The sequence below is a fragment of the Paenibacillus sp. GYB004 genome (assembly GCF_036577605.1).
In the GTDB taxonomy this organism is placed as follows: Bacteria; Bacillota; Bacilli; order Paenibacillales; family NBRC-103111; genus Paenibacillus_AB; species Paenibacillus_AB oceani.
Genome location: NZ_JARBDB010000060.1, coordinates 1 through 224,057, shown reverse-complemented (window position 1 = coordinate 224,057; position 224,057 = coordinate 1). Strand labels below are relative to the sequence as shown.

The 224,057-nt window shown below is 55.8% G+C and carries 191 protein-coding genes, 1 pseudogene and 1 riboswitch; of the genes and pseudogenes, 165 read left to right on the top strand and 27 right to left on the bottom strand.

What is annotated here, in order from left to right:
• Nucleotides 1-1,070: 1,070 nt before the first annotated feature.
• The 17 genes from PV433_RS26845 to PV433_RS26765 all read left to right on the top strand — a co-directional run bounded on the left by PV433_RS26845 (nucleotide 1,071) and on the right by PV433_RS26765 (nucleotide 16,779).
• Nucleotides 1,071-1,838: an MgtC/SapB family protein gene (locus PV433_RS26845; protein ID WP_332075096.1), complete on the top strand. Its 768-nt coding sequence runs from the start codon at nucleotides 1,071-1,073 to the stop codon at nucleotides 1,836-1,838.
• Between the two features lie 396 nt (nucleotides 1,839-2,234).
• The gene (gene radC, locus PV433_RS26840) at nucleotides 2,235-2,924 is read left to right on the top strand and encodes a RadC family protein (protein ID WP_379206532.1); all 690 of its coding nucleotides are present in this window, start codon (nucleotides 2,235-2,237) and stop codon (nucleotides 2,922-2,924) included.
• A gap of 57 nt (nucleotides 2,925-2,981) precedes the next feature.
• Complete coding sequence (locus PV433_RS26835; RefSeq protein ID WP_190924594.1) at nucleotides 2,982-4,016, top strand: rod shape-determining protein; 1,035 nt, start codon at nucleotides 2,982-2,984, stop codon at nucleotides 4,014-4,016.
• Nucleotides 4,017-4,054: 38 nt separating this feature from the next.
• Entirely contained in the window at nucleotides 4,055-4,969 is a 915-nt protein-coding gene (mreC, locus tag PV433_RS26830) for a rod shape-determining protein MreC (RefSeq protein WP_332075095.1), read from the top strand.
• Between the two features lie 5 nt (nucleotides 4,970-4,974).
• On the top strand, nucleotides 4,975-5,511 hold the full coding sequence (gene mreD, locus PV433_RS26825; RefSeq protein WP_223836328.1) for a rod shape-determining protein MreD: 537 nt from the start codon (nucleotides 4,975-4,977) through the stop codon (nucleotides 5,509-5,511).
• Between the two features lie 71 nt (nucleotides 5,512-5,582).
• Entirely contained in the window at nucleotides 5,583-6,248 is a 666-nt protein-coding gene (locus PV433_RS26820) for a septum site-determining protein MinC (protein WP_332075094.1), read from the top strand.
• A gap of 16 nt (nucleotides 6,249-6,264) precedes the next feature.
• Complete coding sequence (gene minD / locus PV433_RS26815) at nucleotides 6,265-7,059, top strand: septum site-determining protein MinD (protein ID WP_332075093.1); 795 nt, start codon at nucleotides 6,265-6,267, stop codon at nucleotides 7,057-7,059.
• A gap of 7 nt (nucleotides 7,060-7,066) precedes the next feature.
• Nucleotides 7,067-8,224 (top strand): FtsW/RodA/SpoVE family cell cycle protein, encoded by a 1,158-nt coding sequence (locus tag PV433_RS26810; protein WP_190924602.1) that lies wholly within the window; start codon nucleotides 7,067-7,069, stop codon nucleotides 8,222-8,224.
• 202 nt (nucleotides 8,225-8,426) lie between these two features.
• Nucleotides 8,427-9,374, top strand: coding sequence for a peptidoglycan DD-metalloendopeptidase family protein (locus PV433_RS26805; RefSeq protein ID WP_332075092.1), 948 nt, complete (start codon nucleotides 8,427-8,429; stop codon nucleotides 9,372-9,374).
• Complete coding sequence (locus PV433_RS26800) at nucleotides 9,367-10,248, top strand: M50 family metallopeptidase (RefSeq protein ID WP_332075091.1); 882 nt, start codon at nucleotides 9,367-9,369, stop codon at nucleotides 10,246-10,248. The genes PV433_RS26805 and PV433_RS26800 overlap by 8 nt, the downstream gene beginning before the upstream one ends.
• 217 nt (nucleotides 10,249-10,465) lie before the next feature.
• Complete coding sequence (locus PV433_RS26795; protein WP_190924607.1) at nucleotides 10,466-11,725, top strand: Rne/Rng family ribonuclease; 1,260 nt, start codon at nucleotides 10,466-10,468, stop codon at nucleotides 11,723-11,725.
• A 228-nt stretch (nucleotides 11,726-11,953) separates the two neighbouring features.
• Entirely contained in the window at nucleotides 11,954-12,265 is a 312-nt protein-coding gene (rplU, locus tag PV433_RS26790; RefSeq protein ID WP_332075090.1) for a 50S ribosomal protein L21, read from the top strand.
• 11 nt (nucleotides 12,266-12,276) lie between these two features.
• Entirely contained in the window at nucleotides 12,277-12,606 is a 330-nt protein-coding gene (locus PV433_RS26785; RefSeq protein WP_332075089.1) for a ribosomal-processing cysteine protease Prp, read from the top strand.
• Nucleotides 12,607-12,632: 26 nt separating this feature from the next.
• Complete coding sequence (gene rpmA / locus PV433_RS26780; protein WP_190924613.1) at nucleotides 12,633-12,944, top strand: 50S ribosomal protein L27; 312 nt, start codon at nucleotides 12,633-12,635, stop codon at nucleotides 12,942-12,944.
• Nucleotides 12,945-13,057: 113 nt separating this feature from the next.
• Nucleotides 13,058-13,678, top strand: a complete 621-nt coding sequence (locus PV433_RS26775; protein ID WP_332075088.1) for a Spo0B domain-containing protein — start codon at nucleotides 13,058-13,060, stop codon at nucleotides 13,676-13,678.
• A gap of 60 nt (nucleotides 13,679-13,738) precedes the next feature.
• Nucleotides 13,739-15,046: a GTPase ObgE gene (gene obgE / locus PV433_RS26770; protein WP_332075087.1), complete on the top strand. Its 1,308-nt coding sequence runs from the start codon at nucleotides 13,739-13,741 to the stop codon at nucleotides 15,044-15,046.
• A gap of 224 nt (nucleotides 15,047-15,270) precedes the next feature.
• Nucleotides 15,271-16,779 carry a UDP-N-acetylmuramoyl-L-alanyl-D-glutamate--2,6-diaminopimelate ligase gene (locus PV433_RS26765; RefSeq protein ID WP_332075086.1) on the top strand — a complete coding sequence of 503 codons (1,509 nt, stop codon included), beginning with the start codon at nucleotides 15,271-15,273 and terminating at the stop codon, nucleotides 16,777-16,779.
• A 165-nt stretch (nucleotides 16,780-16,944) separates the two neighbouring features.
• Here PV433_RS26765 and PV433_RS26760 read toward each other — a convergent pair whose 3' ends face one another.
• Entirely contained in the window at nucleotides 16,945-17,445 is a 501-nt protein-coding gene (locus PV433_RS26760) for an NUDIX hydrolase (protein ID WP_332075085.1), read from the bottom strand.
• A 238-nt stretch (nucleotides 17,446-17,683) separates the two neighbouring features.
• Here PV433_RS26760 and PV433_RS26755 point away from each other — a divergent pair, with 238 nt between their 5' ends.
• The 19 genes from PV433_RS26755 to PV433_RS26665 all read left to right on the top strand — a co-directional run bounded on the left by PV433_RS26755 (nucleotide 17,684) and on the right by PV433_RS26665 (nucleotide 39,118).
• Nucleotides 17,684-18,166 carry an ACT domain-containing protein gene (locus PV433_RS26755; protein WP_190924623.1) on the top strand — a complete coding sequence of 161 codons (483 nt, stop codon included), beginning with the start codon at nucleotides 17,684-17,686 and terminating at the stop codon, nucleotides 18,164-18,166.
• A 33-nt stretch (nucleotides 18,167-18,199) separates the two neighbouring features.
• Nucleotides 18,200-19,486 carry a homoserine dehydrogenase gene (locus PV433_RS26750; protein ID WP_332075084.1) on the top strand — a complete coding sequence of 429 codons (1,287 nt, stop codon included), beginning with the start codon at nucleotides 18,200-18,202 and terminating at the stop codon, nucleotides 19,484-19,486.
• Nucleotides 19,487-19,546: 60 nt separating this feature from the next.
• On the top strand, nucleotides 19,547-20,617 hold the full coding sequence (gene thrC / locus PV433_RS26745; protein ID WP_332075083.1) for a threonine synthase: 1,071 nt from the start codon (nucleotides 19,547-19,549) through the stop codon (nucleotides 20,615-20,617).
• The gene (gene thrB, locus PV433_RS26740) at nucleotides 20,614-21,621 is read left to right on the top strand and encodes a homoserine kinase (RefSeq protein WP_332075082.1); all 1,008 of its coding nucleotides are present in this window, start codon (nucleotides 20,614-20,616) and stop codon (nucleotides 21,619-21,621) included. Before thrC ends, thrB begins: the two co-directional genes overlap by 4 nt.
• Nucleotides 21,622-21,783: 162 nt before the next feature.
• Nucleotides 21,784-22,653 carry a prephenate dehydratase gene (gene pheA / locus PV433_RS26735; RefSeq protein WP_190924631.1) on the top strand — a complete coding sequence of 290 codons (870 nt, stop codon included), beginning with the start codon at nucleotides 21,784-21,786 and terminating at the stop codon, nucleotides 22,651-22,653.
• Nucleotides 22,654-22,942: 289 nt separating this feature from the next.
• The gene (locus PV433_RS26730) at nucleotides 22,943-24,205 is read left to right on the top strand and encodes a LysM peptidoglycan-binding domain-containing protein (protein ID WP_332075081.1); all 1,263 of its coding nucleotides are present in this window, start codon (nucleotides 22,943-22,945) and stop codon (nucleotides 24,203-24,205) included.
• An 84-nt stretch (nucleotides 24,206-24,289) separates the two neighbouring features.
• Complete coding sequence (locus PV433_RS26725) at nucleotides 24,290-24,982, top strand: BofC C-terminal domain-containing protein (protein WP_332075080.1); 693 nt, start codon at nucleotides 24,290-24,292, stop codon at nucleotides 24,980-24,982.
• A gap of 646 nt (nucleotides 24,983-25,628) precedes the next feature.
• The gene (ruvC, locus tag PV433_RS26720) at nucleotides 25,629-26,132 is read left to right on the top strand and encodes a crossover junction endodeoxyribonuclease RuvC (protein ID WP_190924637.1); all 504 of its coding nucleotides are present in this window, start codon (nucleotides 25,629-25,631) and stop codon (nucleotides 26,130-26,132) included.
• Nucleotides 26,129-26,752 carry a Holliday junction branch migration protein RuvA gene (ruvA, locus tag PV433_RS26715; RefSeq protein WP_332075079.1) on the top strand — a complete coding sequence of 208 codons (624 nt, stop codon included), beginning with the start codon at nucleotides 26,129-26,131 and terminating at the stop codon, nucleotides 26,750-26,752. Before ruvC ends, ruvA begins: the two co-directional genes overlap by 4 nt.
• Nucleotides 26,753-26,797: 45 nt before the next feature.
• Nucleotides 26,798-27,811 (top strand): Holliday junction branch migration DNA helicase RuvB, encoded by a 1,014-nt coding sequence (gene ruvB, locus PV433_RS26710; protein ID WP_190924641.1) that lies wholly within the window; start codon nucleotides 26,798-26,800, stop codon nucleotides 27,809-27,811.
• 29 nt (nucleotides 27,812-27,840) lie between these two features.
• Complete coding sequence (locus tag PV433_RS26705; protein WP_332075078.1) at nucleotides 27,841-29,946, top strand: SpoIID/LytB domain-containing protein; 2,106 nt, start codon at nucleotides 27,841-27,843, stop codon at nucleotides 29,944-29,946.
• Between the two features lie 5 nt (nucleotides 29,947-29,951).
• Nucleotides 29,952-31,025, top strand: coding sequence for a tRNA preQ1(34) S-adenosylmethionine ribosyltransferase-isomerase QueA (gene queA, locus PV433_RS26700; protein WP_332075077.1), 1,074 nt, complete (start codon nucleotides 29,952-29,954; stop codon nucleotides 31,023-31,025).
• Nucleotides 31,026-31,074: 49 nt separating this feature from the next.
• Nucleotides 31,075-32,211 (top strand): tRNA guanosine(34) transglycosylase Tgt, encoded by a 1,137-nt coding sequence (gene tgt / locus PV433_RS26695; protein ID WP_190924647.1) that lies wholly within the window; start codon nucleotides 31,075-31,077, stop codon nucleotides 32,209-32,211.
• A gap of 18 nt (nucleotides 32,212-32,229) precedes the next feature.
• Entirely contained in the window at nucleotides 32,230-32,577 is a 348-nt protein-coding gene (yajC, locus tag PV433_RS26690) for a preprotein translocase subunit YajC (protein ID WP_332075076.1), read from the top strand.
• 298 nt (nucleotides 32,578-32,875) lie between these two features.
• Nucleotides 32,876-35,791: a family 78 glycoside hydrolase catalytic domain gene (locus tag PV433_RS26685; RefSeq protein WP_332075075.1), complete on the top strand. Its 2,916-nt coding sequence runs from the start codon at nucleotides 32,876-32,878 to the stop codon at nucleotides 35,789-35,791.
• Entirely contained in the window at nucleotides 35,784-36,950 is a 1,167-nt protein-coding gene (locus PV433_RS26680) for a trans-sulfuration enzyme family protein (RefSeq protein ID WP_332075074.1), read from the top strand. The genes PV433_RS26685 and PV433_RS26680 overlap by 8 nt, the downstream gene beginning before the upstream one ends.
• 2 nt (nucleotides 36,951-36,952) lie before the next feature.
• Nucleotides 36,953-37,759: a sugar phosphate isomerase/epimerase family protein gene (locus tag PV433_RS26675; protein WP_332075073.1), complete on the top strand. Its 807-nt coding sequence runs from the start codon at nucleotides 36,953-36,955 to the stop codon at nucleotides 37,757-37,759.
• Between the two features lie 66 nt (nucleotides 37,760-37,825).
• Nucleotides 37,826-38,722: an AraC family transcriptional regulator gene (locus PV433_RS26670; RefSeq protein WP_332075072.1), complete on the top strand. Its 897-nt coding sequence runs from the start codon at nucleotides 37,826-37,828 to the stop codon at nucleotides 38,720-38,722.
• A 147-nt stretch (nucleotides 38,723-38,869) separates the two neighbouring features.
• Entirely contained in the window at nucleotides 38,870-39,118 is a 249-nt protein-coding gene (locus PV433_RS26665) for a hypothetical protein (protein ID WP_332075071.1), read from the top strand.
• 87 nt (nucleotides 39,119-39,205) lie between these two features.
• On the opposite strand, the gene PV433_RS26660 is transcribed toward PV433_RS26665, so the two are convergent.
• Both PV433_RS26660 and PV433_RS26655 read right to left on the bottom strand, forming a co-directional pair.
• Entirely contained in the window at nucleotides 39,206-40,030 is an 825-nt protein-coding gene (locus PV433_RS26660) for a phosphatase PAP2 family protein (RefSeq protein WP_332075070.1), read from the bottom strand.
• A 115-nt stretch (nucleotides 40,031-40,145) separates the two neighbouring features.
• The gene (locus PV433_RS26655; RefSeq protein ID WP_332075069.1) at nucleotides 40,146-40,535 is read right to left on the bottom strand and encodes a TIGR04086 family membrane protein; all 390 of its coding nucleotides are present in this window, start codon (nucleotides 40,533-40,535) and stop codon (nucleotides 40,146-40,148) included.
• Between the two features lie 162 nt (nucleotides 40,536-40,697).
• Between PV433_RS26655 and PV433_RS26650 the strand changes: the two genes are divergently transcribed.
• Nucleotides 40,698-41,414 carry a DUF421 domain-containing protein gene (locus PV433_RS26650; RefSeq protein WP_332075068.1) on the top strand — a complete coding sequence of 239 codons (717 nt, stop codon included), beginning with the start codon at nucleotides 40,698-40,700 and terminating at the stop codon, nucleotides 41,412-41,414.
• Between the two features lie 35 nt (nucleotides 41,415-41,449).
• Here PV433_RS26650 and spoVB read toward each other — a convergent pair whose 3' ends face one another.
• Nucleotides 41,450-43,006, bottom strand: a complete 1,557-nt coding sequence (spoVB, locus tag PV433_RS26645) for a stage V sporulation protein B (RefSeq protein WP_332075067.1) — start codon at nucleotides 43,004-43,006, stop codon at nucleotides 41,450-41,452.
• 193 nt (nucleotides 43,007-43,199) lie between these two features.
• On the opposite strand from spoVB, the gene PV433_RS26640 reads away from it, so the two are divergent.
• From PV433_RS26640 to PV433_RS26610, 7 genes are all read left to right on the top strand, one after another.
• On the top strand, nucleotides 43,200-43,493 hold the full coding sequence (locus tag PV433_RS26640; RefSeq protein WP_332075066.1) for a post-transcriptional regulator: 294 nt from the start codon (nucleotides 43,200-43,202) through the stop codon (nucleotides 43,491-43,493).
• Nucleotides 43,494-43,715: 222 nt separating this feature from the next.
• Complete coding sequence (gene secD, locus PV433_RS26635) at nucleotides 43,716-44,948, top strand: protein translocase subunit SecD (protein WP_332075065.1); 1,233 nt, start codon at nucleotides 43,716-43,718, stop codon at nucleotides 44,946-44,948.
• The gene (gene secF / locus PV433_RS26630; protein WP_332075064.1) at nucleotides 44,938-45,852 is read left to right on the top strand and encodes a protein translocase subunit SecF; all 915 of its coding nucleotides are present in this window, start codon (nucleotides 44,938-44,940) and stop codon (nucleotides 45,850-45,852) included. Before secD ends, secF begins: the two co-directional genes overlap by 11 nt.
• 42 nt (nucleotides 45,853-45,894) lie before the next feature.
• Complete coding sequence (locus tag PV433_RS26625; protein WP_332075063.1) at nucleotides 45,895-46,845, top strand: cation diffusion facilitator family transporter; 951 nt, start codon at nucleotides 45,895-45,897, stop codon at nucleotides 46,843-46,845.
• Nucleotides 46,846-46,878: 33 nt separating this feature from the next.
• Nucleotides 46,879-49,308: a single-stranded-DNA-specific exonuclease RecJ gene (recJ, locus tag PV433_RS26620; protein ID WP_332075062.1), complete on the top strand. Its 2,430-nt coding sequence runs from the start codon at nucleotides 46,879-46,881 to the stop codon at nucleotides 49,306-49,308.
• Nucleotides 49,305-49,817 (top strand): adenine phosphoribosyltransferase, encoded by a 513-nt coding sequence (locus PV433_RS26615; RefSeq protein WP_332075061.1) that lies wholly within the window; start codon nucleotides 49,305-49,307, stop codon nucleotides 49,815-49,817. Before recJ ends, PV433_RS26615 begins: the two co-directional genes overlap by 4 nt.
• A gap of 654 nt (nucleotides 49,818-50,471) precedes the next feature.
• A complete protein-coding gene (locus PV433_RS26610) occupies nucleotides 50,472-52,106 on the top strand; it encodes a S8 family serine peptidase (protein ID WP_332075060.1) in 1,635 nt (544 codons plus the stop codon).
• A 306-nt stretch (nucleotides 52,107-52,412) separates the two neighbouring features.
• Here PV433_RS26610 and uraA read toward each other — a convergent pair whose 3' ends face one another.
• The gene (uraA, locus tag PV433_RS26605) at nucleotides 52,413-53,684 is read right to left on the bottom strand and encodes a uracil permease (protein ID WP_190924674.1); all 1,272 of its coding nucleotides are present in this window, start codon (nucleotides 53,682-53,684) and stop codon (nucleotides 52,413-52,415) included.
• Between the two features lie 218 nt (nucleotides 53,685-53,902).
• Between uraA and PV433_RS26600 the strand changes: the two genes are divergently transcribed.
• The 9 genes from PV433_RS26600 (at nucleotide 53,903) to PV433_RS26560 (ending at nucleotide 65,437) form a co-directional block, all read left to right on the top strand.
• Complete coding sequence (locus PV433_RS26600; RefSeq protein WP_332075059.1) at nucleotides 53,903-56,089, top strand: RelA/SpoT family protein; 2,187 nt, start codon at nucleotides 53,903-53,905, stop codon at nucleotides 56,087-56,089.
• A 40-nt stretch (nucleotides 56,090-56,129) separates the two neighbouring features.
• The gene (gene dtd / locus PV433_RS26595) at nucleotides 56,130-56,570 is read left to right on the top strand and encodes a D-aminoacyl-tRNA deacylase (protein WP_190924678.1); all 441 of its coding nucleotides are present in this window, start codon (nucleotides 56,130-56,132) and stop codon (nucleotides 56,568-56,570) included.
• A gap of 99 nt (nucleotides 56,571-56,669) precedes the next feature.
• Nucleotides 56,670-57,482, top strand: coding sequence for a (2Fe-2S)-binding protein (locus PV433_RS26590; protein ID WP_332075058.1), 813 nt, complete (start codon nucleotides 56,670-56,672; stop codon nucleotides 57,480-57,482).
• A 126-nt stretch (nucleotides 57,483-57,608) separates the two neighbouring features.
• On the top strand, nucleotides 57,609-57,785 hold the full coding sequence (locus tag PV433_RS26585; RefSeq protein WP_332075057.1) for a hypothetical protein: 177 nt from the start codon (nucleotides 57,609-57,611) through the stop codon (nucleotides 57,783-57,785).
• Between the two features lie 205 nt (nucleotides 57,786-57,990).
• Complete coding sequence (locus PV433_RS26580) at nucleotides 57,991-59,535, top strand: coproporphyrinogen III oxidase (protein ID WP_332075056.1); 1,545 nt, start codon at nucleotides 57,991-57,993, stop codon at nucleotides 59,533-59,535.
• A gap of 18 nt (nucleotides 59,536-59,553) precedes the next feature.
• The gene (locus tag PV433_RS26575; RefSeq protein WP_332075055.1) at nucleotides 59,554-60,411 is read left to right on the top strand and encodes an AraC family transcriptional regulator; all 858 of its coding nucleotides are present in this window, start codon (nucleotides 59,554-59,556) and stop codon (nucleotides 60,409-60,411) included.
• Nucleotides 60,412-60,526: 115 nt separating this feature from the next.
• On the top strand, nucleotides 60,527-62,068 hold the full coding sequence (locus PV433_RS26570; protein ID WP_332075054.1) for a HEAT repeat domain-containing protein: 1,542 nt from the start codon (nucleotides 60,527-60,529) through the stop codon (nucleotides 62,066-62,068).
• Nucleotides 62,069-62,538: 470 nt separating this feature from the next.
• Entirely contained in the window at nucleotides 62,539-64,488 is a 1,950-nt protein-coding gene (locus PV433_RS26565; protein ID WP_332075053.1) for an FAD-dependent oxidoreductase, read from the top strand.
• Between the two features lie 349 nt (nucleotides 64,489-64,837).
• Nucleotides 64,838-65,437, top strand: a complete 600-nt coding sequence (locus tag PV433_RS26560; protein ID WP_332075052.1) for a hypothetical protein — start codon at nucleotides 64,838-64,840, stop codon at nucleotides 65,435-65,437.
• Nucleotides 65,438-65,882: 445 nt separating this feature from the next.
• Here the strand turns inward: PV433_RS26560 and PV433_RS26555 are convergent, their stop codons facing one another.
• A complete protein-coding gene (locus tag PV433_RS26555) occupies nucleotides 65,883-66,038 on the bottom strand; it encodes a hypothetical protein (RefSeq protein ID WP_332075051.1) in 156 nt (51 codons plus the stop codon).
• A gap of 756 nt (nucleotides 66,039-66,794) precedes the next feature.
• Between PV433_RS26555 and hisS the strand changes: the two genes are divergently transcribed.
• The 6 genes and pseudogenes from hisS to PV433_RS26525 form a co-directional block, all read left to right on the top strand.
• The gene (gene hisS, locus PV433_RS26550) at nucleotides 66,795-68,057 is read left to right on the top strand and encodes a histidine--tRNA ligase (protein WP_332075050.1); all 1,263 of its coding nucleotides are present in this window, start codon (nucleotides 66,795-66,797) and stop codon (nucleotides 68,055-68,057) included.
• 30 nt (nucleotides 68,058-68,087) lie between these two features.
• Entirely contained in the window at nucleotides 68,088-69,869 is a 1,782-nt protein-coding gene (gene aspS / locus PV433_RS26545) for an aspartate--tRNA ligase (RefSeq protein ID WP_332075049.1), read from the top strand.
• A 178-nt stretch (nucleotides 69,870-70,047) separates the two neighbouring features.
• Nucleotides 70,048-70,800, top strand: coding sequence for a tRNA threonylcarbamoyladenosine dehydratase (locus tag PV433_RS26540; RefSeq protein WP_332075048.1), 753 nt, complete (start codon nucleotides 70,048-70,050; stop codon nucleotides 70,798-70,800).
• A gap of 439 nt (nucleotides 70,801-71,239) precedes the next feature.
• Nucleotides 71,240-71,382, top strand: a riboswitch (cyclic di-GMP riboswitch).
• A 108-nt stretch (nucleotides 71,383-71,490) separates the two neighbouring features.
• Nucleotides 71,491-72,132 (top strand): HD-GYP domain-containing protein, encoded by a 642-nt coding sequence (locus PV433_RS26535; protein ID WP_332075047.1) that lies wholly within the window; start codon nucleotides 71,491-71,493, stop codon nucleotides 72,130-72,132.
• A gap of 338 nt (nucleotides 72,133-72,470) precedes the next feature.
• On the top strand, nucleotides 72,471-72,716 hold the full coding sequence (locus PV433_RS26530) for a hypothetical protein (protein WP_332075046.1): 246 nt from the start codon (nucleotides 72,471-72,473) through the stop codon (nucleotides 72,714-72,716).
• A 10-nt stretch (nucleotides 72,717-72,726) separates the two neighbouring features.
• Nucleotides 72,727-72,933: pseudogene (locus PV433_RS26525) on the top strand (ATP-binding protein); the annotation flags it as partial.
• 160 nt (nucleotides 72,934-73,093) lie between these two features.
• Here the strand turns inward: PV433_RS26525 and PV433_RS26520 are convergent.
• Nucleotides 73,094-73,408 carry a hypothetical protein gene (locus PV433_RS26520; protein WP_332075045.1) on the bottom strand — a complete coding sequence of 105 codons (315 nt, stop codon included), beginning with the start codon at nucleotides 73,406-73,408 and terminating at the stop codon, nucleotides 73,094-73,096.
• Nucleotides 73,409-73,471: 63 nt separating this feature from the next.
• Here PV433_RS26520 and infC point away from each other — a divergent pair, with 63 nt between their 5' ends.
• From infC to PV433_RS26410, 22 genes are all read left to right on the top strand, one after another.
• The gene (gene infC / locus PV433_RS26515) at nucleotides 73,472-73,945 is read left to right on the top strand and encodes a translation initiation factor IF-3 (RefSeq protein WP_332075044.1); all 474 of its coding nucleotides are present in this window, start codon (nucleotides 73,472-73,474) and stop codon (nucleotides 73,943-73,945) included.
• Between the two features lie 192 nt (nucleotides 73,946-74,137).
• The gene (locus tag PV433_RS26510; RefSeq protein WP_332075043.1) at nucleotides 74,138-74,578 is read left to right on the top strand and encodes a MarR family winged helix-turn-helix transcriptional regulator; all 441 of its coding nucleotides are present in this window, start codon (nucleotides 74,138-74,140) and stop codon (nucleotides 74,576-74,578) included.
• A gap of 200 nt (nucleotides 74,579-74,778) precedes the next feature.
• Complete coding sequence (locus PV433_RS26505) at nucleotides 74,779-77,991, top strand: MMPL family transporter (RefSeq protein WP_332075042.1); 3,213 nt, start codon at nucleotides 74,779-74,781, stop codon at nucleotides 77,989-77,991.
• A gap of 213 nt (nucleotides 77,992-78,204) precedes the next feature.
• A complete protein-coding gene (locus tag PV433_RS26500) occupies nucleotides 78,205-79,527 on the top strand; it encodes a replication-associated recombination protein A (RefSeq protein ID WP_332075041.1) in 1,323 nt (440 codons plus the stop codon).
• Between the two features lie 755 nt (nucleotides 79,528-80,282).
• Complete coding sequence (locus tag PV433_RS26495) at nucleotides 80,283-82,019, top strand: glycosyl hydrolase family 28-related protein (protein WP_332075040.1); 1,737 nt, start codon at nucleotides 80,283-80,285, stop codon at nucleotides 82,017-82,019.
• A gap of 422 nt (nucleotides 82,020-82,441) precedes the next feature.
• A complete protein-coding gene (locus PV433_RS26490) occupies nucleotides 82,442-86,455 on the top strand; it encodes an immunoglobulin-like domain-containing protein (RefSeq protein WP_332075039.1) in 4,014 nt (1,337 codons plus the stop codon).
• 74 nt (nucleotides 86,456-86,529) lie between these two features.
• Nucleotides 86,530-88,164 carry an extracellular solute-binding protein gene (locus PV433_RS26485; protein WP_332075038.1) on the top strand — a complete coding sequence of 545 codons (1,635 nt, stop codon included), beginning with the start codon at nucleotides 86,530-86,532 and terminating at the stop codon, nucleotides 88,162-88,164.
• A gap of 62 nt (nucleotides 88,165-88,226) precedes the next feature.
• Nucleotides 88,227-90,068, top strand: coding sequence for a sensor histidine kinase (locus PV433_RS26480; RefSeq protein ID WP_332075037.1), 1,842 nt, complete (start codon nucleotides 88,227-88,229; stop codon nucleotides 90,066-90,068).
• An 81-nt stretch (nucleotides 90,069-90,149) separates the two neighbouring features.
• Nucleotides 90,150-91,769 carry a response regulator gene (locus PV433_RS26475; protein ID WP_332075036.1) on the top strand — a complete coding sequence of 540 codons (1,620 nt, stop codon included), beginning with the start codon at nucleotides 90,150-90,152 and terminating at the stop codon, nucleotides 91,767-91,769.
• Nucleotides 91,770-91,782: 13 nt separating this feature from the next.
• On the top strand, nucleotides 91,783-93,072 hold the full coding sequence (locus tag PV433_RS26470) for an ABC transporter substrate-binding protein (RefSeq protein WP_332075035.1): 1,290 nt from the start codon (nucleotides 91,783-91,785) through the stop codon (nucleotides 93,070-93,072).
• Nucleotides 93,073-93,229: 157 nt separating this feature from the next.
• On the top strand, nucleotides 93,230-99,100 hold the full coding sequence (locus PV433_RS26465; protein ID WP_332075034.1) for an OmpL47-type beta-barrel domain-containing protein: 5,871 nt from the start codon (nucleotides 93,230-93,232) through the stop codon (nucleotides 99,098-99,100).
• Nucleotides 99,101-99,355: 255 nt separating this feature from the next.
• The gene (locus PV433_RS26460; protein WP_332075033.1) at nucleotides 99,356-100,387 is read left to right on the top strand and encodes an SGNH/GDSL hydrolase family protein; all 1,032 of its coding nucleotides are present in this window, start codon (nucleotides 99,356-99,358) and stop codon (nucleotides 100,385-100,387) included.
• Nucleotides 100,388-100,445: 58 nt separating this feature from the next.
• Entirely contained in the window at nucleotides 100,446-101,627 is a 1,182-nt protein-coding gene (locus PV433_RS26455) for a M20 metallopeptidase family protein (RefSeq protein WP_332075032.1), read from the top strand.
• 240 nt (nucleotides 101,628-101,867) lie between these two features.
• The gene (locus PV433_RS26450; RefSeq protein ID WP_332075031.1) at nucleotides 101,868-102,644 is read left to right on the top strand and encodes a DeoR/GlpR family DNA-binding transcription regulator; all 777 of its coding nucleotides are present in this window, start codon (nucleotides 101,868-101,870) and stop codon (nucleotides 102,642-102,644) included.
• Nucleotides 102,645-102,799: 155 nt separating this feature from the next.
• On the top strand, nucleotides 102,800-103,609 hold the full coding sequence (gene phnX, locus PV433_RS26445; protein WP_332075030.1) for a phosphonoacetaldehyde hydrolase: 810 nt from the start codon (nucleotides 102,800-102,802) through the stop codon (nucleotides 103,607-103,609).
• Nucleotides 103,606-104,748, top strand: a complete 1,143-nt coding sequence (locus PV433_RS26440) for a phosphonoacetaldehyde reductase (RefSeq protein WP_332075029.1) — start codon at nucleotides 103,606-103,608, stop codon at nucleotides 104,746-104,748. Before phnX ends, PV433_RS26440 begins: the two co-directional genes overlap by 4 nt.
• Before the next feature lie 42 nt (nucleotides 104,749-104,790).
• Nucleotides 104,791-106,446, top strand: a complete 1,656-nt coding sequence (locus PV433_RS26435) for an extracellular solute-binding protein (RefSeq protein WP_332075028.1) — start codon at nucleotides 104,791-104,793, stop codon at nucleotides 106,444-106,446.
• A gap of 19 nt (nucleotides 106,447-106,465) precedes the next feature.
• Nucleotides 106,466-107,356: an ABC transporter permease gene (locus tag PV433_RS26430; protein WP_332075027.1), complete on the top strand. Its 891-nt coding sequence runs from the start codon at nucleotides 106,466-106,468 to the stop codon at nucleotides 107,354-107,356.
• Between the two features lie 16 nt (nucleotides 107,357-107,372).
• Entirely contained in the window at nucleotides 107,373-108,263 is an 891-nt protein-coding gene (locus PV433_RS26425; RefSeq protein ID WP_332075026.1) for a carbohydrate ABC transporter permease, read from the top strand.
• A 45-nt stretch (nucleotides 108,264-108,308) separates the two neighbouring features.
• Nucleotides 108,309-109,226 carry a metallophosphoesterase family protein gene (locus tag PV433_RS26420; protein WP_332075025.1) on the top strand — a complete coding sequence of 306 codons (918 nt, stop codon included), beginning with the start codon at nucleotides 108,309-108,311 and terminating at the stop codon, nucleotides 109,224-109,226.
• A gap of 515 nt (nucleotides 109,227-109,741) precedes the next feature.
• On the top strand, nucleotides 109,742-111,499 hold the full coding sequence (locus PV433_RS26415; protein WP_332075024.1) for an ABC transporter ATP-binding protein: 1,758 nt from the start codon (nucleotides 109,742-109,744) through the stop codon (nucleotides 111,497-111,499).
• 17 nt (nucleotides 111,500-111,516) lie between these two features.
• Complete coding sequence (locus PV433_RS26410; protein ID WP_332075100.1) at nucleotides 111,517-113,592, top strand: ABC transporter ATP-binding protein; 2,076 nt, start codon at nucleotides 111,517-111,519, stop codon at nucleotides 113,590-113,592.
• A gap of 61 nt (nucleotides 113,593-113,653) precedes the next feature.
• Here PV433_RS26410 and PV433_RS26405 read toward each other — a convergent pair whose 3' ends face one another.
• Genes PV433_RS26405 through PV433_RS26390 form a run of 4 tightly spaced genes read right to left on the bottom strand, consistent with a single transcriptional unit; the run spans nucleotide 113,654 to nucleotide 117,783 of the window.
• On the bottom strand, nucleotides 113,654-114,802 hold the full coding sequence (locus PV433_RS26405) for a GerAB/ArcD/ProY family transporter (protein ID WP_332075023.1): 1,149 nt from the start codon (nucleotides 114,800-114,802) through the stop codon (nucleotides 113,654-113,656).
• 18 nt (nucleotides 114,803-114,820) lie between these two features.
• On the bottom strand, nucleotides 114,821-115,051 hold the full coding sequence (locus tag PV433_RS26400; protein WP_332075022.1) for a hypothetical protein: 231 nt from the start codon (nucleotides 115,049-115,051) through the stop codon (nucleotides 114,821-114,823).
• Between the two features lie 5 nt (nucleotides 115,052-115,056).
• On the bottom strand, nucleotides 115,057-116,256 hold the full coding sequence (locus PV433_RS26395) for a Ger(x)C family spore germination protein (protein ID WP_332075021.1): 1,200 nt from the start codon (nucleotides 116,254-116,256) through the stop codon (nucleotides 115,057-115,059).
• A gap of 18 nt (nucleotides 116,257-116,274) precedes the next feature.
• Complete coding sequence (locus PV433_RS26390; RefSeq protein WP_332075020.1) at nucleotides 116,275-117,783, bottom strand: spore germination protein; 1,509 nt, start codon at nucleotides 117,781-117,783, stop codon at nucleotides 116,275-116,277.
• 156 nt (nucleotides 117,784-117,939) lie between these two features.
• On the opposite strand from PV433_RS26390, the gene PV433_RS26385 reads away from it, so the two are divergent.
• The 3 genes from PV433_RS26385 to PV433_RS26375 all read left to right on the top strand — a co-directional run bounded on the left by PV433_RS26385 (nucleotide 117,940) and on the right by PV433_RS26375 (nucleotide 122,381).
• Complete coding sequence (locus PV433_RS26385; protein WP_332075019.1) at nucleotides 117,940-119,034, top strand: GerAB/ArcD/ProY family transporter; 1,095 nt, start codon at nucleotides 117,940-117,942, stop codon at nucleotides 119,032-119,034.
• 91 nt (nucleotides 119,035-119,125) lie between these two features.
• A complete protein-coding gene (locus PV433_RS26380; RefSeq protein WP_332075018.1) occupies nucleotides 119,126-119,563 on the top strand; it encodes an Hsp20/alpha crystallin family protein in 438 nt (145 codons plus the stop codon).
• 1,126 nt (nucleotides 119,564-120,689) lie between these two features.
• Nucleotides 120,690-122,381 carry a MutS-related protein gene (locus PV433_RS26375; RefSeq protein ID WP_332075017.1) on the top strand — a complete coding sequence of 564 codons (1,692 nt, stop codon included), beginning with the start codon at nucleotides 120,690-120,692 and terminating at the stop codon, nucleotides 122,379-122,381.
• A gap of 141 nt (nucleotides 122,382-122,522) precedes the next feature.
• On the opposite strand, the gene PV433_RS26370 is transcribed toward PV433_RS26375, so the two are convergent.
• Complete coding sequence (locus tag PV433_RS26370; protein ID WP_442951577.1) at nucleotides 122,523-124,067, bottom strand: catalase; 1,545 nt, start codon at nucleotides 124,065-124,067, stop codon at nucleotides 122,523-122,525.
• Between the two features lie 1,289 nt (nucleotides 124,068-125,356).
• Nucleotides 125,357-126,241, bottom strand: coding sequence for a LysR family transcriptional regulator (locus tag PV433_RS26365; protein WP_190930935.1), 885 nt, complete (start codon nucleotides 126,239-126,241; stop codon nucleotides 125,357-125,359).
• A gap of 113 nt (nucleotides 126,242-126,354) precedes the next feature.
• Here PV433_RS26365 and PV433_RS26360 point away from each other — a divergent pair, with 113 nt between their 5' ends.
• From PV433_RS26360 to PV433_RS26285, 16 genes are all read left to right on the top strand, one after another.
• On the top strand, nucleotides 126,355-127,632 hold the full coding sequence (locus PV433_RS26360; protein WP_332075015.1) for an adenylosuccinate synthase: 1,278 nt from the start codon (nucleotides 126,355-126,357) through the stop codon (nucleotides 127,630-127,632).
• 200 nt (nucleotides 127,633-127,832) lie between these two features.
• Entirely contained in the window at nucleotides 127,833-128,678 is an 846-nt protein-coding gene (locus tag PV433_RS26355; RefSeq protein ID WP_332075014.1) for an AraC family transcriptional regulator, read from the top strand.
• Nucleotides 128,679-128,952: 274 nt separating this feature from the next.
• Complete coding sequence (locus PV433_RS26350; protein WP_332075013.1) at nucleotides 128,953-130,233, top strand: extracellular solute-binding protein; 1,281 nt, start codon at nucleotides 128,953-128,955, stop codon at nucleotides 130,231-130,233.
• A 246-nt stretch (nucleotides 130,234-130,479) separates the two neighbouring features.
• Complete coding sequence (locus PV433_RS26345) at nucleotides 130,480-131,196, top strand: FadR/GntR family transcriptional regulator (protein WP_332075012.1); 717 nt, start codon at nucleotides 130,480-130,482, stop codon at nucleotides 131,194-131,196.
• Between the two features lie 29 nt (nucleotides 131,197-131,225).
• Nucleotides 131,226-131,993, top strand: a complete 768-nt coding sequence (locus PV433_RS26340) for a gamma-glutamyl-gamma-aminobutyrate hydrolase family protein (protein ID WP_332075011.1) — start codon at nucleotides 131,226-131,228, stop codon at nucleotides 131,991-131,993.
• 102 nt (nucleotides 131,994-132,095) lie between these two features.
• Nucleotides 132,096-133,190, top strand: a complete 1,095-nt coding sequence (locus PV433_RS26335) for an ABC transporter substrate-binding protein (RefSeq protein WP_332075010.1) — start codon at nucleotides 132,096-132,098, stop codon at nucleotides 133,188-133,190.
• A gap of 87 nt (nucleotides 133,191-133,277) precedes the next feature.
• Entirely contained in the window at nucleotides 133,278-134,141 is an 864-nt protein-coding gene (locus tag PV433_RS26330; RefSeq protein ID WP_332075009.1) for an ABC transporter permease, read from the top strand.
• Nucleotides 134,138-134,920 carry an ABC transporter permease gene (locus PV433_RS26325; protein ID WP_190930927.1) on the top strand — a complete coding sequence of 261 codons (783 nt, stop codon included), beginning with the start codon at nucleotides 134,138-134,140 and terminating at the stop codon, nucleotides 134,918-134,920. Before PV433_RS26330 ends, PV433_RS26325 begins: the two co-directional genes overlap by 4 nt.
• Before the next feature lie 15 nt (nucleotides 134,921-134,935).
• Nucleotides 134,936-136,030 carry an ABC transporter ATP-binding protein gene (locus PV433_RS26320; RefSeq protein WP_332075008.1) on the top strand — a complete coding sequence of 365 codons (1,095 nt, stop codon included), beginning with the start codon at nucleotides 134,936-134,938 and terminating at the stop codon, nucleotides 136,028-136,030.
• Nucleotides 136,031-136,089: 59 nt separating this feature from the next.
• Nucleotides 136,090-137,547, top strand: coding sequence for an ABC transporter substrate-binding protein (locus tag PV433_RS26315; protein WP_332075007.1), 1,458 nt, complete (start codon nucleotides 136,090-136,092; stop codon nucleotides 137,545-137,547).
• Between the two features lie 105 nt (nucleotides 137,548-137,652).
• A complete protein-coding gene (locus PV433_RS26310) occupies nucleotides 137,653-139,146 on the top strand; it encodes an aldehyde dehydrogenase family protein (RefSeq protein WP_332075005.1) in 1,494 nt (497 codons plus the stop codon).
• 5 nt (nucleotides 139,147-139,151) lie between these two features.
• Nucleotides 139,152-140,504, top strand: a complete 1,353-nt coding sequence (gabT, locus tag PV433_RS26305; RefSeq protein ID WP_332075003.1) for a 4-aminobutyrate--2-oxoglutarate transaminase — start codon at nucleotides 139,152-139,154, stop codon at nucleotides 140,502-140,504.
• A gap of 33 nt (nucleotides 140,505-140,537) precedes the next feature.
• Nucleotides 140,538-141,944 (top strand): aldehyde dehydrogenase family protein, encoded by a 1,407-nt coding sequence (locus PV433_RS26300; RefSeq protein ID WP_332075099.1) that lies wholly within the window; start codon nucleotides 140,538-140,540, stop codon nucleotides 141,942-141,944.
• Between the two features lie 33 nt (nucleotides 141,945-141,977).
• Entirely contained in the window at nucleotides 141,978-143,393 is a 1,416-nt protein-coding gene (locus PV433_RS26295) for an NAD-dependent malic enzyme (protein WP_332075002.1), read from the top strand.
• 838 nt (nucleotides 143,394-144,231) lie between these two features.
• Nucleotides 144,232-145,086, top strand: a complete 855-nt coding sequence (locus PV433_RS26290) for a hypothetical protein (protein ID WP_332075001.1) — start codon at nucleotides 144,232-144,234, stop codon at nucleotides 145,084-145,086.
• Between the two features lie 877 nt (nucleotides 145,087-145,963).
• Nucleotides 145,964-147,301, top strand: coding sequence for an ABC transporter substrate-binding protein (locus PV433_RS26285; protein WP_332075000.1), 1,338 nt, complete (start codon nucleotides 145,964-145,966; stop codon nucleotides 147,299-147,301).
• A 207-nt stretch (nucleotides 147,302-147,508) separates the two neighbouring features.
• Here PV433_RS26285 and PV433_RS26280 read toward each other — a convergent pair whose 3' ends face one another.
• A complete protein-coding gene (locus PV433_RS26280) occupies nucleotides 147,509-148,414 on the bottom strand; it encodes an AraC family transcriptional regulator (protein WP_332074999.1) in 906 nt (301 codons plus the stop codon).
• Between the two features lie 127 nt (nucleotides 148,415-148,541).
• On the opposite strand from PV433_RS26280, the gene PV433_RS26275 reads away from it, so the two are divergent.
• The 4 genes from PV433_RS26275 to PV433_RS26260 all read left to right on the top strand — a co-directional run bounded on the left by PV433_RS26275 (nucleotide 148,542) and on the right by PV433_RS26260 (nucleotide 156,581).
• Complete coding sequence (locus PV433_RS26275) at nucleotides 148,542-149,840, top strand: alpha-glucosidase/alpha-galactosidase (protein ID WP_332074998.1); 1,299 nt, start codon at nucleotides 148,542-148,544, stop codon at nucleotides 149,838-149,840.
• A gap of 234 nt (nucleotides 149,841-150,074) precedes the next feature.
• The gene (locus PV433_RS26270) at nucleotides 150,075-151,157 is read left to right on the top strand and encodes a sialidase family protein (RefSeq protein ID WP_332074997.1); all 1,083 of its coding nucleotides are present in this window, start codon (nucleotides 150,075-150,077) and stop codon (nucleotides 151,155-151,157) included.
• Between the two features lie 151 nt (nucleotides 151,158-151,308).
• Nucleotides 151,309-153,390: a glycosyl hydrolase family 28-related protein gene (locus PV433_RS26265; RefSeq protein WP_332074996.1), complete on the top strand. Its 2,082-nt coding sequence runs from the start codon at nucleotides 151,309-151,311 to the stop codon at nucleotides 153,388-153,390.
• Between the two features lie 809 nt (nucleotides 153,391-154,199).
• Nucleotides 154,200-156,581, top strand: coding sequence for a Sip1-related alpha-galactosidase (locus tag PV433_RS26260; protein ID WP_332074995.1), 2,382 nt, complete (start codon nucleotides 154,200-154,202; stop codon nucleotides 156,579-156,581).
• A 7-nt stretch (nucleotides 156,582-156,588) separates the two neighbouring features.
• Here the strand turns inward: PV433_RS26260 and PV433_RS26255 are convergent, their stop codons facing one another.
• Complete coding sequence (locus PV433_RS26255) at nucleotides 156,589-157,488, bottom strand: AraC family transcriptional regulator (protein ID WP_332074993.1); 900 nt, start codon at nucleotides 157,486-157,488, stop codon at nucleotides 156,589-156,591.
• A 191-nt stretch (nucleotides 157,489-157,679) separates the two neighbouring features.
• Between PV433_RS26255 and PV433_RS26250 the strand changes: the two genes are divergently transcribed.
• From PV433_RS26250 to nagA, 7 genes are all read left to right on the top strand, one after another.
• A complete protein-coding gene (locus tag PV433_RS26250; protein ID WP_332074992.1) occupies nucleotides 157,680-159,014 on the top strand; it encodes an ABC transporter substrate-binding protein in 1,335 nt (444 codons plus the stop codon).
• 155 nt (nucleotides 159,015-159,169) lie between these two features.
• On the top strand, nucleotides 159,170-160,246 hold the full coding sequence (locus tag PV433_RS26245; RefSeq protein WP_332074991.1) for a sialidase family protein: 1,077 nt from the start codon (nucleotides 159,170-159,172) through the stop codon (nucleotides 160,244-160,246).
• Nucleotides 160,247-160,332: 86 nt separating this feature from the next.
• Nucleotides 160,333-161,871 carry a discoidin domain-containing protein gene (locus PV433_RS26240; protein WP_332074990.1) on the top strand — a complete coding sequence of 513 codons (1,539 nt, stop codon included), beginning with the start codon at nucleotides 160,333-160,335 and terminating at the stop codon, nucleotides 161,869-161,871.
• A 26-nt stretch (nucleotides 161,872-161,897) separates the two neighbouring features.
• Nucleotides 161,898-163,055, top strand: coding sequence for a glycosyltransferase WbsX family protein (locus tag PV433_RS26235; protein ID WP_332074989.1), 1,158 nt, complete (start codon nucleotides 161,898-161,900; stop codon nucleotides 163,053-163,055).
• Nucleotides 163,052-165,262 (top strand): hypothetical protein, encoded by a 2,211-nt coding sequence (locus PV433_RS26230; protein WP_332074988.1) that lies wholly within the window; start codon nucleotides 163,052-163,054, stop codon nucleotides 165,260-165,262. The genes PV433_RS26235 and PV433_RS26230 overlap by 4 nt, the downstream gene beginning before the upstream one ends.
• 285 nt (nucleotides 165,263-165,547) lie before the next feature.
• Nucleotides 165,548-166,318 (top strand): SDR family oxidoreductase, encoded by a 771-nt coding sequence (locus PV433_RS26225; RefSeq protein WP_332074987.1) that lies wholly within the window; start codon nucleotides 165,548-165,550, stop codon nucleotides 166,316-166,318.
• A gap of 118 nt (nucleotides 166,319-166,436) precedes the next feature.
• Nucleotides 166,437-167,591 (top strand): N-acetylglucosamine-6-phosphate deacetylase, encoded by a 1,155-nt coding sequence (nagA, locus tag PV433_RS26220; protein ID WP_332074986.1) that lies wholly within the window; start codon nucleotides 166,437-166,439, stop codon nucleotides 167,589-167,591.
• A gap of 183 nt (nucleotides 167,592-167,774) precedes the next feature.
• Here nagA and PV433_RS26215 read toward each other — a convergent pair whose 3' ends face one another.
• The 3 genes from PV433_RS26215 to PV433_RS26205 form a co-directional block, all read right to left on the bottom strand.
• Nucleotides 167,775-168,227, bottom strand: a complete 453-nt coding sequence (locus PV433_RS26215) for a YhcH/YjgK/YiaL family protein (protein WP_332074984.1) — start codon at nucleotides 168,225-168,227, stop codon at nucleotides 167,775-167,777.
• Between the two features lie 111 nt (nucleotides 168,228-168,338).
• On the bottom strand, nucleotides 168,339-170,012 hold the full coding sequence (locus PV433_RS26210; RefSeq protein ID WP_332074983.1) for an ABC1 kinase family protein: 1,674 nt from the start codon (nucleotides 170,010-170,012) through the stop codon (nucleotides 168,339-168,341).
• Between the two features lie 193 nt (nucleotides 170,013-170,205).
• Complete coding sequence (locus PV433_RS26205) at nucleotides 170,206-170,499, bottom strand: phasin family protein (protein ID WP_190930918.1); 294 nt, start codon at nucleotides 170,497-170,499, stop codon at nucleotides 170,206-170,208.
• A gap of 185 nt (nucleotides 170,500-170,684) precedes the next feature.
• Here PV433_RS26205 and PV433_RS26200 point away from each other — a divergent pair, with 185 nt between their 5' ends.
• Nucleotides 170,685-170,909: a hypothetical protein gene (locus tag PV433_RS26200; protein WP_190930917.1), complete on the top strand. Its 225-nt coding sequence runs from the start codon at nucleotides 170,685-170,687 to the stop codon at nucleotides 170,907-170,909.
• A 220-nt stretch (nucleotides 170,910-171,129) separates the two neighbouring features.
• On the opposite strand, the gene PV433_RS26195 is transcribed toward PV433_RS26200, so the two are convergent.
• The gene (locus tag PV433_RS26195; RefSeq protein ID WP_332074982.1) at nucleotides 171,130-171,312 is read right to left on the bottom strand and encodes a hypothetical protein; all 183 of its coding nucleotides are present in this window, start codon (nucleotides 171,310-171,312) and stop codon (nucleotides 171,130-171,132) included.
• 1,415 nt (nucleotides 171,313-172,727) lie between these two features.
• Between PV433_RS26195 and PV433_RS26190 the strand changes: the two genes are divergently transcribed.
• From PV433_RS26190 to PV433_RS26170, 5 genes are all read left to right on the top strand, one after another.
• Entirely contained in the window at nucleotides 172,728-173,810 is a 1,083-nt protein-coding gene (locus PV433_RS26190; RefSeq protein WP_332074981.1) for a Gfo/Idh/MocA family oxidoreductase, read from the top strand.
• An 11-nt stretch (nucleotides 173,811-173,821) separates the two neighbouring features.
• Entirely contained in the window at nucleotides 173,822-174,661 is an 840-nt protein-coding gene (locus PV433_RS26185) for an HpcH/HpaI aldolase family protein (RefSeq protein WP_332074980.1), read from the top strand.
• Nucleotides 174,658-175,440, top strand: a complete 783-nt coding sequence (locus PV433_RS26180) for an SDR family oxidoreductase (protein WP_332074979.1) — start codon at nucleotides 174,658-174,660, stop codon at nucleotides 175,438-175,440. Before PV433_RS26185 ends, PV433_RS26180 begins: the two co-directional genes overlap by 4 nt.
• A gap of 106 nt (nucleotides 175,441-175,546) precedes the next feature.
• A complete protein-coding gene (locus tag PV433_RS26175; protein WP_332074978.1) occupies nucleotides 175,547-176,482 on the top strand; it encodes an aldo/keto reductase in 936 nt (311 codons plus the stop codon).
• A 310-nt stretch (nucleotides 176,483-176,792) separates the two neighbouring features.
• Complete coding sequence (locus PV433_RS26170) at nucleotides 176,793-177,587, top strand: IclR family transcriptional regulator (RefSeq protein WP_332074977.1); 795 nt, start codon at nucleotides 176,793-176,795, stop codon at nucleotides 177,585-177,587.
• Between the two features lie 162 nt (nucleotides 177,588-177,749).
• Here PV433_RS26170 and mnmA read toward each other — a convergent pair whose 3' ends face one another.
• Nucleotides 177,750-178,847, bottom strand: a complete 1,098-nt coding sequence (gene mnmA / locus PV433_RS26165) for a tRNA 2-thiouridine(34) synthase MnmA (RefSeq protein ID WP_332074976.1) — start codon at nucleotides 178,845-178,847, stop codon at nucleotides 177,750-177,752.
• Nucleotides 178,848-179,407: 560 nt separating this feature from the next.
• Between mnmA and cymR the strand changes: the two genes are divergently transcribed.
• From cymR to PV433_RS26140, 5 genes are all read left to right on the top strand, one after another.
• Nucleotides 179,408-179,827 (top strand): cysteine metabolism transcriptional regulator CymR, encoded by a 420-nt coding sequence (cymR, locus tag PV433_RS26160; protein ID WP_190930911.1) that lies wholly within the window; start codon nucleotides 179,408-179,410, stop codon nucleotides 179,825-179,827.
• Between the two features lie 15 nt (nucleotides 179,828-179,842).
• Nucleotides 179,843-180,994, top strand: a complete 1,152-nt coding sequence (locus tag PV433_RS26155; protein WP_332074975.1) for a cysteine desulfurase family protein — start codon at nucleotides 179,843-179,845, stop codon at nucleotides 180,992-180,994.
• A 283-nt stretch (nucleotides 180,995-181,277) separates the two neighbouring features.
• A complete protein-coding gene (locus PV433_RS26150) occupies nucleotides 181,278-181,799 on the top strand; it encodes a PRC-barrel domain-containing protein (RefSeq protein WP_332074974.1) in 522 nt (173 codons plus the stop codon).
• A 5-nt stretch (nucleotides 181,800-181,804) separates the two neighbouring features.
• A complete protein-coding gene (locus PV433_RS26145) occupies nucleotides 181,805-182,002 on the top strand; it encodes a hypothetical protein (RefSeq protein WP_190930908.1) in 198 nt (65 codons plus the stop codon).
• Between the two features lie 153 nt (nucleotides 182,003-182,155).
• Nucleotides 182,156-183,229, top strand: coding sequence for an AI-2E family transporter (locus PV433_RS26140; RefSeq protein WP_332074973.1), 1,074 nt, complete (start codon nucleotides 182,156-182,158; stop codon nucleotides 183,227-183,229).
• A 47-nt stretch (nucleotides 183,230-183,276) separates the two neighbouring features.
• On the opposite strand, the gene PV433_RS26135 is transcribed toward PV433_RS26140, so the two are convergent.
• Genes PV433_RS26135 through PV433_RS26125 form a run of 3 tightly spaced genes read right to left on the bottom strand, consistent with a single transcriptional unit; the run spans nucleotide 183,277 to nucleotide 185,487 of the window.
• Entirely contained in the window at nucleotides 183,277-184,176 is a 900-nt protein-coding gene (locus PV433_RS26135; RefSeq protein ID WP_332074972.1) for a carbon-nitrogen hydrolase family protein, read from the bottom strand.
• Nucleotides 184,177-184,187: 11 nt separating this feature from the next.
• Nucleotides 184,188-184,811 carry a GNAT family N-acetyltransferase gene (locus PV433_RS26130; RefSeq protein ID WP_332074971.1) on the bottom strand — a complete coding sequence of 208 codons (624 nt, stop codon included), beginning with the start codon at nucleotides 184,809-184,811 and terminating at the stop codon, nucleotides 184,188-184,190.
• 49 nt (nucleotides 184,812-184,860) lie between these two features.
• Complete coding sequence (locus PV433_RS26125; protein ID WP_332074970.1) at nucleotides 184,861-185,487, bottom strand: YdcF family protein; 627 nt, start codon at nucleotides 185,485-185,487, stop codon at nucleotides 184,861-184,863.
• Nucleotides 185,488-185,743: 256 nt separating this feature from the next.
• On the opposite strand from PV433_RS26125, the gene PV433_RS26120 reads away from it, so the two are divergent.
• Both PV433_RS26120 and PV433_RS26115 read left to right on the top strand, forming a co-directional pair.
• A complete protein-coding gene (locus PV433_RS26120) occupies nucleotides 185,744-186,286 on the top strand; it encodes a protease (RefSeq protein WP_332074969.1) in 543 nt (180 codons plus the stop codon).
• Between the two features lie 25 nt (nucleotides 186,287-186,311).
• Nucleotides 186,312-186,482, top strand: a complete 171-nt coding sequence (locus PV433_RS26115) for a hypothetical protein (protein WP_332075102.1) — start codon at nucleotides 186,312-186,314, stop codon at nucleotides 186,480-186,482.
• A gap of 58 nt (nucleotides 186,483-186,540) precedes the next feature.
• Here the strand turns inward: PV433_RS26115 and PV433_RS26110 are convergent, their stop codons facing one another.
• The 3 genes from PV433_RS26110 to PV433_RS26100 all read right to left on the bottom strand — a co-directional run bounded on the left by PV433_RS26110 (nucleotide 186,541) and on the right by PV433_RS26100 (nucleotide 188,701).
• Nucleotides 186,541-187,761 (bottom strand): tyrosine-type recombinase/integrase, encoded by a 1,221-nt coding sequence (locus PV433_RS26110; RefSeq protein ID WP_332074968.1) that lies wholly within the window; start codon nucleotides 187,759-187,761, stop codon nucleotides 186,541-186,543.
• A 109-nt stretch (nucleotides 187,762-187,870) separates the two neighbouring features.
• Entirely contained in the window at nucleotides 187,871-188,293 is a 423-nt protein-coding gene (locus PV433_RS26105) for an ImmA/IrrE family metallo-endopeptidase (RefSeq protein WP_332074967.1), read from the bottom strand.
• 18 nt (nucleotides 188,294-188,311) lie between these two features.
• Nucleotides 188,312-188,701 (bottom strand): helix-turn-helix domain-containing protein, encoded by a 390-nt coding sequence (locus PV433_RS26100; RefSeq protein ID WP_332074966.1) that lies wholly within the window; start codon nucleotides 188,699-188,701, stop codon nucleotides 188,312-188,314.
• A gap of 196 nt (nucleotides 188,702-188,897) precedes the next feature.
• On the opposite strand from PV433_RS26100, the gene PV433_RS26095 reads away from it, so the two are divergent.
• The 15 genes from PV433_RS26095 (at nucleotide 188,898) to PV433_RS26030 (ending at nucleotide 196,565) form a co-directional block, all read left to right on the top strand.
• Nucleotides 188,898-189,113, top strand: coding sequence for a helix-turn-helix domain-containing protein (locus PV433_RS26095; protein ID WP_332074965.1), 216 nt, complete (start codon nucleotides 188,898-188,900; stop codon nucleotides 189,111-189,113).
• Nucleotides 189,110-189,937 (top strand): antA/AntB antirepressor family protein, encoded by an 828-nt coding sequence (locus PV433_RS26090; protein WP_332074964.1) that lies wholly within the window; start codon nucleotides 189,110-189,112, stop codon nucleotides 189,935-189,937. Before PV433_RS26095 ends, PV433_RS26090 begins: the two co-directional genes overlap by 4 nt.
• A 17-nt stretch (nucleotides 189,938-189,954) precedes the next feature.
• The gene (locus PV433_RS26085) at nucleotides 189,955-190,146 is read left to right on the top strand and encodes a helix-turn-helix domain-containing protein (RefSeq protein ID WP_332074963.1); all 192 of its coding nucleotides are present in this window, start codon (nucleotides 189,955-189,957) and stop codon (nucleotides 190,144-190,146) included.
• Nucleotides 190,143-190,289 (top strand): hypothetical protein, encoded by a 147-nt coding sequence (locus tag PV433_RS26080; RefSeq protein WP_332074962.1) that lies wholly within the window; start codon nucleotides 190,143-190,145, stop codon nucleotides 190,287-190,289. The genes PV433_RS26085 and PV433_RS26080 overlap by 4 nt, the downstream gene beginning before the upstream one ends.
• The gene (locus tag PV433_RS26075; RefSeq protein WP_332074961.1) at nucleotides 190,286-190,513 is read left to right on the top strand and encodes a DUF7667 family protein; all 228 of its coding nucleotides are present in this window, start codon (nucleotides 190,286-190,288) and stop codon (nucleotides 190,511-190,513) included. Before PV433_RS26080 ends, PV433_RS26075 begins: the two co-directional genes overlap by 4 nt.
• Before the next feature lie 19 nt (nucleotides 190,514-190,532).
• Nucleotides 190,533-190,802: a hypothetical protein gene (locus PV433_RS26070; RefSeq protein WP_332074960.1), complete on the top strand. Its 270-nt coding sequence runs from the start codon at nucleotides 190,533-190,535 to the stop codon at nucleotides 190,800-190,802.
• The gene (locus tag PV433_RS26065; protein WP_332074959.1) at nucleotides 190,799-190,999 is read left to right on the top strand and encodes a hypothetical protein; all 201 of its coding nucleotides are present in this window, start codon (nucleotides 190,799-190,801) and stop codon (nucleotides 190,997-190,999) included. The genes PV433_RS26070 and PV433_RS26065 overlap by 4 nt, the downstream gene beginning before the upstream one ends.
• A gap of 8 nt (nucleotides 191,000-191,007) precedes the next feature.
• On the top strand, nucleotides 191,008-191,196 hold the full coding sequence (locus tag PV433_RS26060; RefSeq protein ID WP_332074958.1) for a hypothetical protein: 189 nt from the start codon (nucleotides 191,008-191,010) through the stop codon (nucleotides 191,194-191,196).
• A gap of 45 nt (nucleotides 191,197-191,241) precedes the next feature.
• A complete protein-coding gene (locus PV433_RS26055; RefSeq protein WP_332074957.1) occupies nucleotides 191,242-191,406 on the top strand; it encodes a hypothetical protein in 165 nt (54 codons plus the stop codon).
• The gene (locus PV433_RS26050; RefSeq protein ID WP_332074956.1) at nucleotides 191,384-191,800 is read left to right on the top strand and encodes a hypothetical protein; all 417 of its coding nucleotides are present in this window, start codon (nucleotides 191,384-191,386) and stop codon (nucleotides 191,798-191,800) included. The genes PV433_RS26055 and PV433_RS26050 overlap by 23 nt, the downstream gene beginning before the upstream one ends.
• Complete coding sequence (locus tag PV433_RS26045) at nucleotides 191,797-193,008, top strand: DUF2800 domain-containing protein (protein ID WP_332074955.1); 1,212 nt, start codon at nucleotides 191,797-191,799, stop codon at nucleotides 193,006-193,008. Before PV433_RS26050 ends, PV433_RS26045 begins: the two co-directional genes overlap by 4 nt.
• A 6-nt stretch (nucleotides 193,009-193,014) precedes the next feature.
• Nucleotides 193,015-193,611: a DUF2815 family protein gene (locus PV433_RS26040; protein WP_332074954.1), complete on the top strand. Its 597-nt coding sequence runs from the start codon at nucleotides 193,015-193,017 to the stop codon at nucleotides 193,609-193,611.
• A 64-nt stretch (nucleotides 193,612-193,675) separates the two neighbouring features.
• Nucleotides 193,676-194,137 (top strand): hypothetical protein, encoded by a 462-nt coding sequence (locus PV433_RS26035; RefSeq protein WP_332074953.1) that lies wholly within the window; start codon nucleotides 193,676-193,678, stop codon nucleotides 194,135-194,137.
• Entirely contained in the window at nucleotides 194,134-194,607 is a 474-nt protein-coding gene (locus tag PV433_RS34225) for an endonuclease VII domain-containing protein (RefSeq protein ID WP_442951576.1), read from the top strand. The genes PV433_RS26035 and PV433_RS34225 overlap by 4 nt, the downstream gene beginning before the upstream one ends.
• Nucleotides 194,604-196,565 (top strand): DNA polymerase, encoded by a 1,962-nt coding sequence (locus tag PV433_RS26030; protein ID WP_332074952.1) that lies wholly within the window; start codon nucleotides 194,604-194,606, stop codon nucleotides 196,563-196,565. The genes PV433_RS34225 and PV433_RS26030 overlap by 4 nt, the downstream gene beginning before the upstream one ends.
• Nucleotides 196,566-196,571: 6 nt before the next feature.
• On the opposite strand, the gene PV433_RS26025 is transcribed toward PV433_RS26030, so the two are convergent.
• Nucleotides 196,572-197,120, bottom strand: coding sequence for a hypothetical protein (locus tag PV433_RS26025; protein WP_332074951.1), 549 nt, complete (start codon nucleotides 197,118-197,120; stop codon nucleotides 196,572-196,574).
• A 78-nt stretch (nucleotides 197,121-197,198) separates the two neighbouring features.
• On the opposite strand from PV433_RS26025, the gene PV433_RS26020 reads away from it, so the two are divergent.
• The 26 genes from PV433_RS26020 to PV433_RS25895 form a co-directional block, all read left to right on the top strand.
• Nucleotides 197,199-198,974, top strand: coding sequence for a DNA cytosine methyltransferase (locus PV433_RS26020; RefSeq protein WP_332074950.1), 1,776 nt, complete (start codon nucleotides 197,199-197,201; stop codon nucleotides 198,972-198,974).
• The gene (locus tag PV433_RS26015; RefSeq protein ID WP_332074949.1) at nucleotides 198,971-199,516 is read left to right on the top strand and encodes a hypothetical protein; all 546 of its coding nucleotides are present in this window, start codon (nucleotides 198,971-198,973) and stop codon (nucleotides 199,514-199,516) included. The genes PV433_RS26020 and PV433_RS26015 overlap by 4 nt, the downstream gene beginning before the upstream one ends.
• Entirely contained in the window at nucleotides 199,513-199,686 is a 174-nt protein-coding gene (locus PV433_RS26010) for a hypothetical protein (RefSeq protein ID WP_332074948.1), read from the top strand. Before PV433_RS26015 ends, PV433_RS26010 begins: the two co-directional genes overlap by 4 nt.
• A gap of 21 nt (nucleotides 199,687-199,707) precedes the next feature.
• Nucleotides 199,708-202,053: a virulence-associated E family protein gene (locus tag PV433_RS26005; protein ID WP_332074947.1), complete on the top strand. Its 2,346-nt coding sequence runs from the start codon at nucleotides 199,708-199,710 to the stop codon at nucleotides 202,051-202,053.
• A 470-nt stretch (nucleotides 202,054-202,523) separates the two neighbouring features.
• Nucleotides 202,524-202,808 carry a VRR-NUC domain-containing protein gene (locus PV433_RS26000; protein WP_332074946.1) on the top strand — a complete coding sequence of 95 codons (285 nt, stop codon included), beginning with the start codon at nucleotides 202,524-202,526 and terminating at the stop codon, nucleotides 202,806-202,808.
• Nucleotides 202,805-204,181 carry a DEAD/DEAH box helicase gene (locus PV433_RS25995; protein ID WP_332074945.1) on the top strand — a complete coding sequence of 459 codons (1,377 nt, stop codon included), beginning with the start codon at nucleotides 202,805-202,807 and terminating at the stop codon, nucleotides 204,179-204,181. Before PV433_RS26000 ends, PV433_RS25995 begins: the two co-directional genes overlap by 4 nt.
• On the top strand, nucleotides 204,178-204,468 hold the full coding sequence (locus PV433_RS25990; RefSeq protein WP_332074944.1) for a DUF3310 domain-containing protein: 291 nt from the start codon (nucleotides 204,178-204,180) through the stop codon (nucleotides 204,466-204,468). The genes PV433_RS25995 and PV433_RS25990 overlap by 4 nt, the downstream gene beginning before the upstream one ends.
• 111 nt (nucleotides 204,469-204,579) lie before the next feature.
• Nucleotides 204,580-205,116, top strand: a complete 537-nt coding sequence (locus PV433_RS25985) for an HTH domain-containing protein (RefSeq protein ID WP_332074943.1) — start codon at nucleotides 204,580-204,582, stop codon at nucleotides 205,114-205,116.
• A gap of 145 nt (nucleotides 205,117-205,261) precedes the next feature.
• The gene (locus PV433_RS25980) at nucleotides 205,262-205,423 is read left to right on the top strand and encodes a hypothetical protein (RefSeq protein WP_332074942.1); all 162 of its coding nucleotides are present in this window, start codon (nucleotides 205,262-205,264) and stop codon (nucleotides 205,421-205,423) included.
• A gap of 18 nt (nucleotides 205,424-205,441) precedes the next feature.
• Nucleotides 205,442-205,678, top strand: a complete 237-nt coding sequence (locus tag PV433_RS25975) for a hypothetical protein (protein WP_332074941.1) — start codon at nucleotides 205,442-205,444, stop codon at nucleotides 205,676-205,678.
• Between the two features lie 5 nt (nucleotides 205,679-205,683).
• Entirely contained in the window at nucleotides 205,684-206,400 is a 717-nt protein-coding gene (locus tag PV433_RS25970; RefSeq protein WP_332074940.1) for a terminase small subunit, read from the top strand.
• A 223-nt stretch (nucleotides 206,401-206,623) separates the two neighbouring features.
• Nucleotides 206,624-208,012 (top strand): terminase large subunit domain-containing protein, encoded by a 1,389-nt coding sequence (locus PV433_RS25965; protein WP_332075098.1) that lies wholly within the window; start codon nucleotides 206,624-206,626, stop codon nucleotides 208,010-208,012.
• Nucleotides 208,013-208,233: 221 nt separating this feature from the next.
• Nucleotides 208,234-209,958, top strand: coding sequence for a portal protein (locus PV433_RS25960; protein WP_332074939.1), 1,725 nt, complete (start codon nucleotides 208,234-208,236; stop codon nucleotides 209,956-209,958).
• A gap of 87 nt (nucleotides 209,959-210,045) precedes the next feature.
• Entirely contained in the window at nucleotides 210,046-210,834 is a 789-nt protein-coding gene (locus PV433_RS25955; RefSeq protein ID WP_332074938.1) for a hypothetical protein, read from the top strand.
• A gap of 19 nt (nucleotides 210,835-210,853) precedes the next feature.
• Nucleotides 210,854-211,789: a N4-gp56 family major capsid protein gene (locus PV433_RS25950; protein WP_332074937.1), complete on the top strand. Its 936-nt coding sequence runs from the start codon at nucleotides 210,854-210,856 to the stop codon at nucleotides 211,787-211,789.
• A 64-nt stretch (nucleotides 211,790-211,853) separates the two neighbouring features.
• The gene (locus PV433_RS25945) at nucleotides 211,854-212,147 is read left to right on the top strand and encodes a hypothetical protein (RefSeq protein WP_332074936.1); all 294 of its coding nucleotides are present in this window, start codon (nucleotides 211,854-211,856) and stop codon (nucleotides 212,145-212,147) included.
• A gap of 49 nt (nucleotides 212,148-212,196) precedes the next feature.
• Nucleotides 212,197-212,757 carry a phage adaptor protein gene (locus PV433_RS25940; protein ID WP_332074935.1) on the top strand — a complete coding sequence of 187 codons (561 nt, stop codon included), beginning with the start codon at nucleotides 212,197-212,199 and terminating at the stop codon, nucleotides 212,755-212,757.
• Nucleotides 212,757-214,544 carry a glycosyl hydrolase family 28-related protein gene (locus PV433_RS25935; protein ID WP_332075097.1) on the top strand — a complete coding sequence of 596 codons (1,788 nt, stop codon included), beginning with the start codon at nucleotides 212,757-212,759 and terminating at the stop codon, nucleotides 214,542-214,544. The genes PV433_RS25940 and PV433_RS25935 overlap by 1 nt, the downstream gene beginning before the upstream one ends.
• 24 nt (nucleotides 214,545-214,568) lie before the next feature.
• The gene (locus PV433_RS25930; RefSeq protein ID WP_332074934.1) at nucleotides 214,569-215,129 is read left to right on the top strand and encodes a phage adaptor protein; all 561 of its coding nucleotides are present in this window, start codon (nucleotides 214,569-214,571) and stop codon (nucleotides 215,127-215,129) included.
• Nucleotides 215,126-216,529 (top strand): hypothetical protein, encoded by a 1,404-nt coding sequence (locus tag PV433_RS25925; protein ID WP_332074933.1) that lies wholly within the window; start codon nucleotides 215,126-215,128, stop codon nucleotides 216,527-216,529. Before PV433_RS25930 ends, PV433_RS25925 begins: the two co-directional genes overlap by 4 nt.
• An 11-nt stretch (nucleotides 216,530-216,540) precedes the next feature.
• On the top strand, nucleotides 216,541-217,230 hold the full coding sequence (locus PV433_RS25920) for a hypothetical protein (RefSeq protein WP_332074932.1): 690 nt from the start codon (nucleotides 216,541-216,543) through the stop codon (nucleotides 217,228-217,230).
• Between the two features lie 44 nt (nucleotides 217,231-217,274).
• Nucleotides 217,275-217,811, top strand: a complete 537-nt coding sequence (locus tag PV433_RS25915) for a hypothetical protein (protein WP_332074931.1) — start codon at nucleotides 217,275-217,277, stop codon at nucleotides 217,809-217,811.
• A 36-nt stretch (nucleotides 217,812-217,847) separates the two neighbouring features.
• Nucleotides 217,848-218,030: a hypothetical protein gene (locus PV433_RS25910; RefSeq protein ID WP_332074930.1), complete on the top strand. Its 183-nt coding sequence runs from the start codon at nucleotides 217,848-217,850 to the stop codon at nucleotides 218,028-218,030.
• A 307-nt stretch (nucleotides 218,031-218,337) separates the two neighbouring features.
• A complete protein-coding gene (locus PV433_RS25905; protein WP_332074929.1) occupies nucleotides 218,338-219,798 on the top strand; it encodes a hypothetical protein in 1,461 nt (486 codons plus the stop codon).
• 2 nt (nucleotides 219,799-219,800) lie between these two features.
• Entirely contained in the window at nucleotides 219,801-223,805 is a 4,005-nt protein-coding gene (locus PV433_RS25900) for an LPD38 domain-containing protein (protein WP_332074928.1), read from the top strand.
• Nucleotides 223,806-223,828: 23 nt separating this feature from the next.
• Nucleotides 223,829-224,057: hypothetical protein (locus PV433_RS25895; protein WP_332074927.1), on the top strand; the 229-nt coding region annotated here is incomplete at its 3' end.

Genomic DNA, 224,057 nt, shown 5'->3' with positions numbered 1-224,057 from the left:
TAAAGTGAAGGAGAGGGGCCTTCCTTGGCGTTAAAGAACGTATACTCAGGTCCGATGGATAACGAATCGTATCGTGTTTATGGACGAAAAACGACGTTATTCCAGACGTAACGAATCTGGGGATCGTTATCGAACCCGAAAGTGGCAAAAAACGATCCGTTTCGCGGGAATAACCATACAAGAGTTCGTTACAATTTCAAGCGTCCTCATTCGGCTCTGATAACGAATGCTGGGTTCGTTAGCCACCATACCACCGCATGAAGACAAAGAAGCTAGCCAAAGTCACACACAGTGTGAATTTGGCAGAACCACGACAAAAATCACACTCGGGCCGCAATTGAAGTCATGTTGTTACCGCCAAGTCTAAACAAGACAACACGACTGAGGGCGAGCGGCTGGAGCGAAGGTACCTGTTTCCCCTTCCAACGTACAACGTATGGGTTTGCACGTCAAAGAACGCTGTCGGGCTTAACGGACGGTTTTTCTTATTGACGGGGGGGAGGCGAATGACACGTTCGGCAGGCCAACTCTGATTGCAGATGCGTCGTACCGGCCCGGCATGCGGCTTCAGGAATTCACGGAAGCACGCTGGCGAAATCCACCCCGCCGCATCCGGTTTCACCCCGGCATGATCCTGGCGCAAGCGGATCGATCCGAAAGGGGCATCGGACTCTTACTTCGTTGCAGACGCCGGGCAGCGGGTGACACACATATCAGCCGCCAATGCTGGTATTTTCGATTCATGGTACAGGCTCTATCACCGCTATGGAATATTTGTTCACATCATAGGTGAAAGCCTATTGACAAAAGTGACAATTGGAACGATAATGTTAAATAATTATTAAGTTTTTATTTGGACCGGGAACCATTTTACAATTAAATAGGATGCACGGGTGGAGACGTCGAGAAATCCCGATAGCCTATGACTTGTTTGTTTAAACATGTGCAGCGGGATGGAAGGACTTGGATCGTATCTAGTTTTCTTATTGATTAAGAAAATAAAGGACCCATTTCCCGGACCCTAAACTTGCCGCTGACGCGAAAAACGAGCGTAAGGAAGGGTGCAGAGCATGATAGACGAAAGCGTTTGGCAGATTTCACATCTTGATTTGACAATTAGGATGGTACTGGCCGCCGTTTTGGGCGGATTCATCGGCTTGGAGCGGGAATGGAGCAATCATGCTGCGGGATTCAGAACTCATATCCTTGTCTGTCTCGGTTCGGCGTCCATCATGCTGCTGTCCATCTACGGATTTTCCCAGTTCGTGGCGGAGCCTAACGTACGTACCGACCCTGCGCGGCTCGCGGCTCAAGTTATAAGCGGGATCGGTTTTCTTGGCGCAGGAGCGATCATCCGCAACGGATCGAGCATATCGGGGCTGACGACAGCTGCCTCGGTATGGGTGGTAGCCGCGATCGGCCTGTCGGTCGGCGCCGGTTTCTACTACGCGGCCGTACTTGCGACGTTTATCGTCTTGGTCAGCTTGTTTCTGTTGAATAAATGGGAGAAGCATCTTTTGCGCCACCGGCGCAATCAGGAAGTGATGATCAAAATTTTCGACCGTCCGGGCAGCCTCGGCCGAGTAGCTACGAAGTTCGGCGAGCAAGGTATCCAGATTAAAAATCTGGTCATGCAATCCACCAGTCCCGAGTCGGTCGATGCGGCCATGGACGCGACGATGGAGCTCCGGTTTAATCTGAGAACAGTCACTACCGACAAACTGCTGCGGGCGATCGACGAAATCTTGTCGCTTCCCGATGTCATCGCGCTGGAGACGAATTCGATGCCTACCGGCAAACCGACCTCGATATCCAAAGGCAAGTCGGCCTCCGGTTGAGGCGAATCGCCCGCCGGCCGTACCTTGAACCCCGCTCCCGAGCGGGGTTCAATTCGTTCCCGGCTCGCGTAACGAAACTAGAAACGGCTGATTCGGCAACCGTCGGCGAGCCTGACACAGCTGCTATTATTATTTCCGCTTCATTTTTAAGCAACGTTCCTGCTTACTCTTTACTTATGCGGGAATTTGTCGTCATTTGACCGGTTTTCAGGAAGAGCCCGGCTTTCAAACAGGAATTTGTTCGTCTCGCCCGGGCTTAAGCGACGGCAGTGCAGTTTTTTTGAGGCGGCGGACCAATCCGGCGATTTTTTTTCGAACCATTTCGTGTAAAATAGAAGAGGTGTTATAATGGATGGATATCGAATCGATCCATTTTTTGTCGAAAGAGGGGAAATGATGGAATCCTCCGCATACACGTTACGGAATGTACCCCAAGAGGAGCGGCCCAGGGAAAGAATGCTTCAAGCGGGAGCGCAGGCGCTTAGCAACGCCGAGCTGCTCGCGATTTTGCTGAGAACCGGAACGATCAACGAGTCGGCGGTTTCGCTGGCCCAGCGGCTGCTTAACGAAGCCGGCGGCCTCAGGCAGCTTGTCGAGATGAGTACGGCTCAATTGACGAAGCTGAAAGGAATCGGTTCCGCAAAGGCGCTGCAAATTCAAGCCGGTATCGAGCTCGGCAGAAGAATTGCCCGCACGGTCCAGCCCGAAACCGTGACCATCCGGTCCCCTCAGGACGTTTCCCTCCTACTGACGGAAGAACTCCGCTATTTACAAAAAGAGCATTTCGTCTGCTTGTTCTTGAATACGAAAAATCATGTGATCGGACAGGAAACGCTGTCGATCGGCAGCCTGAACGCTTCGATCGTGCACCCCCGCGAAGTATTTCTCGCTGCGATCAAACGAAGCAGCGCTTCTATCATATGCGTGCATAATCATCCGAGCGGCGATCCGACGCCGAGTCCGGAAGATATCGAGATTACGCGCAGACTGGTCGAAGCGGGCGCGGTGATCGGCATCGACGTGCTCGACCATGTAATTATCGGAGACCGCTCAAGCATTAGTTTGAAGGAACTAGGGTTGATGTAATATAATGATATGACGGGCAAGCAGTCCGTCCGTAGGATGAAAGGAGACAAGCAATTTATGTTCGGTAGCTTCACGAAAGATTTGGGCATTGATCTTGGAACAGCCAATACGCTTGTATATGTTCAAGGTAAAGGAATTGTGGTCAGAGAGCCGTCCGTGGTCGCTCTGCGTACTGATACAAAAACGATCGAAGCGGTCGGAGACGCCGCCAAAAAGATGATCGGGCGCACGCCGGGCAACATCCGCGCAGTCCGTCCGATGAAAGACGGAGTCATCGCCGATTTCGAGACGACATCGACGATGATTAATTATTTTCTGAAGCAGGCCCAGAAGCAGCGTGTGTTGTTTCCGCGCAAGCCCAACGTCATGGTGTGCGTTCCTTCCGGCATTACGGCGGTAGAGAAACGCGCGGTGGAAGATGCGACGAAGCAGGCGGGAGCCCGCGAGGCGTATACGATCGAGGAGCCCTTTGCGGCGGCGATCGGCGCGGATTTGCCGGTGTGGGAGCCGACCGGCAGCATGGTGGTCGATATCGGCGGGGGAACGACGGAGATTGCCGTCATTTCGCTCGGCGGCATCGTTACGTACAAATCGGTCCGGGTCGCCGGAGACGAGATGGATGAGGCGATCATGCAATACATCAAGAGAACGTATAACCTGATGATCGGCGAACGTACATCCGAGCAGCTCAAGATGGATATCGGCTCCGCGATGCCGATGGACAAGCCGCAGACGATCGAGATCCGCGGACGCGACCTGGTCAGCGGCTTGCCGAAGACGCTGCCGGTATCGTCGGACGAGATTACAGAGGCGCTGGCCGATACGGTCAACAACATCGTCGACGGAGTGAAAGCGACGCTGGAGAAGTGTCCGCCCGAGCTGGCTGCGGACATTATGGACCGGGGCATCGTGCTTACAGGCGGCGGCGCTCTGCTGCGCAATCTGGACAAGCTGCTCGCCAGAGAGACCGGCATGCCGGTGCTCGTGGCGGAGAATCCGCTGGATTGCGTCGCGATCGGAACCGGCCGCGCGCTCGACAACATTCATCTCTTCAAATCAAAAACAGGTACCGCTCCAAGGGGAGTTCGTTAAGCTTGCTGATATAACGCTGCAGGAGCCTAGGCGACTGCATGCGCGGCGGAGAGGAGCTCGCGGCAAGCCTGGGGACAGACCGCTGGAAGGTGTTTGCTTTGTTCAAATGGCTGGGGAATAAAAGACTTATTATTTTGATGTCGGGCGTAATCTTTTTCGTCGCCCTGATCGGATTTTCGTTCGGCGGCCGGGGGCATATGTCCTGGCCGGAAGGATTTGTGAAGGATACCGTCACTTGGGTCCAGGGATGGATCAACAAGCCTGCTCGCGCCGTAGCGGGCTTGTTTGAAGATATACGCCGGATGTCCGTGCTGTACGAGGAGAACCGTCAACTGAAGCTGACGATTACGCAGTACGCCAAGGACACGGCGCGTCTGAACGATCTGGAAGCCCAGAACAAGCGGCTGATGGACGCGCTCGGATTTACCGAACGGCAGCAGCAATCGACCCAGTACAAATACCGGATCGCCGAAGTGTTCGCTTCAAGCCCGGACCCGTTTAATAACACGATCGTCATTAATCTCGGCGAAAAGGACGGCATCAAGGCGAATATGGCGGTCATGTCCGTCGACGGTCTGATCGGCCGCGTTGTTACCGTTTCTCCGTTTTATTCCAACGTCCAGTTGCTGACCGATCTCGATACGAGCAGCTCCAAGGCGATCGCGGTAACGATCAAGGGCAAGGAAAACGAATCTTACGGCATTCTGGAAGGTTACGACCGGGAAAAAGGAATGCTTATCATGAACAAAATTCCGAAGGTAGATACACTGGAGGTGGGCGATACAGTCGTCACATCCGGAATCGGACAATTGTTCCCGAGAGGCATCCAGATCGGCGAGGTCGTCTCGCGCGACGAAGGTGAATTCGGCATCACCCATACGGCGCTTATCAAGCCGTTCACTTCGTTCAACCATCTGCGCGAAGTGTTCGTCATCGAAGTGCCGGAGCTATGAGGTGAATGATGCAGCGCTACGTAATCTCGATATTTCTGTTCGTTCTTTTCTTGCTGGAAGGCACGATTCTGGAATGGATCATTCCTCCCGTATGGCAGTCCCAAGTGCTGGTCGTTCCGCATATCGTCTTGGTCGGGGTGCTGTTCGCCGCCTTGTACAAAAACCGGTATCAGGCGCTCGCCTACGGGCTCGCTTTCGGATTTTTGCAAGATTTCATTTATTACGGTCATGCTCTGGGCGTTCATTCGTTCAGTATGGGGCTCGTCGGATACGTGGCGGGATTGACGTTCCGTCTTCCTTATCAGGGCCTCTTCACGAGTCTGATCGTCGTCTTGCTGGGTTCGTTCGCCTATGATTCGATCGTATACGGCATATACCGTTTTTTCCTGGGCGTCGTCCGGATGGACTTTCAATGGACGTTTCTGCACCAGATGCTGCCAAGCATGCTGTTTAACGCGCTGATTGCGCTGCTGCTGTACGTTCCGGTTCGCAAATGGCTGGAGAAGGCGGCCGAGAGAAAACGCGAATCGGAAGAAAAATGACGGTGCCGGACGCTGCCTGGCGCAAAGGCATTCTGTCAGACGAATGGCCGATAGGGGGTGAACGCGTGCCGATGGCGGAAACGAAACATCGCGTTACGATAAAAGGTGTCAAGGAAGGGCTTGTCTTCGTGATCGACGATTCGTGCCCGTTCGCCGAAGTGATGCAGGAACTGGAGCATAAGCTGGACAAAACGAACCGCACCGTATTAACCGGTCCGGCCGTTCAAGTGAGCGTCAAGCTGGGGAAACGCTCCGTGACTGAAGAAGAAAAAGAATCGATCAAGGATCTGCTTGTCCGCAAAGGGAACTTGCAGGTTCAGCATATGGATTCCGACCTGCCGGGGCCGGAGGAGCAGGAGCCGCCGCCGGACCGCGTTACGATTCTGAAAGGAATTATCCGTTCGGGACAAACGGTGCGCCACGAGGGCCATGTGCTGTATCTCGGCGACGTTAACCCCGGAGGCACGCTGCTGTGCACCGGAGACATCTTCGTGCTCGGGGCGCTGCGCGGCATGGCGCACGCGGGGATCGACGGGGGCGACAGAGCCGTTATTGCGGCATCCTATATGCGCCCGACGCAGCTGCGGATCGCCGACGTCATCAGCCGTCCTCCGGACGAATGGGGGTTCGACGACGCGACGATGGAGTTCGCTTTCATCCGGGACGGGAAGATGCAAATCGATAAAATAAATCAGCTTCACCGGTTACGGCCGGACCATCCGTTCGGTGGCAAGTAAAGGAGATGATTGACGCATGGGAGAGGCAATCGTCATTACTTCAGGCAAGGGTGGAGTCGGCAAGACGACGACATCGGCCAATGTAGGGACCGCTCTTGCTTTGCTGGGCAAAAAAGTATGTATGGTCGACACCGATATCGGACTGCGTAATCTCGACGTCGTAATGGGGCTGGAGAACCGGATCATTTACGATATCGTCGACGTTACGGAGGGCCGGTGCCGGCTGCCGCAAGCATTGATCAAGGATAAGCGGTTCGAGGAGCTGTATATGCTGCCGGCCGCCCAGACGAAAGACAAACACGCCGTCTCCCCGGAGGCGGTGCGCGACATCATCGTCGAGCTGAAAAAAGAGTTCGAGTTCGTCATTATTGACTGTCCTGCCGGAATCGAGCAAGGGTTCAAAAATGCCGTCGCCGGAGCGGACAAAGCGATCGTGGTGACGACGCCGGAGCTGGCGGCCGTCCGCGATGCGGACCGGATCATCGGCCTGCTCGAGCAGGAGCGGGTGCACGGGCCGAAGCTGATCATTAACCGCGTCAAGGCGAATATGATGAAAAAGGGCGAGATGCTCGATATCGACGAGATCTGCTCGGTGCTGTCGATCGACTTGCTCGGCATCGTACCCGACGATGAAGCTGTCATCAAGTCGGCAAACAGCGGCGAACCTACGGTCATGAATCCGAAGTCGCGGGCTGCTATCGCTTACCGCAACATCGCCCGGCGCATCCTGGGCGACACCGTGCCGTTAATGCCGCTCGAGGAGAAGACGGGTGTATTCGGGAAAATGAAGAAGTTTCTTGGAATGGGATGAGTAAAGCTTGCTGGACAAATTGAAGCGAACCGACTGGTCTATCGTTATATTGATGGTACTGTTCATGATCATCAGCACGCTTGTCGTTCATAGCGCCACCGCTAACGATCCGCTGTTCCAGGGGACGGACGTCAAAAATGTCATCAATTACTGCATCGGCTTCGTCGTGCTGTTTTGCGTGATGCTGTTCGACTACCGGCTGCTCGTCAAGACCGCTTGGTATACGTATGGCATCGGCGTCCTGCTGCTGGTTGCCGTTTACTTTTTCGGAGTGGAGAAAAACTCGGCCAAAAGTTGGTTTGAGCTTCCGTTCGGCGGTTTCAACTTTCAGCCGGCCGAGTTAATGAAGCTGCTTGCCATCATAGCGGTAGCGGCGTTTCTTGCCAAGCGGGATGGAGAGCCGCTGCGCTTTTGGCGGGAAATCGTTCCGATCGGACTGATCGTCATGGTACCGACGGCACTGATCGTGATACAGCCGGATCTCGGCAACGCAATTATATTCATCGTCGTCCTGATCGTCATGTACTGGATTGGTAATATCAAATATACGCATTTTCTGATCGGGGCCGGGCTCATAGCAGGCTTCATCGCGCTTTTTTTCTATTTGTTCCAGCTGTACTACGATCCGGTCGTCCAGTATCTAAAAGATAACGACATGGGGCAATGGGTTCACCGCATTAATCGGATTCACACGTTTGTCGATCCGGATTCGGCGAGCGCGGACGCCAAGTACCAGGTGCATAACTCGATGAGGGCGATCGGCTCCGGCGGTTTGACCGGTGAATCGTACTTGCAGGGGGATTCGATCCAGAAGGGCTTTATTCCGCTTCCTTATTCCGATTCGATCTTCGTCGTGATCGGGGAGGAGTTCGGCTTCGTCGGATCGTCCGTGCTGCTGCTGTTGTATTTTTTGCTGATTTACCGGATGATTTATATTTCGATCCAAAGCCAGAACCGGGCCGGTTCTTATATCATCATCGGGATCGTCTCGATGTACGTCTTCCAGGTGTTCGAAAATATCGGGATGATGATCGGAATCATGCCGCTCACGGGCATTACGCTTCCGTTTATCAGCTACGGAGGCTCTTCCATCCTGATCAACATGATGGCCGTAGGCATCGTCGTCAGCGTCCATGCGCATCCGGAGCCGAAGTCGCTTTACTGAATGAACCCGACGATGATACATTCCAACCGATCTGAATGCCGAAACGTTCCGCAGCCTGTACCGCAGCGGGACGTTTTTCGTTCAGGCGGCCTGTCCCTAGTGCGCCTTCCCTAGTCATAGCCGTTCATTCCGGCTCATAGGATGTAGGGAAGAAGCCTGTCTGCTTCCTTAAAGGGGGGCGGAGCAGCGAGGGGGAACCTCTATGGAAGTCAAGTCGAACGTCCGGCAGCGGCGAATGGACCGTATGAAGCAAATAGTCGCATCCGAGCAGGGGATGCGTTCGGGCAATGACAAAACCGCGTTTCACGGGGACGCCTATGACGGGCAAAGGGAGCGCAGCGGACACGACTCTTCGCCGTACCGGCCCGCAAACCTGAACGGCAGCGGCCGGGAGGACTTGCCTTCGGCCCGCGACGACCGGATGAACGACCCGGAGTTCGTATGGAAGCACCGCGAGCAGGAACGGTGGACGGCGATGGGGCGGGCGGAACAGCCAAGATGGACGGATACGCCGGACAACGGCGGGATGACACCGCCGAGCGTACGGCAAATTTGGGTCAAGCTCGGCCTCAGCGCCGTCGTATTCGCAGGCGTATGGGGGCTGTTCCAGCTCGACCATCCGACGGCGCAGCGGGGGCAGGCGTGGGTGCGGACCGCTCTAACCGTCGATTACGACTTTACCGCGGTGGCGGCCTGGTATGAGCGGTCGTTCGGGGGCGTGCCCGCCTGGCTCCCGGCCATCCGGGAGAAAGACGCGCCGGAAGCGCAAAAAGCGAGTACATCTTCGCTTGGACGGATCTACGTTCCGGTCACCGGCAAAATCGTCAGCCGCAGCGGCGACGGGGATCTCGGCATTACGCTGCGGACCGAACCGCTGGCGGCGGTTATGGCGATCGATACCGGCCGGGTCGTCTCCGTCAGCAGCGGGACGGACAAGGGGACGGTAGTGGTCGTTCAGCATGCGGACGGCCTGCAGTCCACGTATGCGTGGCTGCAAAGCACGACGCTGCAAAAAAACGATTGGGTGAACGGCGGAGAGACGATCGGAAGCGTAACTACAGATGCCGCTGGCGGAGCGGGCAAGCTGTACGTTGTCGTCAAAAAGGACAACCAATACGTCAATCCGACAGAAGTGATCCCTTTTGATTAAACTGCGGGGGATTACGTTCCGCCTGCATCCGCTGTTTTTGCTGTTGATGCTCGCAGCAGTCGCGACAGGCTACTTCGCGGAGCTGCTCACGCTATTTGTGATTGTGCTGATTCATGAGCTCGGTCATGTCGCTGCAGCGAGGAGCTTCGGCTGGAAAGTAATCCGCGTGCAGCTGCTGCCGTTCGGCGGCGTAGCCGAGACGGAGGACGGGGGCCGTTCCAGCGCGCTTCAGGAGACGGTCGTCGCTTTGGCCGGGCCGCTGCAGAACGGCTGGATGGCGCTGCTTGCACTCGCTATGGGAGGACTCGGATGGTGGGAAGCGGAGTGGAGCGACTATTTTCTGAAAGCGAACCTGATGATCGGCGCATTCAACCTGCTTCCCGTCCTGCCGCTCGACGGCGGCAAAGTGATGCAGGCGCTCGTCAGCCGCTGGCTGCCGTATTACCGGACGCTCGTACTGGTCAGTCTGGTCAGCCTGCTGCTCTCCCTCCTGCTGGCCGCCGCGGCATTGCTAGGGTTCCGATCGAGCGGAATCCATCTCAATCTGCTTATGATCTCGATCTTCCTTGCCTACTCCAATTGGTACGGCTACAGGAACGCTCCTTTTCAGTTTATGCGGTTTCTGATGAACCGGGAGCCGGTTACGGATCGTCTAATCGACAAGGGCACTCTTGCCCAGCCGATCGTCATCTACAGACACCGGACCGTTGCCGAGATCGTTCGTTTATTTATGCGTGACAAATATCATCTCGTCTACATTATGAGCGAGCAAGGCCGCATTCAAGCCGTCCTCCCCGAACAGAAGCTGTTGTACGTTTATTTTCAGTTAAATCGACCTGGAAGTGCCGTTAGCGACATTTTCGTGTTAGAATAGAAAGGCTATACGAGGTTGTTCAAAAAGCCCACTTTTGATCACGAAGCAGATCAGGAAGCCTGCTCCCGACATCGAATATTGAATTCAGCCGGAATTTCCGGTGCTTACGTAGCTGCCACTACGCTCCGCTCCTCATTTCCTAGCTTCATCCAATCTTCTCGGTGCTGATAACCGGACTTTTTGAACTCGCACTATAAGGTGAGGTGGTGAGGTTTCATTGAAGCAAATCATCGTGCATTGCCGTGACGGCTCGACTCAGGTCGCTCTGCTGGAAGACCGGGTGCTTACAGAGTTTTACACGGAGGGACCTGCCGAGAAACAGCTGGTAGGCAGTGTATATATGGGGAAAGTAGTCAACGTCCTGCCTGGCATGCAGGCCGCCTTTGTGGATATTGGGCTGGAGAAAAACGCTTTTTTGTACATCGATGATATTTTACCGGCCCACATGGATAAAATTCCGTCCGTCAAGCCGCCGATCTCCGATCTGATCCGGCCCGGGCAGCATATACTCGTTCAGGTGGCCAAGGAACCTCTGGGAACGAAAGGGGCGCGCATTACGACCCATTTCTCGCTTCCCGGACGGTGGATCGTGTATATGCCGGCCGCCGATTACGTGGGAGTATCCCGAAAGATCGGTTCCGAGCAGGAACGCTCGCGTCTCAAGGAAATCGCCGAACGAATGCGCCGGCCGGGGGAAGGCATCATTATCCGCACGGTTGCGGCTGACGAGACCCAGGCCGCGCTGGAGCGGGACTTGAACGTGATGCGTTCCGAATGGGAAGACATCGTCCGCCGTTCCGAAAAGTCCGCGGCTCCCGCTCTGCTGTACAAGGAGCCGGGCGTTCTTGAGCGTGTCGTGCGGGACGCCTTTACCGACCGGGTGGACGAGCTCGTAATCGACGATCCGGTGAGGGGCGAGATTCTCGTCCGCCGCGTACGCGAAATATCCGGCGAGCTGGCAAATCGGATCCGCATCTACAGAGGGCTCGAGCCTGTGCAGGTGGCGTACCGGGTTCGCGAGCAGCTCGAGCGGGCGATGAAGCGTAAAGTGTGGCTGCGCAGCGGCGGCTATCTCGTAATTGACCGGACCGAAGCGCTTACGGTGATCGATGTCAACACCGGCAAATATACCGGGACCGACGATCCGGAGGCCACCGTGTTCACGACGAATGCGGAAGCGGCGGAGGAGATCGCACGGCTGCTGAGGCTGCGCGATATCGGCGGCATCGTTCTGGTCGACTTTATAGACATGTCGTCGGACAAGCACCGGATGGATATTGCCGCGCTGCTGGAACAATCGTTTAGCCGGGATCGCACGAAGACGTTCGCCGTCGGCTGGACGAAGCTCGGGCTTATGGAAATTACGCGCAAGAAAGCAAGGGAAAGTCTCGACGATTCGATGATGACCGTATGCCATACATGCGGCGGGTCGGGCAAAGTGGCCGTGGAACGAAAAACGTATCCGCGCAAAAAATAACTTTGAATGACCAAAGCGCAAGCCTGCGATGAGGCCGTATATCCGGGAGCAGACCGCGAGAAAGCTCTTGCTTCATGAGGATTGCTGTGGTAGAATACTTAGGTATGTGCGCATGAGCACATGCTGTAACCGCTCGAGTCGGGTCATAAGCGCGACTTCGCCGGCATTGTGCCGCGGAGCCGTCACCTGGGACAAGGCGAGTCTGAGACATGAGGAGGTGCGCAAAGCATGTATGCAATTATTGAAACTGGCGGCAAGCAGTACAAAGTTCAAGCAGGCGACGCAATCTACGTAGAGAAGTTAACAGCTGACGCAGGTGATGTCGTAACGTTTGACCGCGTATTGGTTGTATCGAAAGAAGACGGTTTGGTAGCGGGCACTCCGCTCGTATCCGGAGCAACGGTTTCCGGTAAAGTGGAGAAGCACGGCAAAGGCGAGAAAATCATCGTTTTCAAATACAAAGCGAAGAAAAACTATCGCCGCAAGCAAGGTCATCGTCAGCCGTACACTAAAGTGATTATCGACAGCATCCAAGCGTAAGGTGTCTCGATATGATCCGGGTGAACATCAAGCGAGGCCGCGAGAGCGGGACGATTGAAGCTTTTACGGTATCCGGACACGCGTTTTACGGCAAGCCGGGGCACGATATCGTATGTGCCGGGGTATCTGCCGTAACGGTCGGTACGGTGAACGCCGTCGAGAAATTGACGGGAGTCGCCCTTCCGAACGACATGCGCGAAGGTTATCTGAACGTCCGTATTCCGCAAGGAACGGATGTAGAAACGACAAAGCAAATTCAGCTGCTTCTCGAATCGATGCTGGCGATGCTGGAGACGATCGAGGACGCGTACGGCAAATATATCGCTTTGCGGCAGTCTTGACTAACGAAAGAAGGAGGTAGACTACGATGTTAAAACTGAACCTGCAGTTGTTCGCATCCAAAAAAGGAGTAGGTTCCACGAAGAACGGTCGCGACAGCATTGCGAAGCGCCTTGGCGTTAAGCGTGCAGACGGCCAATCGGTGACAGCGGGAAGCATTCTCGTTCGTCAGCGCGGAACGAAAATCCATCCGGGTGAGAACGTAGGCCGCGGTACGGATGATACGCTTTTCGCGAAAGTGGAAGGCGTTGTGAAGTTCGAGCGTTTGGGCCGTGACCGCAAAAAAGTGAGCGTCTACCCGGTAGAAGCCGCTCCAGTAGCAGCCGCTTCCGAAATGTAAGTTTCTGATCGATCCGATCAGCGTTTAACCTCCGGTCTTGCAGGACCGGGGGTTTTTATTTTGAACCTGTCATGCTATACTGTGGAAGAAGTTGAAGCAAACGGGGAATCAAGATGAATTCAAATGCGCAGCGATACGAATTGGACCAGCCGGCCATCCGTTCCGGAAGTAAGGATGAGCTGTTCGCGGAGACGCTTAATCATTTCCGCCACGATTGGATGAACGACATTCAAGTGCTCTACGGCTACTTGAAGTTAAAAAAATATGATAAAATGCACGATTACATGGAAACGATAAGAGAAAAGCTAATCGGAGAAAGCTGCATCTCCAAGCTGGGAGATCCGGCTTTGGTCGTTTATTTGCAGTCTTACCGGGCACGGTGCCGGTCGATCCGGCTCGACGTGGAGCTGGGACCGGATGTGCAGCTCTCCCAGCTTTCGGTCGATTCCGGTACGGTTTCGGATGCGATTATTGCCGTGATCGAAGCATTTACGAGACAGGGCGTCGCTCCGGCGGACGGCGATGTGAACCGGCTGCGCTTAAAGCTGTCGGTTCAGTCCGACTTCCTAGTAATCGGTTTCGATTACGACGGCGGCTATCGGCGCGAAGAGCTGCTTCATGAACTGCGCGAGGCGCTCGGGGCAGGCCGATCCAAGCTTAGAATCGCTAGTGGAGCCGTGTACGACAACGAGAAGGCGGTATTTGACATTCATGTGCCACTAATTCAAATTTAGAGCTTTTCATCCCATGGATAAGCTCTAAAATTGTACTAGGCGTATAGGACGAGGTGTAGGATGTTTTTAGATAAAGCAAAAATTTTCGTAAAAGGCGGCAACGGCGGGGACGGTATCATTTCGTTCCGGAGGGAGCTGTACGTGCCGGAAGGCGGGCCGGCCGGCGGTGACGGAGGCAAAGGCGGAGACGTTGTATTTCGCGTCGACGAGGGACTGCGAACGCTGATCGATTTCCGTTATCAGAAGCATTTCAAGGCGCCGCGCGGCGAAAAAGGCAAGACGAAGGGAATGCACGGGGCGAACGCGGAAGATATGATCGTGCGGGTGCCGCCGGGCACGATTGTGATCGATGACGACACGCACGAGATTATTGCCGATTTGACCCGGCACGACCAGGAGGTCGTCGTCGGCAAGGGCGGCCGCGGCGGACGCGGCAACATGCGTTTTTCGACGCCGAGCAATCCGGCCCCTTATCTGTCCGAGAACGGCGAGGAAGGCCAGGAGCGCTGGGTCATCCTGGAGCTGAAGGTGATGGCGGACGTCGGGCTTGTCGGTTTCCCGAGCGTAGGGAAATCGACGCTGCTGTCGGTCGTATCGGCCGCTCAGCCGAAGATCGGCGCCTACCATTTCACGACGATTACGCCGAACCTTGGCGTCGTTGATGTAGGGGAAGGCCGCAGCTTCGTTATGGCGGATTTGCCGGGGCTGATCGAAGGCGCGCATCAAGGCGTAGGGCTCGGTCACGAGTTTTTGCGCCATGTGGAGCGGACGCGGCTGATCATCCATGTCCTCGACATGGCGGCTACCGAGGAACGCGATCCGTACGACGACTGGCTCAAGATTAACGAAGAGCTGCGCCTCTACAACGAGAAGCTGTCGCAGCGGGTGCAGATCATCGCGGCCAACAAGATGGATATGCCGGGGGCGGACGAGCAGTTGAAGCTGTTCCGCGAGAAGCTGGAGCGAGACGGACATGGGGAGATGGAAATTTTCCCGATCTCGGCTGTAGCCCGGCAAGGGGTCCGGGAGCTTCTGTACCGCGCGGCCGATCTGCTGGAGCAAATTCCGGAAACGCCGCTTGTCGAAGAAGTGGTGGATGTCGAGGAGCGTAAAATATACCGCTTCGAGAAGGAAGAAGACGAGAACGAGTTTACGATCCGCCGGGAAAACGATACGTTCGTTGTCGAGTGTGTCGCGGTGGAGAAGATGCTCAAGCGGATCAACATGAACTCGTATGATGCGCTTATGCGGTTTGGCGTGACGATGCGCAAGTCGGGAATTGAAGCGGCGTTGCGCAAAAAAGGAGCCCAGGACGGACATATGGTCCGGATCGGCGACTTTGAATTTGAATTTGTCGAGCAGGAATGACAATCGCAAAGTTGTACCATACACTGCCGGGGCGAAGCTTCGGCAGTTTTTTGTATTTGGAGAGAAAGCGACAGATGCCATCCAGCCTGTAGACGCTTATAATGGGAGAAGCTGGGCGAATGCAATAAACGAACTTGAAAATGAACTGACTTGAATATGCCTGTTGGTGCAGGATTGAGCAGCGGACACTTTGAAGCTGCGTGACGTAAAGGGGGTTGCTTATTATGAAGCTGAACGAAATGGCGAATCTGCTTACCATTGCCCGGACGTCCGGAAATATGGAGACGGAAATCAGCGGATTTGCGATGAACTCGAAGCAGGTTCGTCCCGGCGATTTGTTTATTTGCATTCCGGGGATACCGGGCTTGCAGGAGGACCGCCACCCGTATGCGGAAGAAGCGGTTCGTGCAGGGGCGGCCGCGCTGATCGTCGAACGCGAGGTCGGGCTGGCCGCGCCGACGATTCAGGTGCCGGACGCCCGTTATGCGATGGCTGTGATGACGGCGCATTTCTATGGATATCCAAGTTCGGAGTTGAAGGTAATCGGCGTAACCGGGACGAATGGCAAAACGACCACCAGCCATATGATCGAAGCGGTATTGGCTTATGCCGGCTATCGCACCGGATTGATGGGCAATATCGGGACGAAGATCGGAGAGGTGCAGCACGAAACGGATATTAACACCCCGGAGTCCTACAAGCTGCAAGCGAATCTGAGGAAAATGGCGGACCATCAGACCGACTATTGCGTCATGGAGGCGACTTCCCAGGGGCTCGATATGGGGCGTGCCATCGGCTGTGAGTTCAGAACGGCGGTTTTTACCAACTTGACGCTGGATCATCTAGACTATCATGGCACGATGGAACGGTACAGGGAAGCCAAGGGGCTGCTGTTCTCCAGAATGGGCAACTCCTTCTCCCCGGATCCGTCCAAGCGCAAGTATGCCGTCCTTAACATCGACGATCCGGCCTCCGATTATTTCCGAAAGCAAACGACCGCTCAGGTCGTGACATACGGGATACACGGTGAAGCCGACGTGACCGCCTCGAATGTCCGGTTAACGGCGAGGGGAACCGAGTTTGAACTGCGTTCGTACACCGGCACGATTCAGGTACAGCTCCAGATGGTCGGGAAGTTTAATGTGTACAACGCGCTTGCTACCGCCGCCAGCTGTCTCGTCGAAGGCGTCCCGCTCGAGGTGATTGGTGAAGGGCTGGCCCGAATCCAAGGCGTGGCCGGACGGATGGAGGTTGTCGACGAAGGTCAACCGTTTCTCGTGCTAGCTGATTATGCCCATACGCCAGATTCTTTAGACAACTGTTTGTCTACGGTCCGGGAGTTTGCGGAGCGGCGCGTGATCACGGTGTTCGGCTGCGGGGGAGACCGGGACCGGTCGAAACGTCCGCTGATGGGAGGGCTGGCTGCCCGCTATAGCGATTATATCATTGTGACCTCGGATAACCCGCGGAAGGAAAAGCCGTCGGCGATTATGCAGGACATCGAGCAGGGGCTGAAGGAAGCGGGGATCGAGGCCTCCCGCTACGAGCTGATCGAGGATCGGAAGCAGGCGATCGGAAGGGCGGTCGAGCTGGCGGGTGCGGGCGATATCGTACTGATAGCGGGCAAGGGCCATGAGACGTATCAAATTTTTAAGGACGGTACGGTTCATTTCGACGATCGGGAAGAAGCGAGACTGGCCATTCGCAGGAAAAAAGACGAGACTCCAAGGTGAGGCGGTGGAGAGGCGAGTTTGGCTGGCGGCTGGCTTGCTGGCGGAAATGTGCCTGAACGCGGGGCTCTTACCGTAACACCGTAACGCATGCGTTACGTAAGGCGGCGGGTCTCCTCCATACCCGCATGGCACTTCACTCTTCCGCCCCGGCCCGGACCGCTGCCGTCAATAGCGCGGGTCCGTAAGCGGCACCCAGTCGACTCGCGGATAGCCGGTTGCCGTATCCCTGTTGGCCGTGCCGACCCAGGCGTGGTCCCGGGGGCCTTCGCGGAAATAATGCTCGAGGGCGGCGCGGAAGATGTAGGGGATGTCGCGGTCCAACACTTTAGCGACCGGAATCCAGTGGAGCTCGCCCTCGTCGGTATCGACGAAGTCGGTCCGCTTCGCGATTCCGCTGTATATGAACTGCTGCCTCAGCTCCCCCTGGTTGTTGCGGAGCAATACATAACGGAGCGTTAACTGCTCGATATCGGTTTCGGCAAAGCCGGTTTCCTCGGCGATTTCGCGCAGACATGCGTCGCGCGGACGGCTGAGCTCCTCCGGCTCGAGGTGTCCGCCTACCGCGGCCCACATGCCGGGGTTCAGCGTCCGGCTCATAGAGCGTTTCATCATAAGCAGCTTGTCTTCGTGAAAAAGCATTGCTGCGGCCATCATCCGACATTTCATAAAGTATCCTCCCGTTCGTAAGCGATCACCCGCTGCAATCATGTTATCCATCTTAGCACGGCGGCCCGAAAGCGGCAACTTCGCGCCAACGCCGGGCGGAGCCGGATAAAGCGCTCTCTTCCGGATTGTTTGAAAACGGTCGTTTATATTTCATTTCACCTATTGCCGTGATCCGGCGTTTTCGGTATAATGTCCACTATATACAAACAACAGTCTTTACAGAGAGGACGAATCGCCTGTGGAACACGACACTAGCGCGAACGGCTCCAGCGAAGACGACACCGAACGTTACTATTTGGTACGGGAAGACATTTTGCCCGAAGCGGTCGTCAAAACGATCCAAGCAAAGGAACTGCTGGCCAAAGGACAAGCGAAGACGGTTCACGAAGCAGTCGAGCAGGTCGGCATCAGCCGGAGCGCCTTTTATAAGTATAAGGACGGCATTCATCCGCTGAACAAGCTGGAGAGGGAACGGCTCGTCACGCTGTCCATGGATTTGGAGCACCGGTCGGGGATCTTATCGAAGGTTCTCGCGGTTATCGCCGGTTTGGAGGGCAACGTGCTGACCATTCACCAGACGATTCCGCTGCAAGGCATGGCGAACGTGGTGCTGTCGGTCGACACATCCCAGATGGGCGGACCTAACGCCGCCCGGTTAATGGATGTGCTGCGTCACCAGGACGGTGTCCGGAAAGCGACCCTGATCGGTCAAGGCTCATAAAGATACAATGCGAACTCAGGAGGAGAGAACAGGATGGAACCAATTCAAGTAGGTCTGCTCGGGATGGGCACGGTAGGAACCGGCGTGCTGCGCATCGTCGAGGGGCATCAGGAAGATTTGCAAAAACAGGTAGGTTCGGAGATCCGCATCGCCAAAGTGCTCGTGCAGGATAAATCCAAATCTCGCCGGTATGCGCTCGAATCGGACCGCCTCACCGAAGACGCCTGGGAAATCGTAAACGATCCGTCGATTCAGATCGTCGTCGAAGTGATGGGCGGCATCGAACTGGCGAAAACCTATATACTCGCGGCGCTGGAGAAGGGGAAGCATGTCGTTACCGCGAATAAAGATTTGATGGCGCTGCACGGAGCGGAGATTCTCGCCAAGGCAGCCGAGAAAAACTGCGACGTCTTCTACGAAGCGAGCGTAGCGGGCGGCATTCCGATTATCCGGACGCTGATCGATGGCTTCTCGTCCGACCGGATTACGAAGATCATGGGGATCGTCAACGGGACGACAAACTATATTTTGACCAAAATGAGTCAGGAAGGCGCGTCCTACGAGGACGTGCTGAAGGAAGCGCAGGAGCTGGGATACGCCGAATCCGATCCGACCTCCGACGTGGAAGGATATGATGCGGCACGCAAGATGGCGATTCTCGGAACGCTCGGCTTCCATACAAGCCTCAGCTTCCCGGACGTCAGCGTCAAAGGCATCTCGCAAATTTCGAAGGAAGATATCCAATACGGCAAAAGCCTCGGCTATGAGGTCAAGCTGCTTGGCATTGCTGAGCGCCAGGACGATCTGATCAGCGTTAGCGTCCAGCCGACGATGGTGAAGAAGACGCACCCGCTTGCTGCGGTGAACGGAGTGTTCAATGCCGTGTACGTCTATGGCGAAGCAGTCGGAGAGACGATGTTTTACGGCCCTGGCGCGGGCGAGATGCCGACGGCGACTTCCGTTGTGGCCGACCTCGTCGCGGTTGTCAAAAACTTGAAGCTGGGTGTGAACGGGCGCAGAATTTTTACTCCGTATAAGGAGAAAAAGCTGAAGACGCCGGAGCAGATCGCTTCGAAATATTTCGTCAGGCTGCACGTGGACGACAAAGCCGGCGTTCTTGCCAAGATCACGCAAGTGTTCGCCAATTGCGAGGTCAGCCTTGAATCGGTCGTTCAGCAGCCGAATCATTCGATCGCCGATGCCGAGATCGTCATCGTGACGCACGACGCGTCGCTGTCCAGCATGAACCGTGTGCTTGCGGAGTTCGAATCGCTTGAAGTGATCCAGAAGATCAAAAGCGTGTACCGGGTCGAAGGATAATTTTTGGCAGAACTACTATATTAGATGCATTCATACACATACAAAGGAGCCGTTCGCAAAATGAGATACATGGGATTGCTGCAAACGTACAAAGAGTATTTGCCGGTGACGGACAACACGCCGATGCTAACGCTGCACGAAGGCAATACGCCGCTGGTACGCGCCGAGAAGCTGTCGGAGGAATTGAACCTTGACATTTACTTTAAATATGAAGGGTTGAATCCGACCGGTTCGTTCAAAGACCGCGGCATGGTGATGGCGGTAGCCAAAGCGATGGAGGAAGGCAGCCGCACGATCATGTGCGCCTCGACAGGCAATACGTCCGCGGCAGCAGCCGCTTATGCGGCACGCGGCAATCTCAATTGCATCGTGCTGATCCCGAACAACAACATTGCGCTCGGCAAGCTGGCGCAAGCGATCATCTACGGAGCGAAAGTCATCGCGATTGAAGGCAACTTCGACCGTGCGCTGGAGATTGTCCGCGAGATTACGGCCAAGCACCCGATCACTCTCGTGAACTCGGTCAACCCGTACCGCCTGGAAGGGCAGAAGACGGCGGCCTTCGAAGTATGCGACCAGCTCGGTCAGGCTCCGGACTACTTGGCGATTCCGGTCGGCAACGCAGGCAACATCTCCGCGTATTGGAAAGGCTTCAAGGAGTACAACGCCAAAGGCAAATCGTCATCGCTGCCGGTGATGATCGGCTTCGAGGCGGAAGGCGCCATGGCGATCGTGAAGGGCGAACCGATCCTGAATCCGGAGACGGTCGCTACCGCCATCCGGATCGGCAATCCGGCGAGTTGGGATCTTGCCGTGAACGCGGCCAAGGAATCCGGCGGACAGATCAACTACGTTACGGACGACGAAATCCTGCATGCGTACCGGACGATCGCGTCCAAGGAAGGTATCTTCGCGGAGCCGGCATCCGCCGCTTCGATCGCGGGTGTCATGAAGCTGCACAAGGAAGGTTACTTCAAAGGCGGCGAGAAAGTCGTCTGCGTCTTGACCGGCCACGGCCTGAAAGACCCGAATATCGCGATTAAAAGCGTGGGCGGCGATCTGCTCGTCGTTCAAGATACCGAAGAAGCGGTTATGGATGCGATCCGCAAGCTGGAGGGCGCTGGCGCATGAGTTTGCCGGGGAACGGAAACGGACCGGCCGCGGGAGACGGCCGGCCGAAGGTGTACGTGAAAGTGCCGGCGAGCACCGCCAATCTCGGACCGGGCTTCGATGCGCTCGGTATGGCGCTTAATTTGTACGCTTGGATCGAAATGGGCATAGCGGACCGGACCGAAATCCGCCTGTACGGAGATCAGATGGAAGGCGTACCGACGGATAAGTCCAATCTCGTCTACAAAGTCGCGCAGCAAGTATTCGAGAAAGCCGGAGTAAGTCATCCCGAGCTCGATATTGCGATGTATAGCGATATTCCGCTGACGCGCGGACTCGGCAGCAGCGCTTCGGCGATTGTCGGGGCGCTTGTAGCGGCCAACGCGCTGATCGGTTCCGCTCTGTCCGACTACGAGCTGTTCCAGATGGCGTCGGCACTCGAGAAACATCCGGACAATGTCGGAGCCTCGCTGTTCGGCGGCTTGACGGTGGCGTTCTGGGACGGGACGCGGGCGGAGCATATCCGCGTCGTTCCGGAGGACCGTCTGGAAGTGCTGGTGGCGATTCCCCGCTTCCAGCTGGCCACGGAGAAAGCGCGCAACGTCCTTCCGGCCGAAGTGCCGATGAAGGACGCCGTATTTAATATCGGCCACGCTTCGCTGCTGGTGGCCGCCTTTTGCACCGGTCGTTACGACCAGATCCGCCATGCGATGAAGGATGCGCTGCACCAGCCGTACCGCGCTCCGCTCGTGCCCGGTATGAGCGACATCCTGGAGCAGGCGGAGGAGCACGGAGCTCTCGGTATCGCCTTAAGCGGCGCGGGACCGACCTTGTTGGCGCTGCTCGACAGAGAGAGCGGCCGAGGGGCAGAGCTGGAGCGGTTTCTGACCGATACGCTGAAGCAGCATGGCATCGAAGCCGATACGATGCGGCTGAAGCCTTGTGCCGAAGGCGCGACGGTTCTGACCCATTTCGATCCTCATGTCACGCTGATCGACAACATCAAAGGCGAAGTTCGCGCCTAATCGAGATAGACCGAAAAGAGCAATTTATATAGATGTTGATGCGAATTCGTGTTACTGTAGTAAAGTGGCTTCTTCATCGATAGTTCGCCGTGTAGACCACGAATGAAACCATAAGACCCGGCAGCCGATAGGTTAAAAGCCGGTTAGAAGGAGATATTCCCCGTGAAACGGATCGCTTTTCTCGGGCCGGAAGGGACGGTGTCCCAAGAGTCCGCCCGATATTTTTTTGCCGAAGGGGCGCATGAGTTCGTTCCTTACGCGCTGATGTCGGACGTGTTCACGGCTACCGCCGCAGGCACGGCCGATTATGGTGTCATCCCGATCGAGAATACGATCGAAGGATCGGTTAAGCATCACATCGACCTGCTGGTCGAATCAGGCGGCAATTTGCCGATACAGGCGGAATGGATCTATCCGTCTATTCAAAATTTGATCGGCCATTTCGACCTCACCTCGGGAACCGATCCGTTTGCGAATATTCGCAAAGTCATCTCTAAGGACGTCGCGATCGCGCAGTGCCACGACTTTCTGCGCAGCCGGCTGCCTCATGCGGAATTCGAATACGTCAGCAGCACAGCCGAAGGCGTACGGATCGTCAAGGAGTCGCTGGACCCGTCCTATGCGGCGATCGGAACGAGGATGTCTGCGGAGCTGTACGGGCTCGATCTGCTGGCCGAGAACATCACCGACCATGACAACAACTACACCCGGTTCATTCTGATCGGGAAAGACAAGCCGGTACTCAAGCCTGCCGACTGCGCCAAGACGACCATCCTGGTCACTTTGCCGGAGGATTACCCGGGTGCGCTGCATCAGGTGTTGTCCGCTTTCGCATGGCGCCGGATTAACTTGTCCAAGATCGAATCGAGACCGACGAAGAAGAAGCTTGGCAACTACTATTTTTATATGGATATCGAGATGTCGCTGGATACGGTACTGCTTCCATCGGCTTTGCAGGAGATCGAGGCGATCGGCAGTCAAGTGCGGATCTTGGGTTCTTATCCAAGCTACTCATATATGGCGGGGCTGTAGACGTTTATTTGCCGTCAATGGCAGGCGCAGATTTTGCATAGGAGTGAATAGTCTGTCGGGAACGTATCCCGGCGGGCTATTTTTTTAACGATTCAATGTTTAAAGTTCGCTACAGCGCTAAAGCGAACCGAGACATTCTGAACCAAGGAAAGCTACCTCTTTACGCAGGGTCATGCATCGTGGCAAAGACTTCGTTTAGAAGCTTTTTTTATTTTCCCGGAATGATGTCAAATGCCTACCTCTTGCATAGACTGTATTGTTATTCAAGACAACGGGAGGTTTCAGTCCGGTGAAAATCCATCTGGTGAAAAAGGGAGAAACGCTCTTTAACATCGCCAAAAAGTACGGTATCGAGCTGCAAAAGCTGATTTCTTTCAACAGTCAAATTGCCGATCCCGATCAAATCGACGTAGGCATGAAAGTGAAAATTCCGTCCACTCCAGTACCGGTGCCGCCTCCGGTCGGCCATGTGCTGCACAAGCATATCGTGGTACAGGGAGACTCGTTGTGGAAACTGTCGAAGGCGTGGGACGTACCGCTGAAGGCGGTCATTGATGCAAATCCGCATTTGAAAAATCCGAATGTGCTGATGACGGGGGAAATTGTATACATCCCGAACCTGGCGACGGGAACGGCCCCCGAGCATCCGGAAGGAATGAGTAAAGCGGAATTAACCGCACCGATCGCCGCACCCGAGACGATGGAAGCGATGCCGGAGATGCCTGTGATGCCTGTGATGCCGGAGATGCCGGAGATGCCGGCTGTCGAGGAGCCGATCGAATGGCCGGGCATGGCCGACGCAACCGAAGCGGAGCCTATGCAGCAGCCGGTTTACGAAGCGCAGGAACCTGTCCAGTTCCCGTTCATGCAATATGAGATGCCGGCCACGGAAGCGATGACTCCGCAAGCTCAGCCGGCTCCCATGGCGATGCAACCTCACGTTCCTGCTCCGGTTGCGACGTGGAACTACGAAAGCTTTATGCAAGTTCATCACAAACCCCATCATCATGAGGCGGCCGTACCGTATATGCCTATGATGCCGATGGCCCCTGCGGCGCAGATGCCGGTCATGGGCACAGCCGATAAGTATCCGGGCATTCCGGATCAGGCGGCTCCTTGTCCTCCTGCTCTGGAATGGCCGGAGGCCGCCGTTCAATCGCAGCAGGCGATGCCGTTTCCTCAGATGACCGGAGGTCCTTGCGGATGCCAGGGCGGCGGCCATCATCATGCTGGGGTTCCGTACGGCATGCACTTCGGGATGCCATACGGGATGCCTTATGCAATGTCGGGCGTTATGCCGGGCATGTTCAGCCCGCAGCAAACGATGTCGCCGCACGCATCGTGGATGAAGAAGAATGACTGCGGCTGCGACGACCGGATGGGAGATATCGGCCTTGACTCGATTACCCGGGAGCAAGAGGTCCGCACGGACCAAGCGGTTTCGTCCGGCACCTTCTCCAAAGCGTCCGTCAGCACCAAAACTAGAGCTCCGAAGCGGAAAAGCCCGGCAAAACGTGAGAAAAGACAAAATCAGCCGTGGATTCGGAGATAACGGTCTGCCGGTTACCGCCTCAAGTATAACAGCAGTCCCCTTTGGGAAAACTAGAAAAAAAATCTAGTACCAGAGGGGATTGCCATGAACTTGTCAAGCTTGTACAAACAACTGAAAAAGCGTCTTCGCCAAAAAAGACGATGGTTGTCGCTTGGCTTTTTCATTGTTGCGGCAGCCGTAGGCTTGTTAACCTTATTCGGTTCCCGTTCCCCGGATATTGCGGGAGACGCCGCTTTGACGGCGGAAACGCTCGCTGCCGTTCGCGGCGGACAGGCTCCGCAGGCGTACGTGTCGGAAGAACAGCGCCAGACTTTGGAGCAAATCCGGGCCGAAGGCGGAACGAGGGACGTATTTGTGCGCAGGAGTTATGTGTGTGGAGAAGAGCACGGGTTGACCGGACGAATGAGAACCGAGGAGATTATGAGTTTCCATCAGGAGCACCCGACGTGGAAAGTCGAGCTGGACGGCAACGGAAGCGTGACATTTACGGAACAGATCGACGATTTGTCGCCGGCCTGCAAGCAGAACGCCTATTTCGGAGTGGACAAAACCGGCAACTTGTCCTTGTTCGAAGGACCGCCGGATAACGAGAAAGTGATCCGCACCTTCTTCCAGCTTAACACCGGTTACTTGGAGAGCAGTCTGCCCCACAATTCGCTGGAAGAGCTGAAGAAGGGCATTCCCGTGATCGATATGGCGGAGTATAACAGCGTACTCTCCACATTCAGCGAGTTTGCCGTCGAGGCTGCGGAAAACGTGATGATTCCGGCGCAGTAGAAGTCCGGCTAGCGCCTGAGGCGCTAGCTGGGTCTGGTCGGCTATGGCCGACAGGGCCCATGAAAGATTTTGATAGACACGCCTCTCTTTTTGCTGAACATCGCCATATTTGCTGGCGATGTTTTTTGTTGATCGATTCGGCCAATAAGTTTAAGTTCTTCGCCGTGGTCGAGTGGAAAAGAGGTGTCTCCCTTGACGAGTCAGCAAGTCGCAAGTCGTTCATCGCGGGTGGAAAGCGTTTGAATCTTCTGCCCTGCTTCAAGCGTGGAAGGGATCGACCGAGTTAAGAGCGGTTTGTACCCTCTATTTTGTGCGAACCCGCAAGGATGGAAGGCATTTCTGCGTAGTCGCAGGAAATTTAGCAAACGGACCTCATTTCGGCGCATTTCGTGAAAAGTTCCTGTGCGTATGCAGCAATCCGCTTCATCTTCCGTTGTATTCGGGGGATTGCTGCTGCTGAGCAGGAATCCGGTCCGAGAGCGGCTGACGCTCGCTCCCTCCGCTCCAAGGCAAACGCGACAAAATCCGTTTTTTGCACTTGTGCAAAAGTCGCGTCCTCAGCCGCTGTCCAACCCCGGCCCACTTTGTTATAATGGTAAATTGAATACATATGTTCGCTTATCGGCAGAGAGAGAGAGGGACTTTTGTGCGCGTATTGGGCATAGACCCGGGAATTGCGATCGTCGGCTTCGGCTTTATCGATAAGCAGGGACACAAGCTGACTCCGGTCCAGTTCGGCAGCATCCAGACGGAAGCGAATACCGATTCCGCCGTGCGGCTGCAGGAAATTTACGAAGCGACGGTCCATTTGATCGACAAATACAAGCCGGATGCGGTGGCGATCGAGAAGCTGTTCTTTAACAAAAACGTTACGACCGCCTTGACGGTCGGTCAGGCGCGGGGCGTGCTGATGCTTGCGGCTGTGCAGAAAGGAATTCCGATTGCAGAGTACACCCCGCTTCAGGTGAAGCAGGCGATCGTCGGATACGGCAAAGCGGAAAAAAAGCAGGTGCAGGAAATGGTCCGCATGTTTTTGAAGCTGGCGTCCGTACCCAAGCCGGATGACGTGGCCGACGCTTTGGCGATCGCCATCTGTCACGCGCATTCCGCCGGCCTGCAGCAAAAATTGAACGGAGTTGGGAAGTCATGATCGATTTTTTGCGCGGAAAAGTGGCGCACCGGGAAACGGATTACGTCGTGATCGACGTACAGGGGGTTGGCTACCGCGTGTTTTGTCCGAACCCGTTCGTATTTCCGGATAAACCGGAAGATGTTACGGTATTCACCCACCACCATGTGCGCGAGGATGCGATCCTGCTGTTCGGCTTCGCATCCCGGGACGAACAGTCGCTGTTCCGGCGGCTGATCGACGTCACCGGAATCGGACCGAAGGTGGCGCTCGGCATCTTGTCCGGCGGCCGTCCGGAGGCGGTCGTGGCCGCGATCCAGCAGGAGAATGTGACGTTTCTGATGAAGCTGCCGGGGATCGGCAAGAAAACGGCGCAGCGGATCATTCTGGACTTGAAGGATAAGCTCGGCGCGGTAACGTCCCGCTTCGACGGAGCGGTGCTTGCCGAGGCGCTGCAGCAGGCCGGAACGGATTCTTCCGGGGGCGGAGCCTGGGCGGAGGCGAAGGAAGCGCTGCTCGCGCTCGGATATACGGAAGCCGAAGCGGATCGCGCCTGGCAGACCGTGAAGGCAAAGGTCAAAGAGAGCGACCCGGCAGACATGCTTATTAAGCTTGCTCTTCAAGCGCTTTATGCCGGCTGATGCCGGCCGCGGGGCTACAACGAATGACAAGGAGGGCGACGGCAAATGGAGGATCGGATCATTTCGGCCCATTTGATGATGGAAGATGAGACTGTGGAGCTCAGTCTCCGTCCTCGCTATTTGGCGGAATATATCGGACAGTCGCAAGTGAAGGAAAACTTGAAAATTTACATCGAAGCGGCCAAAATGCGCAAGGAAGCGCTGGATCACGTGCTGCTGTACGGACCTCCGGGTCTCGGCAAGACGACGCTGTCGAACATAATCGCCAACGAGCTTGGCGTGAACATCCGGACGACCTCCGGTCCGGCTATCGAACGTCCGGGCGATCTCGCGGCGATCTTGACCAACCTCCAGGAAGGCGACGTCTTGTTCATCGATGAAATCCACCGGCTGCACCGCACCGTTGAAGAGGTGCTGTATCCGGCGATGGAGGACTTCGCGCTTGATATTATTATCGGCAAAGGCCCGAGCGCGCGTTCGGTCAGGCTCGATCTGCCGGCTTTCACGCTGGTCGGGGCCACGACGAGGGCGGGACTGCTGTCCGCGCCGCTTCGGGATCGGTTCGGCGTTGTCAGCCGGCTCGAATATTACACGGTGGACGAGCTTAGTTATATCGTCAGCCGGGCCGCGGACATTTTGCAGGTCAGCATCGTCGGAGAGGCGGCGGACGAGATCGGCAAACGTTCGCGAGGCACGCCGCGGATCGCCAACCGGCTGTTGAAGCGGGTGCGGGATTATGCTCAGGTGCGGGGCGACGGAATTATTACGACCGAGATCGCCCGTGCGGCGCTTAAGCTGATCCAGGTCGACGATCTGGGGCTCGACGAGATCGACCATAAGATGCTGCGTGCGATTATGACCAGCTTCCGCGGCGGGCCGGTCGGACTCGATACGATCGCCGCTACGATCGGCGAAGAGAGCCAGACGATCGAGGATGTGTACGAACCTTATTTGCTTCAAATCGGATTTTTGCAGCGCACGCCGCGGGGGAGGACGGTTACCGCCGCCGCATATCGGCATCTCGGTCTTCCGGTTCCTTCCGAAGGCGGCAGCAGCTAGATATGTTATTCAAAGGAGAGATGGAACCGATGACGAGACGAGTTCGGCCCCGGAGATGGGCGGCCGCATGGCTGGCGGCGATCGTGGCGGCTGTAATCAGCGTGCCCGCGGCCTTTACCGAAAGTTACGCCGCCGTGCCTAAGCTGGAGCAAATCCGGGTCGCATTGTTTCTGTCCAGCGGTACTACTTATAACGTTACCGTACCTGCCGTGACGCTGTCTTCCCCGAACGGGCTCGATATCGGCCGGCGAACCTCTTCCGGGTTCACGCAATGGTCGGCAGTAGCCCCTGGCGCGCAAGCCCGTTTCAGCGTGGACGGCTACCAGGTGTTCCTGCTGGAAACCGCCGATCAGGCGACCGCGAAGCTGCTTCAGCAGGCGCTCGGGGCCACCCAGGACAAACCTTACGTCTACCAATCGGTCAAGCTCGGCAAGACCGTCTATCAAGTATACGCAGGCATGTATGGCTCCAAGGAAGAAGCGAATGCGGCAAAGCAGCGGATCGCGGTTAACGCTTCTGCGGCTGCGTTGCTCAAGGGGGCGGCGACGACCGTAACCGGCCCGCTTCATTGGAATGCCGGTGATTACGCGTCGGAAGCGGAAGCGGCGGGACAAGCCACGGCACTGCGTCAGCAGGGGCTCGACGCATGGCCCGTTATATTGGAGACGGCGGGCGCTTCGTCTTACGCCGTATGGATCGGGGAAGCGGCCGATGCCGAGCATTTGAACACAGTCAAAGCGCAGGCCGCGAAAATATCGCCGAACCTCGCATTGAAGCCGGTCGATCCGACAGCTCCTTATTTGCTCAAAAGGGACGAATGGACAGGGACCGCTGCGATTCCGCATTATTCGTTTAATCCCGATGCGCATCAAGTGTGGGTGGCTCCGAAGGACGGAACTGCGGCCATCGCCGAAAAAAGCGGTCGGCAGTATCGGGGGGCTCTAGAACTGAGCCGGCATAACGGCAAGCTTGCGGTCGTGAACGAACTGCCGTTCGAGCAGTACCTCGTATCCGTCGTCGGAGGGGAGCTGGGCGAATCGTGGCCGGCCGAGGCTTTGAAGGCGCAAGCCGTCTCCGCGCGCACGTTCGCGCTGAGCCTTGGAACGAAGTATCAGATTGCGCACGTCTCCGACTCCTCCAACGATCAGGTTTATTACGGCGTACAGCAGGAAGGGCCGAACGGGACGGCTGCGGTTGCGGCGACGGCCGGAGAAGTAATCGTATTGAACGGCGAGCTGATCATGCCGTATTTCTACTCGAACGGCGGCGGATTGACCGGCGACCCGGTCGAGGTGTGGGGACAGCCGATTCCGTACATCAAGTCGGTGCAGAGCCCCGACGAGGCTGCGGAGAAAAACAAGCTGTTATGGCACCGCGTGTCGCTGCCTGACGGCAAGATTGGTTATATCCGCGAAGATCTGGTCAAGGAATCGGGGGAGCGGAACGGCGCAGGCTTGCCTGTCGTATCGGTTCAGAGTGCGGACGTAAACGTGCGTCCGGCCCCGTATGTCGACGATGTCCGAAATGGCCCGATTGCAAAGGTCTCAACAGGGGCCAAGCTCGTATCGCTTGGCAAAGCGCGGGAATCGAACGCGTACAGCTGGATTCGCGGCCCGTATACGGCCGACGAGCTGTTGAAACAGTTGAACGGGGTAATAACGAAGCCGGTCGCCGGCAAGCTGGAGACGCTCGAGGTAAGCAAGCGCGGCCCGTCGGGCCGCGTCACGGAGCTGAAGGCCAACGGCCAGCCGATTCCGGTCGCCAAACCGGATCAGTACCGGAGCGCGCTGTTCAGTGCGCCGAGCACCCGGTTTGATATTGAGGAGACGGGACGGTATACTGTATCTGGAGCCGGCGGAACGACCCGCACGGTGCAAGGATCGGCTGGAACGCTGTATGCGCTTGGCGCAAACGGAGCTTCTGCCCCGCTGACCGGACCGAACCGGATCGTGCTCGGTGCAGAAGGCAGTGTCCGCGTCGCCACGAAGGACACGATGTTCCGTCTGACCGGAACCGGTTACGGGCACGGCCTCGGCATGTCCCAATGGGGAGCTCTCTCGCTTGCGGAGAGCGGACACGATTACAAAAGCATACTCATGCACTATTACAATGGGATTACTATAACTAAGGAATGACGGATATGGATGTCAGTACGTTTGATTTTGAATTACCCGAATCTTTGATCGCCCAGACGCCGCTTTTGAACCGGACCGGGTCCCGGTTGCTTACGCTCGACAAGTCGAGCGGAGCGATCGGGCACCATGCGTTCGAACAACTGATCGACTTTCTGCAAGCCGGCGATACGCTCGTGTTGAACGATACACGGGTCATTCCTGCCCGGCTTTTTGGCGTCAAAGCCGATACGGGAGCACATGTGGAGCTGCTGCTCCTCAAGGAACTGGGCGAAGACCGGTGGGAAGCGCTTGCCCGTCCGGGCAAACGGCTGAAACGGGGAGCCGTCGTGGTGTTCGGCGAGAATGGTGAACAGGACGGGGAGAACGAAACGGCGATGACGGAGCCGCTGCTGCGCGCTGTCGTCGAGGAGGAGGGCGAGATGGGAGCCCGGATCGTCCGGTTCGAGTATAACGGGATATTCCGGGAGCTGCTGGACCGTCTCGGCTCGATGCCGCTTCCTCCTTATATTAAAGAGAAGCTGGACGACCGGGAACGGTATCAGACCGTATACGCCCGGAATCCCGGTTCGGCGGCTGCGCCGACGGCCGGACTGCATTTCACCCCCGCTTATCTGGAGGCGATCGCGAACAAAGGCGTGCGGATCGCCACGGTCACGCTTCATGTGGGTCTCGGCACGTTCCGCCCGGTCTCGGCCGATACGGTGGAAGCGCATCAGATGCATGAAGAATATTATTCGGTGTCGGCGGAGACGGCCGCGGCGCTGAACGAAGCGAAAGCGGCAGGACGCCGGATCGTGGCGGTTGGCACGACATCGGCCCGGACGCTGGAGACGGTGGCGAACCGGTTCGGCGATTCGCAGATCGAGAGCTGTGACGGCTGGTCGGGCATCTTTATTTACCCGGGCTATTCGTTTAAGCTTGTGGATGCGCTGCTGACGAACTTTCATTTGCCCAAATCGACGCTCGTCATGCTGGTCAGCGCTTTGGCGGGAACCGATCGGGTGCTGGCGGCGTATCGCGAAGCGGTCGAACGCGAATACCGGTTTTTCAGCTTCGGCGATGCGATGTTTATTTATTGAACGGCACAATGGAGCCGATAGACAAGATCAGACAAGGAAGGAACGACTTATGGCAGCAGTACGTTACGAACCTATCAAAACATGCAAACAATCCGGCGCCAGGCTTGGCCGGTTGCATACGCCCCATGGCATCATCGATACGCCGACCTTCATGCCGGTAGGCACGCAGGCAACGGTGAAGACGATGAGCCCCGAAGAATTAAAGATGATGGACGCTCATATTATATTGAGCAATACGTATCATCTGTTTCTGCGTCCCGGCCACGAGATCGTGCGCGAGGCGGGCGGGCTTCACAAGTTCATGAACTGGGACAGGCCGATCTTGACGGACAGCGGCGGCTTCCAGGTGTTCAGCTTGAGCGAGCTCCGCAAAATTACCGAAGAAGGCGTACATTTCCGCAACCATCTCAACGGAGACAAGCTGTTCATCTCCCCCGAGATCGCCATGGACATTCAAAATGCGCTTGGGCCTGATATTATGATGGCATTCGACGAGTGTCCCCCTTATCCGGCCGACTATCAGTATGTCAAATTATCGACGGAGCGGACGAGCCGGTGGGCGGAGCGCTGCCTGAAGGCGCATGCCCGTCCTCACGATCAGGCGTTGTTCGCGATCGTTCAAGGCGGCATGTTTGCCGATTTGCGCAAAGAAAGCGCGGTTCAGTTGACTTCCATGGATTTCCCGGGGTATGCTATTGGAGGACTAAGTGTCGGAGAATCCAAGGAACTGATGTACGAAATGCTGGATCACACGGTTCCGCTTCTGCCGACGCACAAACCGAGGTATTTGATGGGGGTAGGATCGCCGGACGCATTGCTGGAAGGTTCGATCCGCGGAGTGGACATGTTCGATTGCGTGCTGCCGACCCGGATTGCGCGCAACGGTACGGTTATGACGAGCGAGGGACGGCTGGTCGTCAAAGGAGCCAAGTTCGCTAGAGACTTCGGACCGCTCGATCCGAATTGCAGCTGTTACACTTGTAAGAATTACTCCCGCGCATATTTGCGCCACCTGCTAAAGGCTGACGAGACGTTTGGCATTCGGTTGACGACGTATCACAATCTGCATTTCTTGCTGGATTTGATGCGAAACGTTAGACAAGCTATCGCGGAAGACCGGCTGCTCGATTACCGGGACGAGTTTTTCGACCGGTACGGGATGAAGGAGAACTCCCGCGGATTTTAAAAAGGAGGGACTAGACTCATGTGGAATTATGCAGACGCAGCTGGGGCAGCGGCCTCACCTAACTTGCTCACGACGATTGTTCCGTTCGTACTGATGTTCGCCGTCTTGTATTTCTTGCTGATCCGCCCGCAGCAGAAGCGCCAGAAAACCCGCAACATGATGCTGAACCAGTTGAAAAAAGGGGACAAGGTTACGACGATCGGCGGCATGCACGGTACGATCATGGAGATCACGGACGATATCGTCGTCCTCCGCGTCAACGATGCGACCAAGCTGACGTTCGACCGTTCGGCGATTAACGCAGTCAGCGCATCCGCACCGGCGGCTGCTGAGAAACCGGCTGAGAAGCCTGCCGAGAAAGCTTAATATGTATCTGAATGGACAGAGGAGACCCGAGACGGTCTCTTTTTTTTGGATATTTTCTGAAATCGAGCCAGCAAGCCGTTTTTCGAGGACACTCGGCTCTCTGCCCGGCATATGGCGCACGCAATCTCCGAATTTGTGGACTGTCGGATAATTTTTTTGGATGATTTGGCTTCCGGGCCGCGGACGATCCAGTATAATCAAGATGCGGCGCCATGATGATCGGCGATATGCCGCAATACCCATTCCGACAGGGCGGGAGAGGATGTTAGGTCTGAACCGGGAGAGGAGTAAGACAAACGTGGATTGGCAAGCGGATTGGATCTGGCTGGACGAGATAGAGCGTCCTGTTAATACGCACGTATGTTTTCGCAAAACGTTCACGCTCGGCGCCGAAGCGGTCGGCAAAGCGCGGCTGCGAATAAGCGCCGATTCGTACTACCGGGTATGGATCAACGGAAAGGAAGCCGGCGAAGGACCGGTTCGTTCGACGCCCCGGCATTGGTATTACGACGATTACGATGTCAGCGGTTATGTCCGAACCGGGGATAACGTAATCGCTGTGGATGTATGGCATTACGGCCATTCGAATTATCAGTACATCGAGAATCGGGCGGGCTTGATCGCAAGACTCGATCTCGGGGAAGATTGCGAGGCCGGAAGCTTCGCCACGGATAATAACTGGAAGGCGAAGCGGCATGACGGATTCGAGAGCCATACGGTGAAACGCAATGTCAATATCGGCTGGCTGGAGCTGTTCGATGCCCGGAAGTGGAACGACGCCTGGCTGACGTCCGCTTATGACGATTCGGACTGGGGCCGTGCGGTCCGCGTGGCGGAAGGCGGCGGCGGAGTCTGGGGCGAGCTGCACACGGCTTCGATCGAGCCGATGGCCAAATCCCGCATTTATCCCAGCCAATTGACCTCCATCTCGGAAGTCCGTCCGCTGCGGCAAGTCGTATCGGTGAATATGCGCGACAACTTTTATCCCGGCAACCGGGACGCCAACGCCAAAATATTCAGCGGTTACTTGGCAACGATTCTTGAGACGGATGAACGCGTGACAGGTAAGCTCACTTTCGCGCATTCGCCGTGGAACGGAGTCCAAGGCCGATATAAAATAAACAGCCGGTGGTACAAGCAAGGGGAAGAGATCGTACTGGAGCCGGGACGGCACTTGTTTTTGCTTGAAATATGCGGCGTTCATAACGATTTGTTCTCACATATGGAATGGGACTTTCCGTCGCCGATTCGTTTCGTCTCCCCGTTTGAGCCTCAGGGCGACGAGCGAAGGGCGGAGGGCGCGGCTGAAGGAGACGGCAGCTCACCGTTCGTCACTTGGGGGCCTTTCGAGGTGATTGAGCCTGTGGCTGACGGCTACCATCCGGTCTACGGGGGCGTCGAAAAGGAGACCGGGCTGAACCGGTCTCACCCGGCGTTTGCCGCACTCGGCGAAGCGGCCGCACCGGCCGATCTGCTCGCTTACCGGTCCTCGTGCAAGGAGGTGGAGCCGTCACGGATCATCGTGAACCATATGATCTATTCCTTGATGCTTCGCAAGCAAACCGTCGCAACCCGGGCGGTTCAGCGGAAAGACGAACGGATGCTGTACGGGCATCCCCGTCCTTCCGTGCTGGCTCCTCCGGCGGACGGGGCGGACCTGGAGCTGATCGTCGACTTCGGCAAGCTGTACGTCGGGCAGATCGAGTTCGATCTGGATGCGGCGGAAGGCACCGTGATCGATATATACGGCTTTGAGACGATGGTGGACGGCAAGGTGCGGTATACGGGCGGATTGAATAACGCTTTCCGGTATACGGCAAGGGGAGGCAGGCAGTCCTATCGCAGCGTAACCCGGATGGGGTTCCGCTATTTAATCGTAGCGATTCGCGGCCAGACGGCGCCGGTTTCCTTCCACTCGATCTCCGTGCTTCAATCCGGATATCCGGTAACCGATCAGGCCGTATTCCGCTGCTCGGACCCGCTGCTGAACGACATCTGGGAAATTAGCCGGCATACGTCGGAAGTATGCACAGAGGATATGTTCGTCGACTGCCCGACGTACGAGCGGGTATTCTGGGTCGGCGACTGCCGGGTCAGCTCGCTTGTCAACTACTATTTATTCGGCTCCTACGAACTGGCGGAGCATTGCTTGACAATGGTTCCGCGCTCGCGCGAACAGAGCGGTCTGCTGCTCTCCTGCATGCCTACCGATTGGCAGTCGGTCATCCCGATGTGGACCTTCAGTTGGGTGATCGCCTGCAAGGAGTACGTCGAATACAGCGGGGATACGAAGTTTATCGGCACCATCTATCCGGACATCGCCGAGACGCTGGAGACGTACTGCACGTTTATTAATGATAAAGGCTTGTTCGATATCAGCTCGTGGAATTTGCTCGACTGGGCCGAGCTGGATATTCCGTATGTCGGTGTAGGTACGGCGCAGCATGCGGCGCTTGCGTATTGCTGCCGGATAACGGCGGATATGGCCCGGCGGCTTTCTCAACCCGAAGACGAGCGGCGGTGGAACGAGCGGAGCGAACGGCTCAAAGCGAGCATGAACGTCCATCTGTGGGACGACGGGAGAAATGCCTACATAGACGGCTGGTATCGCAGCGGCAAACGGTCCGGTACTTGCAGCGTTCAAACCCATACGCTGCTTTATTTGTTCGATATGCTGGATCATGAGCGCAAAGCCGCCGTCGAAAGCCGGCTGGTCGATCCGCCTGCCGACTGGGTGCGCATCGGCACGCCGTTCATGTCGTTTTATTTGTTCGAAGCGTGGCAGCGGATGGGCCGGCTCGATCGGATCGTATCCGCCATCCGCCAAGACTGGGGAGCGATGGTCCGCCACGGATCGACTACGTGCTGGGAGACGTTCGCCGTGTACCCGCGCAGCTTCGCCCATGCGTGGTCGGCTGCGCCCGCTTACGTGCTCGGCAAATATGGATTGGGCGTTGCGCCGGCTGCCGAGGGGTTCCGCCGCATCTCGGTATGTCCGCCAGAGCTGGACGGGCTGGAATGGGCGGAGGGGTCCGTTCCGACGCCATACGGCCGGGTAGACGTCGAATGGAGCCGCGACAATGGCTCGGCGACGCTGAGGCTGCGTGTACCGCAAGGCGTCGGGATCGATGACGCCGAAGCAAGGGAACGCGGCTGGGACATACGGATCGAACGGGTGGGAGACACCGGGGAAGGGAGTGGGGACGATGCATGACGATGACTTGAAATCGTGGAGTAAAGAAGACATATGCGCCCATCTGGGCGACGATTATGACCGCTACCTGGGGGCGATCGTGCCTCCGATCTTCCAAAATTCGCTGTTTACGAGAAAGACGAAGTCGCACGGTTACAGCTACTCCCGCGTCTCGAACCCAACGCTGGAGGTGGCCGAGCGGAAGCTGGCCGCCCTGGAGGAAGGGGAACGCGCGCTGCTGTTCTCCTCCGGCATGTCGGCGATTACGGCTGCAATTATGCAGCATGCGGTGAAAGACTGCCATGTCGTAGCCCTGAAGAGCGTGTACACGCCCGTGCGTGTATTTCTCGAAACGTATATGAACAAGTTCGGCGTAGAAACGACCTTCGTCTCCGGGGAGGAGGTCCGGCAGTTTGAAGAGGCGATCCGGCCGAATACGCGGCTTATTTATTTGGAGACGCCGCTTTCGAACGTCTTCACCCTGCAGGATCTCGCGGCGGTTGCAAAGCTTGCCAAAAGCAAAGGCATCGCTACCGTTGTGGACAATACGTGGGCGACGCCGCTGTATCAAAATCCGCTCCGGTTCGGGATCGACACCGTCGTTCACTCCGCTTCGAAATATTTGGGAGGGCACAGCGATATTATCGGCGGCGTCTTAATATCCGATGCCGCCACGGTCGAGCAGATGACGCACCGGGAACGGGGCATGTTCGGAGCGGTGATGGACCCGCATCAAGCCTGGCTGCTCACGCGGGGACTCCGGACGCTGCCGCTGCGGATGGCGAAGCATCAGGAGAACGCGAGGAAGGTCGCGGCGTTCCTCCAGGAGCATGGTGACGTGGAGCAGGTGTTTTATCCCGGGCTGCCGGACCATCCCCAGTTCAAGCTTGCACTAGAGCAGATGAGCGGCTGCAACGGGTTGATCAGCTTCGTACCGAAAGGGGACAAAGCGAACGTTGCCCGGATGAGCCGAGCGATGACCTGCTTCGAGGTCGGTCCCAGCTGGGGAGGCTTCGAAAGCTTAATGAACTTCCCCGGGGCGGGGATCGATGAGGAAACATCGGAGCGCACCGGCATTCCGCGAGGCCTTGTCCGCATCTCGGTCGGTCTGGAATCGGCGGGAACGATCATCGAAGATTTGGAGCGGGGCTTGCACGCTATTCGTCAGGAGGGATTGTAGAGATGGAATTGAAACTGTTCAAAGCATTGTGGGGCATGACCGGTTCGCTGGAAGAACAAATCGAACGGATCGCCGAAGCGGGATATGACGGAGTGGAGTGCCTCGTCCCCGACAAGGAGGACGTTCCGAGATTCCGCCGGCTGTTGGAGCGGTACGGTCTTGATTATATCGCGATGATGTATACGGACGGCGACCACGCGGCGACATTCCGCGATAGGCTGAACCGGGCTTGCGAGCTGGAGCCGCTCAAGGTCAATTCGCACAGCGCCAAAGACTGGATGCCGTTCGACGAGCAGCGGGCGTTTTTCGAGCAGGCGATGAAAGCGGAGCGGGACGTTCCGATTCCCGTCGCCCACGAGACGCACCGCAACCGCGCCACTTATTCGGCATGGAGCACGGCGGCGCTTCTGAAGGAGTTTCCGGAGATGAAGCTGACCGCCGATTTCAGTCATTGGGTCGTTGTATCGGAGACGCTCCTGGAGGATCAGCGGGCCAACGTGGAGCTGGCGATCAGCCGGACGATTCATATCCACGGCCGGGTCGGATTCCGCCACGGTCCGCAGGTTCCCGACCCGGCCGCGCCGGAATACGCGCAGGAGCGGGAAGCGCACGAAGCCTGGTGGGACGAAATTTGCCGCAGCCATTATGCCAGAGGAGAGAGGATCGTGACGTTCGATCCGGAGTTCGGACCGCCGAAATATTTGCATACGCTGCCGTACACCGGACAGCCGTTGGCCGATCTGTGGCAAGTATGCAAATGGATGGGGGACGCTTACCGCGACCGGTTCCGCCGGATTCGGTGGGAGTAACGATGCGGTTTCCCCCGCAAGGATAAGGTTAAGCAGAGTAAGGATAAAGGCGGTGCGAACCGGGGAATGAACAAGATGAATCAGCCTTCTTCCGATTTTGTGGATCACGATTTTAATGAATCGCTCGACCTGTTTCCCGTCTATTGCGAGCATAAAAGCGATACGACGCCGATGCGTGCGGCTCACGCCCACCGCGGCTTCGAGTTTCACATTACCTTCTCGAACCGGGGGATGATCCGGGTGGAGGACCGGGAATTCAGCGTTTATCCGGGCAAAGTTGTGATCATCCCGCCTCTCAAATACCATCGTTTCCATCCGGCGCAAAAATCGGTCTACAATCGTGCAATTTTGTCGATCGAGGAATCGTATTTGCAGCGGTTGATCGAAGCGGAGCCGGAGATCGCGGCCGTATACGAGTCGTGGTTTCCCGGGGACGACGTCATTACGCTGGAATTCTCGATAGCAAGCCGGGAGCTGCAGCACATCCACCATATTACGCAGCAGCTCGAATCGGAGCTGAAAGAGCGTAGGCAAGGCTTCGAGCTGTACGTGAAAACGCTGCTGCTCCAGTTAATCCTGCAACTCGCCCGGACGAAAGACTCGTGCGTCGTCAAGGAGCGGGCCGCTGCCGAGATGCTCGAGATCGCAGAGCGGATGACCGCCTATATCTCGGAGCGGTGCTGCGAGGGGGTCGACATCCCGGAGCTGACGGAGAAGTTTCACGTCTCGCGTTCTTATGTTTACAAGCTCGTCAAGCAGCTCACCGGGTACACGCCGTATCAGTACATTATTATGCACCGGATTATCCGGGCCAAGGAAATGCTGCGTTCCAGCAACGATTCGATTACGCAGATCGCCCTTCGTGCGGGATTCAACGATTCGCCGCATTTTATCCGCACCTTTAAGGAAGCGACGGGAATGACCCCCGGCGAATTTAAACATTTGCCGGACAGCTTAATATAACCGGAATAGAAGAGCAGGGAGCGGGTCGCGCAAGCGGCCCTTTTCGCCGTCTTGCGGCAGCGCGTGAACGGCACGCCCCATGTGCATTAAATACTGCCGTGCAAATCGGAAGCATCGATCGACTCGTTTTTGGAACACGGTGATCCGATGTCCTCCGTTCAGTCCGAATACGATATTGCCGACGAGCGGCTCCATGTGAATTTCGGCAAAAAGTGGGGAGCCAAAATGTACGAGCACATCGACGATCTGGTGACCGCCCAGTCGGTCGAACGGAAGGCCAAGCAGATGCATTTGCAGAAGATGGGGTACAGTGCGGAGGAAGTTAACCGGGTACTCGATCATTTTCCGGAGTTTTGCGGATTTGCGACGATGGATCTGCAATACGACAAGTATTAAACGAAAATCGCAGCCAAAAAAAGAGGGGCGTCCGATGCCAGGCGGAGCACTCCTCTTTGTGTTGGGTTGTGCCGCAGGTGTGCAGCGTTATCTCCCGATCCTGGCCCCTGCAAGCAGCGATCTGCCTTCAGCCAGACGTAGTCCGATGCGCGACGCGAGCAGCCCTAGTACCATGCCTCCGGCCATATCGGTCAGCCAGTGAATGCCCAAGTAAAAAATCGAGAAAATAATAATAGCCGCACTTGCCGGAACGAACACTTTCCAGAACTTATTCCGGGAACGGAGCGCGATTACGGCCATCGATACCGACAAGGACGTATGAAGACTCGGGAAGCAGTTGTCCAGATCTGACAGCGGCCGGTATTCCGTCTCGAATGATGGAAAGGCGTCCAGCATAAGGAAACGGACATTCGGGTTAAACGCATGCACTTCGGTAACCGGAAAAAACAAATAAAACGGAATGGCGATCATATAATTGATCATCAGCGCATAACAGACGGCGTAAAACAGCTTGTGCTCGCCCTCAAACGTATACAGAAACAGGGAAGCGACCATGATTGCCGTAAACACGACGACATAAAAAAAGCTCAGCCCTGCCGTCAAGTAACTATTCTCGAACAGCTTCTGAAACAGAGCGACAAATTCGCCTTCGAGCCTGTAGATGCTCGGAGTAAAGTCGGCATGCTGGACCATGCTGTTCTCAATCGAAATCTCGATTTTATTGAAAAATAAAATGACGGCGATGCCCAGAAAATGAAGCAAATATTTGCGCTTCGTAAACAGCTCCTGCACAAACGCTCCGGCCGCATGAAACGGGTATAACGGATGTCTCTTCAAGGAGAAAAACAATAAAACATACACGGTCAGGGCCATAAGAACGGTCACGTGAGTCATGGACTGGAACGTAAACAAAAACATATCCCCCTACATCGATGTGTGGCTGCCGCGACTTGGACCCAACCAGTATATCATATCCGGGGGTGTGCCGAAATGCTCCTACTTTTACCTGACCGTAGCCTGCTTGCGCTTACTTTTTGGCGTTAACGCCGAACATGCCTCCGACCGCACCGGCGGGGATCGCGATCAGGAGCAAAGCGGCGGTATCCTTACCAAGTCCGGCGTCGAAGCCCAAAAAACCGACAAGAACGACGATGAGCGTGTACAGCACGCCGAGAATGGCGCCATGATACCAGCCTTTGCTTTCCGAACGTTTGCCGCTGGAAAATCCTCCGAACAAGGAGGCGATTCCATGAATAAGAAAAGCGGCGGTTGTAAGCGTCTGCTCCTTCATATCGGTCATGGAGACGACCAGCGATGTGAACACCGCCCCGACGCACAGCCAGACGAAAGCATTCACGATGCCGGACAGCAGCGGCGAGGTAATGCGAATCCGAGGAACTTTCGAGATCGGGTTCATGCGGACATGCACCTCTTTATCCTAGTTTGTACCCATTGTATGGGCAACTTGACCGGATTAGTACAAGGCTTTGGCAATTATTGAGCAAGCGGGGACTGCATGAGGAGGAAGAAGGGCGGTCAGAATAGCAATGAAATCAAAACGTGCGGAGGAGTTGGTCTTGTGGAGCTTTTCACCATCTTTTGGCGCACTGTGCTGATCTACTTCGTGGTGTTTGTCATTCTGAGGCTGATGGGCAAGCGGGAGATCGGCAAGCTGTCCGTATTTGATTTGGTAATCTCCATCATGATTGCCGAAATCGCTGTTTTTATTATCGACGATCCGCAATTGCCGATCGTAAACGGTCTACTGCCGATGGTCACGCTCGTGCTGATTCAGATCGTGCTTGCTTACGTGACGCTCAAAAATCAGAAAGCGCGGGCCTGGTTCGACGGAAAACCGAGCTATCTGATCGAAAACGGCGTCCTGAATCAGGAGGAGATGCGAAGACAGCGGTATACGCTCGACGACTTACTTATGCAGCTGAGGGAACGCCAGGTGACCAATATGGCCGATGTCGAATTCGCCGTGCTGGAGACGTCGGGCAAGCTGTCCGTGATCGAGAAGCAGACGGAGCAGGATGCGGTGGAGCCGGAGAAGCAGGAACCTTCCGCACAGAAGGATGACGGGAGCGGCGAGCCGCGTTTCCGGTACGAAGGGCTGCCAATGCCGTTAATCATGGACGGCAAAGTTCAGGACGAAAATTTGATGAAAATGGGAAAGACGCGATTTTGGCTGAAAAACCAGATACAGTCTAAGGGAGTTTACGATTTCAAGGAAGTGTTCTTTTGCTCGATCGATCACCGGGGACGCATGTACCTGGACAAAAAGAGAAAATAAAAGCCGGCTTCGCCATCGGAACCGGCTTTTTTGCACTATTTTTTGCCAATCCAGGGAATTCGGGAGAAATCGCTGCGGTCAACCAGCTTCAAGGCGACGATGCTGATCAGGTAAATGACGACGCCTGCCACGCTTGCCGCGATGAACCGGACGAGGGGATCGTCGTACCACGCTTCATTCATCATAAAGTAGCAAATCGTTCCCATGACGGCGGCGGCCAGCCCGGTTTTCCAATAGTCCGCGCCTTTCATCCGGAATTTGAGCATCCGTGTTACGCTATGCCAATGAAGCAGCGTTACCAAAGCGATATTGGCGTTAATCGCTACGACCGCGCCGAGTATGCCCCATTGCGGACGCGAGGCGAGGTAACCGATCAGCACCAGCTTGACGACGGCGCCGATCAGCGTATTCATCAGGGCGCTTCCGGGCCGGTCGAGCGCCTGCAGGGTAGCCTGCAGCGGACTTTGGAAATAAAGGAACATGGCGACGGGCGCCATCATCTTCAGCATTTTACCGACCTCGGCGTTGTTATACAAATAGTAGCAGAGCGGTTCGGCCAATACATACATGAGAACGGCGAACGGGGCGCCGGTGACGAGCGCGAGCCTGAGCGACTGGTGAAGCCGCTTGTGAATCGTCTTCATATCGCCTCGGGCGGCGGCTTCCGACAGCGAAGGAATAAGGGAAACCGAAAGCGAATACGTCAGCGCGCCGGGCATAAGCAGGATCGGGATGACCATCCCTTGCAGCACCCCGTATTGAGCGGTCGCAACCGCTGTCGCCACGCCGGCGACGGCGAGACTTTGCGCGATCAGAATCGACTCCAGCAAGTAGGAGGTGGAGCCGACCAGCCTGCTGGCGGTGACAGGCACGGCGATGGAGAACAGCTTGCCCAGCCGGAACTCGCCGCTCGGGCCGCCGCCGTCAGAGACGGATTTTGGGGCGCCCGGCTGTTTGCGCGTTTTATCGCGACTGAAGCTGATCAGCAGCACCAGCATTCCGAACAGCTCGCCGATGACGACGCCGATCATCGCGCCCGCTGCCGCCCATTCGACCCCGTAAGGGAGAAACAGATAAGCGAGCGTCAGCATGGCGGCGATCCGAACGAGCGTTTCGACGACTTGGGACAAGGCGGTCGGTATCATGTTCTGGCGGCCTTGAAAATAGCCGCGGTATACGGCGGAGAGCGCCACAATCGGCAGGATCGGACACATGCTCATAAAGGTATGGTACACTCTGGGGTCGGTCAGCAGCCGCGACGTAATCCAGGGAGCCGCCCATAAGCAGAACAGCGTGAAAAATACCGCCAGACCGCAGGTGATCGCAAGCGAGACGCGCAGGATGGAGCGGATTTTCCGCTCGTTGCCTTCCGACTCGGCCTCCGCGACAAGTTTAGCTACGGCCAGGGGGACGCCGCTTGAGATGATCGTGATGATCACGATCATGAACGGATAGCCGAGCTGGTACAGCCCGACCCCTTCGGCGCCGATAATTCGCGGAAGCGTAATGCGCGGAACGAAGCCGAGTATCCGGTTTACGATGCCGGCCGCAAGCAGAATCATAGTCCCTTTGATGAACGATTGCTTCCTCAAGCGGTGCTACATCCTTCCATTGTGGGATGGACAGTCTTATCTCCATGAATATGCGGACAAGGCACAAGCTCATGCAACAAATTTAGGAAGAGAGGCGGGATCGGAAGGAATCGGGTCGGCGGCGGCGAATACTGAAAGCGTAGGACGTACATGGGCCCGGAAGCGTAGAAGCAGTCAAGGGAGGAATACGAGGATGGATGAGGACGCTTACGAACCAGCCGAGCAGATGGATGAGCCCGGATTATCCGAAGAAGAATTAAATGAAACGATCGAGCAGCTGTGCCGCAGCAAAGCGGAAGAATTCCGGATGATCGGGTACGAGCACGTGACCGGAAAAGAGATTTGGGACTGCGTAAGCGACAAATATGCCAAAATGGGAACCCCAAGAATTCACCAGATTGTTAACGACATTTTATCGCTCAAAGCGACTTCGTTTATGAACTGGATGACGATGAGCATATACCGCCAAGACGCCCGTTTCGAATAGAAGCGCGGCTTTTTTTTGTGACGGCGGGACTATGCGCCAGTCAGGTCCGCGGGTGCGGCGGCGGGGGGGCGTTATACGACGCTGGAGAGAGGTGCCCGCAGCAGGAAGGAAAGAGCGGGTTTGACGTTTTTTGGCCGGAGCGTGCATGCCCGGCTGTCAAATTGACTCGATTTTAGACGGTGGTTATAATAGGAATATTGAGTATGGAAGGGAGTCGCTCACATGAATATGAAGCGATTGGCGGCATTTTTGCTTATCGTGGTAATCACTCTAGGCGTCGTAGCATGGTCAAGCCCGGGATTGCTGTCCAAGGTGAGACTCGGATTGGATTTGAAGGGCGGCTTTGAAATTTTGTACGTAGCCGAGCCGATCGATGAAGGCAAAGCAGTAACGCGCGATTCTCTGGTCCAGACCGCACAAAGTCTCGCCAAGCGCGCAGACGCAAGCGGAGTAGCTGAGCCGGAAGTTACTACGGAAGGAACGGACCGGATTCGCGTCAAGCTGGCCGGCGTGGAGAACCAGGAGGAGGTCCGCGCGCTTCTGCGCAAACCGGCGGAGCTGACCTTCAGAGGGCCGGACGGCAAAAAAGAAATGGTAGGGAGCGATTTCGTCGAAGGCGCGGCGGAGGTCGGCTTTAATCAGACGAATCAGCCGATCATTTCCATCGAAGTGAAGGACAAAGCCAAGTTCGCCGAGATTACCCAGCGTTTGCTCGGACAACCCTTGGCGATTTATCTGGACGAAACCCAGCTGTCCGCTCCGGTCGTTCAGCAGGTTCTGACGGACGGCAAGGCGACGATTACCGGCAGCTACACGTACGAGGAAGCCAAAGAACTGAAGGATATTATTAACTTGGGCGCGCTTCCGCTGAAGCTGACGGAGAAATATACCCAGTCCGTCGGCGCTACGCTCGGACAGCAGTCGCTGGAGCAGACGATTAAGGCGGGCATTATCGGCTCGCTGCTGATCTTGCTGTTTATGGTGGTGTTCTACCGCGTGCCGGGCATCGTGGCGGCGATTACGCTGATCACGTACACCTGGCTCGTGCTGCTCGTCTTTTATTGGATGAACGCCACGCTGACGCTTCCGGGCATCGCGGCACTCATTCTCGGGATCGGGATGGCGGTCGACGCCAACATCATCAAGTTCGAACGCGTCAAGGAAGAGATCCGCAGCGGCAAAAGCCTGCTGTCGTCTCTGAAATCCGGTCACAAGCATTCGTTCCGGACAATTATGGACGCCAACATTACCAACATCATTTCCTGCGGCGTCTTGTATTATATCGGTAACGGCGCCATCCGCGGCTTCGCGCTGACGATGATCGTGAGCATTCTGATCAGCATGCTGACCAACGTATTGTTCTCGCGCTTCTTGATCACCTTGCTTGTCCGCAGCAATTTGTTCAAAAAGCCGGTTTATTTCGGAGTAAAGGAGGCGGACATCCGTGAACTATAAAAATCGGTACGACTTTGTCAAAAACCGGAACCTGTTTTTCGGCGCCTCCTTGCTCGTCACCATTATCGGGATTGTGATCCTGCTCATATCGGGACTGCACTATGGGGTGGATTTTAAGGCGGGCACGTCGCTGGACGTCGCGCTCGGCAAAACGACGGATCGAGCTCAGGTGGAGAAAGTGTTCGGAGACGCCGGGCTGAACCCGGTTATCCTGACGATGGGAGGCAACAACGACCGCTTCTCGGCCAGGTACGATGAGGTGCTGACCGAAGAGCAGGTCAAGCAAGTGATAAGCGCCTTTACGGGCACCTACGGCGATCAAGTGTCTCACGAGGTCAATACCGTTTCTCCGGATATGGCTAACGAGATGAAGAACAAAGCGATTCTTGCCGTAGCCGTCGCCAGTATTGCGGTCAGCTTGTACGTCACAATCCGCTTCGAATGGCGGTTTGCGCTGTCGGCGATCATTACGATTTTGTACGACGCGTTTTTCGTTATCGCGATCTTCTCGATCTTCCGTCTGGAGGTCGACCTTCCGTTCGTAGCCGCGGTGCTGACGACGATCGGGTATTCGATCAACGACAAGATCGTTATTTTGGACCGGATTCGCGAAAACTTGCGGTTTGCCAAGCTCAGAAGCGAAGGCGATCTGGCCGAGCTCGTTCATACGAGCATCTGGCAGACGATGAGCCGCTCGATCAATACGGTCGTCACAGTAATTATCGCAGCTGTCTGCTTGTACCTGTTCGGCAGCGAATCGATCAAGCTGTTCGCGCTGGCGAAGCTGATCGGGCTTGTAAGCGGCGTGTACTCTTCGATTTGTCTCGCTACTCCGCTGTGGTATCTGCTTAAGCGGGCTACGCTGAGATCCGGTAAAGTAGCGCCTGCCAAAGCGAATTCGTAATATCGGCTGAAGGAGCGTTTTCAACATGTAAGGGGGGGCCATATGTCGGAGCAGCGTTTCGAAAAAGCGCAATTTGCGGCTTGGCTTAGCATTATCGGAAATATCGCGCTCGCGGTCTTGAAAGGGATCTTCGGCTGGTTATCCGGCAGTAAGGCATTGCTTGCGGATGCGGCCAACTCGGCCTCGGACGTAGCGGGATCGATTGCGGTTTTGATCGGGCTGAAGGCGGCCAGACGCGCGCCCGATCGGGACCATCCGTACGGACATGGCAAGGCGGAATCGGTTTCCGCCATTATCGTATCGGTGCTGCTGCTATTGGTCGGGCTCGAGATCGGCATCAATTCCGTCAAAACGATGTACGCGGGAGTGACGCAAGCTCCCGAAGAATTCGCCCTTATCGCTATAGGCATCTCGATCGTTGCCAAAGAGTTTTTGTTCCACTATAATTTTCGTCTTGGAAAGAAGCTTTCGAGCCAAGCGCTTATCGCCAGCGCCTGGGACCACAGAACCGACGTGATGTCGTCGGTGGCCGTCCTGATCGGTGTAGGCGGAGCGGTGCTCGGAGCTTATATGAACCAGCCGCTTCTGTACTACCTGGACCCGTTGGCGGGGCTGTTCGTCGCCTTGCTCGTGCTGCGGATGGGATACAAGCTCGTGATGGAATCGGTTCACAAGACGATCGATCATGTGCTTCATAAGGAAGATACCGAAGAGCTGCTGGATACGGCTCAGCGGGTCAAAGGCGTGATTGCGGTTAATGAACTGCGCGCCCGCGAGCATGGGCATTATGTGATCGTAGACATTAAAATCAGCGTGAATCCGAGAATTACGGTCAGCGAAGGCCACGATATCGGAAAAGCGGTGAAGCACCAGCTTCTCAGCAAATTCAGTCATGTGTCGGACGTATTCATTCATGTTAATCCATACGATCCGGGATATCCGTACAAGGATGTCAGTTCGGAGCATCCCGACTTCCCGACGCTGCTGCATTGAGGAGAAGCCGGAAGTAGGGAGGGGGAGGCAACTATGCTTCAACCGAAGGCAAGGTGGAAAGTAAACGGCATCGAACGGCATGCCGCCGAGTCGCTGGCGAAGGAGCTGAAGCTTCATCCCGTCATCGCAGGTATGCTGGTTGCCCGAGGCATTACCGATATAGGAGAAGCCCAGCGGTTTCTCAAAGGGGGAAAGGATCATTTTCATGATCCTTTTCTACTGGATGGCATGGAACGGGCGGTGGAGCGGATTCGAAGCGCGCTTCAAGCCGGAGAGAAAATAAGAGTATATGGGGATTACGACGCGGACGGCGTGAGCAGCACCTCGCTTATGGTGCATTTGCTGCGCCGTCTCGGCGCGGAATTCGATACCTATATTCCGCATCGGGCTACCGAAGGGTATGGTCTGAATGTCAATGCGATCGACCTCGCGAAGCAAAGCGGCGTATCGCTTATCGTAACCGTCGACACGGGAATCAGCGCCCGCGAGCAGATAGCTTATGCGACGGAGATTGGCATCGACGTCATCGTTACAGACCATCACGAGCCGCCGGAGCTGCTGCCGGATGCCGTAGCGATTCTGAATCCGAAGAAACCCGGATGCCCGTATCCGTTTAAGTCGCTCGCGGGGGTAGGCGTCGCGTTCAAGCTTGCGCACGCGCTGCTCGAGGAGCTTCCCGAGGAGCTGCTGGAAATTGCAGCAATCGGCACAGTGGCGGATTTGATGCCGCTTGTCGGAGAGAACCGCGTGATCGTCAAGCTTGGCCTGGAGCGGATGCAGGATAGCGCTTATGCCGGCATTCAGGCATTGCTGGACGTGTCCGGAGCGGGCGATAAGGAGGTTACCTCCACGCATCTGGGCTTCTCGCTGGCGCCTCGCATTAATGCAAGCGGAAGGCTCGAGCATGCTTCGGACGCCGTACGGCTGCTGACGACTGACGATCCCGAGGAAGCGGAGCTCATAGCGACTTCGCTCGATTTGCTGAACAAGGAGCGTCAGCGGATTGTCGAAGAGATGACGAAGGAAGCGCTGGACGTCTTGACGCGCAAAGATCCCGATTTCTCCAGCCAAGTGATCGTAGTGGCGGCGGAAGGCTGGAACGTGGGTGTAATCGGAATCGTGGCGGCGAAGCTGCTGGAGCGCTTCTACCGGCCGGTAATCGTCCTTGCGATCGATCCGGCTACGGGGCTGGCCAAAGGCTCGGCGCGTTCGATTCCGGGATACGATATTTATCAGGCGTTGACCCATACTGCGGGGCTTCTCGATCATTACGGCGGACATCAGGCGGCGGCAGGGATGACGATTCATCGCGACCGTTTGGACGAATTCGCCGCAGCCTTGAACGCTCTTGCCGAACAATGGCTGACTGCCGAAGATCTCGTGCCGCTAATTCAGGCGGATGCGGACTTCACGCTTGTAGACGTGACCGTGGATATCATTCGTCAGATCGAGGCGCTTGCCCCGTTCGGAATGGGCAATCCGGCCCCCAGGTTCGTCTTGTCGGGATTAAGCGTCCAGGAGAAGCGGGCGCTCGGCAAAGACAAACAGCACTTGAAGCTGATGCTGACCGAGCCGGGAGGTTCGTCTCCAGGCACGGTAGAGGCGGTAGGCTTCGGGCGCGGAGCCATGCTGGAGCTTATCTCGCCGACGGCGAGGATCGACATCCTCGGGGAGCTCGGCATTAACGAGTGGAACGGCGTCCGCAAGCCGCAAATCGTCATTCAAGATATGCGGGTGCCACATGTGCAAGTATTCGATTGGCGCGGGGCCAAGATGACCGTCGACAAGTTTGCGGATACGTGCTCCGCGGTACGGCAGGAGCCGGGCGGGCCCGGGCGCGAGGCGATTCTCGTAGAAGCGGGTGCGCCCTCGAAGCTGCTCGATCCGGATCGGATCAGTTGCGGGTTGTGGGCGATGGACGGCAGCTTGGGTGCGATCCCGTTAAATGCGGCCGCCAAGTCGGCCAGTCTCGCGGAAGCCGACGATGTGCTGATCGTTACGCTCCCGGACCGGCTGGAACGTCTGGAGTCGGCGCTGGCAGTGTGCCGGGCGAAACGGATTTACGCCGCATTTGCCGATTGGGACCGCGATTACGCTGCACTACCGTCGAGAGACACGTTTAAGGCGCTGTACCAGGAAGCGATCCGGAAGGGCGAGTGGGATGAGCGGAACATCTCGTTTCTTGAGCCGCTTCGCCGAAAGTCCGGATTATCCGAAGGACTGATTCGGTTTATGCTCACGGTTTTTGAAGAACTGCAATTTATCGATAAGAGGGGGTCCGTCTGCAAAACGGCGGCATCGCCCAAAAAGCGGGATCTTGCCGAATCGCCCGCTTATCAAAGCCGTCAGCAGCGCGGCGAGGTGGAGCAAGTGCTCGTCTACTCGAACGCGCAGCAGCTGACGGACTGGATTACGGACCGGCTGGCCGTTCAATCGAAACGTATGATGGAGGTAACAGGATGAATCTCAAAGAGCATATTCGCGTCATTCCCGACTTTCCGCAACCGGGTATCCGCTTCAAGGACATTACGACGCTGCTGAACAACGGTCCGGTCTACAAGGAGGTTATCGATCATCTTGCGCAGCGGTACCGGGACAGCGGCATCGATCTGGTCGCAGGGCCTGAAGCGCGCGGTTTCGTCATCGGCGCTCCGCTCGCTTACGCGCTGGGCGTCGGCTTCGTGCCGATCCGCAAAAGCGGCAAACTGCCGGGCGAGACGATCGAGGTCGGCTACGATCTGGAGTACGGCAAAGATAAGCTTGCCATGCATAAAGATGCGATCCGACCGGGGCAGCGCGTATTGATCGCGGACGATTTGCTTGCAACAGGAGGTACGATCGCAAGTACGCTCCAACTGATCCGCCAGCTCGGCGGAGACGTTGTCGGCGCGACGTTTTTGATCGAGCTGTCTTATTTGAACGGTAGAGAGAAGCTGGGCGGCATCGAGATCGAATCGCTGGTCCAGTATTGATTTTACACGAGACGCCCGTGCGGCGGTCCTGAACGGCAGTAATGCCCGGGACCGAAGCACGGGCGTTTTTGTCGGCCGCTCCTGTTGCCGGTTAGGTGGAACGCTGGTTGTTGCTTTACGTTAACAAGCAGATTGATTGTGCCGAGCGGCCAGCGCCGAAGGATGATTTGTTGCTCTTGCGAGCAGCCCGGACTCCGAGTCCTTCGCAGTTTAACCAAAGGATGGGAAGCTCAGAACCGGCTATTGCGGCTGGGCTGGCCAAAACCGTTTCAGGCGGAGTCGGCTGAAGCCGGGGCCTCAAAGGAACGAACCAGGAGCAGGCCGGGTGCGGCCGTTCGTGTTCGGCTGAAGTGTTTTGAAAACTTGTAGGCTCTGTAAGTTGGACCGATATTGAAAATTAAGAGGTTCAAACCGCTCTTATCGTGCTAGACAGGGTGGTCATGCCACATCGTGCCAAGTTTTAAGCCGGCTATGGGGCGTCATGCCCTTTTTGGAGAAGAATCGCGGCTGAGGGGGACTACAAGAAACGGTTGTAAAAAGCGATAACGAGAAACAGTTACAAGAAACGGTAACTAGAAGAAGTAACTAGAAGAAGAAACAAGGAAACACCCGGTTTATTTTCCGGGAAATAAAAAACAGAGGAGGGGCACGTCTGTGATATGGCCTTCGATTCGCACTTTTCTACAAATTCCGCATCATCTCACTGGCAAAGGAGTAGGCATTGCCGTCGTAGACGGCCGGTTCCCGAATCATCCCGATATAACGGCCACTTCCCGGCGAAACACGTACCTCGTAAACACGTCCGAGCCTGATCCGGTCCCTTCATTAATGACGGCGGACGACGGTCCTTGGACCAAGGGAAGGCATGGCTTGGCTGCAGCAGCTGCGGCGGCCGGTTCGGGTCTAATCTCCCAAGGTCTGTATACCGGAGCTGCGCCGGATGCCGACCTTTACTTGCTGGAGACCGGCCGTCTGGGGACCGACCAGGATGTCGAATGCAAAATCGCGGCTGCATTAGACTGGCTTTACCTGAACTGGCGCAGGTATCGCATACGCGGAGTCGTAGTAACGATCGCGGCGACCCGGGATACGGGGCTTCTTCCCTGGCAGGCGGACCCGATTCGGATCGGGTGCGAGAAGCTGGCGGCTGACGGTCTTCTCGTTGTTGCAGCTACGGGCAATACGCAAGAGTTAACGAGCAACGGTCCGGCTTCTTCGCCATCCGTATTATCGGTCGGCGGGGTGATCGTACCGGAAGATGCCGATATTCGTTACGCGAAACCGTACTACGGGTGCAGAGGGACGACGTTCGAGGGCAAATGGGTGCCGGAAATAGTAGCGCCGGCTAAAAACATCGTGCTGCCTGCGCCATTTGTTTCGCTGGAAGAGCGTCAAAGCCACTTTACCGCTCGGTTCGACAACCTGCCGGAAGGGTACGCGAGAACAGAGGGCACTTCGTTTGCCGCGCCGATTGTTCTCGGATGTGCAGCCTGCCTATGGCAAGCGCAGCCAAGCTGGACAGCCGGACAAGTAAAATCCGCCATCGTAGAAAGTTCCGCCGTGGTAGGGCAGTGGACAGAGCTGCATGCCGGATTAGTCGATGTAAAGGCGGCTATTCATGCCGATACGTCGGTTGAGGAAAGCGATCCGCCGTACACGTTATGGTGCAGCTGGAAGCAGAAAGACAGCTTCAAGCGTTTGAAAGCAATGAAGGCTCAGGACGAGACGAGCATCGCTTCGGCTGCTCTATTGTCTTACTGCGAGGCTCCTATATCTCCTGAGACGCAGGAACAGATATTGTTCCTAACCGGCAGCAGGTCGGGCCGGGTCCGTGCCGCAGCGGTAACGGCTTTGGCGTTTTACCAGGAAGCGCTCTCCATCCAAGACTATTGCCGCATTCTCCATGATGACAGCCGATTTGCGAGAATGGCCGCCCTCTTTGCGTTAAGCCGAAGTCCGGGTCTCCATCACCATCTGAAGGATGAAGTTGCCGGGCTGTTCTCGGACAGCGACCTGGACATTCGCTATTGCGCCATTAAGCTGGCCGGTAATATCCGGGACGAAGCATTCGTTAAACCGCTGCTAAGCGGGATAGAGGACGATGCCATTCACGAACGGGTATCCATCTTCGCAGTAAGGTGCTCTGCGCTGGAAGCGATAACCGGCATTCAATTCGAGCCGGAGCCCAGGTGGCTGGAGGAGCAGGGGATTTACTCGGAGCGGAGTACGCGTGGGCGAGTTCATATCGCCCGGAAATGGGGCCAGTGGGCCAGCTTCCTCTCTCCTTAACTTGCAGTGAGCTTGAGCCACAACGAATGAATGCCCCTTGTATGCGGAAGATCAAAAAACACGATCTACGCCTGAGGCACGGATCGTGTTTCAACTTGCATACAGCGGCTGTCGATTCAATGTGTAGAAGGGATAGCAGGCCGTTCCAAGTGAAAAGTTACCTTCTTCTGCTCAAACAGGTTGTCCGGATTCCCTTGATTGAATAAGGATTGTAAGGTAGGGGATTCCAGACAATACTCGCCAGAAGGTCATCTTTTCCCTTTCCACTTGGTTGTCCATAATGAATCGACAGCTTCATACAGATCGTTATTTCTCGTTCGACAACCCTAACAGATCGCTCAGCTTAAAGAACAAACTCAGCAGAATGGCGACGACGGTTGCAAGCGCCATCCCTTTCAGTTCGAAGTCGCCCAGCGTCAGCTTGGCTCCGCTGATCCCGATCACGAGAACGATCGTCGTCAGGATGAGGTTCGAAGGCTTCGAATAATCCACCTTGCTCTCGACGAGCATCCGAATGCCGGAAGCGGCGATAACCCCGAACAAGAGCAGCGAAAGGCCGCCCATAACGGCAACCGGAATCGTGTTGATCAACGCCGCCAATTTGCCGAAAAACGACAGCACGATGGCAAATACGGCCGCAATGCCGATGACCCAGGTCGAGTACACTTTGGAGATTGCGAGGACGCCGATATTTTCGCCATAAGTCGTATTCGGAGTAGAGCCTACAAACCCGGACAGCACGGTAGATATCCCGTTGCCGAGCAGGGAGCGGTCCAGACCGGGATCTTTCGTCAAGTCTTTGCCGACGATATTGCCGGTGACGATTAGATGCCCGATATGCTCGGCGATGACGACGAGCGCGGCCGGGAGAATGATAATAATGCTGGCCCAATCCCATGTAGGTGTGTAGAATGTCGGCAAGGCGACCACATCCGCTTCCGCCACTTTGCCGAAGGAAACGAGACCCATCCAGGCGGCCAGCCCGTAACCGACGACCATGCCGATCAGGATCGGGATGATTTTAAGGAAGCCGCGGAACATCGCTTGGCCGATAATGGTGATAGCCAGTGTACACAGGGATACGGTTACGGTTTTTGGATCGAGCGCCCAGTCCGCCGGCGCGTCAGAGCCCGGAATCAGCCCGGCCATGCCGGCTGCGACCGGAACGAGCTCCAGCCCGATCACGGCTACGATGGCGCCCATCGCGGCAGGCGGGAACACGACGTCGATCCAGCGGGTGCCGACCGATTTGACGAGCAGGGCGAACAGGATGAAGACGAGACCGACTACGATAAACCCGCCCAGCGCAGCGCTGTACCCTTGCGTTCCGAGCACGACGAACACGGGCGAGATAAAAGCGAAGCTGGAGCCGAGATAAGCCGGAATTTTGCCTTTGCACAAAAACAAGTAAAGCAGCGTACCTATTCCGTTCATAAGCAGAATCGTAGCGGGATCAACCTTGAACAAAAACGGAACGAGGACGGTGGAGCCGAACATCGCGAACAGATGCTGCAGGCCGAGCGGTATGCTTTTGAGCAGCGGAGGGCGCTCGTCCACCTGAATGACGCGTTGCTGCATAGTACATCTCCCTTACACACATAGTTTTTTCGACATCTGGAATGCCATCAAATAGAATAGCAGAAATGTGTCGAAATAGCATCCGTTTTCTTGAGGGCTTGTAAACGTTTCATTCGCCCGCCCCGATCCGCTCTGCTTCCGCGTTGCAGTTGACGTCGTCCCCATTCAAAGGCATAATGTAGAGAAACGAACGTATGGCAGGAGAAGGTATATAAAAGATGGGCATTGAGCAGTTACTGGAACGCGCGGCAACCTACTTAAAACAAAGCGATCTCGTACGGATTCGGGAAGCTTACGACTTTGCCGAGCAAGCTCACCACGGACAGGTGCGAAAGTCGGGAGAACCGTATATTTTACATCCGCTGGCCGTTGCCGAAATTTTAGTGAATATGCAGATGGATGTCACTTCGGTCATCGCCGCCCTGCTGCATGACGTGGTCGAAGATACGACGGTATCGCTCCAGGCGGTGGAGAAGCATTTCGGCAAAACGTGCGCAATGCTTGTCGACGGGCTGACCAAGCTGGAGAAAATTAAATTCAAGTCCAAGGAAGAGCAGCAAAACGAAAATTACCGCAAAATGTTCGTGGCGATGGCCCAGGACATACGCGTGATTTTGATTAAGCTGGCCGACCGTCTGCACAATATGCGAACGCTGAAGTTCCAGTCGGAGGAAGCGCAGCGGCGGATCGCCGACGAGACGCTGGAGATTTTCTGTCCGATCGCTCATCGGCTCGGGATCTCGGCGATCAAGTGGGAGATGGAGGATATCGCTCTCCGTTACTTGAACCCGCAGCAATATTACCGGATCGTGAACCTGATGCAGAAAAAACGGACCGAGCGCGAGAAATATATCGAAGAGATTATCGACAATATCCGGAGCAAGCTCAGCGAGATGGGGATCGAGGGCGATATTTCCGGCCGGCCGAAACATATTTATAGCATTTACAAAAAGATGACCTCCAAAAACAAGCAGTTCAACGAAATTTACGACCTGCTCGCCATCCGTGTCATCGTAGACAATATCAAAGACTGTTATGCGACGCTCGGCATTATCCACACGTTATGGAAGCCGATGCCGGGCAGGTTTAAGGATTATATCGCAATGCCGAAGCCGAATATGTATCAGTCGCTGCATACGACGGTCGTCGGACCGAGCGGTGAGCCGCTTGAGGTGCAGATTCGCACGTGGGACATGCATAAGACGTCCGAGTTCGGGATCGCCGCCCACTGGGCGTATAAGGAAGGCTCGATGGTGCCGTCCGGCGGCTTCGGGGACAAGATGATCTTTTTTCGCGAAATTTTGGAGCTCCAGCAGGATACGCGGGATGCGGCGGAGTTTATGGAGTCGCTCAAAATGGACTTTTTCTCCGATCTCGTCTTTGTGTTCACGCCCAAAGGGGAAGTCGTCGAGCTGCCGGCAGGTTCGGTTCCGCTCGATTTCGCGTACCGGATTCATACCGAGATCGGCAACCGCACGGTCGGCGCGAAGGTGAACGGACGGATCGTACCGCTCGATTATAAGCTGAACACAGGCGATATCGTCGAGATTTTAACGTCCAAGCATTCGTACGGGCCTAGCCAGGATTGGGTGAAGATCGCCCAGTCTTCGCACGCCCGGAGCAAGATCAAGCAGTGGTTCAAGAAGGAGAGGCGGGAAGAGAACGTCCAGAAGGGCAAGGAAGGGATCGAACGCGAGCTGAAGCGGCTCGGGCTGGAGCCTCCTTCCGTGATGACCGATGACAACCTGATGGAGGTTGCCCGCAAATTCAACTTTAACGATATCGAAGATATGATGTCGGCTGTCGGTTTCGGCGGCATTACCGCCGCCCAGATCTGCACGCGGCTGACGGACAAGATTCGCCGCGAGAACGAGGAAGCCCAAGCGAACGCGCTCGAGCTGACGAGCGAAGTGAAGGAAGTCAAAGGCTCGACGGAGAAAAAGAGCCGTCCGACTCACGGTGTCCGGGTCAAGGGCGTGGACAATCTGCTCGTCCGGTTCGCACGATGCTGCAATCCGGTTCCTGGCGACGATATTATCGGATACATTACCCGCGGGCGCGGGGTGTCCGTTCACCGGACGGATTGCACGAACATTCCGACAGGCGACGAGGACGATCTGAACCGGATGATCGATGTCGAGTGGGAGACTGCGGTCGAAGCGAACTATCACGTCGAGATCGAGATTACGGGCCACTACCGTTCCGCCTTTCTGAACGAAGTGCTGCAAGCCGTATCGGAGAGCAAGACGGTTATCTCCGCCGTGTCCGGACGGTCCGACAAAAATAAGATGGCGATCGTTCATATGACGATTCTGATTAAAAATATCGATCACCTGCAGTCGGTTGTAGAAAAGATTAAGCGGGTGAAGGACGTATATTCGGTTCAGCGGATTATGCAGAGCTAGGAGCCGAAGGAATGCGGATCGGGCAAGGGAGCAAAACGTCATGAGGATAGTCGTACAGAGAAGCAAAGAAGCGCGCGTAGTCGTGAACGGAGAGACGGTCGGCCAAATCGGGCACGGGCTCGTTGTCCTGGTCGGAGTTACGCATGAGGACACCGAGCAGGACGCCCGTTATTTGGCCGAGAAGCTGGCCGGCTTGCGAATCTTCGAGGATGCGGAAGGCAAGATGAATGTATCGGTGCTCGACGTCGGCGGCGGGGTATTGTCGGTATCGCAATTTACGCTGTACGGCGACGTACGCAAAGGGAAGCGGCCGAACTTTATGGACGCCGCCCGGCCGGAGCAGGCGAAGCCGCTCTACGACAAGTTTAATGAGCTGCTCCGCAGCTACGGTCTGCAGGTGGAGACCGGTATTTTCGGAGAGATGATGGATGTGCAGTTGACGAACTCAGGACCTGTTACACTCGTAATCGAGAGCCGGTAACGGTTCTTTTTTTGTTTGCGTATTGATATTGCGCCAGTTCGCTGATAATATGATAATGATTATCAATTTCGAAATCGCGTGTATGAAGGGATTGACGTCATGATCGAATCGCTGTACAAATTCAACATCGGCATGGAAGGCACAAGGCGCGTCGTGTATTCCGTACCGTTATCCGCCTTGCCCCACGGCAGCGCGATGGAGCAATTGCTCGAAGCGTATTCGCCGCTGATGAAGGCGCTGGACCGGACGGCGGCAGCCGCTTATTTTTGCGCCCAGTTCGGGAACGTTTGTCTGGCTTTGCAGTACGCGGTATCGGTACATGACGTCGCCTTTGATGTGTCGCTAGACAATATAACGGTGCAGCTCGTGGAGATGGAGGAAGGAAGGTACGGAGTCGCCTTCCAGCTGGCGCGTTGGTCCGAGCTGCGCGCTCCCGAGGGTGGGAACGAGCGCAGGATCTGGCTCGCAGAGGTTCTCTCCGCTTTGTACAGCGGAACGGTGCGGCCTGTATATGAAGCGGCGTCCAAGGCCGCGGGTATGCCTCTGCCGCATCTGTGGGGGCTGCTGCCTACCCGGTTCAACTACAGCACGGAGCAGTGGAGGCTGGCGGAGACTAACGAAACGGTTAAAGAAACGATTGCCGCCGACTATGAGTTTCTGATCCGTCAGATCGGAGGCAGTACGTTCGGCCAGACCCGGAGTCCGTTCGACGTGAAAATTCGCTGGATCGAAGATTTGAAAGAACCGTGCAAGCAGATGAGGATGAAAAATTCATGCTGTATGTATTACCGGACGGAAGGCGGCCGTTACTGTTATTCGTGTCCCCGGATCAAGGAAAGCGAGCGGGCCGAGCGGCGTCTGGAAGCAAGGGAAAGCGAAAAGGCGGCCGTTCCGGTTGCCGCTGCGAAATAGCAGACGGTTTGTTAGCGGTAATCCGATACTTGCAGGGAAGGGCGTCAGCGTGAACGATCAGGCGTATTATGAAATATCGCACTCTTGGGGAAACTGATAGTACATTTCGCTCAAGGAGTCGATCAGATGCGCCGATCCCGCAAGGAAACCGTTATGCTGGAGCCCGGAAACCGGCTGCTGCACAACGATACTCACGAGTCGGCCGGGATGCAGCACGGTTTTTTCGCTGCGGAAGCGGCCGAAGAGTGGGCGACCGGTCACGTTCAGGGCAAGCATCCGTCGCGGAAGCCTCCGCGTGCTTAACCCGTCAAAATCGCCGCCAGCTTGCCCGCATCAGCGGAAGGGGCGGTTTTTTTGTCGTTTCCGAATATCCGGGAACCCGGTATCCGTCCGGGTTCCCGGAACGCAGCAAACATTCCTTGGCGCTTTCACTTGTGGTACACTTATCTAGTTATAACAGTTTGGCCGCTTTAGGCGGCGGTACGTCGATCGGAGGGCGATACGCGAGATGAAGGTTGAGATCAGGCAGATCGGATTTTCAGACTATCAAATGGATATTTATCATATATGGAAGCTGTTTTACGAAGAAGTGGAGCTTGTGTATGAGCCGGCGGATGACGCCGAGCTGCGGATGACGCTGGAGCTTGCCGACGCGGGCGAAGAAGCCGGGACCGAGGCCGAGGTTCGGGCTTATTTGGAGCGTCCGGAATCGGGAGCGGCCTGGTCGCACACGGAACGGAGGCTGCTGCGAAGCGGAGCTGCAGAAGCGCGCCGGAGGGAGCTGAAGCGCGTCGTCGGCTCGGCGCTGCTGCGCGTCCTCGAGGAAGCGTCCGGACTGGAGCAGCCGTGGGGCGTGCTCACCGGGGTGCGCCCGACGAAGCTGATGCACAATATGGTCCGCAAGCAGGGACGGGAGTTAAGCGTACGCCAGCTGCAGGAGGAATATTTGCTTACCGACGAGAAGGCGAAGCTGCTGGCGGACATCGTGGAGCGGCAGCTCAAGGTGATCCCCGATCTGTTCGAGCTGGACCGCGAAGTCAGCTTGTATATCGGCATTCCTTTCTGCCCGACGAAATGCGCCTACTGCACGTTTCCGGCTTACGATATCCGCGGCAACAACGGGTCCGTAGATACGTTTCTGGACGGCCTCCACTACGAGATCCGGGAGACGGGCGAATGGCTGAAGCGGACCGGACTGACCGTAACGACGATTTATTGGGGCGGGGGGACGCCGACGAGCATAACCGCCGAGCAGATCGATGCGCTTTTTGAAACGATGCATCAGTCGATTCCGGATATGGACCAAGTGCGCGAGCTGACGGTTGAAGCGGGCCGTCCCGACACGATAACGCCGGATAAGCTGAAGGTGATGAAAAAATGGAACGTCGACCGGATCAGCATCAATCCGCAAAGCTTCACCCAGCTTACGCTCGATAAAATCGGGCGCCACCATACCGTCGATGAAACGATCGAGAAGTTCATCCTGTCCCGCGAGATGGGGATGGACAATATTAATATGGACCTCATTATCGGTCTGCCGAACGAAGGGATTCCCGAATTCCAGCATACGCTGGACGAGACGGCCAAGCTGCTCCCGGAATCGTTAACCGTGCATACGCTGTCGTTCAAGCGGGCATCGCGAATGACCAAAAACCGCGATCAGTATGAAGTAGCGGAGCGGGACGAGATCGCCGATATGATGAAGATGGCGAACCGGTTTATGGCGGAGAACGGCTACCATCCGTACTACATGTACCGGCAAAAAAATATGCTGGGCAATCTCGAGAACGTCGGTTACGCGCTCGGCGACCGGGACAGTTTATACAACATCCTCATGATGGAGGAACGGCAGACGATTATCGGGCTGGGCTGCGGCGCGGTCAGCAAAGTGCTGTATCCGGCCGTATACGACGCGGAAGGCAACGAGCAGCAAAAAATCGAGCGGTTTCCGAATCCGAAGGAGCCGTCGGTGTACAATCAGGCGTACAAAGAATATTTCGATAAAAAAATGCGGCTGCTGGACGACGCTTACGGACAAACGGTAAGCGGCTGAGCGGGCGAGGAGATCCCGATGAAAACGACCAAATCGCTCTCCCGGCTTGGGAGCTTGCTGGACAATGTGCAGGTTCAGGTGTCGATCGCGGCGTATACGAAAGTAGATGCGAAGTGGCGGCAGATGAACTTCGTTCCGGAGTTCAACCGGTTTTATTATATCCGCGAAGGGGAAGGCTGCCTCGTCATCGACGGGGTGCCTCATTATCCCCGTCCCGGTCAGCTGTTCGTAATGCCTTCGGGCGTGAAGCAGTCCTATTACACGATAAATGAAAACGGTTTCGGCAAATATTGGTGCCACTTCACGGCCAAAATCGGCGATACCGACCTGTTCCGCTTGACCGGAGTGCCTTCGCACATCGATGTCACGGACCATGATCGGCTGTCGCGGTTGTTCGAACAATTGATCGAACATTACCACAGCAGGCAGTTTACCGCTGCGCTTATGCAGAAATCCGTTTTGCTGGAGATCGTCAGTCTTTATCTAGAGCGCGCGGTCGAAGGCCGGCAGATGTTCCGGGCGGATGAGGAAGATAGCGGCATCCGGAATTTGAATCTCGTATTGAAATATATCGAGAGCCATCTGCACGACAATATAACGGTTCCTCAGCTCGCGGCGCTCGTCCATTTTCACCCGAATTACTTGATCCGCTTATTCCGCGAGCTGGTCGGCACGTCGCCGATTCAGTATGTGCACAAAATGAAGATGGAGAAGGCGATGTCGCTGCTGACGGCGACCGAGGAGCCGGTATCGGAGATCGCCCGGCAGGTGGGCATGGAGCTGTACTACTTTTCCCGGGTGTTCAAGAAGCATACCGGGCTGCCGCCGTCGGATTACCGCAGATTGCTGCAGGAACGGCACGGTGCGGAGGATTAGCGGAAAACAGGTTTGTTTTGTGCAAATGGGAGTGAACTTCCTCCATTCTCTTGTTCGGCGTATTCCGTCATAGTAAAGGTGAAGAAGCCAAAACTATGAGGTGGAGGGAACTCCGATGGAGAAACCGATGCAACTGCTTAACGACGATCAGATGAGACAGTTTATTACCGAAGGGTACTTATTGCTGAAAACCGACTTCTCGCCACAGTTTCATCAGAGCCTGCTGGAGCAGCTAAGCGAAGTGTACCGTACCGAAGGCAATCCGGGCAACAACCTGCTGCCCCGGATCCGCGAGCTGCAGAAGGTATTCGAGCATCCGGTCGTTACAGGCGCTTTAACGAGCGTGCTCGGCCCGGGGTATATGATGCATTCTCACCGCCACGGGCATTACAACAACTCTCCGAAACCGGGCGGCTGGCATAAGGACAGCTACTGGGGTTACCATAAAATGCGCAATCACCGTCCGTGGTGGGCGATGATCATGTACTTTCCGCAGGATACGCCAGTGGAGCTTGGACCGACAGGGGTCATGCCGGGCACGCAAAATTACGACACCCGCACGTTCGCGGCGGACGACAGCGACGGCGAGGTAACGGCGGCCGGCCAGGCGGGAACGTTTGTCCTCATTCATTACGATATATGGCACCGGTCGACGTCCAATCTGCTCGGCAAGGAACGGTTCATGCTGAAATTCGAATTTATGCGCACGCAAGCGCCGGGCGAACCGAGCTGGGATAACCGGGAAGCGTTGTGGATAACCCCCTCTTCGTTCAGCACGCCGGTTTATCGGCACGAGGCGATGTGGAGAGACGCCTGGAACTGGCTGTCGGGCAGAAGCGACGACGGTTTGACGGCCGCAAGCGGCGGAACGGCGGAGGAAATTGCCGGCCTGCTGGAGGAGCTGCGATCGGAAGAGACGGAGCGGCGGGTGGACGCAGCTGACCGGCTGGGGATGCTGGGGGCTGCAACTGCGCCTTATGGAGCCGTCGCGGCTATGGAGCGGGCGCTGGAAGATTCGTTCGAGCCGGTCGCTCTGAATGCGGCCTATGGATTAGCCCGCATGGGAGAGGAAGGATCGGAGGCGCTGCTTCGCGCCTTGAAGCACGACAGTGTGCCGGTTTCGCGCAAAGCGGGTTACGGGCTGTCCGCGGCCGGGCATGGGGTGGTCCGGGAACTGACCGAGGCTGTAGGCAGCGAGCGCGAAGAGACAGTCGTTCATGCGGCGTTTGCCCTTGGCGAGCAGCCGTGCGCGGCTTCGTCGGCGGACGTGGTACGTGCGCTGGCCGGATTAATAAGCCATACATCCGTGAAGGTGCGTCAGGCCGCCGTCGATGCGCTCGGATCAGCCGGAGCGTATAGGTCCGGTTATGAATCCGGCAGCGAAGGTGTCGAGGCGCTTACGCGCGCCCTGCAGGACGACGACACCCAAGTCCGCTTTATGGCGGGGTTGTCGCTTGCGAAATGGGGAGAGCAGGCGGAAGATGCGGTGCCTTCGCTTGTCGAAGCATTGGACGACGACAACCGGTATGTCCGGGCTCATGCGGCCGACGCCTTGTTTTATATCGGGACGGCCAAAGCCCAGGATGCGCTGCTGCGGTTTCTGCGCGTCTCCCGCTGGTGTCCGACCACGACTCCGGCCAGTACGTTTTATCCGTAATCATAGGGCGGCGGGGGAAGCGGAGTTCGCTCTGCTTCGGAACGAATAACCGGCCTTGTGAGGCAGTCGATTCATTGTGGATAACCAAGTGGAAAGGGAAAAGATTACCTTCTGGCGAGTTTTGTCTGGAATCCCCTACCTTACACTCCTTATTCAATCAAGGGATTCCGGACAACCTGTCTGAGCAGAAGAAGGTAACTTTTCACTTGGAACGGCCTGCTATCACTTCTACACATTGAATCGACAGCCTCCTTGCATGCGTCTTGCCTGAGTAACCTGCGATACCTGCTGTTCCAACAAGTCCGGAACCCGGCCGTCCTCTTACGATGAGGAAAGCCGGGTCCCTTTTTTTGCATGCGCCGACTTGCCCAAAATGGGCTTATTTTCGTCATTTTGCCCGAATTTTGCCGGAAACCCCCGATCTGTGTTACACTTTGAATGTCATTTTACAATGGAATAGGATGGGATGCATGGCTAGACACGTGGACCGCAGGACCGCCCGCAAAAATGCAATCGTTTTTCTGCTGCTTGTCGGGGTGGCACTAGTAATCGCGGGGGTGACCGCATACAAGCTATTAGGCGGCGGCAAAACCCAGACGACCGGCAATCCGGGCGAACTCGCTGAGGTGCAATCGGTCAAGACGGTAAAAAACAGCTACGATGTAATCGTTGTAGGTACCGATCCGGAAGGGATCGTAGCCGCGGTGTCCTCCGCCCGCAACGGGCTGAAGACGCTACTGGTGGACGGCCGGGACCGGGACATTCTCGGGGGTCTGATGACGCTGGGCTGGCTGAACAGTCTCGACCATAACTACGATCGTGAGAAAACGAGCATCATTCCCGGAAAAGTGGACATTTTAAATCAAGGTTTATTTATGGAATGGTATAAACAGGTGGAAGGCGATTCGTTTGATGTTGTAACGGCGGCGAACGCGTTTCACAACATGGTAAAAAACGAGAGCAACATCGATCTGCTGCTCAAAACAAAAGCGATCGAACCGAAGCTGGAAGCCGGCGCGAACGGCAACAAAAAAATCGTCGGCGTCACGATTACCAAAGAAGACGGCTCGAAGCAGGACGTGACCGCGAAGGCGGTTATCGACGCTACCCAGGATGCGGATATCGCCGCGGCGTCGGGCGTGCCTTATACGATCGGGCGCGCGGACGTTGGAGACGAGAAGGCGAGAATGGCGGTTACCGCCGTATTCCGTCTCAAAAACGTGACCCCCGAAGTATGGAAGCAAATCCAGAAGCGGCTGAAGGATGACGGCGACCCGAACACCGACGCCAATGAGCTTAGCGCCTGGGGATTCGGCGAGATGCAGAAATACCCGCCTAACAACAAGGAACGCGTCAAAATGCGCGGCCTTAACATCGGGCGGCAAAACGACAACACGATGCTGATCAACGCGCTGCAAATTTTCGGAATCGACGGCCTCGACCCGAAATCGCGTGCGGAAGCATTTGAGATTGCCAAGGCGGAATTGCCATATGTCGTGAAGCATATGCAAGAGCTGTATCCTGAATTTGCCGGACTGGAGTGGGACGCGGTTGCGCCGGAGCTGTACATTCGCGAAACCCGGCATATGCAAGGCGAGTACCGGCTGACGATGATCGACGTGCTGGAGAACCGCGACCAGTGGGACCGGATCGCATTCGGCTCGTACCCGGTCGATATTCAGCGGATCTCGCCTACCGATAACGGAGCGGTGATGAGTCATCCGCTCAAGTATGCGATCCCGTTCCGTTCGATCGTTCCGCTGAAGGTGGACAACCTGCTCGTCGTCGGACGGTCCGGCAGCTTCGATACGCTGCCTCACGGCAGCGCCCGGGTCATTCCGGTCGGCATGGCTACCGGACAAGCGGCCGGTGCCGCCGCGAAGCTCGCGATGGACAAAAACGTGTCGTTCCGGGAGCTGTCCGCGTCGAAGGAGCATATCGCCACGCTGCAGGACATGCTTAACAAGCAAGGGATGGAGCTGAAGCCTTATCAGCCCAAGCCGGAGTTTTATATGGAGCAGAAGGCGTATGAAGGACTGAAAACGGTCGTCAGCATGGGGCTGGTCATTGGCGGCTACGACAACAAAGGCTTCGACACGACGCCGGATTCGAACCCGCAGCGGCTGCTCAACTTGATGCAGGGCGTCAAGCGCGTGCATAAGCTGACCGGCGATCCGAGCGGAGTCGTAGCGGGCATCCAGGATGCGGCGAAGCAGCCGCTCACGCTCGATCAGGCGGCTTGGACGATCGCGAAGACGGCCGGCCTCGACGTCCAGGCGGCGCAAGCGGCGAAGGAGCTGCTGGCGAAAGGGATGCTGAAGCAGGCGACGATCGACGGCATCGCCGATAAGCAGAAGCTGAACAACGGCGACACGTATATGATGATTCGCGATCTGGTCGAGTCGCTGCCGAAGAAGTGATTGTTCAGCTTTAAAATGCTGTATCCCGGCAAGGTTGCTTTCGTGTTGGCAGGACTAGCATCTACTTTATGCCGGGTCATGCCGAACGTTTTAAAGGCATATTGTTCTTGGGAGCAGCAGTTGAATGTATACAGGAAATAATTAAACCTCCAAGTCCATTTGAGATTAGTCTCCCGTGGATTGGAGGTTTTTTTATTTGGATTTGTCTTAACAACTTGATGATATCCGTGGCACAATTAATCATGATTGGACAGAGTGCTCTGCGGTACCTACAAATGATGACGAAAACGGTGTCCGTTCACTATATTAGATAAGCTATAAACAAAAAAATAAAAGGAGCGGTGGTATTGTGAAAAAAATCGGTATGACGATTAGCGTTCTTTCATTACTATTTTCTCTGCTTTTGGGCTGTGGTTCCGGTAAATCTGAATCTGCAAGTCCGAACATCATGGTGGCGACAGGAGATTTGGATGATTATTTCCACTCATTGGAGGAAATAGAATCGAAAGCTGAGACGATCGTTGAAATTAGGGTATTAGATAATCAGCAAACAATTGTTTACGGCGATATTCCATTTACAATATCAAGAGCAGTAGTACTCTCCTCTCTAGAAGGGGATATCCATGAAGGTGAAGAAATTAACATCCTTGAGACAGGAGGTATATACAAGCCAGTATCTAAGGATGGGAAGGTTTTTTTACCTGAGGTGGACTATGCATTTAATGGGATACCTGTAATGAAAAGCGGTGAGTATCTTGTTACTTTTCTATATAAGTATGAGGGACCAATTGCCAAAAATGTATTTATGCCTTTAGGTGTCTATCAGGGTAAGTTCAAGGTTCAGGACAATGGTAAGATTGAACAACAGGCTCCAAAAGAAAATAAGATTATTACAAACTTTATAGATTTAGGAGCTTTTAAGGGGAAGGTTAAAGAAATGGTAAAATAAATAACCCCCCCGTTCTCCCGCAAATGTAACACAAATGTAATCCCGATTTTATCGTGCGTTAACAAAAAGCGCCTATACTAAAAGTCGACCCCCTTTTTTCATATATAACCTTGGATAACCCGCAGCTTGCTGCGGGTTCTTTTCTTTCCGGGCGGTTAACGGATCAGCCAAGGACGCCTAAGTGAGTCGCAGTCGTCCGATTCGACCGGCTCTTGCGAACAGTCTGGCAGTAAAAGACTCAAGCCAGCCTGCCGCTCCGCTTCATCCGCTTCGTTAACCGCCCGCCGCAGCTTCCGCCATTTCGCCCGCCGTCTACCATCAACCGCCGTAGCCGTCCCCATTTGTAACACAACTGTAATCCGGATTTTATCGTGCGTTAACAAAAGGCGTCTATACTAAGAGTCGACCCCCTTTTTTCATATATATACCTTGGATAACTCGCAGCTTACTGCGGGTTCTTTTCTTTTTCAGACGTTTTCTTATTCAGCTTGTCGTAACAAGGGAAGCAAAGCAGCTTGCCTTGCTCCGCAACTCCGTCCAGGAAACCGCCCTTGCAGTAGACGGGAGTTTGGCACGATTGGCATGTACCGACCAGTTCCATGACATTCACCCCTTCATAGGGAAGTATAAAGGAACGCGCGTTCCTGGCAGAATGAAACTGCCGATTCACTTTTTGAACAACCTCTTTTATTGTACCTTACTCGCGGCAGCGGCGACATAGTCCCGTTCGAAGAAGAGAAGGTACCCATTTCCCCTCTCGCGCGCAAACGGATTGGTTTGCCTGTCAAAGGATTGTCGCGCTCATATACCTAATGGTTTTTCATCCATCATTTCCCCCTTGTCCCTTGACTTTGGACGGCCTCAAGTATACAATCAATAGGAATATTCGAGATTCGCAGATGGGACGAAGTAGTTCGAACCCAAGCCAGCAGAGAGGGGAGCCACGGCTGGAAGCTTCCCGGCAATGGACGGACGAATAACTTCCCGGAGAACGTACGGGGAACATGCGGCGGAGCACGCGATCGGAATGCCAAGTAAGCTAACAAGCAGGCGGCCAATCGACATTGCCTTCAGGCCGGTAAGTAGCCGTATCGCGTAGAGCGGGCGTTAACCGCTTTGAGTGCGCACGATCATTTGTGGTTTTGCCGTACGGTTGAAGAACCGGATCGGAATCTCCGCAACGGATCGGAGGAGATCAGCTTCTTCGTCCGATTGTGCGAATGCGGGTGGTACCGCGGGTGATTTCGGCTAACGAACGAATATCCCGTCCCTGGCAATTATGCCGGGGGCGGGTTTTTGGTTTTTTTAAGCGATTGTCTCAAAATGTGGAAATGGAAAGGAAGCCGGGAGGATCAAGATGAGCATTCAAAAGCCGAAGGGGACACAGGATCTGCTGCCGGGCGTCGTCGAGAAGTGGCAGTACATTGAGGAGAAGGCGCGCGACGTCTGCCGCCGTTTCAATTATAAGGAGATCCGCACGCCGATCTTCGAGAATACCGAGCTGTTCCAGCGCGGTGTCGGGGAGACGACCGATATCGTCGAGAAAGAAATGTACACGTTCCCGGATAAAGCGGACCGCAGCATGACGCTCCGTCCCGAAGGAACGGCAGGCGTCGTCCGGGCTTATGTAGAGAATAAGCTGTACGGCGAGCCGGACATTAACAAGCTGTATTATATCGGACCGATGTTCCGCTACGAGCAGCCGCAAGCGGGCCGGTACCGCCAGTTCCATCAGTTTGGCATCGAGGCGATCGGCTCCGCCGACCCGAGTCTGGATGCGGAAGTGATCGCGATGGGTTATTTGTTCTATAAAGAGATCGGACTGAAGGGCGTCCGGGTCGAGATCAATTCGGTCGGCAATCCGTCGTGCCGCAGCGTGTACCGCGAGGAGCTGCAGAAGTTTTTCGCGCCGGTCAAGGACAAGCTGTGCAAAGATTGCCAGTCGCGCTACGAGCGCAATCCGATGCGTATCCTCGACTGCAAGAAAGATCAGGAGTACGGAGTCGGCGCGCCGTCGATTCTAGATTTTCTCGATGAGGAATGCCAGACTCACTTCAACAAGGTACAGCGGCATTTAACCGATATGGGCATCGAGTTCGTCATCAATCCGCGGATGGTGCGGGGGCTCGACTATTACACGCATACGGCGTTTGAGTATAAAGCGGCGGGCATTGGCGCAATCGATACGATCAGCGGCGGCGGCCGGTACAACGGCCTTGTCGGTACAATCGGCGGCAGCAATATCGATCAGCCGGGGGTAGGCTTCGGACTCGGTCTCGAGCGGGTGCTGCTCGTGCTGGAAGCGCAAGGCGTCGAGGTGCCGGGCGTACGCCCGCTGGACGCTTACCTGATCGGTCTCGGCGATGCGGCCGGCGACGAGGTCGCCGAGCTGTTGTTCGAACTCCGCTCGGCGGGGCTGACGGCGGAGAAAGATTACACGAGCCGGAAGATGAAAGCGCAGATGAAGTCGGCCGACCGGTATGCGGCCCGGTTTGTCGCCATCCTCGGCGACGACGAACTGGCCAAGGGCACGATCATGCTGAAGGAGATGGCGACCGGAGAGCAAGCGGAAGTGCCGATTGCCAGCCTCGCCGATACTTTAAAACAGAAGCTTTCGTAAATTAACCGAACTATGGAGGATGAGATTCCTATGTTGTTGAAAACCCATCATTGCGGAAATCTAAGTGCAGCGAATATTGGAGATACGGTAGTGCTGAACGGCTGGGTAGCGGTCCGCCGCGACCTCGGCGGCGTATTGTTCATCGACCTGCGCGATCGCAGCGGCATCGTGCAAGTTGTGTTCAACCCGACTTTCTCGGGCGACGCCCTGGCCATCGCCGACAAAGCGCGCACCGAATATGTGTTGGCCGTAAAAGGCAAAGTCGTAAAACGCGACGAAGCGACCGTGAACCCGAACCTGGCGACAGGGGACATCGAGGTCCAGATTCATGAAATCGAGATTTTAAATGCGGCCAAAACGCCTCCGTTCTTTATCGAGGACGGCGTGGAGATCGACGAGCAGCTCCGTCTGAAATACCGTTACCTGGACCTTCGCCGTCCGGAAATGCAAAAGACGCTGATGCTGCGCTCCAAAGCGGCCAAAGTATTCCGCGACTTCCTGGACGAGAACGGCTTCCTTGAAGTAGAGACGCCGATCCTGACGAAAAGCACGCCGGAAGGCGCCCGCGACTATCTCGTGCCGAGCCGCGTTCATCCGGGCGAATTTTTCGCGCTGCCGCAATCTCCGCAAATTTATAAACAACTGCTCATGGTCAGCGGCCTCGAGCGTTATTACCAGATCGCGCGCTGCTTCCGCGACGAAGATCTTCGTGCGGACCGCCAGCCGGAGTTCACCCAGGTGGACATCGAGACTTCGTTCCTGTCCCGCGACCAGCTGCTCGACATGATGGAGGAACTGGCCGTCCGCGTATTCAAAGAAACGATCGACGTGGACATCCAGCGTCCGTTCCAGCGTCTGACCTATGCCGACGCGATGGGCAAATATGGCTCCGACAAGCCGGACCTGCGCTTCGGTCTCGAACTGGTGGACGTCTCCGATCTTGTAGCGAATTCGGGCGTACAAGTATTCGCGAACGTAACGAAAAAAGGCGGCCAGGTCAAAGCGCTGAACGCCAAAGGCTGCGGAACGTGGAGCCGGAAAGAAATCGACGACCTGCTGCCGTTTGCCGCGCGTTACGGAGCCAAGGGTCTGGCGTGGATTCAAGTGAAAGACGGCGAGTGGAAAGGGCCGATCGTCAAGTTTTTCAGCGAGGAAGAAATCGCGGCGCTTAAAGAGCGTCTGGGCGCCGAAGAAGGCGACCTGCTGCTGTTCTCGGCCGATACGAAAAAAGTCGTCGCCGACGTGCTCGGCAACCTGCGTCTGAAAATCGGCCGCGATCTCGGCCTGATTGACGACAGCGTATTTAAATTCGCGTGGGTCGTCGACTTCCCGCTGCTCGGCTACGACGAGGAAGCAAAGCGTTATGTGGCGGAGCACCATCCGTTCACACGTCCGGTGGACGAGGATCTGTCGTATTTCGATACGGATCCGGGCCAAATCCGCGCTCAAGCCTACGACCTCGTGCTGAACGGCTACGAAGTGGGCGGCGGCTCGATGCGTATTTTCAAACGCGACGTACAGGAGAAAATGTTCCAGGCGCTCGGCTTCTCCCGTGAGGAAGCTCACGAGAAATTCGGCTTCCTGCTGGACGCGTTCGAATACGGCACGCCTCCGCACGGCGGCATCGCGTTTGGCTTCGACCGTCTGATCATGCTGCTGGCGGGCCGCACGAATCTGCGCGAAACGATCGCTTTCCCGAAAACGGCGAGCGCAACCGACCTGCTGATGAACGCGCCGTCCGAAGTCGATTCGAAGCAGCTTGAAGACTTGTCGATCAAGCTCGCTGTAAAGGAAGTAGCTGCCAAAGCTTAATAACTGCTGCGATATTAGCGCTTTTCCTGGGGTGAATCGTTTTCCATAACCGGGAAGCTAACCCTGTCACATAGCAGGCTCGTTATTTCACAACAGTCGATAATAGCATACGACGGGCCCGCTTCCGGAGCATTTCCTCCGGCGGCGGAGCGCCCGGATCTAGCGAAGGGGATTGAATATGCTGCATCAATTTTCGCGGACGGAACTGGCGATCGGCCCCGAAGGACTGGAAGTATTGAAGGGCAGCACGGTTGCCGTGCTCGGCATCGGCGGAGTCGGCTCGATTGCGGCGGAAGCGCTTGTTCGTACAGGCGTCGGCCGGGTCATCATGGTGGACAAGGATGTCGTCGATATCACGAATATTAACCGGCAGATCCATGCGCTGACGACTACCGTCGGGCAACCGAAGGCCGAGCTGATGCGCGACCGGGTCAAGCTGATCAATCCGGATTGCGATGCGATCGCGCTGCGGATGTTTTACACCGAGGAGACGTACGAGAAGTTTTTCGACTATCCGCTCGACTACGTGCTGGACGCCTCCGATACGGTGACATACAAGATCCATCTCATCAAAGAATGCCTGAAACGCAAAATACCGATCATCTCCAGTATGGGGGCGGCGAACAAGATGGACCCGACGCAGTTCCGTGTGGCGGACATCTCGCAGACGTCGGTCGACCCGCTCGCCCGCGTCATCCGCCAGAAGCTGCGCAAGGATGGGATCAAAAAAGGCGTCAAGGTCGTCTTCTCGACCGAGGAGCCGATTAAGCCGCGCGGCGACGTTACGCAGCGGATCGTGCCGGACAACGCTCCGGATATCCGCAAAGCGCAGCAGCCGCCGGCCAGCAACTCGTTCGTGCCGCCTGTAGCCGGCCTGATCATGGTCAGCGTCGTCGTACGCGATCTGCTCGAGAAAGCCGGGAAAGCCTGACGCCTAACCGGACCGTATATGGGGAGGAAACGAAACGGGGCTGTCGGCACATTCACTTTTGAGAATAGTGTGCGCCGTTCGAACCGATGTGCCTCGAGATAAAGGACTTCAGCCTCCACGTGACCGTGGAAGTTGAGGTCCTTTCGTTTGAAAACGGGGACGTTTTCCTGTGATCTGTGATGCAACACTTGAAATAGCCTTGTTTGATTTGGTTGCGATTCGTTTGGATGGTGACCGTTTATTCGACAAAAGACGAGCCTGATCGCTGCGAAAAACGCACTTAATTCGTGATTATACATTACAAATCGAGAGTATGTGAGGAATATCGACATTTTTTTCGATTTTGCATGACAAAAATATACAAATCGGTTACAATCAAACTAATTGCACATATTAAATAAAAACAATAGGATGATGGAACCAAATACTTGTTCATAATCGAATCCAAAGGCACACTTATCGAAAGATAAGGCCGCAAAACCATTGGGGCTACCATGTAATTTGTCCCATATTCGCGCCGGGGACCGCCGGGTGCGAATATGGGATGCAACCGTATTACGTCATGCCAGCCAGGTCGCCGAACTATGAGACGGGACCCCTCTAACCTGAGGGTTTTTTTGTTGATCGGAACCCCGTGATTATCAGGCTGACACACGATTTTAGCTTATTGCCGATGAAGGGGGAGAAGTAATGCTGTACGCGATCAACCGTCTTTTGCAGCGATTGTCGGATAAAGACAGGGAGACGTTCGAACATGTAGGCCGGGTCGGGGCGCTCGCCCAGTGCTGGGTCACGCATTATCCGTTGGCCGGACCGGAGGACCGGCAAGTTTTTATTGTGGGATGCTGTGTGCATGATGTAGGGAAAATTAAAATCGAAACAGCCATTTTGCAAAAAACGTGCAAGCTTGACCAGGGAGAATGGGACCGGATGCGGACGCATCCCGAATCGGGCAGCGAGCTGTTGATGCAGGAAGGGATGAAAGATGCCCGGCTGCTGGATATCGTCAAGTATCATCATGAGCGGTGGGACGGGTCCGGTTATCCGACGGGGCTCGGCAGCAGCCGGATTCCCCGGTTGGCCCGCATGTGCTCGATCGTGGACGCGTTCGACGCCATGACCTCGGACAGGCCTTACAAAAAAGGAAAAACGGTCGAACAGGCCAAAGAAGAACTTCTCGAGCAAAGCGGCATCCAGTTCGATGAAGAGCTGGTACTGCAATTTCTGAGCTTGCCGGATCATCTGTTGCGCAATCCTCCGGCGGTGAGGCTGGACGAAGTGGCGGAACAGGGAGATTTGTTTTACGAGTTGATCTCGTCCCGCAAAAACTGAATACGGCAGCTACGACCCTGCGCACAATCCGAAGCCCGAACCTGCCCGCCTCCTATCCAGGGAGCGGAGCGCGTTCGGGTTTTTATGAGTAAAGCGCCATGTAAGGGTAAGTTTTCTGCGAAGCTGAACCCTTCCTGTTGGAAGAAACCGCGGCATTCAACGAATTAAGGTGCCGTTAAGGTACGGTTTGAAGTCAGGTAAGCTTCGTCCGGTACAATACGACTAGTACAAAGTCGGAGGCGCGGCTGGAGAACGGCTGGATGGCCGCCGAACCCGTTGATGGCAGACACGTAAGTTTGACTTGTATCAGGTAATCAATGACCGGGAGGAGACTTATCTTGAAACTTTGGATGTGGATCGGAATTGGCGTCGGGACGTTGCTTGCAGGTGCGGTTATTTGGATCGGGGGGACGGCGTATTGGGCGAAACAAGCGAATGCCGACTATGTATGGAAATTCGTAACGAACAATCCGGAGAAGGCGGCCATTACGCTTCGGAGCGACGATCAAACGATTGCGCAGTCGAATTCGGACCGGGTCATGCCGCTGGCGAGCGCCGTGAAAACGATGATTGCGATCGAGTAAGCTCGACCGGCTGTTCGAGCGGTATTACCGGGGGACGAATACGGAAGGGGCGGGCAACGGTACCGGGCTGGGCATGGCGATCGCCAAGCAGCTTGTGCTGGAGCACGGAGGAACGATCAGGGTAACGAGTGAAGTGGGACGGGGAACGTGGGTTATTTTGACGTTCGGGCGGCAGGGTCGCATTTCCGGGAACGGGGCCAGGGAGATTGAAGAATAGGCTGTCGGAAACGGGGGCGAGCCGGCCTGATGGCGGACCGTACCCGTACAGTCCGGGGAGGCTGCAGCAGCTTGAGGAAGCCGCTGCTCGGCGGCCGGCCGGATGCGAAGCTTGCACGTACAGGTAGAGCTGGTGTGTCCCGACGGAATGGAGTTTGCTGTCAGCTTTGCGTCTTTTTCCTGCACCGCTTGGCGATCTGTTCGGTGACGACGAAGGCGAGCTCCTCGTTGCCGAATAAGGACAAGACACCGAGCACCGTCTCGTCGGGTACTTCCCCCGCTTCGTGCTTGGATACGGTCAAGTCGACGGCTTGCTGCAGGGCGGCATTTTCGGCCTGGTCCGGATAAGCCTGCTTGTACAAAGCTAGCGGGTCGAGATCGTTATTGACGCACCACTGGGCGAAAACGAGGATCATCATCGTCTCGTCTCGCTCGTAATTGCGGATGATTTGTTCTTCCAGTTGTTTGCGGTGCATTGAAAAATCTCCCCCAAAGACGTAATATGGGTTCATTATAACGAAAGATCAGGTGCGTTCACAATGATTAAAAATGAGAAAATCAAAGCGTCCGAAGTTCATCTGACCGGTGTGGACGGGGAAAATTTGGGCGTGGTTCCGACCCCGGAGGCGCTCGCGATGGCCAAACGTCTCAAGGTGGACCTCGTATGCACGTCGCTGCTCAGCAGTCCTCCTCCCTGCCGGCTGATCCGGGCCGGAGCCGCCAAGGAAGCGGCCCAGCAGGAACGCAAGCGGGAGCGGGGGCCGAAGGTGAAGGAAATCCGGCTGACGCCGCATATCGAGGAGCACGACCTGGAGACGAAGCGGCGGCAGGCGGAGAACATTTTAAGCGCGGGAGATGCCGTTTTGTTCGTCGTCCGTATTCAAGGCAAGGAAGGTGCCGCCGCCAAGGAGCTGCTTGAGGACCTGCTTAAGCAGTTGCGCCCGGTCGGCGCCAAAAAGACGGGCATTCAGCTCAGCGGCAAGCAGGCGGCCGTTCAGATCGACCCGCTGTAAACCGACTCACGCCTTTTCATTCAGACGCTTCCAATTTCGCTTCTGCAGCGGCTTGGAGGCGTCTTTGGCTATCTGCTTATCCATGCGTTGACTATGCCCAGCCGGCTGTGATATAGTTCCCTTGTTGAATTGTTTCACTGTAAAACTATTGGACGGTCGAATTAATTAATAGACAGGAAAAGGAGGGGTTTAATGGACGGGGAACAGCTCCATCAGTTGATTCACAGGTACGAGAGTGCGACGTTTACGGTTAACCGCCGGCTAAGCGCGCTAATCCGCGAGTTGATGCCCGGGGGGCTGACTGCCGACCAGTACGGAATATTGCGTTATATCCAGGAACGGCAGCGCTGCACGTCTTCGGAACTGGCGGATATGTTTTGCGTCGGTAAAAGCTCGATTACGGCGATCATTACCCGCTTGTTCGATAAAGAGCTGATTCGGCGAATGCCGGACGAGAAAGACCGCCGGGTTATCTATTTGCAGCTTACCGAGAAAGGGGCCGGCGTCGCGACCGAGATGGAGATCAAAATCCAGCAGCTGCTGGCGAGATATATCAGTCATTTCGAGGAGCAGGAGGCCGAGACGTTTATCCGGACTTACGAGAAGCTGGCTAAGGTGCTGACCGAACACTAGAAGAGGTTGTTCAAAAAGTCCGCTTGTGATCACGAAGCAGAACAGGAAGCGTACTCGACATCGAATAATTCAGCCAGAACTTCCGGTGCTCACAAAAGCTTCCACTCCGCTCCGCTCCTCATTTCCTGGCTTCATCCCATCTTCTCGTGCTGAAAACCGGACTTTTTGAACTCGCACTAGAATGGAGGCTTGCTGGCATCATGAAAACGATTATTAAACTAAGGTGGGTTGTACTTGCGCTATGGCTGGCTGGTTCGGTCATCCTGTTCCTGACGGCGCCGGATATGGCGCAGCTGGTCCGGGACAAAGGGCAAATTACGGTGCCGGTAGGACATTCCTCGACGATCGCCGCCGATATGATGAAGAAGATGAAAGACGATTCGGCCGGCGGCCCGGCAACGGCCGAGCGTACCTCCGTGCTCGTGTTCCATAACGAGAAGGGGATCTCCTCCGCGGATATGAGCGAAATCAGGCGCGGCATCGACAACCTGAAGAGCAGCCGAGACAGCTCCGGGGTTACATCGGTCACCACTCACTTCGATATGAAGGAGCTGGAAGATCAGATGGTGGCGAAGGACGGGAAGACGGTGCTTGCGCTCGTAGCTTCTTCGTCCGAAGGCCGCACGCAGGCGGAAGCGAGAGACGCGTTGTACGCCGCCGTGGCCGACGTAAAGGTCGACCATTATTACACGGGCAGCTGGCTGATTAACGAAGACGTCGTGCAGAGCTCGCAGGAAGGATTAAAAAAGACCGAGTGGATTACGCTCGTTTTTATTATGACGATCCTGTTCGTCGTATTCCGTTCGGCGGTAGCTCCGTTTATTCCGCTGCTGTCCGTCGGGCTGACCTATCTGGTCTCCCAGTCGGTCGTCGCCTTTCTCGTCGAATATCTCGACTTCCCGCTTTCCAACTTTACACAAATTTTTCTGGTCGCGGTGTTGTTCGGGATCGGCACGGACTACTGCATCCTGCTGATCAGCCGCTTCAAGGAGGAGCTGGCTCATCGCGGAGACAAGACGGAAGCGATCATCGAGACGTACCGGACGGCGGGCAAGACAGTCCTGTTCTCGGGTCTTGCGGTGCTGGTCGGCTTCGCCTCCATCGGATTATCCACCTTCGTGCTCTACCGTTCGGCGGTAGCGGTGGCGGTTGGAGTAACCGTACTGATGGTTGCTTTGTATACGCTGGTCCCGTTTTTTATGGCTGTGCTCGGAAAAGCGATTTTCTGGCCGGCCCGGGGATCGCTTGAGCATAAGCCGAGCCGTTTGTGGGGAGCCGTCGGTTCGTTCTCGCTGAAGCGTCCGTTAGGCGCCCTGCTTATTCTTGCCGTTATTATCGTTCCTTTCCTGACGGCTTACAAAGGCTCGATCTCGTATAATTCGCTGGATGAGATCGGCGAGAAATACAATTCGGTTAAAGCGTTCCAAGTCATCTCGGACAGCTTCGGCCCCGGCGATTCGCTTCCTTCGACGATCGTGATGGAGGCGGACCAGCGGATGGATACGCCGGAGGGGTTGGCCGCGATCGAGCAAGCGACCCGGGAGCTGGCGGCAGTCGACGGTGTGAAGACGGTCCGCAGCGCTACAAGGCCGACCGGAGAGCCGATGAACGACTTCCAGGTCACCGAGCAGATCGGGATGGTGGACGACGGTCTGGGCCAGAGTACAGACGGCCTGGGGCAGATCGGCCAAGGATTGTCCGAAGCGAGCAAGGCGCTTAGCGGCAACGCTCCGAAGCTGAACGAAGCGGTGCAGGGAGCCGAGCAGCTCGTCGCGGGCACGAATGCGCTGAAGGCGGGCGTCGTCCAGCTCGGCGCAGGGCTGAAGCAGCTGGAGCAGGGCTTGCGCGAAGGATCGGTTGGCGCAGGCGAACTGCAAGCGGCACTCGAGCAGGCCAAGACGAGCGCGGAGCAGCTTGCGGCGGCGAGCCGTCAGATGCTGGCCGGCTATGGCGAGATCGGCAGCGGTCTCGAACAGCTGGCGCAAGCTTACGGCGACGTTGCCGCCGAGCAGCAGAAGCTGGCTGACGGGCTTGCCGAATTGGGAGCCGGGCTCGGCGGATTGGAGCAAGCTTATCCGCAACTGAAGGAAGATCCGAACTTTGCCCGGGCGATCGGCGCGGTGACCCAATTGCAGACGGGAGCGGCCGGAATCAGCGAAGGCTTGAAGCAGTTGAACGGGCAGCTCGCCGGACTGGATCAGGGTATCGGCCGGGCGAATGCAGGCTTCGAGCAGGCGGCAGCCGGTCAGGCCGCGCTTGGCCAAGGACTTGGCCAGCTGGCCGAAGGCATTGCGGGCCTGCAAGCCGGGATCGAGCAGGCGGCGGACGGCCAAGGCCAGATTACGGCGAAGATTCCGGATATGACGCGAGGTCTGGACCAGCTGGTAGCGGGACAAAAAGAGCTGCAGGCCGGTTTCGCCGAGCTGAACGGACAGTTGGGGCAGCTGACGAGCGGGCTCGACCAAAGCGTGAACGGTTTGTCGCAAGTATCCGGCGGTCTCCAGACGGCGCAATCGTTCCTGAGTGAGCTGTCGGGAGCGCCGTACAAGCAGATGACCGGCTGGCACATCCCGAACGAGGCACTGAGCAACGCTGATTTCCAAAAGTCGCTTGACGTCTATATGTCCGGGGACCGGAAAACGGTCAAATTCGATGTCGTATTCGCCGGCAATCCGTATGCGACGGAAACCCTGATGAAGATGGAGGAACTGAACGCCGCGATGGCGCGTGCGCTGAAGGGAACTTCGTTTGAACAGGCGGCTTACGCGATCGACGGAGTAACGAGCATGAATCACGATCTGAAGTCGATTTCCGACGCGGATTACTCCCGCACGATGATTTTGATGCTGATCGGAATATCGATTATTTTGATCGTGCTGTTCCGCTCGATTGTCATGCCGATTTATCTCGTATTGTCGCTGCTTGTCACGTTTTATACGTCGATGGCGATTACGGAAGTGTTGTTCGTTCGGATTCTCGGTTATGCGGGCATCAGCTGGGCGGTGCCGTTTTTCGGCTTCGTTATGCTGATGGCGCTTGGCATCGACTACAGCATCTTCCTGATGGACCGGTTCAAGGAGTACCGTCATCTGCCGCCGCAGGAAGCGATCCTGAAGGCGATGCGGAACATGGGGACGGTCATCATGTCGGCGGCGGTTATTCTGGGCGGAACATTTGCGGCGATGCTGCCGTCCGGCGTCATGTCGCTGCTGCAAATTGCGACGATCGTATTGTGCGGATTGTTCCTGTACGCGCTCGTCATGCTGCCGCTGTTCATTCCGGTGATGGTACGCACGTTCGGGGAAGCGAACTGGTGGCCGTTCATGGAGCGCAGCGGGCAGTCCCAGCGGCAGAGCGGCCGGGTTCCGGGCGGGCTGGCTTCGATCCATTCGCATCAGGATCATTCCGGATAAGAGCGGCAGGCCGGAAGAATGCCGGGTTTATTGCCCCGGTTCGGGTAGAAAAGCCGCAGCTGCGCTGGTATAATTAGAGAAGGACAAGGCGAAGGGCCGTCATCTCCGGGTGACGGCTTTCGTATTGGCTTGCAGGGCCGGCGGTGGGAGAGAGGCCGGAATTCGATCGCGTGCAAGATCGGCATTTATCGATAAATCAGGGTGGGGAATCAAGTGGACTTATTTACATATGACGACGCGTCGCAAAGCGCGGGAAGGCTGCTGGCCGACCGGATGCGGCCGCGGACGCTGGACGAATATCTGGGACAAGAGCATATCGTCGGACCCGGCAAGCTGCTCAGGCGGGCGATCGAAGCGGACCAGGTCACCTCGATTTTGCTGTACGGGCCGCCGGGGACGGGGAAGACGACGCTTGCGAACATTATATCGAATGCGACGAACGGGGAGTTTGTCCGGCTGAACGCTGTTGACGCTTCGGTGAAGGACGTTCGCGAGGTGATCGAGCAGGCCAAGGCGAATAAAGCGATGTACGGCAAAAAAACGATATTGTTTCTCGATGAGGTACATCGGTTCAATACATCCCGCCAGGATGCGCTGCTGCCGTCTGTCGAACAGGGGATCATTACGTTTATCGGGGCGACGACGGAAAATCCGTTTCATCATGTGAACGGAGCGTTATTGTCGCGCTCGACCTTGTTCGAGCTGAAGCATCTTACGTTCGAGCATTCGCTCGGCGCGATGAGGCGGGCGCTGGAGGACGGCGAGCGCGGACTCGGCTTTATGCAGATCGATGCCGAAGAGGAGGCGCTGCAGCATATCGCGCAGATGGCGAACGGCGATATTCGCCGGGCGTTGAATGCGCTGGAGCTGGCGGCGCTGACGACGTCGCCCGATCCGGACGGTATCGTCCGCATCACGCTGCAGGTGGCGGAGGAATCGATCCGCCGCCCGACGGTTAAGGCGGATGAGTCGACGCAGTACGACGTGTTGTCCGCCTTTCACAAAAGCGTGCGCGGATCTAGCGACGCGGCGCTGTACTGGTTTCTGTATGCGGTCGAGCAGCTCGGCATGGACCCGATGACGTTTCTGCGGCGGCTGATCGTCGCCTGCAGCGAAGATATCGGGCTGGCGAATCCGCAGGCGATGGTGCAGGCGGTGACGGCGATGGACGCCTACCATAAGATCGGCTGGCCGGAGGCCAAGTACAACATCGCGCAGGCGATCCTGTTTGCCGTCGAGAGTCCGAAATCGAACTCGATTCCGATCGCGATCGCAAGCGCGATGGCATCGTTCGAGCGGACGAAATCGGCCGAAGTGCCGCTTCACCTGCGCGATACCCACTACAAAGGGGCGGCGCAGCTCGGCCATCAAGGGTACAAATATCCGCACGATTACCCGGGGCATTACGTGGCGCAGCAATATTTGCCGAACGAGATCCGGGATGCCGTATTTTTCGACGCCTCCACCCAGGGGATGGAGGAGAAGATGAAGCAAAATCAGCAGCTGCGCAAAAGGCAGGACGGCAGAGGCCAGTGAGGCTGGGCCGGTTCAGGGGTGTTTCAACCAACGAGCGCTAGGGCGGGAGATCAATAAGAGCGGTTTGAGCCGGTTTGAGTCTCTTATTCCGTAAGAATTCAGGTCCCAAATGCAAATAAGAGCGATATGCAGCTTCTATTTTTCGTCAAATGGCGGAATTCCGGCAGATTGGCTGGAATAAGAGGTGCAAATCGCTCTTATTTTATTCCATTTCAGGAATACGCGTCCAATAAGGGGTGCAAACCGCTCTTATATGACCGACGTCAGGTCGTGAAAGGAGAGAGGCAGCTGAATCCTTCCACATCCGAAGGAGAAGTCATCATATTACCAACGGATGAAATGTTTTCGTCTATTGGTAGCGAGTCGAATGATTTTATAATAGAGAATGAAAGCGATTCCAATCATAATCGATCTGATTTCGATTCATAGCTTAGTTTAATCCACAGTCTGGCGCGATCCACGATCCGGCTCGACTTATAATCCTGATCGCCGCCGCCCCAGCAGACCGTCCAGTCAACTCCATGGAAGAGGCGCTGCCGGCCACCCGATCGTTATGTCTAAGCCGGAGCCAATCGGTATGCTCCGGGACCGTCATCTTGAAGATTGAATAGCGCCATATCAGTTGCTCCGGGATCGTTATCGTGAAGACGAGATAGCGCCTTATCGGTATGCACCGGGACAACAGCGGAAGGTGTGTCTTATCCAAGGACATCCATAGTTCAGTCATATAAACCATCCATAATGGAGGAATGAACATGTCCGATCAAAACCGCAGCGAAGAGGCAATCGGAGCCGAGCAGCAGGAAGACGGAAACAGGTTGCAGGAAAACGGAAGCAGGCCGCAGGAGCAACTGACTATGCAGCAACCGGACCGGACGGACGGTTCTGAGGAGCAAGCGGCGCCGAAAATGTCAATCAGCCGGAGGAAGCTGCTCGCGTCGGTTGGCCTTGTGAGCGCCGCGATGGCCGCAGGCACGGTAATGAGCAGAATGACGCCAGGATATGCGAGAAGCAAGGATGATGAGGTGGTGGATTCCGTGTACGGGAATACGGCCGGCAAGAAAAAAACGCAGCTGCAGCCATTGATTTCGATGACAGGGCCCATCGTGAATGTGAGGGATTTCGGCGCCGCCGGCAACGGGACGAATGATGACACCGCTGCCATCCGCAGCGCGTTAAACGCCGTTCCTGAAGGCGGTATTGTTTATTTTCCGATCGGTACTTATCTGGTGACCGGGAATTTGTCCGTGCAAACGAATTGTATCACGCTGGAGGGACAAGGCTGCCACTCGAAAATCGTATACACCTACGAGCAGACGGCGGCCGACACCGAGCAGACAGCCAGCTTGTTCACGTTCCAGGCCGGATTGACCGGCATTACGGTGAAAAGGCTCAACCTCCACTATACCGGCACTTTTTTCCCGAACGTCGGTGAAAGCTATAACGGCAAAGTAAGTGCGCTGCTCTTCAACCGGTGTGAAGATGTGCTTGTCGAGAAAGTGGATATCTCCGGGTTTAATGCTAATGCGATTTATGTGTGGGGAACGAGCTCCGCTTATGCCAAACGGTTCAAAGTGCATCAGTGTTACCTTCATCACAACCGTGTTGCAGGCGTATTGTTCGGTTATGTCGAATTTATCAGCATCGTCGATTGCGATCTGGAATACCACGGCTCTCAGCTGGATGGAGGAACCGGCTACGGCTGCGCCGGATTCTCGGGAGCGACGCCCATGCACATTCAGATTATCGGCAACCGGGCCAACTACAATTACCGTAAAGGGATCGACCTGCATGCCGGACTTAACGCTATCATCGAGGGCAATATTTGTCACGGCAACCGGCTGTACGGGATTTATGCGGTTGGGCCCCGGACGGGCAACGTGACGATTCGCGGCAATTTCATTTCCGGCATGCGCAGACAGACGATCGGAATTCCTGCTCCCTACACCTGGATTACCGGGATCAGTTTCGGTCATTATTCAACGGCTCTCACCCCTTACGAGTATGAAAATTACTTAATTGAAGGCAATCAATTGACGGATTTCGGGATGGGAGAAGGAGAGGCTTACCCGATTTACGGCTACTTCAACTTTCAAAAAGGAAACGTGCAGATCAAAAACAATGTGATCCGGGCCGGCCGCATTTCTTATTTGATCCTGTTGTCCACGGCCACTTCAGCCGGAAATCGCGATACGAAGGTTGACATTTCAGGCAACCAGGCTTTTGTCGAGGAATGCACCGAGTATACGCTTTATTTGCCGCAATGCAAGCAGTTGAACATACAGGGCAATCAACTATCGACCCATCAGACGAACCGTCACGACGGGGTGGCCGTTGTGGACAACGGGAGCTTGCAAACGTTTACCTGCATCGGCAATCATATCGAGGATCCGCTCATCGCCCAACCGTCCGCCTTAAAGGGATACAACCAGACTTGGCTGACTTCAAAAAGTTATAAAGCCGGAAACTTCCTAAACGGAACGCCGGAGTAGAGAGAGGGGGATCGCTGACGGATAAAGGGTTTGACAACCGGACGAGCCTATCAGGCCGGGCCGGGAGGAGCGTAATCGGGTAAGGCGAACGTTCCCTCTTCGGGAAACGAGGCGGCCGAGGGCATACTTTTTTTAGTTGTACGGGGAGCTCCCCCATACGATTACGATTACGATTCGTGCTCGAGAAGTCATCAAATTACCAGCGGATGAAATGTTTTCGTCTATTGGATACGATGCGAATGATTTTATAATAGAATTTGTAAGCACTTTCAAATGCAGCCTGGATTTATCAGATATCCTAACACCGCCTGGGATGCGAATAGGAGGTCATGATGGCTTTGCAAAGGATGGCATGGAAGAAGCAATCGCTTGTTCTATTGTGTATGGTGCTGGTGATTACAATGTTAGGAGAAATGCCGGGTATGCTGCAAAAACGAGCAAACGCTTACAAGGCGGAGGAACACGACTGGCATTTGTCCGGAGGGCAACTGCTGTTCAGCGGGCCGGTCAACGCACACGATGTACTCGTGACTCCTCTGCAGTGGACGAGCACACCGAATCAAATCGTCGCTGAGGCGGACATTACGCCGATGGAAAATCCGGGAAGCTCTTGGGCGCCGTCGCTTTTTTTGTACTGGAGCACGTCCAAATGGGTATCCGTCGGGATTTCCGGCAACGCGAAATACAATACGAATCCGGGCGGGTATATCGGCACCGCCCCGTTAAAGACGACGTACCGGGTCCGCATCACATGGGACAACGGTACCGTCAAGCTGTGGGGAGGCCCCGCCGGGACCGAGCCGGCCTTGCTGCGTACCGCAGCGGCGCCGGAGTCCGGACCGCCGCCGTATTTGATCGTCGGCAAAGGCTTCGGAGCAGCGGCCACCTACACGCAGCCTTTCCTGGCCAACGATTTTACGGATGTAGGAGCGGCCGGCTACGTATACATAGATAACATATCGGTGCAAGCCGATAGTCAGACTACATTAACCGAAACGTTTGAGAACGGCATCGATCCGCTGCGGTGGCAGCTGTATACGTCGCCGGCCAGTATGCCGAAGCCCCCCGTCGACCTGGAGGACCTGTTCCCGAACTGGGTGGAGCCTGCGCAGCGCGGCGATATTTCGCCTCCGAAGGCGATCTATAAGGAGAACGATTGGGTCGCGTACCGGGCGCGTTATGCGTCGGATGCATCGTTCCGGACGTTCGCGGACAGCCAGATCAACGCGCTGAAGAGCCAGACTCAGCTCGTCATGAGCTACGACCAGAACCAGATCGTAAACATGATTCCGGAAACGACGCCGCTGGTCGATCTGTTCACGCCTTGCCCGGTTCAGCCGGAATACGGATTTCCGCACGGGGTATGGACGTGGAGCCCGCTCGACCCGGATAAAGCGTATTGCGGCGGAGTTGCGTTTCCGAACGAGACCTATCCCGAAGAAGGCGTGATGACCGCTTATTGGGGCGGCTCCAGCGTTCAGACCATTACGTATTACAATCGACAGTCCTACGATTTTGCCGGGTTTAAATTGTCGCCCAGCTTCACGTCGTACATCCGGGCCAAAAAAGTCGCCTACATGTCTGATCAGGTCGGCAAAATCGCCCTGCTGTACCGGCTGACCGGCGACATCGCCTATGCGGAGCAGGCGAAGAAGATTTTGCTGCGGATGGCGGAGGTGTATCCCCGCTGGCTGCTTCACTCCGGGTACGGCGAATACGCGGATATGGACCCGAAGGACGCCGCCTTCGCGATCGGCCGGCTGCCCAGCTATGAGCTGACCGCACCGCCCAACGTGCCGAACCGGCAGCTCCATGCCGGCTACTGGATGGCCGGAAGAGGGATGGCCAACGGGATGGAGGGCTTGTTCATTCTGCCGCTCGTCACCGCTTACGACCTGATTCGCGACGCGGCTGCCGGTCCGGGCCTGCTACTATCGAATTCGGACCGGCTGACGGTCGAACGGGATCTGTTCCTCGAAGCCTCCACGTTGTTCGTGGCCGATCCGGCTTACAACAACAAGTCGATCTTTAACCGAACGGCTGCGGCCGCGATCGGCGTACTGATCGGCGAGCCGGAGCTGGTACGGTTCGGCGCCGATGCGTTCGACAAGTTTTTGACCGACTGGTATAAGCCGGACGGAACGCCTGCCGAGACGGCGGCGTACGGGCTCCAGGTGCTGCAAACGATGTGGAAGCTCGGCGAAATCTTAAACGGGTATTCCGACCCGGCCGGTTACGTGCCGCCTCCGGGACAGTCGCGGATCGACAACTACGAAGTATATAACCGTCCGGACTACCAAATGGTGTTCCGCGCGCTCGGCGATACCGTGCTGCCGTCGCTGAAATATCCTCCGATCGGCGATTCGTATACGACGAGCGCTCCATCCGGCCAGTTACTGCTGATCGGGGCGAAACGAACAGGCCTTCCGATCCTGCTCAGCATGCTGAAGAGCGGCCAGTTCCCGTACGGCGGCGTCGAGGCGCTGCTGTATTACCCGGACGGACTGGAGGAGGCCGGCCCGATCGAGCTGCCCGATCTGCTGCTGCCGGACTGGAAGCTCGCCTACTTGCGCGGGGGTGCGGACAATCTGGACAGCGTCGCGCTGCTGAACGCCAGCGACTGGTACGGACACCGCCATCTGGACAGTCTGGACCTCACGTATTGGGCGTACGGCGGAGAATCGTTATCCGATATGGGGTATTTATGGGATAATCCGCAGCAGGCGATGACCGTCCACTCGGCAGCCCACAATCTCGTTGTCGTCGACAAGAAAAATCAGCGGAGCAGCGGCAAGATGGGAAGTATCCGCTTGTATACAGGAGAAGGACCGGTCCATGCGGCGGAGGCGGAGTCAAACGCTTATGCGGAGACCGACATGTACCGCAGAACGGTCGTTCAGGTTCAAAGTCAGAATGATCCGGCGAAGCCGGAGTATGTAGTCGACTTCTTCCGCGTCCGCGGCGGCGCTTCGCACGATCTGATCGTTCACGCGCCTACGGACGGCGTCGCGACGGGCGGAATCCCGCTTCAGCCGGGCGGAGCGGGCGAGGTTAGCGCTTACGGACTGACCGGCGTGACAACCGCAGCGGCCGCTGGCGTATGGACGGCCGACTGGGCGAACAACGGGGGCGGAGCCAGGACGAAAGCATGGCAAGTTCCGTCGGCCGAAGAGGACGTTTATGCCGGGCAGGGCTGGGGACAAAGAGGGAAGGACGACGCGGGAGCGGAGCTGCCTTATCTTGTCCGCCACCGCGACCAATCGACAGAAGGCAGCACGTTCACGACTTTGTATGAATCGTACCGTACGGCGCCTAGTGTAGCGAACGTGGAGCCGCTTCTGCCGCAAGGCTGGACGGCAACCGTAGAGACGCCGGTCGGCGTAAGCGTATACGGGGCGGGCTGGCGCGACTACGTCGTCAGCGGGACCGGCAGCGTAGGCGCTCAGCCGCTGCAACTGCTCCGGAACGGAGACGCGAACCCCGTTCAGTTCGCCGGACAGCTCGGCGTGTTGTCCTTCGGAGCGGACCCATCCGCAGCCGCCTGTAACATGAATGCGGTGTATTTGGCCGGAGAAGGGCGGATCGAGTATAACGGGGCGGGACTGGCGATCGCCGGCGGGCAAGGGAAGGAAGGGCAAATCGGCGGGGCGCAGACGGACGGCTTCACGGCAACCGCTCTGGTAGCGGGAGCGGAGCAGTGGATCGGCGGTATGGTCTACGTCAAGCGCGGAACCGTATGGACGGCGTACCCGGTACTGGACGTAACGGTGCAGGACGGGAAAACGAAGTTCGTCACCTATGAAGCGCCGGACGGTTATCCGTTCCCTGGCGGAGAAGCATGGAAGCTCGTACCATACGCCTATGCCGCGAAGTCGGAAGCCGGCGCTTGGAACGTCGTCTCGGTAGGCGGCGGCGCCGAGCTGCTGCTGCCGGACTGCGATCCGCCGGCGCTGACGCTGCTCGGCGCCAACCCGCTGACGGTAACCGTCGGGGCGCCTTACGCCGAACCCGGCGTATCCGCCTGGGACGGCCGCGAAGGCGATCTGTCCTCGCAAGTGAGCGTGACCGGCTCCGTTTATACGCAGGCGGCAGGAACATACGCGTTGACGTACCGCGTGGCCGATACGTCGGGCAATGAAGCGACCGCAGTCAGGACCGTGCACGTTACGACCGGGCCGGACGTGATCGACCAGCGCATCAACGCCGGGGAGGCGGACGGCGATATCGTCCATTCGCTGGCCGTCAAGCTCCGCAACAGCTTGAAACAGGCGGTGCATCAGCTGGAGAAGGGGGACCCGGGGAAGGCGGCCAAACATCTGGACGACTTCAGAAGACATCTCGACCGGAGCAGCACCCCCGGCGATATAAGCGCCGGTATTAGAAGCTGGCTGGAGCTCCAGACGGACGCCTTGCTGCAACTTTGGGGGGGAAGCTGAAGGGAGGGCGGACCGCCTTCTTCCTTCACACAGGCTACCGGGCGTCATAAGCGAAAAAGAATGGATCTGATGAGATGAAGACGTTAAAGATCGGTCTCGCAGGCATATATACGATCGTCCTTCTGGTCAGCGGCTGCACTTCTTCCCAGCGCCCGGACAGCATACCCGGGGAGAGCGGGCTTGATGCCCAGGCGACCGGCGCGGAACTTGCGTCAGCGCAGGAGAAGCTCGTATTGAACTGGTTTGTCCACGGGGCCAACAGCGCGTCGCTGCCGTCCCGCGACAAAGACTTCGTCCGGCAGGCGATCGAACGGAAGTTTAATGTCGAATTAAACGTCGAGCATATGCAGATGAGCAACGATTATACGAACCGGCTGAATCTGCGGCTGGCCGGGAGCGGAGCGCCGGATCTGTTCATGGTCGACGGGGGCGTGTCGAACAAATATATCATGGACCGGGTCGCGATGGATTTGACGGAGCTGGTGACGCCGCAGACGATGCCGAATTACTTCAAATACTGGATCACGGAGACGGAGCTGAAACGGTATCAGGTGCAGGATATGTTCCGCCGTGCGCCGGTCCCCTATCCGAAGCGGGCTTATATATCCTATTACGTTCGCAAAGACTGGCTCGACAAGCTCGGTTTGCCGATCCCGAAGACGTACGAGGATATGATCGAGACGATGAAGGCGTTTACGTTCAAAGATCCGGACGGCAACGGCAAGCAGGACACATACGGCTTTACTACGGCGGGCGGCGGGTATACGGTTCCGATCGTGTTTCCCGAGTTTTACAAAAACGGAATATACGGCGGGCTTATGCTGGAGAACGACATGTTCGTGGACGGCACGACGGACCCCCGGATGGAGCAGGTGTTTACCGATCTGCTGGAGACGATCCGGCTTGGGGTGATCGACAAAGACTGGTTTCTGCAAAAGTCCGGCGAAGACATCAACAAAGCGGTTCAGGGAAAAGTCGGCATCGTGATCTCCGGCGGCGCCATGGCGGCGTATGACCATGCGACCTGGTCCATCCAGTACCGGACGAAGGAAGTGCTGAGGCAGGCCGGCAAACCGGAGGAAGCGGCCAAGGTCGATTGGCAGCCGTTCCATCCTTGGGCGGATACGGGGGTGGCGACGATGACGCTGCCTGGGGCCCCGTTCATGTTCAGCTCCAAAACGACGATCGAGAAAGCGAAGCGGTCGATTCAAATTCTCGATTGGCTCGCAAGCGAGGAAGGATTCATGCTGACGCGATTCGGAATCGAGGGCGTCCATTACACGAGAGACGGCAATAAAATTACAATTGATCCGGTCGCGACCAAACGGGACATTGCTGACAACGGATACTTCTTGGCCGTGTATAGCTTCTTCTCGCAGGGCGACGCGCAGACGTTAGGCCTGGAGGTCATTCAGCCGGATGAGACCGAGCGCGACCGGAAAATTTTCGAGAAAATATCGTCGTATGTATTCAAACCGTCGATCGGCACGAACGTAGCCCCGCCGACCGGGCTCGATATCAGCTCGTTCCGCAAGGAGATGTGGAGGTATCAGGCCAGGGTGCTGTTCGAGGACAAAAGTGCGGCGAACTGGCCGAAATACCGCCAGGAGCTGATGACGACGCACCGAGGCAAAGACATATTCGAAGCCTACGCCCGGCAAATGAGCGAAGCTTTTGGCCGTACGATCGGCTTCCGGGCGGAGCCGTGACGGCCGCGCCGTTACCCCGATAATCGCACATGCAGACACACCATAACGGGAGGCGGGCGCACATGAGACTGCTGTATGCAATACGCGATGCCTATCGGAAGTCGACCCAACTGAGGCTGACCTCATATTTCATGGCGATCCTGATTCCGCTGGTCGCGGTAAGTCTGTACGCCAATGTCCAGTCCCAGCGCATCCTCAACGAGCAGGTAGGCGAACGGACGCTGGCGGCGCTGCGCTCGACGATGGCCCACATCGATCTTACGCTGCAAAACGTCGAGGAGCTGTCGGTTCTGACCGCCACCGATTACAACATGAATCAGCAGCTCCGGCACCAGGACGTCGATTCGCCGGCCGAAGCGACGATCGATTTTCAGAAAGTGCTGTTCAGCCTGACCAATATGAACGCGGTGAACACGATGCTGACGCAAATCTCGATTTACCATGCGAGGTCTGGGCTCATCTTCTCGTCCCGGTACGGCGTCCGGCGTCTGGAGGAATACCGCAGTGAAGCTTGGTACACGCGGACGGTCGAGGCCGGCGGCGACAGCGTCTGGATGATTCCAGACCGCAATATGTATGTCGGAGGGGAACGGGAGGTCGACCCCATCTTCAACGAGGACAGCGTCACGCTGCTGCGCCTGATGGATCAGCTCGACAGTCCGGTCAGACAAAATATATTGATGATGACGATCGGCAAGGAAAAGTTTCTGAACGTGATCCAGAATTTGACCGCCTCGACTCCGTCCAGCCGGGTGCTGCTGCTCGACCGGTACGATAATCGGATCGTCGGCTCCGATCGGGACGAGAGTATCGCGGAGATTCGGGCCACGGAAAACCGGGAAGGCGTGATGATCCCGACCGGCGATGACGGAGACAGCTTATCGATGCGGGTGCGGTCGAAGACTTCGGGCTGGTCGCTCGTGCTCGTACAGCCGGAGAAGGCGATCTACGCGAAGTCGAACAAGGTGCGCCAGTTCACCTATCTGATCGCGATCGTGAGCGTGCTGCTGGCGCTGCTCATCTCATGGGGCGTGTATCGCGGCATCGCGGCTCCGCTGCTCAAGCTGGCTTACGGGATCAAGCAGATCCGGCTCGGCAATCTGAACGCCCGGCTGTCCGCGAGCCGTCCCGACGAATTCGGGTTTTTGAACCGTTCGTTCAACGAGATGGCCGAAGAACAGCAGCACCTGATCGAGAATATTTATAAGCAGCAGCTGTATACGGCAAAGACGGATCTGAAGTTTCTCCAATCGCAGATCAACCCGCATTTTTTGTACAACACGCTCGATTCGATCTATTGGACGGCCAAAAATTACGAAGCCGAAGAAATCAGCGAGATGGTCGTTCATCTGTCCCACTTTTTCCGGCTCAGTCTGGGTGAGGGGCGGGACATCTTTACGGTCGAGGAAACGATCGAGCATCTTCAATATTATTTGCAGGTGCAGCAGATCCGGTATACGAACCATTTCTCGGTCAAGTTCGACGTAGATCCGGAGACGCTGCAAATTCCGATCCTGAAGCTGCTGCTCCAACCGCTCGTCGAAAATGCCATCCTGCACGGCCTGGAGAAAAAACCGGAAGGGGGAGAGCTGTATGTCGGCGCCCGGATCGAAGGCGCTTACTTGAGACTGGAAGTGAAGGATGACGGCGTGGGCATCGATCCGGAACGGTTGTCGTTTATTAACGGCGAACTGAATAAGATTACATACAAAGACGTACTGCGAGTGACAAACGCCGGAAGCGAATCTGTCGACCTGTACGGATTATCCAACGTCAAAGCGAGGGTCATGCTGTTTTACGGGGAAGACGCACGAATTCGCATCGAAAGCGAGGAGACGGCCGGAACGGCGGTGACGATCTGGATACCGCTTGAGAAGATGCATGCGCTTGCAGCAGGCATGTAGCGGGCGTTCATACGTCCGCCTCCGCCGCGCCGGTCGAACCAATCCGGACGAAAGTCCGACACAACAAGGAGCGTGCCGCCGATGAACCTGATGGTCGTAGAGGACGAAGCCAAGCTGAGGGAAAATATCGTATCGGGCATCCCGTGGGAGCGGCACGGCATTGAAGTGGTAGGCGCCGCCGCAAGCGGACGCGAGGCGCTGCAGCTGTTCGACGAGACCAAGCCGGATATCGTTCTGCTCGATATCCGGATTCCCGAGCCGGACGGTCTCGTCGTCGCGGCGACGGTGAGCGAGCGGAATCCCCGGGTCAAAATCGTGCTGCTGAGCGGACACGACAACTTCCGGTATGCGCAGAAGGCGATTGACGTTAATGTGGTCAAATACTTGCTGAAGCCGGCCCGGGATACCGAGATTTTAAGCGCGGTGCTCGAAGCGAGGAAGCGGATCGAAGAAGCCCGCGAGTCGACGCATACGCTGGAGGAGCTGCGCCGGAAGTGGAACGAGCACGCTCCGCGGCTCCAGGAGCTGTTTTATCAAAATTGGGTGGCCGGCACTTATTCCGGCTGGGAGGTGGATAAACAAAGCGCTGATCTGACGATCGACCTGTCCGGAGTCACCCGGTATGCGGCCGCCGTAGTCGAGCCCGACCCGCTGCGGGAAGGAGATACCCGTTACGGCGAACGGGACGGCTCGCTGCTGCAATATTCCGTCACAGTCATCGCCAAAGATTACTTCGCCGAAAAGCCGGGACAGCTGGACTGCAAAGTGTTCCCCGACTACCGCGGCTCGACCGTTCTGCTGTTTTTGAACCGGGGTGAGCGGACGGAGGAGCAGTTTGTCGCCGAAATTCAATTGTTGACATCCAGATTGCTGACGATGATTAAGGAGTATTTAAAAACGACGGCCAGCGCCGGGATCGGTCTTGTTACCGCGGACCCGGAAGGTGTAAGCAAATCGTACCAGCAGGCGAACAGAGCGCTGCAGGAGAGGATCGTCTACGGTGACGACCTGGTCGTGCCGTACCGCGAAGGGAAGCAGTCGCATCTGTGCATCCCCGCGGCGCCGCCGCTGGAGAAGCAGCTCGAGAACGCCCTGGAGACGGGCAACCGGGAGAAGGCGCTGGAGACGGTCGACCGGCTGATCGAGGAAGGAATCGGTCAGGCTGCGACTGTCGAGGAGGTGCACGAGAACGTGCTCTATTTCAGCAGTCTGCTCGTCCGCACCGTTCATGCCCAAGGATGGCCGATGAAGGAGGTGGCAGGCGACACGTACGATACGTTTCAGGATTTGCGATCGTTGCATACGAAGGAGCAGATCCGGCAATGGCTGCACGGCACGATCCGCGCGATAACCGACTATGCCAGCAAGCGCAACAGCGTCAAGCTGCACGATATCGTCCGCTCGATGCTGGAGGCGGTCGAAAAGGACATTCATCGCGACCTGACTCTGCACGTGCTGGCGAGGAAGCTGTTTTTGACGCCGTCTTATTTGTCCCGGCTGTTCAAGCAGCATACGGGGCAGGCGTTCTCCGACTATGTGCTGGAGAGGAAGATGAAACGCGCCATGGAGCTGCTCGAAAGCGGGGCGAAAGTGCTCGAGACGTCGGCCGCGATCGGCTACCGCGACGTCAGTTATTTTACGAAAGTGTTCCGCAAGCATTGGGGCATGACGCCCGGGGAAATCAAAAAAACGAATGGTTAAGGGGGACATACCGATGTTCGCAACGGCAAGAAAAAAATATGCCTGGATGATGGTGTCCGTATCCGTCATGCTGCTCGCCGCAAGCTGTTCCGGCAAAACGAACGAACCGGCGGCAACCGAGAAAAAACCGATCGACATGCATATGTTCAGCGCCAGCGGCGGAGGAGCCGAATGGTTCGAAAATACGTACGGCAAATTTCTTCGCGAGAAGTTCCCGCATATTACGTTTAAAGTGTCTTACCCGACCGACATTTCCATCGCAGACTACGTCGCCACCTCCAAAGATCCGCTCGATATCGTATTTGGGGCTTATACGACCTTCCATACTTCGATTCTGAACATGAATCTGCAAAACGACATCTCCGATCTGATCAAACGGGACAAATACGATCTGAACAAGCTAGAGCCGACTGTAGTCGAGCTCCAGCGCCAGCTGGCAGGCGGCGGCATTTACGGGCTGCCCGCTTTCATCGGCACGTCGGGGTTGTATTACAACAAGGATCTGTTCGACAAATTCGCCGTGCCGTATCCGAAGGACGGCATGACCTGGGACGAAGTGTACGATCTGGCGGTGAAGCTGACAAGGCAGGACGGGGGGACGCAGTACTACGGATTCGCCAACGACAATTATTCCTATATACAGGTAAATCAGCTGTCTCTCGACCTCGTCGATCCGAAAACGCATAAAGCGAGCTTTAATACCGACGAGTGGAAACGGGTCGTGCAGATGATGACGAAGTTTATGAGCATTCCGGGCGTCGATATCGCTCAGGCTACCGTCGCCAATTTCAATACGAAGGGCACGGTGGCGATGGCGACCAACTACACCGGCTGCTGCGGCTTCACCCCGGGTGATGCGGTCAAAAACTGGGGCGTCGTGCGGATTCCGGATTTCCCGGATAAGCGCAATGTAGGCCCGCAGGTATTCCCGAACTACTGGTTTATGAGCTCTACGAGCAAGCAGCGCGACGCGGCGTTCGAAGTAATCAAATATGTCGCTTCCGAGGAATTCCAAATCTCGCTGAACTCGCGCGGACTGGCGACGGCGCTGAAAGATACGAAGCTGCACGAGAAGTACGGGCAGGATCTGCCGAAGTACCAAGGACGCAACATGTCGGTTCTGTTCCCGAAACCGCATGCGAAAATGTCCAACATTACCGAGTATCAAATTGTGGCGGCGCAGAAGCTGAACGCCGCGCTTACGCAAATCGTCAAAGACGGCAAAGACGTCAATACGGCGATCCGCGAGGCGGCGGAGGCGGCTGATAAAGATATTCAGGCGGCCAAGGCGAGCAAGAAATAAACAGCACCCGGATTCGTGCAAGCTTCCCGGCGCAGGTTGCGGCCGGGGAGCCTTTGCACGGGCGGGGAAGGAAACCGGAGAAGGAATGCGGAGAAGGACGGCAGCTGGAACGAAGCAGGGAAACCATCTGAATAACGAAAGGTTAGGTGGTACGGGTATGAAACGATTCATTCGCAGGTCGGTCCTGCGAACCGTCGCGCTGGTGATGGCGGCGGTCCTGGTGTCAGGCGCTGTGCCGTTCGTTCCGGGACAGACGGTTACGGCCGAGGAGATTGCGGTACTGGAACCGGAAGCGGGAATGGAGACGCAAGTTGAAGTTGGAGCTGAAGCTGAACCTCAACCTGACCCTGAAGTTGAAGCAGAAGCAGTAACGGGAATTGAAGCGGAAGTTGAAGCGATTACGATGGAGGAAGCGGGGGACATGATGAGCATACAGCAAGCGCCCGAACTCCCGAACGGCGGATTCGAGGAGATCGCGGCCGGGCGGCCCGCCGGGTGGAGCTACATAAGCGGAGGCGTCGAATCTTCCACCGCCCAGGTGCGCGGGGGAGCCTACAGCGTGAAGCTGACCGATACCAGCTCGGCCAGCTCGACCGGGCTGCGCAGCGCCAAAATGCCGGCAACGGCCGGCCAGACGTATGAAGCGAGCGTGTATTCGTATAACCTCGAAGGCGTTTCCCAGCTTTATCTGGAATATTGGGACGCAAGCAATAACTACACGCAAATTTATATCGGCAGCAATTCTTCGCTGAACGGGTGGGGCCGCATCCAAGTGTCCGGCGTCGCCCCGGCCGGGACGGTTGCCGTAAGTCTCCGGTTATATCTGCATGTGGCGAACATAGGGTCCGCCTATTTCGACGACGCCTCCTTCAGCCAGGTGCTGACCGGTCCGCAGCCGGGACTGCTGAACGGCGGACTGGAGGAAGTCGATAACGGACGCCCGAAATATTGGGAGATGGCGGCTACGGCTCAGTTGTCCACCGAGCAGAAGCGGTCCGGCACCTACAGCGTCAAAATCAACGACCCGACCAGCACGGCCGGCGTTACGGTCCGGAGCCACCGGATTGCCGTCACGGCGGGACAGCGGTACGAATCGACCGTATGGTCGTACAATCTGCAGGGCGTGTCCCAGTTGTACCTGGAGTTTTGGGATGCGAACAACAACTATACGACGATTTTGACCGGAACCAACGATACGCTCAATGCCTGGAAGCAAATTCGGGTGGAAGGGTTGGCGCCGGAAGGAACGACTCAGGCAGCCGTCCGGTTTTATTTGCACAGCGCGAATATCGGAACGGCTTACTTCGACGATGCGGCGTTCCGCGAGTCGCCTGCCGTCCCGGTGCCGCAGCTGCAGAACGGGAGCTTCGAGCAGGTGGCGCAGAATAAGCCGGTCGGCTGGAAAGGGCTGAACGGCGACGTTCAATTGTCCGGCGATCAGACGAAAGACGGCGTGAACAGCGCGAAGATCGCGTATTCCGGCAGCGGAGCCGTCCCCGGCGTACGAAGCCATCCGGTAGCCGTAACGCCCGGAGAACGGTATGACGGCACGATCCATGTCTATACGACGTCAGGCGTTCCGGCGCTTCATCTGGATTATTGGGATGCGGACGAAACGCTGCTCGCCTCGGCAGCGGCCGAAGGCACGGGCGCCGGAACGTGGGAACCGCTGACCGCGGGCGGCATCGCGCCGGCCGGGGCGAAAAGCGTGACGCTCCGTCTGACGATGAACGCCTCGCAGGCCGGAGAAGCATACTTCGACGACGCTCTGCTGCGCCGTGCGGATACGACCGTCAATGCCAAAACGCGCACGACTTATTACACGCCGGCCAAAGTGGCGGCTGCCCGGAGCAACGTGCAGCAGTACAACTGGGCGGCCATCTTGAAGGACGGGGCCGTCGCCCGGGCAGACAAATATTTAGTCAAAGGGCTCGACTTCATCTGGAATATCGTCACAGGACCTAACTTGCCTCGAAGCTACGGCGTGAACCAGACGATCGGCAGTCCGATTACCGGCAGGGAGATCGATAAATTCGGCAACTATCCATACAAGGCCGATCCGATTAACGACCCTTGGAAAATCGTCGATCCGAGCAGCGGCTACAAATTCCCGACGAACGACTTCGGCGCGTACTATGAGAGCGGACTGGACGATCACGGCGTATTCCAGCCGAATCTGGCCGACCGCAGCCTGCTGGTTAATACGCTATATCCGGAGAAAGGTCCGGATTGGGGCGTCGACGACGGCTTCGGCTGGGTCGACGAGAACGGCCACCGCTATACGTTTATCGCCTATTACAATCACTGGTTCGTCTGGTATGGGAGCGGCATGATCCAGGATGCGATGCAAGGACTCCGCGACGCTTACCTGTACACCGGAGACGCCAAATACGCGCGGGCCGGATCGGTGCTGCTCGATCGGGTTGCCGACGTCTACCCCGAGATGGATACGATGAAGCATGACAAAACCGTCTTCCTCAATTCACACGGGGGCACGGGGCTCGGATACGCCGTCGGCTCGATCTGGGAGACGGGGCTGGTGAAAGATTTCATATCGGCCTATGACGCGTTTTTCCCGGCGATGAACGACACCCAGCTGACTTCGTTTCTGGAAGGGAAGCGAAATCTGTATAAGCTGATCAACAGCAAAAGCACCGGTGCGGGCATCAAACGGAACATCGAGGACGGTATCCTCCGCGAAGTGTTCCCGGGCGTGAAGGCGGCGCGAATCCGCGGCAACGACGGCATGCACCAAAGCGCGCTGGCGATGGCCGCAGTCGTGTACGACACGCTGCCCCAGACGAAGGAATGGCTTGACTTTACGTTCCAGTCGGGCGGCAATGTGTCGAGTCCTCCGGGCGTATCGGGCGGCAACATCCTGAACTCGCTGATCAGCGTCGTCGACCGCGACGGCAACGGGAACGAAGCGTCCCCGGGCTACAACATGCTCTGGCTGTCGACCCATCAACTGACGGCGGACATTCTGGAAGGCTACGATTTGTACCCGGAAGCGGATTTGTATGAAAACGTCAAGTTCCGCAAAATGTTCTCGGCCTTTTACCCGCTCATCTTAAGCGAGAAATATACGGCGAATATCGGGGATACTGGTTCGACCGGCAATCCGAGCATCTCGGTGAAGCTGACCGACATGGTCAAGGCGTTCTACAAGTTCGGAGATCCGGTCTACGCGCAGATGGCCTACTTCCTAAACAACAACCGCGCCGACGGCATCCATCTGGACGTCTTCTCGGCCAACCCGAACGCGATTGCGGAGCAGATCCGCAGCGTGATCGCCCAGCACGGCCCGCTTAACCTGGGCAGCGACAACTTGACGGGCTACGGCTTCGCCGCGCTTCGCGATGGAGCCAATGTGTTCAACAGCTTCGGACTGTCGTACGCATTCCCTTCGATGGACATCGCATACCAGAATACCGACGTGAAGCTGTTCGAAGCTTCGGGGACGGTGCAATTGGAAGCGAACAATCCCGGCGCCGACATTACGTTTGAATTTACCGTGACGAAGGCGGACGATTACGAGATCGATCTGCTGCCGTTCAAGGCGCCGACTTACGGGATCTACCGCATCTCGCTAGACGGTCAGCCTATGATGGACATGGATTTCTACGGTTCCAACTCGAACGACTTCATCGCGCTAGGCCGGAAGCAGCTGTCCGTTGGCACGCATCAGATCCGCTTCGAGAATATCGGTAAAAACGCCGCCTCCGGCAACTACAAGATGGGCGTCCGCAACTTGAACCTGCTCGACGAAACGGCTCGCCAGCAGCGCGATCAGGCAGGGGTCCAGGCGAACACGCTGCGCGATTTCTGGATGTATTACGGACGGAACACCGGCCACGGCCACCGCGATACGCTGAACCTGGGGGTTCACGCATTCGGGCTTGATCTGTCCCCGGATCTCGGATATCCCGAATTTGCCGACAGCATCGACATGCACCGCGCACAATGGGTGGTCAATACGATCAGCCATAATACGGTCGTGGTCGACAAAAAGAAGCAGTCGCCGCAGTTCATAGCCGAACCGAAGCATTTCGACGACGGCGGCATGGTGAAGCTGATCGACGTCGAAGCGCCGAAAGTATACACGCAGACCGATCTGTATAAACGGACTACCGCGATGATCAAGATCGACGACGCCAACTCGTATGCGGTCGACTTCTTCCGGGTGAAGGGCGGCAGCGACCACTATTTCAGCTTCCACGGAGCGGAAGGAACGGCAACCGCCGAGGGGCTTCAGCTCGTCCAGCAGCCTACGGGCACCTATGCCGGTCCGAATGTCGAATACGGCCAGCGGGTGGATGACGTGGCAGGTTCCGGCTATATGGGCAGCGGATTTCATTATTTGAAAAACGTTTCGCGGGATACGAGCCCGGCGGATACGTTCAGCATCGACTGGAAAGTAGTCGACACGTGGAAGGTGCTGCCGGCCCCGGCCGATATCCATCTGCGCCTGACGATGCTCGGACAGGTGGACGATGTGGCGCTGGCGGACGGCGTTCCGCCGCAGAACAAGCCGGGCAATCCGAAGGCGCTTCGCTATATGGTCGCCCACCGGAACGGAACCAACCTCGACAGCCTCTTCACCTCGGTGATCGAGCCGTACAAGGACAGCCGCACGATCGCTTCGATCGTACCGGCTGCGGTGAAAGCGGGAGGCCAGCCGGTAAGCGGCAACGACGTCAAAGCGGTGAAAGTGACGCTGGCAAACGGCCGCGTCGATTACATCGTCAGCGCCTTAAATACGGCTGTCGAATATACAATCGACGACAAGTTGCGGTTTAAAGGGTTTATGGGCGTTTATTCCGAACAGAACGGCCAAGAAGTATACCGCTACGTGCATGACGGCTCGTATATGGCGCTGGTCGGCGAGAATGCGCCAGATGCTGCCGGAGCGCTGCAGGGCACGGTGGTTACCTTCACGAAGACGCCGTCCGTTCAAAACGAGATCATCGTCGAGATGGACTTGACGGGCGCAACTCTGGAGCAATTGACGGGCAAAACAATCTATGTAGCAAACGACGGCGTCCGCAACGCGGCTTATCGGATTCAAGGCGCAGTGTCGCTCGGCTCTGGACAATATAAGCTCGACATCGGGGATATTACGCCGATCCGCTCGTTTGCAGATGCATATGATTTCAGCAAAGGTTATATCTACGATATGGCCGAAGGCGCCGCCTTCCGGATTCCGCTGACGAGGGCGTTATATCAGGTGCAGACCGTCGCGGCCGTGACGGGAAAGCAGCAGCAGGGCTGGTATACGTCGGAAGCGACAGTATCGCTCAGCGTATACGGCATGGCCGGCAGCGTCAGCTCATCGGTGTACAGTCTCGATGGCGGGACCAGCTGGCAGACGTATCATACGCCGTTCGCCTTAAGCGATAGCGGCACTCATGTCGTTCAGTTCCGTTCGACGGACGCTGTCGGCAACGACGAACCGGTCCAATCGGTAACCGTCCCTGTAGACCGGCTGGCTCCGGTTACGCAGGCGCAGACGAGCGCGGAAGCGGGCGCGGGGGGCTGGTACGCTTCGCCGGTATCTGTGGCGCTGACGGCCTCCGATGCGCATTCCGGAATAGCAGGAACGGAATATGCGTTGTCGGTGACGGGAAGCACGTATGGGCCGCAGGGCGGCTTCCAGCCTTACACCGGACCGATAGTGCTGCAGGACGGCAGCCATGTACTCCAGTTCCGTTCCGTCGATTTGGCCGGGAACACGGAACAGCTGCAAACGGTTGAAGTGAAGGTAGTGACGCTGGAGGGAATGAGTGCGAAGGTGGATTCGTACGCCGACAGCGGACATATCCAGGCAACGTTTGCCTCCCAGCTGAGCTACAGACTGTCGGTTATTAAGCTGCTCGTCAGTCAAGGCTCCGTGCAGACGGCGATCGATTATATGAACGATTTTCTGGCTTATATACGCGATCCGTCCGTACAGCAGCAAGGCTTGCTCTCAGGTAGAGCACTAGGGGATTTGGTTAGCAGCGCCCAGCACTGGATTCATGGGAACTGAACTGAGACGGTAATGTGAAGTGAGGCGATTGACTTGGCGGACAGCCGGTCAGTCGCTTCTTTTTTTGCTATTCGGCGTCCCGGAACGCGGATAACGGTCCAGGGATGCAAATGCCTGTGCAAAGGAGCCGGCATGGGAAGACGGTGCCGGGAAGCTTGGATTGATTCCAGCAGAGGAAAATTATTGGTTGCACAGACGCCCCTCAGTCTGTACATTTAGAAGTGAGATTTGACTATGGAGAGGGGTAAGAAACGAATGCTGCGAACGATCGAACTGGAGAATGCGCTGTTTCAGGGCGCGGTATCCTTGGAGCCTGTAGAAGGCGGGATCAAGCCGTGGAGAATCCCGTACAAGGATTATGTGCTGTATCCGCCGAACGGAATTAACAAAACGTCGGAAATATCGGCGGGGGTCCGCTTGCGGTTCGCCACCGATTCGGCCGTGATCCGGATTGAGCTCGCTCCTGTGCTGGCGGCCGTCGAGCTGGACCTCGTCATTGACGGAACGATTGTGCAGACATGCAAGCTGGCACAGGGGGATTCGTTTGCTGTTTTTGAAGGACTGCCGGGGCAAGACAGCGTTGTCGAGGTGTATGTGCCACAAAAAACGGCGACGATCGTGAAAGCGGTTGCGATCGAGGAAGGAGCGGATTTCCGCATTCCCGGGGACACCCGCCCCAGATGGATCGCGTACGGCAGCTCGATTACGCAGTGCAACGGGGCGTTCAGCCCGGCGCAGACATGGCCGGCTATCGTCGCGCGCCGTTTCGGCCTGCATCTGACCAGCCTCGGCTTCTCCGGCAACTGTCACCTGGAGCCGATGGTCGCCCGCCTGATCCGGGATCTGGACGCAGACATCATCTCGTTGTGTCTCGGCATTAACGTTTATGGTGGAAGCAGCTTGAACAGCCGGACGTTCCAGGCGGCGGCGATCGGCTTCGTGCAGCTCATTCGCGAGAAGCATCCGGACAAGCCGATCGCCGTCATGTCGCCGATCTGGTCGCCGCCGAGAGAAACTGCGAAAAATACGGCCGGGTTTACGCTTTGCGAGATGCGGGAGCAGATCAAGGAGGCGGTCGGGTTTATGGCGTCGCTGGGAGACGACCGGCTGCATTATGTGGACGGGTTGACCATATTCGACGATCAATTGGCCGAGCATCTGCCCGATCAGCTTCATCCGAACGGTAAAGGTTATGCGATCATGGGAGAAAACTACGGAACGACCGTCATGGAGCCGCTGCTGGCCCGTTACGGACTGTTACGCGGCCAGGAGGCCGTAAAGCCGTAACGTTGTTGGGGCAATCAAGATCATGCCGTCCGTCAACCGGACATGGAGGGACTTACCGATGAGCACATCCGAACTTGTCATGGAGCAAGCACGGCGGATCGAGGCCGATTTGATCGCCATTAGGCGGGAGCTGCACCGGTTTCCCGAGCTGAGCTTCGAGGAATCCCGGACAGCCGCCGCGGTAGCGGCGGAGCTGACCCGGCTCGGCCTGGAGCCGAGAACCGGCGTCGGCGGTCATGGCGTCGTTGCCGACCTGAAGGGCGGACGGGAAGGGCCGCTGATCGCCTTGCGCGCGGATATGGACGCCTTGCCGGTGACGGAGGAGACCGGGCTGCCGTTCAGCTCCGAACATCCCGGCGTTATGCATGCATGCGGCCACGATGTCCATACGTCGGTTCTCATTGGAGCTGTGAGGATTTTAACGGAACACCGGGCCGAGCTGAGCGGTACGGTGCGGTTTATTTTCCAGTCCGCCGAGGAAATACTGGCCGGGGCTAAGGCTATGATCGAGCAAGGAGTCATGGATAGGGTCGATGAGATCTACGGGCTCCACAATCTGCCCTCGCTGCCTGCCGGAACCGTATCGGTTAAGCCGGGGGTGCTGATGGGCTCCATCGACCGTCTGGAGATCCGGATCGAAGGCAAGGGCGGGCACGGCGGCTACCCGCATGCCTGCATCGACCCGATCGTCGCCGCATCGGCTGTCGTGATGGCGCTGCAGACAGCGGTAAGCCGGGAGATTCCGCCTACCCGGGGGGCGGTCGTCACGATCGGTACGATCCATGCCGGTACGGCCAACAATATTATTCCGGATACGGTGGAGCTGACCGGCACGGTGCGCAACCTCGACAACGAGTGGAGAGAGAAGATGCCGGGGGTCGTCGAGCGTATTGTCGCAGATACTTGCAAAGCTTACCGGTGCGAAGCGAAAGTAACGTATATCCGGCAAGTTCCGCCGGTGATGAACGACGAGACGTGCACCCGGCATGTCGTGGAGGCCGCCGACCGGCTGATCGGCAGAGAGAATCGCTTCGAGCCGGATCCGATGACGTACGGGGAAGATTTCGCGGAATATACCGAGTTCGCCAACGGCTGCTTCTTTTGGCTGGGCTCGGGTCCCCGGTCCGGCGCGGACGAGGCGGCGGGACTCCACAGTCCGAGATTTAATCCGGATGAGAGCTGCATCGGCCTAGGTGCAGCTATGCTGGCGGAGATTACGCTGCATCGTCTGTCTACCTGATCCGCAAAATCGTCAAACAGGCATAAGCGGGAAGCCAATCCCTTCCCTGCCAACCATCTAAGAGAGCTTCCGCCAGCGGCGACGCCGGACGGGCGGAGCTCTCTTTTTATATTTCATGCCGCCAATTGTTGATTTATTGTATGATTGTCCACCGGAACGTTTACGTAAGCAGCGTTTTTTGATACGATTTAGGCGTGAAACAAGCAAAAAGCCGCAATAAACGGCAGGGAGGCTCCTTGGATGTTAGTTCAGGAAAGACATAAATTAATCATTATGGAGTTGGAGTCCAAAGGCAACGTATCGGTAACCGAATTAAAATCGCTCTTGCAGGTTTCGCTCGATACCGTCCGCAGAGACTTAGCCCAATTGGAGAGCCTCGGAAAGCTTCAAAGGGTGCACGGCGGTGCGACATCCAAAAATAATGTGGTAACCAATCAAGCGTATCTTCAAAGGAAAATCTCCCTGATCGACAGAAAACAGGAACTGGCCGGATATGCCGTTGAACGGATTAAGGAAAATCAAGCGGTCTGCCTCAATGCGGGAACGACCAATATAGAAGTGGCCAAAAAGCTGGCGGCCCGGTTCGAACGGCTGACGATCATAAGCAATTCCTTGAAAGTAGTGGAATGTCTCGCACATAAGAAGGGATTTACGGTCATCCTGCTCGGCGGAATTCTGAATCACGACGAATATTCGCTGTACGGAAGGTCGATTGAAAACGAAATTGCGGGTTTCAATATCGACGTATCGTTCATTAGCATCAATGCCATCTCGCTGGAAAAAGGGCTGACGGATTTCAGGCAAGGGGAGTCGGATGTGATCAATGCGATGATCCGCAGCTCCAGACAATCGGTCGTGGTGGCCGATTCCAGCAAGTTTGAAACGGTATCGTACCTGAATATTTGCAGCCTGAAGCAGATCGATGCCATCATTACGGACAGTCAGATGGATGATACGCTGCGCGAGCAGTATATAGAAAACGGGGTTTCGATCGTGAACGCTTATCCAAACGGATAAGCGTTTTTTTATGCTTTGTTCACTTAATAAAACAGCAAAACAAAGCAATATCATGTAAATTATTTGTAAAATAACGCAAAAGTTATTGAATCGTCAAAGAATAGAGCTTATACTCAAGCTGCAACTCACCCAAACAGACAAGAGGAGTTATTAAAATGACTAGTAAAATCCGGGCCGTAGTATTGGATTGGGCGGGAACGGTAATCGATTATGGTTGTTTTGCACCGATGGAAGCTTTTATGAACTCGTTCGAGAGTGCGGGGGTTCCCATACGGGTAGAAGAAGCGAGAGCTCCGATGGGGTTGAAGAAGCGGGATCACATTCAAGCCATATTAAGCATGGAACGGGTCAAGCAAGCATGGATTCGTCAATATGGCGGAGAAGCGACCTTGTCCGATGTAGAGCGGTTGTACGAGTCATTCGAGTCGCTGTTGATGAAATCTTTGGAGAATTATACCGACCCCATCCCCGGAGTCGTTGAAACGATCGCCAGACTTAGAAGCTCGGGCATCCAAATCGGGTCTTCCACGGGTTATACGAAGACGATGATGCAAGTGGTGGCGCCGCAAGCCAAAAGCAAAGGATACGAGCCGGACTTTCGCATCGCCTCCGATGAAGTCAAGGCGGCGAGACCGTATCCCTATATGATTTATCGAAATATGGAGGAGCTCGGCGTGATGTCGGTTCGGACCGTCGTCAAGGTTGGAGATACGGTAACGGATGTGCTGGAGGGAAAGCATGCAGGCGTTTGGACGGTTGCCGTCGTTAAAGGGAGCAGCGAGCTTGGACTCACGCAAGAGGAAGTCCGGACGATGGAGCCGTCGGAGCTGGCGATTCGGATGGAGGAAGTGCGCGGCAGATTCGAACAAACGGGTGCGGATGCCGTAATCGACTCGATCGCAGAGCTTCCGGACATCGTCGAGGAATTGAATCTAAGATTGAAGGAAGAGGGGTTGCAAGCGTGAGTACGTTTTATAACCCGGTCACGGTTTATAGCGGCAACGAGTCTGTCGCGCTGTTTCTAACGGATCTTACCAAGCGGCTTGCACCGGGGGCAGACCGGATCCTGCTGTTGACTCGAGGCGGCGGCGTCGAAGGCAGCCCCTGTCTAGCTTCTCTATACAACTGGCTGCAAGGTTACAACGTGACAAGCATAGAAATCCAGATTGCCAACCCTGACGTTAATGACATCTGGGAGTTAAAGAACCGGCTGGAGGGCGCGGATTATCAGCTCGTGATCGCCATCGGCGGCGGCAGCGTCATGGACGTGGCGAAGGTGCTTTCGGCTTTTCAAGGCATCTCGCTGGAGACGAAGGATGCGTTCAGGGAAGCTATCATCGATAAGACCTATCGAAGACAGGAACGATATGCGCCGTGGATCGGCATACCGACCACATCGGGGACGGGGTCGGAAGTAACAAGCTGGGCCACCGTCTGGGACGAAGAAAGGGGAGTGAAGTATTCCGTTGACGATCCGCGGTTATACGCCAGCGCAGCCATAATTTTGCCCGAGCTTGCCGCTTCTATGCCGCTGCAGTTAAGCGTGTCTACCGCTCTCGATGCGCTCAGTCATGCGGTGGAAGCGTACTGGTCGGTTCGCACGAACCCGATTACGAGACTTTACTCGCTGCAGGCGATCGAACGGATCATGGAGGCGCTCCCGCAGTTGAAGGAAGATCCGGCGAGCGAAAAGCTGAGGGAGCAGCTGGCGTATGCGAGCCTGTACGCCGGACTGGCATTCAGCAATACGAGAACGACGGCTTGTCACTCCATTTCTTACCCTTTGACGATGCTGTATGGGATCGAGCACGGTATAGCGACGAGTATTACGATAGGTTCCATATTATCCCTCAATAAGGAAAGACTAATAGATTCTCACAGACTGCTTAAGGCGTTTTGCGCGGATTGCGTGGAGGACGTTCAACAAATTATTTTCGATATCTATAGGCTTTATGGGATTCCAACCCGTCTTCGGGATTACGGCGTCACTGCCGACAGCACCACTGAGATTGTGAAGCGGGCGTACACAAAAGGACGAATGGACAACAATCCGATCGAAATGACCGAACAGGACGTGCATGACGTGCTTCAATCGCTGTTGTAAAACTGCTTCCAATTCACTGTGCCTATAATGGGAGGATTCGAAATGAAAACAGTCAAAAAGAGCGTTTCCCTGCTGGTGTTGTCATCTCTTGTATTCACTGCGGCTTGCAGCAGCAAGACGGGCGGTCAGGATAGCGGCAAGGATACGAAGCCGGTCAACCTGGGTAAGTATGAAGAGCCCGTAACGATGAGCATCGGCTACGTGATGAATCAGGACAGCAAATGGCCGTCAGGCTCGAACGATTCGTTTACGGACAATCGTTATACCCGCTGGTTTGAGGAGAATTTGAACATCAAGTTTAACTATGCGTTTCAAATTCCGGGCGGAGGTTACGACCAGAAAGTCAATCTGCTTATCTCGGGCAACGACATTCCCGATTTTATGCGCGTGAACGAGGCGCAGTTCAAGCTGCTTGCGGAATCGGACATGCTGGAAGATTTGACGAACGTGTACGAGAGCTATGCTTCGCCGCTTCTAAAAGAAGTGATTGGCGGATTCGGCAACCAGTTGACCAACCGGGTGACCTCTAACGGCAAGCTGCTCGGCATCCCCTCGACCATCCCGGCGCATGACAGCGACCCCGTCGTATGGATCCGCAAAGACTGGCTGGACAAAGTCGGAATCAACCTGCCGCTCGGCATCACGATCGATGACGTCGAGAAAGTTGCAAAAGCGTTTATCGAACAAGATCCGGATCAAAACGGTGTAAAAGATACGTACGGTATCATGAGTACCTCGAATTTTGTGACGAATTCTACCGGCAATAATTCGCTGGACGCCTACTTTACTTCTCTCCGGGCTTATCCGAAATTTTGGACGAAGGACAAAAACGGCGATATTGTCTACGGTTCGACGACAAGCGAGACGAAGCAGGCGCTGGGTAAAATGCGCGAATGGTATGCGGCAGGGCTGATCGACAAAGAATTCGGAACGATCAAACCCGACCAGTTTGCCAAAGGAAACAGTGCGGGCAAAGCGGGTATCTCGACAGGAGCCACCTGGTCGCCGATGAGCGCATTGGCCGACTCGGTCAAGAACGATCCGAAAGCGGAATGGAAAGCGCATATGATCTTGTCGCAGGACGGCAACTATTATCCGAGGCAGCCCGACCCGCTCGGAACGATCTATGTCGTCAAAAAAGGCGCCAAACATCCGGAAGCGCTGCTGAAAATGATCAATGTAGCCGCCGAGATCGATAACAACCGACCGAGTTCCCCGCAGCTGTATGCGGACAGTCCAGGTACGAACTGGAACGTGCGCCCGATGCAGGCGACCTACCGGCTGAAAACAACGCTTAAAGATCGTTTTCAAAGGTTTCAAGATACAGCGGCCGGAAAGCTGAAAAAAGTGGATCTCCCTCCGGCCGATGTAAGCATATTCGACAATTACAGCAAAGGCTGGGATGCTATTAAAAGCGTTCCGCAAGATTGGGCTTACACCGCTTACCAGTTCTTAGGCGGTCAAATTGTACTGGATCCGCGCAACAAGGAAGTGTACAGCCAATTTTACGGCAGCACCAAAACGATGGAACTGAAATGGGCGAATTTGTCCAAGCTGGAAAATGAAGCCTTTGTCCAGATCATTACCGGCAACAAGCCGCTTGAGTACTTCGACACCTTCGTCTCGGAATGGAACAAACAAGGCGGAGACGAGATTACGCAAGAAGTCCGGAAAGCGGCGAAAGGCTCGGGCACTTGATGCGGGGCGGTGAACGCGGATGAGAAACTGGAACGTACAATGGAATTATCATGCGATGCTGCTCCCGGGCATGGCGATACTGGCGGTATTCAGCTTTTATCCGATGTTCGGCGCGGTGATCGCGTTCAAAAAGTTTCTTCCGGCCAAGGGGATTTGGGGATCCCCTTGGGTCGGTCTAGACAATATTTTATTCATGTTCCAAATATCGGACAGCAAGATCATTTTCTTCAACACGATCTATATTGCCGTTATGAAAATCATTGCCGGTCTGATTGTGCCTATCCTGTTTGCGCTCCTATTGAATGAAATCCGGAATCGCTACTTGAAGCGCTGGGTTCAAACGATCGTCTACTTGCCGCATTTCATGTCGTGGGTGCTGCTATCCGTCATTTTGCTTAACCTGTTGTCGCTCAAGGGAATCGTCAATCAAGTGATCGCGTTTTTCGGCTTCGAGCCGATCCTGTTTTTCGGCAGCAATACGTGGTTCCCGCTCGTTCTAGTCGGCAGCGACGTATGGAAAGATTTCGGGTTTTCGGCCATCGTGTATTTAGCCGCTCTTACCGCGATTAATCCGGCGCTATATGAGGCGGCGGATATCGACGGCGCCACCCGATGGGACAAGCTGGTTCATGTGACGTTACCGTCGATTACCCCCACGATTGTTCTGCTGACCACACTGTCGTTAGGGAATGTCCTGAACGCCGGATTCGAGCAAATCCTGAACATGTACAACCCGCTCGTCTATGCTTCAGGTGATGTAATCGACACGTATGTGTACCGGGTCGGTCTGGTTCAGATGCAGTACGGAATCGCCAGCGCAGTCGGTCTGATGAAATCGCTGGTCAGCTTTGTACTCATCGTGATGTCCTATTTGTTGGCTGCTCGTTATGCAAACTACCGGATATTCTAGAGAGCGGGGAGATCCTTTGATTGTCCACGGCAATAGGCTAGGCACAAAAATCACGGATACGGCCATTATCGTTATTGTAGTTCTTATCGCGTTTCTGTCGTTATTTCCGATCTTAAATACGGTGTCGGTATCCTTTAGCGATAAGGCTGCCGTTACTTCGGGCGCAGTGACTTTATTTCCGATCGGGTTCAGCTTTTATAACTATCAAACTTTGATGCAGGATACGCAGTTTTTTCAATCGTTCATGGTTTCTCTGCAGAGAGTATTGCTGGGCGGAGCTTTGCAGTTTCTGATCACAGTACTCATGGCTTTTCCTTTATCGAGGGACAGCAGCAAGTTTAAAGGACGGAACGTGTACATGTGGGCGGTTGTGTTTGCGATGATCTTTTCCGGCGGCCTGATCCCTTGGTACTTGACGGTAAAAGCGGTCGGATTGATCGACACGATCTGGGCTCTCGTTCTGCCAGGAGCGGTTCCGGTGTTTAATGTCATTCTATTGATGAACTTTTTCCGCAGCTTGCCCAAAGAACTGGATGAAGCTTCGGCGATGGACGGTGCCGGACCGTGGTACTTGCTGCTGAACATCTACATTCCTCTCTCGCTTCCGGCACTTGCGACCGTGACTTTGTTCAGTGTAGTCGGGCATTGGAACGCTTTTTTCGACGGCCTGCTGCTGATCCATTCTCCGGAGAAAATGCCGCTGCAAACGTATATCAACTCCTTCCTGCTTCAGCCGGCTCAGTTGGAAGGACTCGATCCGGAGCAGTTGAAGATTATGATGCAAACGTCCGACCAAGGACTAAATGCCGCTAAAGTCATGGTCAGCATGATCCCGATCCTTCTCATTTATCCGTTGCTGCAGCGGTACTTTATACACGGGATCGTGCTTGGTTCGGTAAAAGAGTAACAATCTCGCGAATGAGATCATGAATCTAAGGTGGGATAATGCAGAATGTCACAGCCGGTTATCCGATTCGGCATTATGGCCGATGTTCATCAAGACCTGATGTATAACGCAGAGAAACGGTTACAGGAATTCATCCTCCGCATGAATGCGGAGAAGGTAGACTTTATTATTCAATTGGGCGATTTTTGCCATCCGATTCCGGAAAACGTACCCTTTCTGTCGATATGGAATGAGTTTAACGGACCGCGCTATCATGTGCTCGGCAATCACGATATGGATAAAAACGATAAAAAGACCGTCATGAGCTTTATCGGCATGGATCGGAGCTATTATTCCTTTGATCGGGGCCTGTATCATTTCGTCGTTCTGGACGCCAATTATATCAAGCCGGACGACGCATATGTGGACTATGAACACGGCAATTACGTCAAACATCCGAGCTGCATCGACCATATATCCGCCGAACAGCTGGAATGGCTGGGGCAAGATCTGGCTGACACGAATAAACCTACATTGATCTTCAGTCACCAGAACCTGGACGACTCGGAACTGGGCATTAAAAACGGGGCAGAGTTGCGGGCTGTTCTTCGTAAGGCCAATGAAGCCGCCGGTTTTCGCAAAGTGGTCGCCTGCCTGAACGGCCACAATCATCTGGACGGCGTCAAAGTCATCGACAATATTTATTACATTCATATCAACAGCATGTCGTACTACTACATGGGTCCTACGTTCAACGTAATTCGCTATTCCGAAGCGCTTACGAAAGAATATCCGATTCTTGCGCAGTCGGCGCCTTATGAGGAGTCGCTTTATGCGATCGTTACGCTCGAACCCGGGCTTCTGACCATCGAAGGCAAGGAAAGCGGATTTGTCGGGCCGGCTCCGATCGATTGCGGCCATGTGAATACAGCCGGCGGCCACCGGGTGACCGCGAACATATCCAGCCGCAAGTTGAAGTACTGACCGTACACCCGCATCGCGAATGATGCGGGTGTAACAATGATTATACTTATTTTTTCTCGGGGAGAACGATTGACAGACGAAATCCGGCCGTGATAACGTTACAGATAGGTTCGAATCACTTGTTTCCCGGAAAGGAGAAGCCAATATGCTCCGTATGGAATTCCGTCAACGCGCAGATCAACAACGCTTTATCCGGAATTTCAATACAGGCGGCGTGGCTTCCTTGGCAGCCGGGAGATCAGGTCGGACGCGGTAATCGCGGTCCGGTGCTCTGCCGTACTTCGAGGCGCAGGTCACGTTAGGCTCGTGGCGTACGTCTTTCGTTTCCTATAACGAAGCACATCGCTCTCGGGCGGTGTGTTTTTTTTGGTTTACCAGGGAGTGGCTCTATCGGTAAACGCCAGCGTCAAAGACGCCGGTAGGCGTTTATTCTTGGTTGATGGAGAAGGGAGGCATACACGAAGCCGGCGCTGGACCGGCTCAGGCGGGCCCTAAGGAGAGGAGCGTAGAGAGAGATGCTGTCGGTACTGCACAAGCTAGGCTGGTTTTTCAAATTGGAACGGAAGAGGTATATTTTCGCGATCGCGCTGCTGATCATAGCGGGGATTCTGGAGATCATACCGCCGATGATCGTCGGGCAATCGATCGATGCGATTCAGAGTGGCGCGCTGACCTGGGAGAAGATTACGGTCACGCTGCTGATTATGCTGGGCATTACGCTCATTGCGTACATTACGAACTATTATTGGCAATACAAACTGTTCGGCGGGGCGTTCGTGCTGGAACGGATGCAGCGTTCCTTGCTCATGAGGCACTTTTTGAAGATGACGCCTTCGTTCTACGAACGGAACCGGACCGGCGATCTGATGGCGCTGGCGACCAACGACTTGCAGGCGGTCTCGCAAACGGCGGGCTTCGGCATCCTGACCTTTCTGGATTCGACGATCTGGATGGCGACGCTGCTCGTCACGATGGTGTTTTTCGTCTCGTGGAAGCTTACGCTGGCGGCGATCCTGCCTCTGCCGATCATGGCGGTGCTGGTCAGTCTGTACGGCAAATGGATTCATAAGCGGTTCATGGACGCGCAGGACGCATTCGGCCATATGAACGACGGGGTGCTTGAGACGATATCCGGCATTCGTGTCATCCGCGCCTACGTGCAGGAGCGCGAGGCGGAGAAGCGGTTTGCCGCCGTAACCGGAGACGTGCTGGACAAAAATATCGCGGTCGTTCGCATCGACGCCTTGTTCGAGCCGACGATGAAAATATTAACCGGCGCGAGCTACCTGATCGGTCTCGGCTACGGCGCCTACCTCGTCTACAACAGCGAATTGACGATCGGCGGACTTGTTGCGTTTAACGTCTATTTGGGGATGCTGATCTGGCCGATGTTCGCGATCGGCGAGCTGATCAATATTATGCAGCGGGGCAGCGCTTCGCTGGACCGGGTTGGGGTGGCGCTGGGTTCGAAGCAGGACGTTCCGCCTCCTGCGGTTCCGGTAACGGTCGATGCACCCGAGAAAATCGAGTTCAATCATGTAACGTTCCGTTATCCGTCCTCGCCGGTCGATAATTTGCGCGACGTGACGATCACGCTGGAGCCGGGCACAACACTGGGCATCGTGGGCCGGACGGGAAGCGGCAAGACGACGCTGATCAAGCAGCTGCTGCGGGAATATCCGCCGGGAGAAGGGACGGTATCCATCTCCGGCACGCCGATCGAAGCGATCGCGCCTGAACAGTTGAAGTCGTGGTACGGCTACGTGCCGCAGGAGCACTTCCTGTTCTCCCGCACGGTACGCACGAACATCGCATTCGGCAGCCGGACCGGCGGTGCCTCGACGGAGGAACTGGAGAAGGCGATCGCCGTGTCAGCGCTGCGCAAAGATATGAGCTTCCTTCCGAAAGGGCTGGAGACGATGGTCGGGGAGAAAGGCGTATCGCTCTCCGGAGGCCAGAAGCAGCGTGCCTCGATTGCCCGGGCGCTCGTATCCGATCCGCCGATTCTGATGCTGGACGACGCGCTGTCGGCTGTCGATTCGCGCACCGAGGCGGAGATCGTGGCGAACATCCGCACGGCGAGAGCCGGCAAGACGACGCTGATCGCCACGCACCGGCTGTCCGCCATTCAGCATGCGGACTGGATCGTCGTTATGGATGGGGGACGGATCGCCGAGCAAGGAACGCACGACGATCTCATCCGGCTCGGCGGCTGGTATAAGGAGCAGTATGAGGTGCAGCAACTGGAGATGAAACGGACCGGAGGGGAGTGAAACGATAGATGAGCGATATGGAGCATTATGATTTGGATATCGACCGGTCGGCGGGCAGCAAGAAGCAGACGCTGGCGCGGCTGATCAAGTACGCGCTCGGCTTCAAGACGCAGCTGCTGCTGGCGCTGCTAATGCTGGCCGTCGCGGTGACTGCTGAATTGGCCGGTCCGTTCGTCGCGAAGCGGATGATCGACCTGCACATTTCCGGAATCGAGAAGCCCTGGTTCCGCGCGGAATCGGCCGGCGCCGCTGCCGTCACATTCGACGGGGCGGCCTACAAGCGGGAGGACCGGTTCGGGGAAGGGGAATCGAAAGGAGCGGAAGTCCGGATTGTTCAGGCGGGCACCGCCTACTACTTTATAGATGGCAGCATCGCCTTCGACGGCTCGCGCTCCGTGACGGAGCGGGGGGAGGTACGGATTCAGTCTGGTGCCGAATCCCGCACATACGAAGCGCGCCAGTTGACGGCGCAAGAAACGTTCAGCTTTTTCCGCCCGGAGATTGCCGGCATGATCCGGCTTTGCTGGTTTTACTTCGGCCTGCTGGCTGTATCCGCGCTGTTCTCCTACGGCCAGCGCTACTTCCTGCAGTCTTCGGCGAACCGGATTATCCGGGATATGCGGACAGACGTATTCGGGCAACTGAACCGGATGCCGGTCCGCTACTTCGACAATTTGCCGGCAGGCAAGGTCGTCTCCCGGGTAACGAACGATACGGAGACGATCCGCGAGCTGTACGTTACGGTGCTGGCGAACTTTTTTACTGGGGCTTTGTATATGGCCGGCATCTTTGTAGCTTTATTTATTCTCGATGTGAAGCTTGCCGCCATTTGCCTCTTCATCCTGCCTGTGCTGGCCGTCTGGATTTACGTATACGGTCGCAAGGCCAAACGCTACAACCGGACGATCCGGTCCGCCGTCGGCGAAATCAACGGCGTGATCAACGAATCGATCCAAGGAATGCCGGTCGTTCAGGCGTTCGGAGGCGAGAAACGGATCGAGGCGGAGTTCGAAGCGATTAATTCCAGACTGTTTACGTTCCGCAACAAGCTGCTGAACTTAAATTCGTTCACCGGTCACAACCTGGTCGGGGTTATCCGGAACATCGCCTTCGTCGCCGTCATCTGGTATTTCGGCGGCACCGCCTTGTCGGGACCTGGGGCGGTCGTGACGCTGGGCGTCTTGTACGCGTTCGTCGATTATTTGAACCGGCTGTTCAATCCGATCGTCAACATCGTCAATCAACTGCCGAATCTGGAGACGGCGCTCGTCTCCGCGGAGCGGGTATTCGTGCTGCTGGACGAGGAAGGCGAGGATGTGTCGGACCGGAGGATGGACCGTTTCAAGGGTGACGTCAAGTTCGACGACGTATGGTTTGCTTACAAGGAAGAGGAGTACGTGCTGAAAGGAATCGGCTTCGAGGCGAAGCAGGGGCAGACGGTGGCGCTGGTCGGGCATACGGGTTCGGGCAAAAGCTCGATCCTGAATCTGCTGTTCCGGTTTTATGACACGGAGCGGGGGACGATCTCGATCGACGGCACCGACATCCGCCAGGTGCCGAAGCAGACGCTGCGCCAGCATATGGGCATCGTGCTGCAGGACCCGTTCCTGTTCACGGGTACGATCGGCTCGAATGTGTCGCTTGATGACCCTTCGATCACACGCGAGCGTATCCTGAAGGTGCTTGCCGACGTCGGTGCGGACCGGCTGCTGGAGCATCTGCCCAAAGGCATCGACGAGCCGGTGATCGAGAAGGGGAGTACGTTGTCCGCCGGCCAGCGGCAGCTGATTTCGTTCGCCCGCGCGCTGGCGTTCGATCCGGCGATCCTGATTCTGGACGAAGCGACGTCCAATATCGACACCGAGACAGAGGCGCTGATCCAGAAAGCGCTCGAGGTCGTCAAGAAGGGGCGGACGACGTTCGTCATCGCGCACCGGCTGTCGACGATCCGCAGCGCCGACCTCATCCTGGTCCTCGACCGGGGCCGGATCGTCGAGCGCGGCAGTCACGACGAGCTGATGAAGCGGCAAGGCAAATATTATCAGATGGTCCAGATCCAGCATGGGGACTTAGCCCCGGCCGGAATCGGCTAGATCGGCCGCAAGGCGGACCATGTACGAACTAAAAACGCTCTGGCATCCGCATGATTTGCGGTCAGCCGGAGCGTTTATTCGTATTGCCGGATGGGGGGCCCGCAGGCGTAGTTCCTTGGCGGGCTCGCCGCGCGGTTCCGACGATCCACAGGAGCAGCGGCAGGAACAGGCCGAACGTTTGAATATAGGGAGGCCATATTTTGCTGTCCCACATTTTGACGTATTGGGTATTGGGATACATCGTCAGCGACATGACGACGATCAGCACGCAGAGGGGGGCGATCAGCACCGAATCGTCCTTCAGCTGGAGCAGTTCGCCGATTCCTTTTAACCCCGCGTAAAAATAAACGATCAGCTTGTAAAATAAAGAAATGATCCATAACGTCGCGACAATAACCTCGATGCGGGTCAGGAAGTTGGCGATATCGATTTTTTTCGCGAGCGCATAGCTCGGGTATACTTGCTGCAGCGTGTTTTGCAAGCCGAGCACGGACGTGCATACGACCGTGATGATCAGCAGGTAGGCGCCTCCCGCCAGGCTGCCGAGGTAAAACGCTTTGACCGCTTCCTTGCGCGTCGCGTCGACGATGCGGGGGAAAATCATCATAAAATAAACGAGCGGCATGCTCGAAAAGCTGACGTAGTCCAGCATTCCGCCTAAAATCGGCTTCATTCCGCTGACAAAAGCAGGCTGTAAATGTTCCGTCTTCATATTGGGCGCCACCAACACGATTAAGGCGGCAAACAAGAAGAAAAAAGCCGGATACATCACCTCGGAGGCGCGGGCCAGCGTACCGATGCCGCAGCGCATCCCCATCCATACGACGAGCGCGAACAAGATATGGATGACATATGCGGGAGTGTCGTCCATTGTTTGCGTAACAATAAACATGCCCAAATAGCTGATCAGCGAAGCCGCGCCGACGATGATCGCGGTCGCTGCGAATAGAACGGATACGGCCGATCCGAGCCATTTGCCGAGCCATTTGCGGTTCAGCTCCACGATTGTGGAGCCGGGCGCAAGCTTGGCGACTGCGCTGTACAGCGCGATCAATCCCAGGCTGAAAACCATGCCGAGCGCAATCGAGATCCAGGCGTCCTGCCCGGCTTGGGATGATATGCTCAGCGGGATGAACAGGATCGAGCTGCCAACCGTAAAGAGAGTGACTAGATGCTGCAACTGGCGGGCGGTTATTTTCCGTGGATTCATCGGTCTCTCCCTTCCGGATCATGTCAGCAGGCCGAATAACCAATTGCTGAACGGCTTATACACGAAGGCGATCCAGTCCAGCGGATTGGGGACAGGCAGGCGGAGGCTGTGCGCGATGCCGAGGCCGACCGAGACGGCCAGGAACGTATAAAACGACGCTTTCTCCCGCATCCCCAGCTTTCTCAGCTTCGGCAGCTCCAGCCAGACAATCGCTATTCCTGCCGTCATGATTCCGAGAACTGCCAGCATAAGGGTCACCGCTCCATCTTGTTAATGAAAGAATTGCTCTGCGTGCCGGTTCTTAGCGTGCTGACTTGAACGTTGTATCGTACGGGCACTTCCGGGAATAGGTTGTCCCAGTCGTTCTCCAGGCGTTCCCACTCCTTCGGGCTGCTGCGGCGGATCGCATCGCCGAACCCGAAAATGTCGGACTTGTACTTTTTCTGGGCGCGCTGTACGGTTTTCTCTACGATCGACTTTATCTTTTTTTCGCCCACTCGGTCCATCTTGTTCATTACGTCCGGATCGGTGATGTCGATATCGCACGCGACCTCCCCCACATTTTGGTCGATGCGGATCTCGATCGTAATCTCGGGCTGGCCGTCGGTCACTTTTCCCGACAGCTTCGTTTTGGTCCGGATGACCTCGACGTCCATCTTCCCGCCTCCCGGACACGGAAGCACCCCGACCGTGCTTTTTACCCGGTTCGAGATGTAGTTGTAGCCTTTGCTTTCCTCTTCGTTTAACCAGCCGACCAGCTTGTCTGCGCGGAATACTCCGATCGTCGAGTATTTTAGAAAGGCGCTCGTCCGGGTCGCCTTTAAATGATCGACCTTGATGCCGGCCTCCGCATCTCCGAGAACCCGGACCCCGGTTAAAGTAGCTTCCTTGCCTTTGACCATCAAGTCGGACAACAGCTCGTCTAGGAATATGCCGATCGTCGGCGCCCATACGCTTTCCGACGTTTGCAGCGTCTTGTACAGGAAGTTGGCCGGCACTTTCTCCAGCGGCTGCAAGATGCTTAGCACTTGCTTCGCCTCCGTATCCCGGGCGATGATCACGTAGAAGTCGGTGCGCATCTCGTGATCGCGGGCGAATACGTCCAGTACGTTCTGAATGCCGTCCTTGGCCACTTCTTCGCCGATAATCAGGATGCGCAGATGCGACATGTAGATTTTACGCGGAGTATGGGTCGTCATCCGCCGGAATATTTCGAACAGCGTGTCTCCCGTTTCTTCATAAATCGTCACGGGGGAGCTGTCGCTTCCTCCTTTACGGGCCGCGATCTCCTGCGGATTGACAATTTGAACCGATAACCGGTACCGTTCTCCTACCTTGTCGATGCCGATCCCCAGAGCGATGGACAGATCGTTCAGCTCCCTGCGGTTCCAGCAGCCCGTCAGCAGGGCGACCGCCAGCAGGCTGATTAGTATCGTTGCCGTTATCCGCTTCATATTGGCCCCCGATTATGCTTATTCTCGTTGATGGCCTTGTCCTCCCGAAGGAGAAGGCGAAGGCGGACTAACGCCGTTTGGCTTCATGCCGTTCTCGTCCGGGGCCGGGCCGCTTCGACGGTTCATGGACCACCAAGGGACGCGGACGATGTTATCTTTCTGCTCCTTGGCGTTAAACGGGGCGATGGGCGACATATACGGAATGCCGAACGACTGCAGGTGGCATAAATGCAGAACAAGCGCGATCATCCCGACGATAATTCCGAAGAAGCCGAACGAGGCGGCCAGCCCCATAAAGACGAACCGCAGCAGCCGGACGGAGATGCCGATCTCGAAGCTGGGAAAAATAAATCCGGTAATCGCTGTAATCGATACGATAATGACCATCGCCGGAGAGACGAGACCGGCTTCGACGGACGCTTGCCCGAGCACGAGAGCGCCTACGATCGAGATCGCCGTTCCGACGGCCCGGGGCATCCGGACGCCCGCTTCCCGCAGCAGCTCGAACGTAATCTCCATCATGAGCGCTTCGATAAAAGCGGGAAACGGGATGCCCTCCCGCTGGGCGGCCAGACTGATCAGCAGGGAAGTCGGAAGCATCTCCTGATGAAAGGTCGTGATCGCGATATACAAGGCGGGAGCCAGCAGCGAGATAAACAAGGCGAGATACCGGAGCGCGCGCAAAATTCCGAAATCGGCGCGGTGATAATAATCTTCCGGGGATTGCATAAATTGAGTGAACAGCCCGGGAACGAGCAGGACGAACGGCGTCCCGTCGACGATTACCGCCACTCTTCCTTCCAGCAGCGCCGCTGCGACGACATCCGGGCGTTCGGAATTGTTGACGGTCGGGAAAACGGTGAATGTCGAATCCTGAATAAACTCCTCGATATAATTGCTTTCCAGCACGCTGTCGATTTTGATGGCTCCGAGCCGCTCGTGCAGCTTCGCCAGCACGTCTTCCTTGACGAGCCCATTAATGTACATGACGGCCACATCGGTTTTCGTGACGCTGCCAAACTGTTTCATCTCCAGCCACAGGTTCGGGTCTTTGATCCTTCGGCGGATCAGCGAGATGTTCGTATGAATCGCTTCGGTAAACGCGTCCTGCGGTCCGCGGACGACTGTCTGCGACACCGGCTGGGATACCGGGCGCAGATCGCCCCCGCGGGTGTCCACGACGACGGCCACATCGGCCCGATCGGACCAGACGACGGTATCGCCGGACAAGATAGCCCTTTGAATCGCGTCGAAATCGGTTTTGCAGCTTACATCACCAACAGTTATGGCGAGATGGTGCATAATGCTGCCGGAATCGTCCGGGTCGATCGAGCCGCTGTGCAGCAGCATCGATTCCATCAGACGGAAAACCGCATCTTTGCTGACCAGCCCGTCCATATACGTAATCGTAAGCTTGCCTTCCCCTGTTTGATTTAACACCAGTTCCCGTACGATCAAGTCGTTGCTGTTCCCAAAGTTCGATTTCAGCTGGGCCAGATTTTGCGCAAGGGAGTGGTGAATGTTCATGACGGCTCCTCGAAGTTGTTTTATCCCCAGTATGTACCAAACGGTTTCACTTTATAATCTGGCGTATATCCGCCGGTCAATTGGAAAACATTAATCCGTATAAAAAGCGCGGGGATGGCAAAGAATGACCGGTCGCCGCCGGCAGGGAGGGGAAGCATGGAACGGGGAATTGTAACGGCTCGTCAATTCGCAATGCTTGTCGTCCTGTTCGTCATCGGAGACACGATCCTGTACTTGCCGGCCAAAATCGTGCAGGAAAGCCAGCAGAACGCCTGGCTGTCGGGCTTGCTCGGCATTGCCGCCGGTCTGGTGATCGTATCGGTATACGGCGTCCTTGCCGGACGGTATCCGCGTCAACATCTGCTAGATATGTACGGATCGGCGTTCGGCAAGCTGGCCGGACAGGCGCTCGGGTGGGCGGCGGTGTTGTTTTTCACGCTTGATTCCGGCATTGTTCTCTGGCAGGTAGGCGATTTTATGGTAACTCATATTATGCCGGAAACGCCGATTCAGTCGTTTCTCATTTTGTTTATGGCGGTTGTCGTATGGGGATACCGACTCGGGCTCGGGACAATCGTCCGTTCGGCGGAAATCTTTTTTTATCTGGTCATCTTTCTCTTTGTCGTGCTGATCGTGCTGCTTATTCCCGAGGTGGAGCCGAAACGGCTGCTGCCGGTGTTCAACAAGGGGGCGAATCCGGTGCTGAGAGGCGGCGTTTTGCTGGTCGGTTATTATTGCGAGGCATTTATTTTAATGATGCTGCTCCCTGCCGTGGGCTCCCGGCGGCCGATCGGAGGAGCTTATCGGATCGGCATGCTGACCGGCAGTTCGGTGCTCGCGGTCACCATCCTGACATGCCTTCTTGTGCTTGGAGCGCCTGTTACGGGCTTGCAGCTGTTTACCTCGTTCGTACTGGCCAAAAAAATCAGCATTGCCGATTTTCTGGAACGGATCGAAGTGTTTATGGCGTCGCTGTGGTTCCTTACATTATTTGTAAAGTTGTTTCTGTGCTTTTATGCGGCCGTCTTAGGGACGACCCGTCTGCTGAAGCTGAAGGACGACCGGGTATTGTCCTTGCCGTTTGCGTTCCTGACTGTCGTGTCCTCGTTCGTTATCGTGCCTACGAGCATTTACTTCAATCAGTTCATTCAGCACACGTGGTGGGCATTCAGCGCAACGTTCGGGTTATTGATTCCGGTTGCGATGCTGGGAAGCGCCTGGGTCCGCTCCTTGTCTCCGGTAAAAAAATAACTGCAGGGCGTCGATGACGCATATTCGGACCGGGAGGAAGGAAATCTATTCAGGAAAACGATTCTAGAAACAAGCCGGGAGGGTATAGGCAATGGCTTTGATTCCGCACGATTCGTTTCGTAATCTGGAAGGCTGGAGACGTGATCTGGACCGTCTGTTTAACGATTTTCCGGCCTTTGTAAAAGGCGATCAGCAGTTCGGCGCCCATCGGATCGACATCCACGAGACCGAGCATGAAGTGGTGGCTACCTGCGATTTGCCGGGACTGGAGAAAAAGGAAGACGTGCATATCGACATTGACGGCAATATGTTGACAATTGCCGGAACCGTCAATCGCACTCACGAGGTGAAAGACGAGCAGATGCATCGGCAGGAGCGGTTTTACGGCCGGTTTCACCGGTCGGTTACGCTGCCCGCCGCTGTGAACGAAGAGGCGATTAAAGCGAGTTACCGCAACGGCGTGCTTGAGATCCGCATGACCAAGCTGCAGCCTCCTCCGAAGAAAAAGATCGATATCGAGTTTCACTAGAAGTGCAACAAACCTCAGAAGCGCAGCACCCCCCAAACCGGCCGCTTTGGCCGTGGTTGGGGGGTGTTGTTTTTTTAAAACGTTAAAGAATGTTTAAATTCAATAAAGCGTTAAGCGGTAAATTGAAACATTCATTACGAAGAAGCCTCCGCTTACGCAGCGTCATTCATCGTGGAAGGGGGGCGTTTAGAAGCTTTTCTTAAAAGAGATCAGAATGTTTATGTTCTTCACCGTGTTAAAGCGAAGATGAGCCCGGAATGTAAGCTAAACCATACTCTAACGGACATGGTGAGACTTTCGATTCATTATGAACAACCGAGTGGAAAGTGAAGAGATTGCCTTCTGGTGAGTTTTGTCTGGAACCCCAAACCTTAAAATCCTTTAAAATCAAGGGATTCCGGACAACCTGTCTGAGCAGAAGAAGGCAACTTTTCACTTGGAACGGCCAGTTAACACTTCTACACATTTAATCGACAGTCTCATGGTGGAGGCTATTTCGCTAAAAAACAGTTTGTTAAAATGTAACGGTCACCACAGCGCTTATTTATTCCAAACCACCTCTAAAGTAACATTTCTCACCAAATAGTTGCATCCATGTCCACTAGAAACCAATTGGATCGAAATTCACCGTAATAACGACCGCTGTGTCCGTTAGAGTTCTTGTTCTCTCAGGTTCGATGACTAACTAACGAATCAGATCGTACTTATGACTGAAATACGACGTTATTCCAGACTTAACGAATCCAGGCATCGCTATCGAACCGAAAGTGGAAAAAAACGATCCGATTTGGCGGGAATAACGATACAAGAGTTCGTTACAAATTCAAACGTCCGCATTCGGCTCCGATAACGAATGCGGGGTTCGTTAGCCATACCACCGCATGAAGGCAACACGATTGAGAGCGAGCGGCTGGAGCGAAGGTATCCATTCCCTTCCACGCGCTGACGTATGGGTTTGCATGTCAAAGAGAAGGGTGTAAGCCTCGCTTTACAGTGAAATTGGGGTCCTCTAATATTCACCCCTGATTTTCGTTGACATTTTCCAGTGATTTGAAATAATGAATGGAAAGGCTTGCAAGCGAAACGACGGTATCCGCCGTCTGTTTATGTGGAGGTGCTTCAGCTCATGGCAAATGCCGAACGTGTCAGCCTGCTCTGGCTGTCGGAAGATTTAAAGGAACAGTACAGGGACGTCGTGCATATTTCCCCGTCGGCCATAACCGATCTGGGAATCGACCGGATCGTGCAGGAACTAAGCTTTCATTACAGCTATTCGGACTTTATCCGGCAGCACCTGCTGCAATTGTGCGCGGACTCAGGCACCATTTCGTACCGTCTCGATATTATGGAAGATTTCTGCTCCGTCTCCGGACTTGGCGACGACTTCGAGAAATTGCTGCCCGTTCTTCATAAGCTGGGTACTTACAATCATTCGAAATATATGAAAAATGCCGAGCCGCTGCGCAATATAGCTTGGCAGCTGGAGATATTGGGCCTATACGTCGAATGCGTTTCCGGGCTGAACCGGATCTTGACCGAATATAAGTCGGAGATTCGTTCCGAGGGGCTTCAGCGTTTGCTTCGGTTCACCGAGCAGTTGATGGAGGGAGATTCGTTTCAGGCGCTTGTTGAGGAGCTGCCCGACTTCCAGAACAAGCTGCAAAGCATGTCGAGCGTGACGATCCGGATCGACTTGGATTACGAGTTTAAGCCGGCCGACGCGGTTATTGTCGCGCTCGAATCGAAGACGGTGAAGAAGCGTCCCCTGGTGTCCCGATTGCTGGGACTGAAGTCCGGCGAGGAGTCGTACGAAGGCGTTTCCTTGCATCAGCCGGTCCGCAAGCTGAGCCACACGCCCTTGGACGCGGGGATGTCCAAAATCTTAGTGGAGCTGTTTAACGACTCGATTATCCCGATTGGGAACGCGCTGAAGAAATATATCGATCTAAATACCAGGATCGTTGCCGATCTGGAGGCGGAGCTGGGGTTTTATATCGGCGCCTCCCGGTTGACGCACAGAATGAACGCCGCAGGATTAAAGATGTGCAAGCCGGAAACGGCCGCCCCGGATGAGCGGATCTGCCGGCTCGAAGGAATGGCCGACCTGATTTTGTCGATCGGCTTGACCCGCCAATATCCCGGAATGGATCTTAGCCATTCGATCGTCGCCAACGATGTCGAGTTCGGCCCGGACGGCAGAATTTTTTTGCTGACAGGCCCCAATCAAGGCGGCAAAACGACCTATACCCGGGCGATCGGAATCGCTCAGTTGCTGTTCCAGGCCGGTATCTTCGTGCCGGGACGGAGCGGGGCGATCAGCCCGGTTGACCGGATTTTTACTCACTTCAGCGAGGAGGAGAAGCCGAATATCAACAACGGCCGATTGGGAGAAGAATCGAAGCGGATCAGCATAATTTTCGGCGAAGCAACCCGGACCAGTCTTATTTTATTAAATGAATCGCTGTCGAGTACGAGCCATGCGGACAGTATGCATCTGGCCCGGGACGTAGTCAAAGGGATGCGCGTGTTAGGGTGCCGGGCGGTGTATGCCACGCATTTGCTGGAGCTGGCCGCGGGCGTGGAGCGGATTAACGAAGAAGTGGAAGGCGACAGCAAGCTGATCAGTATGGTCGCCGGTGTCGAGCGGTTGGGATCGGGGGATGGCCGGCCTGCGGCAGCCAAAGGGAAACGGACCTACCTCGTGAATCCCGGACCTCCGAGCGAACTCAGCTTTGCGAGGGATATCGCGGAGCTGTACGGGATCAGCTTCGAGCAGATCGTAAGCTCGCTGAAGGAGCGCAAAGCGATCGACCCCTAGGACGGCGGTCTGTCGGAATGTCGGAAATAAAACGAGAGAGCTTTCGCACTAGCCGCTTTGCGGGTGTGGAAGCTCTCTTGTTGGGATTCGGTCCGGGGAGAAGCTGCGGCAGCGCTTACGGCTGCCGGATCTGGACCGCGCTTAGTACCCGTCGGTCGTGCGGCCCATTTCCTCGGCCATCTCCACGCCCTGCTGTTCAGACACAGACCCGAGGCGGCCCGGCTCGGGGGAAGCCTTTGCCAGCGAATCGGCCACTCTGCGGCCATACTCCGGGTCGGCCTGCCGGAAATGCTCGATCATCTTGTCGCGAACCGCCGGCCGGCATACGAGCAGGGCGCCCGTCAAGTTGCGGATCAGCTCGTCCCGCTCCCAATCCCCGAAGCTGCGGTACGTTTCGCCCGCTTGCTTGAAGTCGTTCGCACGTTCGATTTTGCGTCGTACGAGCTTCTCGTTGTACGCCGGCTCGTGCTCTTGGCCTGCAGGTTTCGCTTCGCGAAGCCCGCCGATCGAGGAGGGCTCGTAGTTTACGTGCGGGTCCTGATCCGGGGCCCGGTCGACGAAATACGTCATCTGCCCGTCCCGCTGGTTTGTCGCCACATGTTTTTTGGGAGCGTTGATCGGCAACTGCAAGTAGTTTGTCCCGACCCGGTGGCGCTGCGTATCCGAATACGAAAACGTCCGTCCTTGCAGCAGCTTGTCATCCGAGAAATCGAGCCCGTCCACCAGGACGCCCGTGCCGAATGCGGCTTGTTCGACTTCGGCGAAGTAGTTTTCCGGGTTTTGGTTCAGCACCATTTTGCCGACCGGGAGGAAGGGGAACTGTTCTTGGTCCCACAGCTTGGTCGGATCGAGCGGATCGAAGTCGAGCTCGGGATGCTCACCGTCGCTCATGATCTGGACGCTCAGCTCCCACTCCGGGAATTCACCGCGTTCGATCGCTTCGTACAAGTCTTGGGTGGCGTGACTGTAGTTTTTTCCTTGAATCTCGCCGGCTTCCTGCTGGGTCAGGTTGCGGATCGGCACGTTCAGCGGCTCCCAATGGTATTTGACCAGCACGCCGGTGCCTTCCGCGTTCACCCACTTGTATGTATTAACGCCGGAGCCCTGCATCTGCCGGTAATTGGCCGGAATGCCCCAGGGCGAGAAGAGGAAGGTGACCATATGGGTCGATTCGGGCGTATTGGACAGGAAGTCGAACATTCGTTCCGGATCGTTGATATTTGTAACCGGGTCGGGCCTGAACGCATGCACCATGTCCGGAAACTTCAGCGGATCACGGATAAAGAAAATTTTCAGGTTGTTGCCGACCAGGTCCCAGTTGCCGTCCTCGGTATAAAATTTGACGGCAAACCCTCGCGGGTCGCGCAGCGTCTCCGGAGAATTGCCCCCGTGAACGACAGTGGAGAAGCGGACGAATACCGGCGTACGGGTTCCCGCCTTCTGGAACAGCTTGGCCCGGGTGTACTTGGACACCGGCTCGCCGCCGGCTGTGCCATATGCTTCGAAGTAGCCGTGGGCGCCGGCGCCCCGGGCATGCACGACCCGCTCGGGGATGCGCTCCCGGTCGAAGTGGGAGATTTTCTCGAGAAAATGGTAGTTCTCCAGCGTGGAAGGTCCGCGGTCGCCAATCGTCCGGATGTTCTGGTTATCCGTAATGGGATGGCCTTGCCGGTCGGTAAGCGTCATCCCGTCTTCCTGCGGGGCGAACCGCCGGTCGGTCGGGCCTCCTGCACCGCTGATATGCGTTCCGTGTGTCGTCTGATCCGAGTTCATGCTTCAATCCTCCTGGGTAAAATCATTAATCCTACCCATTTTCTGCCTATACGCTGAGGATTATGCATGATGCGGACGGCGAACCGATGGAATAGCTAGAATCGTTGGAATCGCTGGAATCGGTGGAGCTGCTGGAACCGCTGGAATCGGTGGAGCTGCTGGAACCGCTGGAAGGGCTGGAAGAGCTGGAATAGCTGGAATAGCTGGAATAGCTGGAAGGGCTGGAAGGGCTGGAAGGGCTGAAACTGCTGAACCCCGAGCAATCCCGAGGAACCCCGAACAACCCAAAGCAACAGAGCAACCCCGAGAACCCCGAGACCCCCAAGTAACCCAAGTAACCCAAGTAACCCAAGTAACCCAAGTAACCCAAGTAACCCAAGTAACCCAAGTAACCCAAGTAACCCAAGTAACCCAAGTAACCCAAGTAACCCAAGTAACCCAAGTAACCCCAAGCAACCCAAGCAACCCGAGACTCCCAGCCCCCAGAAACTCATAACCCCCCTCGGCACAGGCAAGCAAGATAAGAATAAGAGTCTCTGGAGACCGCTATTTTCCACGATTTCCGCCGATAGGGGAGAATAGCGGACGATAGAAGCTCCTATTACCAGCCTAATCGGCTTAAAACTTAATTTATGTGAAAATAAGAGCTTCAAACATCCGCTATTCTTGTCTGGCGCCCAAGTTTGTTGAAAATAAGAGGTGTAAAAAGCTCTTAATGATGCTGTCGCCGAGATAGCAGATTGCGCGAATGGTAATATTCGTTAGACGCGGTTTGCGAACATCCCGACCCAAGCGCATTACGGAGCCGATGTCTGACAAAAGTGCGGACTAGTTTTTGAATGTAGATTGGGATATGTAATAATTGGAAGTTGGATAACCGAAGACCGGGACTCATACGAGTTTGCCGCCCAATTACACGCCGCCTAAAGTCACATATTGCCTAAAGTACCCCTAGCAATTACCCGCCAACGAAAGAAACTCCCGTGCAAAGCTGCTCCCGCCGCTGATTCACTCTCCGCGTCAAATTGCAGCTCCGTGCAAGAACCGGCTTGCCCGGATGAGCGCCGGGGAGAACGGCATGTGTCAGGGAGCCGCCTGTGAGGAAGAGGAAGCTGTCTTGGAGCGGGCGACTGTATGCTGCCGTAGACGTTCGACTGTTTACTGCCGTAGACGTTCAACTGCTTGCTGCCGCAGACGTTCCTCTAAGGCAGCATCTCCAGCAGCCGCTGGGCCGCAGCCGACAAGGGCACGTCGCGCAGCGTGACCAGCCCGACGTTGCGCGGGGGCAGCGGGTCGGCGAGCCGTACCTCGCTCAGCGTCCCGTCGGCCAGCTCGACCCCGACGAATTCGCGGATGACACAGGCGATGCCGAGCCCGATGCCGGCGAACTGGACGAGCAGCTCGATGCTGCCGAGCTCGATCTCCGGCTGCAGCCGGACGCCCTTCGATTCCGCGAACGCATCGACATAGCGGCGTATGCTGCTGCCTCTCTCCAGCATGAGCAGCGGCAGCGCCGCGAGCTCGTCCCACGATCGGGGCGACTCGGGATCGGGCCGCCCGGTCCGGCCGGCGACGAAGCAATCGTGCAGCTGCATGCTTTCCCGGATATGGAGCTGCCGGTCGTCGCTATGCATCGGCAGGTTGACGATGCCGAAGTCGATCCGCCCTTCCTTGAGCAGCGCGATCGTTTCGCGTGACGTCCGGTTCGTGACTTGAATTTTAAGCTCCGGATACTGCCTGTGGAACGAGTCCAGATGTGGCAGCAAATAGTAACGGCACAGCGTGTCCCCCGCGCCGATCTTCACTTCGCCGGCCATTAGATTGCGCATCTCGGCAATTTTTTTCTCCCCGTTCTCGAGAAAATGGTGCGCCTGGGAGACGAATTTGTACAACACCTCGCCTTCGGCCGTCAGCTTCACCCCGCGGGAAGTCCGGAAAAAAAGCGCGCCTCCGAGCCGGAACTCTAGCTGCTTGATCGAATGGCTCACAGCCGGTTGCGTAATAAACAGCCGTTCGGCCGCTTTGGAGAAACTGCCGGTTTGCGCGACCTCGTAAAACGCCCGGTACCATTCCATATTTTCAATCATTGGTATCAATCCTTTTTATATCTCAGATTATTATTATTCATTTCATTTATAGGGACATATTCATTATAATTTGTGTTGCAGGAATATGACAAGAACGGAAGGGGTAATGCGGTGTGCCAGTAACGGCGATCGTAGGAGCCAATTGGGGAGACGAAGGCAAAGGGAAAATAACGGATGCGCTCGCGGGAACGTCCAAGTACGTCGTCCGCTTTCAAGGAGGCAGCAACGCGGGGCATACGATTATAAACGAATATGGCAAAATTGCGCTGCATCTGCTGCCCTCGGGCGTCTGCCGTCCGGGTACGATTAATGTAATCGGGCCGGGCGTGGCGTTTCATGCCGGTAATTTTTTCGCGGAGCTGGACAATCTGGCAAACAAAGGAGTGCCGGAGCCGGACATCCGCCTGTCCGAACGGGCGCAGCTCGTGCTGCCGTACCATATTTTGTTCGATGAGCTGGAGGAGGAGCGGCTCGGAGCGAGGCAATTCGGCTCGACCAAAAGAGGCATTGCGCCTTTTTATGCGGATAAATATTTAAAGCTTGGCGTCCAGGTGGCCGATTTGTACGACCCGGATCGTTTGCTGGAGCGGCTGGAGACGGCGCTGGAATCGAAAAATGTGCTGCTGCCGCACTTGTACGGCAAACCGCAGCTTTCGGCCGGAGAGCTGGCGGAGCAACTGCTTCGCGACGCCGAAAAGCTGAAGCGTTACGTCTGCAATACGACGGAGCTGTTGCAGCAAGCGTGGAGGCAAGGAGAGTCGATTCTGGTCGAGGGTCAGCTCGGCGCGCTTCGCGATCCGGACCACGGCATCTACCCGTACTCGACGTCCTCCTCGACGCTGGCCGGCTTTGCGACGGTCGGCGCGGGGCTGCCTCCGTACGCGATCGACCGTGTCGTGGCCGTAACGAAAGCGTACTCCAGCTGCGTCGGCACCGGTCCGTTCGTCACCGAGCTGCACGGAGAGGAAGCGGAGGAGCTGCGCAAGCGCGGCGGGGACGCCGGCGAATACGGCGTAGTCACGAAGCGGCCGCGCCGGGTCGGGACGTTCGATGCGGTAGCGACGCGTTACGGCTGCATGGTGCAGGGGGCGACCGAGGTGGCTTTGACGAATTTGGACGTACTCGGTTATTTGGACGAGATTTCGTTTTGCACCGCTTATCGGACCGATGCGGGAGAGACGAACGTATTCCCGGTTAACGCCAAGCTCGAGAGGGCGCAGCCGGTGCTGGAGAAGATGCCCGGATGGCGGACCGATATCTCCGGCGTCCGATCGTTCGGCGAACTGCCGGCCGAAGCTCAGGCGTATGTGCTGCGGCTCGAACAACTGATCGGGGTGCCGGTGAAGCAAATATCGGTAGGCCCTCATCGGGATCAATTGTTCACACGGTAAAACGGTACGTGAACAAACCGGCCGTTTCCTTCAAGTCAGGAAGGGAGCGGCTTTTTGGTTTGTCCGGAGAAATAAAAAAGCCTCAAAAAACAGGACAAACGGCTTCACCTCCGAAAGCAGGGTTGACAGTTTCTGATTTCACCCTAAAAATGGGAGTACATAGCCGGATCGATCTATGGCTTCCAAAGGGAGGATACATCGTGCGTGTACGAACGTTCAATTCTCATACGCTTCATCCGGACGATATCGGAAACAACGGCGGCACCCATCCTCACAGTGAATTGCTGTACATTACAAGAGGACAGGCTCATCTGGAATGGATGGGGGAGACGTATATTTGTGCCGCTCCCTGCTTGTTTCTGCTCACTCCCAATACGCCGCATCGTCTTCAGTGCCATCGTACGCCGATCGACTTCTGGTTTATCGAGCTTCATGTGGAAGAGGACGACCGGTTTGCGACCGCCGAGCAGGCTATCCGATGGAATCGCCTTCAACGGGAGGCGGATTACAGCTCGCCCGGGATGACTGCGATCGCCCATACGCTAGAAGCGCTGGTCCATTCCCTGGAAGCGAAGTACGCGGGCGACGACGAATATGATGAGGAGATCGTCCTGCTCGATATTCAAAAAATCATCCGGCTCGTTCAAAACCGGCTCCGCACGAATAAACGGACCGTCTTCGACGCTCATTACAAATCGACGAGAGAACTCGCCCAGACTTTAATGCGCCATATGGAGTCCAACTATTTCGAACCGATCGATCTGGCGGCCCTGTCCTTGCAGGTGCATTTCAACCCATCCTACCTCGCACGCGTATTCAAAAGCGAGACCGGGGTGACCCCCATGCAATATTTGAGCAATCTCCGGCTGAGTGCGGCGACGAGTTTTCTGATCCATACCGAGTTGGGCATTCAGCAAATTGCCGAGGAAACGGGCTTTAACAGCATCCATTATTTCTCCCGGCTGTTCAAACGGACTTACGGAGTCAGCCCGCAGCAGTGGAGAGCGAAGCGGCGCAGCGCGGCGGAGGAGCCTGCGGATCAGTAGAACAGCGGGCAGCAGGGGGGACCGTGTGAGCTTTGGGCGAAAGAGCGTATCCGGAACGAACCGGGTCCGGGCGGACTGAATCCGGCCAATCGTGCGGAAGCTGCGGCAGCAAGTCAATATTGTGCAAATTGATTTCGCAAACGGCAGAAAGAAAGCGGTTTCCTGGTTCGCGGAAGCTGGCGATTTCGTTGGATTCATCTAAAGACCGCCCGGCGCCTTTTCCTTAAGATAAAGCTGTACGGACGGAAATTACTCCAATTATGGGGGGATGATGATGAAACGTTGTTGGCCGCTGCCGCCGGCGCTTGTCTTGCTGGCCCTGTGTGTCAGTTGCAGCCCGAGCCCGGGAGCCGCGAATCAGCCGGAAGGGAATGCCGGGAAGGGCGCTCCTCCGTCGCCGGTTACGCTGACGTTGTACATGCAATCCGCATTTCCGATTCAAAATCAGATTATGGACATCATTCACAACAAGTATCCTCATATTACGATCAAACCGCTGCTCAGGGAGAAAGGGCAGATGCCTGAAGATCTTTTGGCGGCGGGCACGTTCCCGGATATCATTTATGCGAGCACACCTTGGTATACCGATTATTTGGACTTGAAAGTGCTTCTGGACTTGAACGAGCTGGCGAAGCTGAAAGGTCTGGATGTCGGCAAGCTTGATCCGCTCGCCATCGACGCGATCAAGATGTGGGGGGAGAAGGGAGAGCTGTACGCGCTGCCGATCTACCGCAACTTTGCCGTCACCTATTACAACAAGGACTTGTTCGACAAGTTCGGCGTTCCTTACCCGAAGGACGGCATGACGTGGAAGCAGGCGATCGAGATCGCCAAGACGATGACCCGGAAAGAAGATAACGTTGAATACAAAGGACTCGACGCGAGCGAATCGTACTCCGCCGTATCGGCGTTGTCCACTCCGTTCGTGAAGCCGGACGGCAAGGCGAATTTGCTCCATGAGCGGTTCGCGCTCGCGCTCCAAAACTTGAAGGAGATTTACGGCATCCCCGGCAATCGGCCCGGCATCAACGTATCGGAGTTTTACAAGGGGACGGTGGCGATGTCCGTATTCTGGAACGTGATTGCATCGTTCGAGGAAATGAGTAAAAAAGGAACCCCGCTCAACTGGGATATGGTCACGACACCGACTTACGACGCCGCGCCGGGCAAGTCGTTTCAGGTCGATTCGCACAATTTGAGCATATCCGCGCACAGCAAACATAAAGAGGAGGCGTTCCAGGTGATCGCTTACCTGCTGTCCAAAGAAGTGCAGGCGGATATTAGCAAAAACGGCTATTTGCCGAGCCTCGCCGATCCGGATCTGGAGAAAGTGTTCGGTGCCAACCTGCAATCGTTGAAAGGGAAAAACGTCTCCGCAATCTTTAAGCAGCAATCGGCGCCGCTGTATAAGATTACCCGGTACGACTCGATCGTAATGGGCGAGTTGGGCAAAGCGATGAACGAAGTGCTGGACAATCAAAAGGATGTGAACAGCGCCTTGCGGGAGGCGAACGAAAGGGCGGACAAAGCGATAGAGCAGGTAAGAAAACCTTAGCCTGCGAAGAGGTAGAGGAACTATGGGGCGAGTAAGCCGAATCATTCGGCTGCTCGCCTTTTTGGCGATGAAAGAAAGGATACGTTTCACCATGTCTAAGACTGTCCGGGCGCTGTGCCGGCGTTTTTTTCTTACGGTTGTGTGCATTTTCCAAAAAAAACAACTTGCCAAACCGAAAAGTGACTGCTACTATTGGTTTAAGGTTCGAACTTTATACCATTAGAACGAGACGTGGAGGCAAGTCCGATGGAATCATCCTACTTTGCTCGCTTCAAGCAGGTAACACCCAAACGAGTGAGTGATTTTATTCTGGAACAGCTGGAAGAGGCGATTATCCTCAAGGAGGTACTGCCTGACGAGCAATTGCCGCCCGAGAGGGAGCTGGCGACGCTGTTCAAAGCAAGCCGACTCGCGGTACGGGAAGCGATTGCCGAGCTCGAACAAAAAGGATTGATCGAAAGGCGACTGGGGGCGAAGGGCGGAACGTTCGTACTGCCGCTTACCGCCAACACGCATGAGCGGACGATTAAGCAAATCGCCGAGAACTGGAACGAAACGAAAGAAATGCTGGAGTACCGCTCGATTATCGAGCCGGAGGCGGCGAGATTGGCTGCGGCGCGGATTACGCCGGATCATCTTGCATGGATCCGCGAATTGGTCGAGAAAAGCAGCGGGGAAGACTGCAGCCGCGAAACGTTCCGTTCGCTTGACGTCCGATTCCATCTGGAGATAGCCCGTGCATCCGGCAACTCGTATATTGAGAACGCTGTCAGGAAGGTTCGCACGAAGATTAATCCCGGTCTCGACCTGATGCCCTACAACCGGCAAATTCAGCTGGCCAGCTACGAGATGCACCGTATCCTGCTGGAAGCTCTCGAGAGGCGAGACGGCGACAGGGCCGGCAAAACGATGAGCTTGCACGTAGGCAAAACGCTGGATGCGCTCAGCCAATTCGTCGAGTAACTTACCCGCTACTGTAAGGAGGTGACAACATGAAGCATTCAGGGCAATTACCCCGGATTGGCGTAGTCGGATATTACATCTCGGAAGAGGAGGCGGTAGGGGGACATATACGAGGCATCCCCAGACAATCGTTTTCCTTATTCAGCAACGATATGATTCATGCGATCTTCCAATCGGGAGCGACCCCGATTCCGCTGCCCGTTGTGGACCGGGACAAGATCGGCCGGCAATTGGACACGATTGACGGACTTGTATTTTCAGGCGGAGAAGATGTAGACCCGAGGTTGTACGGGGAAGAACTGCAGCCGACCTCGCATCGGATCGACCCGGTTCGCGACAAGTACGAGATGGAGTTGATGGAGCTTGCGCTCGAAAGAAACATGCCGATTTTGTGCATATGCAGAGGGATGCAGCTTCTGAACGTATTTTGCGGCGGAACGCTGCACGCGGACATCGGCGAATTGGCCGATCCGACGTTGACTCACTGGGAGACGAAGGAACCTTGGCGGTCGGTTCATCCGATCGAGCTAAAACCCGATCATTTTGTAAGCGCTGTACTGGGCGGTGCCCAAATCGAAGTCAACAGCATTCATCATCAATCGGTGAAACGGCTGGGGGAAGGGCTGGAAGTTGTCGGCCAATCTTCAGACGATATTGTGGAAGCGATTGCAATGAAGGACCGTAGCAATGTTCTCGCTTTGCAATGGCATCCGGAAATGATTGCACGGAAGGACGAATCAGGCCTGCGCCCGTTTCAGTGGCTCAATCAGCAGGCAACCGCAACCAAGAGAGAGTAGAAGGAATTGACAGGAAAGTGTGGAGAGAAAGCAGCTTCTGGAGGAAGATCAACAGCTCGTATGGATACGCCCAAGCTCAACAACTCAAGGAGGGGTCTGTGCATGTTCGCTAAAAAATCCTGGATGAAATTTTCCGCTGCCGCCGTACTTTCCGGTCTGCTCGTCATTACCGGCTGCGGGGGCGCTACGGCGCCAACACCCGATGCCAAGGCCGGCGACAACAAAGCTTCCGAGCCTCCCAAAAAACTGATTGTCACTTCCTTCGGCGGGGACTATGAAACCGCTCAGAAAGAATATTTGATCAAGCCTTTCGAGAAAGAATTCAACGCGAAGGTGGAAGTCGTCACCTTGTATTCGGCCGATGCACTGGTCCGGATGCGTGCGGAGAAAAACGCTCCGACGCTCGACGTTGTCCAGTTCTCCGGCGGCCAGGAAGTGCAAGCCGCCAAGGAAGGCTTGATCCTGCCGATCGACGAGAAAGCGATGACCAATCTGAAGGATCTGTACAAAGCGGCGCTGAACCCGGGCGGCTACGGTCCGAGCATTGCGTTTGACGCTTTGGGGATCATTTATAACGAGAAAAAAATTACGAAAGCGCCGACGTCGTGGAACGACTTGTGGAATCCGGAATACAAAGGGCATGTGGGTCTGGTCGACCTGACGAATACGTTCGGCCTGCAGTTCGCCGTGATGAACGCGAAGCTGGCCGGCGGCGATGAGAACCGGATGGGACCGGGCTTTGAGAAAATCAAAACGCTTCTCCCGCATACGGCCGCCATCGTTGCTTCGACCCCGGACGTAGGCAATCTGTTCGCTCAGGAAGAAGCATGGATCGCCGCCTACGATTCCGGATACGCTTTCAATTTCCGCAAAAAAGGACAACCGATCAAGTTCGTCGTTCCGAAAGAAGGGGCAATGGCTACGTTTATCAACGCGCAGGTTGTCAAAGGGACGAAAAACGCCGAGCTCGCCCAGCAGTTCGTCAACTATATGCTGCGGCCGGAAGTTCAGCAGGCATTCGCCGAGCAGACCGGTTTCGCGCCGTCCAACAAAAACGTGAAACTGTCCGACGAACTGGCAGCCGTTATGCCGTACGGCGAAGCGGCGGTAAACTCCCTGGTGCCGCTTGACTGGGAAGTGGTCAATAGGAACCGCAACGCCTGGACGACCGAGTGGAATAAACTGATCAGCAAATAATCCGGTTGTCCGGGAGGAGGTGCGGGGACGGTTGTCCCCAATTATCCCCGCAGCTCCTCCGCGAACAACGGAAAGGACGGAAATCCTATGCTTCGACGCTTGCCTCCGCAGTGGATTTTGATGGCGCCCGGTGCGCTGATAATGCTGTTTTTCTTCATATTGCCGGTAGGACAGCTGCTGCTTTTCAGTTTTTTTCGCTCGACTCCCGATGGAATGATGGAGAAAGCTTTCGTTTTCGACCAATACATGACCTTTTTTAAAGATCCGCATTATTTGAAAATATTAGGGCGCACCCTGGTGCTCGGCATCACGATCAGCTTCATCAGCCTGATCCTCGGCTATTGCCTTGCCTACGGAGTAGCCCGCTCCAATCCGAAACGCAAATATATACTGCTGCTTCTGATCGCTTTGCCGCTATTGACGAGCGCTGTTATCCGAAATTTTGGCTGGATCGTCATTTTGGGCCGAAAAGGACTACTCAACCAACTGTTCCTGAACATTGGTTTGATCGATAAACCGCTTGATTTGCTGTACACATCTACTGGCGTAGTGATTGCGATGGTTCATGTGCTGCTGCCATTTATGGTTCTAGTCTTGTACAGCGTGCTGGAAGGGATGGACCGCAACCTGGAGTCCGCCGCGGCGAATATGGGAGCTTCCCCGGCCAAAGTATTCTGGTTCGTGACGCTGCCGCTGTCGCTGCCGGGCATTGTCGCAGGCACACTGCTCGTGTTCTCGATCTCGATCAGCTTTTATATTACGCCGGCGCTGATCGGAGGACCGAGGGTGCAGGTGATGGCCACCGAGATTTACAACCAGACGATTCACTCGATGAACTGGCCTTACGCGTCCGCGCTCGCCGTGATCCTGCTTGTCACCGTATTCGTCATTACGAACCTGTACAACCGGGCGCTTAGACGCAGTACTTCGCAGGGGGCGGGTATCTTATGAAGAAACGATTCTCCTTGTTGACGCTGGTCAACCTGCTGATTTATTTGTTTATCATCGCTCCTCTGGCCGTCGTGGTGTTTACTTCGTTCGGCGAGAGCTCGTATCTTGTCTTTCCGCCCAAAGGGTTTACGTTTCATTGGTATATCGAGGTACTGACAGGCGGCCGCTACACCAAGCCGTTCTGGAACAGCATCTGGATCGCGGCGACGACGACCTGCCTCGCGCTGCCGGTCGGCACGCTGATCGCGCTGGCGTTCAAGAAGTATCAATTCCGCTCCAAAGAAACGATGCGCTCGTTGTTTTTATCGCCGCTTATCGTACCGACGCTGCTGTTCGGGATCGGGCTGCTCATTTTTTACAGCAACCTCGGAGTAAGCGACTACTTTTTCCGTCTCGTGACGGCTCATGTCATATTAACCGTGCCGTATGTGGTCCGGACGATGAGCGCGGGTTTTGCCCGGCTGGACGCTTCGGTCGAAGAGGCGTCGCTTATTCTCGGCGCCAGCCCGTGGCAGACGTTCCGGCTTGTGACGATCCCGCTCGTGCGTCCCGCCTTGATGGCCAGCGCCTTCTTCGCCTTCATCATGTCGTTCGACGAGCTCGTGATGGCTTTGTTTCTGACCGGGCCCGGTATGGTGACGCTGCCGATGCTGATTTACTCGGATATTCAGTTTAATATGACTCCGGCGATCGCCGCCGTATCCTCCATTATTATTCTGGGCACCGTACTGATCGGATTAATCGGTATGGGGATGCTGAAACGAAACAAAATTTTGTAACGGGGAGGTCCCTATATGAGTGAACTGCGATTGCGTCAGCTTCGAAAGCAATATGGCGGCAATGTCATTGTCGATAATCTGGATCTGACTGTCGGAAGCGGCGAGATGGTGTCGCTGCTGGGCCCGAGCGGATGCGGCAAAACGACGACGCTGCGGATGATAGCGGGGCTGCTGGAGCCGACGAGCGGTTCGATCCATCTGGCGGAAAAAGAACTGACCCGGGTCGCTCCTTATAAACGTAATGTCGGCTTGGTGTTTCAAAATTATGCATTGTTCCCGCACATGACCATCTTCGACAACGTAGCGTTCGGGCTGCGTCGTCACGGGACGCCCAAGCATGAAGTGAAGGAGCGCGTGCTGCAAGCGCTGCAATCGGTTCAACTGGCCGGGATGGAGCAGCGGATTCCGGCCCAGCTGTCGGGCGGCCAGCAGCAGCGCGTCGCTCTGGCGCGTACGCTCGTGCTGCGTCCTCCGCTAGTTTTGTTCGACGAGCCGTTAAGCAACCTGGATGCGAAATTGCGCCAAATGCTGCGTATCGAAATTCGCCAGCTGCAGAAACGGATCGGATTCACCGCGATTTTCGTCACCCACGACCAGGAAGAGGCGATGGTGTTGTCCGACCGGATTGCGGTGATGAATAAAGGCCATATCGTCCAGCTGGATACGCCGGAGAATGTATACACTCGCCCGAGCGACTCCTTCGTAGCCGATTTTGTCGGCGATTCGAATCTGCTCGCGGTTCGGGAGCTAAAGACAACTAACGGTAGCCCGGAAATTACGTTAGCCGGAGGGCAGAACATCAAAGCCGCCGATTCCGGAAGCCGGCAGTCTAGCAATACAGTGATGATCCGCCCGGAAGCCGTCCGGCTGTTCGCGGCAAGCGGCGGACCTGGCGCTCAGCACGAGCCCGACAAGCATAATCAGATTGCGGGGACCGTCCTGTATGTTCACTACACGGGGACATCGTATCTGATCGGACTGCAGGTTCCGGGATTGGATAAGCCGTTTCTGGTCAAGGCGCCGATGCACGGTGCGGAAGCGTCCCCCGTCGTGCGCGAAGGCGACTCCGTCCATGCGGTATGGCCGATCGCGTCCACTCTGCTGCTGTAAACGAAGGTGCAACGATCAATCATTTCATTATAAACGGATATGAAACGGGAGGAATTACAATGAACGATCACAATACGCAAGCGCTCGTAATCGCTCAAGGGACGGACGCTTCTACGATGGACCCGTACGCCCATTCGGAGACGACGACGGCCAATATATTGCTGCAAGTATACGACGCTCTCGTCCGCCGCAACCCTTCCATGGACATTGAGCCTTGGCTGGCCGAGAGCTGGCAGGTGATCACCGATACCGTTATCGAATTCCGTCTTCGCGGCGGCGTAACGTTCCATAACGGAGAGAAGTTCGATGCGCAAACGGTGAAATTCTCGCTGGAACGGATGGTCGATCCGCAGCGCGAGCCCAAGTTCCCGCCTTACGGCCGCTTTAACTCGATCGATCATGTCGACATCGTGGACGACCGGACGGTTCGCGTCGTCACGAATCGTCCCGATCCGAACCTGCTCGCGCAGCTGACCGGACTGATGATCATTCCGCCGCAGTATATAGCCGAGCATGGCGAAGCGCATTTCAGCCGCGTTCCGAACGGAACGGGACCGTACAAGTTCGTCCGCTGGGACAAGCCGGGCGGGACGGTCGAGCTGGAAGCGAACGACGGCTACTGGCGGGGAAGCCCGTCGGTGCGCAAGCTGGTTTTCCAGGCCGTGCCGGACGGAAGCGACCGCGTGCAAGGCTTGCACGACGGCTCGATCCATCTGGCGGCCAACTTTCCGCCTCTGATGCGCAAGCAGGTGGAGGCCGATCCGGCGTTGTCGGTCGTCGGGACACCGAGCGTAGGCGTGATTTATATGGGGATCAATACGCATCACCCGATATTGAAAAATAAAAAGCTGCGGCAGGCGATGGCGCATGCGATCGACGTCCGCGAGCTGATTCAGGAAGAGCTCAGCGGCTGCGGTTCTCCGCTGGCCGGTCCGGTGTATCCGCAAGCGTTCGGCGTCGATCCGAAAATCGCCCCTATCGCTTACGATCCCGCGCTTGCCAAACAGCTGCTCGCGGAAGCGGGGTATCCGGACGGGGTCGAGGTGAAGCTGGAAGTGCCGGACGGCCGGTTTACGCAGGATAAGGAGATCGCCCAAAGGATCGGGGAGCAGCTCGCCAAGGTCGGCATTCGACTGCACGTAGATATTCAGCCGTGGCCGCAGTTTATTAGCCGGTTCCGCAATCATAAGTACGATCAGATGTATTATGTGGGCTGGGGCAATTCGACCTTTGATCCCGACGAAGTATACCGCAACGCCTATATGGCTCCCAATCCGTGGAACCCGACCGATTTCCACCATGACGACATGGCCGCGATGGTGATGGAGGCGAGCAACATTTTGGACGCGGAGCGACGGAAGGAACTGTACCGGATGGCGTGTCTCATTTTCCGCGACGAGCTGCCCTGGATTCCGCTGTTCCAGCAATACGACTTGTACGGCTTGAACAAAAAGTGGAACTGGAAGCCGCGCATGGACGAATACATCTACGTCTGCGACATTACGGCGGCCGAATAAGGCGTCCGTCCGCGGGCCCCGAAAGCGAAGGCTGTCTTTGAAGCGAATCGGACTTCCTTTCGGGGGCGCTCCCCGGGAAGAACCTATATATTGGAGGGAACAGCTATGGCAGCGATCGACGGGATCGGCAAAATGTACATCGGCGGAGAATGGGTGGAGGCGTTGTCCGGCAAAACCCGCGAGATTACGAACCCGGCTACGGGCGAATGCATCGCCGTCGTGACGGAAGGCGGGCTTGAGGACGTGCGGCGTGCGATCGAAACGGCCCGGCATACGTTTGACGAGACAGGGTGGCGGGATACTTCGTCACGGGAACGGGCGAGACTGTTATTTGCTTTGGCGGACAAAATCGAGCAGCATGTGGACGAGCTTGCACGGCTCGAGACGCTGAACAACGGGAAGCCGCTCGGGGAAGCCGAGTCCGACGTATCGAGCGCGGCCAGCTGCTTCCTCTATTACGCCGGATTGATTACGAAGCCCCACGGGCAAACATATGAGGTCCCTTATCCGATTCAAGCGATGGTCGTGCGGGAGCCGGTCGGGGTGTGCGGCCAGATCGTGCCGTGGAATTTCCCGCTGATGATGGCGGCCTGGAAGCTCGCACCGTGTCTCGGCGCCGGGAACGTAACCGTATTTAAGCCTTCGGAGCTAACGCCGCTGACGGCGATTCGGCTGTTCGAGCTGATCGAGGAAGTCGGATTTCCGTCAGGAGTCGCCAACCTCGTGCTGGGCGAAGGCCGGACGGTCGGCGCGGAGCTGGCCGCCAGCCACCTGGTGGACAAGGTCGCCTTTACCGGCGGTACGGAGACCGGACGTTCGGTCATGAGAGCGGCTGCTGGCAATATTAAGAAAGTGTCTTTGGAGCTGGGCGGCAAATCGCCCAATATCGTGTTTGCCGATGCGGACCCGTCCATCGTCGCGGAATACGTCATGTACGGCATCTATATCGGCTCCGGCCAAGTGTGCTCGGCAGGCTCCCGTCTGCTGATCCAGGACGAAATTTACGAAACGTTTATGCAAGAGCTGGTGGACCGGACGAAGCAAATTCGGGTAGGCAGCGGATTGGAGCTCGGGACGGAGATGGGCCCGCTCGTATCGCAAGCGCATATGGAGAAAGTATTGTCTTATATCGATATCGGGCGTCAGGAAGGAGCGACTGTAGCGGCAGGCGGCCGCCGGATGACGGAAGGGGAATACGCCCGGGGTTACTTCGTCGAGCCGACGATTCTGACGGACACGACGCCCGATATGCGGGTCGTGCAGGAAGAAATTTTCGGACCGGTGCTCGTCGTCCAGCGCTTTCGGGATGAGGAGGAAGCGATCCGCCTGGCGAACGGTACGGTATTCGGGCTGGCGGGAGCGGTGTTTACGAACGATGCGGCGCGCTCGATGCGGGTAGCGAGAAAGGTGCGCTCCGGCATTATGTGGGTAAATACTTATCATCCGACCTATAACGAAGCGCCGTGGGGCGGGTTCAAGCAAAGCGGCCTCGGCCGCGAGCTGGGTACGTTCGGACTGGACGAATATACGGAAGTGAAGCAAGTGAACATCAACATGGAGCTCAAACCTTTAGGATTTTACAAAGGCAAAGGGGAATAGGAGATATGGACACCAAGACGAGACGGTTTGTTTCGATGCAGGCTTCTTTTCCCGGTCACAGGACGGCGGCTTTGCTGGAGCGGAGAGCGGTTGCCGCGCCGAAAGGGGTAGGCAACAATACGCCGATTTTCGTCGACAAAGCGGAGGGAGCGCTGCTTACCGATGTGGACGGCAACGTGTATCTCGATTTCGCCGGGGCGATCGGCACGATTAATGCCGGCCATTGTCCGCCGGAAGTGGTGCAGGCGATCCAGAAGCAGGCGGAAGCGTACATCCACACCTGCTTCCATGTTGCGATGTACGAGCCTTATGTCGAGTTGGCCGAGAAATTGGCGCTGCTTACGCCGGGAGGGTTTCCGAAAAAAGCGATGTTTCTGAACAGCGGTGCGGAAGCGGTGGAAAATGCGGTCAAGATCGCCCGCAAATTTACGGGCCGCAGCGGGATCGTCTCCTTCTCCCGGGGGTTTCACGGCCGCACGCTGCTGGGCATGTCCCTGACGAGCAAGGTGAAGCCTTACAAGTTCGGGATGGGCCCGTTCGCGCCGGCTACGTACAAGGCGCAGTACCCGTATCCGCTCCATCGTCCGGAAGGAATGAGCGAAACCGACTACGCGCTTCACTGCGTACGCCAGTTCGAGGATTTTCTATATACGGAGGCGGCCCCCGAGGACATTGCGGCGGTCATCATGGAGCCTGTACAGGGCGAAGGCGGTTTTATCGTGCCGCCCGCCGCATTCGTTCAAGGGATCTATGAGTTGTGCCGCAAACACGGCATTTTGTTTATCGCCGACGAGATTCAGACCGGCTTCGGCCGGACGGGCGAAATGTTTGCTTCGACCCATTTCGGCATCGAACCGGATCTGATCACCCTGTCCAAGTCGATTGCGGCCGGCATGCCGATCAGCGCGGTCGTCGGCAGAGCGGACGTGATGGACGCCCCGAATCCCGGGGAAATCGGCGGCACGTACGGCGGCAGCCCGCTGGGCTGCGCGGCGGCGCTGGCCGTTCTCGAGCTGATGGAGCGCGACCGTCTGGTCGAACGTTCCCGCGTCATCGGCGAAACGATCCGGTCGTATTTTCTGTCGCTGCAGTCTAAAATTCCGCTGATTGCCGACGTTCGCGGGCTCGGGGCGATGTGCGCCGTGGAATTTATTCATCCGGATACGAAAGCACCGGCCAAGGAATTTGTCGCCAGGCTGACGAAAGCTTGCTGCGAAAACGGCGTCGTGCTCTTATCGGCAGGCGTCCACGGCAACGTCCTCCGCTTTCTGACCCCGCTTGTCATAACCGACGATCAACTGCAGGAAGGTCTGGATATTATCGGGTCGCTGGCCGTGTCGATGGCAACGGCCGAATAAAGAACGGGGGAGAGAGCCGTGAAGCATTTGTACATGAACGGGGTATGGAAAGAGGCGTCGTCGTACGTCGAGCTCCGCTCTCCGTATTCGGGCGAGAAGATTGCCGAGGTCGCGCAAGCGGACGATGCGGATACCGGGGAAGCGATTCGCGCCGCTTCGGAAGCGGCGGCTGTGATGGCGGCTTTGCCGGCGTTTCGGCGTTCCGCGATTTTGGAGAAAGCGGCCGTTTTGCTGGAGGAGCGCAAGGAAGAGATGGCCCGTCTGATCGCTTTGGAAGCGGCCAAGCCGATCCGCACCGCGCGGAGCGAGATCGCCCGGACGATTCAGACGTATAAATTCGCCGCCATGGAGGCATGCCGCATTCATGGCGAGACCGTTCCTGTGGACGCGGCGCCGGGCGGGGAGGGACGGATCGCCTTTACGCAGCGCAAGCCGCTCGGCGTAGTCGGGGCGATCACTCCCTTCAACTTCCCGTTTAACCTCGTAGCTCACAAAGTGGGACCGGCGATTGCGGCAGGCAACACGGTCGTGCTCAAGCCGGCGGGGCAAACGCCGCTGTCCGCACTTGCTCTTGCCGATTTGTTCGCGGAAGCGGGGCTTCCCGCCGGAGCGCTTAATATTGTTCCCGGCAAAGGCTCCGTAGTCGGCGAGAAGCTGGTTCAAGATCCGCGGGTTGCCGCGATTACGTTCACCGGCAGTCCGGAGGTGGGAATCGCGATGAAGCAAAAGGCGGGTCTCAAGCGGATCACCCTGGAGCTCGGCTCCAATTCCGGCTTGATCATCGACGGGACGGCGGACATTACCCCGGAGCTGATCGACCGGTGTATCGTCGGAGCGTTCTCGTTCAGCGGACAAGTTTGCATTTCGATCCAGCGTATATTCGTTCATGAGAGCAAATACGGCGAATTTGCCGAAAAGTTTAAGGAAGCGGCGGAGAAGCTCGTCATCGGCGATCCTCTGGACGAGGCCACCGACCTGTCCGCGATGATCAGCGTCAAGGAAGCGGAGCGCATGCAAGCTTGGGTGGACAGCGCCGTTGCTGCAGGGGCCGTCGTATTGACCGGGGGACAGATGCTCGCGCCCGGGCTGTTCCCGCCGACGATCCTGACCGGAGTGCCGGGGGATGAGCCGGTCTCCTGCCAGGAAGTGTTCGGACCGCTGGTTACGCTGACTCCCTTCCGTGAGCTGGACGAAGCGATCGAATCGATCAACGATTCCCGCTACGGCTTGCAGGCCGGCATCTACACCCGCGATATTCAAGCCGCGATGCGGGCTGCGGACCGGCTTGAGGTCGGCGGGGTGATGATTAACGATTTCCCGACGTTCCGTGTCGACAACATGCCGTACGGCGGCGTGAAGGAAAGCGGATTCGGCCGGGAAGGGGTCAAATACGCGGTCGAAGAAATGACGGAGCTGAAGCTGGTCTGCATCAAGCTGTAACAGACAGGCGGACAAGATAAAGGGGGGATCGGAGTGGCTTCCAATACAAGTATCATTATCCGGCTCGAGCTGGCCAAAACGCCGAGCTCCTTCACGGCTATCGCCGAGGTGATCGGGCAAGCGGGCGGCGATATAGTCGCCGTCGACATGATTCATGCCGGCAAGGAAACGACCACGAGGGATATTACTGTGAATCTGGTGGGCGTTCTCGCCAAGGACATTACAGACCGGCTGCGGGACGTGCCGGGCGTTTCCTTGATCAACGTATCCGACCCGACTTTTCTGGCCCATCTGGGCGGGAAAATCGAGATGATGCCGAAGATGCCGATCAAGACGCGCGAAGATTTGTCCAAAGTGTATACGCCGGGTGTGGCGAAAGTGTGCTTGGCGATTCAAGACAATCCGGCCAGTGCGTTTTCGCTGACGATCAAGCGCAACACGGTAGCGGTCGTCACCGACGGAACGGCCGTGCTCGGGCTCGGGGACATCGGTCCGGAAGCGGCGATGCCGGTCATGGAGGGCAAGGCGATGCTGTTCAAGCAGCTTGCCGGAGTCGACGCCTTCCCGATCTCACTCGCATCCAAAGACACGGAGGAGCTCATCCGCACGATCAAGCTGCTGTCTCCGGCGTTCGGCGGCATCAATCTGGAAGATATTTCATCGCCGCGCTGTTTCGAGATCGAGGAACGGTTGAAGCGGGAGCTGGATATCCCCGTCTTCCATGACGATCAGCATGGCACGGCTGTCGTCGTTCTGGCCGGGCTACTGAATGCGCTCAAAATCGTCGGCAAGCCGGTCGACGGCATCCGCGTCGTCGTGACGGGAATCGGAGCGGCTGGGGCGGCAATCCTCAAGATGCTGCTGGCGGCAGGCGTCCGGGATGTGATCGCGGTCGACCGCGATGGGGCTTTGTGCCGGGGCGAATCTTATCCGAATCCGATGTGGACCTGGGTCGCGGAGCGAACGAATCCGCAGATGAAGCGAGGCGCTCTGTCGGACGTGATCGAAGGAGCGGACGTCTTTATCGGCGTTTCCCGCAAAGGGGTGCTGAAGGTCGAGGATATCCAAAAGATGGGCCGCGACCCGATCGTCTTTACGATGGCGAACCCCGAGCCAGAGATCGAGCCGGAGCTGGCCGAACCGCATGTGCGGGTCCTCGCGACCGGTCGGAGCGATTATCCGAACCAGATCAACAACGTGCTTTGTTTTCCGGGCATGTTCCGGGGGGCGCTGGATTGCCGGGCCACGGTCATTAATGAGGAAATGAAGCTGGCCGCGGCTTGGGCGATCGCTTCCGCGGTGAGCGACAAAGAGCTGAACGACCAATACATTATTCCGAGCATCTTCAACGACAAGATCGTGCCGCTTATCCGCAAAGCGGTCATCCAGGCGGCGATCGAGACGAACGTAGCCCGTAGAATCCCTCCCGAGTTCCGCGAGGACAACTAGCGGCCGGCTGGAAGACTAGGCGTCGGGTTTGAAGGAAATGGTACAGCATGGAAAACGGCTTCCCGACGGTTAAGGTCGGGGGGCTTTTGTTTGGTTGTGTTGGGTGTGAATTGAGGCATAAGTGGGCCGAAATGACGCTAGGAGTGTGAATGAGGCATAAGTGAGCCGAAGTCACGCTAGGAGTGAGAATGAGGCATACGTCCGCCGAAGTCACGTTAGGTGCTGAATTAGGCATACAACGGCCGAAACCACACTAGGTGCTCTGACTTCCCCATCTCCCGCCGAAGTCATCGAGCTAACGAACCCCATCGCTCTTATTGCGGTAAAAACACCTCTATTCTCATCTAACGAACTCCAGCGGTTTTATGGAGTAAAAACGACGTAGAAATGTGCTCGAGAGGAGGAAATAACGTCTCTGGAGTTCATTACCTTCTCAAACTGCAGCATGTTGACGTAATAAGGGCGTCTGAGTTCGTAAGCTGGCTGCGAGTGCGAATGCAAGTGGGGTGCGAGTGCAGGTGCCAATACGAGTGCGGGTGCAAGCGCGAGTGCAAATGTGCAACTTCAATAGGTGTGGACTTCCCCATCCCCCGCCGAAGTCATCGAGCTAACGAACCCCATCGCTCTTATTGCGGTAAAAACACCACTATTCTCATCTAACGAACTCCAGCGGTCTTATGGAGTAAAAACGACGTAGAAATGTGCTCGAGAGGAGGAAATAACGTCTCTGGAGTTCATTACCTTCTCAAACTGCAGCATGTTGACGTAATAAGGGCGTCTGAGTTCTAACCGCGCCGCGCTGCACGGGCTCGTATCCGAGGACGGCCTCCGCTGGACGATGAAACAGCAGGAGCCGATCATGACGAACGGCGCCTTCGATTCGCAAAATATCGCGTTTTGGGACGCGAACCGCAGCATGTACCGATGCTACAACCGTTACTTTACGCCGGACAAGATCCAGGGCGTCCAAAGCGCTCTGTCGGCCAACTTCGTGGACTGGGAGCCGCAGCAGTTGAACCGCTATGCCGAGGGCGTGCCGTTTGAGCACTTCTACACGAATGCGACGATCTTATGTCCGCAGGCGGAGCATATGTACGTGTCATTTCCGATGAGGTTCATCGAATCGAGGAAAAAAGTGGCGGAGCATCCTTACAACGGGCTAAGCGATGCCGTATTTATGACGAGCCGGGACGGGGTGAACTGGGACCGGACGTTCCTCGAGGGCTGGATTCGGCCGGGTCTAGACCGGCGCAACTGGACGGATCGCAACATGGCGACCGCTTACGGCTGCGTGGAGAGCGATACCGAATTATCATTTTACTTGACGGAAAATTACCGCTGGCAGACGGCCCATTTACACCGGTACGCCGTCCGGAAGCATGGCTTCGCCTCCGTCCATGCCGGATATGAGGAAGGCGAATTCACGACGAGGCCGGTCCGATTTACCGGCAGCCGGTTGTTCCTCAACTACTCGACATCGGTCGCGGGCTCCATCCGGGCCGAAGTGCTGGACGAGCAGGACCGGACGATCGAGAATCTGTCCTTTGCCGATATGGAACCGCTTTACGGAGACGAGCTGCAGGGGGAGGTCACGTGGAAGTCGGGGGCCGGACTTGGTGCGCTTGAAGGAAGGTGCGTCCGCTTCCGGTTCCGTTTGAAGGATGCGGATCTGTTCGTGATGCAAGTCAAGTAACCAGCTAACTAACAAACCAACAAACCAAGAAACCAACAGACCAACAGACCAACAGACCAACAGACCAACAGACCAACAGACCAACAGACCAACAGACCAACAGACCAACAGACCAACAGACCAACTAACCAACAGACCAACAGACCAACTAACCAACAGACCAACTAACCAATTAACCAACTAACCAACTAACCAACTAACTTAACCAACTAACAAGCGATAAATATCAAGCGGTCGCCTCTCACCGGGAGAAGCGGCCGTTTTTTTATTTTGGGAGTAACGTATTAAGTTGTCTGCGAAACGGAACCCCCAGCATAGGGACGGTGGGTAGCCGAATAGAAGCGGTTTGTATCTTCGCTCGCATTCAATGCGCTGCTTCGAGCTGCCGCTACATCGAGTCGCTCCCCCAAAGGTCCGCGAGGTTCTGTACGAGGAAATGCCCGCTCTAATACATGGTCATGCACCGTGGCAGAGGCTTCGTATAAAAGCTTTTCTTCCCCTAACCAGCCAGGGCGGCGAAACGCGAGACGGAGCAATAATTTGCTATCCAATCAAAACAATCTCCTATATTTCGCAGCCGGTGCATTTCGTATAATCCTAGTAAGGAGCAAGATCTTCTCCCCATCGCTGAAGAGAACCGGGCGTGAGGTTCCCCCTCTTCAGCGGCCAGCAATTCTTTACCAAGCCGCGCAATTGTAAGCGATTTCGAAAAAGGCGGGGAAACAAACAAGCTTCCAAATCACACTAAGATATGGAAGTCGGGGGTGGTGTTCACTTTCGAAACGAACATATGTTCGCACATGGGCATTTTGAAGACAAGACTTGCCGCTGTCCGGCACGATGCAGCTCGAACACATTCCATCAGGAGGTCATGACCATGTCATTCAAAGCAATCGGGTCCGCCCTTATGCTCGGCGTAACGGTGGCGGCATTATCCGCATGCGGCGGCGAAAGCCGGCAGCCCGGCACCGCGGAACCCCAGCCCGCCGCCCCGCCCAAGGCGGAGGAAGCGAAAAAGGACCCGATCACGCTGTCCGTCTTCGGACTCGGGGTCAAGGAGGAGGAGTTTAACGACAGGTTCCGAAGCGTGTTGGAGAAAAAGTTTCCGCATATTACGCTGAACTATATCCCGCCGGATAAAGGCAATTCGTTGCCGGAGCTTGTCGCGCGGGGGGAGACGCCCGATCTGATCCGGACCGATGTGCCGAACCTGAAAAACAACTATATCGACCTGAAAATTGCGACGGATCTGAACGAATTCGTCAAATCATCCAATTACGATCTGACCCGGTTCCACGCCCCGTTCATCCAGGAGATGATCGATGCGAGCCAGACGGGCGCTTTGTACGGATTGCCGTACCCGCCCTATTTTCCGATGGTGCTCACTTACAACAAAAGCTTGTTTGATCAGTTCGGCGTTCCCTACCCGAAGGACGGTATGAATTGGGACGAAGTGTTCGAGATCGCCAAAAAAATGAGCAGAGCGGAAGGCGACAAAACGTATCGCGGCTTCAGCGCCAACATCATGTCGATGCTGCGGGATAACCCGTACGGTTATCCGATTCTCGATCCCGCTGCCGACCAGCTGTTCGATGCGGAGAAGTGGAAGCCGCTGTTCAGCAACTTTAAGCGGTTTTACGAGCTGCCGAACAACAAGATCGCGGCGACCCGCCCGGCCGAAATCAACGATGCGTTCAATAAAGGAAATGTGGCGATGCAGGTCAACCAGTACAGCCAATATGCCCCGATTCCGAAAGAAATCGAATGGGATATGGTCGCTTACCCGGTATTGCCGCAGGGCCCGAAGACGCTGACGTGGAGGGGGTCGGCCTACTGGTCCGTTTCCGCGACGAGCAAGCATAAGGAGGAGGCGTTCCAGGTCATCGCCGCCATGGTCTCGGATGAGGTCCAGCTCAGCGACGCGAAAAAAGGAATGCTGCCTACCGTTGTAAACAAATCGATCAGGGACGCATTCGGACAAGACCGGCCGGATCTGAAACCAAAAAACACGAAAGCGCTGTTCTACTACGAGCAATGGTCGCCGTATTCACCGAAACGCAAAGCCGGGTTGGCGAACGTGCCGACGGTCGTCCAGCAGGATTCGATGGCCCAGACGTTCCACGACGTAGCGTCGGAGAAGGTGGATATCAACACCGGACTTCGGCAGCTGGACGAGAAACTGAAGCAGGAGCTGGCGAAGGAGAAGAGTAAGTGACGTAAGCGGAAGCGTCATAATGCAAGCCGCGAGTTGCAGTCGTGCCGTGCGGCGGCGCGGGGAGAGCCGGGATTTGAGCTCGGAGGAAAGGAAAGGGGGCTCGCTGCAGCCGATAAGCCGCCCAATCATTCCGGCTGCTCGGGCAGGCCGGCATTCGGCAGGAGCTTTCCGGCATAAGACGCTTCCCCTCACCGGAACAGCAGCCGTTCATTTCTCGATACGGAGAGCGTGCACCGAGTCGTCGCCCAGGCTGAGGCGGTACTGATTCGGCGTCAAGCCGACGATCGATTTGAAGACGCGGATGAAATAGTTGCTGTTGTCGAACCCTGTCTCGCGTGCGATCGTCTCGATCGATTTGGTCGATTGCGCGAGCTGCGCCGACGCTTTCTCGATGCGGATTTTGCGCAAATATTGCATCGGCTGAATCCCGGTTTTGCTAAGAAATACCCGGCTGAAATGATACTTCGACAGCCCGGCGTTAGCCGCGATATCGTCCAGCGACAGCGGTGCGGCGTATTGGGACTGGATATAGCGGATCGCGATCCGGACCGGCTCGGGCGAATCTTTGAACTCTACAATATCGTAGCCTTCGGAGATGCGGTTCAGCTCCATGACGAACCGGTAGAGCTGGGATGAGACGTAATATTTGTCGAGCTCGGTATCGTTGTAGATGAGCGAGTACAGCTCGCTGATGTAGCGGATCGGCTCCAGGTGCTGCTCGAACGAGACGACCGGACCGAACCGCTCGATCAACGACAGCCAGTGGCGGATAGCGTCCTCGCCGCGTACGGCAATAAACAGAAACTCCCAATGGCCGAACGATTCGTCGAAGTAGTACAGATGATCGCTCGGCAGCGTGCAGAGGAAGCCGCAATGCTTCGGCACGGCATATTCGCGGTCGCCGTAGCGGATCGCTCCCTGACCGGACAGCGTGAACTGGAAGATAGCGCTTTCACCGTCGGGCCGCTGAATACCGTCCCAGCGATAACTCGGCGAAGTGATATATTCCCAGCCGATGCCGCCTAGGCGCATGCTTAATGTCGATGGGGTAAGGTAGCGGTACTGAAAACGCTTGCGGCTGCATGACTCATGCGGGAACAGCACTAGTTCCACCTCGCTTCCGGGAATTTGCTATTTTCATCAATATTATAGCAAATGTGACAGCGAATATAAGATTGAATTTTCATAGAAGGATAGAGTAAAAAACAACATACACATATATTTTCGGAGGGAATGGAACATGAACAAAATGACGTTTATCGGGGCGGGCAGCGTGGCGTTCGCCAAAAATGTGCTGGGCGATTGCATGCTGGTGGAATCGCTGCAGCAATTCGAGTTCGCTTTGTTCGACATCGATGCGGAAAGGCTGAAGGGCGCCGACCGGATGCTGAATCATTTGATCGTCAAGCTGGGATCCGGCTGCACCGTCAAATCGTACGGCGACCGGAAGGAAGCGCTCCGCGGGGCGAAATACGTCATCAACACGATCCAGGTCGGGGGTTACGACCCGTGCACGATCACCGATTTCGAAGTGCCGAACAAATACGGCCTGCGTCAGACGATCGCCGATACGGTCGGAATCGGCGGCATTTTCCGCAATTTGCGCACGATTCCGGTGATGCTCGGCATCGCCCGGGATATTCAGGAAGTGTGTCCGGACGCTTTGTTTTTCAACTACACGAATCCGATGGCGGTATTGACGAATGTGATGAATACGTACGGAGGGGTCAAAACCGTCGGCCTGTGCCACAGCGTTCAGGTGTGCGCGTCCCGGCTGTTGAAGCATCTGGAGATGGACGGGACCGGTGTCCAGTGGAAAATCGCCGGCATCAACCATATGGCGTGGCTGCTCGAAATTACGAGAAACGGCGAAGATTTGTACCCCGAAATTAAGCGCCGCGCCGCCTTAAAGCAGCAGGAAAAACATTTCGACAGAGTCCGGTTCGAGCTGATGCTGCGGTTCGGTTATTACGTAACCGAGTCGTCCGAACATAATGCCGAATACCACCCGTATTTTATCAAGCGGCAGTATCCCGAATTAATCGAGAAGTTCAGCATACCGCTGGACGAATATCCGCGCCGCTGCGTCTGGGCGATCGACCGGTGGAAGACGATGCGCGAGGAGCTAGTCGGCAACAAGGAGCTGACGCATACACGTTCCAACGAGTACATCTCGTACATTCTGGATGCGATCGAGACCGACGTTCCGTTCAAATTCGGGGGCAATGTGATGAATACCGGGCTGATCACGAATCTGCCCCGCGAAGCGTGCGTCGAAGTAGCCTGCATCGCCGATTCGGGCGGAGTGACGCCGACGTATGTCGGAGATTTGCCGCCGCAATGCGCCGCGCTGAACCGGACGAACATCAATACCCAGCTGCTGACGATCGAAGCGGCAATAACGCTCAAGAAGGAGCATATTTATCAGGCGGCCCTGCTGGACCCGCATACGTCCGCGGAGCTGTCGATCGACGAGATCGTGGCGATGTGCGACGAGCTGATCGAGCGGCATGGCGGTTGGCTGCCGGCCTATCATTAATCCGGGGACGGACCGGGGATACCGGCTGATCGGAACCCGCGTCAATAGGAGCCGGGTTCCTGTCTCCATTTAGAACCATGCTGCCGGCGATCCGGAGTGCGACTTTCGGGCAGCCCGGAGAATCCGCACAGCGGCACAGTGATCCAGACGCCGCCGCGTTCGGCGCCGCCGGCGCCGGTCACCAATCAAATCAATTGATTTACCAGTACGTACCGTTAGGGAGGAAACAGCAAGATGACCATGTACGAATTTCAAATGAACGATTCGTTTATCGTAGATAAGCCGGAAGGGGACCGCATGTGCGCCTTTCCCGCGGCGGCCTCGTTTCAAGTGGACAACGGAGGCCGCTCCCATACGAGGCTGTTCGTGTTTTACAGCCAGACGAAAGACGACGCCCATGTCCCCCCGTCGGTGGGGGTGCGGATCTCCGACGATTTGGGGCGGACCTGGCCGGTCTACCAGTCCCACGAGTGGTTTCCGATCTCGCTCGTGCAGCTGGCCGGCGGAGCGATCGGAGGGCCGTCGTTCGTCACCGAGATGATCGGCGGGGACATCTCGAACGAGCAGCGGGTCCGGTGGGTGCAGTCCGCCGACGGCGGGGAGACGTGGACGACGACGGCCGGGAAGCTGGTCGCCCCGGAGCCGATGAAATGTATCGTAGCCGGCTCGGGCAGGGGCGGGTTCGCTTTTACATGGGTGATGGATATGGGGAGCGGTGTGCTTGGAGCTGCGCTGTACGGTTACTTCGCCGCCGATACGAAGTACCGGACCGTATGGGCGCAGTCGACGGACGGAGGCATTCATTGGAACATCGTGTCTACGATCGCCTACGATCCGGAGGTCGGGCCCGAAGGGTACTGCGAGCCGGCTGTTGCGAGAACGTCGGACGGCTCGCTGCTGTGCGTGATGCGAATCGGCAGCAACAAGCCGCTGTACCAGTCCCGCTCGGCGGACGACGGACTGACGTGGAGCGTGCCGGAGCGGCTGCCGGGACAGGAAGAGGAGCATACGCACAGCGTACTGCCGGCGCTTCGGCTGCTCCCGGACGGGATGCTCGTGCTCAGCTATGGCAGGCCGAATACGCGGCTGCTGCTGTCGGCGGACGGGACGGGAGAGCGCTGGACCTCGTTCGCGGAGAACTTCCAGGGCACGACGACCGGTTATACCGGCATCGCCGTAACCGGTGAGCGGCAGTTTTTGCTGACAGGAGACAACGGAGCGAATTGGCACTTCGATTTCTCCAGAGGGTTTCCGAATCCGAACCCGTTCTCGATCTGGGGCAGGCTGGTCGATATTGTTGGGCATAACGGGGACTAACCGGAAGTCGAAGTCCGTACTGCAAATGCGGGGAGTGACCCGGCACGGGTCGCAAGGCTGGCCCAACACCGGGAGAGCCAGCAACGGCGACGGGGTTTTGCTACATATAATCCGGGATCGCTAAATCTTATGAAACGGGAGGCTTGCGGATATGACGGAACAACGCGAACCGATGGAAATGCCGATTGAAGAACACGGGGCTGCCGATCAGCCCAAACGGTTGTCGAGGAGAGCGATGTTGTCCTCGCTCGGGCTGGCGGGAGCGGCGCTGGCCGTAGGAGGCGTTGTGGGCGGCACAACAAGTACGGTGCTTGGAGCGGGAGCCACGGTCACGAATCAAGTCTACGGCTGCGGAGCGCAAGGCCCGAACGGACTGGACTGCTGCTTGTCCGTCACGATTGGCGAGCTGCGTTCCACGATCGTGCCGGAAGAGGGGCGCGTCTACTACGTCACCGACGACAAACGCGCCGGTCCTTTCGTCTACGTGCCGGGGGATACGGCTTCCGCCGACAACGGCGGTACGGTGCTGGTTTCGTCCGCGGGCGCCCGCTTCAAGCGATTGTTCGACGGGCCGCTGAACGTCAGATGGTTCGGGGCCAAGGGGGACGGCGTCACCGACGACGGTCCGGCGATCCAGAGCGCGATCGATGCCGGCGGAGCGAGGAGCCATATTTATTTTCCGCAGGGGTCGTACCGGATTACCGCAACGCTGAACGTGAATCATCCCGAGGTGACGCTGTTCTCCGACTTCAAGGCGGAGTACACCCCGCGTATTCTCTGCACCGTGCCGGGAATCTGGATGATCCGGGCCAAGAATTACTCGTTATGCATGAAGGGCATCCAGCTGGACGGAGACGGCGTTCCGGGGCAAAGCCCGTTCGTACCGACCGTAAACGGCGTCCTGATCGACCGTTCCGACGGCTCGGGGGCCGAGACGCTGTCCAATCTGGACGCGGACATCCAGTTTTGCGGGTTTTTCAAGCTGAACGACTGCATCCGCTGCGTCGGCCGCAACGTCTTTTTCAATTACAACATTTTCTCGAACAGCGTGAACGGCGTTATCGTCGACCCATACACGAACGCGCACTGCCGGGGATACCGGTTCGTCCAGAACCGGTTCCATTCGATGGGCGGAGGAGGATCGGCGCTTGCCCCGGGGGCGGAATCCTGGTGCATCCGGTTTACGTCGATCCGGGCGTTCGGCAACCAAGTGATCGGCAACATGTCCGATTTCGGCAAAGGTTTTTATCAGGGGCCGGTCGACAGCAGCGTAATTAACGACAATCAGATCTACGGCTGCTTCGGCGACGGCATCCGCATCGTCCATTCCGAAGGCGGCACGATCGCTTACCAGCAAAGCTACGAGATCTGCAACAACCTGATCGCGGCTTCGCAAAATTTGAATTGGAGCAAGCCGGTCAGCGACGCCACCCCCCAGATGAGTTACGGCATCGTGGCGGAAGGGGCTTTGCTGCAAAACGGCTGCATTGCCGGCAACGTCATCACCTATCCGAAAAAAGACGGCATCCGCTTCGCCAACCTGGCCCAGTCCATGGTGCAAAACAATTACATCATGTCCCCCAACAAGCGGGCAGATATCGACGGCTCCCTGTACAGCGGCATCTCGATCGGGGCCGGCGCGCAAAATCTGGTGTCCGGCAACATGATCCGCACGACCGTACCGAACGGGGCGGCGCACAAACACGGCATTTACAATGCGTCGGCGAATTCCCGGCTGATCGATAATTACGGCTTCAACCAGTCGGGCGACTTTATCGTCAACACGGCTCCGGACACGACCGACGTCATCGAGCCGGGCATACCGAAATATGCGGAAACGTACAAGCGCAATGCAGCCTCCGATACGTTCGGGATGAAGCTGTATACGCACAACGCGTCCGCCCAGAAAACGCTGTATGCCGAAATGGTGGCGATGCAGCAAAGCTCGTCGGCTGGGGCGGAGAAAGCCGATCTACTGTTCAATGCGCTGTCGAACGGGGCGATGAAACCGCTCATGCGTGCGTCCTGGCAAGGCGCTTTGTCCGTCGGGGACAGGACCGGCAAGGAGACGCTGCAGAACGGCTATGTCAACGCCAAGGCGCTGAACGGCGAATTTATTTCGTTGATCCCGAGTGCGGCGGCGGCCATTCCGAACGGGTCGATCTTTATCGACTGGGCGGATTCGAAGCTGAAATTCAAAGACGGCAGCGGCGCGATCGTTGCTTTGTCCTGAGTAAGGGGAGCGGCATTGCCGCCGGAGCGGAGCAGGCTGGGATCAGCGCAGGGACCGAGGAGACGTTATATTTGTGCGGCTTGGCGCCATAGGTTGGATAACCGTCTGGGGGCAGCGCAGGGACCGAGGAGACCTTATTTGTGCCGCTCGGTGACCGAGCTTGGACAGCCGTGTTTGATCGGTTGCCAAGCGCCAGGTGATTGAGCGCTGTACGGAAAGTAAGGCGTTTGGTCGACAGCTATGCAGCTCCTCTTTCGGATCGTCAGGTCAGCCGGACTTATGCGGCTGGCCTTTTTGCATTTGTGCATTCCCAGCTCATGGGGAGGATGGACGGATAGACTGGTAGATAGATACGAAGATAGATTGGTAGATAGAGCCGAATATGAGCAGCAGCTTGCTCACGGATTACATCGGTTACGGGAGAAGCGGTTTGCAACGCTTATTATCCGCGAAAACGAAGCTGACCTCACCAGTCGGTCGAAATAAGGGTTACAAACCGCCTTTATTCGCTCCAGATTTCCCGATAGGCCGACTATAGCGGGCGCTAAAGACTCTTATCTCATTCTAGAGTCAGCAGAGGAAGCTTAGCATTAAATTGCGCCTGACTGCCGGCCGATCTCCAGCGACGATGACCGGATCGCCGGAATGTCAGTCTCATGATGCGCAAAATAGTTCCATCCGATCAAAACATCGTGCTATTGTCGGAAGGTGCTGCAACGTCTATCGTTAAAAGTGTCGACAGGTAAGCTGCAATTGCAGAAAACACGGTTTGGTATCCAGGTGAAAAAACGAGGGAGAGTCACACATTCATGTTTTTGTTCGATCAACAAACATCGTCGCTTCAATTTGAAGGTGTGCCGGATATCGCACTGCGCGGGCTGTCCGTTCAGGCGATGGTCGCAGGGGAGCCGGCGGTTGCGCTGACGCTGACGGACGTGCAGCTGTGCCGGACGAATGAGAACGAAGACGGCGTCGAAGAAGCCCGCGTAAGCGCAGACACGGTTGGTGACGGCGACGAAGCACGTACAATTGCCGACGCAACTGGCTGCGTCGAAGAAGCCCGCGTAAGCGCAGACACGGCCGGCGACTGTGCAGAAACCCGCACAAGCGCGGACGCAACCGACCGTGGCAATGGAACTGGCGAAGGCGCCGCGCGGCCGGACTCCGGCGAATACCGGCTCACGTTCGGCAGCGTGGACGGAGCGATTGCCGCACGGCTCGTTCTGCGGCAGCGCGGGGCCTTTCTGGCGGTGCATGTGGAAGCGTCGATCCGCAATCAGACGGCCTATCACGCCCAGCGGACATTCGCCACCGAAGGGGGAATCCGCCTAACGTTCCGGGAGCTGTCCGGCCTGCAAGGGCTGCTTGCCGCCGCGAGGCACAAGGAATGGTGGACGCGTCCTCACTTCGATCCGGATCTACGGCGGCTGCCGCCCCGCATGCAATCGCTGCTGTGGAAAACCGGCGCAGGTTACGGGTATATGCTGCCGCTGTGCGACGAGCTGTACCGGACCGATCTGGCCGGCTCCGAAGGCGGGCTGACCGTGCTCGTCTCCTCCGGCGAGGCCGGGCACGAGACGATCCGTACGGCCGCTCTCGTGCTCGGAGCGGATACCGATCCGTTCCGGCTGGCCTCCGCCGCCGCGGACGAAGGGTTTGCCGCGCGCCACAAGGGGGGAAGTCCGCGAACGCGCAAAGCCTACCCGGACATCTTGGAATATGTCGGCTGGTGCAGCTGGGACGCCTTTTATGCCGATGTGGACGAAAAAGGGCTGATGGAAAAGGCGGCGGAGCTTCGCCGGCTCGGCCTGCCGGTCCGCTGGTTTATGATCGACGACGGCTGGTCGGAGGTGAAGGAGCGGAAGCTGGCCGCATTCGGGGCGGATAAACGAAAATTTCCCGGCGGTCTCGCCCGCACCGTAAGCCGGCTGAAGCGGGACCACGGCATCCGCTGGGTCGGAGCCTGGCACAATATCGCCGGTTACTGGGGCGGCATCGATCCGGAGGGCGAAGCGCACGCGGAAGCAAGACCGTATGTGCACCGGACGCGCAGCGGCCGATGGATTCCTCACCCGGATGCGGCTTTAAATTTCGGCTTTTGGAATATGTGGCACTCGAAGCTCAAGAGGCAAGGAATCGATTTCGTCAAGGTGGACAATCAAAGCTCGCTGTACGCCTACATGGGCGGCGAACGGTCGATCGCGGCCACCGCTCATGCCGTTCATACCGGACTGGAAGCGTCGGCCGCCCTTCATTTCGGAGGCTGTGTCATCAACTGCATGGGGATGGCTTCCGAGAACGTATGGCATCGTCCGTTGTCGTCCGTCTCGCGAAGCAGCAACGACTTTTTGCCGAAAATCGCCGACGGGTTCGGGGAGCACGCGCTGCAAAACGCATACAACTCGGTCTACCACGGCCCGTTTTATTGGGGCGACTGGGATATGTTCTGGACGGGGCATCACGACGCGGTTCCGCATATGACGCTGCGCGCCGTAAGCGGAGGACCGGTCTACTTCAGCGACGGCCCGGGGCAGACGGTGCCGGATATCATTCGCCCGCTTATTTACGGAGACGGCAAAATCATCCGCTGCGACCGGATCGGCCAGCCGACGGAGGAATGGCTGACTGTCGATCCGCTCATAACGCCGCAAGCTTTTAAAGTATGGAATATGGCAGGGGGAGCCGGCATCGTGGCCGCTTTTCACGTCTACAACGGCCGGTGCGCCGTCGAAGGCCGCGTCGGCCCGGGAGATATCCCGCTGCTGGAAGGATCGTCGTATATTGCGTTCGATTCGTTCCGGAAGAAGGCGTACCGCCTGCAAGCGGGCGAGTCGATTCCGGTCCGGCTGTCGCCGCTTGAGGCCGAGCTGTATGTGATCGTCCCGGTGACCGGCGAGTTCACGGCCATCGGCTTAACTGACAAGCTCGTAGCTTCCGACGCCGTGCTTAGCGCCGAATACGACGAGGAAACCGCGACCGTCCGGCTGAAGGACGGAGGGACGTTTGCGTTCGTCTCGGAGAGGAAACCGGCGGCCGCTTTCGTAAACGAAAAGCCTGCGGTGATCGAGGAGGACGAGGACATGTCCGTCCTATACACGATCGTCTGCCCGGCGGCGGACGGAGAGCCGGGACGCGAAGTGACCGTACGGATCGAGTATGGACCGGATGCCGCTGCGGCTATAGAGCGCTAGCACCCGCTCACTTCTCGATCCGCAGCGAGTGCGTCGATAAAGAGCTGCAGCTTTGGCGGTACTCGTTAGGCGTCATCCCGACCAACTGTTTGAAGATGCGGATGAAGTAATTGCTGCTCTCGAAGCCGGTTTCGCGGGCGATCGCCTCCACCGTTTTGCCGGTTTGGGTAAGCAGCGCCGAAGCTTTCTCGATGCGGATTTTGCGCAAATACACCATCGGCTGCAGCCCGGTTTTCGCATGAAACGTCCGGCTGAAATGGTATCGGGACATCCCTGCGCAAGAGGCCAGCTCATCCAGCGACAGCGGCAGGGCGTATTGGGACTGCATCAGCTGGATCGCCCGCCGGATCGGTTCAGGCGTATGCCCCGGCAGTACGATATGGCGCCCTTCGGCCATCCGCTGCATCTCCATCACGAACCGGTACAGCTCGGCGGAGATGGCGAACTTGTCGAACTGCTGGTCGTTATTGTAGACAAGGGAGTACAGTCTGCTGATGCATAGAAGCGGCTCCGGCTGGTCCTGGAACGAGATGACGGGGCCGAACCACTGAATAAGCGAATTCCAGTGCCGGAGCGCATCTCCTCCTTGTACGGCGATAAACATAAACTCCCAATCTCCGTCGTTTTCGTCGAAATAATAGATATGATCGCCCGGCACGGTACACAAAAACCCGCAATCTTTCGGCACGAAGTATTCCCGGTTCCGGTACCGGATAATTCCTTGCCCGGACAACGTAAATTGGAAGATGGCCCCGTCTTCGGCCTGCCGCTTCAAGCCGTCCCACCGGTACGAGGAGGAGTTGACGTATTCCCAGCCGATGGCGAGCAGGCGGAGGCTGTCGGACATCGGGGTCAAATAGCGGGTATAAAACGACCGTGGAGTCAGCGATTCATGAGGGAAGCGCAATATCGTTCACCTTTTCCGAAAAATTCAGAGTTCTATTATCCCTCATTGTAACGGATATCGGCAATATGGCAATATAGATTCAGTGAATTGAAAGCGGTTCCGAATGTATACGGAAATATAGGCGTAGCGACAGCAAAATAATGGAATGTACGTCGAACACCACACTCTGCACAAATGAAAGGGAGAGGTCGATGAATAAACGAAACAAGTATGTGCTGATTCCTTTGTCCGGATTGCTGCTGCTTGGGGCGGCATGCTCGGACGGAGGCAAGCAGGGCGGGCAAGCCGGAGAGGTTAAACCCGAAACGAAGCAGGAAACGGCGGTAAACAAGGAGCCGATCGAGCTCGTCTTTTACGACGGGGTATCGGATTATACTGAAGAACGGTTTATGAAGGAAATCGGCGAGCCGATCAAGAAAAAGTTTCCGCATATTACGCCGAAGTTCTCGCCGTTTACGAAGCTGACGCAAGTCCAGGATTTAATCTCGGCGGGCCAGCCGCCCGATGTCATCTTCGCTTCCAGCGGCATGTTTAACGACGTAGTCAACAAATACAGCATGCAAACCGACATTACGCCGCTGATCGAGAAATACAAATACGACCTGAAAAAGATCGATCCGGTGTCCGTAGACATGATGAAGGAAACGTCCAAAGGCGGCATGTATGCGCTTCCTACCTTGATGTCCCCGTCGCCGATATACTACAACAAAGATCTGTTCGATAAATTCGGCGTGCCGTATCCGAAGGACAACATGACATGGGACGATTTGTACGAGCTGGCGAAAAAACTGACCCGGAAGGACGGGGCGCAGCCGTATTACGGATTCATGGTCTCCTTCCAGCATCTGATGGTGCGCAACCAGTTTTCGCTCGATCTCGTCGATCCGGCGAAGGAGGAAACTTCGTTCGCGGATGAAAGATGGAACAAGATGGTGGCGAACATCTCCCGGTTTTACGAGCTGGACGGCGTAGAGCCGAACGCGCAGAAGATGGGAGCGGCTCATCAGCGCGTTTTGTTTACGAAGGAGAAGTCACTGGCCATGTGGATGCCGGTCAGTACGCTTCTGACAGGTGCCGAGCTGGAAGGGATGAATTGGGATATGGCGGCGTTCCCAGAGTTTAAGGAGCTGCCTGGCACCGGTCCGCAGCCTTATCCGATCTCCTTCTATATCACGACCACGAACAAGCATAAGGACGCCACGTTCGAGGTGATCGCTTATCTCGCCTCGGAGGAATACCAGCTGCCGATGGTGAAGCAGGGTCAATTCCCGACAGCGCTCGCAAGCGACCTGCTGCGCAATTCGTTCGGACAGGACACGGCCATGTACAAAGGGAAAAATATTAAGGCGATGCTGCCCGCGAAATATGCGAAAGCTTCGGCGTTTACGAAGTTCAACAACTTGTCCCGCAACCAGCTGCAGGCGGTACTGGAAGCCAACGTATTGCAGAAAAAAGATATCAATACCGCGCTGCGCGAGGCGGCTGAACGGACGAATGCGGCGATCAAGGCGGAGAAGGCGAAGTAAAAGTAAACCCAGTAACTCGCGATCCGGCTAGCTTACGGTTTCATGCTGCGGGATAGAGCGGATGAAACCTGGTATGAGCAAGGGCAAGAGCAAGAGAGTAGCAAGGAGCACCGCCGCCGCGGAGTTGCAGAGCAAGCACGAGAGGAGCATGTCAATTGTCGATCAAACCTGTCCGGAATATTATCGTGTACAACGACGAGCAGTACAACACGTTCCCGAGTGTCGTCCGAAACCAGAAAGGGCAATATGTCGCCGCCTTTCGGCAGGCTCCCGACCGGCTCGGCACGTACGGGCTCGAGCATATCGATCCGTCATCCAAAGCCGCAATCGTCACTTCCCGGGGCGGCATCGTCTGGGACGAGAGATCTTCCGTCCTGTACGACGATTTTTTCTGCGGGGTGCAGGACCCGTGCCTGAACGTTCTTGGCGACGGCACCGTATTCGCCACGTTATTCATGTGGAAGGTGGCGGACCGGGAAGAGGTGAAGGACCGTTCCGACTATACGCACCGGGTGTTTGACAAGTGGATGGCCAAACCGGCGGGAGCCTATACGGTACGTTCCGCGGACGGCGGACAGACGTGGGATCGTCCGACAGACGTGGCGATACCCGGCGTCTATATCCGGGGCAACTGCGTCGAGACGGAGGATGGAGCCGTATTGGCTCCGTTCTACGGCCCGGCGGACGGCGTCTGGCGCGTTGTCGTCGGCCGGACGGACGACCGGGGCGCTACATGGTCGGTCCACGCGGAGATCTTCCCTGAGGAAGGCTACGGTTTCTTCGAGCCGAACTTGTACCGGACGCCTGCGGGCAAGCTGGTGCTGTTCAGCCGCTGCCATAAGAGCAAGCCGGAACCGGGAGACGGCCAAGCGGCTTACCCGCTCGTGACGAGCGAATCGGCTGACGGAGGACGGACCTGGAGCCATCCGGTCCGCCGTCCGATTTATTCGCCGAGTCCGTTCCACGTACTTCCTCTTGCCGACGGCCGGGTGCTGATGTCGTACGGCTACCGCTTCCGGCCCTTCGGCATTCGCGCCGTACTTCTGAATCCGGAATGCGGCGATCTGGACACGGCGGAGGAGGTTGTGCTGCGCGAGGACGGACACGGCTCGGATATCGGGTACACAAGCGCCGTTCAGCTCGAAGACGGGCGGGTGCTCGTCATGTACTACTATTCGGTGCCGGGGGAGCGGCACCGGTACATCGCGGGCACGATCTGCGAGGTCGATTAGTCCGGCCCTGTCCGCGGGAAGACGGCGACGGGAAAGAGTGGGGAAAGAAACGAAGAGGAAACGAAAAGAAACGGGAGGAATCGGAAATGAAACTACCCTTTCATCACCGGACATCGTTCGCCGCTTTTGTGGTTTCGTTATGGTTGTTTGCTTTACTGTTCTTTCCCGCCGGCAAGGCGTTCGCGGAGGTGCGGCATACGACAATCCCCGACGTGGTCGTTGCGGGGGCGTCAGGCAGCTATAAGCCGTATTTCCCCGATATCGTCAAGGCGGGGAACGGCGATTTGCTCGTCGTTTATTATTGGTCCGAGAGTCATGCCGGCGGCAACGGCCAAATCAGGATGAAGCGCAGCACGGACGACGGAGCTACCTGGGGAACGGCGGGCACCATCATCGATACGGCCTACGACGATCGGGACCCGTCGATAACCGCTTTGTCGGACGGAACGCTGCTCGTATCGTGGTTTACGTACAGCGGGGGTGCGATCGACGTCCGGGTAATCCGGAGTACGGACCACGGAACGACATGGGGCAGCCCGGTCACCGTCGGTACGAATATGCCGTGGGCGGCCACATCGTCCAAAATCATCGAGCTGTCGAACGGCGATCTGTTAATCCCGCTGTACGGCCCCTCTCCCGGACCGGGCCATCAGCAATCCACCGTCGTACGGAGCGCCGATCAGGGAGCGACATGGCTTTCTTCGACGGAGAACGTCATGGGATACTCGTATGGCATTCATATGGTGGAACAGTCTGTCGCCGAGCTGGAGAACGGACATATCCGCGGGCTTATTCGGGTAACGTCCCCGGATAACTTGGGATATGAAGTGAATTCTTACGATTACGGGGTAACCTGGGATACTCCCGTCAAGCTGGACGCCAAAATCCACGCTCCCGAGCTGTTCCGCATTCCCGGAACCGATCGCATCTTCCAGGCGTGGAGCGAATTCCAGCATCCGTCCGGAGGCCGCCCGGTTCTGGTGAAGATCGGCGACATCAGCGACCCTTGGAATACCGCGGAAAGCCGGCTGTTATACGCGAATCGGCAAACGTCCGATATGGGCTATTCATCCACCGTACTGTTGGACGGGGGAACGTTGTTTACCGTCTATTACGACGCTCAGAAGCAGATGGTTGGCGGCACGTATTCCAAGCTAAACGACTGGGAGGGCGATTTCGGCACGAAGATGGACCTCGCAGGGCTGTACGCGGCGTCGGCGATTACCGTGACGACGGATATGCAATACCTGGACCCGAACAATTCGGCTACCGGCCCGAAAGGAGCGCTTGACGGCAGCATCGCGTACGGCAGCGCCGCTTTCAAAAATGCGGCGGCCACAGCCGGTTCTCCTTCGACGTACCAGATCGATCTGCAGGGTAACCATACGATCGTCGCTCTCGGTGTGCTGCTTAAGGTGGGTTACGTGGAGACGGCGGACGTAAACGTTTCGGCGGACGGCGTCAACTGGGTTACGGTACAGACGTATACAAACGCGAATATGAACCAAGTCGACTACCGTTATTTCGATTCGCCCCTGACGGTCCGGCATGTGAAAGTGACGGTAACCGCCTCGTCGGGCTGGGCCGGCTTGAATGAAATCCAATTGTTTGAGATCGTTCCTTAAGAGCGGCAGAAAGGCGGACGAATCCGATGAATCCACGCAGCAATATCCAAGTAGCGGCTTATTACTTTCCGAACTATCATCCCGACCCGAGAAACGCCAAGTGGCATGGGGAAGGCTGGACCGAATGGGAGCTGGTCCGCCGGGCGACCCCGCGGTTTGAAGGCCACAACCAGCCGAAGGTGCCGCTCTGGGGGTATGAGGACGAGTCCGATCCGCTAGTCATGGGCAAAAAAATCGATGCAGCCGCAAGCCACGGAATCGATGCGTTTATTTTCGATTGGTACTGGTACGAGGATGGACCTTACCTGCAAGGAGCGCTGGAGCGGGGTTTTCTGAACGCGCCGAATAACGACCGGATGCAGTTCGCTCTCATGTGGGCGAATCACGACTGGCTGGACATCCACCCGGCCACACGCAGCCGGCCCTACAAGACGCTCGCTCCCGGCGCGGTATCGAGAAAGGCGTTCCGCGAGGCGTGCAAGCACATGATCCGGACGTATTTCGCTCATCCGTCGTACCTCAGGGTGGACGGCAAGCTGTATATGTCGATCTACGAGCTGATGAGTCTGGTGGCCGGTTTCGGCTCGATCGGGCAGACGCGGGAGGCGCTGGAGCAGTTCCGCGGCATGGTGCGGGAGGCGGGGCTTGGCGAGCTGCACCTGAACGCCGTCGTCTGGGGCGTGCAGATTTTGCCCGGCGAGAAAGAAGTGACGAACGCGAATGAAATGCTCGAGCTGCTCGGCTTCGACTCGGTCGCTTCTTACGTCTGGATTCATCATCACAAATTGGAAAAGTTTCCGGAGACGCCTTACGATGAGATTCGCGAGAAAGCGAAAGCAACGATGGAGACGCTTAGCCGGCAATACCGGCTGCCGTATTACCCGAACGTAACGATGGGCTGGGATTCGTCGCCGCGGACGATCCAGTCCGACCGGTTCGACCCGCTTGGCTATCCGTATATGGCGATGCTCGCGGACAATACGCCGGAACGGTTCGAGCGGGCGCTGCGGGAGGCGAAGGCATTTCTCGCGAACCGGAACGGGCCGGGAGAGTCGATTCTGACGATCAACGCCTGGAACGAATGGACGGAGGGCAGCTATCTCGAGCCGGATACGGTGAACGGGATGGCGTATTTGGAAGCGGTGCGGAACGTATTCCGGACGGAAAGGAACGATTCCCGATGAGCGAAGCAGGGATGACGAGAAGAGCGATGCTGTCTTCGCTCGGCATGGCGGGAGCGGCTTTCGCCGCAGGAGGAATGATGGGAACAAATGGGAACGTCGTATATGGCGCGGGTGCGGCAGATATTGTGATTACGGATTATGGTGCGGTCCCGGGCGGAACGCAGGATGTATCCGCGGCCATTCAGAATGCGATCGATGATGCCAAGGGCAGCATGACCGGTGCCGTCCGGATTCCGAAAGGCCGCTGGAAGGCGAAAAACCTCGTCGTCGAAAACTGCACGCTGGCATTCGATGACGGCGCCACTCTCGTGTTCGAGCTGGGAGCGCGCGACAACGGGCTGCTGCTGCGCTCCAATGTGCGGCTGTATAACGCCACCTTCGAAGTCACGAATTCGGCGCCGCCGCCTGACGGCAATTTCGGCAACGTATTTCGCATCGGCGATTATGAAGCGGTCCCGGAGGAGACTTACTCCCGTATCCGGGTGCAGGGCGTGAAGGTGATCTGCGGCAATGCAGGCCGGGTGGCGCAAGCGGTCGAGGTGTTAGGCCATGTCAGCGATTTTATACTGGAGGATATTAGCTTCTACGGGCCGTTCGACGCGGGAATTATCGTGCATTGGGGCGGAGACGTAGGCGGCACGGACGCCCATAACCAGTTCGTCACCTACTCCTGCCATCCTCATGACGGAGTGATCCGCAATATCCGGTTCTTGCCTCGCGACGGCAAGACGGGCAATTACGGCATTATTTTATCGGCTGTATACGATATTACAGTCGAAAACGTCGTCTCCGACGGCTGGAGCTGTCCGCTCCGCATACTGCCCGGAGACGTCTACGCCCAGGTTGCGCTGAACGACCAGAAAAACAAAGTACAGACCGGGATCGTGATCCGCGACCTCGAAATTGGGGACCCGCCGGTACGGGCCGCCAACAAAGCTTCCGCTCCGATCTTTATCCAAGGATCGTCGGCTACGATCCGGACGCCGGCCGCTCCGACATATACGCTCGATTCGATATCGGATATCCGGATCTCCGGGGTCAGGTACGTGCTGTCTCCGGGCAAAGCTTACAGCGGAAGCCCGTTGTTCCTCCTGTATTATTCGGCGGGGATCACGGTGGAAGACGTCACTGTCTCCGGGTTCGAGGCGGTGAACGAATATTTGGCGCTCGTCGAATACTGTAAAGATTGCGCGATCGCTTTCACCGGAGCAACCGCGGAAGGCAGCCGCATCTTCGGTTCGCTGAACTGTACGGTCGACGCCCGGACGACCGGTACGCCGGCCGCACAATCGGGTGGCAAAACCGGTTTGACGGCGGCAGGCAGATCGCTCCCCGCAACGGTTGCAGCCGCGCTTGCCCCGGGGGCGGCATCGATCACGCTGTCGGCTGTCAGCACCGCGTTTACCGTGCCGAGCGGCCAGCGAATCCGGCTGACGAACGGCAAGTCGGTTGTGATCGCCAAGACTATGCCGCTTTCCGCTACCGGGACGAACCATGTCCCGATCGAGCGGTCCGAAGTCGCGGAAAACGCCGGGGCAGCAGCCTTTATACAAGTGATCTGCTCCGGCTTGAAGATTAAAGGTTCCTTCTCCAAGTGGGAGCAGGGCGTGATGCTGTCCGATGTGAACGGGGCGATTATCGAGGCTGATTTTGAGCGGAACGGCAAATACGATCTCTTATTGTCCGGGTCACGCGCGGATGCGATCCGGATCAGCCGGTCGCGGTTTCAAAGCGGCGGGCAGAAGCAGGACGGCACGTTGATGGCCAACATCCATCTGGGCACGAACGGCGACAACGTATCGATCGTCGGTTGTGACTTTGAGCCGGTGGGTCTTCCGATTGTGCACCGGAACATCGTCGGCGGCACGGAGCTGTCGAATGTAACGATCAGCGGCAATCATTTCGGCGGGAGCACGCTGCCGTCGGTCGCGATCGGGCCTCAATCCGCGGCCGCTTCGCAGCTCGGGAAGATTTGCATGACAGGAAATACGAGCGCAAACGGCACGACGCTGACCGCCCCGGGGACGATTCAAGGCCGGTATGTCGGCGGCTTGTATCAGGGCTTCGCCGAGGATGTGCCGGCGACCGGGTATTGGCGGACCGGAGACAGCCTGACGAACTTGTCGCCTGCGGCGGGCTCGCCCAAAGGCTGGCGGTGTGTCGCGACTGGGACGCCCGGGACATGGGTCAGTGAAGGCAATCTGTAAGAAGCAGGTTTAACGATAAAAATCCCGTCATCCAATAAGTCGCGATGACGGGATTTTGCATTCGGAAGCGGGGATCAGATAAGGGAGTAACCCTTCCGGGACGGGCAAAATGAAGATTTACAGCCCATTTAATGTGGGATATAATAAAACTCTAAAGAAGTTATTGATACAATGTAACATAATGAGAGACAAAAGCCCATCCGGAAAAACTTTTTGATCACATTGCGGATCGAGCACGGTTGTTCAGGGCCGATGTACGGCTCACAAAATAAAGGAGCGGAGCGAATGTTCGAGAAACTATTTGCATTAGACGGCAAAACAGCTGTCGTTACGGGTGGCAACGGATATTTGGGAAGTTCGGTTGCAAGGGCGCTTGCGGAATTCGGAGCGACGGTAGTTGTGGCCGATCTGCAGAAGCGGGAGCTGGAGCATGAACGGATGCACGCCATCCCGTGCGACGTGTCAGACACCGACTCGATTCGTAGCCTGTTCCGGGAAGCGGACGCCGCATTCGGCCGGGTCGACGTGCTGGTCAATTGCGCGACTTACGGCGCGGGTTACGGGCCGCTCGGCACCGTGGAGCGGATGAGCGACGAAGATTGGCGGAAGGGGCTGGACGGAGCGGCCGGCACGGTGTTCCGCTGTACGCGCGAGGTGATCCCTTATATGGAGAAGGCGGGACGCGGCAATATAATCAATTTTGCCTCCATGTACGGCGTCGTATCGCCGGACCCTTCCATCTACGGGGACAGCGGCGCGAACAATCCGGCCAACTATGGGGCGGGGAAAGCGGCTGTACTTCAGTTCACCCGCTACTGTGCGGCGCATCTGGCCGGCAAAGGGATTCGCGTCAACAGCGTGACGCCCGGGCCTTTCCCGAATCCGCATACCCAGCAAAACGAGCCTTTTCTGGAGAGGCTCGCCAAGAAGACGATGCTCGGCCGGGGCGGAACGGCGGAAGAGATTGCCGGACCGGTCGTCTTTCTCGCCTCCGACGCGTCGAGCTACATGACCGGAGCGAATATCGTCGTCGATGGCGGCTGGACCGCCTGGTAATCGGGCAAGGAATCCAGCGTCTATTCACATAAGGATCACGTTCGGGGCTTTTGAAAGGTCAGGAGCCTCTCCAAAAACGATCATACTTAAACCGTCCAATAAAGGAGAAATTCGCTGTATGAACGAGAGTCGCATTCAAGCCATAGTCAACGCCAGACTGGTTACGCCCCGTTCCATCGTGGACAATGGGGTCGTGCTGATCGAGAACGGCCGGATCGCCGATTGCGGGCCGAGAGCAGCTGTCACCATACCGGAGGGAGCGGCGCTGATCGATGCCGGCAATCAATATGTCGGCCCTGGATTTATCGACATTCACTGCCACGGGGGAGGCGGCTTTTGGTCGTGGGAAGAGCCTTATTTGTTCGCGCTGTCCCATCTGAAGCACGGCACGACCGGCATTCTGCCGACGCTGGTTTACAACCAGAGCCGTGAAGAGATGGCGCAGGGGGTCCGCAACATTATGCAGGTCGGGGAACGGCCCTACAGCTCGGCGATCGTCGGTATTCATATGGAAGGCCCGTTCATCAATCCGAAGTACGGGGCGATTACTTCGCCGATCCGCCCGGTAGACCCCGAAGAATACGGAGAGCTGCTGGCGATCGCGGGCGATACGATCAAAGTATGGACGCTCGCTCCGGAGCTTCCGGGACAAGCCGAGTTTGCGGACGCCGCCGCGCGGTACGGCATCGCCTTATCCGTCGGCCACTCCGAAGCCGATGCGGAGACGATCTTCTCGTTCGTCCGCAAAGGGCTGCAGATCGGCTGCCACTGTACGAACGCTTCGGGCACGACGCCGTCGCCCTCCCGTTTCGAGGGGACGCGGGAGGTCGGTGTGGACGAGGCGGTGCTCGTTCATGATGATATTTACGCGGAAGTCATTCCCGATGCGCACGGCATTCATGTGAGACCGCTGATGTGCAAACTGATCCATAAGACCAAGGGGACGAACCGTGTCATCATTATTACCGATGCGATCGACGAGGCCGGACTGCCGGGAACGGATGGCGGCGAATACGAGGACGTCCGGTTTATCGAAGGGGTGGGCCTGTCCGGCAGCAAGCTGACGATGGACCGGGCGGTCCGGAATATGATGCGCCATACCGGCGCGGGCTTGGTGGATGCGTTCATTATGGCTTCGCTGAATCCCGCCAAAGTGCTGAAGCTGGACCGCGAGATGGGAAGCCTGGAGAAAGGCAAGCTGGCCAATCTTGTGATCGTATCGGAAGCGATCGAGGTCGACCGGGTGATGCTGCGTGGCGTGATTGTGCAATAATTCGACTTCCTGGCAGGGGAACCGAGGTGCTTATGCACGTGATGGGAAAACGATCTGGTTTGCAATTCAGAAAACGACAAACGCGGACGCCCGCGTACCTGCAATCAGGTAGGGAGCGTCCGCGTTGGGTCGGGGCAGCCGGGCTTGAGAGAACCCGGCTGCTCACGGCTGCGGAGACGGAGATTAGTCGATCGCCACTTTGATGACGACTTTCCGGACTTTGCTCGGTTCATCGACCGCTACACAAGGGCTATGGACGTCATGCGGCGCAAAATATGCGAAATAGCCGGCATCCAGCTTGAAGTAATTGCCGTTCGCCGAATACAGCGCATAATCGGAATCTTCCTTGTAAGCGGTCGTTTCTTCCGCCGTCTCGATTGGGGCATGTCCGAGCAGTTCCTCGCCCTCGACTACGATCTGGATATCCGCGTATTTGCGGTGCGCTTCCCAGATGCTGTCTTCCTTCCGTTTCGTCTCGTACTCCTGTACGATGGCGAACAAGTGCGGGCCGTCGATCTCATATTTGCCGAGCTCCAGCGTGTGCAGATCGTTGGCGTTCAGAAAATCGATCGCTTGCTGGAACCGGGGGCTGATCGCTTTGTACGAGCCGAGCCGGGCAACTGAATCTAGTATCATGGCAATCTCTCCTTTACAATCATGCGGCTGATCTGTCCGTACCTGATGAAAGGCTTCGTGTTGTCGAAGTTCATTGTAGTTGGAACCGCCCGAGTTGTAAAGTTGTTTCGGCTAAAACCGGCCGGAACGGAAGATTGCGATGAACAACCAGCCGAACATGATCAGGGCAAAGCCGAAGCCAATCTCGATGACCGGAATTTTCCACAGCACCGTGTCCGGGTTGCCCATCGACAAAGCGATCATCAGACCGACCATGATGATGCAGAACGACAGCAGGACGATGCTGAACGAGATCCGGTTGACGATCCGGTCCATCTTCTTCATCATCCATTCCAGGTCGGGGGCGGTAACCTCAAGCCCGATCTTGCCCTTGCGCGCAAGCGTCATCAGGTCGCGCAGCCTCATCGGCAGCTCGTTCAGCATGTCCACATAATCGGGAATGTGGCGCAGCCAGGCGGAGGCTGCACGGCGGGGATCGAACCGCTCCAGCAGGAGGCGGCGTCCGAACGGCTCGGCGACATCGAAGATGCTGAACGACGGGTCTAGCGCGGTGACGACGCCCTCCATCGTCAGAAACGTTTTGCCGAGCAGCGTCAAATCCGCCGGGATGCGGATATTGTGCCGGAGCGCCAGGGCGAACAAGTCGTTAACGGCTTCGCCCATGCTGACCTCCTTTAGCGGCACTTTGTAATATTTGTCGCGCATCTCGTCGACATCGGCCCGCAGCTCCTGCAGGTCGGTCTCGTCCGGCACGAGTCCCATCCGGAAAATCGCCCGAATGACGCCGCTCGTGCTCTGATTGCGCAGGGCGATGACGAACGAGGCGAAATGGTGCTTCATCTCCGGGGACAGCTTGCCGACCATGCCGAAGTCGAGGAGCGCCAGCTTGCCGTCCGGCAGCGCCAATACGTTGCCCGGGTGGGGATCGCCGTGGAAGAAACCGTCGATCAGTACTTGATGCAGAATCGCCGTCGCATACCGCTCCGCAAGCAGTTTCCGGTCGCAGCCCGCTTCCAGCAGACGCTGCTGGTCGGACAGCTTGATGCCGTCGACGAATTCCATCGTCAGCACTTTTTTGGAGGAAAGGTTGCGGTACACGCCGGGAATCCGGATATAACGCAGCTTGCTGCATATCGCTGCACATTTCTCCGTATTGCGCGCCTCGGCTTCGTAATCGAGCTCCTTCAGCAAAGCTTTGGCCATCTCCTCCATCATATCCGCGAGCCGGTAAGAACGGGCCCACTCCATCCGGTGCTCTGCCAGCTTGGCAAGCTCCGTCAAAATGTCGAGGTCGGTCTCGATGACCGTCCGGATATTGGGGCGTTGCACTTTGACCGCTACGGCGGCGCCGTCCGGCAGTAAAGCCCGGTATACTTGACCGATCGATGCAGCGGCCATAGGGGTTTCCTCGAATTCGGCAAAAAGCCGGGAGAGCGGGGCTCCGAGCTCTTCCTCGATAATACGGGCCGCCTGCTCGAACGGAAACGGGGCGACCCGGTCCTGAAGCCGTTCCAGCTCGACGATCAGCTCGGGAGGAATCAGGTCGGGACGGGTGCTGGCGATCTGCCCCAGCTTCACGAAGGTCGGCCCGAGCTCTTCGAGAAACAGCCGGATTCGCTCCGAGAGCGTTTTGCCGGGCGACGGCTCCTGAGACTTCCGGCGGAGATACGGCAGCGTTTCCGGCAGCCCCAGCTCTTTGGCCACATAACCGAAGCCGTTGCGAACGAACGCCCTGGCGATTTCCTGGTACCGGTGCAGATGCCTAAGCTTTTTCCCTACGTCCATGCGTTCCCTCCTTCCGATAAACTAAAACGAGCCGTAGGGCGCACAGGAGCAGCCCGCTCCGTCCGGGCTCGTCCGGCTGCGGAGTTGGTCTTGACCGAGCAGCCCGCGCTGCTCAGGTTCATCCGGCCGCGGAATTGCCCGATGCTTGCTGTGTGGATTAATATCCATTACTTTACGGATAAGCCGCCCGGTCTTAAGACAGCTTAAGCTCCAGCGCGTCAAGCCTGCGTTCCAGCCGTTCCAGCTCCTCCTTGGTCGCATATCGGTCTTCTCCGAGCATCGATTGGACGCGGTCCCGAATCATCGAGTCGGCTTTATCCCGCGCTTCCTCGCCTTTCTTCACCAACTCCTCGACGAATTCCTTCGATTCGGCCCGGCTCAGCTCGCCTTTTTTGACCCATTCTTCGGCCAGCTTCTCGATCTGCTCCTTGCTTGCGGCTGCGAGGCCGAACCCCAGGGAAACGGCTTTGTTCAGCATCTCTCTCATAACGATCTTTCTCCTTTGGCTGTAATGTCGATAGATGCGGATAGTATGCCCCTGATCGCTGTAAACTATTTCCTTGTCCTAAGTGCGAAGGAACAGTCAGAAAAAAATGAAATTAAGCATACAAAAATAACCAGTAATATCGTATAATTTACACATCCCCTATAGGAATGAAGGGAGGCTTTACGATGACGCCTTTGGCGGCCAAAATTTTATTGGGCATGACGCTCGTCGCTTTATACTTCATATGGAAAATCGTGTTCAGAGATACGTTAAAGGGCGAAGCGGGCGCTTCGATGATTTTATTCGTCTGTCTCGCTCCGACGGCAGCGATGATCGGCATCGTCCTGCTGCTCTTCTTGGGCAGAATGCTGTATTATTTGATTTCCACCTCTTCCTTGTTCCACTTGTGACGCCTGGCAGCCATACCGCTGCCGTATGCGGACGCGGATAACTAACAATGATAAATCCCGCCAAGGGCTCGGACGGTCGTTCCGTGCCTGGACGGGATTCTTTTTTTTGCCGAAAGGAGAAGGAAGGGAGGGAAGCTGCTTCCTTCGGGTAAACAAATTCTCCGGAAGGTGGGGAGCAAGCTTGTAAGCTTCGAAGCAGCCCGTCCTTCCGGGGAGGTCGTTAGGATGGATTGCGGATATAAGAGAAGCTGCGGGAACCGGAGCCGAGCTCAAAGCGGGTCGTCCCTCCGGCGGCAGACTGGATAGCGGCGCTTCCTGACATTCCGGCCCACGGGATGCCGTTCTCGCTGAGCGTATTCGGCAAAGCGTCCGGCAGGCAGCTCGACTTTGACCGAGTTTGCACGTCAAAGGACCGTCCGGACGGTTTTTCTTACTCTGCCAGAACGTTTAGGTTCTTTACCATGCTAAAGTGAAGGGGAGGGGTTTCCTTCCTTGGCGGTAGTGAACGTATACTCAGGTCCGATGACTAACGAATCGGATCGTGCTTATGGCTGAAAAACGACGTTTTTCCAGACGTAACGAATCGGGGGATCGTTATTGAACCGAAATGTGGAAAAAACGATTCGGTCTGCGGGAATAACCATACAAGAGTTCGTTACAAATTCAAACGTCCGCATTCAGCTCGAATAACGAATGCTGGGTTCGTTAGCCATACCGCCGCATGAAGACAACACGACTGAGGGCGAGCGGCTGGGGCGAAGGTACCCATCCCCTTCCAACGTACAAACGTATGTGTTTTACACGTCAAAGGACCGTCCGGACGCTTTTCCGGACGGCTTTTCTTAATGGACACAGGTTCCGCAAGGCCGTTCATCGTGGCGGGGCAGCTCGGCCTTGCTTGCCTGCTTAGAGGCAAGAGGGGAGCCGGAAAAGAGGCGGAGAGGATAGCAGCGTATTAAGAGCGTATAAGAGCGGATAAGAGCGGATAAGAGGCGGATAAGAGGCGCGGATAAGAGGCAGATAAGAGCGGTTTGCAGCTTTTATTTTGTTCGAAAATCCGCTTGGACCCGGAATAAGAGATGTTTGGAGCTCCTAAGATCGGCGAAAAGGGCTACGGACGCGACCCGTTGGCTGAAATAAGGGGTGCAAACCACCTCTATACGTCGCAATCGACCCCATCTGGTGAAAATAGAGGTCGAAAGACTTTTATTTTGTCATAGAGCCCGTATGCATTACGTTTTCGGCGAAGCGAATGTGACCCGCGGGACCCTAGAGAACAGCCCATCTCTACTGTGTTGCACGCCCACTATTGGGCCCGCTATTGGATTAGCGAACGGCCTGAATTCAGCCAAGGGGCGACCCGCCCGGCTCCAACCGCCGAATACAAAGCAGCGGCCGTGCGGTTGGGCTGTGCAGAGTAAGTAGCTCTCTCCGGCTGCACCGAGCAGGGGGAGCAGCGCTCTCTCCGACTGCCATTGCTTGGGTCTGCCTTCCTTTTGGCTTCTTTGCTTCGCTGTTGAACTTTCTTTGAAAAGGGTGCAACTAAATCTCTCATTGTGTTACGTTATAACATTAGTTTGAGCGAACTTCTTTTTATAAAAATGAAAATATGAAATATCGCGACATTGCTGCAAAAACCGAAAAGACAGCGTTATCCGGCGAATGTGTCTGATGGATGAGGAGCCGTCAGGAAATGAGGCATAAATGAAGATTTACAGCCCTTCCAAAGTCGGATATAATGAAATTGCAGATTATAATGGATACATAGTCTCACAATAAGAGACGATAAAGACTGTTCATCCAGGAGAGGAAACGGATATGACAGAAGCGGATAGGACTGAAACCGATAGGACGTCAGGGGAAACGATCGGTAGAACTTCAAGAGAAACGATCGATAAGACGACAATGGATAAGATCGATAAGAACGCCAGCCGGCCGCTCGTCCGGCAAGCGCCCATACGGCTTGCCATGTTAGGGATGGTCGACGGCAATGGGCACCCGTATTCGTGGAGCGCGATCTTTAACGGGTACGATCCGGAGGAGATGAAGCGATGTCCTTTTCCGGGAATCCCCGCTTATCTGGATAAAGAGCCGAAGCATTCGCTTCGGATCGAAGGAGCGCAAGTGACGCATATCTGGACGGACGACCCGGAGGATGCGGTACGTGTAGCGAAAGCGTCGCTTATTCCGAACGTGGCAAGCCGGCCGGAGGACGTCATCGGCGAGGTGGATGCGGTTATCGTCGCTACGGACAAAGGGCATGAGCACGCCGGGCGGTGCCGTCCGTTCATCGAGGCGGGAATTCCCGTCTTCGTCGATAAGCCGCTTGTGGACAACGAGCAGGACTTGCGTACGTTCGCAAGCTGGATCGGGCAGGGGAAGCCGGTCTTGTCCTCCAGCAGTATGCGCTACAGCAAGGAATTCGCACCGTACCGGGAATCGACGCACAATCTGGGCAAAGTCCGGTTTGCGACCATCACGACTCCAAAATCGTGGGAACGGTACGGCATTCACGCCTTGGAGGCGATCTATCCGATCTTCGGCCCGGGCTTTGTCTCGGTGCGCAATACCGGTACGAAGGAGCGGAACGTCGTGCATATCAAGCACGCCAGCGGAGCCGATATCGTCGTGGCGGCGCATGCCGACATGTACGGATCGTTCGGGCTGCTGCAGCTGTGCGGTACGGCGGAGCATGCGTTTGTCCCGTTTCAGGATACGTTTTATTCGTTCAAGGCGCAGTTGCAAAGCTTTATCGATTACTTACGGACGGGAATACGCCCGTTCCCTTTCTCGGAAACCGCCGAACTGATGAAGATGATTATAGCCGGCATTCGAAGCCGCGAGCAGGACGGACGCGAAATCGCGTTGTCGGAGATCGGTCCTGACTTACACGATCTATAGGAGGAAAAACGATGCCGGAAATGACCTTTTCGATGCGCCCTAGCCGGGTGCTGCAAAAGCTGAGGGCAGGAGAGGTCGCTTATGCGACGAAGCTTAATTTGGGGGATGCCCGGGCGGCGGAAATTGCGGCGATGAGCGGCTTCGACTGCATCTGGACCGATATGGAGCATGTGCCGAACGACTGGTCGGTGATCGAAAAGCAAATTCTCGCAGCGAAGGTGCACGGCGTCGACACGATCGTGCGGGTAGCCCGCGGCGGCTACAGCGATTACATCCGTCCGCTGGAGATGGATGCGGCCGGGATTATGGTGCCGCACATTATGAGCGCAGCCGATGCGAGAGAGGTGATCCGCAGCACGAAGTTCCATCCGCTCGGATTGCGGCCCGTCGACGGGGGCAATGCTGACGGCGGCTACTGTGGCCTTGGGCTTGCCGATTATTTGAAGCAGGCGAACGAGCAGCGGTTCAACCTTTTGCAGATTGAAGATGTGGAGCCTCTGGAAGAGCTTGAAGAGATTATCGCCCTGCCGGGGCTGGACATTATCTTCTTCGGACCCGGCGACTTCAGCCAATCGATCGGGGCGCCCGGTCAGATGAACCATCCGCTGCTGCTGGAGACGCGCAGGCGGATTGCCGAGCTGGCTGTGAAGCACGGCAAAATTGCCGGTACGGTCGGCTCTACGGGCAACGCCGCCGAGCTGACGGCGATGGGGTACCGGTTCATCAGCATCGGCGCGGATGTAGTCGCCCTGATGCAATATTATAAGTCGATCATGGGAGAGCTTCGCAACCAGAAGGTGGAGAACGTCGCAAGCGTGTACGCCGGATTGCCGAAGGAGGCAACGACATGAGTGTTCTGCAATCGTTTTCGCTGGAAGGCAAAGTAGCTCTGGTCACCGGCGGTGCCGGACTATACGGCCGGCAAGTCGCGCTGGCGCTCGCTCAGGCGGGAGCGGCTACGAGTATGACCTCGCGCGACCGCGAACGGCTGCCGGAGCTGAAGGAAAGCTTCGCGGAGGATGGCGTGAGCATCTCCGCCTACTGTCTCGACCAGGAGCAGGAGAAGTCGATCCTGGAGCTGAGAGACAAACTGCTCGCCGATCACGGGCGGATCGATATTCTCGTAAACAATGCGGTAGCCCGTACGATGGGGCACTGGAACGATCCGCTGGAGACATTCGACCAAAGCATGCGGATTAATGCGACGGGTCTGTTCGCCATTACCCGTGCCTTTGGGGACCGGATGGCCGAACAGGGTTCGGGTTCGATCATTAATATCGGCTCGATTCAGGGGATGGTCGGCGCGGACGCTTCGCTTTATAAGGATATGGGCTTCCACGGCTTCGTACCGGACTACTTTTTCCACAAAGGCGGCATGGTTAACTTCACCCGCTTCGCGGCCAGCTATTATGGTCCGAGCAATGTCCGCTGCAACTGCATCAGCCCCGGCGGGCTCGCTTCGCACCGTACGCCGGACGCGTTTATCGAGCGGTACAGCGAGCGGACGATGCTGGGCCGGATGGCGGGCAAGACCGACTTGATGGGCAGCGTCGTTTTTCTCGCTTCGGATGCATCTGCCTATATAACGGGCGTCAACCTGCCGGTTGACGGAGGATATACGGCGAAATAACGCCGGATTGGAAGAGAAAAGCGTGCGGCGGCTGTTAGACGGCGTCAGACACAGATAGACACGGAGGGAAGCCGCGGTCCGCTGGCGAACAAAAAGGAGAATCGCGATGGGGGAAACAAAACGCGTCACCGGCCAGCCGAAGCTGACTCTCGGCACGGTGCAGCTCGGCCTGCCGTATGGTATTCATAACCGCGACGGAATGCCTTCGGAGGAGCGCAGCTTCGGGATTTTGCGGGAAGCCTGGGAGGGCGGCGTCGTCTGCTACGATACGGCAGCTGCTTATGGGCAGTCGGAAGACGTGCTGGGTCGTTTTTTTGAAGGAAAACGTCCTACGATCGTCACGAAAATCCATCTGAATCCCGAGCCCGGAGCAAGCGGCGAACAAATTGGACGGGAGATGCGAAGCTGTATCGAACAATCGCTTTCCCGCCTGCGGATGAATTCGATCCCGGTCGTGATGCTGCACAATACCCGGATCATGGAGCACTTCGGCGATCAAGTGACGGCCGCTTTCCAGACGATGCTGAGCGAAGGGCTGATCGGCCGGGCGGGCATATCCGTCGCTACCAATACGGAGGAAGAGTACCGTTATTTGTCGGTGTATCTGGATCATCCCGCTTATGAAGCGATCCAGCTGCCGATGAGCGTTCTGGACCACCGTCCGGTTGTGAACGGCTGCTTGGGAAGACTTGCCGGAGCGGGGAAGACGGTTTACGTGCGCAGCGTGTTTTTGCAAGGACTTCTTTATATGAAGGAAGACGAAGTGCCGGATCATCTGCACGAAGCCAAGAGCCTGGTCCGGTCGCTGCAGGACCTTTCCGAAAAATACGGTGTATCGATTGCACAAATAGCCGTATCCTACATCCGTGACTTGGAGGGAGTGGACAGTCTCGTCATCGGAGCCGAGACGGAAGATCAGGTCCGGGCCAATCTCGAGCTGGTCGAAGGTCCGGCGCTGCCCGGCCGTTTGCGGGAGGAGATCGCGGAGCGGTTCCGCAGCGTTCCGGAATACGTGGTCACTCCTCCCGTATGGAGGAAGTAGGCCGGAAGGCCGATGAGCGCGATACGGCAAGGTTCGGGTAACCATACGAAAGAAAAGACGGATTGTTCCAGCGTGCAAGCAGCGGGGCAGTCCGTTTTTTATGTCAATTGCCGCAACACGATGCAACGTCCGCCTCTTTCCAGGGAGACTACCTTTTGCGGGCAGTTTTTTGTATAATATAATGTAACGCAATAAGAGACGGTACAAACGGCATTTGAAGCGATGCAGCAATGGAGCTTTGGTACAAGCTGAATCGTATCAAAGCGATCATGGTAACGATGCCGGTACGAGACTAAGGAGACTACGCGATATGGACACGGAACCGAAAAAACCGCAAAAAGACGCCCCTTACTTTATGATCCAGTCCGTCGACCGGACGCTGATGATTTTGCAATGCTTCATCGAGGACCGCCGCCCGCTCGGCGTCAGCGAGATCGCCCGCAAGCTGGAGCTGAACAAAAGCGTGGTGCACCGGCTGATGCTGACGCTGCTGACGCACGGTTATTTGCAGCAACTCAAAAATACCGATAAATATATGATCGGGCCGAAGGCGTTCGAGCTGGGATCGGTATTTACGAATTCGACGAATCTGGTCGATGAAGGGAAGAAAGTGCTGATCGAGCTGGTGGACCGGATCGGGTTTACCGCTCATTTGGCCATTCTCGAAAAAGACTCCGTGCTGTATCTGGTTAATGTAGAGCCGGATCATATGAAATATTTGTTCGGAGCGATCGGGCAGCGCAGACCCGTCTACAATACGGCGCTCGGCAAATGCTTGACGGCGTGGCTGCCCGAGCAGCAACTGGACAAGGTGATGGAAGGGTGCAAGTTCGAGAAGCTGACGGATCATACGATTACGTCCATGGACGCATTCCGCAAAGAGCTGGAGCGGGTACGTCAGATAGGCTTCGCGGTCGACAACGAGGAATCGAGCTACGGAGTCCGCTGCTTCGCCGCGCCGATCCGCAATAAAGACGGCGATGTGATCGCCGCCATCAGCACGAGCGGGTACGGCATCGCAGAGGAGAAAATTAACGAGCTCGGCATTACGGTTAAAAGTCTGGCTTCCCAGCTGTCCCGGCGTATCGGATATTTCGATAACTAGGACAGCCTAAGCCTTGGATGCGAGTACGAGCGGACGGTAGGTTGGAGAGTGCCGGCACGCCGATTTCAGGACGCTGGACCGGCTTTGAAGCTGCAGCACGCCCACCAACCACAAACAAGCGACTCCGCCTTAGCCGGCCGGGTCGCTTGTCTGATTTTTTTCTTATATTCCGTACGTCCGATCGATGACAGCTCCGCCCAAGCACACATCCCCATCGTAGAAAACGACGGCTTGTCCCGGCGTAACCGCCTTCTGCGGTTTGTCGAACTCGACCTCGCAGCGGCCTTCGCTCAGGAAGCGGACCGCCACGCCCTGATCGGGCTGGCGATACCGGAACTTCGCGGTACAGGGGAGCGGAGCGTCCGGGAGGACCGGATGAATCCAGTTCAGGTCGGTCGCGGTAAGCCCCTTCGCGTACAGATGCGGGTCGGTCTCGCCCTGCACGACGTACAGCACGTTGCTCTCGAGGTCTTTGCCCGCTACGAACCAGGGCTCGCCCGTGCCCGATCCGCCGATGCCAAGTCCTTGCCGCTGCCCGAGCGTGTAATACATCAGACCGTCGTGGCGGCCTTTCACCTCGCCGTCGTACGTGCGGATCTCCCCCGGCTTCGCCGGCAAGTATTGGCTCAGAAACTCCTTGAAGTTGCGCTCCCCGATGAAGCATACGCCGGTGCTGTCCTTTTTCTTGGCGGTGGCGAGCCCGGCCTCAAGCGCGATTTCCCGTACTTTCGGCTTCGGGAGATGCCCGATCGGGAACATCGCTTTGGAGAGCTGCTCCTGATTCAGAGCGTTCAGGAAGTATGTCTGATCCTTGTTCGCATCGACGCCCCGGAGCAGCCGGTAAGCTCCGTCCTTGCTCTCCACTCTCGCATAATGCCCGGTGGCCAAATAGTCGGCGCCGAGCGCAATCGCTTTTTGCAGAAATTCGCCGAACTTGATTTCCCGGTTGCACATGACGTCGGGATTGGGCGTCCGGCCTTTGCGGTATTCATCGAGAAAATATTGGAACACTTTCTCCGAATACTGCTTCTCGAAGTTGACCGTATAAAACGGAATATCGATCTGGGCGCATACGCGGCGCACGTCCTCGGCGTCTTCTTCTGCGGTGCAGTGGCCGAACTCGTCGGTGTCGTCCCAGTTTTTCATAAAGATTCCGATCACGTCATAGCCTTGCTGTTTCAGCAGCAGCGCCGTAACGGACGAATCGACTCCGCCGGACATGCCGACGACGACTCTAGTATTTGCATGATTCGTAGCCATGTTGCCCTACCTCTTTCTATAAGCAAATAGGCGCGCTGCGATCGAGGAACCGCTAGTCACCCGGATGTTCTCCTATATTACCACACAAAAGCGGTTAATTCGAAGAGGGATGACAATTCGCTTCATGAGAGCGTTTCGTTTTGCCGACAAATTCGATCGAAATTAAAAACTTTTCATGAAGATGTCAAGGTTTTCGATACCATAACCGTTCTTTATATGTTAACATATAAATGATATTCGCATCATTATGCAAGTTTTTTCCAAAGATTCGGCCAGCAGAAGCGTTAAGCGGCTTCCTGAACCGGCGGCGCAGCGCCGCATTTCCCCGGTCGTTCATCGTGGAATGACGACAATTCTCGTTTTTCCTCCTTTTCTTTAGATTAACACGTAAATCCAGTCCAATTATTGGCTATGCTATAATTCGGAAGCAATTTCCTTCTTGCAGCTGTTATTTACATAGTTGCTGGGCTAAGCACGTTTCCTTACGAAAGGCACGGAAAGACGATTATCCGGATTGCCGAATAAGCAGGGGACTAACAACCGACGAATGAGGTGTCACCTTGAAAATATCGACGAAAGGCCGATACGGGCTCACCATCATGATGGAACTAGCCACCAGATTCGGCGAAGGACCTACATCTTTGAAAAGTATAGCGGAGAAGCATCAGCTGTCCGAGCATTACCTGGAGCAACTGATCGCGCCGCTTCGCAACGCCGGATTGGTGAAAAGCATCCGGGGCGCATACGGAGGGTACAATTTGTCGCGGATGCCGGATGAAATAACGGCGGGCGATATCATTCGCGTGTTGGAGGGGCCGATCAGTCCCGTCGATTTTACGGATGAGGACGATCCGGCGAAGCGGGATTTGTGGATCCGGATCAAAAACAGCATCGCCGAAGTGCTGGATTCGACCACGCTTGCCAGCTTGATTACGTTCCAGGACGAAGGCAAAAACGAAAATTACATGTTTTATATTTGATCAGGTGACCGTCCGATGAGTCCGATTTATCTCGATCATGCAGCTACAACTCCGGTTCGGCCGGAAGTGCTGGAAGCGATGCTTCCTTATTATAGGGAAACGTTCGGCAACCCTTCCAGCCTTCATTCCTTCGGCCGGGAGAGCCGGATCGCCATAAGCCGTTCCCGCGATTCGATCGCGAGGCAGCTCGTCTGCTCGCCTGCCGAGCTGTTATTTACAGGCGGCGGAACCGAAAGCGACAATACGGCGTTGTTCGGGGCGGCCGAGCAGTACGGGACGAACCGCAAACATATTATCACTTCACAGGTCGAGCATCATGCCGTCCTGCACGCCTGCGAACAGCTTGAGCGTAAAGGTTACGAGGTAACGTATATACCGGTCGACGAATCCGGACAGATCCGTCTGGAGGAGCTGATTGCGGCGATCAGGCCCGATACGTTTCTGATCAGTATCATGTATGGCAATAACGAAGTCGGAACGCTTCAGCCGATTCGCGAGATCGGGATGATTGCCCGCGAGCGGGGAATCATATTCCATGTCGATGCGGTGCAGGCGCTAGGGCTGATGCCGCTGGACCTGTCCGATCTGCCGGTCGATCTGATGAGTTTCACTGCCCACAAAATTTATGGCCCAAAAGGGGTAGGCGCGCTGTACGTGTCCAAGCGGACGACGATCGCCCCTCTGCTGGTAGGCGGCTCTCAGGAGCGCAAACGGCGGGCGGGCACGGAAAACGTAGCCGGCATCGCCGGCTTTGCCAAAGCGGTGGAGCTTGCGGTGCGGGAGCAGGAGAGCAACTTGCAACACGTCAGCCGCTTGCGGGCGCAAATGATCGAAATTTTGCGTTCGGAGCTCGGGAACGACGGCTTTATTGTAAACGGCCACGCTACTGAACGATTGCCCCACATTCTTAATGTAAGCTTCCCCGGTGCCGATACCGAAACGATGCTGATGAGCCTGGATCTGGAAGGGATCGCGGCAGCTAGCGGTTCGGCCTGCACGTCAGGCTCCCTGGAGCTTTCGCACGTCCTTCGAGCGATGCGCCTTCCGGAAGAAGTCAAACGTTCCGCAATCCGGTTTAGCTTCGGATTCTCGCAAAATATTGAACAAATCCGCGCCGCAGCGTTAAAAGTTGCAACCATTTCGCGGCGAATTCGTAATAGTTTGTAAGGCAACTGATCCCCCGTATAGTATGCTAGGAGGTGGGAAGGCGGCGATTGACTGTGCCGCTCCGATACAATGACCGACATCAGGAATAGACGTTCTCGACTGCAGCTTAGAATACGGGTAGCCTAGGACAACCTGCACTTTATGGAATGAAATTCCGAAGGTGCGTGCATGATATATGTATGCTTTTAGCCGGTTTTGCCGCACAAGGAGATCCCCTGGTCCCCTTTAGGTAAAGCTTAGTGGATGGTGACGAAGCCAGCTTTAATTTCAGGAGGGCACCACCTTGAGAAGAGCAAAAGACATCATGGGGCTTCCCGTACTCGATATCGAAGCGGGTAAGCAATTAGGCACAGCAAAAGATTTCCTGATCGATCGCGACTGGAATCTTCAAGGTGTACTGCTGGAATCGAAAAATTGGTTTGCTTCTCCCCGCTACATCGGATGGGAAGACATCGTATCGATCGGGACGGACGCTGTCACCGTGAAGGACGAGCAGGCTGTCCGCAGTATGGACGACTCCGGGTCCGAATGGGTCGCTTTGCTGGACGGCGGCTTCAAATTGAAGGGCTTGCCGGTCATCACGCTGGACGGGGAAAATCTCGGTTTGGTGGAAGATGTTTACTTTGGAGAAAAAATGGATAAAAAGATAGTAGGTTATGAGTTGTCCGACGGTTTCATATCCGACATCAAAGAAGGGCGCAAGTGGCTGCCTTCTCCGCAATCGGCTACGATCGGGGAAGACGCTGTGATGGTGCCGGTCGGCTGCGTCGCACAAGAAACGCCATCATTTCATGAAATAGGGTGAGTATAATGCTGAGATGTCCGAACTGCAATTCAAAGGATATAGGGAAAATCGGCTCCCATCAGTTTTATTGCTGGAGCTGCTTTATCGAATTAACGGTAAACGGAGACAAAATGTCCGTCTATCAGGTAGAGGAAGACGGCACGTTGAGTTCGCTGGATGACTTGTTCTTCGAGGAAGAAATGCCTGAAGTTCACGCTAACTAATCGCCGGCTGCACGCCGCACAGAAACAACCCGTCCTTGCCGGACGGGTTTCTTGCATCTATACCGCCTTCGGCCGCCCATCGGGCGGTTTTTTCTTTTGAATGAAGTGGACGGGGTTGTACATATACTGTAACGAGGAAAGGGGGCGCCAGCGGTGGATAAGTTTATGAAGAGCCGGACATTCGTCACTATGGTATACGTGCTGCTTGGACTGATCATTTTGTTTTTGCTGCAGCAGATCAAACCGATCCTGTCGACCGCATTCGGGTTTTTAAAAGCGGTGCTGGCACCGTTCGTCATAGCGTTGATTATCTCTTACGTCCTGAATCCGATCGTCCGGCTGCTGAACGAACGAAAAGTGCCGCGTACAGCCGCAGTTTTACTCATCTACGCCGTGTTTATTACATCTGTCGTCGTCGTCGTGATGAATCTGACCCCGATGTTCGTCAAGCAGCTTGGCGAGCTGAACGAGCATATGCCGGAGCTGACCGTCCGTGCGCAAGGGTTGTTCGACGGTTTGAACGAAAACCGTCTGGTGCCCGAGAGCGTCCGCAACGGCATCAACAACGCGCTGTTAAAAGCGGAGGATGCGCTGTCGACCTTTATATCGAACCTGGTCAATGGCATCGGCAGCACGATCAATACGCTGATGGTCGCTTTTATCGTCCCGTTCCTGGCCTTTTATATCCTCAAGGATTATCAACTGATCGAGAAAACCGTACTCGCCACCGTCCCGCGCACCCACCGCAAAAACGCGATCAAGCTGGTGATCGATATCGATACCGCTCTGGGCAATTACATACGGGGCCAGTTTCTCGTCTGCCTGCTCGTAGGTCTGTTCGCTTATCTCGGCTATTGGCTGATCGGAATGCCGTACGCGCTGCTGCTGGCCAGCATCGTGGCGGTATTTAACATTATTCCGTATCTCGGCCCTTTTTTCGGTGCGGCGCCGGCGATCATTATGGCCTCCACCGTATCGCTGAAAATGGTGCTGTTCGTTGTCCTGGTCAATTTTATCGTGCAAATACTGGAAGGAAATGTAATATCCCCGCAAGTCGTAGGGCGCACGCTGCATCTCCATCCGCTGCTGATCATCTTCGCGCTGCTCGTCGGAGGCAAGCTCGCCGGGATTATCGGCCTTATATTGGCCGTCCCGGTATTTGCCGTCCTGAAGGTGATCGTTCAGCACATCTTTATTTATTACCTGCAGCGCAAGCCCACGACGTAGCTTCGCGTAACGCCCTTATGCGGTGTCGGCTGCTGTTGCTGCTGCAATCAGGTGCGGAGCGCATATGCGGCATACAGCTCAGGACGGCGGTCCCGGAACGGAGCCACGCCCCCCTGGGTCCGGTTTTCCGTCAGCAGACGAAGATCGGCATCGCCGTAGACGAGACCGCCGCGGTTGCCGGAGCCGACCGCCAATATGCCGTCCGGAGGAAACGGTCTGTCACACGGAGCGAATACGCCTGCACGCGAGAAGCCGACATCGACCTGTTCGACGCCGGCCATGCTGCCGACCAGTCCGCTTATCGCGACGTACAGCTGATTTTCGATCGCTCTCGCCTGGCTGCAGTTGCGCACCCGCCAATATCCCGCCGCCGCATCCGTATAGGAAGGGCAGAGAATGATGTCCGCTCCCCGATCAGCTACAATGCGCGAGCCTTCGGGGAATTCGATGTCATAGCAGATCTGAATCGCAATCTTGCCGATTTCGGTATCGTGAACTTCATATTGGTCGCCGGGCAGCAAGGGCCACGCGCGCTGCTCCTCGGGCGTCAGATGGTTCTTTTTGTGCCGCTCGACCCGCCCGTCGGGGAAAAATAGAAACGCCTCGTTATAATACGCCTTGACTTCCGGGCCGGGGGCGGCAGACGACCCTTCCCGGTGAATATGCGTGCCCGCCAGGATCATCATCCCGCTCTCGCGGCTTAAATCTGTGAACCGGGTCATATATTCGTCCGTCCGGGCGTGCAAATATTCGCATGCTTCGGCGTTGGTCATCGCAGGGGCGAGGGACAGCAAGTGTCCGGTCAAATATTCGGGAAATACGATCAGCTTCGCCTGCTCGTCGCCGGCCTTAGTTATATAACGGCGGACATTCGCCCAGAACGCTTCACCGGAACGAAGTCTGGATAGGCCGTACTGGACGGCCGCGATGCGGTTTGTTGGCAACATGGTTGTTCCTCCTAGTCGGTGAGCTGCGGGTTTCTCCATTCAACCAGCACGGCTTTGTTCAGAGACTCTTCGTCCTCCAGATAACCGTCCAGCACTTGAACGGGTTTCAGCCCCTGGCGGATCATGAACGAGAGGACCAGATCCTTCCGCTCTCCTGCGGCGACTTGCCGGACGTAGTCCTCGGCGCTCATCGTATCCGCAACTTCGTGGTAGCCGGGAATTCGGCAGCCGGCCATAAACCGTTTCAGCCCGGAGCGGACGACAAGCGCTTTACGCGCCTCGTACAAGGCCGCCGCAACGCCCCGCGAACGGAAGGACGGCCTGACGCAAAGGTCGATTCCGTACAGGCTGTCGCCTTCGGGATTGTGGCTCCCGCGGATGTAGCCGTTATCGGATACTTCCTCCCACGTGTGGGGCTCGCCGGTAAATTGGACGAGCAGCGATGTCGAGGAACCGGCGACCTCGTCGTCGCATATTGCCACCATCGCACCGTCCGGGTACGTGGCGGCATGAGCGGCGATCTGCTCGGGTTTCCACCACAGCTCCTCCGGAAAAGGGGGAGGGAACGCCTCGCGCTGGACCGTCAGCAAATCTTCATAATCGTTTATCGTATAAGTGCGAACCGAGATCGACATCCACGAACTCCTCCTTGTATCAGCGCAATTAACGAGCAACGGAGTATTTCTAAAATAAAGCCTGGATTGACCTTAGCGGGTCGGTGACGAGCAGGTAAGCGACTCCGCCGCATTCGCGGAGCGTATAGTAGGCCAGCTTGTGCGGCCGGAGCTGCACCGGTTCGACCGTGGACGGGATGCCGAGCATCTCTGCCATCATATCGGCGCGGAATGCGTGAAATCCGTGCGTGACCAGAATCGCCGTGCGCAGGTTATGCTCGTCCATCAGTTTGCGGCTGTTTTGCAAATTTTCATAGGTGCTGCGGGACTGATCCTCTACGAGGATGGCGCTTGCAGGAATACCCTGCTGGACTAAATATTTTTTCATTGTCGCCGCTTCCGACGGCTCGCCGGGCAGGCCGATTCCGCCTGTTGTTATGATGCGTGCAGCTTTTTTCTCATTCCAAAGGGCGACGGCGACGTCGAGCCGCTCTTTGAGGGCCGGACTCGGCTTGCCGTTCCAGACGGCTGCTCCCAAGATGATCATCGTGTCGCTGTTTGCCCCTGCGGACGTTTTCCAAGTATGCAGAATGAGCCAGCTCATCCCGCCGAAATAAAGCGTGACCGCAAGCACGACCGACAGCAGCAGCCGGAGTATATATCGGAGCGGGTTCCGTTTACGCTTAGGTATCCTCATTTCATATCCCCGCCATTGTCATAAGTATGTCTATTATACCCGGATTCGCCCCTGATCTAAAGTCCGGGAGGATGCTTATGCGGGGCCTGTGCAAGAAAAAGCGATTTTGTGTCGAAATTGTGAAACTCGAGTCGCTGAACCACGTATTACATAGTGAACTTACAGCATTGTTCAATATATGGGAAATGCTTGCAGAACTACAGGTGTTGTTTAGCTAGCTACGGTTAGATGGCACCGGCGCGGGGAGGGATCGGATGTGGAGCAACTGTTTTGGGCTTGTTTGGCTGGAGGAGCCTTGTTCGCCCTAGTAACCGTCATCTTCGGAGACCTGATCAGCAACGCGATCGACGGGGTGCTTGATTTCCTGTCGGTCGACGGCTTGTGGAAGATTCGCCCGATGGTGCTCGTTAGCTGGATTACTTCATTTGGCGGGGCCGGACTTTTACTTGCTCATTACACCGCACTCGGGTCGCTATGGGTAGTCGTTATCGCGCTGGCAGCCGCAACCGGTCTGAGCATTCTGGTCTTCGTCGCTTATGTCCGGCCGATGGAAAACAGCGAAAACTCCACAGCCTTCTCGATCCGCGAGCTGTCCGGTCTTATCGGCGAAGTGCTTGTGCCGATCCCGCCAAGAGGATACGGCGAAGTGCTGCTAAAGGTAGGCGCCGGACGGACCAACCAGATCGCAGCCAGCTTCGACGGGAATACGCTTGCGGCCGGGGAAAGGGTAGTCGTCGTTGAGGTCCGGGACGATACGTTGTTCGTATCCCGGCTGGACGATGCGCTCAATGGGGAATAACCCGTAATCAGAGAGGAGAGATTGGATGGAATTTTCAGAAGCTTTGGTCATTCCGGCGATAGTCATCGGCGTAATTGTCGTGCTCGGGCTGGCGTTTTGGGCCAGGTACAAGACGGTTAGCCCGGATGAGGCGATGATTGTAACGGGATCGTTTTTGGGAAGCAAAAATGTTAAGCATATAATATCCCTTGTGTGAAGCTATAAATGGGAGTTTTGTGGGTGAATTACCCACAGATTACCCACGTATTACTTTTTTATGATTGCATGACCTTTTCGAACCGGTCAGGGGCCGCTGTACGCTGTCCTTTTGTTACATGAAGATATATGCGGCGAGTAATCTCATCGTTCTTATGACCGATCCTCTCTTGAATTACTGGAAGTTCTACGCCCGCCTCGGCCAAAAGCGAAACGTGTGTGTGTCGCAAACTATGAAGGGTTAGCGTAACTGGGAGTTTTGCTAGATCTAGCAAGACCTTCATACGATTTAAGAGCCGACCTGCGTCAGCTGGGCAACCTGGGTACTTCAAAGTCCAAAAAACAAAATTGTCATCACAGAATAACTCATGGTCACGCTTATACTGATCTTGCCAATCTTTTTGGCTCTCGAAAGCCAAAACAGCAGTATCCCCAATTGTTACTTTGCGGATGGATGATTTGTTTTTTGGCGGTCCAAGTAGATACACGCCATTTTTACTGCGATTGACAAGGGTTTTGGTTACCGATATTACTCGCTGCTTATTGTCGATGTCGCTCCACTTTAATGCTAGTAGTTCACCGATCCGTAGACCTGTAAAAGCCAGCAGCGTAAAAAGGTTATGCTCTTGCGGGCGCCCCCGGAAACGAACGATTTGTAAAAAGTGTTTGAGTTGATGTTTTTCTAGAAACTTAGGTAATTCGTCACCGGCTGATTCAATTTGCTCTAGCGTTAACTTAAATGCAGGAAGAATAGCTCCGTCTGCTGGACTCTCTCCGATTATCTTTTTTCGTACAGCGTCAGCGAACATCATACGAGCGGCGCTGTGGTACTCTGTTATCGTCCCCTTCTCACACCCGTCACGTCTCATCTTATTAAGCCATTTCTGATAATCATCTCCGGATATGTCCTTCATTTTGGTAAACTCGCCGATCTGCTTTTTTAGCGAGTTGAGAGCAGATCGTTTCGACTTATAAGTTCTAACTCTTGCTTCTCGTTCTGTCTTATAATCTTCCAGCCACCGCTCACACCATTGTTCCAGAGTAAAATTCTTTGCATCTACCAATTTTCCTTTTAATTGATCCGCCTTAATAAGTATCCCGGCATCGTATGCGGCTTGGGCCGTTGGATAGGACTCCGTCTCTTTCTGCTTACGAGTCCGTTTCCCATCCTTTACGACTTCAACACTATACCGGTAGGTATATCGCCCGTCTCGCTCCCTCACACCCGGAGGGAGCTTTTTCTTTTTGTCTGGCTTGCTCCCGGTACTCTTCTTCGTCACTTCCTTCACCTCTAATCACGAACGTATGTTCTATTTTTATGTATGGTAAACAGCCTTGCGGCTGGAAAGCGCAAAGTGGTATGTATCGGGTTATCGCATTCCTGGAAGCTCAAGAGGGGGTGTAAAACTGATGCATCTCTTCCGGAACGCCACACCGAGCCAAAAACCAATTCAAGGGTTCTTCTGGATCGGGCAATGTTCCTTCGATAAGTAAATGCACCGCGAACTGATTGGCTTGCCGCTCATACTTACCTGGGCGTAAGAGGGTTTCTCGGTCAATGAAGTAATAGCCTAGACCTTTATGTAGTAGGAGATGCCCAAGCTCATGAGCACATACGAGTCGCTGCTCTTCCTCGGAGAGATCGCGGTTAATAGCAATGAACTTCCTTCTTAGTGTTCTGAGTGCGAAGCCGCGACAATGCTCGTCCAATTCTACAAACCAGATTGAGATATTCAAATATTCCGCTAACTCAAAGGGGTCATTCGTTTTGTATTTTCGGAACAACCTTCGAATAATGCGTGAAAAATGCACCTGATCCTCTCCCAAAGATCATTTTTCTTTTTTCTTTCGCTTGTTTTGTTTCTTTGCATCCCAAAACATAGCTTCGACGTATCCTAATATCCGTTGTTTCGATTCTTCGCTCATAGGAACGCCATCGAACATAATATCGGCATCGTCGACCAAGAACTTTTTGAAGTCCCGCTTGTCTTTTGCTGTAGCCCACTCAGGGGCTGGGCGTTCTTCCTTATCTATGAAGTAGTCCACCGGTTTTCCAAAGTAGTCTGCGATCTGTTGAAGCGAATCTATTTGAGGGTTCTTAGTTGTTCCATCAAGAATTTTGGTTAGCGTAGTGTAGGGTACTTTCGATTCTTTAGCTAGTCTGTATTTTGTAATGTCTCTTTCAGCCATAAGATTAAGAATTTTATCCGCTATTTCCACTTTCTAGACCTCCACTATATCCGTTTAGGGTTATATCCTAACAAGGTAATAATATTATGAAATTCGGTGATATGTCAAGATATCTAGAAAAAAAAAGAGGAAACATATGTTTTCATTACCGAAAACGGTAGTAATCGAGTTTTACAGTGACCGCAAAGGGTGATAACCTTAATTCCAGAAGGGAGGCGGGAACACAATGGGCGCAAGCATTCAGAAGAACGTGCAACGCTTAATCGAGCAAAAGGGATGGACGATTTACCGGCTTAGCAAGCGGAGTGGCGTATCGCTCACCGTCCTTTACAGTCTCGGCGATAAGAAGCAAGGGCCGAACGCCGAAACGCTTCTAAAGTTATCCGAAGCGCTCGAAGTGCCAATCGACGAAATTGTGAAAGGAGAAAAAGACGCCAAATGATCGAAAACAAACAGCTCGTATCCAATGATCTACTGCCTGTGTACCGAATCACGGACACCGGCGAGCAAGTCGTCGACGCTCGCGAGCTTCACGGATTTTTGAACGTCTCGTCGAAGTTTGCTGACTGGATTAAAAATCGAATTGAGAAGTTCGGATTCGTTGAGGGAGAAGACTTTTCGGCGGTTTCTAAAATTTTAGAAAACGGCGGACGTTCCTTAGAATACGTCCTCAAGCTCGACATGGCGAAGGAATTGGCGATGGTCGAAAACAACGAATTGGGCCGGAAGGCGCGGCGGTACTTCATTGAAGTAGAGAAAAGACTCCGACAGCCGGCGCGCGTACCACTTGCCGACGAACACGACCAAATCACCCGGCTCCTGCAAATGCTTCGGATGTCTGAGCGCGAAAAGCTGTTCAGCCCGGAGACGGATCAGGCGCTGCGGGTGCAGATCGCGGAACTAGTTTTGAGGGAGCCGGGCAGGTTGTCCAATGCTCAGAAAACGGAAAAATCCGTTCTCATGATCGACACGGACTACACCGGCCGCTGGTACTCGACGAAAGAGATAGCCGTAATAGCTGGCGTAACGGTCCATTTGATCGCCAAGCTTGCCAGTGAACACAATTTACGAACCGACGAATACAGCCGGGAGCGCCCTAATAGCGTGCGGCGGAGTACCGGGCTGATCCAGATTCAATATAACGAAACTGGTAAGAATCGTTTGGTGCAATTGGCTAAAGAGCGGATCAACGCCGGGTACGTGCCAAACATCAAGCAGAAGTGGCGTCGGACCCGTCGGACCCGTCGACCTTTGAAAACTGAATAGGAAAGGCGGGGAAGTCAATGGCAGAATTGCCTCCGATCTTAACGATCAAAGACGCTGCCCAATATCTGCGGCGCTGTACAAAGACGGTGGAACGGCGGATCCGGTTTGGGCAAATCAAGAGTTACAAGGAAGGCCGGGAACACCGCATTCGCCGGGAATGGCTGCTGGAGTATGAGGAGTCCTTGATAAGGAAAGGGGAAGCCCTATGACCCAACAAGAGCGCTTGATCAACGTATGTAAGCTGCTGGAGCTGGCCGATTTTGCAAGTCCGCAAGTGGCCCGGATCGCCCGAAAGGTAGCTAGGGCGCAAATAGAGCGATATAAGTCGCTTAAGGTAGGCGTTACACTATGAGCACCGTCGACAAGCGGCTGCTGGAGATCGTCGGCGCCATGCTCGAGAGGGAGCTTACCGAAGCGGAGGCTCAAGAGCTGCGCGAGTCGCACCGGTTTATCGTGTACCGGGAGTGGCGGTACGCGGCGGTTCTGAACAAACTCCACTTGGCCAGGCAAACGAAGGATTGGGCTTGGTTCGAGCAGCTGATGCCCGAGTACGACAAGGTAATGAAGCTGTATTGAGGGGGAGGTGAAACAGCAAATGGCAACATTCGGAGATGTACTTCGAGTAGCAATAGAACGCGGCGAAATCAGGATCCAGCAGGTATGTGGGAGGGTGATGGAGGTTAGCCGCGCGAACAAGAGACGACCGGCCTTCATCAAGATAGCCACTACGGAAGAAACAGTCAGCAACTATTTTAGTAAGCCGAAAGAAGCAGGCTTCCTGATCCATATTGACGGCGATCTGCTGAATAGCATAGCCAAGGAGATCGACGATAAGGCTCGTGAAGGGGGTGAACCTTCACCGTGAACGATGATATTCATTTCGAAAAGGAACTGGTCATCGCTGAGTGTCAGCGCATTATCGATTTGCTTTCCAAAGGCAATCTGCTTCGTGAACACAATTGGGGCCCTACTCCCAGAGATTTATCTGAGCTGCGACGCAAGATGCGTGAATTACGCCGAGATACGATCCGGTTGGAGAAGCAGCTATATAACAGGAGGTGAAACAGCAAATGCGCGAGGCGCAACAAACCGTGAAATGGATTGCCGATGCTTGTGACGGCGACCGCCAAGACGAGGCCCGGGTGATTCCGATCGGGGAAGCGATTGAGGACTACGAAGTGTTTTACGGGGAAAGCGAAAACGCCGCCTTGTCCCGAGGCGACGTAATCAGTAAGCCCACAATAAATTCACCACTTTAATCGTACCAGTCCCGGTGCGATTGCGCAAGGAGGAACGTATGTGCTATGAGCAAAGTCGCTATTTATCTACTTCTTCCTGAGTGCGATGTTTGCGGCCAAGAGGCCGACCCAAAGTTATTGAAAGAATGGAACGGCATTATAGCTTGTAACTATTGTATCCGCGAATTAAATGAGGAGGCTATCATCCATGCCAGTACAAATCACGATTAACGGCGCTGACGCCGCTGAATCTCTACGCGAATTATCCGCTTTGGCGGTAGGCCTGACGGGTGCTCCAGCAATCACCCCGGCTCCTGTAAAGGAAACGGAAGCTCCGAAGCAAACCCGGCGCACGAAGAAAGAAGAGCCGGCCGTCGAAAAGAACGATCCGGTTGAAGAGGAGCCGGCTGCCCAGCCTGCTGCTGATGATGCTGATGACGGCGACGACGGGGGTGAACCAATCCCGACGGACGTGGAGCTGCGTGCCAAGGCTCAGGAAGTAGGGAAGAAGGCGGGAAAGGAGAAGGTCAAGGCTCTTCTGGATGAGTATGAGAGCTCTAACATCACAGGTATTCCGGAGAATAAAAGGGCTGCCTTCATGCGCGATCTGGAGGCGCTGCTATGAGCCAGCAGGCACACGCTGAACGGGCTCACGCCCTGTTGGGTGCATCCAAGGCGGAGCAGTGGATCAACTGCCCGCCGAGCGCCCGGCTGCAGGAAAGTGTACCAGACAAACGCAGCAGCTACGCCGACGAGGGGACGGCTGCACACGAGCTCTCCGAGATCAAGCTGCGCGGGCGCATCCTCCCATGCGACTCCAAAGAACGCAAGAAGCTTGATGCAGCTCTTGAGTATCTAAAGCAAAATCCGCTTTATGATGCGGAGATGGAGAATGCCATCCAGGAGTATGTCGAGATCGTCGAAGAACGCTTTATGGCTGCCAAGGCTCGGAGTTCCGACGCTATCGTGCTTTTAGAGGAACGGCTGGACTTTTCTGAGTGGGTGCCTAACGGCTACGGCACAGGTGACGTCGTCCTGATCGCTGACGGAGTGATGGAGATTGTGGACCTAAAATTTGGAAAAGGCGTGCCGGTCAGCGCGATCAGCAACCCTCAGATGCGGCTTTATGCCCTTGGGGCGTTGGATGGATTCGGATTCCTGTACGACATCCGCGAGGTCCACATGACCATCGTGCAGCCCCGGCTCGACAGCGTAAGCACCGACATAATGAAAGTTGAAGAGCTGCTGGAGTGGGCAGAGACAGTCGTCAAGCCGGCGGCCGCGCTGGCCGATGCGGGCGAAGGGGAGTTCAAGCCGGGTGACCATTGCCGCTGGTGCAAAGTTAAGGCGACCTGCCGGGCTCGTGCTGACGAGAACATGAAGGCTCTCCAGTATGAGTTTCAGGACCCGGCGCTGCTGTCCCTCGAGGAGGTCGGCTCGATCCTTTACGTGGCCGAGAAGCTGGCGGCGTGGGCGAAGGACATCGGGGAGTACGCCTTTGAACAGGCCAAAGCTGGTAAACGTATCCCTTCGTGGAAGCTGGTCGAAGGCCGGAGCAATCGGGCCATTACGGACAAGGGTGCTGCTTGGAAGGTACTAGAGAACGCCGAAATCAACGGGGAGAAGCTCGATAAGGACAAGTTCCTTAAGCCGCAGGAACTGCTTGGCATTGGCGAGCTGGAGAAGCGAATCGGTAAGAAGGAACTGACCGGGTTAATCGGGGATCTGATCGTCAAGCCTGCCGGGAAACCGACACTTGTTCCGGAGACGGACCCGCGCGCAGAGCTGAATAGCATTGAATCTGATTTTGAAAACATCGACATGGAGGATTGATCAAATATGGCAATCGATAATCAAGCAACCAAAGTAATCACAGGTAAAGTACGGCTCTCGTACTGCAATATTTTTGAAGCACGGGCAGATGATCAAGGCGTCGAGAAGTACAGCACGGCCATTTTGATCCCGAAGTCGGATAAAGAAACGCTTCGCAAAATCAAAGCAGCCGTCGACGCGGCGAAGGAGCTCGGTAAGAGCAAGTGGGGCGGTAAGATCCCGACGAACTGCAAGACACCTCTGCGGGATGGCGACGATGAGCGCCCAGATGATGAAGTGTATGCCGGCCACTACTTCTTGAATGCAACGAGCAAGAACAAGCCGGGGATCGCGAAGCCGATCGGCAAGGGCGCGGACGGCAAGACCAAGTTCCAGGAGATCACGGACACGACGGAAGTCTATTCCGGCTGCTATGCCAAAGTGTCGCTTAACTTTTACCCGTTCGATGCGAAGGGGAACCGCGGCGTCGCGGCTGGCTTGAATAACGTGGTGAAAGTGCAGGACGGTGACTTCCTGGGCGGCCGGAGCAATGTTAACGATGATTTCGCCGAAGAGGATTTCGATGTCGATGTGGACGGCGACGATGACGATTTCATGAACTAATTCGATATAAGGGATTCGGCAACGGGTCCCTTTTCCTATCTAAATACTAGGGAGGATGAACCCCATGCTAAGGTGGAATTCAAAACCGGGCTGTCGGGCAGCTTTGGAAGATACAGAAGCGGTAATGGAGCGGATCTTTTCGAATAAAGAACGCGACTTGTTCGAATATGCGTACAGAAAAGGGTACGACAAGAACTTAACCAACATCACAACGCTAGTGAAGGAAGCCCACCAGAACGCTATCGATAAAGGCTGGTACGATGAGCCGCGAAGCTTCGGCGAGGATATCGCCCTTATGCATTCGGAACTGTCGGAGGCGCTGGAGGACCACCGGAACGGCCGGGGTTTCACGGAAATCTATTACGAAGGTGAGAAGCCTTGCGGTATTCCGACTGAGCTGGCGGACGTCGTTATCCGGATATTTGATACATGCGGGCATCTTGGCATCGATCTGGAGAGTGCGATCCGAGAGAAGATGGCCTATAACGCGACGCGGCCTCGCCGGCATGGAGGGAAGAAGCTGTGAGTGTGAAACAGTGTTCCAAGTGTAAGGAGTTTAAGCCCTCGACAAGCGAGTATTTTCATAAACACGCCAATCGATGTGGTTTGCGGCCAGATTGCAAATTATGTAGCGCTGTTCAGCGGAAGAATTATCGTGATGCTAATAAGGATCGCATATCCGTGAGCAAGCGTCGTTACCACTATGATAATAGAGATCGCATATTAGAAAAATGGAGAAAGAAAGCGCTCGTACGAAGGTACGGCATAACAAGAGAAGAACGCGAGGTCATTTTAAAGCAGCAGGGTGGATCATGTATTTGCGGATACAATGACCGCTCCAGTTATTCAAAGTTCCCTGTAGTGGATCACTGTCATACCACAAATAAAGTGCGAGGAGTATTGTGTCAACGGTGTAATACAACGCTGGGTAAAGTCCAAGATAATCCGGAACTTTTGAGAAAACTCGCTGATTATCTGGAGAGCCACAGTTCATGAAAACTTTAATGATAGATTTGGAAACTTTTTCGAGCATCGACCTAAAAACATCAGGTGTTCATAGATACGTCGAATCTCCCGATTTTGAAGTTCTTTTGTTTGCTTATGCATTCGACGAAGAACCGGTTCAAGTGGTTGATTTGACGGCGTTCGAAGAACTACCGGATCGAGTAGTTACAGCATTCTACAATCCAAACGTCATCTTGTGTGCATTCAATGCCGCTTTTGAGCGAACATGTATCGCCCGGCACTTCGGTATTCCAATGCCTGCAGAGCGCTGGCGCTGCACCGCTGTCCACGCGCTGGCGCTAGGGCTGCCGGGTTACCTGGAAGGCGCCGCCGAAGTCCTGAAGCTCGATGCCCAGAAGGACGCCAAGGGTAAAGCTCTCATTAAATACTTTTCTGTTCCCTGCAAGCCGACGAAGACAAACGGTCAGCGGACCCGGAACTATCCGCATCACGATCCGGAGAAGTGGCAGCAGTACATCGAATATAACCGGCAGGACGTGGTCGTCGAACGGGAAGTGCGCCGGGAGCTGGAGCGCTTCCCGGTGCCGGAGAAGGAATGGCGGCTGTGGGCGCTCGACCAGCGGATCAATGACCGCGGCGTCCGACTCGACCCGGTACTTTATCAGGCGGCGATCGCCTGTGATGAGCAATACGGTGTGCGGTTGTTACAGGAGGCCCGAGAGATCACCGGGCTTGATAACCCTAATAGTCTGCCGCAGCTCAAAGGCTGGCTTGCGGATCACGGGCTGGAGACGCCCGACGGGCTGTCCAAAGAATTTATGCCGGTGCTGCTGGATGCGGCGCCGGACGACGAGACGCGCCGGGTCCTGGAGCTCCGGCAGGAGATGGGCAAGACCAGCGTCGACAAGTATAAGGCCATGCAACGTGCGATGTGTGATGACGAGAGGGCGAAGGGGCTGCTGCAGTTCTGCGGCGCCGGACGGACATGGCGCTGGGCGGGGCGGCTCATTCAGGTACAGAATCTCCCTCAAAACAAGATTGAGGACTTGGCGCTCGCACGGGAGACGCTGCGGGAAGGCGATTTCGAAATGCTTGAGATGCTGTTCGGCGCTCCGCCGTTCGTTCTCTCGCAGCTCATCCGGACTGCTTTTATTCCTTCATCTAATAGCCGGTTCATTGTCTCCGACTTCGCCGCCATCGAGGCTCGCGTCATTGCTTGGCTGGCCGATGAGCGTTGGGTTCTGGACGTGTTCCGGGGGCACGGCAAGATATACGAGGCTACGGCGGCTCAGATGTTCAGGGTGCCGTTCGAGACGATCGTCAAGGGGCATGCGAATTACGAGCTGCGGGCAAAAGGGAAGGTCGCTACGCTGGCGTGCGGCTATCAAGGTGGGCCGAATGCACTGATTGCCATGGGAGCGCTAAAAAGCGGAATCGCGGAGGAGGAGCTGCCCGCGCTGGTTAAACAGTGGCGTCAGGCGAATCCGAATATCGTTAAGCTGTGGTACGCCGCTGAGGAAGCTGCCGTAACGGCCGTTCGGGAAAAGACGACCGTTAAGCTTAAGCACGGTGTCCGCTACCGGTACGAAGCCGGCATGCTATTCGCCGATCTGCCGGGCGGCCGCAGCCTTGCATACGTGAATCCGCGGATTAAGCCGGATACGCAGTTTGGAAAAGACGGGCTCGTGTTCGACGGTATGGACCAGGTCAAGAAAAAGTGGATGTCGCACAGGACGTACGGCGGCCGGCTCGTGGAGAACCTTGTCCAAGCGATCGCCCGGGACTGCTTGGCCGAAAGCATGATGCGGCTGGCGGAGGAGGGGTACGAGATCGCGATGCATGTACACGACGAAGTTGTACTGGACGTACCGATCGGGACCGGCTCCGTGGAGCACGTGACGGCTGTAATGGGCCGGCCGATCGATTGGGCGCCGGGGCTGCCGCTATCGGCAGCCGGGTTTGAAGCAGAGTTCTATATGAAGGATTAATCTCGTCTATCTTAAGTTGTTTATTAAGAAGAGAAATTTATCCTGAAGGCTAAATAATACAGCGTTCTTTTGGTTTTCATCCTTGCTTTGATTCCAGTGACCTACTTCCAGGTTATCGCTAGTCCAAAAATCCTTGATGTACTTGTCATAAGAATCCCATGCATCGTTGATTCTTTGCCTTTCCTCATCAGTAAAGTATTCGGCGAGGTAAAAAACGGGAATAGCGTGGCTCCTAGGGATGCTCTTCATAGTTTCCGTCGTCGTGAACCCACGTTGGTGAGCAACTATGAAATACCGCATCTCTACTGCCTTGCTACGAATGTCATTTCTTAACTGCTCTCTGACGATTGCTATTTTTTCCTTACGTTCCCTTTCAGTAATTTCAGCAAGCCTTGTGGCAGCCCGAGCTGCTTCAGCACTCGATTCAGCAGCCATCGTGCTTCGTAGAGTAGCGCGCCACAGCAAAAAACTGAAAATAGCAGTCAGAATTATTCCAATAAATGCAACTACAAGAGATCCAAATGTTATCCAATTATCTACAGTCCATTCGCTCACGTTGTTCGACTCACTTTCTATTATTTTCTAACATTTTATCTATTTACATTATAAAAGGCTAGAGGAGGGCTTGCTTGCATGAACAAACGACGCAAATGGCAACGGCAGCGTGCCCTTGCTGCTGCTGTAGGGGAGAGCCGCAAGCAATGGTTAAAGGTACTATCAACCCCTGATTATTGGAAAGACGAAATCTTCGTCGACAGCTTTGCGGGCGGAGGCGGGGCGTCGACCGGAATGGAGAAGGCGAGAGGCCGGAGCGTCGAAGAAGCAATCAACCATGACCCGGCGGCAATCGTGATGCACGAGACGAACCATCCGGAAACGAATCATAGAATCAGCGACGTTTGGAAGTCGCATCCCCGGGCGGTCGCGGCCGGACGCCGGGTCGGCCTTTTATGGCTTTCGCCGGACTGCACGCATCACTCGAAGGCGCGCGGCGGGAAGCCTCGTGAAAAGGGTATTCGCGGACTCGCATGGGTTGCAGTATGGTGGGCGGCTACGGTTCGGCCCCGGGTTATTATGCTGGAGAATGTCGAGGAGTTTCAGGACTGGGGTCCGCTTGATAAAGACGGAAAGCCGATTAAGTCGCAGAAAGGCCGAACGTTCCGCAGCTTCGTCAACGCGTTACGCCGGCAAGGATATGAGGTCGAATGGCGGATTCTCCGGGCGTGCGACTACGGCGCGCCGACGACCCGCAAGCGGTTGTTCATGATTGCCCGCTGCGACGGCCGCGCTATCGTTTGGCCGGAGCCGTCACATGCGGAACCACAATCTCCAGAAGTACGGTCAGGGCGGATGAAACGGTATCGTACAGCTGCCGAGATTATCGATTGGTCGATCCTGTGCCCGAGCATCTTTGATCGGAAGAAGCCGCTGGCGGACAATACGATGCGCCGGATCGCTCGGGGATTGGATAAATTTGTGATCAACAACTCGGACCCGTTCATCGCTCCATTCGTTGTTAAGGTGAACCACAGCTCCGATGACGTATTCAGGGGGCAGCCAATCGACGAGCCGATGCAGACGGTTACCGGGAAGAATGGATTCGGCATCGTGACGCCGTACATTACCCGTATTGGTCAGACTGGCTTCGGCGGCGATCGGATGAGCTATTCCGTCAACGAGCAGCTGACAACCATCACGACAAAGGCAGAACACATGCTGGTGACGCCTGCACTAATCCAGATGGGGTACGGGGAACGTGAGGGGCAACAGCCACGCATCCTTGACATCGAAAAGCCGCTCGGAACAATAACCGCTGGCGGCCGGAAGCATGCTTTGATTACAGCCTTTATGGCTCGGCATTTCGGGCAATCGATCGGACACCCGGTTGATAATCCGCTCGGTACGGTTACGGCTGGTGGCGGCGGGAAGAGCTCGCTCGTTACCTCCCATCTCATCAAGTTTCGAGGTGACAACATCGGCAGCCCAATGGAAGAGCCAGTCCCGACCATTACAGCAGGCGGCAATCACATCGGTGCGGTGTATGCCTTCATGGTCGCTTATTACGGCGCCAGTGTCGGACAGCAGCTCCGCGATCCGCTCGGTACGGTTACGACACATGACCGGTTCGGCCTCGTGATTGTGCATATTCACGGAGAACCGTACGTGATCGTCGACATCGGAATGCGGATGCTGACGCCGCGAGAGCTGTACAACGCGCAAGGCTTCCCAACGACTTACATCATAAATCCGACGTATAACGGCAAACCGTTCAGCCAAGCTGAGCAGGTAGCCAAATGCGGCAATTCCGTTTCGCCGGTCATTCCGGAAGCTATGGTCCGGGTCAATCTGCCGGAGCACTGCGTCGCTAAATATACGGACCGGTTTTCGTGGGAGGAGATGCTGGCGTGAATCCCTACGACTTCTACATTACGCCAGAGGAGTACGCGGCCGCTTCGGCAAGGGGCATATCGGCGCGGACGCTCACATGGCGCATACGGGAAGCCTGCTGGCCGAAAGAGAAGGCTCTCACGACTCCAAAGCGACAAGTCCAAGACCGAAGCCACTGGATGGAGATTGCCGGGATGAACGGCATTGCGCCGAAAACGGTGCGGAACCGAGTTCATGTACTGGGCTGGAGCTGGGAACGCGCGGTTACGGAGCCGCCCCGGACCGAGGAACAGACTCGGCGGATGATGCGAGACCATAACCCGGCTCGGCGCAAATATCCGCCGGAGATGCTGGCAATCGCCCGGCAAAACGGAATTAAGGACGATACGTTCAGGTTCAGGATCACTAAATTAAAATGGTCGCCGGAGCGAGCAGCGACAACGCCCGTGATGAGCTCTCAAGAGAAAGGTCAGCTTGCCATACGGGCGCTGCGGGAGAAGCGCGGGGATATTAACGGTCCAATATTTAAAAAGATTCATTGTGAGGGAGGCGGCGCAGTTTGAGAAAACTTATGGACCAGAACAACTTTAATCATAAGCTGATCATCGCGGCCTTGGCCGGTATGGTTGAAGACGACGGTTTAACCCCACACGAAGCGTTTGCCGTGTTGGAGGACATCAAGCGCAATACCTTCCATGCGTTGGCCGAGATCCACCGGGAAGTGAAAAAGTGATTAGACGGTAGAGGTGAGCACATGGACGAACTTGATATCTCATTCGGTAAGCACCGCGCCGACACATCATGGAAAGTTGAATATCTATCCTGGGACGAGTTCGTGGAGCGACTGCAGAAGGTGCGGCGGACGGCGGAGACGATGGCGCAATATGACGCGATGCCGACGGCCGGGAAAGGGAAAGTCAAGGACGGGGCCGCTTTTGTCGGCGGCCTGATCCGCGGCGGCCGGCGCAAAAAAGAAAACGTCGATACCCGGTCTCTCATCACGCTGGACGCGGATCATGCCGATGACGATTTCCTGTTCGCTGTGGAGCTCGTCCTGGGCGGCTCCGCCTACGTCGTATATTCGACGCACAGCCATCGGCCGCATAAGCACAAATACCGCCTGATCGCGCCGGGTGATCGCAACATGAGCCCGGACGAGTACGCCGCCGCGAGCCGGAAGCTGGCCGAGCAGATCGGCATGCATTACTTCGACAAGACGACGTTCGAGGTTCATCGCCTCATGTACCTGCCAAGCTGCAGCAAGGACGCGGAGCCGGTGCTGGAGGTCTACGAAGGCGGTCCGGTCAGCGTGGACGGGCTGCTGGCGGAGTACGACGACTGGCAGGACGTGGCGGCGTGGCCGCGGCATCCGGAGGAGAGCCGTGCGCTCCGAACAGCTGCAACGAAAGCGCAGGACCCGCGGGAGAAGTTCGGCACGATCGGGTTGTTCTGCCGGGCGTACACGATCGAGGAAGGCATCGATACTTTTCTTTCGGACATCTACGTCCCGGGGACGATGCCGAACCGGTACACCTACGTTCACGGCACGTCCGCGAATGGGTTGGAGGTCTACCCGGATCAGGATCTTGCCTTTTCGCACCAGGACAGCGACCCGGTCGCCGACGGCCGGACGTACAATCTGTTTGATCTTGTCCGGGTTCACAAGTTTGGCGGGCTGGACGACCACGTCAAAGAGTTTACGCCGGACGCCAAGAAGCCGAGTCATTTGGCAATGGGGAGCTGGGCTGTAGCCCGTCCGGAGGTAAAGCGGATATCTGGTGCAGAGCTGCAGGCGGATTTTGACGGTGTGGACTTCGACGAAGGCGCAGAGCCGGAACCGGAGGACGATAGTTGGAAAGAACAACTGGAGCTTCATCATAAGACTGGAGAGCTGCTGTCCACGCCGAAGAACGTCGAGCTGGTGCTGACACATGGCGCTTGGAAAGGCATTCTTGCTTATGACGCGTTCGGGAATACGGAGGTCATCCGGCGGGCTTTGCCGTGGAGAAGTTTCTTACGGCCAGGCATAGGTTATGAGCCGTGGCTGGGCGAGGACGATAAAAGGCTGAGGCATTGGTTTGGGGTAAAACATGGCATACGGGGTGCGAGCATTATCCTTGACGCCTTCACCGAAGCCAGTCGGCAGAACCGGTTTCATCCGATCAAGGAGTTTCTTGAATCGGTTACATGGGACGGAGTTCCCCGGATGGAAACGATCTTCATCGACTACCAAGGAGCTGCGGACACGCATTACGTCCGTCAGGTAACGAGGAAAATGCTGATAGCTGCCGTGGCCCGCATTTACGACTCGGGGTGTAAATTCGACGAAATGCTGGTGCTGGTGGGCAAGCAGGGCACAGGTAAAAGCTCGCTGCTTGCCCGGCTCGGCGGCCGCTGGTTCAGCGACAGCCTGAAATCGTTTGAAAATAAAGAAGCTGGCGAGCATCTTCAAAACGGTTGGATATTTGAAATCGGCGAAATGCACGCGATGAAGAAAACGGAAGTCGAGCACGTAAAGGCGTTTTTATCCAAGACGGAGGACCGGTATCGCGTGGCTTATGACCGGCAGGTGTCGGAATTCCCGAGGAAGTGTGTTTTCTTCGGCACGACGAACAACAAGGACTTTCTGACGGACGATACCGGAAACCGCCGCTTTTGGCCCGTAGACATCAATATCGACCAAGCAAAGTATAACCAGTGGACGCATCTTACCGATGAGGTTGTGAGCCAAATTTGGGCGGAAGCGCTGGTTTATTACAGATCCGGCGAGCCGCTGACACTGGATTCCCGTGCACGGGCTGACGCCGAAGTACAGCAGGAAGCGCACTACGAGAGCGACCCACGGGAAGGGACCATACGAGAATGGTTAGAAGCTGAAATTGAAGATGATATGGGACGACCTACAGGACAGAAACGACAGCGCGTATGCGCGGCTCAAGTGTGGGTGGAATGCTTGCACAAGCGGATCGGCGATCTGACCAAGTGGGAGTCCCGGGTCATCTGCGGCGTTTTGCGGAACGCGCCAGGGTGGAAGGAGCGAAACGGTCGAGCCCGGATAGAAGGGTATGGGCAGGTTATCGTGTTTGATCGTGAAAAATAACTTTGGTCTTTATGCATCTTTTTATAAAGAACAATGAAGAACATAAAGAACAGAAATGTGCGTCAAGTTCTTCATTGTTCTTCATTTTAAGCGTAATAAAGAACAGCTAAACCCCATACGGGTCAACGGTTTTCGGTCAATTGTTCTTTATGTTCTTCATTTTATTAATAAAGTTATTAAAATAGCGTTTAACCATAATTAACCTATAAAAATATAGGTTAAACGTAATTCATCACATAACGCGTAATGTGCGTGAGGATAAAGACCAAAAAGGCGGTTTGTGAAATGACCTGTGAAAAATGGTTTGAACTGTTCGTAAAACAGAAACAGCCTGTACCACCTGCCGATGTATATTCGGCAGGAAAAGAAGCAGGGTTTACGAGAGCCGAGATTAAAAAAGCCCGCAAATGGTATGGGAAGTACATTGACACGGAGATCAGAGCTGACACAACCCTATGGAGATGGGCGCCATGAGAGAGTCGTCAATCGAGGCTCGCCTGGTCCGAGAGGTGGAACGGATCGGTGGACTCGCCCCGAAATTCGTAAGCCCCGGGAACAGCGGCGTACCGGATCGAATAGTCATCCTGCCGGGAGGCTGGACGGTTTACGTCGAGACGAAGGCACCGGGGAAGCCGCTTAAACCATTGCAGGCGAAATGGGCGAAAGAGCTTACGAAACGAGGCCATCGCCATTACAAGATTGATAGTTACGCAGACATAGATAGGTTCATAGCGGAGGTGATGGTGCCGAAATGAAGTTCGTCCCGCATCAATATCAGGAATACGCGACAGCCCGCATACTAGACACGCCTTACATCGCATTGCTGCTGGAGATGGGACTCGGCAAAACGGTATCTACCCTGACCGCGATCGACAAGCTGCTGAACGATTATTTCGACGCCGAGCGCGTGCTAGTCATAGCGCCGTTGCGTGTGGCGGACGATACTTGGGCCCGCGAGGTTGGGAAGTGGGACCATCTCCGGCATCTGCGGATCGCGAAGGTATTGGGTAGCGCGGAACAGCGGCGCCGGGCTCTTCGAGCAGAAGCCGACATCTGGGTCATTAACCGCGAGAACGTCGAATGGCTTGTGAGCGAGTACGGCAGCAAATGGCCGTTCGACACGGTCGTCATCGACGAGTCAAGCAGCTTTAAGAATCCGCAAGCTAAACGCTTCAAGGCCCTTCGGCGTGTACGGCCGATGATTAAACGGGTCATCGAATTGACCGGTACGCCGGCGCCGAATAGCCTCATGGACCTGTGGCCGCAAATCTATTTGCTGGATCAAGGGGAACGACTTGGCAAGACGATAACCGGCTTCCGGGACCGTTACTTTACGCCCGGGGCCCGCAGCGGCCATGTCGTGTACGACTGGAAGCAAAAGCAGGAAGCCGAACAGCGGATCTACGAGTCGATCGCGGATGTTGTTGTCAGCATGAAGGCTGCTGACTGGCTGGATCTTCCCGAGAGGATCGATCGCACGGTTCCCGTTAAGCTGTCCGCACAAGCCCAGGAGCTGTACAAGAAGCTTGAGCGCGATCTGCTGCTACCGTACGCCGACGCCGATGTCGTCGCCAACACAGCGGCCGTCCTGAGTAACAAGCTGCTTCAAATGGCCTCCGGTGCCGTTTATGACGAGGATCGCGGGGTCAAACTGATCCACGATGCCAAGCTTGACGCTTTGGAGGATATCATCGAGGCCGCACAAGGCAAACCGGTCATGGTGTTTTACAACTTCAAGCATAGCCTTTCCCGGATTCAGGAGCGGTTCCCACAAGCCCGCATTCTCCGGAAGGGCAAGGACGGGAACGAGGATATCCGGGCTTGGAATAACGACGAAATACCGCTACTGCTTCTGCATCCGAAGAGCGCCGGCCATGGGCTTAACCTGCAGGAGTCGAGCTGCCAAACGGTTGTCTGGTACGATCAGATTTGGAGCTTGGAGGAGGACCAGCAGGCGAACGCCCGGGTGCATCGGCAGGGGCAGACACGGCGTATCGTGGTCCTGCGGTTGGTTGCAGCAGGGACGATGGACGAGGAAGCTGTCGAAGCTTTGGAGCGTAAGGCGACCGGCCAAGAGAGCCTAATGCAAGCCGTCAAAGCCAGAATCGAAAGGGTGAAAGCGGGATGAGTCATGATCCAGTAAATAGCCCGTCGCACTACACACGCGGCGGGATCGAAACGATCGAATATCTCGAAGCGAAGCTTTCGGATGAGGAGTTTGCCGGCTACTGCCGTGGGAACATCCTGAAATATATCAGCCGGGCACCGGACAAGAACGGACTGGAGGATTTCCGGAAAGCCCGTTGGTATTTGAATCGTTTGATCGAACGTTTGGAGAGGCAGGTGGAACCGCATGAGGACACCAAAAAAGCGATCCGTAGGGCAATCCTATCGCGCTACAATCATGCCGATTAAAATCAAAAACGACATCCCCACTGTCATCTCAGTCGGCGGAAACTTATACATTCTGCAGGCAAAAGACGGATTTACCGGGAAGAAGACGGAGCCGAAAGAGGAGGAGCGCAGATGGCAAAAGTATTGAGTAAAGAGCAGATGGAAGTCATTACGCAGGCAGCCGTTGCGGCCATGAACGAGTACATGGAAAAAAAGGAGCTGCAGCGCAAGAAACAGGACCGAGATCGCCGGCTCCGGAACACGAAGCTGCTGCTGAAACATTATCGATCGTTTGTGGCGCACGCAGAGGCCCTTCTGGAGCGTCCGAATGACCGGGAATGGGATAACACTCTGGACGATTTGCGAGAGCAGGAATATGCCGTCAGCGCTGTCAAGCGAAGTCGAGAAAGAACGGCTACGATGGTCCGCTTTATGCGTGACATGATGGGAGTTTACCGGGCAATGTGTGAGCGGAGCCCGCAGCCCGAGGATATGCGGCGGTATCGAGTGATCGAGGCGCTGCACATCGCGGACGAAGTGACGACGGTAGAAAAGCTGGCTGAACAATACAGCGTGGAGACACGGACGATCTACAGAGACGTAAACGATGCTTGCAAGGTCTTGTCCGTGTTGATGTTTGGGGTCGACGGCATACGTTTGGAGCTATGACAGTGGCGTGTCAAAAAGACGGCATTCTCGTGGCAGTCCATCCATGGTACTATGATATTGTGCAAAACTTGTAATCCGCTATCTCCCCCTCCTCAACATAGCCGCCATTATTGGCGGCATTTTGTTTTCTAGGAGTTGAAATCATATGCGAGAAATTAAAGGGATCGAGCTGATCCAGCAGATCGAAGCGATTGCCGAACGAGATGATGCCGATCCGGTGCAACCGGAAAAATGCGTTCGTTGTGTCTGGGGCAGATGGGATGGCATCAAGCAGTATTGTCCGCGGCTGAAGTGTGTTCGGGAATAGGGTAAGGGGGTACAAGCTTTGGAAATCGTACATGTGATTATGGATCTCGCTATTGTTGTCGGGCTGCTTTTAATAATCAGTCAGATGCAAAAGCGGCATGCAGCCGAACGATCGGAATTGATGGATCGGCTGATGAGCCGAAACTTTGACGAATATAAAACTTTGACGGCGACTCCGGTCGTGTCTTCTGAACCCGTACACGTTAGCGAGGAAGAGGAGTATTACCGGGAGATCGAACAAATGAAATCGGGGTGAGAGGGATGGCGGCGAAGTTAACCGGCAAGCAGAAGCGCTTCGCCGACGAATACCTGATAGACCTGAATGCGACAGCGGCGTATGGACGTGCGGGATACACGGCAAAGGGCAAAGCTGCAGAGGCAGCAGCGTCGCGGCTGTTAAGTAATGTTAAGGTTCAAGAGTATATCCAGCAGCGCATGAAAGAGCGAGAGCAGCGTACTGAGATTACCCAAGATATGGTATTGGAGCGTTGGTGGGCGATTGCTACAGCTGACCCCAACGAGCTTATACACTTGCGCCGGCTGTGCTGCCGTCACTGCTTCGGAATCAATCACGAATACCAGTGGCTCGATGAGAACGAGTTTATGGCCGCCATGAAAGCCGAGGTAGAAGCAGCTCGTTTGGAAGATCGTGAACCGGTTATGCTGTCCGATGCAGGCGGCTATGGATTTGACCGGTTACTGCGGCCGCATCCGAAATGCCCAGCTTGCCGTGGTGAAGGTCGCCCGGATCTGCATATGTCCGATACACGGGATCTGACCGGTCCGGCGAAGCTGCTGTATGCCGGCATCAAGCAGACGCAGGCTGGCATTGAGATCAAGATGCAGGATCAGGGAAAAGCGCTGGAGAATGTGGCACGTCACCTCGGAATGTTCAAAGATAAAGTCGAGCTTACTGGGAAGGACGGGGAGCCTCTACAGGTCATCTTTAATATCCCGCGTCCGCCGAAAACTGAGTGACATGTGCATCAATTCAATATTTTGTACTAAAGTATTTTTACTTGACACCTCAAATATCGCCATTTTTGACCGTGAGAGGCGATTAGCCTTTGAATCGCGGCCGAAAATCAAGGCGTTTTAGGGTTCTTGCAGGGCGTGATCCAGAAAACCATGATCTTTGAATTACTATCGTTTTCGCCGATTTTCGGCCCTGTCCATTTTCCGCAGGAGGTGTTACGGATTGGTGAAGATCCAAGTTGAATATGAGCCGAACAATAGGCAGTCCGTCTTTCACGCTTGCGGCGCGGATGAGGTCGTTTACGGGGGAGCGAAAGGCGGAGGCAAGTCTTGCGGCCTGATGATGGAGGCTCTAGCCTACGGCCTGGAATACCCGGGTGCAACGATCTATTTATTCCGCGAGACCTACGACGATCTGGAAGCAAACCTGATTGAGGAAATGAAACGCAAGTGGCCGAAGGAACTATATAGCTATCACGAATCAAAGCACATTGCTACTCTTCGCGGAGGCAGCAAGGTGTTTTTTCGTTATGTCAGCTCCGAGGCAGACGCGGAAGGCTACCAGGGGCGCTCGATCGATTTCGTAGGGGTGGATGAGCTCACCAAGCATACGGAACGCACCGTCCAGATTCTGCTGTCCTGCGTTCGGTCGCCGATGGGGTTCCCGCCGCGCTTCCGGGCAACATGTAACCCGGGCGGCGTTGGCCATGGTTGGGTAAAGTCGCGTTACATCGAGGCCACGAACTACGGGAGCAAAGAAGTTACTGATCCGATCAGCGGGAGTACGATCGCGTTCATCCCGGCCCAGGTCTACGACAACCATATCCTGATGCAAAATGACCCTGCGTATGTCCGGCGCTTGGAAAACTTGCCGGAAGAGGAGAAGCGCGCGTTCCTGTACGGTGACTGGGACGTGTTCGTCGGTCAGTATTTCAGGGAGTGGCGACGCGATACACATGTCATCAAGCCATTCGCGCTCGATCCGAATTGGACCCGGTTCATCTCGATTGACTGGGGCTATAACGACCCCTGCGCCGTCTACTGGCACGCCGTATACGATCAAAGGGTTTATACCTATCGCGAGCTTTATGTACGCTTTACACGCGCGTCGGAGGTCGCGGCGCAGGTAAGGAATCTCAGCCAAGGTGAGACGATCAAATACGTTAAAGCGTCGCCTGACATGTGGCACAAGCGCGGCCATGACAGCAACCAGGGGGAGAACATTGCCGAAATCTTCGAGGATACTTGGAAAGGCTGGGCGTGGCTGGAGAAGGCTGATAACGACCGTCTGCAAGGATGGAATCGGATGCGCGAATATATGGTCACGGCTCCAGATGGACAACCTTACTGGCTCATCACCGAGAACTGTGAGAACCTAGTGCGCACACTGCCGGCACTCGTTTACGATGAGAAACGTGTCGAGGACGTGAGTGATAAGGTGGAGGACCACGGCCCAGAGAGCTGCCGGTACGGTCTCATGAGCCGACCAAGCCCGCGCGACGGGGTACCGGTAGAGCGTAACGCCTTGAGCCACGTTAACCAGCTCCGAGAAGATCACCTACCAGCGGCTCTCCGCGACGACGACAGCGGCCAGGCAGACTGGCATGATTATTGATTTGGGGGGTGTGAGCTTGGCGACAGTACAGTATAGAACCTGCGATAGATGCGGCTCGAGGATTAACGAAAAGTCGCGGCTACTAGCCATAGTATCCCGGCCAAAAACTGCTCGAGTCAAATGGTTGGTAACTGGAATAAGCACTGATTTGACAAGGGAGCTTTGCGGCTCATGCTCCGAGGAACTGGAAAAATTCTTATACCCGGGTAGGGGGTGATAGCTTGGCAGAAAAAGAGAAGACGGCCGGCACAGCGGACGATGCGTTGTATCGCACGATCGAGGTAGAGTTCAAACAGGCGATGTCAGCCATGAAGAGTTTTCACGCCGATTGGAAGGAATTCGACCAATACTATTTGGCTGAGCAGTGGAGCCCGCAGCGTGCTTCCTGGCGTCCGGATCCGGTCGTGAACTATGTGAGCTATACCGTGGACCAGAAAAAGCCGCAGCTGACGAATAACCGGCCGACTGGGATCATTCTCCCCGTAGCCGCTGGAGATGAAGAGGCCGCGAACCTGTTTACCAGCGTTACTGATGTCATCGCGGATCGTTGTGACCTGGACAGCGTGATCGACGAGGTTGTGCAGACGGGTCTGCTGCTGGACGTGGCTTGGTTCTACGTGTACTGGGACAATTCGCTATCCGGCGGAAGCGCAAAGCGCAAGAACCTGTGGAAAGGCGACGTTGTAGTCGAGGCAGTCGATCCGGCGAACCTGTACTTCGATCCGCAGGCGACTTGCGTGGAGGAGGCCCGGTATATGATTTATGCCGTGCCGAAGACAGTACAGTGGGTCAGGGAAAAGTTCGGCGTAACTGTGGAGCCGGACAGCGTGCAGTCGTTCGAAACTGAGATTTACGACCGCACCGGACCGACCGAGTCGGATGGCCGAGTCATGCTGTACGCCCGCTGGACACGAAAAGATGGGAAGCTAAACGTCGTTTACGCTGCCGGCCAGAAGATCCTCAAGAAGATCGATAACGTGTACGCGCACGGGCAGTATCCGTTCATTCCGTTCGTAAGCAAGAAGCGCCGCAAGTCGATCGTCGGGATCGGCGAGCCTCGGAACATCATGAGCAATCAGAAGCTGCTGAATAAGCTGATTGAGATGCCAACCACGTCGGCGCTGCTCACGGCTAACCCGATCGCAATTATTAACCGGAAGTCCGGTATCAGCAAGAATCAATGGGTGAGCAAGCCGGGAATGGTGTGGGAATCTGTAGACGACCCGTCCAAGGCCGTCCACTGGCTCCAGCCTCCGAACTTCCAAGGCGACGTATTTAAGCTGACCGACATGTTGACGACGTACATCGAAAAGATTGGCGGCGTGTATGACGCGATGACTGGGGAGACGCCGAAGGGTGTAACGGCCGCTTCTGCGATCCAACTCCTCCAGGAGCAGGGCAGCATTCCGATCAAGGGGATCGCCCGTAACCTGTACGCTGCTCTACGCGACGTGTACAAGCAGATGATCGAGCTGGTCAAAGAGTTTTACACCGAGACGCGGTACATCCGGATCACCGGTGAGGAAGGCGGAACCGAATTCGTCCAGTTCCAGGCGGCGCAGTATGCTGACGTGGATTTCGACGTGAAGGTGTCCGCCGGACCAGCTACTCCGATGAGCCGGGCATACATTACGCAGCTTGCGGATGATTTGTTCAATAAGCAGCTCCTCACCGGCAGCGAGTACGTTGAGATGATGGACGGACTGCCGAACAAGGATCGGATCGTCGCCCGGCTTCGGGAGATGGAGAGCGCACCGCCTCCGCAAGAGGTTCCGACCGATCCGGCTACCGCACAACCAGGCGTACCGGCAATGCCGTCGCTTGATCAGATATATGCCCAGGTAGACCCACAGCTCCAGCAGGAGATTGATCTGCTGAGAGAGCAGGGGATGCCGGACGAGCAGATTTTGCAGACGCTGATGCAGTTAGTTAATAACGGACGCTAGTCGCCCGGCCGCAGTTGAGACTGCTCCGGCCTACACTACTTCGGGCGTTAACGATACGCGGTCGCCGCGCGTAGGGAGGAAATGAATATGCGTTTCAGATGGATGAGCCCCCTGCTGGATGCAGATGGGGATATTGGTGCTGCTTCAGGCAGCGATACGGGCGTCGATACAGCTTCTGCCGCCGGGGAGCAAACGCAAGGAGAGCAGCTAACAGGGGAGCAACAACAGCACGAGATCAAAGACGAGAAGGACTTTGCGTCTGCCTTGAGAGCTCGTGAAGAGCAACTCCGCGCGAAGCTGGAACAGGAGTACACCCCGTATAAAGCCCATGCGTCGAGCGTGGAACGCATCGCCAAGGAGGCTGGCTTTGCTTCTGTCGATGATTACCTGAAAGCGGTAGACGATCAGCTCCGCGCACGTAAGGCGGAGGAAGAAGCTAAGCGGATGCAGGTGGACCCGGAGACGTACAACCAGTTCTTCGCGCCGGTCCATAACGAGTTGCAACAAACCAAGCAGCAACTCCAGCAGCTCCAGCAAGCGGCGCTTGAGCGGCAGATCCGGGCCGATTACGATCGGCTGAAAACGCAGTTTCCGGATTTCGAATCAGTCCAGGACGCTGTCTTTGATCTGGCCGGCAAACGCAATCTACCGCTGGAAGATGCTTATAAGCTGGTGTCGTTTGATTCCCGCATTGCCGCAGCCAAGCAAGAGGCTGAGCAGCAGGTATTAGCTAACGTGACGGGACGCGATGCGAAGCAAGTTTTGCCCGGTTCCGATAAAGGCTCCGGCGTTACGTTTGACCCTGCGAATATGTCTTTGAAGGACATTGAAGAGATCTCCCGCCGCGTACAGCGCGGGGAGCGCATTACATTTTAACCGAAAGGGTGACTTTTAAATGGCTACAACTCAAACAACATTAACCCCGGGATTAGCTCCCACAATGCAAACGTATTACGACAAGAAACTACTTGCCCGCTTGCTGCCGAATCTTGTGCACATGAAGTGGGCGCAGAAAAAGCCGATTCCGCGTAATGGAGGTAAAACGATCAACTTCCGCCGGTTCAGCCCGCTGTCGCACGCGACGACGCCGCTGACGGAGGGCGTCACGCCTGCCGGTAACACGCTGACCATGACGGAAATCGAGGCGACACTGGCGCAGTACGGCGACTTCTTGGAGTTCTCCGACGTTCTGGATTTGACGGCTATCGACCCAGTACTGGACGAAGCTGCCGATCTGCTCGGCGAGCAATCCGCACAGACGTTGGACGTAATCGCCCGGGACGTACTCGCTGCCGGTACCACGGTCCAATACGCCGGCGGCAAAACGAGCCGTGCGACTGTCACCGCGACGGATTTGCTGACCGTCGACGAGGTACGTAAGGCCGTCCGGACGCTTAAGCGTAACAACGTCAAGCCGCTCGACGGTCGAAACTACGTCGCGGTGGTAGAGCCTGGTACGACGTACGATCTCCAGTCTGACGCTAAATGGCAAGAGCCTTCGCAGTATTCCAAGGCGGAGCAAATCTGGTCCGGCGAGATCGGTCGCCTGTACGGTGTGCGCTTCGTTGAGACGTCGTACGCGAAGAAATTTGCCGGCGCAGGCGCTTCCGGAGCTGACGTATACGGCACGCTGATCTTCGGCAAAGACGCTTACGGGATGTCGGACGTGGAGAGCAGCGGCGCCGTCAAGAATATCATCAAGCCGCTCGGTTCCGCCGGCTCGAGCGATCCCCTTGACCAGCGGTCCACTAGCGGTTGGAAAGCGTTGTTCGTCATCAAGATTTTGGAGCAGCTCGCGATCCTGCGGATCGAGCACGCTGTCAGCGGTTAATATCACAGGGCTAGGCTCCTACGGGGCTTAGCCTATTACTTTTATACCCAAGGAGGCTCACGTCATGAGCGAAACAGAAGAAAAGAAAGATAAGGCCGTCATGCAAGAGAAGGATATGCAGAAGGTTACGGAAACGACCGCGCAGATCCTCGCAAAGCAGAAAAAGGTAAAAGTCAAGCTGTACTTGTCGACAGAGGATCGGCAGAAGCTTGAAGCTGCGGTCGCGGCCAAGAAGAACGTCCAATGGCCGTATGAAACAGTACAGATCAACGGCTATACGTACCAGATCCAGCGCGGCAAAGAGGTCGAAGTGCCGGAGTCGGTTTATGAGGTTTTGAGCCAAGCGAATATTATCTAATCCCGAAGGGCGGCGAGCGCCCTTCTTACGCTAAAGGAGGGCGGGGCCCTTGTTATTGCAGGCAGCCGTTGAAGAGATCATCGAGAAAGCCCCGGATGCGGGGTTATCCATTACGAGCATTATTCGAAAGATCGAGGGCGTGAGAAATCGCCTGTTACGCACACACGGGCAGGAGATTGCCCCGTATTGGATGGACCTAAATGCGGGGGAGGCGGAGTACCCGCTGCTGTTTCCCGTTGGCAGTCTGGACAGCGTGATAATAGACGGCAGACGTTACCCGTGGGCGCAGATGAACAGTCGGGGGTACTCCCGATACTATTACACCTATTCCGGCGTTATCGGGCTTGTCCCGACGCCACAAGAGGACGTTACACAAGGCTTGACCTTATTCTATAAGAAAACATTGGTGCCGCTCACAGTTAACGATCTGAACGGGGAAGTTGGTTTCGACCCTGAATATGATTGGCTGGTTGTGTATGGAGCCTTGATCGATATAACACGCGGTGCGGATGCCGCTGAATTTAAGGCAAAATACGATGAACTTTTAGACGACTATCTGCGGACGGCCACGACTCCCGAGCCTACGCAAATTCAGGTGGTGGATTGGTGATGGTAGGTGAATATAGAAAGCGGGTTGTTGAGACAGCGTCCGATCAAGCACAGACGGTTTACGAGGATTACAAGAAAATAAAGGGATTCGAGGACGTCGGCTACTTTCTTGTCCCTTACGTGGTCCAGGGGGGCGTAGTGACGAAGAATGTTACGCGAAATGATACGATTGAAGTAACCGAAATCGTTGTCTCGCTTAACGATGACATTCAAGTTCGCGGGGGCACAAGTTTCAGGACGAAGATTCCGAGCACGTCATACTATTTGGATTTTAAAGATGGTGACTTCACGTTTGGTACGGCTCATCCTCCTGGTACAGTTGGTGATGATTACCTTCGAGTCGCTACCGTAGAGACTGATTCATACGGAAACGTCAACACAATCATAGATAACGCCCAGCCCAGAGGAGGATTTCGCCTCAAGACAGAATACGGGTTATTTGGGTACATGCGACCAATTGCGAATATTTTAGATTATGGAGCTAAGGGCGACGGTGTGACGGATGATACGGAAGCGATTCAACGAGCATTGAACGCATCACAGAACGTGTTGGTGCCTCCCGGTGTGTATAGATTATCTGCAACACTAACAGGGCGTCCGAACCAAAGTATTACAGGCGTTACACCTGAGTTGTGCCAGTTTGTACGAAATACGGCATATGGGCATACGTTAAAAATCGGGGCTGATGTTAACCCCGATAACACCGACCATGCCGGGGCAGTGCAAATTTCAGGAATTTGGTTTAATCATCAATACTCGTTTAACAATGGTCCAACGTATATACCGGCGGTATCGAAATCCATCGTAAACAAAGACCCGTCTTCCACACATTTGCGCATTGAACAGGGGCAGAACGTTCGAATTAAGGACTGTTGGTTTTATGGGATCGGGCACGGTATTGAATTTATCGATTCTACGGTCATATGGGTTGAGCGCTGCTTATTTAACGGGCTGTGGGACAAGAATGTATCAGGTCTACAGGACTCGACTTCTGGAATATATGTGCGAGCATCCACATCCGACAGAAGATCAGGTATCCTTAATGTAACGGGGTGTCATATTGGAGGTTACGGACCGGGTGCGCCCGTCGAAGTAACAACGGGTGATGTGACGGTATCGAAGTCTCTAAACGCGGGGATGCGTTACGGAATATACATTACATCTTGCGAACGCTTCTCAATTGCAGATAATTATATCGGCGGGCAAAGTATGCATAATATATTTCTTTCTGCCAGCGCCATTATTGGACATGGAGTTATTCACGGTAATATGTTCGATGGTGGAACAGAATACTGTATCAAGATCAACTCTACGGACCCCGCGTTTTGGGCTAACTTTATTGACATCCACGACAACACGGCAGTGGGTTACGGGATCGAACAAGGGTTTATATTTTTACAAGCTCTGGGCGGGTTATTAGCGGCAACTCGTGTAAATATTGCGAATAACATCGCCCATTACTTCTACCGCGCTCCGATCCGGATAGAAAAAGCCCGAGGTGTTCGAATTGCCAATAATATTATTGCTGCTTACAACACAGACGGAGCTACAAATAACGATCCTTTCGTTGCAGCTGGATGCGTCGTGTTCACAGATGCGACATATATCGATTCAATGGGCAATACTTGGGGCGGAGCAATAACTGATCCCCAAGGAACGAATAGCTGCCAGTGGGGGATATTTTTCTATGAGACTGAAAACAACACAACAGGATTAGAACGTAACGCGGGATTGGGATTAGTAGGTGGAACCCTGGTAGGTGGATTATCTCAGACTTATCCCACTTAAGGGTAGACAGAGGGAGGATTTTAATTGCTTACCATTCAACAAATCATGGACGAGGCTGACATTCTGGTTCCAAACAAAGTCCCGACGGTGGATAAGGTTCTACAGATTACTGAGATCAATCGCGACTTTTTTGAGACAGTAAAGATCCCAAAACTCGCCCGGTTCACAAGTTCGACGTTTTCTGACTACATTCTTGTGTCGGACGTCCGCGAAAAGAACATCGATCTGGTGTCGGTCGGCATGCTTAAGTACCGCAGTTTGGATGGAGACGCGGTAAACCCGCTGCAACCCGTATACGCCTTTGACGATACTACTCGCACATTAACACTATCCCCTGCACCGTATCAAAGCGGCTTACAGGGGATTGTTCGTTACAGGCGGATCGGGACGGTTACCTATACGACCGGCAACCTGTCGGCCACGCCGGAAGCTCCAGAGGAGTATCACGGGTCGTATATAGTGGCTCTCGCGTCATGGTTGGCGAATACCCAGGATGATTCAGCGAAAGCGGCGAACTACGAGGCTCAGTACCGAGCAGTATGGAACGTAGCCGCGCAAAACTACGCAGGAGGGCGGACGTCGTGAGGAAGCCGATTCAGTACGAAATGCCGAAGTATGTCGAGCTTCCCGGTGTCCTCCCGCCTATCATTAATCGAGAGTGGCGCGGCGTAAATACGTTCGATCCGATGTCGATTGGTGATAACTTCTTTACGGACATGAGCAATTTCACAACGGCCGATTATCCGGCAGTTTCTGTTCGACCGGGCTATTCGGTAATCGGTAACGCTGGCGCGAAGGTTTTGGGTCTAGGCGTTTGGAAGGACACCGAGCTACACGCGGTGTTCGACGACGGGACATGGAGAAAATGGGACGGGGCTTCCTGGGTGACTTTGAAGTCTGGTTTGGATCCGTCGGCTATGTGGAGCTTCACAAGCTTTGAAGGGAACTTCGGCGGGATTAACCTGATCGGGGCAAACGGCGTTAACGGCTTGCACCGGTATGACGGATCGACGGTTCAGACGTTCGGCGACGCTCCAAGTAATATCGACTACGTCACGACATACCAGAACCGCATATGGGGCGCCTTCGGCAGCGAGATCAGGGCTTGTAAACTTGACGATGCAACCAGTTGGAACTCGTTCCCGGGGACCGAGGAAGACAGTTACGGTAAGCAGATGGAGTCGACTCGCGGAGAGAACATTAACATGCTGTCGGGCGGCCTGACGAAGCTGACGATCGGTATGCCGAATAGCCTTCACGAGCTGTACGGCGGGACGCCCTCTGAATTTACGCTTATGCGTATTACCGAAGATTACGGCGTAATGAATAACCAGAGTGTGTCCACGCTAGCCGGCAGCATGCGGTTGATCCATCCAACAGGTTTGTACGAGTGGCAAGGCGGCACGATCCCGTCTAAATCATTTTCCGATATTGTTGGAGGTTACCAGCATAACATTTCGGGACAGACCGCTTCCGGTGCCGACGGGACCATGCAGTATTTCGCCCTATCCGACAAGATACTGGAATACGACGCCCGCCCTAACATCACGGCATGGAATGTCTGGAAGGGTATGCAACCGAGCTGCTTCGTTCTCTTCAAAAACGAATTGTATATGGGAGATCATAGTGGTCGAGTCATCAAACTCGGAGGTCAAGACGACGCTGGCGTTCCGATCAGCGGATACCTGATCTCGAAGCCATTCACCAGCCCGAGTATAGCCCAGCGGCAGCGCTGGCTTAATATGTACGCGGTGTGGGAGCTGGCGGCGGGAAGCACGCTGACCGTATCACTCTCGTCCACTGTGGGTGGGAACGACTGGGAGGCGGTTGAGTCCATTACGGGAACGGGGCTGAGTATGGAACGGATTATAATCCCGGTGCGGAAGTTTGTGTTGGAGAATACGGTTCGCGTTCGCTTCGACATTGTTGGCTGGGGCCGGATGCACGAGTTTACCCGGCAAGTTCGGCTTTTGCCGCTGCGATAAGGAGGAGACCAATGGCACAGTATCGAGGCCCGCAAGTGATTAAAGAAATGACCCATGAGCAGCTGCTCGAACTATTCGCAATGCTGGTTAAGGATTTGCAGTTTATCCTGAACGGCCATTTGAACGCGAATAACATTCAGGCGAATTCGATAGAAACGAAGAATTTAAAAGTCGGGGCGGTGACGGCCGAGAAGATATCGGTGGATGAGTTGTCGGCCATTAGTGCGAATATGGGAAAGCTCACATCAGGTGAAATTTACGGGGCGTATATCGCTACAGGAGAAGGGGTATATCCTCGGATTGAGTTCTCCAGCTCAGGAAACCTAATGGCTGCTTACTTGAATCCGAATCAATATATTGCGTTAAGTCCTAGTGCAACTGGGGCCCCTACATATATATTCTATGACGGAGGCACTCAGAAAGCGACATTGTCTTATATATCAGGTGTAGGTCTCCTATTACAAGCGTTGGCCGGAAGCATTACAATTACGCCACAAACAAACCTTTTTCTAACAGCATGGAATAGAATTTACAATAATTCCGGACAGACGTTGCAGCAAGTATTTGATTCGAAAGCTAATAACTTTTCCGGGGCTAATGCTTCCCTTTCTGTTGTAACAGGAGTCAATTTCGCCACCCAGACGGCTTCCTATGCCTTCCTAAATTTCGAAAATGGAATATTGAAGAGTGTCATCACCTAACAAATCATGTATAATTGTGGTAAAAAACGATGGGTGTGATACGATTGAAAAAGTTCTTAGCTGGTACGGTTTTTGGGGCTGTTCTTGCATTTACTTCTTCCACCTATGCTGATGACATTGCGAAGTTAGTAGGTAAGCAGATCGACAATGAGTATGCAGTCACGCTTAACGGGAAAGCGCTAGGCAACAAAGCGCCGTCGATTGAAGGTACGGCATACTTGCCTGTGAGAGAGGTGAGCGAGAAATTGGGGCTGAAAGTAGACTTTGACGCAGAGAAGGGAATAACGCTGAATTCGGCAGTCGCGAAGAATTTAACCGGGGACGTACCGGAATGGGCCGGAAAGGTTATTATCTACCCTCCAACTGAGCCAAAAGAGCCGGAACAAAAGGAATTGTCGCTGGAAGAAGTCAATTCTTTGATCGAATTCTACAATATCAGATTGAAAACAACGAATAGTGGATTTATTGGGGCGACGAACGGCAACAACGTGGAGGCTGCGGAAAGACTATCGAAAGAACTTGAAGAGATAAGAACTAAAATAGCCGATCTCGAAAAACAAAAGGAAGAGCTCTCCAAGTGAGGGCTCTTTTCTATTTCACAAAAGGAGGAAATCATTATGTACAGCGATCCTTTAAACCAAACACCCAAAGCCCCCGACATGGATCGGGAGCAGGCTGAACTCGTGGGAAAAATTCTTGATTTGTTGAAAGAGCGTAAATTAACGTTTCGGGAAGCGAAAGAGACGCTACGACTTGCCGGGTATCAAATGGATTACATGGCACAATTCACGCATTTGTAGGGCCAAATCGCAAGCCTACTTGCCATGTATTTTGCCGCCGCAGCTTAAGCAGTAAAGCGTTCAAGTCATTCGTCAAATCTTGAGGCATCAATGTGTAGCAAGAAGGGCAAAAAATAGTGGCCTTTTCTGCGGTAGCGATACGATTGAGATACGCATCCACCTTGATTGGGAATGCAGATTCACAATTTCCACATCGAATATCTACAAGCACCTTAACTCCTCCCTTCTATCGATAATAGGCCAGACATCCTATCATTCGACAGCAGGGAGTATTTTCCTTTTCACAACATAAGAAAGGAGCGATTATATGGCCGTAGCATCATGGGAAGACGCGAAAAAGTACGCCAAGGCCGGAGGATCGGCGGTCTATGGGAACTATGACAATTATGCCAACGGCATCCAGAACGTTCAGAAGTCCGTAGCTCAACCGCAGCAGCCTGCGGCTTTACAGCCGCAGCCACAGCCACAGCCACAGACGGGCACACGGACGGACCAGACGCTCGGCCGGATTCAGGAACTGGCGGGTGCGCAACCGTTCCAGTACGAAGCGCCGAAGCCATTTGTATATGACCAAAATTCCGATCCGGCATACCAAGCGGCCTTGGCGAGCGCCAGGGCGAACATTACACAGCAGCAAGCTGATACGAATGCCAAGCTGCGGGCATCCGGCCAGGGGAAGTCGACGTACTCTGAATCGGTTGCTCATCAGATTGGAGCGAAAGAGATGGGGCGGGTGACGACGGATGTCTTGCCGGCTTTGATTAACCAGGCGTATCAACGTTACACCGACGACTCAAATCGGCAGCTGCAGATCCAGCAGCTCAACCAGCGATCGGCGCAGGACCGTTTCGGACAGCTTGCACAGCTCTACGGCTTGCAGAATCAGCAAGATTTCCAGAATCCGCTTCAAGAGTCGCAGGTGACGGGCCAGTATATGCCAGCGGGGGCCCGGAACTTGATCGAGCAAATTCTCGGACTCAAGCAGCAGGCAGAGGCTGGCGACGTATCGTCGGAGCAGATGGCCGGCTTCCGCAGCCAGGCAGACGGCTTGAGATCGCAACTCGCCTTAATGGGAGTCGATCCGAACGTCGTTGGCTACGAATCGGATTATTCCCAAGCGGTTGGGAATTTGGCGAAGGGATTCCCGACCATGCAGGCTCGTCAGCAGCAGTATGGTCAGCAAGCGGATCAGCGTGACTTTGACTACCGCTCCGGGCGTGATCAGGTTGCAGACGAGCGGTATGCCGGAGAATTCGCCTACCAACAAGCCCGCGACCAGATTAAGGACGAGCAGTACAAGCTTCAATTCGATGAGGACGTTCGCAGGTTCGGGCTCGATTACGGTCTGCGTGCAGCGGCCAATGCGAACCAGATTGCCAACTCGAACGCGAGCCGTTCTCTAGCAGAGCAGCGCTTCAACTTGGAGAGAGGCCAGATGGACGAGCAAAACGCGGCCCGTTCCCTCCAAGCGGACGTGCTGTCCGGACTCGGCGCGTTCGATAACCCGGACGATGCTGCTGCATGGCTGAATGCGAACGCCGGAGAGATTACGCGGCAGCTCGGGGCGAAAGGCTTCAATGAGCTACGAGCCATGGTCCCGTCGTACTTTAACGTGGACCCGAATGCAGGGAAGCAAGACGCTTCAACCCGGCAACGAGCGATTGAGCTGGCGCAGAAAGATCCGCGGGCCAGTGAATTGGATAGAACCAAACGGGTCGACATCAACACTTTGATCGATGAGTACATGAGGCTACTGCAAGGAGGGTAAGTATGGCGCTGATTAGTCCGGAGGAATTTAAGAAATCAAGAGGCTTGTCTTCGACGGGAGGCGGTTCGGGTTCCGGTAGCTCCGGCCTGATCCCGCCTTCTGAGTTTATACGGCAAAGGGCCGCACCCGTTCCAGAGCCTGAACCGTTGCCCGCTCCCAGCTTCCCTTTGCCTTCGCCAGACGTTCGCAACTCGTCGTTAATGCAAACCGTCGGCCAAGCCGCGTCTACGCCGTCAGCACCCGTTCAAGCGGCGCCGAACCGTCCGCACCGTCCGCACCGGGACGTACCTGTCGTCGGTGCGATCCTGCGCGGGCTCGATGCTGTGGCCGATAACAAGGTCGTTGGCAAGATCGGAGAGATCGGCCGATCGCTGTATACACCGGGCGGCGGAATCGGTAATATCGCATCGTTTACGGGGGCGGTGGGAAACACACTGAACCGGCTGCTGCCCAAGCTTGGCTCCAGCACGGGCGGAAGGGTGGCGCAGGAAGCGATCAAGGAGGGGTTGGTTGGCGTACCCCTTGCGACAGGTCAGGCGCTCACGTCGCAGACCAGCGATCTGGGGGAAGCAGCCAAACAGGGGCTGATTGGCGGAGCTCTTGGAGCTGCGGGAGGTGCCGCGTTCACGGCCGGCGGGGCGGCCTTGGCCCGGACGCCGTTCGGACAGCGACTGCTTGGTTTGTCTCGACAGGCGGAGCCCGAGCCGGCGCTTCTTGGCTTGCCGGAGCCCCGGCAGCGCGGCAATGTTAATCAAGCCGTAACGCCGGATGTCATCGCTGATCCGTACACGTTCCCGCTTCCGGAAGCTACACCGGGGACAGTCCGGCGGGCGGAAGATACGAGTCAAGCCTTTGCTGCACTGAATGACATCGACGACCAGGCACGTCAGCTGGAGATCAGACGACAAGAGGCGATTAACAACGAGTACAAGTTTCTGAAAGAGTCACGGGATAGTCGTGGAGGCGTTAAGCAGGGCGGACTGATCCAGAATGCGGATGGCGAGGTTACCGGGCGCTTTGGCCGTATGTCCGAGAATCCGAAATGGTATCAGGATTTCTACGCAGAGCACGGGAAAGCCCCGTCCAATAAAGACCTTATGGACCTGGCCCGGAAACGGGTCGACGAAGGTTTTGAGGATGCGGGCTTTTCTGCTCCTGCTTGGCGAACGGAGAATGCTTACGACGAAACGCTGCAAGGACTGGGTCAGGCGCGGAATACGCTTCGCCAATCGCTTCAAGAGCGAGTTTTGAATCCGACAGACGCCAGGCTAACGGCCAGCGTGATGAAGTCGAACCGGGTGCCTGACATCCCGGAAGCACCGCCGGCAGCTACACCGGAACCCCCCTTGCCGGAAATTCCTACACCCACGGCCGACAGCGGCCCGCTCGGCATTAGCGCGTTCGGCGGGAAGAAAGGGAAATTCACCAATCCCGAAGATACCCGGACGTATATTGCGACGAAGACCGATAAGGAGCCGGTCGATTTTGCGGACCGGGTGAATCAGTTCTACGAATCCGGTTTCGATAACCTGCAGCGCATTAACCAATTCGATAAGACGGTCGAAAAGGTAACGGGCCAAAAGCTGGGTCCAGAGGACCGGTCTTACATGCAGGCGCTCAACCAGCGCGGGGCGGACATGACCGCTCGAACGCTCCTGACTGAGCAGCTTGTAGACAGCCGCGGCGAAGTGATCGGGCCGTCGCTTAAATCGATCACGCAGCAGATTCCGCGCCGGTCCTACACGAATTTCATGGACTACCTGATCGCGAAGCATGCGGAAACACGGATGCCGCGCGGGGAGAAGGTCTACGACAAGCGGACCAACATGACACCGGAAAAAGTCGCGGCCAAGATCGAAGAATACGAGCGGACGTATCCGGAATTTAAAAACGTCGCTGACCAGCTGTATGACTGGAATACGAAGATGGCGCAGGCTTGGCTCGTAGATACCGGCATCGTAAGCCCCGGGACGTTGAAAGCGTGGAAAGAGGAAAACCCGTTCTGGATTCCGAACAAGCGGCAGTTCACGGAGCTGGAGCGGCGGCAGCGGGCGACCGGGGCGAAGCGCGGTTTCGCAAACCAGAACAACCCGGTCAAGAGTTATGCGGAAGGCGGATCGGAACGTCCTATCATTGACCCAATCGAAAGCCTGATCGAGTACACGGATCGATACGTGAAGACAGCTCGGCGTAATGAGGTTATGCAGACGGTCGTTCGCAATCTCGAAAAGGCTCCCGAGGATTTGGACGGATTTGCGACAGTCTTAAAGCGGGAGAAAGTGGACCCGAAAACGGCGCTTGGCGAGGAAGGGCCCGACAGTCTCCTGGACAGCCTGGACGATGAATTCGATAAGGTGCTGCGGAAGTCTGATCTGGACAAAGATAACGTCGTCAGTGCTATTGTGAATGGCGAGCGCGTATATGTTCGCGTCGAGGACCCGGCATTGCTGGACGCTTTGACCAATCTTGGCCCGCAGGCTGATAACGCAGTAATGGCGGCCATGCGGAAGGCGACCAACGCCGTTAAGATGCTGACGACCGGGGTGAACCCGGTGTTCTCGCTGACAAGGAATATTTTCCGCGACATCCCGGCTGCATTCATTTTCTCAAAGACCACGAACAATCCGTTTCGCTTTGCTATTGACATGCTTGACGGCATCGTATCGACGCTCGGGAATAAGGATCTGTACAGGCGATACAAGTCGCTCGGAGGCGGGCACAGCAGCCCGGTCGCCGCCGATCGGAACCTTCTTGCCCAAAGCAAGCGCGAGATCCTGCCGCAGCAGAAGGAAGGGCTCGGACTTATCCCGCGTGCCTATTCAGCACTGGAGAACTTATCGAACGTGATTGAGTCGGCACCCCGACTAGGGGAGTTTAAACGCGTGACGAAAGCCGGCGGGGACTCTTATGGCAGCCGGATCGAAGGGATCTACGAGGCCAACGACATCACGACAAACTTCAAGCGGCACGGTACGGCGACCAAACAAGCGGACGCCATCCTGTTATACCTGAATGCCGCGCTGCAGGGGTTGGATAAGACGGTCCGGGCGTTTAAGGATAACCCGAAAGCGGTCGCGGCCAAAGCGGCCGGGGCGATCTCAGTTCCGACCATTGCACTATATGCGTTAAACTACAACAATCCGGAGTACGAAAAGCTGTCCAACTACACGAAGGATAACTTTTATCTAATTCCGACGGGAAGTGGTGAACACCCGTTTATCAAAATCCCCCGGCCACGTGAGCTTGGCGTACCGTTTGCCGCTCTGCTTGAGCGAACCATGCGGGCCTGGTTTGAAGAGGACCCGGAGTCGTTCCGGGATTTCAGTGAGACGGTTTCGACGGCGTTCGCGCCTCCAGGAATACCGGCCAAGGAGCTTCTTAAGGGGGAGCTTACGGACGCCGGTTTTGCGGTCCTTGGGGATACGATCGGAGGCGGCTTTGCAGAACTCGGTGCCAACAAAAACTTCGCTGGTGCGCCGATCGTTCCGGGTTATCTGGAAGGGCTCTCTCCGCGATACCAGTTCGACGCGAACACGTCGGAACCGGCCAAGTTCGTCGGCGACCTGCTCAACCAGTCACCTAAGAAAATTGACCATCTGATCAGGAGTTATACCGGCGTGATCGGGCAACTCGGACTGCCGGCCACCACGCAAGGGGCGACGGTAGGCGGGACGCTGGCTAAACAGATGACCGCCGATCCTGTGTTTTCGACAGACGCGACAAAAGTCTTCTACGAGCTCAAGGAAAAGCTCGATACCCAGTACGCAGACGTAAAGGCGACGGGGGAAGTTCCGAGAGGCTATGACGATGCAGCGCGGAAATACATTAACCAGGTTGCCGGTGAAATGAGCGAATATACGAAGGCGATCCGGGCGGTTGACATGTCGGACTTGCCTTCGGCCGAGAAGAAGAGCCAGAAGCGTGAGCTGACCGAAGAACGTAACGAAATGGCTCGCCGAGCTTATGCGGCAGTTAGGGAAGCAATCAAACAGAGCTCCGCCAAATAGGTGGGGCTTTTTGGAGGTGCGGAATGCGAATCGCAAAACAAAACGGCTACGCTCCAAGCTTAGCGGTCAATTCAAATAACGAGGAAGTCAATACGGCGGATCTGCTGGAAGGAATACTCACAGCCTTGACCGGAGGCGGTGGGAGTGGTTCCATAAATCGAAACGATTGGCCGACCTTTGTCCTTTATGGCGACTCGATCACCAACCAAAATGGTCCATTCAGCGGCACCGCTAACTATTATTGGCAGCCTA

What these genes read in the sequence shown, in the direction of transcription:
- PV433_RS26845 (WP_332075096.1), top strand. Translation starts at nt 1,071, where the DNA reads ATGATAGACGAAAGCGTTTGGCAGATTTCACATCTTGATTTGACAATT.
- radC (WP_379206532.1), top strand. Translation starts at nt 2,235, where the DNA reads ATGGAATCCTCCGCATACACGTTACGGAATGTACCCCAAGAGGAGCGG.
- PV433_RS26835 (WP_190924594.1), top strand. Translation starts at nt 2,982, where the DNA reads ATGTTCGGTAGCTTCACGAAAGATTTGGGCATTGATCTTGGAACAGCC.
- mreC (WP_332075095.1), top strand. Translation starts at nt 4,055, where the DNA reads ATGCGCGGCGGAGAGGAGCTCGCGGCAAGCCTGGGGACAGACCGCTGG.
- mreD (WP_223836328.1), top strand. Translation starts at nt 4,975, where the DNA reads ATGATGCAGCGCTACGTAATCTCGATATTTCTGTTCGTTCTTTTCTTG.
- PV433_RS26820 (WP_332075094.1), top strand. Translation starts at nt 5,583, where the DNA reads ATGGCGGAAACGAAACATCGCGTTACGATAAAAGGTGTCAAGGAAGGG.
- minD (WP_332075093.1), top strand. Translation starts at nt 6,265, where the DNA reads ATGGGAGAGGCAATCGTCATTACTTCAGGCAAGGGTGGAGTCGGCAAG.
- PV433_RS26805 (WP_332075092.1), top strand. Translation starts at nt 8,427, where the DNA reads ATGGAAGTCAAGTCGAACGTCCGGCAGCGGCGAATGGACCGTATGAAG.
- rplU (WP_332075090.1), top strand. Translation starts at nt 11,954, where the DNA reads ATGTATGCAATTATTGAAACTGGCGGCAAGCAGTACAAAGTTCAAGCA.
- PV433_RS26785 (WP_332075089.1), top strand. Translation starts at nt 12,277, where the DNA reads ATGATCCGGGTGAACATCAAGCGAGGCCGCGAGAGCGGGACGATTGAA.
- rpmA (WP_190924613.1), top strand. Translation starts at nt 12,633, where the DNA reads ATGTTAAAACTGAACCTGCAGTTGTTCGCATCCAAAAAAGGAGTAGGT.
- PV433_RS26775 (WP_332075088.1), top strand. Translation starts at nt 13,058, where the DNA reads ATGAATTCAAATGCGCAGCGATACGAATTGGACCAGCCGGCCATCCGT.
- obgE (WP_332075087.1), top strand. Translation starts at nt 13,739, where the DNA reads ATGTTTTTAGATAAAGCAAAAATTTTCGTAAAAGGCGGCAACGGCGGG.
- PV433_RS26765 (WP_332075086.1), top strand. Translation starts at nt 15,271, where the DNA reads ATGAAGCTGAACGAAATGGCGAATCTGCTTACCATTGCCCGGACGTCC.
- PV433_RS26760 (WP_332075085.1), bottom strand. Translation starts at nt 17,445, where the DNA reads ATGAAATGTCGGATGATGGCCGCAGCAATGCTTTTTCACGAAGACAAG.
- PV433_RS26750 (WP_332075084.1), top strand. Translation starts at nt 18,200, where the DNA reads ATGGAACCAATTCAAGTAGGTCTGCTCGGGATGGGCACGGTAGGAACC.
- thrC (WP_332075083.1), top strand. Translation starts at nt 19,547, where the DNA reads ATGAGATACATGGGATTGCTGCAAACGTACAAAGAGTATTTGCCGGTG.
- thrB (WP_332075082.1), top strand. Translation starts at nt 20,614, where the DNA reads ATGAGTTTGCCGGGGAACGGAAACGGACCGGCCGCGGGAGACGGCCGG.
- PV433_RS26725 (WP_332075080.1), top strand. Translation starts at nt 24,290, where the DNA reads ATGAACTTGTCAAGCTTGTACAAACAACTGAAAAAGCGTCTTCGCCAA.
- ruvA (WP_332075079.1), top strand. Translation starts at nt 26,129, where the DNA reads ATGATCGATTTTTTGCGCGGAAAAGTGGCGCACCGGGAAACGGATTAC.
- ruvB (WP_190924641.1), top strand. Translation starts at nt 26,798, where the DNA reads ATGGAGGATCGGATCATTTCGGCCCATTTGATGATGGAAGATGAGACT.
- PV433_RS26705 (WP_332075078.1), top strand. Translation starts at nt 27,841, where the DNA reads ATGACGAGACGAGTTCGGCCCCGGAGATGGGCGGCCGCATGGCTGGCG.
- queA (WP_332075077.1), top strand. Translation starts at nt 29,952, where the DNA reads ATGGATGTCAGTACGTTTGATTTTGAATTACCCGAATCTTTGATCGCC.
- tgt (WP_190924647.1), top strand. Translation starts at nt 31,075, where the DNA reads ATGGCAGCAGTACGTTACGAACCTATCAAAACATGCAAACAATCCGGC.
- yajC (WP_332075076.1), top strand. Translation starts at nt 32,230, where the DNA reads ATGTGGAATTATGCAGACGCAGCTGGGGCAGCGGCCTCACCTAACTTG.
- PV433_RS26680 (WP_332075074.1), top strand. Translation starts at nt 35,784, where the DNA reads ATGCATGACGATGACTTGAAATCGTGGAGTAAAGAAGACATATGCGCC.
- PV433_RS26675 (WP_332075073.1), top strand. Translation starts at nt 36,953, where the DNA reads ATGGAATTGAAACTGTTCAAAGCATTGTGGGGCATGACCGGTTCGCTG.
- PV433_RS26670 (WP_332075072.1), top strand. Translation starts at nt 37,826, where the DNA reads ATGAACAAGATGAATCAGCCTTCTTCCGATTTTGTGGATCACGATTTT.
- PV433_RS26665 (WP_332075071.1), top strand. Translation starts at nt 38,870, where the DNA reads ATGTCCTCCGTTCAGTCCGAATACGATATTGCCGACGAGCGGCTCCAT.
- PV433_RS26655 (WP_332075069.1), bottom strand. Translation starts at nt 40,535, where the DNA reads ATGAACCCGATCTCGAAAGTTCCTCGGATTCGCATTACCTCGCCGCTG.
- PV433_RS26640 (WP_332075066.1), top strand. Translation starts at nt 43,200, where the DNA reads ATGGATGAGGACGCTTACGAACCAGCCGAGCAGATGGATGAGCCCGGA.
- secD (WP_332075065.1), top strand. Translation starts at nt 43,716, where the DNA reads ATGAATATGAAGCGATTGGCGGCATTTTTGCTTATCGTGGTAATCACT.
- PV433_RS26625 (WP_332075063.1), top strand. Translation starts at nt 45,895, where the DNA reads ATGTCGGAGCAGCGTTTCGAAAAAGCGCAATTTGCGGCTTGGCTTAGC.
- recJ (WP_332075062.1), top strand. Translation starts at nt 46,879, where the DNA reads ATGCTTCAACCGAAGGCAAGGTGGAAAGTAAACGGCATCGAACGGCAT.
- PV433_RS26615 (WP_332075061.1), top strand. Translation starts at nt 49,305, where the DNA reads ATGAATCTCAAAGAGCATATTCGCGTCATTCCCGACTTTCCGCAACCG.
- uraA (WP_190924674.1), bottom strand. Translation starts at nt 53,684, where the DNA reads ATGCAGCAACGCGTCATTCAGGTGGACGAGCGCCCTCCGCTGCTCAAA.
- PV433_RS26600 (WP_332075059.1), top strand. Translation starts at nt 53,903, where the DNA reads ATGGGCATTGAGCAGTTACTGGAACGCGCGGCAACCTACTTAAAACAA.
- dtd (WP_190924678.1), top strand. Translation starts at nt 56,130, where the DNA reads ATGAGGATAGTCGTACAGAGAAGCAAAGAAGCGCGCGTAGTCGTGAAC.
- PV433_RS26590 (WP_332075058.1), top strand. Translation starts at nt 56,670, where the DNA reads ATGATCGAATCGCTGTACAAATTCAACATCGGCATGGAAGGCACAAGG.
- PV433_RS26585 (WP_332075057.1), top strand. Translation starts at nt 57,609, where the DNA reads ATGCGCCGATCCCGCAAGGAAACCGTTATGCTGGAGCCCGGAAACCGG.
- PV433_RS26580 (WP_332075056.1), top strand. Translation starts at nt 57,991, where the DNA reads ATGAAGGTTGAGATCAGGCAGATCGGATTTTCAGACTATCAAATGGAT.
- PV433_RS26575 (WP_332075055.1), top strand. Translation starts at nt 59,554, where the DNA reads ATGAAAACGACCAAATCGCTCTCCCGGCTTGGGAGCTTGCTGGACAAT.
- PV433_RS26570 (WP_332075054.1), top strand. Translation starts at nt 60,527, where the DNA reads ATGGAGAAACCGATGCAACTGCTTAACGACGATCAGATGAGACAGTTT.
- PV433_RS26565 (WP_332075053.1), top strand. Translation starts at nt 62,539, where the DNA reads ATGGCTAGACACGTGGACCGCAGGACCGCCCGCAAAAATGCAATCGTT.
- PV433_RS26555 (WP_332075051.1), bottom strand. Translation starts at nt 66,038, where the DNA reads ATGGAACTGGTCGGTACATGCCAATCGTGCCAAACTCCCGTCTACTGC.
- hisS (WP_332075050.1), top strand. Translation starts at nt 66,795, where the DNA reads ATGAGCATTCAAAAGCCGAAGGGGACACAGGATCTGCTGCCGGGCGTC.
- aspS (WP_332075049.1), top strand. Translation starts at nt 68,088, where the DNA reads ATGTTGTTGAAAACCCATCATTGCGGAAATCTAAGTGCAGCGAATATT.
- PV433_RS26540 (WP_332075048.1), top strand. Translation starts at nt 70,048, where the DNA reads ATGCTGCATCAATTTTCGCGGACGGAACTGGCGATCGGCCCCGAAGGA.
- PV433_RS26535 (WP_332075047.1), top strand. Translation starts at nt 71,491, where the DNA reads ATGCTGTACGCGATCAACCGTCTTTTGCAGCGATTGTCGGATAAAGAC.
- PV433_RS26520 (WP_332075045.1), bottom strand. Translation starts at nt 73,408, where the DNA reads ATGCACCGCAAACAACTGGAAGAACAAATCATCCGCAATTACGAGCGA.
- infC (WP_332075044.1), top strand. Translation starts at nt 73,472, where the DNA reads ATGATTAAAAATGAGAAAATCAAAGCGTCCGAAGTTCATCTGACCGGT.
- PV433_RS26510 (WP_332075043.1), top strand. Translation starts at nt 74,138, where the DNA reads ATGGACGGGGAACAGCTCCATCAGTTGATTCACAGGTACGAGAGTGCG.
- PV433_RS26505 (WP_332075042.1), top strand. Translation starts at nt 74,779, where the DNA reads ATGAAAACGATTATTAAACTAAGGTGGGTTGTACTTGCGCTATGGCTG.
- PV433_RS26495 (WP_332075040.1), top strand. Translation starts at nt 80,283, where the DNA reads ATGTCCGATCAAAACCGCAGCGAAGAGGCAATCGGAGCCGAGCAGCAG.
- PV433_RS26490 (WP_332075039.1), top strand. Translation starts at nt 82,442, where the DNA reads ATGCTGCAAAAACGAGCAAACGCTTACAAGGCGGAGGAACACGACTGG.
- PV433_RS26485 (WP_332075038.1), top strand. Translation starts at nt 86,530, where the DNA reads ATGAAGACGTTAAAGATCGGTCTCGCAGGCATATATACGATCGTCCTT.
- PV433_RS26480 (WP_332075037.1), top strand. Translation starts at nt 88,227, where the DNA reads ATGAGACTGCTGTATGCAATACGCGATGCCTATCGGAAGTCGACCCAA.
- PV433_RS26475 (WP_332075036.1), top strand. Translation starts at nt 90,150, where the DNA reads ATGAACCTGATGGTCGTAGAGGACGAAGCCAAGCTGAGGGAAAATATC.
- PV433_RS26470 (WP_332075035.1), top strand. Translation starts at nt 91,783, where the DNA reads ATGTTCGCAACGGCAAGAAAAAAATATGCCTGGATGATGGTGTCCGTA.
- PV433_RS26465 (WP_332075034.1), top strand. Translation starts at nt 93,230, where the DNA reads ATGAAACGATTCATTCGCAGGTCGGTCCTGCGAACCGTCGCGCTGGTG.
- PV433_RS26460 (WP_332075033.1), top strand. Translation starts at nt 99,356, where the DNA reads ATGCTGCGAACGATCGAACTGGAGAATGCGCTGTTTCAGGGCGCGGTA.
- PV433_RS26455 (WP_332075032.1), top strand. Translation starts at nt 100,446, where the DNA reads ATGAGCACATCCGAACTTGTCATGGAGCAAGCACGGCGGATCGAGGCC.
- PV433_RS26450 (WP_332075031.1), top strand. Translation starts at nt 101,868, where the DNA reads ATGTTAGTTCAGGAAAGACATAAATTAATCATTATGGAGTTGGAGTCC.
- phnX (WP_332075030.1), top strand. Translation starts at nt 102,800, where the DNA reads ATGACTAGTAAAATCCGGGCCGTAGTATTGGATTGGGCGGGAACGGTA.
- PV433_RS26435 (WP_332075028.1), top strand. Translation starts at nt 104,791, where the DNA reads ATGAAAACAGTCAAAAAGAGCGTTTCCCTGCTGGTGTTGTCATCTCTT.
- PV433_RS26430 (WP_332075027.1), top strand. Translation starts at nt 106,466, where the DNA reads ATGAGAAACTGGAACGTACAATGGAATTATCATGCGATGCTGCTCCCG.
- PV433_RS26420 (WP_332075025.1), top strand. Translation starts at nt 108,309, where the DNA reads ATGTCACAGCCGGTTATCCGATTCGGCATTATGGCCGATGTTCATCAA.
- PV433_RS26415 (WP_332075024.1), top strand. Translation starts at nt 109,742, where the DNA reads ATGCTGTCGGTACTGCACAAGCTAGGCTGGTTTTTCAAATTGGAACGG.
- PV433_RS26410 (WP_332075100.1), top strand. Translation starts at nt 111,517, where the DNA reads ATGGAGCATTATGATTTGGATATCGACCGGTCGGCGGGCAGCAAGAAG.
- PV433_RS26405 (WP_332075023.1), bottom strand. Translation starts at nt 114,802, where the DNA reads ATGAATCCACGGAAAATAACCGCCCGCCAGTTGCAGCATCTAGTCACT.
- PV433_RS26400 (WP_332075022.1), bottom strand. Translation starts at nt 115,051, where the DNA reads ATGCTGGCAGTTCTCGGAATCATGACGGCAGGAATAGCGATTGTCTGG.
- PV433_RS26395 (WP_332075021.1), bottom strand. Translation starts at nt 116,256, where the DNA reads ATGAAGCGGATAACGGCAACGATACTAATCAGCCTGCTGGCGGTCGCC.
- PV433_RS26390 (WP_332075020.1), bottom strand. Translation starts at nt 117,783, where the DNA reads ATGAACATTCACCACTCCCTTGCGCAAAATCTGGCCCAGCTGAAATCG.
- PV433_RS26385 (WP_332075019.1), top strand. Translation starts at nt 117,940, where the DNA reads ATGGAACGGGGAATTGTAACGGCTCGTCAATTCGCAATGCTTGTCGTC.
- PV433_RS26380 (WP_332075018.1), top strand. Translation starts at nt 119,126, where the DNA reads ATGGCTTTGATTCCGCACGATTCGTTTCGTAATCTGGAAGGCTGGAGA.
- PV433_RS26375 (WP_332075017.1), top strand. Translation starts at nt 120,690, where the DNA reads ATGGCAAATGCCGAACGTGTCAGCCTGCTCTGGCTGTCGGAAGATTTA.
- PV433_RS26370 (WP_442951577.1), bottom strand. Translation starts at nt 124,067, where the DNA reads ATGACGCTTACCGACCGGCAAGGCCATCCCATTACGGATAACCAGAAC.
- PV433_RS26365 (WP_190930935.1), bottom strand. Translation starts at nt 126,241, where the DNA reads ATGATTGAAAATATGGAATGGTACCGGGCGTTTTACGAGGTCGCGCAA.
- PV433_RS26350 (WP_332075013.1), top strand. Translation starts at nt 128,953, where the DNA reads ATGAAACGTTGTTGGCCGCTGCCGCCGGCGCTTGTCTTGCTGGCCCTG.
- PV433_RS26345 (WP_332075012.1), top strand. Translation starts at nt 130,480, where the DNA reads ATGGAATCATCCTACTTTGCTCGCTTCAAGCAGGTAACACCCAAACGA.
- PV433_RS26340 (WP_332075011.1), top strand. Translation starts at nt 131,226, where the DNA reads ATGAAGCATTCAGGGCAATTACCCCGGATTGGCGTAGTCGGATATTAC.
- PV433_RS26335 (WP_332075010.1), top strand. Translation starts at nt 132,096, where the DNA reads ATGTTCGCTAAAAAATCCTGGATGAAATTTTCCGCTGCCGCCGTACTT.
- PV433_RS26330 (WP_332075009.1), top strand. Translation starts at nt 133,278, where the DNA reads ATGCTTCGACGCTTGCCTCCGCAGTGGATTTTGATGGCGCCCGGTGCG.
- PV433_RS26325 (WP_190930927.1), top strand. Translation starts at nt 134,138, where the DNA reads ATGAAGAAACGATTCTCCTTGTTGACGCTGGTCAACCTGCTGATTTAT.
- PV433_RS26320 (WP_332075008.1), top strand. Translation starts at nt 134,936, where the DNA reads ATGAGTGAACTGCGATTGCGTCAGCTTCGAAAGCAATATGGCGGCAAT.
- PV433_RS26315 (WP_332075007.1), top strand. Translation starts at nt 136,090, where the DNA reads ATGAACGATCACAATACGCAAGCGCTCGTAATCGCTCAAGGGACGGAC.
- PV433_RS26310 (WP_332075005.1), top strand. Translation starts at nt 137,653, where the DNA reads ATGGCAGCGATCGACGGGATCGGCAAAATGTACATCGGCGGAGAATGG.
- gabT (WP_332075003.1), top strand. Translation starts at nt 139,152, where the DNA reads ATGGACACCAAGACGAGACGGTTTGTTTCGATGCAGGCTTCTTTTCCC.
- PV433_RS26300 (WP_332075099.1), top strand. Translation starts at nt 140,538, where the DNA reads ATGAACGGGGTATGGAAAGAGGCGTCGTCGTACGTCGAGCTCCGCTCT.
- PV433_RS26290 (WP_332075001.1), top strand. Translation starts at nt 144,232, where the DNA reads ATGAAACAGCAGGAGCCGATCATGACGAACGGCGCCTTCGATTCGCAA.
- PV433_RS26285 (WP_332075000.1), top strand. Translation starts at nt 145,964, where the DNA reads ATGTCATTCAAAGCAATCGGGTCCGCCCTTATGCTCGGCGTAACGGTG.
- PV433_RS26275 (WP_332074998.1), top strand. Translation starts at nt 148,542, where the DNA reads ATGAACAAAATGACGTTTATCGGGGCGGGCAGCGTGGCGTTCGCCAAA.
- PV433_RS26270 (WP_332074997.1), top strand. Translation starts at nt 150,075, where the DNA reads ATGACCATGTACGAATTTCAAATGAACGATTCGTTTATCGTAGATAAG.
- PV433_RS26265 (WP_332074996.1), top strand. Translation starts at nt 151,309, where the DNA reads ATGACGGAACAACGCGAACCGATGGAAATGCCGATTGAAGAACACGGG.
- PV433_RS26260 (WP_332074995.1), top strand. Translation starts at nt 154,200, where the DNA reads ATGTTTTTGTTCGATCAACAAACATCGTCGCTTCAATTTGAAGGTGTG.
- PV433_RS26250 (WP_332074992.1), top strand. Translation starts at nt 157,680, where the DNA reads ATGAATAAACGAAACAAGTATGTGCTGATTCCTTTGTCCGGATTGCTG.
- PV433_RS26240 (WP_332074990.1), top strand. Translation starts at nt 160,333, where the DNA reads ATGAAACTACCCTTTCATCACCGGACATCGTTCGCCGCTTTTGTGGTT.
- PV433_RS26235 (WP_332074989.1), top strand. Translation starts at nt 161,898, where the DNA reads ATGAATCCACGCAGCAATATCCAAGTAGCGGCTTATTACTTTCCGAAC.
- PV433_RS26230 (WP_332074988.1), top strand. Translation starts at nt 163,052, where the DNA reads ATGAGCGAAGCAGGGATGACGAGAAGAGCGATGCTGTCTTCGCTCGGC.
- PV433_RS26225 (WP_332074987.1), top strand. Translation starts at nt 165,548, where the DNA reads ATGTTCGAGAAACTATTTGCATTAGACGGCAAAACAGCTGTCGTTACG.
- nagA (WP_332074986.1), top strand. Translation starts at nt 166,437, where the DNA reads ATGAACGAGAGTCGCATTCAAGCCATAGTCAACGCCAGACTGGTTACG.
- PV433_RS26215 (WP_332074984.1), bottom strand. Translation starts at nt 168,227, where the DNA reads ATGATACTAGATTCAGTTGCCCGGCTCGGCTCGTACAAAGCGATCAGC.
- PV433_RS26210 (WP_332074983.1), bottom strand. Translation starts at nt 170,012, where the DNA reads ATGGACGTAGGGAAAAAGCTTAGGCATCTGCACCGGTACCAGGAAATC.
- PV433_RS26205 (WP_190930918.1), bottom strand. Translation starts at nt 170,499, where the DNA reads ATGAGAGAGATGCTGAACAAAGCCGTTTCCCTGGGGTTCGGCCTCGCA.
- PV433_RS26200 (WP_190930917.1), top strand. Translation starts at nt 170,685, where the DNA reads ATGACGCCTTTGGCGGCCAAAATTTTATTGGGCATGACGCTCGTCGCT.
- PV433_RS26190 (WP_332074981.1), top strand. Translation starts at nt 172,728, where the DNA reads ATGACAGAAGCGGATAGGACTGAAACCGATAGGACGTCAGGGGAAACG.
- PV433_RS26185 (WP_332074980.1), top strand. Translation starts at nt 173,822, where the DNA reads ATGCCGGAAATGACCTTTTCGATGCGCCCTAGCCGGGTGCTGCAAAAG.
- PV433_RS26180 (WP_332074979.1), top strand. Translation starts at nt 174,658, where the DNA reads ATGAGTGTTCTGCAATCGTTTTCGCTGGAAGGCAAAGTAGCTCTGGTC.
- PV433_RS26175 (WP_332074978.1), top strand. Translation starts at nt 175,547, where the DNA reads ATGGGGGAAACAAAACGCGTCACCGGCCAGCCGAAGCTGACTCTCGGC.
- PV433_RS26170 (WP_332074977.1), top strand. Translation starts at nt 176,793, where the DNA reads ATGGACACGGAACCGAAAAAACCGCAAAAAGACGCCCCTTACTTTATG.
- mnmA (WP_332074976.1), bottom strand. Translation starts at nt 178,847, where the DNA reads ATGGCTACGAATCATGCAAATACTAGAGTCGTCGTCGGCATGTCCGGC.
- PV433_RS26155 (WP_332074975.1), top strand. Translation starts at nt 179,843, where the DNA reads ATGAGTCCGATTTATCTCGATCATGCAGCTACAACTCCGGTTCGGCCG.
- PV433_RS26145 (WP_190930908.1), top strand. Translation starts at nt 181,805, where the DNA reads ATGCTGAGATGTCCGAACTGCAATTCAAAGGATATAGGGAAAATCGGC.
- PV433_RS26135 (WP_332074972.1), bottom strand. Translation starts at nt 184,176, where the DNA reads ATGTTGCCAACAAACCGCATCGCGGCCGTCCAGTACGGCCTATCCAGA.
- PV433_RS26130 (WP_332074971.1), bottom strand. Translation starts at nt 184,811, where the DNA reads ATGTCGATCTCGGTTCGCACTTATACGATAAACGATTATGAAGATTTG.
- PV433_RS26125 (WP_332074970.1), bottom strand. Translation starts at nt 185,487, where the DNA reads ATGAGGATACCTAAGCGTAAACGGAACCCGCTCCGATATATACTCCGG.
- PV433_RS26115 (WP_332075102.1), top strand. Translation starts at nt 186,312, where the DNA reads ATGGAATTTTCAGAAGCTTTGGTCATTCCGGCGATAGTCATCGGCGTA.
- PV433_RS26095 (WP_332074965.1), top strand. Translation starts at nt 188,898, where the DNA reads ATGGGCGCAAGCATTCAGAAGAACGTGCAACGCTTAATCGAGCAAAAG.
- PV433_RS26090 (WP_332074964.1), top strand. Translation starts at nt 189,110, where the DNA reads ATGATCGAAAACAAACAGCTCGTATCCAATGATCTACTGCCTGTGTAC.
- PV433_RS26085 (WP_332074963.1), top strand. Translation starts at nt 189,955, where the DNA reads ATGGCAGAATTGCCTCCGATCTTAACGATCAAAGACGCTGCCCAATAT.
- PV433_RS26080 (WP_332074962.1), top strand. Translation starts at nt 190,143, where the DNA reads ATGACCCAACAAGAGCGCTTGATCAACGTATGTAAGCTGCTGGAGCTG.
- PV433_RS26075 (WP_332074961.1), top strand. Translation starts at nt 190,286, where the DNA reads ATGAGCACCGTCGACAAGCGGCTGCTGGAGATCGTCGGCGCCATGCTC.
- PV433_RS26070 (WP_332074960.1), top strand. Translation starts at nt 190,533, where the DNA reads ATGGCAACATTCGGAGATGTACTTCGAGTAGCAATAGAACGCGGCGAA.
- PV433_RS26060 (WP_332074958.1), top strand. Translation starts at nt 191,008, where the DNA reads ATGCGCGAGGCGCAACAAACCGTGAAATGGATTGCCGATGCTTGTGAC.
- PV433_RS26055 (WP_332074957.1), top strand. Translation starts at nt 191,242, where the DNA reads ATGAGCAAAGTCGCTATTTATCTACTTCTTCCTGAGTGCGATGTTTGC.
- PV433_RS26050 (WP_332074956.1), top strand. Translation starts at nt 191,384, where the DNA reads ATGCCAGTACAAATCACGATTAACGGCGCTGACGCCGCTGAATCTCTA.
- PV433_RS26045 (WP_332074955.1), top strand. Translation starts at nt 191,797, where the DNA reads ATGAGCCAGCAGGCACACGCTGAACGGGCTCACGCCCTGTTGGGTGCA.
- PV433_RS26040 (WP_332074954.1), top strand. Translation starts at nt 193,015, where the DNA reads ATGGCAATCGATAATCAAGCAACCAAAGTAATCACAGGTAAAGTACGG.
- PV433_RS26035 (WP_332074953.1), top strand. Translation starts at nt 193,676, where the DNA reads ATGCTAAGGTGGAATTCAAAACCGGGCTGTCGGGCAGCTTTGGAAGAT.
- PV433_RS26030 (WP_332074952.1), top strand. Translation starts at nt 194,604, where the DNA reads ATGAAAACTTTAATGATAGATTTGGAAACTTTTTCGAGCATCGACCTA.
- PV433_RS26020 (WP_332074950.1), top strand. Translation starts at nt 197,199, where the DNA reads ATGAACAAACGACGCAAATGGCAACGGCAGCGTGCCCTTGCTGCTGCT.
- PV433_RS26005 (WP_332074947.1), top strand. Translation starts at nt 199,708, where the DNA reads ATGGACGAACTTGATATCTCATTCGGTAAGCACCGCGCCGACACATCA.
- PV433_RS26000 (WP_332074946.1), top strand. Translation starts at nt 202,524, where the DNA reads ATGAGAGAGTCGTCAATCGAGGCTCGCCTGGTCCGAGAGGTGGAACGG.
- PV433_RS25995 (WP_332074945.1), top strand. Translation starts at nt 202,805, where the DNA reads ATGAAGTTCGTCCCGCATCAATATCAGGAATACGCGACAGCCCGCATA.
- PV433_RS25990 (WP_332074944.1), top strand. Translation starts at nt 204,178, where the DNA reads ATGAGTCATGATCCAGTAAATAGCCCGTCGCACTACACACGCGGCGGG.
- PV433_RS25985 (WP_332074943.1), top strand. Translation starts at nt 204,580, where the DNA reads ATGGCAAAAGTATTGAGTAAAGAGCAGATGGAAGTCATTACGCAGGCA.
- PV433_RS25980 (WP_332074942.1), top strand. Translation starts at nt 205,262, where the DNA reads ATGCGAGAAATTAAAGGGATCGAGCTGATCCAGCAGATCGAAGCGATT.
- PV433_RS25970 (WP_332074940.1), top strand. Translation starts at nt 205,684, where the DNA reads ATGGCGGCGAAGTTAACCGGCAAGCAGAAGCGCTTCGCCGACGAATAC.
- PV433_RS25955 (WP_332074938.1), top strand. Translation starts at nt 210,046, where the DNA reads ATGCGTTTCAGATGGATGAGCCCCCTGCTGGATGCAGATGGGGATATT.
- PV433_RS25950 (WP_332074937.1), top strand. Translation starts at nt 210,854, where the DNA reads ATGGCTACAACTCAAACAACATTAACCCCGGGATTAGCTCCCACAATG.
- PV433_RS25945 (WP_332074936.1), top strand. Translation starts at nt 211,854, where the DNA reads ATGAGCGAAACAGAAGAAAAGAAAGATAAGGCCGTCATGCAAGAGAAG.
- PV433_RS25935 (WP_332075097.1), top strand. Translation starts at nt 212,757, where the DNA reads ATGGTAGGTGAATATAGAAAGCGGGTTGTTGAGACAGCGTCCGATCAA.
- PV433_RS25920 (WP_332074932.1), top strand. Translation starts at nt 216,541, where the DNA reads ATGGCACAGTATCGAGGCCCGCAAGTGATTAAAGAAATGACCCATGAG.
- PV433_RS25910 (WP_332074930.1), top strand. Translation starts at nt 217,848, where the DNA reads ATGTACAGCGATCCTTTAAACCAAACACCCAAAGCCCCCGACATGGAT.
- PV433_RS25905 (WP_332074929.1), top strand. Translation starts at nt 218,338, where the DNA reads ATGGCCGTAGCATCATGGGAAGACGCGAAAAAGTACGCCAAGGCCGGA.
- PV433_RS25900 (WP_332074928.1), top strand. Translation starts at nt 219,801, where the DNA reads ATGGCGCTGATTAGTCCGGAGGAATTTAAGAAATCAAGAGGCTTGTCT.